Genomic DNA, 197,655 nt, shown 5'->3' with positions numbered 1-197,655 from the left:
ACGCGGCCGTCTCTTCCAGCGAGGCGGCCTGCTCTTCGGTGCGGCTGGACAGATCGGTATTGCCCGCGGCGATCTCGCCAGCGCCCACATTGATTTCATCCACGCCGCGGCGCACCGAGGACACCGTGCGCGTCAGGCTTTCCTGCATGCGCTTGAGCGCGGCGAACAGCTGGCCAATCTCATTGCTGTTGCGCACTTCCACCCGCGCCGTCAGATCCCCGCCGGCGATACGGTCGAAATGGCCGCCGGCCTCGCGCAGCGGCTGCAGCACGCGCCGGCGCAGGAAGACATAGGTCATGAAGACCAGCAGGGCCGCCAGCGCGCCGCCGGCGCCCACGGCCATGAGCACAAAGGCATAGCGCTTCTGGGCAACGTCATAGGCGTCCAGGAATTCGCCCGCGCGCCAGAAATCGAAAGACTCGACGGCCAGCACGAAACGGGCCTCCAGCGCATCCAGCCGCGAGGACAGCACTTGCTGGTAGGCCGCCATATCGCCCTGGGCCAGGGCGGCGATCATGGGCGTGAAAGCCTGGCTCACCAGCCCTTCATAGGTGGCCTCGACCTCCTTGAGGCTTTCCTGGGCGCTGTCCGGACGCGGCAGCTTGCGGAAATGCTCCAGTTCGCCCTGCGCGCGGTTCAAGGCCGCCTTGGCGCGTTCCAGCAGACCGGCCGCCTCGGGCGACAGGCCCGCCTGCGGCAAGGAAGGCTGGCCGATACCGCGGACAATCTCCGCGTAGTGCGACACGCCCACGCGGCCCAGGCCTTCCACGGTGTCCTTGGCGGCGGTGGCAATGCGCCCGACGGAATCGGTGATCGCCTGGGTCTGGCGGATATCCTCCAGCGTCCCGTTGCTTACACGCAGCGACAACACGCCCAAGGCCGCGCCAATGACCAGCATCAGCGAAAAAAAGGCCAGCACGCCCAAGAGGCTGCTGCGTATCGACAGATTCGCCAGAAAATTGCGCATAACACTCCTCAACCGCGATGTAAGGGCGGGAAGCCCCCCGCCTGGGCGCGCCCGCTAGGACGCGGCTTTCTCGACCAGCGCCATTTCGTCGCTGGTCATCAACCGCTCGATATCCACCAGGATGAGCATGCGCTCGTCCACCGTGCCCAGGCCGGTCAGGTACTCGGTCGACAGCGTGGCGCCGAACTCCGGCGCCGGGCGGATCTGGGCCGTGTTGAGCATGAGCACATCGGACACGCCATCCACCACGATGCCGACCACGCGACGATCCAGGTTGAGGATGATGACCACGGTCTGCTCGTTGTATTCCACGCTGCCCAGGTTGAACTTGATACGCAGATCGACGATGGGCACGATGATGCCGCGCAGATTGGTCACGCCCTTGATGAAGGGCGGCACATTGGCGATGCGCGTGACCGTGGCGGCGTCATAACCGCGGATTTCCTGCACTTTGAGGATGTCGATGCCGTACTCTTCCGAGCCCAGCGTGAAGACCAGGAATTCGCTGCCGGTGTCCTCGGCGCGGCGGTTGTGGGCGGATTCGGGTTTGGCTGCCATGGTTGGCTCTCCGTCAATTCAGAATGGCTTCAGGCTGGGCCCAGCGCTCGCGGTTGGCCCGAGCCAGGGCAAACACATCGACGATCAGCGCCACGCTGCCGTCGCCCAGGATGGTGGCGGCCGAGATGCCCGGCACCTTGCGGTAATTGGATTCGAGATTCTTCACCACCACTTGGTGCTGGCCCACGAGGTGGTCGACCAGCAGCGCGAAACGGCGGTCTTCGGCCTGCATGATGACGGCGATGGCCTGGGTGGGGTCGCTCTGCGCCTGGCCCACCGAGAACACGCGGTGCATCTCGACCAGGGGCAGGTACTCGCCGCGCACATGCATGACCCGCTCGTTGCCGGCCACCGTGTAGATCTGGTCTTGCTGGGGCTGCAGCGACTCCGTGACGTGGTTCAGCGGCAGGATGAAGGTCTCGCCGCCCACGCGCACCGACATGCCGTCCAGGATGGCCAGCGTCAGCGGCAGCACGATGCGGGTGGTCGTGCCCTGCCCCGGCTGGCTGCTGAGCTGCACATGGCCGCCCATGTCCTGGATATTGCGGCGCACCACATCCATGCCCACGCCGCGGCCCGAAATATCGGTCACCTGCTCGGCGGTGGAAAAGCCCGGCGCGAAAATCAATTGCCAGATTTCCTCGTCGGGCGAGTTTTCATTCACCGCCAGGCCTTGCGAAAGGGCCTTCTTGAGGATGCGCTCGCGGCTCAGGCCGCCGCCATCGTCGCTGACTTCGATGACGATGTTGCCGCCGTTATGCTGGGCCGAGAGCACCAGCTGCCCGACGGGGTCCTTGCCCGCGGCCACCCGCTTCTCGGGCGTTTCGATGCCATGGTCCAGGCTGTTGCGCACCAGGTGCGTCAAGGGATCGATGATGCGCTCGATCAGGCTCTTGTCCAGCTCCGTGGCGCGGCCATAGGTCTGCAGCTCGATCTGCTTGCCCATCTTGCCGGCGATGTCGCGCACCAGGCGCGGGAAGCGGCTGAAGACGTAGTCCATGGGCATCATGCGGATGGACATGACGGCTTCCTGCAGGTCGCGCGCATTGCGCTCGAGCTGCTCCATGCCGTTGAGCAGGCGGTCATGCAGCACCGGGTCCAGCGTGGACGCCGTCTGCGCCAGCATGGCCTGGGTGATGACCAGCTCGCCGACCAGATTGATGATCTGGTCGACCTTTTCCACTCCCACGCGGATGGAGGTCGATTCCTTGTCGGCGTGGTGCGCGGCCGCCTTGGGCGCGGCGGGGCTTCTGGCCGGCTCGGCGGCCGGCGCGGCCGGCTTGGCCTCGGGCTTGAAACCGGCCGCCGCCTGGGCGAAATCATCCACCACATCGCCCGCCGGCGCGGCTTCGCGGCGCAGCTCCATCTGGTCGGCATCGATGATGAAGCAGCACACGGCTTCGATATCGTCGGCCGAGCAGGTGGTCTGCACCCAGACCGTCAGGGTCTCGTCCTTGCGCTCGGCCGCCAGCACCTTGCCCAGGTTGCCCATTTCTTCCTGGATGGCGGCGGCGTCCTTGTCGGAGATCTTGCGGATATGCAGGCGCAGCGGCAGATCGCCGGCCGCCGATTCCGCGGCGGGCGCAGCGGGCTCCGGGGCGACGGGCGCAGGCGCGGCGGGGACAGGCGCGGGCGCGGCCTCGCCATGGCCTTCGAGCGCCAGCTGGCGCAAGACGGCGCAAATGCGTTCGAACACGGCGTCATCGGGCTCTTCGGAGGCGCGGTAGGCGTCCAGTTGGCTTTTGAGCACGTCTTTGGCTTCCAAGAAAGTATCCACCATGTCGGCGCGCAGCGGCATTTCGCCGCGCCGAATGGCGTCCAGCAGGTTTTCCAGCAAATGCGTGGTCTCGGCCAGCTTCTGAAAGCAGCCGAAGGTCGCCGCGCCGCCCTTGATGGAATGCGCGGCGCGGAAAATCGCATTGAGCTGTTCGATGTCGGGCGCACCGACATCCAGCTCCAGCAACAGCTGCTCCATCTGCGCGAGCAGCTCGTCAGCCTCATCGAAGAAGGTTTCGTAGAACTGACTGAGGTCCAGACCTGAACTCATGAACGGTATGCCTTTCTAAAGTGCTTGCCTTGGGGGCCCGCCCCGCGCCTACAACCCGGGCGGTTCGCCCAGCAGCTCCGAGGTCAACGCCACCAGCGTCTCGGGATCCAGCGGCTTGTTCAGCCACCCGCAGACACCGAGATCGCGGGCCGCCATCTTGCTGTCCACATCGTCTTCGGTCGTGAGCACCAGCACGGGAAGGTCCTCGTACCGGCGCTCGCCGCGCAGGCCCTGTATCAGGCCCAGCCCGCCCAGGACCGGCATATTCCAGTCGCTGACCAGCATGTCCACCGGACGCTGGCGCGCCACCTCCAGGGCCTCCTGCCCGTTGCTGGCGGTCAGCACCTGCCAGCCGGCCGAAGTCAGGGCCGCCTTGACGATCATCCGCATCGTTGCCGAGTCGTCCGCCACCAGAATCGTTGCCGTCATACCCGTCGTTACTCCTGCCGGGGTGCCCCCGCGCCCTGGCCCTGGTTGTGTTCCGTCACGGCGCGCCCGACGTCCTGCGCGTCGCGCGAGGACACATCGGCCGCGGCCGCGTTCTCCGCCTCGATGCGGCGCTGCGTTTTTTCATTGAGCACCACGAGGCTGATACGCCGGTTAACGGCAGCATAAGGATCATCCTTAACCAGGCTCATGCTGGAGGACAGCCCCTGCACCCGCAGGACCTTGCCTTCGTTCATGCCGCCGGCCACCAGTTCCTGGCGCGACGCATTGGCCCGATCGGCCGACAGCTCCCAGTTGCTGTAGGCGCGCTCGCCGCGCGCATACTGGGTCGCGTCGGTATGGCCCGCGATACTCAGCTTGTTGGGCAGTTCGTTGAGCACCGGCCCCAATTCGCGCAGGATGTCGCGCATATAGGGCTGGACCTGGGCGCTGCCGGTGGCGAACATGGGCCGGTTCTGGCTATCCACGATCTGGATGCGCAGGCCCTCGGTCGTCAGGTCCAGGAGCAGCTGCGGCCGGAAGCTCTTGAGCACCGGGCTGTTGTCGATCACCGACTCCAGGCGCCGCTTGAGCGATTCCAGGCGTTGGCGGTCGCGCCGGTCGGCATCGGGCTGGGCCTCGACGCGGTTGCCGTCGGCGCGGCGCACATCGCCCGAATCGCGCAAGGGATCGGCGCCGCCGCCGGGGATGGCGCTGGTCTCGGCCGAGGAGCTGGGCCCGCCGGTCAGCGCCACGCGCAGCGGCATGCGGAAATAATCGGCAATGCCCTTGAGTTCCTCGCGCGGCACGACGCTGATCAGCCACATCACCAGGAAGAAAGCCATCATCGCGGTGATGAAGTCCGCGTAGGCGATCTTCCAGCTGCCGCCATGGTGGGCCTTGGCGGCGGCGCGCTTGCGGCGGATCACCACGCGGTGATTATTGACCGTGCTCATGATTCAAACGCCTCTAGGCGCGGCCGGTGGCCGTGGTCTTGGCCTGGCGCACATGCTCTTCCAGCTCGCCGAAGGAGGGGCGCACGGCCGAGAACAGCACCTTGCGGCCGAATTCCACGGCCAGCTGGGGCGGATAGCCGTTCATGCTGGCCAGCAGCGTCACCTTGATGCACTCCAGCACCTTGACGGACTCCGAGGTGCGGCGCTCCACGCGCGAGGCCAGCGGCGCGACAAAGCCATAGGCCAGCAGCACGCCCAGAAAGGTCCCCACCATGGCCTTGGAGATGAGATCGCCCAGCACGGCGGGCGGCTGGTCCACCGCGGCCAGCGCCTTGATCACGCCCAGCACCGCGGCCACGATGCCGAAGGCCGGCAGGGCATCTGCCACCTGCTGCAGCGCATGGGTCGGCACCTCGCGCTCATGGCGGAAGGTCTCGATCTCCTCGTCCATCAGCGTCTCGATCTCGAAGGAGCTCATATTGCCGCTGATCATGATGCGCAGATAGTCCGTGATGAATTCCATCAGCTTCGGATCCTTCATGATGCGCGGATACTCGTTGAAGATGGGGCTGGACTGCGGATCCTCGATATGCGATTCGATCGCCATCAGGCCTTCGCGGCGGGCCTTGTTCAGCAGCACATACAGGAGCGCCATCAGCTCCATGTACAGGTCTTTGCTATAAGGAGCGCTCTTGAAGGCGCGGGGGATGGCCTGGCGCACCAGGTTGAGCGACTTGCGGCTGTTGCCGGCAAGAAAGGCGCCGATCGCGGCACCGGCGATCAGCGTCAATTCGAAGGGCTGGTAGAGCGCGCCCATGTGCCCGCCCAGCCCGATGAAACTGCCGACCACTGCGATGAGGACCACCGCATATCCGATAACTACCAACATATCAGGCCCCTGCCATCGAGTCTAAAAAATGCCCATGCGCCGCGCCCACCGCGTGGGCCTGCCGCCCTTGCCGGGCGGCGGTTCCCTCCCGGAAGCAGCCCGGCGATTGAAAAAACACCGCCAATGATCGCCCGGCTCCCCCGCCGCAAAAACGCGGGTTACGGGGAGAATTCAGCGGCTTTTGACGTATTTGGTCTCCCTTAAGGACGCCGGCGGCAAGCCGTATGGGCCCGATCAAGACCCCGCCAAGGCCCGGGCGCCGGCGCGCGCCCGGGCAGCGGCCCGGGTCTTGCCCGCGCGCGGCGGCGGACGGCAGATCGCGCACACGAAATCGCCCTGGGGATCATGGGCATGGGCAATGAAATGCCCCCCGCACTGGCGGCAGGCCGACAACTGCAGCATGCCGCTGTCAAAGAAGCGCACCAGCATCCAGGCCCGCGTGAAACTGAGCACCGGCTCGGCCGTGGGCGCCCCGGAGGTGTCCACCGCGGCATGCTCGAGATAGAGGCGATAGGCGTCGATGACCGCCCGTATGCCCTTGCTGTTGGTGCGCGTGTTCAGAAACGAAAACACGTTGTAGAACAGCGAGGAATGGATGTTCGGCAGCCAGGTCATGAACCAGTCCACCGAGAACGGCAGCATGCCCTTGGGCGGCGAGCAGCCGCGGATTTCGCGGTACAAACGGGCCAGCCGGTCGTGGCTCAAGCCCGTTTCGGCTTCCAGCACCTGCAGCCGCGCGCCCAGCGTGATCATGGAACTGGCCAGCAGGATCTCATCGGCTTCCTGGGCGACGCTCTTCATCGCCATGCCGCCTCTCCCTTGCTCCGCAAGCCCATTTACGCGATCTCTTCGACGGGCTGCTTGGCCAGCAGAATGGTGGCGTGCGCCTGTTGGAGCGCGCCGCCCAGCACATCCTGCGTCAGGGCCGACAGCAGGCTGTAGTCATCAAAACGGAAACGGCACAGCAAAGAACTGGAACTGGCCAGCTTGACCAGTTGCGCGGGCGACAAGCGCATCAGGATGTCGGCCACTTCATTGCTGAAACCCAGGCGGAACATGGAGGCTGCATAGTCGTCGCGCAGCATGCGCTGCGCCAACAACAGATAAGACAGGTTGACCTCGCGGATGTCCGCGAGCAAGGAACTGTCAGCAGTGTTCACTTTTTACTCCTGTGACTAAGACATTGGCATCAGTCGGGGTCACGCAGCCCAGTCCGCACCCCCCGAAACCCGTGCGCGGACTTGTTTTTTCGTCTTAATGCGAAATGTATCAGTTGATCGCAATTTGCATGCAATTTACCATGTTCACTGTCATTTTCTATGACTTTTATGACTAAACATTGATTTTTTTCATTATTTCCATAAACCGTGGCGACATTTGTTACAGATGTTGCGCATATTACATCGCAAATTCGTAAATAAACGCTCAAAACGTTGCGTACTTACCCGAATGAATCGCCGCGATTTGTCGACAATTCCCGGGTGGACAAGGCTGTCCAGCAACCTGACCACCCGCTTCCTGGCTGTTGCAGCGCTGCAACAATGTGACCTGCATCCGCAAGAACCTGTCGTCTAGACCTGAATGCCCAACGCAGAAGAAAGCCTGGTCCAATACTCGCCGCTCGTGCGCAAGCTGGCCCTGCAATTGCTTGCCCGCCTGCCGGCCAGTGTCCAGCTCGATGATCTGATCCAGGCCGGCATGATCGGCCTGCTCGATGCCGTGCGCCGTTACCAGGAAACGCCGGACGCCCAGTTCGAGACCTACGCCACGGCCCGCATCCGGGGCGCCATGCTCGACGAGCTGCGCAGCCAGGATTGGCTGCCGCGCAGCGTGCGCAGCAAGAGCCGCCGCATCGAAGGCGCCATCCAGCGCCAGGAGCAACGCCTGATGCGCCCGCCCACCGAGACCGAGATCGCCCAGGAACTGGGCCTGCCCCTGGACGAATACCAGTCCATGCTTTCGGACGCCCAGGGCATACAAATCCTGCATTACGAGAACATCGGCGGCGAAGGCGAAGCCGGCGAGGCCGATTGGCAGGAAGGCGGCGCCGAGGGCGGCAGCAATCCGCTCAACGCCCTGCTCGCCTCCGACCTGCGCGCCAGCCTCATCCAGGCCATCGAGCGCCTGCCCGAGCGCGAGCAGCTGCTGCTCTCCCTCTATTACGAGCAGGGGCTCAATCTCAAGGAAATCGGTGCCGTGCTCAACGTCACCGAAGCCCGCGTCTGCCAGCTGCGCTCCCAGGCCACCGCGCGCCTGCGCGCCTCCCTGCAGGAAATGGCCTGGGCCAAGCTGCCCGAGCCCCAGCTCCTGTCCCACGTCATCTGAACGCCCGCCCTTTTCGGCCGCGCCGAAAAAAAAGTTGTAACTCGCCCGCAAGCCCCTAAAGATCCCCCAGGCGGGGACGTTATCCAGGCAGCGGGAGATGCGCGGCGTCAAACACAACGACGCATCCCCGCAGATGATGGGCGGCCCCGCTGCCCAGTTTGAAGAAGCCTTTCTCTCTTGGGAGCTACTCATGGCTGCTGTTATCAACACCAACTATCTGTCGCTGGTTGCCACCAACAACCTGAACAAGTCGCAATCGGCCCTGGGCACCGCCATCGAGCGCCTGTCCTCCGGCCTGCGCATCAACAGCGCGAAGGACGATGCCGCCGGCCAGGCCATCGCCAACCGCTTCACCGCCAACATCAAGGGCCTGACCCAGGCCGCGCGCAATGCCAACGACGGCATCTCCATCGCCCAGACGACGGAAGGCGCGCTGAACGAAATCAACAACAACCTGCAGCGCATCCGCGAACTGACGGTGCAGGCCGCCAACGGCACGAACTCCAAGACCGACCTGGAATCCATCCAGGCTGAAATCACCCAGCGCCTGGACGAAATCGACCGCGTGTCGGCGCAGACCCAGTTCAACGGCGTGAAGGTCCTGGCCTCCGACCAGACCCTGACCATCCAGGTCGGCGCCAATGACAGCGAAACCATCGAAATCAACCTCAGCAAGATCGACAAGGGCACGCTGGGCCTGAATTCGCTGGACGTCAACAAGATCGCCAAGAACGTCAAGGCCGGTGGCTTTGCCGATGGCGCCACCATCGCTGCCACCAACGCCACGTTCGCCTACACCGGCGCGGGCGCCTCCATCAACGAGCAGGCCGTCCTGAAGGGCAATGACGGCAACTACTACGTCAAGGACGACAAGGGCGATTTCTACGCTGCTTCCGTGTCGGTGGCTTCCGCCGGCGCCGCTACGGTCTCCGTCAGCATCTCGACGAGCGTCGCCATCTCGGCCGCGTCCGTGTCCGCCGTTGGCCTGAGCCCGCTGGCCGACATCGACACCGCCCTGCAGAAGGTGGACAGCCTGCGCAGCGACCTGGGCGCGATCCAGAACCGCTTCGAATCCACCGTGGCCAACCTCAACAACACGGTGAACAACCTGTCGGCCGCGCGTTCGCGCATCGAGGATTCGGACTATGCGACCGAAGTCTCCAACATGACCAAGAACCAGATCCTGCAACAGGCTGGCACCTCGGTCCTGGCCCAGGCCAACCAAGTGCCGCAAACGGTGCTGTCGCTGCTGCGCTAAGCCCGCGGCGCGCGGCAACTGACCGCGATCGGCAAACCGGGGGACGCAAGTCCCCCGGTTTTTTTGCTGCGCAATTAAGGCCTTTTTGCCGCGCTCACCGCCGGATTGGGCTGGCCGCGGCCCGGGTAAGCTGCCCCACTCCCTCCATCAGGCTATGAGTATGGCCCGCTACGCCACGAAACGCAGCGCCGTCAAGACGCTTCCCTCCCCGCTTCCCGCCCTGGAACAGGCGCTCAAGGCCACGCAAACGCGGCCCGGCGACCCCCAGGCCTGGCACGCCCTGGCGCGCCGCCACCTGGCCGACGGCCAGCTGGACCTGGCCGAAGAGGCCCTGGCCGCCTGCCAGCGCCTGGACCCGGACTTCGCGCCGGCCTGGCTGGAGCTGGGCCGGCTGCACCACAAGCGCGGCAATCCCCAGCGCGCCGTCCAGGCCTTCGATCACGTCCTGCAGCGGCAGCCGCGGAATATCGAGGCCTTGCACGGCCTGCTGGAGCTGGCCAATGGGCGCAGCGATTATGCCCAGGTGCTGACGCTGGCCGAACGTATCCTGGCGGTCGCGCCGGACAATACGCCGGCGCTGCAGCGCAAATGCCAGGCCTTGCACCGCAGTCACCGCTTTGACGAAGCGCTGCAAGTGGCGCGCTGGCTGATCACCCATGCGCCGCAAGGCCGGGCGCTCTTCTATAACGATCTGGGCAATATCCAGCGCGATCTGGGCGAACTGCAGGCCGCCGCCCGCTCCTACCAGCGCGCGGCCGAGCTCACCCAGGTCGACCCGGTGCCGCTGTCCAACCAGATCACCCTGGCCCACTATCTGCCCGAGAGCCGTCCCGAGGATATCCTGCGGCTGTGCCGGGCCTGGGGCCGGCAATACGCGCCGCGCAACGCCACCACGCGGCCCGCGCCCGCCGATCTCTCGCCCGGCCGGGTGCTGCGCGTGGGCATGATTTCCGATGGTTTTCGCCAGCATCCAGTGGGCGCCATGATCACGCCCGCCCTGGAACACCTGGCGCAATATGGCCTGGAGCTGTACTGCTATGGCAGCAGCGGCGTGATAGACCCCATCACCCTGCGCATCATGGCGCTGGCCAAGCGCTGGACGCCCATCGCCAGCTTCAGCGACGCCGAGCTGGCCCAGCGCCTGCGCGACGATGGCATCGACATCCTCATCGACCTGTCGGGCTTTAACGCCGGCACGCGCATGCGGGTCATCGCCATGGAGCCTGCGCCGCTCATCGTCAAATGGGTGGGCGGCCTGATCAACACCACGGGCGTGGAGTCCATAGACTATCTGATCACCGACAGCATAGAATCGCCGCCGGGCAGCGACGCGCTCTATACCGAAAAACTGATACGCCTGCCCGACGACTATATCTGCTACCTGCCGCCCGCCCAGCTGCCCGATTGCGCACCGCCGCCCTCGGCCAGCAAGGGCTATATCACCTTCGGCTGCTTCAACAACCCGACCAAGATCAACGACGTCCTGCTGGCCGAATGGGCCCGGCTGCTGGACGCGCTGCCGGATTCCCGCCTCTTCCTCAAGGGCGCGGCCTTCGGCGCCGAGCATAAGCGCCAGCGGGTGCTGGACGCCCTGGCACGCCACGGCATCGCCGCCGAGCGCATCCGCATGGAGGGCCATTCCAATCACCTGGATTTGCTCAAGGCCTATCACGAGGTCGATATCGCCCTGGATCCCTGGCCCTATTCGGGCGGCCTGACCACCTGCGAAGCGCTGTTGATGGGCGTGCCCGTGGTCACCCTGCCCGGCCCCACCTTCGCGGGCCGGCACTCGGCCACCCACCTGGCCAATGCCGGCCTGCCCGAGCTTGTGACCGACAGCTGGGACAGCTATCGCGCGCGCTGCCTGGAACTGGCCGGCGACGCCCAGGCGCTGGCCGACATACGCCAGCATCTGCGGCGCGTGCTGCTGGAGTCGCCGGTATGCGACGGGCCGCGCTTCGCCCGCCACCTGGCCGACGCCTTGCGCGGCATCTGGCAACGCTATACCGAGGGCCGGCCGCGCGCCGCCCTGGCCTTCACGGCCGAGGGGCAGCTCTGGTTCGAGGACGAGGACGCGCCGCGCGCCATCGTCCATCCCGAGGCGGCCGCCGGCCAACGCGGCTTCAACTTCAGCCTGGCCGGCAAGATCCATGCCCTTGACCATGGCGGCCTGCTGGCCAGCGAGCCGAATTTCGCCGGCCTGGCGCGCCTGAAGACCCTGAACACCGTGGTCATCGATCCGGCCACCCGGCTGGCCGATTCGGCCGCCCTGCTGGCCGCCCAGACCATACAGAGCTATCACGGCCATATCGCCCTGGGCGACGGCCTGCCCGCCACCCTGCACGCCTGCCTGGACCCGGCCTTCAGCGGCACGCTGCCGCCCGCGCCCGCCGACGAACTGCCGCCCTGCTGGCGCCCGGGCGCCAAAGTGCTGGCGCCCCTGCCGATTGCCACCGTGCCCCTGGACGAGGTCCAGGGCCTGGAGCGGGTGGACTGGCTGGTGCTGGCCCTGGGCCACGACAACGCGGCCATTCTGCGCGGCGCGCGGCGCACGCTGCAAACCGCCCTGGCGGTCCAGGTGCGCGTGCCCTTCGTGGCAAGCCATGCGGGCCAGACCAGCCTGGACGCCTTGCGCCCCTTGCTGAAAGAAAGCGGCTTCCAGCTGCTGCGCCTGCGCAACCAGCACCACCACAACTACCTGCCCGGCGACCGGGATCTCTTCGACCCCGGCCAGGGTTCGCTGCTGCTCTATGCCGACGCGGTCTATGTCCCCAACCGGGCGTTGAACGACGCGGAGAAGATGCGTCTGGCATTCATCATGCACGCCGCCTATGGCCTGCATGACTACGCCTACAGGCTGATCGAGGAATCCAATCCGCAGTTGGCTCAAGCCTATCTGGACGACATCGTGGGCGATAGGACGGACGCGACGGACGCGCGGCCCGCAGTTCCGGCCGCCATCGTGCGCCCGGCGGCGGTCCGGCATTCGCTGCCGGGCCGTCTGGTCATCTCGTTGACTTCCTATCAAAAGCGCTTCGCGGTCTTACCCAAGACCTTGGAAACGCTATTGCGGCAATCTGTGCAAGCGGATCGCATCATCCTGTGGATTGCCGAAACTGAGCGCAATCTGCTTCCGCCAGACGTATTGGCCCTCGCATCCCAAGGAATCGATATCCGCTATTGCGAGGATTTGAAGTCTTACAAGAAAATCGTTCCCACCCTGTGCGAGGAGCCGGAGGCCTTCATCGTCACGGCGGACGACGATATCTGCTATCCGGAACACTGGCTGCGCGATCTGTGCGCAGCCTGGAGCGGCCCTGAGGTCATCGTGGCCTGGCGCGCCCACAAGATCGCGCTGGATAAAAGCAAGCGCCCCCTGCCCTATGCCAATTGGGAATGGGAGTTCAGCGGTTCGACGAGCCCGTCCGAATTGCTCTTCCCGACCACCGGGGCCGGCGTGCTCTATCCTCCGCATGCCTTTCATGCTGATATCGGCAAGGTGGAACTATTCACCGACCTATGCCCGACCGCCGATGACGTCTGGCTTTACTGGATGATCCGGCTGGCGCGTCGCACCGTGCGCGTTGTCGGCCCTCGAATGGCGCTGAAAACATGGACTGGCAGTCAGGACGAATCCTTGTGGCATCAAAATCTGTTGCAACATGGAAACGACGCACAGATCACCAAAATGGTGGCGCGCTATGGTTTCCCCTCGGGCCGTCTCAACGCTGCTCAAGCTCAGGCTCTGACCCAGAACCTGCCTGTCGCCTTTCAATTTAGAGAAACAACCGTACGCTTCGCCTTGCCTGACAAGGACGATCATATTCAGCGCTTCATCCGCAGCAGCCTATCCTTCTATGAACTGCAGATGTTGCTCGACATTGCCGCGCGGGTCAGGCCCGGCACGGTGATATTGGATATCGGCGCCAACATCGGCAACCATACGGTGTTTTTTGGCCTGTTCTGCCAAGCCGGTTTGGTCATGTCGTTTGAACCCCAACCTGCCGTGTATCAGACGCTGCGCAGGAATGTATCGCTCAATGCGCTGCAAGACTGCGTCAAGACCTTTCCGGTGGGTCTGGGAAGACAGGCCCGCCGCGCCCGGCTTGGTCAGGTCGATCCCAACAATATCGGCATGACCAAACTCGATCTCGCCGCAGAGGGCGACATCGAAGTGCGAGTGCTCGACGAGTTGCTGCATGAGCTTGAAAACCCGCCCGAAGTCTCGGTGATCAAGATCGACGTCGAAGGAATGGAGCTCGACGTCCTCCGGGGAGCCGGCCTGTTGTTGAAATCGCAACGGCCAATGATTTACGCCGAGGCGGCCACTGAAGCGGAACTCGCTTCCCTGAGGAACTATCTCGAACCCATGGGCTACCGCGTGCTGAATCGATTCAACGCGACCGCCACCTATCTCTTTGCCTGCGACTAGACGTTCTCAACTGGCGCCAGTGCATCCTTGCCCCGCGATCGGGGCGCACAAGGAATACCGATGCATGGCGCGCCAGCCCTCGCCCAATGACAAAGCCGCCCCGATGGGGCGGCTTTGTCGTCTTGCCGGTACCGATTACTTCTTGCGTTGCGGCGGCAGGTCGGTGCACACGCCTTCGGCGACTTCGGCGGCCATGCCGACGGATTCGCCCAGGGTCGGGTGCGGGTGGATGGTCTTGGCGATATCCACCACGTCGGCGCCCATTTCGATGGCCAGCGCGATTTCGCTGATCAGGTCGCCCGCGTGCGTGCCCACGATGCCGCCGCCCAGGATGCGATGGGTTTCGGCGTCAAAGAGCAGCTTGGTGAAGCCTTCGTCGCGGCCATTGGCGATGGCGCGGCCCGAGGCGGCCCAGGGGAAGAGGCCCTTCTCGACCTTGATGCCCTGCTTCTTGGCTTCGTCTTCGGTCAGGCCCACCCAGGCCACTTCGGGATCGGTGTAGGCCACCGAGGGAATGACGCGGGCGTCGAAGAAGGACTTCTGGCCGGCGGCGGCTTCGGCGGCCACATGGCCTTCGTGCACGGCCTTATGCGCCAGCATGGGCTGGCCCACGATGTCGCCGATGGCGAAGATGTGCGGCACATTGGTGCGCATCTGGCGATCGACCTCGATAAAGCCCCGGTCGGTCACGGCCACGCCCGCCTTGTCGGCGGCGATCTTCTTGCCGTTGGGGCTGCGGCCCACGGCCTGGAGCACCAGATCGTAGCGCTGCGGCTCCTTGGGCGCGCCCTCGCCTTCAAAGCTGACGTAGATGCCGTCGGCGCGCGCCTCGGCGCCCACGGTCTTGGTCTTCAGCATGATGTTGTCAAAGCGCCCGGCGTTCATCTTTTGCCAGACCTTGACCAGGTCGCGGTCGGCGCCCTGCATCAGGCCGTCGAGCATTTCCACCACGTCCAGGCGCGCGCCCAGCGTGGAGTAGACCGTGCCCATTTCCAGGCCGATGATGCCCCCGCCGATGATGAGCATCTTCTTGGGGATCTCGCGCAGCTGCAGCGCGCCGGTCGAATCGACGATGCGCTCGTCCTGCGGCAGGAAGGGCAGCTTCACCGACTGGCTGCCGGCGGCGATGATGGCGTTCTTGAAGCGTATGGTCTGGATCTTGCCCTCGGCGGTCTTGACCGTCAGGTGGTGGGGGTCGGCGAACTCGCCCACGCCCGTGACCACGGTGACCTTGCGCGCGCGGGCCATGCCGGCCAGGCCGCCGGTCAGCTTGGCCACCACGCTGTCCTTGTAGCCGCGCAGCTTGTCCAGGTCGATCTTGGGCTCGCCGAAGCTGATGCCGTGCGCGGCCAGGGCGCGCGCCTCGTCGATGACGGCGGCATTGTGCAGCAGCGCCTTGGACGGGATGCAGCCCACGTTCAGGCACACGCCGCCCAGGGTGGCGTAGCGCTCCACCAGCACCGTCGACAAGCCCAGGTCGGCCGCGCGGAAGGCGGCCGAATAGCCGCCCGGGCCCGCGCCCAGCACCAGGACATCGCACTCCAGGTCGGCCGAGCCGCCATAGGAGGCGGCGGCCGGCGCCGCGGCCTTGGGAGCCTCGGCCTTGGGGGCTTCGGCCTTGGGCGCCGCGCTCTTGGGCGCCTCGGCCTTGGGCGCATCCGCGCCGGCTTCGACTTCGAGGATGACCGAGCCTTCGGCCACCTTGTCGCCAACCTTGACCTTGAGCGACTTGACCACGCCGCCCTCGGAGGCCGGGATCTCCATCGAGGCCTTGTCGGACTCGACGGTGATCAGGCTTTGCTCGGCCTTGATGGTGTCGCCCTCGGCGACCAGCACTTCGATGACTTCCACTTCCTTGAAGTCGCCGATGTCCGGGATCTGGATCTGCTTGAGATTGCTCATCGTCTCTCCGGGCGCTTACAGCGCGATGCGGCGGAAATCAGCCAGCAGCTGGCCGAGATAGGCGTTAAAGCGCGCGGCGGACGCGCCGTCGATGACGCGGTGGTCATAGGACAGCGACAGCGGCAGCGTCAGGCGCGGCAGGAACTGCTTGCCATCCCACACCGGCTTCTGGAAGGAGCGCGACAGGCCGAGAATGGCGACTTCCGGCGCGTTGATGATGGGCGTGAAATGCGTGCCGCCGATGCCGCCCAGCGACGAGATCGAGAAGCAGCCGCCCTGCATGTCGGCCGGGGACACCTTGCCGTCGCGCGCCTTCTTGGCCAGCTCGGCGGTCTCGCGGGCCAGTTCGATGATGCCCTTCTTGTCGGCGTCGCGCACCACCGGCACCACCAGCCCATTGGGCGTATCGGCGGCAAAGCCGATGTGGTAGTACTGCTTGTAGACCAGGTTGTCGCCGTCCAGCGAGGCATTGAACTCGGGGAATTTCTTCAGGGCCGCGACCACGGCCTTGATGACGAAGGCCAGCATGGTGACCTTCACGCCCGATTTCTCGTTTTCTTTGTTGAGCTGCACGCGCAGGGCTTCGAGCTCGGTGATGTCCGCTTCGTCATTGTTGGTGACGTGCGGGATCATGACCCAGTTGCGGTGCAGGTTGGCGCCGGAGATCTTCTTGATGCGCGACAGGGGCTTGGCGTCGATGGGACCGAACTTGGTGAAGTCCACCTTGGGCCAGGGCAGCAGGCCCAGGGCCGCGCCATCGGCCGACCCCTGGGCCGCCGCCGGCGCGGCCGCCAGGGCGTTTTTCACGTAGCCGCGCACGTCCTCGATCACGATGCGGCCCTTGGGACCGCTGCCGGACACGCGCGACAGGTTCACGCCGAGCTCGCGCGCGAACTTGCGCACCGAGGGCGAAGCATGCGGCAGCTGGCCCGGCTTGAGATCCGGATCCTGCAGGGCTTGCGTGGGCGAAGGCCGCTGGGCCGGCGCGGGGGCAGCGGGGGCAGCCGAAGCGGCGGGCGCCTCGGCCTTGGGCGCGGGCGCCGCGGCGGCCTGGGCCGGCGCGGCCGCGCCGCCCTCGACCACCAGGATCGCGTCGCCCTTGTTGATGCGGTCGCCCACCTTGACCTTGACGGCCTTGACCACGCCGCCGGTGCTGGCGGGGATTTCCATCGAGGCCTTGTCGGACTCGACGGTGATCAGGCTTTGCTCGGCCTTGATGGTGTCGCCCACGGCCACGAGCACTTCGATGACTTCGACATCCTTGAAGTCGCCGATATCGGGCACGGTGACGTCCACCGGGCCGCTGGCGGCAGCCGGCGCGGCGGGCGCCTCGGCCTTGGCCGGCTCCTGCTTGGGCGCCTCGGCCTTGGCCTTGGCAGGCTTGGCCGCGGGCGCCTCGGCGGCGCCAGCCGCTTCGAGCTCCAGGATCACGCTGCCCTCGGCGACCTTGTCGCCGACCTGGATCTTGACGGCCTTGACCACGCCGCCCTGCGAGGCGGGAATCTCCATCGAGGCCTTGTCGGACTCAACCGTGATCAGGCTTTGCTCGGCCTTGATGGTATCGCCCGGGGCCACCAGCACCTCGATGACTTCCACCTCCTTGAAGTCGCCGATGTCGGGAACCTTGATTTCCACGATATTGCTCATCTCTGTCTACCCTCAGGCGTATTGCGGGTTGGCTTTGTTCGGGTTGATGCCGTACTTTTTGATCGCCTCGGCGACCTTGGCGGCCGGCACCTTGCCTTCGTCGGCCAGCGCCTTGAGCGCGGCCACGACCACGAAATGACGATCGATCTCGAAGTGCTCGCGCAGCTTGCTGCGGAAGTCCGAGCGGCCGAAACCGTCCGTGCCCAGCACCTTGTATTCGCGGCCCTTGGGCATGAAGGGGCGGATCTGGTCGGCAAACAGCTTCATGTAGTCGGTCGAGGCGATGATGGGGCCCTCGGTCGAAGCCAGCTGCTCGGTCACATAGGGCAGCTGGGCCGGCGCTTCCGGATGCAGCATGTTGAAGCGTTCGGCGTCCAGGCCATTGCGGCGCAGCTCGGTGAAGCTGGTCACGCTCCAGACGTCGGAGGCCACGCCCCAATCGGCTTCGAGCAGGTCCTGGGCGGCCATCACTTCGCGCAGGATGGTGCCCGAGCCCATGAGCTGCACGCGGGCCTTGGCCTTGGCATTGCCCTTGGACTGCAGCTTGTACATGCCCTTGATGATGCCCTCTTCGTCGCCCGCCTTCAGGCCCGGCTGGGCGTAGTTCTCGTTCATCACCGTCAGGTAGTAATACACATTCTCCTGGTCTTCCACCATGCGCTTGAGGCCATGCTGGATGATCACGGCCAGCTCGTGGGCGAAGGTCGGATCATAGGAGACGCAGTTCGGGATGGTCGAGGCCAGGATGTGGCTATGGCCGTCCTCGTGCTGCAGGCCCTCGCCGTTGAGCGTGGTCCGGCCGGCCGTGCCGCCCAGCAGGAAGCCGCGGGCCTGCATGTCGCCAGCCGCCCAGGCCAGGTCGCCCACGCGCTGGAAGCCGAACATCGAGTAATAGATGTAGAACGGCACCATGATGCGGTTGTTGGTGGAGTACGACGTGGCCGCCGCGATCCAGGAGCTCATGGCGCCCGCTTCGTTGATGCCTTCTTGCAGGAGCTGGCCGTCGGCCGCTTCCTTGTAGTACATGACCTGGTCCTTGTCGACCGGCACGTACTTCTGGCCTTCCGGCGCGTAGATGCCGATCTGACGGAACAGGCCTTCCATGCCGAAGGTGCGCGATTCGTCGGCCAGGATGGGCACCACGCGCGGACCGATCTGCTTGTCGCGCAGGACCTGGTTGAGCACGCGGACAAAGGCCTGGGTGGTGGAGATCTCACGCCCTTCGGCGGTGGGTTCCAGCACGGCCTTGAAGGCGTCCAGCGCGGGCACGGTCAGCTGCTCGTCGGCCTTCTGGCGGCGCTTGGGCAGATAGCCGCCCAGGGCCTGGCGGCGCTCGTGCAGGTATTTCATTTCCGGCGAATCTTCGGCCGGCTTGAAGTACGGCAGCTTCTCGAGCTGGTCGTCCGGGATGGGGATGGCGAAGCGGTCGCGGAATTCGCGGATGGAATCCAGCTCCAGCTTTTTCTGCTGGTGCGTCGGGTTCTTGGCCTGGCCCACGTGGCCCATGCCATAGCCCTTGATGGTCTTGGCCAGGATGACGGTGGGCTGGCCCTCGTGACGCGAGGCCGCGTCGAAGGCGGCGTAGACCTTGTGCGGATCATGGCCGCCGCGGTTCAGGCGCCAGATGTCCTCGTCGCTCATGCGGGCCACGGCCTCGAGCAGCTTGGGGTGCTTGCCGAAGAAATGCTCGCGCACGAACTTGCCGTCATTGGCCTTGTACGCCTGGTACTCGCCGTCGACGGTTTCTTCCATGATCTTGCGCAGGATGCCTTCCTTGTCGTGCGCCAGCAGCGGATCCCAGTAACCGCCCCAGATCAGCTTGATCACGTTCCAGCCCGAACCGCGGAAGTCGCCTTCCAGTTCCTGGATGATCTTGCCGTTGCCGCGCACCGGGCCGTCCAGGCGCTGCAGGTTGCAATTGATCACGAAGATCAGGTTGTCGAGTTTCTCGCGGGCCGCCAGGGCGATGGCGCCCAGCGACTCCGGCTCGTCCATTTCGCCGTCGCCGCAGAATACCCACACCTTGCGCTTGCTCGTGTCGGCGATGCCGCGGGCGTGCAGATACTTCAGGAAGCGGGCCTGGTAGATGGCCATCAGCGGGCCCAGGCCCATGGACACGGTCGGGAACTGCCAGAAATCCGGCATCAGCTTGGGATGCGGATAGGAGGACAGGCCCTTGCCGTCGACTTCCTGGCGGAAGTGGTTCAGCTGCTCTTCGGTCAGGCGGCCTTCGAGATAGGCGCGGCCGTACATGCCGGGCGAGGTATGGCCCTGGAAATAGACCAGGTCGCCGCCGTGGTTCTCGTTCTCGGCGTGCCAGAAGTGGTTCTGGCCGCAGCCGATCATGGTGGCCAGCGAGGCGAAGGAGGCGATATGGCCGCCCAGGTCGCCGCCATCGGGCGGGTTATGCTTGTTGGCCTTGACCACCATCGCCATGGCGTTCCAGCGGACATAGGAGCGAATGCGCGATTCCAGCTCCAGATTGCCCGGGTGCGCGGGCTCCAGGCCCGGCGGGATGGTGTTCACATAGGCCGTGTTCGGCGAAAACGGGATGTGGGCGCCCGAACGGCGGGCCTCATCGATCAGACGCTCCAGCAAATAGTGCGCGCGCTGCGGACCTTCGCGATCGAGGACGGCGGCCAGGGCTTCCAGCCATTCCTGGGTTTCTTGGGTGTCTTCGTCGTTGGCGGCCAGAAGGCCGCCGGCCAGAGCGGGAGAGGACATCGTGTGTCTCCTGATGAGGTTTCTTGGACCACACCCCGTCATGGGTAAGCGGGGTACAGAAGTTTATGCGTGCCGACGCCGCCGACTGAATCGGGGACGCCAACCATCGAAGCGCGCATTCTAAGTAGCTAGGTTAGCTCGGAGCAAGAAAAATTTCATGTTGCGGTACGGCATTTCATAATGCGGAATGCTGACAATTTTCTGAACCCGCTCCCGCTAATAGGATGGCATACCCTGCCTGGCATTTTCCGCGCCGGATGGCCCGCCATGGCGGCGTGCGCGGCCAACCGGCGGCAGCCGGCCGCATCGCCGTGCCAGGTCCGGCATGGCGATGCGGCGGCGCAGCCAGGACGGCCGCCAGAGCGGAAAACGGGGTAAACCCCCTCCCCGGCGGCCCGATATTGCGCAGTGCAACATCGAAATATCGGCGCCCGCGCCCGCCTCGGCCCGGCCGGCGTCCGCCGGACGGCCGGCCCGCGGCCCACCCGGACCTCATTACCCCGTAAAATACGCAGCCTAACGGCCGCATGCCCATGTCCAGTCCCGCCAAGTCCAATATCCCGAATTCCTTCCGTGATCACGCCCGCTCGCGCCGGCGCGGTCTGTATTGGGTAACGCCTGCGCTGGTGCTCGTCCTCTATCTATGCGTGATGGGCATGTTTTTCTGGCTGCAGCGCATCCACGACGACAGCGTCATGTTCGTGACCATAGACCAGGAGCTGCGCCAGCAGCGCCTGATCTGGGTGGTGCTGGCGCTGTCCATCGTCATCATCATCAGCCTGCTGATGCTGTGGCGCTACACACGCTTCCGGTCCACGGCCGAGGCCGCCCTGATCGCCGAGACCGGGTTCCGGCGCGCCATGGAAAACTCCATGTCCACCGGCATGCGCGTGCTCGACATGGAAGGCCGGATCGCCTATGTCAATCCGGCCTTCTGCCGCATGATAGGCTGGAACGAGGCCGACCTGATCGGGCGCAGCCCTCCCTTTCCCTATTGGGTGCCGGGCCGCCACGAGCAGCACCAGCACACGCTGGACGTGCTGATGTCGGGCAAGACGCCCTCCAGCGGCCTGGAGGTCGAGGCCCAGCGCCGCGATGGCTCGCGCTTTACCGCGCGCATGTATGTCTCGCCGCTGCTGGACCCCAACGGCAACCAGATCGGCTGGATGACCTCCATGACCGACATCACCGAGCCCAAGCGCATCCGCGAGGCCCTGACCGCCGCCCATGAGCGCTTCATGACGGTGCTCGAAGGCCTGGACGACGCCATCTCGGTCACCGCCGACACGCACGACGGCCTGGAGCTGCTGTTCGCCAACCGCACCTACCGGCGCGTCTTCGGCGCCCAGACCGGCGGCCACGACGAACTGCTGGCCGGGCGGCGCGGCCGTTTCACCGATGAGTCGGTGGAAGTCTTCGCGCCCTCGGTGCAGCGCTGGTTCGAGGTGCACCACCGCATGCTGGCCTGGACCGACGGCCGGCGCGTGCGCATGCAGGTGGCCCGCGACATCACCGAGCGCCGCACCCACGAAGAAGCCTCGCGCGTGCAGCAAGAAAAAATCCAGCTCACCAGCCGCCTGACCACCATGGGCGAGATGGCCTCCTCGCTGGCGCACGAACTCAACCAGCCGCTGACCGCCATCGCCAACTACAGCATGGGCGCGGTGGCCCTGGTCAAGGCCGGCCACACCAGCCCCAACATGCTGCTGCCCGCGCTCGAAAAAGCCGCGGCCCAGGCCGAGCGGGCCGGCAAGATCATCAGCCGCATCCGCGAATTCGTCAAACGCAGCGAGCCGCGCCGCCAGCGCGTGCCCATCGGCCGCATCGTCGACAACGCCATCGGCTTTGCCGAGATCGACGCGCGCAAGCGCCGCATCCGCATCGAGAGCTTCGTGCCCTCGACCGCGCCCGATGTGCTGGCCGACCCCATCCTCATCGAGCAAGTGCTGCTCAACCTGCTCAAGAATGGCCTGGAGGCCATGGAAGGCAGCGAATCCGATGAGCTCAAGGTGGCGGTCATCCCGCACGACAACCAGATCGAAGTGGCCGTGGTCGACCGCGGCCATGGCATCGCCGAGCCCGAGCGGCTCTTCGAGCCTTTCTTCAGCACCAAGTCCCAGGGCCTGGGCATGGGGCTGAATATCTGCCGTACCATTATCGAATCGCACCACGGTCGTCTGTGGGCCGATCCGAACCCCGCTGGCGGGACCATATTCCGCTTTACCTTGCCCTGTGCGGCGCCCGAGGCGCCCGCACAGAATGACCAGTCCGAGGAGTTGCACGCATGAACACCCCCCACCTGTCGAGCACGGTATACATAGTCGATGACGACGAAGCTGTCCGCGATTCCCTGCGTTGGCTGCTGGAGGCCAACGGTTACCGGGTGCGCGCTTTCGCCAGCGCGGAATCCTTTCTGGACGAATACGACGCCGCCCAGGTGGGCGTGCTCATCGCCGACGTGCGCATGCCCGGCATGAGCGGCCTGGAGCTGCAGGAGCAGCTCATCGCCCGCAACGCCCCCCTGCCCATCGTCTTCATCACCGGCCACGGCGACGTGCCCATGGCCGTGTCCACCATGAAAAAGGGCGCGATCGACTTCCTCGAAAAGCCCTTCAACGAATCGGACCTGCGCGAAATCGTCGCGCGCATGCTGGAGCAGGCCGCGCAGCGCATCTCCAAGCACCAGGCCCAGAAAGACCACGAAGCCATGCTGGCGCGCCTGACCGCGCGCGAGCAGCAGGTGCTCGAGCGCATCGTCGCCGGCCGCTTGAACAAGCAGATCGCCGACGACCTGGGCATCAGCATCAAGACCGTCGAGGCGCATCGCGCCAACATCATGGAAAAACTTGAAGTGACCACCGTAGCCGACCTCATGAAAGTCGCCTTGGCCAAACCCGAGGCCCACGCATGACCGCAAGAATCATTGATGGCGCCGCGCTCTCGCAGCGTATCCGCGAAGAGGTCGCCCAGCGCGTGACGGCCCTGGCCGCCAAGGGCGTGCGCCCCGGCCTGGCCGTCGTCCTGGTGGGCGAGGACCCGGCCTCCCAGGTCTACGTGCGCAACAAGGTGGCGGCTTGCGAAAAAGCCGGCCTGCATTCGGTCAAGGAGCAATATCCGGCCGACCTGAGCGAGGCCGAGCTGCTGGCCCGCATCGACGCCCTGAACCGCGACCCGTCCATCCACGGCATCCTGGTGCAGCTGCCCCTGCCCGCCCACCTGGACTCGCACAAGGTCATCGAAGCCATCGCCCCCGGCAAGGACGTCGACGGCTTTCATATCAGCAATGCCGGCCTGCTCATGACGGGCCAGCCGCTGTTCCGTCCCTGCACGCCCTACGGCGTCATGAAGATGCTCGAAGCCGAAGGCGTGGCCCTGCGCGGCGCCGAGGCCGTGGTCGTGGGCGCCAGCAACATCGTCGGCAAGCCCATGGCCATGCTGCTGCTGGCCGCCGGCGCGACCGTGACGCTGTGCAACTCCAAGACGCGCGACCTGGGCGCGCAGACGCGCCGCGCCGACGTGCTGGTGGTGGCCACCGGCCGCCCGCGCATGGTCACCGGCGACATGATCAAGCCCGGCGCCGTCGTCATCGATGTCGGTATCAACCGCGGCGCCGACGGCAAGCTCTGCGGCGACGTGGACTTCGCCAGCGCGCGCGAAGTGGCCGGCGCCATCACGCCCGTGCCCGGCGGCGTGGGCCCCATGACCATCGCCATGCTGCTGGTCAATACCGTCGAAGCCGCCGAGCGCACCCTGGCCGGCTGACCGTCCGATCCGGCAAGCGGCCGGCCTGCCGGCCGCTTGCATTCCCGGGCATACTCCCCATATATCAAGCATCCGCCCCTGCCGCGCGCAGCGGGCGGCCCTGTTACGCCTTTCTATCGGATGCCCATGACTCAGAACCCGCTGCTCGCCCCCGTGGCTGACCTGGTTGACTACGCCGCTGTCAAACCCGAACACATCGTCCCGGCCATCGACGAGTTGCTGGTCCTGGCGCGCCAGGCTGTCGAGGCCGCGGCCGACCCGGCCCGCCCCGCCACCTGGCAAGCCGTGGTCGAGCCCCTGGATACGCAATCCGAGCGCCTGTGGCGCGCCTGGTCGGTGGCCGGCCACCTGAACGCCGTGGTCAACACCCCCGAGCTGCGCGAGGCCTACAACGCCGCCCTCCCCAAGGTCACCGAGTTCTCGACCTGGGTCGGCCTGCACGAGGGGCTGTACCGCCAGTATCAGCGCCTGTCCCAGGCGGCCGATTTTGCCCAATGGCCGGCCGTGCGCCGCCGCGTCGTCGAGCTGGCTTTGCGCGACTTCCGCCTCAGCGGCGTGGAGCTGCAGGGCGAGGCCCGCGCGCGCTATGCCGAGATCTCCGACCGCGAAGCCCAGGCCTCGCAAAAATTCTCCGAAAACGTGCTCGACGCCATCGACGCCTGGACGCTGCACCTGCCCGACGCCAGCCGCCTGGAGGGCGTGCCGGCCGACGTGGTGGCCGCCGCGGCCGACGCCGCGCGCGAACAGGGCCGCGAAGGCTATCTGCTCACGCTCAAGATGCCCTGCTACCTGCCCGTCATGCAGTATGCGCGCGACCGTACGCTGCGCGAGACCCTGTATCGCGCCTATGGCACCGTGGCCTCCGAACAGGGCGAAAGCCGCTACGACAACTCCGGCCTGATCGAAGAACTGCTGGCCCTGCGCGCCGAAGAGGCCGCGCTGCTGCGCTTTGCCAGCTTCGCCGACCTGCGCCTGCAGACCCGCATGGCCAGCACGGCGGCCGAAGTCACCGGTTTCCTGCGCGACCTGGCCGCCCGCGCCAAGCCTCATGCGCAGCGCGATCTGGCCGAGCTGCGCGCCTTCGCCCAGGCCGAAATGGGGCTGGCCGACCTGCAGCCCTGGGACGTGCCCTTTGTCTCGGAGCGGCTGCGCGAAACCCGCTACGCCTATTCCGAAGACGAGATCAAGCAGTACTTCACGGAGCCGCGCGTGCTGGCCGGCCTGTTCGAGGTCATCGAGACCCTCTTCGACGTGCGCCTGCGCGAAGCCGAGGTGTCGGCCTGGCATCCCGATGTGCGCGGCGTGCGGGTGGAATCCCCCGCCGGCCAGACCCTGGGCTATCTCTACCTCGACCTCTATGCGCGCGCCGGCAAGCAAAGCGGCGCCTGGGTCGATAGCGAGCGCAACCGCCGCCGCGTGGCCGGCCAGGTGCAGACCCCGGTCGCCTACCTGACCTGCAATTTCTCGCGCCCCAACGGCGGCAAGGCGGCCCTGCTCACGCACGACGACGTCATCACCCTCTTCCATGAGACCGGCCACGCCCTGCATGCCCTGCTGTCGGAAGTCGACGAACCGGGCGCCTCGGCCTTCGCCAGCGTCGAATGGGACGCCATCGAACTGCCCTCGCAATTCATGGAGAACTTCTGCTGGGAATGGGCCGTGGTGCAAAAGCTCTCCGCCCATGTCGACAGCGGCGAACCCCTGCCTCGCGCCCTCTTCGACCGCCTGCTGGCGGCGCGCAATTTCCAGAGCGGCATGCAGGCCGTGCGGCAGATCGAGTTCGCGCTGTTCGACATGCTGATGCACGACCGCGCCGGCGGCATGCCCATCGCCGACGTGATGGCCCTGCTGGAAACCGTGCGCGCCGAGGTGGCCGTGCTGTTCCCGCCGCAATGGCATCGTTTCCCGCATGCCTTCTCGCACCTGTTTGCCGGCGGCTACGGCGCCGGTTATTACAGCTACAAATGGGCCGAGGTGTTATCGGCCGACGCCTACGAGGCTTTCGAAGAAGCCGCCCAGGCGGGCAGCACCCTGGACCCCGCCACCGGCCTGCGTTTCCGGCGCGAGATCCTGGCCGTGGGCGGCGCCCGGCCGGCGGCCGAATCCTTTGCGGCCTTCCGGGGCCGCGCGCCCCGCATCGACGCCTTGCTGCGTCACAGCGGCATGCTCGACGCCGCCTGACGGGCGTCAGGCCCGCGGCCGCCTGGCTGACACCACCAGCCAGCGGCCGTGCAGGGACTGCGCCGATCCCGCCTGGCGCCAGTAGTCCGCATGATGCGGGTCGCGGCGCTGCTGGCGGCGGCAGTACAGCCGCGACGGCAGCGCCAGCACATGCTCGACCAGGCGCTTGGGCTTGGGCTCGCTGACCTCGTGCAGCCGGATGTCCTCATAGCCGCAGTGCGTCATCAGCAGATGCAGCAGCGGAAAACTCCAGGCGAAGTAAGTGATGTAGTCCTCGCCGCGCCTGCGGCCCACCATGGGCCGGAAACCCGAATGAAAGCCCCTGAGCAGAAACTGCAGCCGTGAGCGCTGATACCAGGTATTGGGCGTGGTGACGATGAGCCGGCCTCCCGGCCGCAGGGCCTGGAAGAAACTCTCGAAGGCCAGGCCAGGATTGGTCAGCAGATGGATGGCCTCGCAGCACACCACGGCGTCGTAATGGCGCGGCAGCGACAGCGGCCGGTCCAGATCATGCTGGCGCACCTCGCGATACCCGGCCCGCGGCGGCGGAAACTCCCACAACCCCACGCCGTCAAGCAGCAAGCCGGTCGAGGACTGGCCCAGCCAGCCGGTGCCGCATGGCGCATCCAGGACTTCGCGCGCGCCATCGCGCGCCAGGAGGTCGAGAACAACGGGGTGGTACGGAATCACACTGCCTGCCTTGCCGGGCCCCGAGCGGGGCCGATACTGACAAAAAACCGAAAGTCTTGGCCAAAGCATGCGCGCTTGAGATGACAATGGCAAATACGGGACGGAATTACCTGCCCGTACGCCGCATGACGGTAGAATCATGCCAGCCCAACGACCCCCTATCGCGGCGCCTGCCGCTCCTGCCCTATGCTGCGCAAGCTTTTCCCTGGCCGCGCCTGGCGCGCGCTCATGCTGGTGTTCTGCCTCACCCTGGCCGCCTGCGGCGACCGCTCCGCGGACTGGACGCTGTATGACGTCAAGGGGCATCTGCCCGATCTCAAGTTCAGCCTGCCGGCCGCCGGGGGCAAGACCCTGAGCAGCGAGGACCTCAAGGGCAAGACGGTGCTGCTCTTTTTCGGTTATGCCAGCTGCCCGGATGTCTGCCCCACCACCATGGCCCAGCTCACGGCAGTCCTGCAGCAGCTGGGCGATCAGGCCCGCAACGTGCGCATCCTGTTCGTCAGCGTCGACCCTCACCGCGACACGCCCGACATCCTGCAAGCCTATGTCAACGCCTTCAACCAGCAGGCCATCGGCGTGACCGGCAGCGAAAAACAGATCGCCGACCTGGCGCGGCGCTATCGCGTGGCCTACCAGATCGAAAAGCCCAAGCCCGGCGACTCGCCCGATATCTACGACGTCACCCACAGCCGCGGCGTCTATATTTTCGACAAGCAGGGCCGCGCCCGGCTGCTGGCCTCCGATACCGACAGCGTGGCGGCCATCGCCAAGGACCTGAAGCAGCTGCTGGAGATCACCGAGGGCTGACACGGCGGGCGGCATACACGAGTTGTTACACCCCGCCGCAGCCTGTCGTGAGTATGATGGCTGCGACCACCCCCCTAGGAAGGAGAGCGCGCATGAGCATCATCATTATGATTATCGTCGGCTTTGTCGTGGGTCTTATCGCCCGTGCCCTGATGCCCGGAGACCAGAACATGGGCATCATCATGACCACCATACTGGGTATCGTCGGCGCGGTCGTGGCGGGCTATCTCGGGCAGGCGCTGGGCTGGTATGCGCCCGGCGAGCCGGCGGGCTGGATAGGCTCTGTCGTCGGCGCGGTCATCGTGCTCTTCGTCGTGGGATTCATCGCCCGCAAACGCGCCTGAAGGCGCGGGGCGCCGCCCGGCGCCCCGCCCCGCCCCGCCTTAGAAGCGGTAGCGCGCGCCGAGATAGACTTCGTGCACGCGCAGCTTGCCGCGCAAATGGGCGTTCTCGCCGTCGGCCGGCACGCCCGCAACCGTGCCCGTGCGGACATTGCCCGCCTGCACATAGCGATAGCCCAGGTCCAGGCTGAACGCCTCGTTCAGGGCATAGGTGGCGCCAGCGCCGATATTCCAGGCAAAGCGCGTCTGCCGGCGGCTGCTCAGGTCATCGCGCCGGTTATCGGGCAGCGAGGTCACATGGCCGTCGGCCTTGACGAAGGCCATGCCCAGGCCCACATTGCCATACAGGCTGAAGCGATCGCTCAGCTCGATATCCCGATACAGATTCAGCATCAGCCGCTGCGAGCGCATGAGGTGCACGCCCACCCCGACGTTGCCTTCGCGCAACGCCGCCTTGCGCTTGAAGCGCATGCTGTTAGGCAGGACATACTCGACCTCGGCGCGCCAGCCCGGATGGAAGTGATAGCCCACCCCCACGGCGCCCAGCCAGCGCGTGACATGCGCGGAATCGCCCAGGTCCACGCCGCCGGTCGAGCGCGTGTGCCCTTGCATGTCATTCAGGCGGTTGATGGCCGCGCCCATGCGGACGGTGCCGTAAAAACCGCTATCCTGGGCCTGGGCCGCCCCCGCCGCGGCCAGGCCGACCACCCATCCAATCACCAGTTTCTTCATATGATGCATACCCCATGCCTCTTGGCGTTCGAAATAAGAAACGCCCCGGCGAGCGGGGCGAGCCAGGGCGTACTCTAAGAGCGGGGCCGGCGGGCCCATAGGTGAATCCGGCCTATTTTGGGCCGACTGTTGCAGGGCATATACACAGGACGGTTAACTGGGCTGATAAATAAGAACGGGCCGGGCAAACACGCAAAAACGTGTTTGCCCGGCCCGCGTTCAACCAGGACGCGGCTAGCCCTGCGGCGCCGCCGTCACCGTACGCTCCGTCCAACCGCCGCCCAGGGATTTATACAGGCTGATCAGATTGGACAGGCGCGCCAGGCGGGTGGCGATCAGCACCTGCTGCGCCGCGTACAGCGAACGCTGCGAATCCAGCACGCTCAGGTAGTTGTCCACCCCCTGCCGAAAGCGCTGATCGGCCAGCGTGTAGGCGCGCTGGCTGGCATCGACCAGCTGGCGCTGCGCGCCGATCTGCTGGTCCAGCGTCGCGCGCCCGGCCAGGCCGTCGGCCACTTCCCGGAAGCCGCTCTGGATGGCCTTCTCGTAGTTGGCCACTTCGATGCGCTTGCGCACATGGGCGAGATCGAGATTGGCCATGAGCGAGCCGCCCGCGAAAATGGGCAGCGTGATCTGCGGCGCAAAACTCCAGGCGCCCGAACCGGCCTTGAACAGCCCGCCCAGCGAGGCGCTGGCCGTACCGGCCGAACCGGTCAGGCTGATGGCGGGGAAGAAAGCCGCGCGCGCCGCGCCGATATTGGCATTGGCTCCCCGCAGCACATGCTCGGCGGCGCGCACATCCGGGCGGCGCGCCAGCAGGTCCGAAGGCAGCCCGGCCGGCAGGTCGGCGATGACGATGTCATCCGGCAGGCGCGTGGCCCCTTCCAGCTGGTTCTGCAGCTCGGGCGGCAGCGGCTGGCCCACCAGCAGCGTGAGCGCATTGCGGTCCTGGGCCACCTGGCGCAGATACTGGGCCTGGTTGCGCTCGGCCGTGCGCAGGGAGATCTCCGCCTGGCTCAGGTCCAGCGCGGTCGCCACGCCCTGGTCGTAGCTTTGCTTGGTGAGCTTGTAGGAGTCCTGCTGCGAAGACAGGGTGTCCTGGGTCAGCTGGAGCAGCTCCTGGTCGGCCCGCAAGGTCAAATAGGCATTGGCCGTCTCGGAAATCAGCGTCAGCTGGGTGGCGATGCGCGTCTCGTCCTGGGCCAGGTAGGTCTGCAAGGCCTCCTCGCTCAGGCTCTGGATGCGGCCGAAGAGGTCCAGCTCCCAGGAGGCGATGGCGCCGCCCACGCGATACTGGCGCGAGATCTGCGGGTTGCCCGATTGGGTCAGGTCGCCGGGCAGGCGCTGCGCCGAAGCGTCGCCGGCCACGCCCACCGAGGGCAGGAGGTCGGCGCGCTGGATGCGGTACTGCGCCCGCGCGGCCTCGACATTGAGCGCGGCCACGCGCAGGTCGCGGTTATTCTCCAGCGTCAGCTCCAGGATGCGCTGCAGCAGCGGATCGCGGAAGAAATCGCGCCAACCCACGTCGGCGGCCGCCACCTGCCCGGCGGCCGGCTGGACCGCCGCGCCATAGGCCGGGCCGCTGGGGTAGGCCGCGTCGATGGGCGCCTCGGGGCGCTCGTACTTGGGCGCCAGCGAGCAGCCGGCCAGGGCGCCGGCCAGCGATAGGGACAACAGGGTTTTCATGCTGGGGATCATTGCTGCTGATCTCCGTTGGAATGAGGGTGCGCCGCCTCTTCCTGCGCGCGGATTTCGGTCAGGCGCCTGACCTTGAACAGGCGCAGGATCAGCACGAAGAACAGGGGCACGAAGAAAATCGCCAGGAAGGTGCCGGACAACATGCCGCCGATCACGCCGGTGCCGATGGCGTGCTGGCTGCCGGAGCCCGCGCCATTGGAGATGGCCAGGGGCACCACGCCGAGGATGAAGGCCATGGAGGTCATCAGGATGGGCCGCAGGCGCTGGCGCGCCGCGTGCACCGCCGCTTCGACCAGGCTGGCGCCCTGCTCATAGTGCTCCTTGGCGAATTCCACGATCAGGATCGCGTTCTTGGCCGCCAGGCCCACTGTCGTGAGCAGGCCGACCTGGAAATAGACGTCGTTGGACAGGCCGCGCAACAACGTGGCGGCCAATGCCCCGAGCACGCCCAGCGGCACCACCAGCATGACCGCGGTCGGAACGCTCCAGCTTTCATAGAGCGCCGCCAGGCAGAGAAAGACCACGATCAGCGAGATCGCGTACAAGGCGGGCGCCTGGGCGCCGGAGAGCCGTTCTTCATGCGACAGGCCGGTCCATTCGTAGCCTATCCCCGCGGGCAACTTGGCGGCCAGGCGTTCCATCTCGGCCATGGCGTCGCCCGAACTGCGTCCCGGCGCCGCCTCGCCCTGGATGTTGTAGGAGGGCACGCCGTTGTAGCGGTTCAGCTTCTGCGGCCCATAGGTCCAGTGCGCCTTGGCGAAAGCCGAGAACGGCACCATGTCGCCCGAGGCATTGCGGACATACCATTTTTCCAGGTCCTCGGGCAGCATGCGCGAGGCCGCCTCGCCCTGCACGAACACCTTCTTGACGCGGCCGCGGTCGATGAAATCATTGACATACGACGAGCCCCAGGCCGTGGCCAAGGTGCTGTTGATGTCGGCGATGGCCACGCCCAGCGCGCGCGCTTTCTCGCGGTCGATGTCCAGCTGGTACTGGGGCGCGTCCTCGATACCATTGGGGCGCACGCGGGCCAGCACGGGGCTTTGCGCGGCCTCGCCCAGGAGCTGATTGCGCGCGGCCAGCAGTTTTTCGTGGCCCACGCCGGCGCGGTCCTGCAGCATGAAGTCAAAGCCGCTGGCGTTGCCCAGCTCCATCACGGCCGGCGGCGCGAAGACAAAGGCCTGGGCGTCGCGGATATGGCCGAAGAAATAGCCATTGGCGCGCTGCGCCACCGCCGCGGCCCGCTGGCTGGCGGCCTGGCGTTCCTTCCAGTCACGCAGCTTGATGAAGAGGATGGCCGCGTTCTGGCCCCGGCCGCCGAAGGAAAAGCCCGAGACCGCGAACACCGAGGCCACGGACTCCTTCTCGTTTTCGAGCAGGTAGTTCACGGCCTGATCGATCACGACCTTGGTGCGCTCGGCGCTGGCGCCGGCCGGCGCCTGCACCTGGGCAAACAGAATGCCCTGGTCTTCCTCGGGCAGGAAGGCCGTCGGGATGCGCGTAAACAGCCAGCCCATGGCCAGGATGAGCGCCAGGTAGATGACCAGCATGCGCTTGCCGCGCGTCATCGTGCGCGCCACGGTATTGGCATAGCCGTCCGTGGAGCGCTCGAACATGCGGTTGAACCAGCCGAAAAAGCCCTTCTTGGTGCCGTGATGGCCCTTGGGGATGGGCTTGAGCAGCGTGGCGCACAAGGCCGGCGTGAAGACGATGGCCACGATGACCGACAGCACCATGGACGAAACAATGGTGATCGAGAACTGGCGATAGATCACGCCCGTGGAGCCGCCGAAAAAGGCCATGGGAATGAACACGGCCGACAGCACCATGGCGATGCCGATCAGCGCGCCGGTGATCTGGCCCATGGACTTGCGCGTGGCGGCCTTGGGCGACAAGCCCTCCTCGGCCATGACGCGCTCGACGTTTTCCACCACCACGATGGCGTCATCGACCAGCAGGCCGATGGCCAGCACCATGCCGAACATGGTCAGAGTATTGATGGAATAGCCGAATGCGGCCAGCACCCCGAAGGTGCCCAGCAGCACCACCGGCACGGCCAGGGTCGGGATGAGGGTGGCGCGCACATTCTGCAGGAAGAGGTACATCACCAGGAACACGAGCACGATGGCCTCGAAAAGCGTGTGGATCACGCTCTCGATGGACAGGCTGACAAAGGGCGTCGTGTCGTAGGGATAGACCACCTCCATGCCCGGCGGGAAATAGGGCTTGAGGCTATTGATGGTCTCGCGCACCGCCTGCGCCGTATCCAGCGCATTGGCGCCGGTGGCCAGCTTGACCGCCAGGCCCGAAGCGGGCTTGCCGTTGTAATAGCTGTCGATGGAATAACCCTGCGCGCCCAGCTCGATCTTGGCGACGTCGCGCAGGCGCACCTGCGAGCCGTCGGTGTTGACCTTGAGCAGGATGTCGCCGAACTCCTCCGGCGTCTGCAGGCGGGTGGGGCCGATGACGGTGGCGTTCAATTGCTGGCCGCGCGTGGCCGGCAGGCCGCCCAGCTGGCCCGAGGACACCTGGACGTTCTGCTCCTTGATGGCGTTGGTGACGTCGGAGGCGGCCAGGTTGTAATTGATGAGCTTTTCGGGGCTGAGCCAGACCCGCATCGCATACGAGGCGCCGAACAGCTGGAAGTCCCCCACGCCGCGCGTGCGGCTGATCGGATCCTGCACATAGGACGCCACATAGTCGGCAAGGTCCGACTTGTCCATGCTGCCATCGGAGGAGACGAAGCCGGCGACGATCAGGAAGTTCTTGGTCGCCTTGGTCACCCGTATGCCTTGCTGCTGCACTTCCTGCGGCAGCAGCGGCTGGGCCACGGCCAGCTTGTTCTGCACCTGCACCTGGGCCGTGTCCGGATTGGTGCCCTGGCGGAAGGTCAGCGTAATGGCGACGCTGCCGTCGGAATTACTCTCCGAAGAGATGTACTCCAGGTTGTCGATGCCGTTCATCTGCTGCTCGATCACCTGGACCACCGTGTCCTGCACGGTCTGCGCCGAGGCGCCCGGGTAGGTCACGTTGATGGCGATGGCGGGCGGCGCGATATTGGGATATTGCGCCACCGGCAGATTGAGGATGGACAAGGCGCCGGCCATCATCAGGACGATGGCGATCACCCAGGCGAAGACCGGCCTGTCGATAAAAAACTTTGCCATGCGCTGGCTCCCTTACTTGGCCGCCGGCGCCTGGCCGCCCTGCCCGGCCGGCGCGGCTGCGCGGGCCTGATATTCCTGAGCATTGACCTCGATACCCGGACGCACCGACTGCAGGCCCTCGACGATGACGCGGTCGCCCGCGGCCAGGCCCTTGGTGACCAGCCACTGGTCCCCCAGCGCGCGGTCGGTCACCAGCTCGCGCAGCTCGACCTTGTTCTCGGCATTGACCACCAGGGCGGTCGGCAGGCCGCGCTGGCTGCGGGTCACGCCGCGCTGCGGCACGAGCAGGCCGTCATTGGCCACGCCCTGCGCCAGGCGGGCGCGCACGAACATGCCGGGCAGCAGCTGATGCTTGGGGTTGGGAAACACCGCGCGCAAGGTCACCGAACCCGTGGTGGGGTCCACCGTCACTTCGGAAAACTCCAGCTTGCCGGCCTCGGCATAGGTGCTGCCGTCCTCCAGCATCAGCGTGACCTTGGCGGCCTGGGCGCCGTCGGCCTGCTGCAGCTGGCCGCTGGCCATCGCGTTCTTCAGGCGCAGCAGCTGCACACTGGATTGGGTCACATCGACATAAATGGGATCGATCTGCTGCACCGAGGCGATCGCGCCGGACTGGTTGGCGGTCACCAGGGCGCCCTCGGTCACGAGAGAGCGGCCGATGATGCCATCGATGGGCGACAGCACCTTGGTGTAAACCAGGTTGATGCGGGCCGTCTCCAGCGCGGCCTTGGCCGACAGCACATCGGCATTGGCCTGGTCGCGCGCGGCCACGGCGTCGTCATAGGTCTGGCGGCTGACCGCGCGGGTCTCGACCAGCGGCTTGTAGCGGTCCACCAGCAGCGCGGCCGTGCGCAGCTGGGCCTGGGCGCGCGCCAGCGCGGCCTTGCCGCTGTCATAGCTTGCCTGGTAGAGCGCGGGGTCGATCTGGTAGAGCTGCTGGCCGGCGCGCACCTCACCGCCCTCGGTAAAGAGGCGCTTCTGCACGATGCCGCTGACCTGCGGCCTCACCTCGGCGATACGGAAGGCCGACGTGCGGCCCGGCAATTCGGTGGAAAGCGAAACAGACTGCGACTTGAGGGTCACCACCCCGACCTGGGGCTTGTTTGCCTGAGGCGCGGCCTGCTCTTTGCCGCAGCCGGCCAATGCGAGGGCCAGCGCCATCGCCGAAAGCGCGGCCGCGCCGCGCCAAACCTGCTTCTTGTTCTTCATCTGATCCTTCCCGAATCCAACATCTCCCCGACGGCGGGCCTGCACGCCCGTGCGCGGGTACTCGTTTTGCTGCGATGCAAAACGCCACATTTTCCGTTATCCCGTCCGAGAAACAAAGTCGGACGATACGAAAACATCATTCCATTTATGGGACAATTAATCTGCTTCCCAGACATTAAGCTGACGCTCCATGAACAATCGACTCCAAGGCATGGAACTCTTCGTCGAGGTGGCCAAGACGCGCAACTTCAGCCGCGCGGCCGAAAACCTCGGCATTCCCAAATCGACGCTGTCGCGCCAGGTGGCCGAGCTGGAGCGCTCCGTCGGCCTGCAACTGCTGGCCCGCACGACGCGCAAAGTCGAACTGACCGCGGCTGGACAGCTGTACTTCGACCGTTGCCAGCGCATCGTGGCCGAAGCCCAGGTGGTGCATGAAGAACTGCAAAACCTGCTGGAAACGCCCTCGGGCCCGCTGCGCGTGAACCTGCCGGCCGATTTCGGCACGGAGTTCCTGGCCGAGTGCTTCGTCGCCTTTTCCCAGCGCTACCCCGAGGTGGACTTCTACCTCGACATCGCCAGCCCGGAGCATGCCAACCGGGTGTTCCAGGCCTGCGACGTCGCCATCGAGGTGGGCGAGCTGCCGGACTCCACCCAGATCGCGCGCCTGCTGGGCATGCTGCCCGCCTATCTGTATGCGTCGCCGGACTACCTCGACCGGCATGGCCGGCCGCGGCATCCGGATGATCTGGTCAAACATGAGTGCCTGGAGTTCCGGGTGGGGCATGCCGGCCGCGTCACCCGATGGCCGCTGACCGATGGGCAGCAGCAGCTCGAGGTCACGCCGGGCAAGCGTTATTCGGTCAATAGCGTGTCCATGCTGCGCAGCCTGACAGGGCTGGGCGCGGGGATCGCCATCCTGGGCAGCACGCCCGGCAATGAAGGCCGCCCCCTGGAACGGGTGCTGCCGGATTGGCATGCCGGCCCCTTCCCGGTCTACGCGGTCACGGACACCCGGCTGCTGCCCGCCAAGACGCGCATCTTCATCGAATTCCTGATGGAGCGGCTCGGCATGCAGGGGCCGGGCAAAAAGCATAGCGCCAGGCTGTTCCCTCACACAGTCTGAGCGCCCTGTTTGTAATGTACTGAAATTAGTTTGCGCGAAGCTGATACAAATAAGGCCGGCCGCAAGCGGCTCAGAAGCGCTCGTCGTCGCGCAGATAGCGCCATTGCCCCAAGGGCAGATCGCCCAGGCGCACCCGCCCGATGCGCACGCGCTTCAGGCCCACGACCCTCAGGCCGACCAGTTCGCACATGCGGCGGATCTGGCGCTTTTTGCCCTCATGCAGCACAAAGCGCAGCTGGTCGTCGTTCTGCCAGCGCACCTCGGCCGGCTTGAGCGGCTTGCCGTCCAGCGACAGGCCGTGGTTGAGCAGCGCCAGGCCGCGCTCGTCCAGCCTGCCCTCGACACGCACCAGATACTCCTTGTCGACGGCCGACTCCTCGCCGATCAGCTGCTTGGCGATGCGGCCGTCCTGGGTCAGCACCAGCAGTCCCTGGGAATCGATGTCCAGGCGCCCGGCCACGGCCAGGCCGCGAAGATGCGCGCGGTCGAAACGGCGGCGCGAGCGGTCGCCCTCGTACTGGCTGCGGGCGTCGACCAGGGCGGCGGCGGGCTTGTAGCCGTCTTCGGCCTGGCCGGAAACATAGCCTATGGGCTTGTTGATCAGGATGGTGACCAGCGAGGTCTGCGCCGCGCGCGCGGCGCGCTCCAGCGTGATCGTTTGGTCGGGATAGGCCTTGGCGCCAAGCTCGGAGACGACCACGCCGTCGACCCGCACCCAGCCGCGCTCGATATAGCTGTCGGCCTCGCGGCGCGAGCACAGGCCGCGCTCCGACATCAACTTGGAGATACGTACTTTTTCCATGGCGCGTATTGTAAGGCGCGGCGGGCGGCCGATCGGCGCCGGCGGTCTTGGCATAATACGTAGCCATGACTGACCTGTATCTCGCACCGCTGGCCGCCGGCTGGCTGACACGCGCCCCGTTTTTCCTGACCCCTGCCCAACGCCATTGGCTGTTCCGCCCGGGCGCCCTGACCGCCGGCCTGCGCCAGCTGGGCCAGGTCCAACTGCGCGTGGTGGACGAATATGCCCAGGGCGCGGCGCCCGACGAGGCGCGGGCCATGCGCATCGCTCCCGGTTCGGCCGTATGGGTGCGCGAGGTCTTGATGTCCATCGACGGCATCGACAGCGTGCCGGCCCGCAGCCTCACGCCCCTGCCCGCCTCCCATGGCAGCTGGCAAGGCATGCGGCGCCTGCTGACGCGGCCGCTGGCCGATATGCTCTACCACGACCGCAGCGTCACCCGCTCGCCCTTTGCCTGCCGCAGGCTGGCCTCGCCCCTGCCCTTTTTCCGCATGGTCGCCGGGCTGCCCTCGGTGTCGGCCGCCGACGCCCGCTTCCTGTGGGCGCGCCGCTCGGTGTTCTGGCGCCATGGCCAGCCCCTGCTGGTGGCCGAGTGTTTCTTGCCGCAGTTCTGGCGCGGCGCCGGACGCGGCGTGCCGCCCCTCAAGGCGCATGAACGGCGCGCCGGGATTCCCGCCAGCGAGCCGCGCGGCTGACGCCGGTCTCAGTCCCTGGCCTCGCGCCACACCTCGGGTTCCAGGGCCACTTCGCCCTGGGCCGCCGACACATAGACCGTATGGTCGGAGATATTGACGTTGATCTGCATGCCGCGCTCGGCCAGCCCGGCCAGGGCCTGGGTCTGGCCCGCCGGCAGGTTGACCACGCGCAGGTTGCGCGCCCGGTCCACCTTGCCGCGCACACCGTCCCACCAGACCTGGGAAGCATGGCCGCCATAGCAATAGATGACGACTTGCTCGGCGCGGCCGCAGGCCCGCAGGATGCGGCGCTCGTCGGGCTGGCCGACCTCGATCCACAGCGACACGGCGCCGGTCAAGTCCTTGGACCAGATATCGGGCTCGTCGGTGTCGCTCAGGCCCTTGGTGAAGGCCAGAGATTCGTCGGCATGCATGGCGAAGGCGGCGATGCGCACCATCATGCGCTCATCGGTCTCCGAAGGGTGACGCGCCACGGTCAGCCCATGGCTGCCGTAATAATGGCGGTCGGTATCGGCAATATTGAGGTCGGCTTTATATATCGTTGCGCGCAAGGCCATGAACACCATCCGGCGGGTGGAGCAAAGCCCGCCATCATAACGCCTGCGGGCCGCGGCCCGGACTCGGCCACGGGGACGGTCTTCCTGGCCTAGGGGCCAGGCACGCGCCCTCGAAGGCCGTCAGCCCCGGGGTTTGCGCAAGAACACATAGCGATGGCAGCCCGGCGCCGGGAAGCGCACGGTGTGGCCGTCCAGGCCGAGTATGGGCGGCGCCTCCGGCGCCAGGCCGCAGCCCTCCAGCGCCAGCGCCATGTCGAAGCCCAGGCGGCGCGGCGTGTCGTTGTAGCCGAGGATCAGCCGTCCGCCAGGCCTGAGCACATCGATCGCCCCGTGCAGCAGGCGGCCGAAGGCCTCGGCGTCATCGACGCCGTAGCCCACCATGCCGTTGGCGATCACCACGTCGAAGTGGCTGGCGGGATAGTGGTCCCGCAAGGCCGTGGCGTCGCCCGTGACATGCCGGCCCGGCTGCCCGAAACGCGCGCAGCGCGGATCGATATCCACCGAATGGAAATCCAGGCCGAGCAGGCGCGGATAGTGCCAGTTGTAGCGCGACATGCCGATGAACAGGCAGCGGGCATGGCGTCCGCGATAGCAGAGGTTGAGAAATTCAAAGACCGGCCCCTCGAGAAAGCGCCGGTCGGCCGAGTCGTAGCGGAAGCGCACCCCCAGGCCCTGCGCGATGCGGGGCGACAAGGAAAACAGCGCGCGGCCGAGGGCGCGCCGCAGGCGCCCGGGACGAGAGAGATTTGCCATGGACAAATCGCAAATATTTGTCCAACTCGTCCATGGCCGTCATGAAACACCCGCCAATATCAGACCAAACCTAGTATCCGTCCTCTCAATACACGCCGATAGCGTGACGGGCGACATAATGGCCCTCGCCCACCCGCACCAGGGGCTGGACCACGGGCTCATCGCCCACCCGGCGCACCGGGCTGGGGATTTCGTCAACCAGCAGCGAGCGCTGGCGGTGGCGGCGCTGGGGGTCGGCGATGGGCACGGCGGCCATCAGCTTCTTGGTATAGGGATGCTGCGGGTTCTCGAAAATGGCGCGGCGCGGGCCGATTTCCACGATCTGGCCCAGGTACATGACCGCCACGCGGTGGCTGACGCGCTCGACCACCGCCATGTCGTGCGAGATGAACAGAAAGGACACCCCGAGGTCGCGCTGCAGATCCAGCAGCAGATTGACGATCTGCGCCTGGATGGACACATCGAGCGCCGAGACCGACTCGTCGGCGATCACCACCTTGGGATTCAGCGCCAGGGCGCGCGCGATGCAGATGCGCTGGCGCTGCCCGCCCGAGAACTCGTGCGGATAGCGGCCTATCATCTCGGGCAGCAGGCCGCACTTGTCCATCAGCCAGCGCACGCGCTCCTCGGCCGCCTTGCCGCGCGCGGCCTTGTGGATGAGCAGCGGCTCCATGATGGAGTCGCCCACCGTCATGCGCGGGTCCAGCGAAGCGAAGGGATCCTGGAAAATGAACTGGATATGCTGGCGCAGGGTCTGCATGGCCGCGCCGCGCAGCGTGCCGATGTCGCGGCCGTCGAACTCGATGCTGCCGCCCTGGCTCTTGACCAGCTGCAGCAGGGAGCGGCCCGTCGTGGTCTTGCCGCAGCCCGACTCGCCCACCAGCGAGAGGGTTTCGCCCGGATAGAGATCGAAGCTGACCTTCTCGACGGCGTGCACGCGCTTTTGCACCCCGCCGAAGACGCCGCCCCGGATATCGAAGCGGGTGATGAGATCGCGCACCTTGAGCACCGGGCCCTGGTCGCGGCGCACCGTGTCCGCGGCCACCGGTTCGGCCGCCGCGGCGCCGTCGACGCGCAGCAGCGGAAACGGCTTGGGCAGATCGCTGCCCTGCATGGCGCCCAGCCGCGGCACGGCCGACAGCAGCGCGCGGGTGTAGGCGTGCCGCGGATGGGCGAAGATCTCGTCGGAGCCGCCCTCTTCCACCTTGTCGCCGCGATACATCACCAGCACGCGGTCGGCGACCTCGGCGACCACCCCCATATCGTGGGTGATGAAGATCACGCCCATATCCATCTCTTCCTGGAGCTGGCGGATCAATTGCAGGATCTGCGCCTGGATGGTGACATCCAGGGCCGTGGTCGGCTCATCGGCGATCAGCAGCTGGGGCTTGCACGACAGCGCCATGGCGATCATGACGCGCTGGCGCATGCCGCCCGAGAGCTGGTGGGGATAGCGGTCCAGTATGGCGCGCGCCTCCGGGATGCGCACGCGCTCGAGCATGCGCAAGGCTTCGGCGCGGGCCGCGCCGGCGTCCAGGCCCTGGTGCAGGCGCAGGGCCTCCGCGATCTGGAACCCGGCCGTAAAGCTCGGATTCAGCGAGGTCATGGGCTCCTGGAAGATCATGGCCACATCGGCGCCGCGCACCTTCTCCAGCACCCGCTCCTCGGCGCGCGCCAGGTCCAGCACCTCGCCATTGCGCCGGCGCAGCAGCATGTCGCCCGAGGCGATCTTGCCGCCGCCATACTCCACCAGGCGCATCAAGGCCAGCGAGGTGACCGATTTGCCCGAACCCGATTCGCCCACGATGGCGAGCGTCTCGCCGCGATTGACGTGAAACGACACATCGCGCACCGCCTCGACCGTGCGCGCGGGCGTCTTGAAGCGCACGGTCAGGCCGTCGACCTGCACCACACGCTGATTGTCCATACTTGCGATCATGCTTTACTTATCCTGACGCGGGTCCAGGGCGTCACGCAGACCGTCGCCCAGCAGATTGAAGCCCAGCACGGCCAGAAAGATCGCCGATCCGGGAAAGATCGACATCCACGGCGCCTGGGTCATGAAATTCTTGGCCGTATTCAGCATCGAGCCCCAGGAAGGATTGGGCGGCTGCAGCCCCAAGCCCAGAAAGGACAGGCTGGCCTCGGCGATGATGGCCGTGGCGATGGTGATGGTGGCCTGCACGATCAGGGGCGGCATCACATTGGGGAAGACATGCCGCGCGATGATGCGCAGATCCGAAGCGCCCAGGGCGCGCGCGCTCTGGACGTAGTCTTCATTGCGCACCGCCAGCACCTGGCCGCGCGTGATGCGGATGAACTTGGGCGCGGCCGACACGCCGATGGCGATCATGGCGTTGACCAGGCTCGGTCCCAGGAAGGCGGCCAGGGCGATGGCCAGGATCAGGAAGGGAATGGCCAGCAGCGCCTCGGTGGCGCGCGAGATGACGCTGTCGGTCCAGCCGCCGAAATACCCCGCGGCCAGCCCGAAGGGCACGCCCACGACCAGGGCGATCAGGACCGAGACCATGCCCGCCATGAGCGAGGCCCGGGCGCCGAAGACCATGCGGCTGAAAATATCGCGGCCCAGCTCGTCGGTGCCCAGCCAATAGGCCGCCGAGGGCGCCTTGCGGATGGTCATGAAACTGGTCTGGAAAGGGTCGTGGTTGGCGATCAGCGGCGCGAACAGCGCCAGCACGACGAAGAACAGCACGATGAAGGCGCCCACCAGGGCGACCTTGTTGCGCTTGAATTTGGCCCAGGCGCGATTGCCGGCGCGGGGCGGGACGGCCGTGACGGTGGTCGCGCTCATTGATGCCTCAGACGGGGATTGACCAGGACGTACAGGACATCGGCCAGCAGATTCATGAAGATAAAGCCCACCGCGACGCAGAGCACGACCCCCTGCACCACGGCGTAATCGCGGTTGAACACGGCATCGACGATCAGCTTGCCGAAGCCCGGGATCGTGAAGACCTGTTCGGTCAGGACGGCGCCGGCCAGCAATTCGCCGAACAGCAGCGTCACCAGGGTGATGATGGGCATGAGGGCATTGCGCAAGGCGTGGCGCAGCACCACCTTGCGGGCCGAGACGCCCTTGGCGCGCGCGGTGCGCACATAGTCGGCGCTCAGGGCCTCCAGCATGGCCGAGCGGGTATGCCGCATCAGGTAAGCGGCGATCGCCGTCGACAGCACGAAGGCCGGCATCAGCATGGTCTTGATGGACAGCCAGAAGTCCTCGGTCGGCGAGACATAGCCCGAGGCCGGCAACAGCTTCCATTGCACCGACACCAACATGATGAGGATGATGCCGAGCCAGAAATTCGGTATCGACATCCCGGACAAGGCCGCCACATTGGCGCCCATCTCGACGGCCGTGCCCTTGCGCACCGCCGCGATGATGCCCATGGGGATGCCGATGAGCATGGCGAAGGCCATGGCCATGGCGGCCAGTTGCAGCGTGACCGGCAGCTTCTGGCCGATCAGCGTGAGCACCGGGACATCGGTGCGCATGGATTTGCCCAGATCCCCCTGGACGACCTGCCCCACCCAGGCCATGTATTGCATGGGCAAGGGATCGTTCAGGCGGTATTTGTCGCGCAGGTAGTCCAGCACGGCGGGATCCCTTTCCTCGCCGGCCAGGGTCAGGACGGGATCGCCCGGCAGGATTTTTTGCAGCATGAAGACGATCATCGACACCAGGATCAGTGTCGGGATCGCCACCACCACGCGGCGCAGTATCAATTTGAACATGCTAGGAAAACCGGAAAACAAAAAAGCCGCCGGCCGGACGCGGGGACGCGCCCGGCCATCGCGGCAGGATTACTTCTGCGCCAAGCTGACGCCCTTCAGACGGATCATCCCGTCCGGATAGGCGGTGAAGCCACGCACATTCTTGCCCAGCACAAAAGGCCAAGGCTGATAGTACAGGTAGAAGTTGTGCGCGTCGTCGTGCAGCAGCTTCTGCGCCTGGTCATAGATGGCGCGCCGCTTGTCCTGGTCGGGCACGGTGCGCGCATCGGCCAGCAGCTTGTCCACCTCGGGATTGCAGTAGCGGCCGTCGTTCAGCGACCCCTTGCAGGTCACGAACTGGTAGAGATTGCCGTCCGGGTCCGCCCGGCCCGACCAACCGCGCATCATGACCTCGAAGTTGCCGGCCTGCGCCTCGTTCAGCAGCGCGGCGTACTCGGTGGGCCGCAGCTTGAGCTGGAAGCCAGCCTCGGCCGACATGGCCTGGATCATCTCGGCGATGGCCGCCGTGGTGGTGTTGTTGCCGAAGGCGAACTCGGCGCTCACCTTGTCCACGCCGGCCTCCTTGAGCAGGGCGCGGGCACGGGCCACGTCGCGCTTGGGCACGGGGAATTTATCCGTATGGTAGGGGCTGGCCGGCGGGAAAGGCTGGCTGGCCGGCTCGAAGATGCCGCCGCCCACGACCTCGTTGATGACGTTGCGGTCTATGGTCAGCTCGAAGGCATGACGCACGCGCGGATCCTTGAAGGGACTGGTCTCGGCCCGCTTGCCATTGCCCAGGTTGTAGAACACTTCCTGGAAGCCCAGGCCCGAGGCCGACATGAACTGCACGCTCTTGTCGCTTCTGACCTGCGGCGCATCGGAAGGATTCATGCGCTCCAGGATGTCCAGGCCCCCGGCGCGCAGATTGGACAGGCGCACCGTGGTATCCGGGATGGGCAGGAACACCAGGCGCGCGAAGGCGTAGCTCTTGGCGTCATAGTATTTGTCGAACTTCTCCAGCACGATGCGGTCGTTCTGCACGCGCTCGACGAATTGATACGGCCCGGAGCAGATCGGCTTGCGGCCCACGGCGGCGGGGTCGCCCTCGAAGGACTTGGGCGACAGCATCATGCCGGCGCGGTCCGACAGCTGGGCCACGAGCGTGGCGTCGGGGCGCTTCAGATGCAGCACCAGGGTCTGGGCATCGGGCGCCTCGATGCGCTCGACCGAGGCCAGTTCGCCCTTGCGCATGCTGTCCTGCAGAGTCATGGCGCGCTCGAGATTGGCCTTGGCCGCGGCGGCGTCGAACTTGCTGCCGTCGTGGAAATACGCATCATCGCGCAGCTTGAAGGTCAACGTCTTGTTGTCCTCGCTCCAGGACCAGGAGGCCGCCAGCTGCGGCACGAACTGCAGCTTGGCGTCCAGGTCCACGAGCTTGTCGCACAGCGATGTGAAGACAAGACGGCCGACGTAGGTGCGCGCGCGATGCGGATCCAGCACATCGGGATCCTCCTGCAAGCCGATGCGCAGGTCTTGCGCCACGGCGGCGGCGCCGGCCAGCGACAGCGTCGCCGCCGCCATGGCCAGGCCGAGAGGTTTCCAGGTTTTCATTGAATTATTCCCCTTGTTGACGAAAAAACGGCGCGCCCGCCGCGGGGCGCGCCCGGGCCGGCCTCAGAAACCGACGGCCTGGCCGTCGCGGCGGCTATCGCTGGCCGCCACATAGCCCAGCTCGTTGTCGCTGCCGTCCATGCGCCAGATGAACTGGCCGGCGCCGAAATCCATATAAGGATCGTCGACCGACTTCAGGGAATGGCCCATGTCCTTGAGCGCCTGCACGACGGCCGGATTCATGCTGGATTCGATATCCAGCGTGAAATCGCGGTTGACCTTCCAGCGCGGCGCGCAGCAGGCCGCCTGGGGATTCTGGTGATAGTCCAGCATGCGGATGACGGTCTGCAAATGCCCCTGCGGCTGCATATCGCCGCCCATGACGCCAAAGCTCATGACCGGCCGGCCGCCCTGGGTCAGGAAGCCCGGGATGATGGTATGGAAGGGGCGCTTGCCGCCCTCGACCACATTGGCCGACGCCGGGTCCATCGAAAAACCCACGCCGCGGTTCTGCAGGCTGATGCCCGTGCCGGGCACGACCACGCCCGAGCCAAAGCCCATGTAGTTCGACTGGATGAAGGAGATCATCATGCCGTTTTCGTCGGCGGCGGTCAGGTAGATGGTGCCGCCGGCATGCGGGCGTCCGGCCGCGAAGTGGGTCGCGCGGTCCAGCTGGATGAGCTTGGCGCGGCTGGCCAGATAGGCGTCGTCGAGCATCTGCGCCGGCGTGACTTCCATGCTGCGCGGATCGGCCACATAGCGGTAGAGATCGGCGAAGGCCAGCTTCATGGCCTCGATCTGCACATGCTGCGACTGCGCCGAATCCACCGGCATATTGGCCAGGTCGAATTTCTCGCAGATGCCCAGGGCGATCAGCGCCGCGATGCCCTGCCCGTTGGGCGGGATTTCGTTGAGTTCATAGCCGCGATAGGCCTTGCGGATGGGCTCGACCCATTGCGGACGGTAGTTGCGCAGATCCTCCAGCGTCATCGCGCCGCCGCATTCCTTGCTGAAGGCGGCGATACGCTCGGCCAGCTCGCCCTCGTAGAAATCGCGGCCGCCGCTGGCGGCGATGCGCTTGAGCGCATAGGCCGCGTCGGGGAAGCGGAAATGCTCGCCCACCTCCGGCGCCCGGCCCTTGGGCAGGAAAGCCTGGGCATAGCCGGGCTGCTCGCTGAGTTCCTGCGCGGCGGCGGCCCATTTGTGCGCCACCACGGGCGGCACGGCATAGCCGCGCTCGGCGATTTCGATGGCCGGCTCGAACAGCTGCTCGAACGGCAGCTTGCCGAACTTCTCATGCAGGGCGGACCAGCCCGCCACCGCGCCCGGCACCGTGACCGTATCCCAGCCGCGCTTGGGCTGCTTGGCCAGGCCGGCGGCGTCGGTGCCGTATTTGCGCTTGAAGTACTCGACGCTCCAGGCCGCCGGCGCCGTGCCCGAGGAATTCAGGCCGTGCAGTTTCTTGCCATCCCAGAGAATCGCGAAACAGTCGCTGCCCAGGCCGTTGGATACCGGCTCGACCAGCACGATGGTGGCCGCCGCGGCGATGGCGGCGTCCACGGCATTGCCGCCCTTGAGCAGCATGCGCAGCCCGGCCTGCGCGGCCAGCGGATGCGAAGTCGACACCACATTGCGCGCAAACAGCGGAATGCGGTGCGAAGGATAGGGATTGCTCCAGTCAAACGGTTTCATGGCACGGCTCTCGGGGGACAAACTGCTGAAATTACTCTTGTGATTTAATTAAATCAATTTGATTTTTTGATCCGTCATTAAAAGTTTTTTTGTTTATCGAGGGCCCCCATGAGCACCCTGCGCTTTATGCGGACTTTCCTGGCCGTCGCCCATCACGGCACCTTCGCCGAGGCCGCCGAACAGGTGGCCCTGACCCAGGCGGCGGTGAGCTTCCAGATGCGCTCGCTGGAGGCCGAACTGGGACGCGAACTGTTCGACCGCAGCGGCCGGCTGGCCATCCTGAATGCCGCCGGGCGCGAATTGCTGCCCGAAATCAAGCAATTGCTGGATCTGTACGAGCGCCTGCGCCTGCCCCGCCACACCAGCGACGCCCTGGCCGGCGCGGTCTCGGTGGGCGCCATCGTGTCCTGCATGGGCACGCTGTCCAAGGTGGTCACCCGCATGAAGCGCGAGCACCCCGGCCTGGATGTCCGCGTGCTGTCCGGCAAGGCCAGCGAACTGGCCAGCAAGGTGGAAGCCGGCGAGCTGGACGCCGCCCTTATCGTGGAGGCCGGCCGCAAGATGGCGTCCACCCGATGGACGCCGCTTTATGAGGAGCCCCTGGTCGTGGTGGCGCATCCGGCGGCGGCCGGCGGCGAGGACGTGCGCGAGGTGCTGCGCGCCAATCCCTTTTTGCGCTTTGACCGCACCCAGCGCACCGGCCTGCAGATCGACCGCGTGCTGCGCCGCCTGGGCGTCGCGGTCAGCGAGTTCCTGGAGCTCAACGCCATCGAGACCCTGGTGGAACTGGTGCGCCAGGAGACCGGCGTGGCCCTGCTGCCCCTGCTCAATGGCGCCAACTGGCAGGAAAGCCGGGACCTGCGCGTCCTGGCCTTGCCCGACGACCTGGGGCCCACCGCGCGCGCCATCGGCATGCTGGAGCGGCGCGAACACGCGCGCCAGGACATCACGGCGGCCATCTGCCAGCAATGCCAGCAGCGATTCGCCGTGCGCCGCGCCGCGGCCAGGCCGGCGGCGCGGGCTGATTCCGGCCGCTGATATGCAAAAAGCGCCGCGTAGGCGGCGCTTTTCGCTGGGCAGACGGGCCGGCTTCAGAGGGCTTCTTCGTCGGCCTCGCCCGTGCGGATGCGGATGGCCTGCTCGACCGGCGTCACGAAGATCTTGCCATCGCCGATCTTGCCCGTGCGGGCCGCCTTGAGGATGGCTTCGATGGCCTGCTCGACCAGATCGTCGGCCAGGACGACCTCGACGCGGATCTTGGGCAGGAAATCCACCACGTACTCCGCGCCGCGATACAGCTCGGTATGCCCCTTCTGGCGCCCGAAGCCCTTGACCTCGGTGACCGTCAGGCCGCTGACGCCGACTTCGGCCAGGGCTTCGCGCACTTCGTCGAGCTTGAACGGTTTGATGATGGCGGTAACTTGTTTCACTTTCGCAGTCCTGGAGATTGTTATGGCGTGCTGGGCTCAGGGGGATTCGCGGAATCCGTTGGTGACAGGATAGCGCCAATCCCGGCCGAATGCGCGGGGGGTGATGCGCGGCCCGGGCGGCGCCTGCCGCCGTTTGTATTCGTTGATGCGGATCAGCCGCAAGACCTGCTCGACCGCGGCCGGCGGATAGCCTTCGGCCACGATCTCGGCGGCCGAGGCATTCTGCTCCATATAGCGCACGACGATGCCGTCCAGCACGTCGTAGGGCGGCAGGCTGTCCTGGTCCTTCTGGTCGGGACGCAGCTCGGCCGAGGGCGGGCGCGTGATGATGCGCTCGGGGATGATGTCGCCCCGGGTGTTGCGCCAGGCCGCCAGACGGTAGACCAGGGTCTTGGGCACGTCCTTGATGACCGCGAAGCCGCCGGCCATGTCGCCGTACAGCGTGCAATAGCCGGTGGTCATCTCCGATTTGTTGCCGGTGGTCAGCACCAGCCGGCCGGTCTTGTTGGACAGCGCCATGAGCAAGGTGCCGCGCGCGCGCGCCTGGATGTTTTCTTCGGTGGCGTCGACCGGCAGGCCAGCGAATTGCGGCGCCAGCGCGCGCTCGAAGGCATCGACGATGGGGCCGATGACGATCTCGTCGTACTGCACGCCCAGGCGCTGCGCCATGTCGCGCGCATCGGTCAGCGAGATGTCGGCGGTATAGCGCGAGGGCATCATGACGGCGCGCACGTTTTCGGCGCCCAGGGCATCGACCGCGACGGCCAGCACCACGGCCGAATCGATGCCGCCGGACAAGCCGATGATGGCGCCCGGAAAGCCGTTTTTGCCCAGGTAGTCGCGCGTGCCCAGCACCAGCGCGTTCCAGACCTGTTCTTCTTCGCCGTAGGGCTGCACCGAGGCCTCGGGCGTGGCCGGTTCGATGCTGCCGTCGGCGTGCACGTCGACGAGGTTCACGCCCTCGGTGAAGTCGGGCAGGCGCGCCCGCAGCCGCGCCTGGCGGTCAAGGACGAAGGAGGCGCCGTCGAAGACCAGCTCGTCCTGGCCGCCGACCAGATTGGCGTAGACCAGGGCGCAGCCGGTCGCCGCCACGGTGCGCTCGGCGATCATCAGGCGCTCGGCCTGCTTGCCGACGTTGTAGGGCGAGGCATTGGGCACCAGCAGCACCTGGGCGCCGGCCTCGGCCGCGGCGCGCGCGGTCCGGTCGAACCAGATGTCTTCGCAGATATTGACGCCGAAGCGCTGCCCCTTGAGTTCGAAGACCAGGGGCCGGGTGTCGGGCGTGAAATAGCGTTGTTCGTCGAAGACCGAGTAGTTGGGCAGCTCGCGCTTGCAATACGTGCCCAGCCGCTTGCCGCCGGCCAGCAGCGTGGCGGCGTTATAGAGGCGGCCTTCGCGGCGCTCGACATGGCCCACCAGCACATGCAGGCCGGCCAGGCCGGCCAGCTCGGCGGCCAGCTTGTCGAGCTCGGCGTGCTGGCGCTCGATGAACAGCGGGCGCAGCAGCAGGTCCTCGGGCGGATAACCGGTCAGCACCAGCTCGGGTGCCACCAGGATGTCGGCCCCATGGCCATGCGCCTGGCGGGCCGCCTGCAGGACCCGTGCGGCGTTGCCTGCCAGGTCTCCCACGCAGGCATTGATTTGCGCGATTCCTACCCGGACAACGCTCATGAACGACGATTCCAATGCAATGAAGGGGATGCCAAATTATCGCATGGCGGGCCCGCCCGAGCCCGGCAGCGACAGGGCCTGCTCGCGCCGGGCTTCGTGCCAGGCGGCCTCGCGCATCTGCCCGGACAGGGCGCTGAGGTCCGACCCCGAAGGCTGCTGGTAGAGCCTCAGGCCCAGTTCGGGGAGGATAGCCAGCAGATGGTCGAAGATATCGCCCTGTATGCGCTCGTATTCGACCCAGGCGGTGATGGCCGTAAAGCAATAGATCTCGATCGGGATGCCTTCGGCCTGGGGCTCCATCATGCGCACCATCATGGCCATGTCCTGGCGCACCTCGGGGTGCTGGCGCAGATAGGCCAGCGCATAGACGCGGAAGGTGCCGATATTGGTCAGGCGCCGCCGGTTGGCCGGCACCTCGGCCAAGGGGCCCAGGTCCTGGTTGGCGCGCGCCAGATCGTCCTCCTTGGCCTGCAGATAGTCATGCAGGAGACGAAAGCGCATCAGCCGCTGCGACTCCTCGCCATCCAGGAAGCGCACCGAGGCCGCGTCGATGCGCAGGGTGCGCTTGATGCGGCGGCCGCCCGACTCGAACATCTGGCGGTAATTGCGGTAGCTTTCGGAGAAAAGCTTGTAGGTCGGCACGGTGGTGACCGTGTTGTCCCAGTTCTGGACCTTGACCGTATGCAGGGCGATGTCCTTGACGAAGCCGTCGGCATTGGCCTGGGGCATTTCGATCCAGTCGCCGATGCGCAGCATATCGTTGGAGGTCAGCTGCGTGCTGGCCACCAGCGACAGCAGCGTGTCCTTGAACACCAGCAGCAGCACGGCCGACAAGGCGCCCAGCCCGGAGATCATCCACAAGGGCGAGCGATCCATCAGGATGGACAGCACCAGCACGACGCAGATGGCCATCATGATGAGCTTGGTGATCTGGATATAGCCCTTGATCGAGCGGGTCTGGGCGCGCGTGGTGGCCGAATAGGTGTCCTGCCAGGCGCTGAGCACGCCGCTGAAGGCCACGAACACGCAGATCCAGGCGCCGGCATGGGCCAGGCGCCCGACCACCGTGACGGCGCGCTCGGCATGGGGCACCAGATCGATGCCCATCGACACCACGGCAAAAGGCACGGCGTACCAGAGATTCTGGTAGGCGCGGCGCCGCTGCAGGGCCTGGTCCCAGTCTTCGCGGCCGGAGGCGCGCAGCAGGCGGTGGGCGAAATACAGCACCAGGCGGGCCACCACCCATTGGGCGAAAAGCGCCGCCAGCGCCAGCGCGGCCACGCCCACCAGGGTCTGCGCCCAGGGCTGGGTCGGGGTGTAGTGGTCCAGGGTCGCGGCCACGGTCTGCCACTGCATCGTCAAAGCTTGCTCCTTGCGTCGGGGTCCATCCGGCCTCATTATCCAATATCGCGGCCCGGGGCGGCGGCGCGCCAGTATGCCTGCCAGGCCCTATAATTCCGGGCATCATGGCAAATACTCCTTCCCAACAAGACCAGTTCGCCAACAAGGCGCAAGCCTGGTCCGCGCGGTTCTCCGAACCCGTCTCCGATCTCGTCAAGCGCTACACCGCCTCGGTGGATTTCGACAAGCGCCTGGCGCGCCACGACATCCGCGGCTCGCTGGCCCACGCCGACATGCTGGCCGCCCAGGGCATTATTTCCGCCCAGGACCTGGCCGACATCCAGCGCGGCATGCGGCAGATCCTCTCGGAAATCGACGCCGGCAGCTTCCAGTGGCTGCTCGACCTCGAAGACGTCCACCTGAATATCGAAAAACGCCTGGTCGAGCTCGTCGGCGACGCGGGCAAGCGCCTGCACACCGGCCGTTCGCGCAATGACCAGGTCGCCACCGACATCCGCCTGTGGCTGCGCGACGAAATCGACACCCTGATCGGCCTGCTGCGCCAGCTGCGCCACGCCCTGGCCACGGTGGCCCTGGACAACGCCGCCACCATCATGCCGGGCTTCACCCATTTGCAGGTGGCCCAGCCGGTCACCTTCGGCCACCACCTGCTCGCCTACGCCGAGATGTTCGGCCGCGACGCCGAGCGCCTGGCCGATTGCCGCAAGCGGGTCAACCGGCTGCCGCTGGGCGCGGCCGCCCTGGCCGGCACCTCCTACCCCATCGACCGCGAGCGCGTGGCCCGCAGCCTGGATTTCGAGGGCGTGTGCCGCAACTCGCTCGATGCCGTATCCGACCGCGACTTCGCCATCGAGTTCTGCGCCGCCGCCGCCCTCATCATGACGCACGTCTCGCGCCTGTCCGAGGAGCTGGTGCTGTGGATGAGCCCGCGCGTGGGCTTCATCGACCTGGCCGATCGCTTCTGCACCGGCAGCTCCATCATGCCGCAGAAGAAAAACCCCGACGTGCCCGAGCTGGCGCGCGGCAAGACCGGCCGCGTCAACGGCCATCTGGTCGCCCTGCTGACCCTGATGAAGGGCCAGCCCCTGGCCTACAACAAGGACAACCAGGAAGACAAGGAAGGCCTGTTCGACACGGCCGATACCCTGCGCGACACGCTGACCATCTTCGCCGACATGGCCGGCGGCATCAAGGTCAAGCCCGAGAACATGCGCGCCGCCGCGCTGCAAGGCTTTGCCACCGCCACCGACCTGGCCGACTACCTGGTCAAGCGCGGCCTGCCCTTCCGCGACGCCCATGAAGTCGTCGCCCATGCCGTGCGCGACTGCGAACAGCGCGGCTGCGACCTGGCCGACCTGACGCTGGAAGAGCTCAAGGCCTACCATCCGTCCATCGAGGCCGACATCCACGAGGTGCTGACCCTGGAAGGCTCGGTGGCCGCGCGCAAGCACATTGGCGGCACCGCCCCCGAGCGCGTGCGCATCGAAGCCCAGCGCGTGATCGACGAAACCGCCTGACCGGCGCGGCGCGCCCCAAGGCACAAAGGGCCCTTCAGGGGCCCTTTGTCATGGGCGCTTTCCGGCCGTCAGCTGGAAAACGCGGCGGCGCGCGCCTTATTTGACCGCTGCCTCGGCGCCCGTCCATTCGGTCAGGAAGTCGCGGAAATCCGGGCGGTTGGCCGGCGGCACGGCGCAGGCCGGCGTGCCGATGGCCAGATAGCCCAGGAAGCGGTACTCCAGGGGATCCAGGCCCAGGATCTCCTGGACCTCTTCGACATAGGTGCCCAGCCCCGTGCTCCAGAAAGCGCCGTAGCCCAGCATATGGGTGGCGTTGAGGATGTTCATCACGGCCGCGCCGGCGGCCAGCACCTGCTCCTGCTCGCGCACTTTGGAGTTGTGGTCGATCTTGGCCGCCAGGGCCAGGAACAGCGGCACCTCGGCCATCCAGGCGCGCACGGATTTTTCTTTCTCGGGCGTCATGCGCGGATCGCCGCTGCGCTTGACGGCATCCAGCGCCGCGTCGGCGAAGCGGCCGATGGCCTCGCCCTGGATGCGCACGAAACGCCAGGGGCGCAGCGCCCCGTGATCGGGCGCGCTCATGGCGGCTTGCAGGATCTGCGCGAGCTCATCGGGCTTGGGCGCGGGCGCGCGCAGGAATTTCATGGAACGGCGCGTATTGAGCGCGTGCAGGGCGGGATTGGCGGTGGCTTCGGTCATGATGTTCGGATAAGTGCAGGCCGCGGCCAGGATAGCAGGCCGCGGCGCCCCGGCACAGAAGCCGGAGCCAATTAATGAGAAACATTCTTATTATAGGCCACGCCTGAAGAGAAGTGAGATAACTACAGGGGAAAGACTGAGATAAATCCGGGATTTGGTCGGAAATTCCGGGATTTAGTTGGACAGCTTGGAAAAAGAGTTGCGAATCATGAAAAATGGGCAGCGCTGATGTTACGGCAGGTCGTCGAACAGCCGGCCCTGGTTTTGGGCCACCAGCCGCTTCATGACGCGCTCGATGACCTTGCGTGTACCCCGTTCGGTCATGCCCCATTTGCGTGCTGTGACCGAGAAGTCGCCACGATGGCTGCGGTACATCTCAAGGTCTCGCGTGGCCAGCTTAAACTGAAAGTCTTTGGGGATCAGGACGTATTGCCCTCCCCAATGATCGGCTAGGAAGTCCGCCACGGCAGCCGCCGCCTGGTCGGCGATCTCAGGAGGCAGGCCCAGGTCCCTCAGAAGGGTTTCCACGTGTGTCACGAGGTCCGAAAACAGTTCGTGACGGACCAGACTCATGCGGCTATTCGGGCGTTCCATCCTATTCTCCTGCTGCGGAAACCTGGCTCAAGAGCGTCCAGGCCTTCAACATCGGGTCAAAGGTTTGGCGAGCAAATGCTTGGCTCAACGTGACGCGCAGCGCAGCTTGGTTGACTGGGTCCAAGCTGCTGATGCGCGGCCCGAGGGCTTCCACCATCGCACTCACCCGCGCCGGTAGGAACCGCAGCGCCCACTTTTTCAGGCCCTCAATCACCCGTTCGGCCTGTTGGCCGTTGATCCACTGCAGGGCATCAACGCCGGTCATGCGCTTGATGTAGGCGCCCAGGGCCTCCTCGGAGGAGTTCTGGATGGCACCCAGGTCGCGCAGCAGTATCCAAAGCGCGCGAATCTTGCGGCTTTCTGCCTGCAGGTCCAAGGGGCGGCTCGGCTTCGGGTTCAGCCGAACCTTGAAGCCGCAGCGCTTCATATGCAACATGACCGCATCCAGCTCGGCCACGGACATCCCGGAGGTCGAGCGCTTGCCCGTGGCCGCGTGCAGGGCTTCGCGGTAGGAATCGTCGTCCATGCCCAGCTCGCGCTTGGCCACGTGGACAAGCCGCTTCAGCCGGGCGATTGGAGAGGTTGCAGCCATGTGCTTACTTGTCGACGCCGGCCATGATCTGGTCGACGTTGATCCGATCCAGGTACTGCACTAGGTGCCGAGTTTGGCCGGCATTCAACCGTATCGATTTGCGGCCAACTTCCAGGACCAAGTCGCCATTGGTGAATAGAGCGGCCACCAAGCCTTCGGCCGTCGCGCGTGGCGCGGCCGTGCGAACCTGGCGCGGCACGGTGATATCGCGGTCCCCAGCTGGCTCTTGGTCTACGGGATAGAAAGCAGCCACCCAGCGGCCGCTGGGCGCTTGCACCCGCTCAGCGCGCACCATGCCCTTCTGGACCGCACTGGCCAGGATGGCAGTGGCGCCACTGACGCTAAGCTCATCTTCGATTTCGATGGAACGGATGCCGGGGCGCGCGCGCACCAGTTCCAGGGCCTGTTCAGTTCTCGACACGATCATCTCCTATTGTTGGCGCTGCTCATCAGTACCCAGCCACGACGGTGGGCAGACCGCCTCATGGGCGGTTTCGCTTCTAACAATTCGGGCATGCCGCATCGGCGGCTTGCTGGCCGGAATTGAGCCGCAGAATCCGGCTCTTCAAGGCCGCCAGGGCAGCTTCCACATGCCGCAAAGCATCGGCGTTCTCCTGGCACGGAAACGCTCCGTCCTGGAACCCACGCAGGCGGTCGGCCAGGACGGCCAGCAGGACCTCCATGGTGATGCCAGTGGGGCCGACCTGGTTGGGGTCGCCATTCTGAAAAATGATGTCGGTATCAGGCACGCCAGGCACTTCGATGACGTAGTGATACGCCGCACCGCCAGCAGTGCGCTCATCGTTGACGTGGACGTCGAGCAGCTCGTTGAAGCTGTCGACCTTATGTTCGTGGATCTTCCGCATGCTCAGCCTCGAAAGTTGTTGACATGGTTGCTCATCAGTGCCCGGCCACCACGCCCGGCAGACCGCCCCGGAGGGCGGTTTCGCACGAAAGAAAATCAGGCGTTGACCTGGTCCTTCAGGGTCTTGGAGGCGCTGAACTTGACGCCCACGGAGGCGGAAATTTCGATGGATTCGCCCGTTTGCGGATTGCGGCCGGTGCGTGCCTCGCGTTGCGAGGTCGAGAACTTGCCGACGCCCGGCAGGGTGAACTCCTCGCCCGCGACCAGCTGCTCGCTGATGGTCGCAGCCAGGGTGTCCACCATGTTTTCGGTGTCCTTGCGGGAGAAGCCGGTCTCGTCGGATAGCTTGGCGATGAGGTCTTTCTTGGTGAGACTCATGTGATCAGTTTCCTGTAAAAGTTGAATGTTGCCGGGGCCATCCCCCTACCCGGCGTCGGGTCCTGAACCGCGCACGTTTGCCCGCGTGCGCCTGCCGATGGCTGGCAGTAGGCCGGGTCCTAAACGTTTGCCACGCCCAGCGGGATCTGCTCGTAGCGGTCGGTCAGGCCAACGCGCTCGTACACGCGGATGTACGATTTGCTTCCTGCCGGCATGGTGGAATCGCTGATGGCCTGCATGGCTTGAGCCCAGCGCTCATCAGTGGATTGGATGCGGCGCAGCGCCAGCACTCGGTCGGTGTTGATGTTGCCGGCCTTGTCGACTTCGAAGGCACGGTCGATGATGGCCTTCAGCTCCGGCCGAGCGTCGGCCGTCCAGTCGGCCAGGCACTGGTCGATTAGCGCTTTGGCGACCTGCAGGCGCTCATCGAACACCAGCGTTTCGTCCATGGCACGGATGAGCTTGTAGCGCTGATCAAACGAATACAAGGTCAGATTGCCTTTACGGCCACCCAGCGATACGCCGTACTGCTCGGCCGATAGGTCGACAAAAGCTGCGATGTCATTGAAGGCATGGCCCTTGAACTCGGCCAAGCGTTGGGATTCCTCCCTCGCCCGCTCGGCGATCTTGACGACCAGGTCATCACGCAGGAGGTCAATCGGTTTGATCGCATCCAGCGGCGTCAGGCGACCTTGGCCGTCTGCCTTGTAGCCAGGGGGAACGGTACGGGTATTGCTCATGACGATTCCTTGGGGTGGGGGTTGGGACTTGCGACAAGCTTCTTGGAGCCAGCAGCGGCCAGCAGTTCTGCGCGGACATCGGCCGGCATAGGCTGACGCGGCTGCGCCGTGGTAACGGCTTGGGCGGCCCGTTCTGGGGCCATACCGACGCCGGAAACGCCTGCACGCTGCTGCTCGACCACGGCTTCGCGCTTGGCGTCATCCTTGCTGGCCAGGCCAGCGACGATTTCCAGCAGGTAGCCATGGGTGCCCAGCGGACGGCGCAGCGCCCCGGAATGCCCGCGCGCCACGACTTCCTCCAGCCCCTGACGCCAGTACGCCAATGGGGCCGGCCAGGTGCGCCTATTGCGGCAGACCTCTCCGGAGCGAATCATCGGCACCACCTCGCCCAACAAGGCTGCGATTCGCTCGTAGCGCATCGCAGTCTTCTCGGGCGCGAACAGGCCGATGTAGCTCATCAGCGGCCGCAGCAGCTTGGCCGCTTCGGGGTGGACTTCGATCAACTGCAGGATCGCCTCCCGGACGGCCTCGTTGGCGAATACCGTCTCGACCGTTAGCGGGTTGCGGCATGCTGGGCAGTGGAAGGTTGGCAGCGGCATCAGACCACCTCCAGCGCCTTGGCCGTACCACCGGCGCGAACGTGGCCGGCCGTAGCCGTGCGCGCCGGCGCGGCCTCGGCGCCATCGGCACACTTGCGGCACTGGAGCATGCAGGGGTTAGCCGACGCCACCACGTCGAAGTCCGCGCACATTGCTGCGCACGTCCAGCACGTCAGAAAGCCCTTGAAGGTGGGCTGGATGCGAGGTTTCAGCATGATATGCCTCTCACGATGATTCGAACGCCCTGGAAAAGGCCCGTAATCCGGCCCGTAGCAACCAGGCGGGTCGAGGCATCGCACTGATTGAGAAGCCGCTCTACGGGCTGCTGGTTGAGGTCGACGAGCAGCACCGGCTTGCCGCCGTCGTTCGGCGCGGCGTCCTCTTCAACCACGCGGTATCCCATGGCGCGCACAGCGCGTGCTGCCGCATTGCATTCAGCCAAGCGGCCGACCAAGTCGTGCGTGAGAATCCGCGGCTGATGAAAGACGCTGGAGACGGCCTGGATGTCATCGGTGGCGATCAGTTCCATTTCGCCTCCATGACGATGTCGGCGCTGACGGCGGGAGCACCGTTTTCCGCCGCCAGGTTCATGGCAGCGGTGAGCAGGTTGTGGACGGCCAACGGGTACAGGAATGACCGTTCTTCATGGCCACGCGGCGCCTCGGGCTGCAGGCGGCTACGAATAGCCTGCAGGCCATCCAACGTGACTACCTGGTCCAGCTGCACGCTGAAACGCGCGAAGCGGAACTTGAGGTAATCCTCCAGGTACTGCCCCAGGGGCGGCAGCGTGATCAGCTCGCAGCGCTGCACCACTTCCCGGACGGTGGCGTTCTTGGGGTTGAGCTTCACGGTCAGCTCGGTCTGTCCGATCAGGATGACGGACAGCAGGCGCGTGAAACCATCTTCCAGTTCGATAAATCGCTTGAGGTGACGCAGCGTGGCCAGCGGCATGGCATGGGCCTCTTCGATCAAAACAACGTGGCGCATGCCGGTTCGATAGGATTCCTTGAGCGCTTTCTCGACCTGGCGGAAGCGCGCCTCCGAGCTGGTCTTGAGCACTTCATGTGGCGCCACTGCTGACATGATGGCTTCGGCGATATGGGCCGCTTTCAACGTCTTGCCCTTCTCGTCGTTGTCCTCCATGGCCACGACGTAGGGGCGAATGACTTGGACCTGGATGCTCTCGCGCTCGATACGCTCCTGCAGATCGCGCCGCATTGTCGTCTTACCCGAGCCGGACTCGCCGACCACCGCCAGAAAGCCGCCGCGCTTGGCGGCATCAAGCATCGCCGCCCTGGTGAATCGGATGTGCTCGTTCTGGTAGAACTCTTCGACACTGGCGACCTCTTCGAATGGGTCACCCGGAAGTTTGAAATGCCGCCGGGTGTTGGGGTGTAGAATCTGTTTGCGAATCGACATTGCTTCATCCTCCATGCCGCCCGTGGGCGTGCGGGAACCGGACTCCGACGCGTTGCCGCGCGTCGGGGTCCACTCTTCAAATGCGGTAGCGACCTGATCATCAGTCGCGCCGCGCTCCTTCAAGAACTTCAAGATGCGTTCACGCAGCCCCCAGCGCGCTGCCTGTTTGGGCCAAACGCTGTGGTTCAGCAGTTGCGAAATCGTGGGCTGGCTATAGGACATCTTCTCGGCCAGCTCAGCCTGCTCGACGTGCAGGTCCGCCAAGATTCTTTTGAGCTTTAACATCGCCCCTCCTTTAGGCGACGCGCAGCGTGCGCGTGGGTGCTTGGGCCGGCCGCATTGCGGCGGAAAGTTCGGCGGCGACCTGATCGAGGTCGTCGGCCGGAATGCCCTCGGGATAGCGGCCCTGCAGCCAGCTGTAATGCGCGCTCGACCAGTCAGGGAATCGACCCTTGAGCTGCTTGGCAGCCTGGATGTGGGTCAGCGGCGGCAGCTGCACGATTGGCGCTGTCAACTCATGAGCCGTGCCTCGGCGCGGCATTGCGCTGGGGACCTGGGCGTCGTCGATGTGTTTGAAGGGGTCGATCTGCCCGCCGAATGGGACGGCCTTGGCCTTGCGCGCCGCAGCAGCCTGTTCCAGGTTGTGGGCGCCAGTGGCAAGCAGTTCCAGTTCCTTGAGATTGCTCTGCACGGGCGTGTCGGCATGGCGCTGGTAGGATTCCCCGATAACCGGCGCTTCAGCCACCTGGCCGAACTCGTCGAGAACGACGCGCTCCAGGATGTGGTAGACGACGTGGCCGTCTTTGCCGGCTCCGATGGCGTTGATGCTGTCGTCCCGCCAGGGGTTGCGGCACACCATCAGCTTCTCGCCCACGCAGACGCCTGGGACATTGGCCGCGTTGTATTCGGCCCCTTCGAAGTTCACCCGCAGCATGGTTGTCACCACGCGCGAGACCGGATCGGACAGAGCCAGTTCGCGCATGACCTCGGCCGAGGGCGGAATGATGAGCTGGTCTGACGTGATGTGTAGCCAGGCTGCATCGCGCGTCATGCCATGCCGTGTATGGATATGGCTGCCGTTGAACCAGCGGCGCCACCGGGCGCATAGCGCGTTGATTTTCTCCAGCGTGTCGACCTGGTCCAAGGCCAGCAGCTTCAGCGTGGACTCGAACGAGCGCTCGACCAGATCCTGGGCCTTTTCGACCTGGCCCTTTGCGCGAGGGTTGCCTGGCTGGTTGATCTGCACACGCACGCGCAGCGCCTGGCACAGGTTGCGGAAGATGGCGCCCGTGTTCGCGCTGCCCGGGTCCAGCATCACCATCGCGGGCACGCCATACATCGCCTCGCCAACGCGCTGGCACATCGCGCGGATGAACACGTCGGCTAGGTTCTCGCCGGTCTCGCCGCCGGTGACGTAGTCGGCGTAGGTTGCGCTGCTGGTGTGGTCGGTGATGACGTAGCGCCACAGCGCGTCGTTCACCGCCTTGACCAGGTTGGCAGGCTTGTTCTTGTAGAACTCACGATGATCGGCGATACGCAGCCCATTGTCCTTGCCTTGGCGCGCCAGGTAGTACAGCACGCACCGCGATGCGTCGATCTGCCAGACATGGTTGGGGTACAGGCTGCGCATGCTGGTGGCCGGCGCAGGCGCAAGCAGCTGGCCGGGATGCAGGCGATACTGGCGCAGCGCCCGCAGAATGGCGGAATCGGAAAGCGCGGCGACTTCGCCGGAGACGGCATCCACGCGCGTGGCGTCGATCAAGCCATTGGCCCGCAGCATGGCAACAGCATCGGATACGCTCTTGAGCTGCTTGCCGTTCTTGCGCATATGCTCCATCAGAACGGCGGAGATCAGCTTGGCGTCGTCCAGCGAGAGGGCCATTTGGCCGGCATCACTGCGGCGCTTGCGCGGCTCGGTCACGACGATCTCCTTCAGCCGGCGATGCAGTGTTGCGCGGGCGATGCCAAGGCGCTGGCAGGCGCTGTCCAAAATCTCACCCTTGCATCCATGTGGGGCCGCGCGCCACACTTGGGCCACGGCCGACAGTTCTTCGGTCAGGACCGCGCCCATGGTTATTCCCCATTCACCCAGGCGGGCGTGTCTTCGGATACCGCAACCTCGGCCAGGCCGAACTCGGCATGCAGGTCGGCGAGAGCCTGGCGGACAGTCGCCAGCGAGGCAGCGATGAAGGTGTTGTGCGAGGTGTCGGCCTGGCCGGCTTCGGCCGCATGCTGCTGCAGCTTTTCGATACCGTCCTTCAGGGCCTGACGGATGCTATGTTCCACGGCGTGCGCTTCGGCGGTGAACTCGCGGCGCAGCTGCTCTGCCTGCTCGTCCGGGGATGTCGCCTTGATCCGCCGCTTCAAGCTGCTCAGGTCGGCCTGCATCTTGTCCAGCTTGGTGTTCTTGTCGGCCAGCAGCTGGTCTTTCGCCTTGCCCTCGTCGCGGGCTTCGCGCAGCGCGGCCTTCAGCTCCCGCGACGTCATCGTGTCGATCTCGTCCAAGGTCAGGCCAGCGATGGTGCCCCCGTCAGCCAGGGCCGCGAGGTCTTCGTCCGACTCCGTCACCAGCTCCAGGAGCTTGGTCTTGCCCAAAAGCGAAAGCGCTTTCGCTTTTGACTCCAGTTGGGGCGAGAGGTACTTCAGTGCGGCCCGCATCATGTGTTGGGCGACCCGGGCACCAATTCCAAGCTGATCCTCGACGATCTGGATGAAATCTCCATGCGGCTCGTGTTCCTTCATGAGGATCAACCGCTTGCCGGCCTCCAGCATCGCCTCGGCGGACTGCGCCATATAGAACCTGGCCTCGTTGACCAGGCGGGCGCGCTCGTACGGCAAGCCGTCGCCGAATTGCTGAAGTACCAAGGCGCTGCGTTCCGCAGCAGCCGCCTGTGCGGCGACCAGGGCGTCGCCATCGATTTGCGGTTCGATGCCGTCTTTGGCGAGGATGTTCTTTGTGCGTGCCATTTGGCGCTTTCTCCTTGGTTACTGGACTCCAGCGGCAATACGCTGGTTGACTTCGGCCATGCGGGTCGTTAGCTGGTCACAGTGATTGGCGTGCGCCTGGGCGATCTGCAGCGTGGCGATGCCATGGGCATAGCGGCCGGTCTCGTACTTGACGACCAGGCCCTCAGCCATCAGGGTGGCCAGCGCGCGCGTGACATTGGCCGGGGATTCCGACGCCCGTTGGGCGATCTCCTGATTGGACAGGCCAGTTAGCGTGTGACCACGCAGGGCCTTCCAGATGCGCAGGACACGCTGCGCGGACGAGCAAACGGCGGTGCGACTCATTGCGGGGCTCCGAAGTCAAGCTGGGGGGTTTCGTGTTGCAGGACGTTCTGGCGATGCCAGGCCAAGCCTTCCAGACCGCGCTGGACGACGGCCAGAACGTCCTCTGATGCGGCGCTACCGTCGTAGAAGCCGAGGAGCTTGCCGACCGTGTCATGCAGAACCGCCTGCAGCGTGTGCATTTCCTGAGTGGTGGCGGCCTTGCCCGCAGGGATGTCGATGACGAGCTTGCCGGTCGAGGTAGCCAGCCAGCGGGACACAAACGTGCAGCCGCATGCGTGCTCGTAGGGGGGGATCATGTTGGCCGGCATGCGGCCGGTGGCCAGCCATTTGTAGAGAACGTCATGGCTGACGCCCATCAGGTCGGCGATGCGCTCGACCGAGAAATTGCGCTTCTCGCGGGCGAAATCCTTGGCCAGGCGCAAGGCATCCAGCAGGCTCGTCGGGTAGACCGACTTCCAATTTCGGCGCATTTCTAGAAATCCCCAATGCAAATTAGGGAAAGCTGCGTCCAAACAAAGTCGGTTTTTTGCCCTTCACAAAAGCTTTTCTGCCTGCATAATGCGGGTAGTGTGAATAACTCGGAGGCACCGACTAGGGGACCAGCGACGACGAACGAAGGCATAAGGCCGGTCATGCAGCGATAGGCTGGCGGACCAGCTCGCCCTCTTTCAGGCCGAGAGTCACGGCGATGTTGTGCGATTCGCCGAAGCGGCATTTGCGCTTCGGGTTCGCGTCGTCGTCGTTGATGATGGCGTACAGCAGATTGGCATTGAAGTTGTGCCGCCGGGCTATGGCGGACAACGGAATGCCCTTGCGTTGCAGCTCCTCGCGGACTTGCTTGCGGGTTTTGGTCATGGTGATACGTCCCGGTTTGTGTGAACTGGTACGGCGTGGTGTTAACTGGTGCGATGTGATTATGGTATTCGAATGAATACCTGTCAAGTCGCATTTGGAGGATTCTTTTGGATATCGGCGACCGTCTTCGTGAGGAACGAGAGCGGCTAAGCCTTAGCCAAGCGGCCCTTGGCGAGGTAGGGGGCGTTCGAAAGTTGGCGCAGATCAACTACGAAAAAGGCGTGCGCTCGCCGGATACCGCCTATCTGGCGGCCGTGGCCCGCATCGGCATTGACGTTGGCTACGTCATTACGGGCCACCGAGGAGCTGCTGCGCCATCATTGACAGCAGACGAGCTGGTGTTGCTTCAGCACTATCGGGATGCGCCGCCGCAGGTAAGAAATTCGGCGCTCGCGGTTTTATTGTCAGGTGGCCACGCGCCATCGGTGCCCATGCCATCCAAGCGTGTGAAACAGGTTTTCCACGGCCAGGTGGGTCAGTATGTCGACGCTCCACAAGAGGGTACGACCATCAATATGGGCGGCAGCAAGAGGAAGAAATAACAGTGGAGACTCAGATTTTTCGTGGCCAGGTCGGTCAGGTCACGGCAGGAGACATCGTCAATTTCAACTTCGTCAAGCCGGAAGCGGATTCAAACCCTGGTGCTGATTTAGTCCCTGCGCAGCGAAGAGCCCTCAACGACCTGGTGCGCACGATCACAGAGGAGTTTGACGATGAGCCGTGGGACGTATGGCGAATCGTTCACGCGAAGCTTGGCGTTAAAAGCGTCCAAGACCTAACCCGAGCGCAATTCGATCTGGCTGAGCAGGTTCTAAAGGATCACCTGACTGGACGACGCGAAGAAAGCCTATTGCGCGGCTTGGTTTCCAAGGTGCTACGCGTCTCCTCGGAGAAAGATAACCGGGCCGAAGTAGAGCTATTCTGCAGCCGCAACTTCGGCACCAGCCAGTTCAAGCTGCTCACGCGGGAACAATTGCAAGCCACCCTGGGCTTTGCACACGACTGGGCTCCTCCGAAATCAGCCTACGAGCACGAGCCTCCAGCCACACACCCCGCCAAGATGGCGCCATCACCGCTGCCAGCGGAGCGGCGCTTTACATGGCATTGGTTGGCGGTCACACTTCTTCTTGGATTCATCTTGGGCCGGTTTTTTTAGCTGGCACGTAACCAAAAGCGAATATCGCAACCAAATAACCAGCATTTTCCTCGTGATTTGTTGGTTCGCAGCTGGAAGAAAAATGCGACAACTCCTTGTCTATCTCATTCCCCTGTTGGTCGTTATTGGACCAAGTAACGCTGACGCGGCCTCGTACGCGGAAGTAAAAGCTGCAGCTCTAGCCGGTGACTACCAGGCCCAGCGTAATCTCGCATTCGGCTACACCGACCTTCCATATGCCGGACAAGACAAGGACCCGGTGCAAGCATGCGCTTGGAGAATGGTCATCATGGTTTCGGGCAGCGCCGATAACACCGACGCTGGGAATTTTCAGATGTACTGCGGCGAACTGGCTCCCAATGATTACCGTGCAGCCATGCGCGGCGCCGGTGCCTTGTTGCAAAAATTGGCCCACGAATAAAGCTCATACGAGTTTTGCCCGCGTTCAAAAGACGCTCCGGGTCGGTTCGCCAAGAATGGCGACGTACACCGACATCAACTACCGGAGCGTCGCATGTCCCGCACTCACGACTTTCCCTCGACCCCTTCGCTGTTTCGCCGGCTGCTGCCGCGCCTGACCACGTTCATCTTGATGGCGGTTTGCCTGGTGGCAGCCATTGCTGCCGTCTCGCCCGCCCAGCTGCCCGTGGTCATCTACAAGCTGTCGCTAATCAGCCTGGCGGCAGTCGCCGCTTACTGGCTGGACCGCGCGCTGTTCCCGTACGCTCGGCCTGACGGCTACCTGGTCGCGGACTGGCGCTGCGGCAATCAAGGCCAGTTCAACCAGGTCGATTACCCCATCGTAGACACTTACCGCTGGGCGTTCATTGCGGCCACACTGCGCCGCGCCATCATCGTGGCCGGGGTCGTCGTCGGCGTTGCACTGGGGCTGTAATGATGCGCCGCCTTCTACGCCGGGCCTGGTCCGGTGCGGTGCTGCTGGCTATCGCGTCCTGCGCGGTGCAGCCGGTCCCGGCAGCAGAGGTTCCCCAGGCTGCTCTGAAGCACCGCAGCGAACTGACCCGCAATGCCCGCACCCTGGTTGGCATGGACGCGCCGGTGCCGATGTTTGCCGCACAGATTCACCAGGAAAGCCGCTGGCGCAGCAATGCCAGGTCACCCGTGGGTGCCCAAGGCATGGCGCAGTTCATGCCAGCCACGGCCGAGTGGATTGCTGGTCTGTTTCCGGCGCTGGCCTCTAACGACCCCTACAACCCGAGCTGGGCCATGCGGGCGCTGGTGACCTACGACCTGTGGCTCTATGAGCGCATCCGAGCCGCCAGCGCATGCCAGCGCTGGGCTTTCGCCCTGTCCGCCTACAACGGCGGGCTGGGATGGGTGAACCGCGACAAGAAGCTGGCATCGAGTAAGGGGCTCGACCCGCTGGTTTGGTTCGGATCGGTGGAACAGGTCAATGCCGGCCGTTCCGCCGCCAATTGGCGCGAGAACCGCGACTACCCGAAGCGCATTCTGTATCACCACCAGCCGACCTATATCCAGGCGGGCTGGGGGCTGGGGGTCTGCTCATGAACCTGGCCTGGTCAATAGTCGCGGGACTTGTCATTGCAGCGATATCCCTGATGCTGGGCTATGACGCCGGCTACGACAGCGGCGCGCTGGCCGTTCAGGCCGAACACGACCGCGCGGAAGTGGTGAGCCTCGGTACCAGGCTCAACCAGGTCGCGGACGATATCCAGCAAAGCCACGCTGCCAGCAAGGCAATGCGGGAGGCTCTGGCCCGCATTGAAGTCGCCGACAAGACGTCCACCAAGGAACTGAAAAATGCGCTCGCCAAGACTGCCCATGAGCGCGTGCTGTGCAGCTTTGACGCTGACAGCATGCGGCTCATTACCGCCGCCGCCGATGCCGCCGACCAACGTGCAGCCGGCGGAATACGAGGTGCGGTGTCCGCCGGTGATCCGGCCAACCGATAACAGCCCTGACGCTGCGGCCATGGCGCTCAAGGGCATGTACGACCTCTACGGTGTCTGTGCGGGTCGCTTCATCGACTACGTGGACCACGTCAATCGACCGCGGGAAAGCCAATGAGCTTCGATTTGAACGTTTCTTCCTGGCTGCAATACCTGGTGAGCGGCGCAGTGGGCATTTATGCCTACCTGGCCAAGCGTGATGCCGCCAATGCCGCAGATGTCAGCAAGCTGCAGCAGCGGGTCACCGCGCTGGAAGAGCAGATGCGCCACCTACCGGATCAGTCGGTAGTGAACGAGCTGGCTGGCGACATGAAAGCCGTCAAAGTCGGCTTGGAAAGCGTTGAACGAGCCATTGCCCCTTTGGCTCGTAGCGTGGATCGCATCAGTGATTACCTGTTGACCCATAAGTGAGATTCACGCGATGAACAAAACCAAGTTCGCCGACTTCCTGCGCCATGACCAACGGTTGGTCATTCTGCGGCTGCTGTCTGAGCTGGCCGGGTATCGGGCGAATAGCTCGGTATTGGCTTCGGCGCTGGAAGGTTACGGGCATGCAATGACGCGTGACCAGGTCAAGACCGAGCTGCGCTGGTTGGAGGAGCAAGGGCTGGTCAGCGTCGAAGACATGGAGCCCGTGCTGGTGGCCACGCTGCTGGAGCGCGGTGAAGACGTTGCCAAAGGGCGCGCCACCGTTCCGGGCGTGAAGCGCCCTGGAGCGTGAGCCATGGCCCGACAATCCAACATCAAGCGCTTGCCCGTGCCAGTGCGCCAGCATCTGGAAAGGCTGCTGCGCGAAGACCGGCTCACGCTCGACGAGCTGATCGCCGACTTGCGCGCCAAGTTTCCGGGCGAGGAACCGCCCAGCCGGTCCAGCCTGCACCGCTACAAGACCAGCTTCGACGAGCTGACCGGCCGCATGCGAGAGATCGAGGCCGGTGCTGCCGCCATGATCGACGAACTGGGCGACGGTGTGGGTGACAAGGCCGGCGCACTGCTGGCGCAGGCCGTCACCACGCTGGCGGCCAACGCGGCGCTGGCTGCTCACGACGCCGACAAAGAGGTGTCGATCAAAGAGGTGGCGCAGCTGGCGCGCGCGGCCAAGGCCGCCATGGAAGCCAGAACCATGTCGATCAAGGAACGCCAGGCTGTCGAACGAGCTGCACGCGAGAAGCTGCTGCGCGAGCAGGATGCGAACTTGCAGGAAGCGGCGCGTGCCCAAGGCATGGATGCCGATCAGGTCCAGTTCTGGCGTGAGAAAGTCCTGGGGATTGTCTGATGGCCGCCGTCATCAAACCGTTGGGCAGCACGCTGCGCGTAGTCGAGTGGGACGAACTGCCCGCGTCGGTGCGGGAAGTTCCCGAAGGCTTCAATCCGCTGGCCGATGGCGTCTTGATGCGCCACCAGGTGGAATGGCTCAAGATTCGCGCCGCCATCAAGGTGGCGCCGAAGGGCCGGCGCACGGGCATCACGTTCTGCGAGGCCCTGGACGACACGATCAAGGCTGCCTCGCGCAAGTCCGCCGGCGGCGACAACATCTTCTATGTGGGCGATACCAAGGAAAAGGGCCTTGAGTTCATAGGCTATTGCGCCAAGTTTGCCCGGGTGATTGCCCAGGCCCAGCGCCAGGGGGTCTCCGAAATCGAAGAGTTCCTGTTCGAAGACCAGGACGAGCATGGCCACAGCCGCCAGATCACCAGCTACCGCATCCGCTTTGCTTCTGGATTCCAGATCACGGCGCTTTCGTCGCGCCCCGCAAACATCCGGGGCCTGCAGGGTAAGGTGGTGATCGACGAAGCGGCATTTCACCCTGACGTCCAGGGCGTGATCGACGCGGCTACGGCGCTTCTGATCTGGGGCGGAGAAATCGCCATCATTTCGTCGCACAACGGCAAGGGAAACCCGTTCAACCTCCTGATCCGCGATATCGAGGCCGGCCGATATGGGGAAGACGCGGCGGTGTACCGGGTTACCTTCGACGACGCCGTGGGCAATGGGCTCTACGAGCGCGTCTGCCTGATGAAGCGCTGGCAGGCCACCGCTGAGGGCAAGGCCAAGTGGTACGCCAAGATTCGCAACAGCTACGGGGTACGTAGGGCCGCCATGCGGGAGGAGCTGGATGCCATCCCGCGCGACGGCAGTGGCGTGTGCCTGCCTTCGATCTGGATCGAAAACAGCATGCGCGAAGAGCGCCCCGTGTTGCGTTTGGCGCTGGGCGACGACTTCCTGCAGCTCACCACGCGGGAGCGAGAATCCTTCGTTGAAGATTGGATCAATACGCATCTGGCGCCATTGCTGGCCAGGCTCAATCCCAAGGAACGTCACGGGCTCGGGCAGGACTTTGCACGCCACCGCGACTTCTCCATCATCGTCCCGCTTGCTGTCCGGCTGAACCTGACCCGCCATTGCCCGTTCATCGTGGAAATGCACCGGGTTCCCACGCGCCAGCAAGAGCAAATCCTGTGGGCCATCCTGAGGGGATTGCCGCGATTCACAGCTGCCATGGATGCGACCGGATCGGGTGAAACCCTTGCCGAGTACACCGCCGACGAGTTCGGCCATCACAAGGTGGCGCAGATCAAGCTCAACCGGGCTTGGTATGGCACCTGGATGCCCAAGCTGATCCAGGCATTCGAAGACGGCGTCATCGACCTGCCCAAAGACGACAACACGGCGCAGGACCTGCGCGACATCGAAGAAATCGACGGCATCCCGATGGTGGCGGCCATCCGCAAGGCTGACCTGAACGACCCCGATCTGAAGCGCCACGGCGATACGGCCATCGCGCTGGCCTTGGCCTGGTTCGCCACGCTCACCGACGTAGTGCCGATTGAAAGCCAGTCCACCGGCCCCCGTGAAAGCCTGGCCGCTGGCGCCCAGGAAGGCGTGCCTGGGGCAACGAGATTCACCGACACCGGCTTCGGCACTGTCGCCGGTGGCACCGATTTTGGAGGCTTCTAGTGGCCACGAAGAAAGGCAAGAAAGTCGGGGCGGCGCCCAGCCCCGAACTGAACCGCGAGATCGCCACCATCGCAAACGGCATGGACATTACCCGTGGGTATGTCGGGCCGCTGCTGGTCAACACGGACTCGGTGCTGCGCATGCGCAGCCAGGGCAATCTGACGCTATACGAATCGGTCTATTCCGATCCCCAGGTGAAAAGCGTTTTCGCCCAGCGCCAGCTGGCCGTCACGCAGTGCAACTGGCGGGTCGAGCCGGCCAGCGAGGCCGCCGTCGACAAGCGCGCGGCCGACGCTCTGTCGGCCGAACTGAACCGCGTGGGCTGGGACCGCGTTACCAGCCTGATGCTGTTCGGCGTGTTCTACGGCTATGCAGTATCCGAACTGATCTATGCCCGGATGGATGGCTTGGTCGGTATCGAAAAGATCAAGGTGCGCAACCGGCGGCGCTTTCGCTTCGACCCCGAGGGCGGGCTGCGCATGCTCACCCCCAACGACATGCTCGAAGGCGTGCCTGCTGAAGGCCCGTACTTCTGGCACTTCGCCACCGGGGCGGACAATGACGATGAACCGTACGGTCAAGGGCTGGGCCACTGGCTGTACTGGCCGGTGTTCTTCAAGCGCCAGGGCATCCGCTTCTGGCTGACGTTCCTGGACAAGTTCGGCCAGCCCTCTCGCGTCGGCAAGTACGACGCTCAGTCGGCTACCCCGGCAGACAAGACCAGGCTGCTGCAGGCCGCTGCGGCCATGGGCACCGATTCGGCCGTGATCATCCCGGAAGGGATGACGCTGGAGCTGCTGGAAGCGGCACGCTCGGGCGCAGCGGACTACAAGTCCCTGCACGACACCATGGACAACACCATGGCCAAGGTGGTGCTGGGCCAAACGGCCAGCTCGCAAGGCACCCCGGGCCGGCTGGGCAACGACCAGCTGCAGGGGGACGTGCGCCGCGACCTGATCAAGGCGGATGCCGACCTGGTGTGCGAGTCGTTCAACCTTGGCCCGGCGCGCTGGCTTACCGCCTGGAACTTTCCCGACGCCCAGCCGCCGCGCGTATTCCGCGAGGTAGAGGAGCCGGAAGACCTGAAGACGCGCGCAGAGCGCGACGAGATCGTCGCTCGCACCACGGGCTTTCGGCCGACGCTGGCCTATGTGCAGCAGACCTATGGCGGCATGTGGGAAAAGTCGCCCGCGCCGGCGCCAGGCATTGGCGCACCCACGCCGGTCGCCTTCGCGGCGCCGGTGGCCGGCCGGCGTGCTGACCCGACCCTTGCCCCCTTGGTCGCGGCACAGGCGCGCCTGGACCGGGCCGTGCAGTCGCTGCCGGGCGACCAGGTCGACGCGGATATGGACCCGGTCCTGGCGCCCGTTGTAGCAGCCATCCGGGCGGGAGCATCGCCGGAAGAGGCTGCTGAGCTGCTGCTCAAGGCCATCCCGGAGATGGACGACGCGCAGCTGCACGAGCGCGTGGCGCGCGCCATCTTCGTGGCCGATCTGTGGGGACAGATCAGCGACCAGGACGCGGGCAATGCCTAGCGCGCCGGATCTGGCCTATGCCATCGGGCTCCCCCCGGTCGATGCCATTGAATACTTCAAAGGCCGGGGCTATCGGCTCAGTACCAACGCGCTGGATGCGTGGGATGCCGCGCGTGAACGTGCCTTCACGGTCACGGGCATTGCCAAGCTGGACGTCCTGCAGGACATCAAAGGCGAGCTGCAGCGCAGCCTGGACGATGGAAAAACCTATGCGTCGTTCAAGGCCGGCCTGGAGGATACGCTGCGCACGCGGGGCTGGCATCGCCTCGGCCGTGGGTTGCACGCGGACGCGGACACCGGCGAAGTTGCCGCGAACCTGCCCGGCTACCGGCTGAAGAACATTTTCCGCACGAACATGCAGTCGGCCCTGATGGCCGGCAAGTACCGCCAGTTGAGCCAGCAGGTCGATATCGCTCCGTTCTGGCAATACGTCGCCGTCATGGACAGCAAGACCCGGCCTGGCCACGCTGCGATGCACGGCAAGGTTTTCCGGTACGACGACCCCGTATGGAATAGCCACTTTCCGCCATGCGACTACCAGTGCCGCTGTGGCGTCCGGGCGTTGAGCCAGGCCATGGTCGACGCACGCGAGTTGGATGTCCTGGACGGTGAGCAGTACCTGAGCGATGCCGAGCAGCTCGTCGGCAACGAAACCCGGCCGGCCAAGGTTTTCACCGATCCGACGACGAAAGCCCGGTTTGTGCCCGGGCCGGGCTTCGGCCGACGTCCAGACCTGGCGTCGTGGGGTCGGGATGGCCTGGCCCAGGTCTTGGGCGACAAGGTCGAGCATGCCAGCCCCGACCTGGGCGCCGGCCTCATGGCCAGCAATACCCGGCTGCAGACGCCGCTGGCGGCTGAATACCGCCGTTGGGCGCAAGGAGTGCTGGATGCCGGCCAGGCCAGGAACACCTACCGAGTCCTGGGCACGGCCAGCCCGGCGGTCATCGAAGCGGTCGCGCACCGTGGCGTCGACATGGTCAGCGCGGCCCTGGCGATGCGTGATACCGAGCTGCTGCACCTGGCGCGGCAGACCAAGTCCAAGCGGGGCGCAGCGCTTTCGCTGGAAGACATCCTGAACCTGCCGGCGCTGCTGGCCAACGCACGTGCGGTGCTGTGGGACGCGGACGATCCGGCCTTGGTGTATGTGCTGCGCTTGGCCGGACGCGATGCGAAGAAAGCCGTGGTGCGTGTGAACTGGACCACCCGCGTCAACACCGAGGCCGGCCGGGAAGCCATCACGGCCAATGCCATTCGCACGGCCGGGCGGGTACAGGTGGGGGATTTGAAGGCCAAGCGCTACGAGGTCATCGAAGGCGGCCTGGTAGAGGAATGAGGGCTGCTGTGGAGGGGCGCCATTCCCCAGCTCGGTTTCCCTTATGGGGTGTCCCTCACGTAGCGGCCACCTAGCGGTGGCCCCAGCGACAGCCCGGCGTCTTTCTGTCGTCACAGCAGCAAAACCAAGTATAAGCCAATGATCAGGTACACGGTAACCTTCGACGCGGTCCAGAAAGCCTTTACAGCCTTGGAAAAGGGACTGCTCGACGCCAGGCCCCTCATGAAGGAAGTGTCGTTCCTGATGTCGGACGCCGTCGCGGAGAACTTCGAACAAGGCGGTCGGCCGAAATGGCTGGGCCTGGCCCCGAGCCGGACGAAGCCCAGCAAGCTGCAGCAGTCCGGGCGGCTGCGCAATTCCATCGTCCAGTATTGGGATGCGTCCAGCGCACTGGTGGGCACCAACGTCGTGTACGCCCGCATTCACCAGGAAGGCGGCGAGATTCAGTTTGCCCCGCGCTCGGGCACCACGCGCCTGCGCACGAATGCCCGAGGCAACTTGCTGCGCCAGGGGGCCAATGGCAACCTGGCGGTGTTCGCCCGCGATAGCCACAAGCGCGTGCGCACGGTGCGCTGGACCAACGAGTCCGGGTGGACGGTGACCATTCCCGCGCGCCCCTTCCTGCAGCTCACCGAAGACGACAACCTGCAGATCGAAGCGGCCGGCCAACGCTACCTGCAAAAGCTGGTCGAGTAGGCACTTCCGAAAATCGGCCCTCTGGCGCATTTTCCGGCCAGGGTGCGCCCGACATACCCGAACGGCCCTAGACCCGCTTTATAAAGCCAACCTGGCCCCCTGGCGGGCCATCGGCATCGGGATGCTCCCGTAGCGATCTCACGACCGGCCCCAGCAATCCATGAATCGGGGTGCGGCACGATATTTTGCCCCCGTTCAAAATACGCCAGCAGCGTGACCGCCCAAGATGGCGGCATGACCACGCAAACATCTTCCTTCGCACAGCCGCGCATCCCGATCTTCCGGGCGGGCACACATGTCGCCAGCGACGGCCGGCGCGTCACGATCACGGTCGCCGACCTGCAGGAAATCGCCGACACCTACGACCCCACGGTGCAGCGCGCGCCGCACGTCATCGGCCATCCCGAGCTGGACGATCCCGCCTGGGGCTGGGCCAAGTCGCTCACCGTCGATGGCGAGTACCTGGTCGTCGAGTCCGAACAGATCGAAGTGAACTTCGCCCAGATGGTCAACGAAGGGCGATTCCCGAACCGATCCGCGTCGTTCTACCTGCCTGACACCCCGGGCAATCCCAAGCCTGGCAAGAAGTACATCAAGCACATCGGCTGGCTGGGCGCAGCGCCGCCGGCCGTGACCGGCTTGCCGGCGGTGAAGTTTTCTGCCGACAGCAAGGCGCTGTCATTTTCTTTCCCCGCAGACTTTGCGGGCAACCCCAAGGAGCCTTCCGAAATGGACAAGACCGCTGAAGAGCAGCAACGGCAAAAGGAGGCCGACCTGGCCGCCCGCGAAGCCAAACTCAAGCAAGACGAAGAACGCGTGGCGCAGGGCCAGCAAGCCCTCGAAAAGCAGGCCAAGGAAGCCGCACGCTCGCAGGCCGTCCAGTTTGCCCAGGCGCTGGCCAAGGACGGCAAGCTGCTGCCGGCCGAAGTCGAGCCCGTTGTCGAGCTGCTGCTGGTGCAACCCAACGACAGCGCGCCGCTGTCGTTCAGCCAGGCCGGCACGCAGGTCAGCAAGCCGGCCAGCACCCTGCTGCGCGACCTGCTGAAGGCACTGCCCAGCCGCATCGACTACCGCGAGAAGTCCCCCGACAACGCCGGCAGCACCGCCGCGATCAGCTTCGCGGCCCCGGCCGGGGTGCATGTGGATACCACCCGCACGGATCTGCACGCGCGCGCCACGCAGTTCCAGGCCAAGAACCCCAGCGTGTCCTGGCTCGACGCCGTGAAGGCGGTGGGCGGCTAAGACGTCCAGCCCTTCAGCCAACGCACCCACTGCAAGGAGTTTTCCATGTCGCAAAAGACTTCCATCCTGACCCTGTCGCTGGAGGCGGCCGCCGCCATCTCGGCCGACACCTTTGTCACCCTGGCCGGAGAGCCGGCAGCAGCCGGCGAGGCCGCCATTGGCATTGCCGTTGCCCCGGCCGCCACCGGCGAGTATTTCCCCTATGACGTGCTGGGCACGTCCACGGCCAAGGCCGGCGCCGCCATCACCAAGGGCCAGAACCTGGAGGTCGGCGCTGGCGCGACGGCGGTTCCGCAAACCACGGGCGTCTTGGTCGCCATCGCCCTGGAGGATGCCGAGGCCGACCAGACTGTCGAGGTTCTGCTGATCCAAGGTGGCACCGAACCGGCATCCGGCGGCGTGTAAGCCATCCGGGCCAGGCTGTTCCCCACATCAACCAAGACATCAAAGGATTCTCACCATGTCGCAAATGTCCCCCGGCCAAGCGCGCGTCGTCGACCCCATCCTGTCGACCCATGCGCGCGGCTACCGCCAAAGCACCCTCATCGGAAAGAAGCTCTTTCCGGTCGCGCCGGTTGCGCAGTACGGCGGCAAGATTCTCACCTTCGGCAAAGAGGCGTTTCGCCTCTACAACACCAAACGCGCCCCCGGTGCGAACACCAAGCGCGTCGATTTCGGCTACGAAGGCGATCCGTATTCCATCGTGCCGTCGGCCCTGGAAGCCAAGGTGCCGCGCGAGCTGATGCGTGATGCCTCGCAAGTTCCGGGTATCGACCTGGGCGCGCGCGCCGTGAATACCGTGCTGCGTGTCATGGCGCTCGCACACGAACACGAATGCGCCCAAATCGCGCTCGACCCGGCCAAGTACAACACCGACCACAAGGTGAAGCTGGTGGGCTCTGCCCGGTGGACCTCGCCCGATTCGGACCCCACCAAAGACGTCGAAACGGCCAAAGAAGCCATTGCCGACAGTATCGGCATGGAGCCCAACCGCCTCATGATCAGCCGCAAGGCACTCAGCGCGTGCAAGTACCACCCGAAGCTGATCGAACGCGTCAAATACACACGCGCCGAGTCCATCACCATCGACATGCTGAAGGCGCTCTGGGAAGTCGACGAGATCGTGGTCGGTACGGCTCGCGTCGCCAGCGGCGCCGACGACTCCTTCGGTGACGTGTGGGGGCCTGACGTGTGGCTGGGCTACGTGACCGACAACCCGGACCCCAGCGTCGAAGAACCCAGCTTCGGCTACACGTACCAGATCGAAGGGCATCCGCTGGTCGAAGTTCCGTACTGGGACCACAGCGCCAAGAGCTGGATTTATGGCGTCAGCGACGACAACACGCCGGCCCTGTCCGGCATGTTGGCCGGCTACCTCATCGAGGACGCTGGTCTCCCGGCGGCGTAAAGCCCCCCGGCAGTGGCGCCTGGCCGTGCCTTGCGGCCTGGCCAGGCGCCCACCGACACAAGGAATCTGTCATGCCCCTGTATTCCGTCATCCAGCCGATCAAGGTGGGCGGCAAGGTCCATAAGCCCGGTGGCGATCCGATCGAACTGTCCGATGAGGTCGCTGCCGGCCTGGCCGGATACGTCGGGCCGGTCCGCGACGAGCAAACCAAAGAGCCGGCAACCACGTCGGGCGCTGGCGCGCCACCCAGCAACCCGCCGTCGCCGCCCACCACGACGCCGAAGAAGACGGCCGCGACCAAGTCTGTCACCCCGGCCAAGAAAGCCACGAAGCGCCAGGCGAAATAACCCCTGCCGCCGATACTGCCGCGCGACGTCGTAAGTGCGGAGGAAGGATGCCCCGGAACCCTCGGCCTCGTTGGGTTCCGGTGCGAGGAGCCCCATTTTGCTGTACGCCACCCGCCAGGACATGATCGACACCTTCGGTGAAGAGGAGACCATCCGCCTGACCGACTCAAACGCTGAGCCGGGCATGATCAACGACGTGCCGCTGAATGCGGCCCTCAGCCGTGCCTCCGTCGAGATCGATGGGTATGTTGCCTCGCGCTATCCGAAACCGTTTGACCCGGTCCCGACGATCCTGGTTGGCATCGCCTGCGACCTGGCACGCTACCGCTTGTGCGGCGCTGGCGGGCGCCTGGTCACCGACGAGATACGCGACCGCCACAAAGACGCAATCGGCCTGCTGAAGATGATTGCGCGGGGCGAGGTCAAGCTGGGCGCCGACCCGACCGGCACGGTGGTCGAGCCGCGCAACAGCGTCCAGTTCAAGCCTGGCACCAGCCAGCTGGGTGATGCGTTGAGGGACTACCCGTGACCGAGCCTCAATACTTCGACCCGTACACCCGGATCGAGGCCGCCATCTGCGGCCGCCTGAAGGCCGGCCTCGGCGCCATGGTGCGCGATGTGAAGTCGTACGGTGGTGAGCTGGACGACGACCTCGGCCAGATCGTTCGAGCGCTGCCTGCTGCGTGGGTCACCTTCGGCGGCATCACAGGCACGAGGCCGTACAGCACGTCGAAGGAGAAGTGGGTGGCAACGGGCCGATTTGCCGTCATGGCCGGGCAGTCGAATGCCCGCAGTGAAGAGGCCATGCGGCGCGGCGGACACCGGCCCCAGGAAATCGGCACGAATCCGCTGGTGTGGGCGATACGCCGGCTGCTCATCCAGCAAGACCTGACCGACCAGGATGCCACGCTGGAAATTTCCGCGCTGCGGCCTGGTCGGGTGCGCACCCTGTTCAACACGCAGCTCAGGGGCGATGCGGTGTCTGTCTTCGCCTGCGAGTTCGAAACCGACTGGATCGAGGAGGCCTTGGTCAACGGGCGATTCCCCAGCGCGCCGGCCGAGGGTGCCGAAGAGAGCTATGACGCCTTGTTCGCACGGTACACGGGTAGCCGGAGCCCCGCCGACCCCGATCTGACACGCGTTGACCTGAACTACCACCTGACCCCCATCAAACCCACCCCGGACGCCACCGACAGCGTCCTGTTCGACAAGGAAGACTGATGACCAAGACGCTTACCGTCGTCGCGGCGCCGGGCCTGAAAGTGCCCCGGGAAGAAAACGCCCGCGAGTACATCACCGACAAGGCGGCGGTGACTGTACCTGCCACCGCCTACTACCTGCGGCGCAAGGCTTCCGGCGAGCTGATCCTGCCGGAAACCAAGCCCGCCAAGAAAGGAGCCTGAACGTCATGGCCAGCCCCAACATTTCCTTCGACCAGATTCCGGCCAGCATCCGCAAGCCCGGCCAGTATTTCGAGTTCAACACCAAGCTGGCGGTGCGCACGCTGCCCGGCAACCTCCAGCGCGTTCTGATGGTCGGCCAGCGCCTGGCCCAGGTCGTCTCCAACATCGCGGCGCTGGAGCCCGTTGACGTGTTCTCCGACGTCGACGCGGCCGTGTACTTCGGTTACGGGTCCATTGCCCATCAGATGGTGAAGGCCGCCATCAAGGCCAACCCGTACGTCCAGCTCACCGTGATCGCGTTCGATGACGACGAAGCTGGCGTGGCCGCCACCGGCACGGCTACCGTGACCGGCACCGCCACGGCGCCGGGAACCATCACTCTCGTCGTTGGCGATGCCCGTGTAGCGGTATCGGTCGAGACCGCCGCCACGGCGGCTCAGGTGGCCACGAAACTGGCTGCCGCCGCAACCGCGGCTATCGAGTTGCCCATCACCGCCGCCGCCGCCGCTGGCGTCATCACCCTGAAAGCCAAGCACAAAGGTGCAGCCGGCAACGACATCAAAGTCAAGGCCGAGGTGCGTACCGCCGGCTTGACCGCCGATGTCACTGCCATGGCCGATGGCCAGATCGACCCGGACCTGGCGCCTGCCCTGGCCGTAGCCTTCGCCGCCGGCCATAACATAGTGGCCAGCCCGTTTGACACCACGGAAGCCCTGACCACGCTGCGCACGCACCTGGAGGCCGTAGGCAGCCCCATGGAGCAACGTGATGCCATCGGGGTGGCCGGCACGCCGGCAACACTGTCGGCCGCCACGACTCTGGCCCAGGCCATCAACTCGGGCCTCATGACGCTGGGCTGGCACAACGGCTCAGTGCTGTCGGCCGCCCAGATCGCTGCGGCGTACGCCTCGGTGATTGCGTTCGAAGAAGACCCCGCTCGGCCGTTGAACACGCTGGAACTGAAAGGCCTGGACGTCACCGACATCGCCTCTCAGCCCGGCCGCACCGAACAGGAAAATGCCCTGTACAACGGCGTTACCCCGTTCGAAGTCGGCCCGGGCAACCGCGTGCAGATCGTGCGCGCCATCACGACGTACACCGTAAACCCGCAAGGCGTGGACGATGTGTCGCTGCTTGATCTGACCACCATGCGGACCCTGCACTATGTGCGCAAGGCCAGTCGGGAGCGGATCGCACTGCGCTTCCCCCGCGAAAAACTCTCGGAAAAGACCCCGCCCAAGGTGCGGTCGGAGCTGCTCGACGTGCTGGTCAAGTGCGAAGAGCTGGAAATCCTGGAGGCGGTCGAAGCCAACAAGGATGCCCTGATCGTCGAGCGCGACAGCCAGGACGTCAATCGGCTGAATGCCCGCATTCCTGCCGACGTGGTCAACGGCCTGCACGTGTTCGCCGGTCGCATCGACCTGCTGCTGTAAACAAGGAGAGCCGATATGGCATTGGAAGAATTCGCCGGGGCGATGGTCCTGGAAGTGGATGGCCAGGAGGTCGAGGTGGTCGACCTGTCGGCCACTGTGCGCACGGGCAAGAAGCCCGTGAAAACCATGAACCGCGACATGCGTGTCAGGGGCTTTGCCCGCGGCACGGTCGAGTACGACCTGCGCCTGACCGTGGTTATTCCGCTGAGCGGCGATCTGGACTGGGACGAAATCACCGGGGCAAAACTCACCGTCTTTCCTGCCGTGCCAGGCGGACGCCGCCAGAGCTACCTGGACTGCGTCACCGTGGAAATCGGGGAAACCTATAACGTCGACAACGAAGCGCGCCGTGACGTGTCGATGTTCGCCACCCGCAAGGTGATCGAATGACCAAGGCCTCTTTTCCCAAGACCGAGGCCGGCCGGCTGGTGTACGGCATCGAACATGACGGGCAAATGCACTTCGACTTCGAAGTGCGCCTGCCCACGGTTGCCGACAACATTGCCGCCCTGGAAGAGGTCGGCTCGTCCAGTGGCATGCGCGTTACCACGGCCATGCTGGTCAGCAGCATCGTCCGGCTGGGTGCGATTCCGCAGGAACAGATCACGTACGAGTTCCTGGCCACTGGCATGGTCGACGAGGATTTCGACGTGCTGACGGCGGCGCAGGACCGGCTCAAAAAAAAGCGGAAAGACTGGAGCGCGAACTTGTGCACTACCGGCGAGCCGTTCTCCTCCTCGGACGCTACGGGTACACCGAATCCCGCATCCGCCGCATGACATTCCCGGAGTTGTCGGCCGCCATCAAGGCGGTCGGGCAGCTCCTGCAGCCCGGCCGCCCAGGACGTGCCCAATCGTCGGCCAAGACCACGCGCATCAAGAGCTTGCGCCGGCGCCCACCCACCTCAAAGGCTTGATTCACGATGAGCGGCCGAGACCTACGCCTTGCCCTAGTCGCCACTGCTGAAGATCGCGGGGCGACCGCGAAACTGCGCCAGATCAATCGGGCGGCCGAGCGTGAGTCGGAGCGCACGTCCCGGCAGACCACGCGCAATGCCGAACGATCCGCCCAGGACCAGGAGCGGGCCACGCAGCGGGCGCGAACCGCCAGCGAAAGAATGTTCCGGGACCGTGAGCGGCTTGGCATGCGGTCGGAGCAGCGCATTCGCCGCGAGGTTCAGCTAACGGAAGCGTCATACAACCGCCTGGCGCGCACCGGGCGGCTCTCCACCGATGAGCAGGCCCGGGCCTTTGCCAACATGCAGCAGCGGGTTCGCGCGCTACGCCAGGAAATGCAGAGTGTCGAGCAGCAGCAGGGGCGCCTTTCGCGCGGCATGAGCTTTGGCTCGCGCGCGCTGCAGGGTTACCAGGCAGCGGCCGGTGCGATTGCGGCGGGTGGCTACGTGCTTGCCCAGCCAGTACGGCGAAACATGGAGTACGACCGACGCCTGGCCATGATGGCCAACACCGCATTCGCCGACCGAGACGTGGCTGGTCGGCAGCGCGGCGCCAGAGAACTGGATGCAGTGATTCGTAAGGCCGTTGCCTTCGGTGGTAGTCGGGATCAAGCTGCCGAAACGCTCGACGCGCTGATTGCTTCCGGGGCGATGAGTCAAGCGGCATCTGCGCGATTGCTTCCGACTCTACAGAAGAACGCTGTGGCAACAGGCGCTGACCCCCGCGACCTGGCGAACATCGCTATTCGGGGAATGCAGACATTTGGCATCTCCGAGTCTGACATCCCGATGGCACTCGACATGACCATCAAGGCCGGCCAGGAAGGGGGCTTTGAGATCAAGGATATGGCCCGCTGGTTGCCGCAACAAATGGCGGCAGCTCGGTCTGCTGGAATGAGCGGTCTGAATGACTTCGGCGCTCTGCTTGCGGCGAACCAGGCTGCAATGATCACGGCAGGTACGCCAGATGAGGCGGGGAACAATCTGGTGAACTGGCTTGCGAAGATGACGAGCCGTGAAGCCAGCATGTCGGCCAAGAAGATTGAGATCAGCCCGGGCAAGAGCATCGACTTGGTTGGGACGCTGAGTGCCGCGCGAGCGAAAGGCGTCAATCCGATGGATGCCTTTGTGGGTGTGATTGACCAGATTGTCGGTAGCAACAAGGAATATCAAGCGATTCAGGCAAGGATGAAGACTGCCTCAAGCACCGGCGAACGGCAGGCCATCCTGGCTTCACAGGCTGACATGCTGCAGGGCTCGGCCATCGGGCAGTTGATCCCTGACCGTCAGGCGATGATGGCGCTTGTCGGGTACATGAACAACCGCGACTATGTCGCCGGCATCAGGAGAACCCTTCCCGAAGCGCAAGGCACAGCCGACATGAATCATGCGCTCATTGCGTCGACGCCGTCCTTCCAAGTTGAGCGGGCAAAGAACGTGGCCTTGTTCGCTGAGAATGATGGTTTCAATGGGCTCAGCCGAGTCGTGGGCGAGGTATCCGGCAAGCTGGCCGACTATGGCGAGAAGTACCCCGGCCTAGCTCAAGCCATAGTGACGGCGACACAGTCGCTGAACGCCCTGGCAGCCGCTGCGGCGGCCGCCTCGGTCATTGGCCTGCTCCGAGGCGGGGCGGGTGCTGCAGCGGCGGCACGGGGCGCGAGCAGCGCAGCGGGCGCTGCTCGGCGCGGGCTTGGGCTCTCCCTGGGCCGTGGCGCGGGCGCGATCGCGCTAGGTGTGGGCGCCAAGGAACTGTGGGACATTCAGCACTCAGACATGGCAGCAGGCGAAAAGAACGCGGCCATGGTGCAGGCGGTGGGCGGTTCGGGAGGCGGGTTTGCGGGCGCGCTGGCCGGCGCCAAGGCGGGCTCCATGTTCGGCCCCTGGGGAGCGGCCGCCGGCGGTGTGGCCGGTGGTCTCCTCGGCGGCTACGTGGGCGACGAGCTGGGGGCTCTGCTGGGCAAGCACGTCTTCAACACCAACCGCGATCTCCATGCCGAAATGTCACAAGCCCCGACGATGGCCACTGGCGGAATGGACCCCGCCGCGTTGCAGGCTGCGATGATCGCCGCTAGAGCCCAGGCTCAGGAAATAAAGGTGACCGTCGACGTGCAAAACGGAAACATCGTGGCAGCCGTCAACCAGGCAAACGCCCAGCAGGCGAGGAGGCACTAATGAGCTGGAAAGACAACTTGCTGGACGCCTCGTTCAAAGGCGTGAAATTCGATTGCGTGCGGACTCGGGAGGTCGACGAGCGTGACGTCGCGGAATACCTGTATCCCTATCTGGACGGCGGGGACACCGACGATCTCGGCCGAGGCATCCGCCGCTTCGATATCACAGCAGTCTTCTGGGGGGATGACTACGAGACCCGCCTGCAGGCGTTTCTGGCCAAGCTGGAAGAGCCCGGGCCGGGTGAGCTAATCCATCCGATCTACGGCTCCATCAAGTACGCCCAGCTCAAAGGCAAGGCCGTCGACCATGATGCCGATGACCCCGATTACGCCACGCTGCGTATGACGTTCCTGGAGCACAAACCGGGCAATCCCTTCTTTGTGCGCGAACTGCCGGCCCAAAAAGCAGACGCTGCCAGCCAGTATGCGGATCTCGCTACCGAACTGGGCACCAGCCAATTCGCTAGCTATCTCAGCACGTTGAAGGCAAAGCCAGGCGTCTTGAGCCGACTCAACGCGATGCGCGACGTCATGGCCGGCACGCTCAGCAGTATCCGTGGGGTGGTCGATTCATGGGTAAGCGCGGGCATGGACCTGGTCGAATTCCCGCGCGCCTTTGTGGCTGACCTGTCATCGGGGGTCTCTGGCATGCTGGACCTGCGGGCGCTGGATAGCGACGGCTTGATGCCGAACTGGCGCGGCCTGGCGGTCGATGCGGGTAGCGTCATCCGTTTGCCCAAGGGCGTCTCGTCGGGCAACTTGCCTGACCGCTTCGTGGCCACCAAAGGCTCGGCGGGCGCTGTGCCCATGGAACCGGCCGACATGGTGGCCATCGAGGCCGTGACCCAGGTGGCGGTGGCGGCCTCGGTGGCTGAAAAGGGAGCGAACGTACTCGCCGGGCAAGCTGAGAATCCCACTCTGGCACCGGCTGAAGTCGAGCAGATTTGCAACGACGTGCGCGAACTGATCCAGGATGCAGTGGACACCTACCGCGACAACTTTCCGCCGGACGTGGCGCTGCCGATATGCGACAGCCTGCGCGATGCGGCCAAGTCCATTCAAGACGCTGCCATCGAGGTGATCAACCTACGGCCGCCGTTGCAGCGCCGTGTGGTGGAAACCCCGGCCAATCTGCGGCTGCTGGCGTTTCAGTGGTACGGCGACCACAGTCGCGCCACGGAGCTGGCGCGGCTGAATCCCACCCTACGCAACCCGAACGACATTCGGGCCGGAGATACGCTCAATGGCTTCGCACGTTGAACCGCAGAACGAGGTTAGTCTGCTGATCGGTGGCAAGGTCCACAGCACCTGGAGTACGTACAGCATCGACTCGGATCTGATGACCCCGGCCGATGGTTGGGAAGTCACCTTGGGGCTTCCTGAAAAGGTATTTACGCTGGAGGTAAAGGCAGGTGTGGCCGTTGAGGTTCGTGTTGGCGCCGAGCCGGTGCTGCGCGGGCGTGTCGATACCGTGACTCGTCGCACCGGCCGGCCCCAGCGAGCGCTGAAGATGTCTGGGCGGGACAACGCCGCCATCCTGGTGGATTGTTCCGCGCCCATCTTTGTGGCCAAGGAAGTGACCCTGGCCGAGATCGTCGCAAAAGTGGTGCGCCCCTTGGGCATTACCCGGGTACGCATTGACGCCGATTCGGCTGGTGGCGCAAACGAGAAAATCAACGTCGAACCCGGCAGCACTGCCTGGGACGTGCTGCAGCAGGCGGCCGAGGCGAATGGCCTTTGGCCCTGGTTCGAACCGGACGGCACGCTGGTGGTCGGTGGCCCCGATTACTCGACCCCGCCCGTGGCGACCCTGATCGAACGGTTTGATGGCAAGGGCAACAACACGCTGGTGCTGGAACACGCCAGCTCCATCAACGACCGGCACTCTGAAGTCACCGTCTTGGCCCAAGGCCATGGCACAGGCGCAAGTAATGGGCAAAACGCCATCAGGGCGACGGCAACGGACGCTGAGATGGCCATATACCGGCCGCTCATCGTCACTAATGGCGACATGCAGAACAGCGAAGCGGCGCGCTCCTTCGCGCGCAAGCTGCTGACCGACGGCCGCCTGGCTGGCGAAACCTTGAGCGCCGTAGTCAAAGGGCACCGCACCTCTGACGGCGTCCTGTGGTCACCCGGCCAGCGCGTACACGTCAAATCGGAATCCCTGGGTATCGACGCCATATGGTTCCTAATGGGTCGGCAGTTCATTGGTGGCCGCGAGAACGAAACCGTGACGATCCTGGCCCTCAAGGAAGATGGCGTCTGGACCTTGGACGCTTATCAGAAGCGGAAAAAAGGCCGAAAAGGCAAGAAACTACAGGCGGTGATTCTCGATGTTTCGTGAAATCGAAAAACGCATCAGCCGTGCGCTCGGTCAGCTCAGGCAGGCCTTCCGCGCCGTCATCGCCCGAGTCAACAGTGGCCCCAGCGTCCAGCTCGTCTCGGGCCAGGGCGTGGCCGGAGAGCAGCTGCGCGACAACGAGCTGTTCCAGCACTACGGTTTCACTAGCTGCCCGCCATCCGGCACCATGGCCATTACGCTGCCGCTGGGGGGAAAGACCTCACACGGTGTGATCATCGCTACCGAGCATGCTACCTATCGCCTGGTGGGCCTGCAGGAAGGGGAGCTGGCAATCTACACCGACGAAGGCACAAAGATGGTCATGAAGCGCGGCCGCGTCATCGAGACCGACTGCGATGAGTACCGGCTGAATTGCAAAACATTCGCCGTGAACGCAACAGAGTCATCGACCTTCACCACGCCCACGCTGACGGCATCGGAAAAGGCCGTAATCAACGGCCTGGTGACCGGGAAAGGCGGCCTGGCCCTGTCTGGTGGCGAGGGCGGCGTCGCTGCAGAAATCGACGGTGGCCTGCGCGCGACTGGCAAGATTCAAAGCGGCAACGTGAGCCTCGACGATCACGACCACAATGAGACCGGCTCGGTGACCGGCAAGCCGAACCCCATCGCCTGACAGCCTCGGGCGGATTTTGCCCTCGTTCCAAATACGCCAGGCGGGCCAGCCCTCAGACTGGCCGCATGGACGTCCTGATTGATCCCACCACCGCCGACTACGCCGGCCAGCACATTACGACGCTGGCCAATGCGGTCTACCTACGCCTGCAGACACCGCTGGGCAGCTACTGGGCGGACCCGACACTAGGCTCGCGCCTGCATGAGCTGCAGCGTGAAAAGGACCTGATCCGGGTCTATACGCTCGCGCGCCAGTACGCCGAGCAGGCGCTTTCCCCCCTCATAGAAGACGGCCGCGCCCAGCGCATCACGGTTACAGCCACCCGCCTGCAGCCAGGCTGGTGTCTGTTGCAGGTCGAAGTGGTCGATCAGGGTGGCGTTGAGCAGGTTTTCACACATCACGTGAAGGTGGCTTGATGCCTTACATCGTTCCGACATTCGAGCAAACGCGCGACAAGCTCTTGCGCGACCTGAAGAACCTGCGCCCGGACGTAGATATCAGCTCGGACAGTGACTGGTACATTCGCGCCACCAGTGTCGCCAGCTGCGCCGAAGGGCTTTATGCCCACCAGGGCTGGATCGTCAAGCAGATTTTTCCGGACACCGCCGACGCCGAGTACCTGGAGCTGCATGCAGCCTTAAAAGGGCTCAACCGCAAGCCGGCGGTCGCTGCATCGGGGACCATCACACTCACCGGGGAAGCCGGCCGCGAGGCCCCCGCAGGCCTGGAGGCAAAAGCGGCCGATGGGCGGGTGTTTGTCACCACGGCCAGCACTGTCATCGACGAAACCGGGTCGGCTGTAGCTGCGGCAGCCGCGGCCGTCGCGGGAGTGGCAGGAAACACCTCTGCAGGCGCCACGCTGACGCTCGGCGCTGCCCCGTTGGGGATCGACTCGCGGGCTACCGTGGTGTCCATGCTGGGCGGGGTCGAGCGGGAAACCGATACGGAGCTGCTGGCGCGCCTGCTGGAGATCATTCGGCGCCCGCCGGCCGGTGGCAACAAGTACGACTTTCGACGTTGGGCGATGGAGGTCCCCGGGGTTACTAACGCGTTTGCCTACCCTCTGCGCCGTGGCCTCGGGACGATTGATGTGGCGGTGATTTCCGGCAATGGTCTGCCCTCGGAAGACATCCTGCAGGCCGTGCGCGACCACATCGAGGATGTCCGGCCGGTAGCCGGAAAAAGCAGCGTGGTCTTCGCACCGACCGAGCGATTCGTAGACACGTCGGTCAAGGTGGCCCTCAAGGGCCTCACCCTGGCCGAAGCCGAGGTGAGTATCGGAGGCGTGCTGCAAGGGCAGTTTGGTGTGTTGTCACCCGGCGATACCTGGGTTCGCAGCCAGGCTGAAGCACTCATCTCGAACATTGCCGGCGTGACGGATCGGCAGATTCTGGTTCCAGAGGCAAACGTCGTGCCGCTGGTCGACGCCGAGGTGGTGGAATGGTTGCGCCTGGGCGCCTTGACCGTCGAGGCAATGGAATGATCTACCGCAGGCTATTGGCGCTGCTGCTGCCGCCAGTCAGCTACGACCGGAATGGGCCGCACCTGCAGGCCGAGCTGGAATGCGAGGCCGGTGTCCTGGATACGGTGGCGGCATATGCCAAGACCGCCGTCGACAGCATCACGCCATTCTTCAGCACGGATTTGCTGCCCGATTGGGAGAGGGTCTGCGCCATCACCCCGCCGGCCGGCACCAACTATCAGCAGCGACTGGACGCAGTCCTGGCCAAGCTTCGGGAAACCGGCGGCCTGTCGATTCCCTATTTCACCGACCTGGCCAAGCGCCTTGGCTACGACATCCAGATATCGGAATTCGCCTCGTTCTACCTGGACTACAGCCAGCTGGACGTGGACCCCTTGTATGAGGAAGACGTGGTCTGGGTGTGGCACGTCCAGGTCAAAGGAGGCAGCACCAGGTCCTTTCCGTTCTACCTGGATTACTCCTGCGTGGACGAGGCACTGCTGTCGTTCGGCGACCCCGTTATCGAGGCCGTCATCGAAGACCTGAAGCCCGGCTACACATTCGCAGTTTTTGACTATGAGGAACCCCAACCATGAGACGCATAGACACCGTCGATGGCCAATTTGAGGCTGGTGACCCGACGATTCGCAAACCGGGCTCTCGCCTGCCATCCTGGTTCATGAACATGCTCCAGGATGAGCTGTGCAATGTGGTGGAAATGAGCGGCCTGGAGCTTGATCCTGGAGACCCTGCCCAGCTCTACCAAGCCATTCAACGCCTGGTGGCTGAGGGCCAGGGGGGCTTCCTGGTGCGCCGAGCGACGATCCCCACCGAGAAGATCGCCGATGAGGTGTATGTGGCAGGCTGGGGGGAAATGGTCTGGGTGGAAACCAGCTACTTCACGGGCTATCGGTCGCCGCTGTGCGGCCGCCCGGTCGATGGGCACACTCAGGTACCGCTGGTGCGGGAAGTCGACGCCGTGGGCGGGCTGCTCAGCAAGGCGGCCTACGCGGGCTTGTGGGGCTATGCCCAGGAAGAGAACCTGGTCGTCAGCCAGACCACATGGACTGCAAACATCGGCGCCCACTACTTTGTGGACGTGTCGGGTACCCAGTTCCGGGTACCTGACCTGCGCAATATGTTCCGCCGCTACACCGGAACTGACGCAGACACTGCAAATGCAAGAATCTTCGGCAGCCGGCAGGCAGAGTCCGTCAATAGCGGCGGACTTCCGCTTAATGTCGCAAACAGAACCTGGGCGATGACAGGCGGCCAAACTGGCTCATCGCAGATCTACTACGGAAGCGATGCGAGCAGTGTCTACGGATTAGCGGCGGCACTTTTCGGTGGCAATGAAACACGCCCGGCCAACGTTGCTTTTCACCCGCGCATTCACGCATGAATGCGTGGGTGGTAGGCGGTGTTCTTCGGGCGGGTCTCTTTGCCGCCATTGGCCTTGATCACACCCGTCGCTTGCAGCGGGGTCGATGAAGATTGATACACGGTGCGTCCGTTGCCAGATGTCACGCCATAGGCATCTCGCTCGACCAGGACCGTGAGCGAAGCTTCGTTGATGGCCTCATTCTGCCGGCTGCCTATTGCCCTCGCATTTGCAGTGCAAACCCTATTTCTGGAGAAACCCTATGAAGAAGACCGTCTTCCAGACTGATCTGGATGGCCTGTATCTGTACGACACCGTGGCCAATGAGCTTGCGATGGAGCCAGGTGCGTTCAACATCCCGTTCGGGGCACGGGAAGTGCCACCGCCTGCCGCCCCGGCCGGCCAGGTGGCACGTTGGACTGGATCAGCGTGGGTTCTGGCGGAAGATCATCGGGCCACGCAGTTCTATCGCACGGATTCCGGTCAGCCTTATGCATTCGGCTCCACCATCGAGGTCGAAGGTGCCGCCGTCAGCTACAAGGGCTGGGGCGCGGTACCAGCGTGGCTGACCGACGTTCAGCCTCAGCCTCCAGAGGAGCCGGCGCCCGAAGTGTAGGGGCGCGGGTCCGGCACTTCCCCGCCGTTGCAGCGGGGCAAAGACGCGGCGACGTCGCCGGTGCGGGAACACCGCCGACGCCCCGCACCAGCAGATGAGGGCTGCCGGATTGGCCAAGGCCGCGCCACCTGTCGACAGGCGGGCCAAGGCTACCATTTTGAAAGGCTTTTACAAAATGGTTTCTCCCATCATTCCTTGGATCGGGGGCAAACGGCGCCTGGCTGACAGGCTGCTGCCGTATTTTCCCGCTCACCAGTGCTACGTCGAGCCGTTTGCCGGCGGCGCGGCCATGTTCTTTCTGCGGCCTGTGCCGGCAGATGTTGAAGTCTTGAACGACGTCAACGGCGAATTGGTCAACCTATACCGCGTGGTGAAGCACCACCTGGAGGAATTCGTCCGCCAGTTCAAATGGGCGCTCTCAAGCCGGCAGGTATTCAAGTGGCTGCAGGTCACGCCGGAGGAAACCCTCACGGACATCCAGCGGGCTGCCCGGTTCTTCTACCTGCAGCACTCAGCCTTTGGCGGCCGCGTCGATGGCCAGACCTATGGCGTGGCCACTACCGCGCCTCCTGGCTTGAACCTGCTGCGGATCGAGGAGAACCTATCCACCGCCCACCTGCGACTGGCCAGCGCCTACATTGAGAATCTGCCTTGGCAAGACTGCATCCGGCGCTACGACCGTTCGCACACATTTTTCTTCATGGACCCGCCGTACTGGGAGACGGAAGGCTACGGGGTCGATTTTGGCTGGAGCGAGTACGAACAATTGGCTTCCATGCTGGGGAAATTGAAGGGGAAGGCGGTCGTCACGCTCAACGATCATCCTGATATCCGCAAGCTATTTCAGGCTTTCACCATCGAATCCACCGACATCAGGTACACGGTGGGTGGTGGACGCGGTATTGACCGTTCTGAGGTGATTATCTTCAGCTGGGATGTGAAGGCCGATCCGGTGGCACTATTCTGACCTCATGCCGCCAAGCGCTCCATGCGGTCGTCCCGGAGCTGCTCCTGCTGCCGGCGACCGAGTGGGCTTTTGGCAAGCTTCCTGGCCAACTCCCACCCGTGGGGGTGGTAGTACCTGAGCAGCATTCGCGTGTCTTTGTGCCCGCTGACCTTGGCCAGCTCATGCATAGCGAACACGTCAGCAAGCCGGGAGGTCGCTTCATGCCGCAGGTCGTGGAAGCGCAGATCGGCAAAGTATGCCGGATTCGGGCGCCGGCCATAGCGTTGGCACAGCCCCTGGTAGCGCTTCTTTGCCCGCAGGCGCGCGCGGATGAAGGCGCGCGTCACCGAGCCAGGACGCATGGTGAAAACGCGCCCACGCAGCGGTTTACCCACCAGGAAGCGGCGCAGTAGCTCCTTGGCCAGGGGCGTCAACGGTACATCCCGGGATGTGCCGTTCTTGGTGTCGAGCAGCCGGACGACGCCGTGGACCAGGTCCACCAGTTCTCGCCGGATGCCGCAAATCTCTGACCGGCGCATTCCGGTTTCAGCGGCCAGGCTTGCAATGGTGGGCAGCTCGGCCGACCGGGTCGACCGGAGAATCCACTCCAGCTCATCCCGGGGGCATTCGGCTTCGGAAACGCCTCGCAAGCGGATACCGTCAAATAGGCGTCGATCACGGGCATTGTCGACCGTGGGCCGGCGTACCAACTGGACCGGATTTGCCAGCCATTCCAGGCCCCAATCCTTGCGGATGACGGTGAAGACGTGCGACAGGAATGCCAGGCGTCGCCCCACCGTGGCCGGTGCCTTGCTTGCCAGCCAGGCGTCGCGGACTTCGATCAGGTCAGTATTGCGTATGCGGTTGACCGGCCGGAGTGCAAGTCGGGTGGCCAGCCAGCACTTGGAGATCGATTTTTCGGCCGTGTGGCCCTTTTTCAGGGCCGACACTTCTGTCAGGTATCGGTTCAGGGCCTGGGCCAGGGTCGGGACGGTTTGGCGGATGCGGCGGAGGCTGGGCTTCATGGCAAAACCATGAGTATCCCGCTATCCTGCAATTCCTTTTCCACGTATGAAACGCGGAAGAAGCCCATTTATCTCAACTTCGGGGCGCAAAATATCGCGCGGCGCTTCACACGCCAGCGCCGGCGCGGCCTATCCCCCGCCGCGCGGCGGGGTCATAGCCGCGGCGTTCAGCCCAGGTGGGTATGGCGTTCGGGGCGCTCGTCCACCTGCATCTCCGACAGGCCATGCAGGATGCCGCAATCATCGGCGTCCGGCCGGGCCGAGACGCAGCGCTGGCGCAGTTCGGTCAATTGGCGCTTGAGCTGGCCCAGTTCGGCGATGCGCGCGTCCACGTGCGCGATGTGCTCATCGAACAGCTCGTTGATGCCGCCGCAGCCGGCCTGGTGATTGTCGGCCAGCGTCAGGATGGCGCGGATCTCATCCTGCGTCATGTCCAGGGCGCGGCAGTTGCGGATCAGGCGCAAGCGCTCCAGATGCATCTGCCCATAGCTGCGGTAGTTGTTCACGCCGCGCTCGGGGGCCGGCAGCAGACCTTCGCGCTCGTAGTAGCGCACGGTTTCCACCGTGGTGCCGGCCGCCTTGGCCAATTCACCGATCTTCATGGGGACCTCCTGCGGATGACGGGCTTGACCCTATAGTAACTCCAGGGTGTGCAATACGGTCAAGCCTCCCGGAAATATCAAGGGACGCAACAACACAGGATGATCCATGTCCAAGCCCTCTCAAGATGTCTTGCCTCTGGCCGGCGGCTGCTGCGCCAAGGACGCGCCCGATGACGGCCACGGCCACGATCATGACCATCACGGTCACGATCATGACCACGCCGGCCATGGCGCCCCCGCCGAGGGGCCGGCCCTGCGCGCCGGCCCGGGACAGGCGCTGTCGCGCCTGCGCATCGGCCAGATGGACTGCCCGACCGAGGAAACGCTGATCCGCAAGAAGCTGGGCGGCATGCCCGATGTGCATGGGCTGGAGTTCAACCTCATGCAGCGCTTGCTGACGGTCGTGCATGCCGAGGGCGCGCGCGACGCCGTCATGGGGGCCATCCGCAGCCTGGGCATGACGCCCGAACCCATGGAAGACGCCGCCCGCCCCGCGCCCGCCAAGCCCGCCGGCTGGCGCCTGCTGGCCGTCGGCGGCGTGCTGGCCGCGCTGGCCGAAGCCGCCCATTTCGCGGCCCTGCCCGCCTGGCTGACCGCCGTGCTGGCCCTGGCCGCCATCGCGGCCAGCGGCCTGGGCACCTACCGCAAGGGCTGGATCGCCGTGCGCAACGGCAATCTCAACATCAATGCCCTCATGAGCATCGCCGTCACCGGGGCCGTGCTGATCGGCCAATGGCCCGAGGCGGCCATGGTGATGTTTCTCTTCAACGTGGCCGAACTCATCGAGGCCCGCGCGCTGGACCGCGCCCGCAATGCGGTGCGCGGCCTGATGGACCTGGCGCCGCAGACCGCCCATCGCCGCAACCCGGACGGCAGCTGGACCGATGTGCCGGCCGCCCAGCTGCGCCTGGGCGACACGGTGCGGGTGCGCCCGGGCGAACGCATCGCCGCCGACGGCACGCTGGTCGACGGCCGCTCGGCCGTGGACCAGGCGCCCATCACGGGCGAGAGCCTGCCCGTCGAGAAGACGGTGGGCGACGAGGTCTATGCCGGCACCATCAACACCTCAGGCGGCTTTGACTACCGCGTCACCGCCGCCGCGGGCAACACCACGCTGGACCGCATCATCCATGCCGTCGAACAGGCGCAAGGCGCGCGCGCGCCCACGCAGCGCTTCATCGACCGGTTCTCGCGCATCTACACCCCGGCCGTCGTACTGCTGGCCGTGCTGGTGGCCGTCGTGCCGCCGCTGGCGCTGGGCCATGCCTGGATGGACTCGCTCTATCGCGCGCTGGCCTTGCTCATCATCGCCTGCCCCTGCGCCCTGGTGATCTCCACGCCCGTGAGCGTGGTCAGCGGCCTGACCGCCGCGGCGCGGCGCGGCATCCTGATCAAAGGCGGCGTCTATCTCGAAAACGGCCGCAAGCTGCGCTGGCTGGCGCTGGACAAGACCGGCACCCTCACCCGCGGCAAGCCGGTGCAGACCGACTTCGAAACCCTGCGGCCGCTCACCGCCTCGGGGCTGGCCCCTACCCTCGTGGCCGCCAGCCTGGCCGGGCGTTCGGATCACCCCGTCTCGCTCGCCCTGGCCCAGGCCCACGGCGGCGCCGGCCTGCTGCCGGTCAGCGATTTCAAGGCCCTGGCCGGGCGCGGCGTGTCCGGCCGCATCGGCGATGAGACCTTTTATCTCGGCAACCGCCGCCTGATGCGCGAACTGGACGTGCTCGACGCCGGCATCGAGGCCCGCGTCGACGCGCTGGAGGCCGCCGGCAAGACCGCCAACATCCTGAGCGATGGCCAGGGCGTGCTCGCGCTGGCCGCCGTGGCCGACACGCTCAAGCCCAGCAGCGCCGCGGCGATCGCCGACCTGCACGCCCTGGGCGTGCGCACGCTGATGCTTACCGGCGACAACAACCGCGCCGCGCAGGCGGTGGCGCGCGAGGCCGGCATCGACGAGGCCCATGGCGACATGCTGCCCGAGGACAAGCTGGCGCGCGTCGAGGCCAAGATCGGCGATGGCGGCCTGGTCGGGATGGTGGGCGACGGCATCAATGACGCGCCCGCCCTGGCGCGCGCCGACATCGGTTTCGCCATGGGCGCGGCCGGCACCGGCACCGCCATCGAGACGGCCGACGTGGCCCTGATGGACGACGACCTGCGCAAGATCGGCGGCTTTGTGCGCCTGTCGCGGGCCACCCATCGCGTCCTGATGCAGAACATCGCGCTGGCCCTGGGCATCAAGCTGGTGTTCCTGGTGCTGGCGGTCACGGGCAATGCCACGCTGTGGATGGCCGTGTTCGCCGACGTGGGCGCCAGCCTGCTGGTGGTCGCCAACGGCCTGCGCCTGCTGCGCGCGGCCAGGCCGGCGGCGCGGACGTGACGCGCCGCCGGGATCGGCGCGAAATGACCGGGTATCATCAGGCCTTGCCGCTGGCATCAGCGAACTGCGCCCCGGATGCGCCGTCCAGACCGGGATCTGGGATGGCCCTGCCGCCGGAAGCCGCCTGAATAAACGGTCTACAACAACATGAAACTCGCCACCTGGAACGTCAACTCCCTGAACGTCCGCCTGCCCCAGGTCATCGCCTGGCTGGCCGACAATCCGGTCGATGCCCTGTGCATCCAGGAGCTCAAGCTCGCCGACGACAAATTCCCGCTGGAGGCCTTCACCCAGATCGGCTACCACGCCGTCTGGGCCGGCCAGAAAACCTATAACGGCGTGGCCATCCTGACGCGCGAACCGGGCTTCGCCATGGTGCGCAACATCCCCGCCTTCGAGGATCCCCAGCAGCGCGTCATCGCCCTCACCCTGCCCAGCCCCGCGGGCGATGTGCGCGTCATCTGCGCCTACTGCCCCAACGGCCAGAGCGTGGGCAGCGACAAATACGCCTACAAGCTCGAGTGGTTCGGCGCCCTGCGCCATTGGCTCGAAGAAGAGCTGCGCACCTACCCGCGCCTGGCCATCCTGGGCGACTACAACGTCGCCCCGGCCGACGAAGACGTCCACAACCCCGAAAAATGGCAGGGCCAGGTCCTGGTCTCCGAACCCGAACGCGCCGCTTTCCGCGGCCTGCTCGACCTGGGCCTGACCGACGCCTTCCGCCTCTTCGAACAGCCCGAAAAATCCTTCACCTGGTGGGACTACCGCATGTTCGCCTTCCGCCGCAACGCCGGCTTGCGCATCGACCACATCCTGCTGTCCGACGCCCTGAAACAAGCCTGCAAGGCCTGCGTCATCGACAAAGCGCCGCGCGCCAACGAACAGCCCTCCGACCACACCCCGGTCATCGCCTCCCTGGACCTCGGCGCCTGACACCGGGCCGCCACACACGGCCCGAAATTTCGTGTATAGTTGCGCTCTTCTGATTTTGGGGCGGTAGCTCAGCTGGGAGAGCGTCGCGTTCGCAATGCGAAGGTCGGGAGTTCGATCCTCCTCCGCTCCACCAAATTCCAGACGGAAAAGCCTTGGCAACACATCATGTGTTCCAAGGCTTTTTTGTTTCCACGGGCTTGATTTTATTGGCGTAATCGTTGCTGCCGCCCCAGTGTCACGGGGTCGTCGGCGGCGGCTGGGAGCCCGGTCCGCGTGCCGCAAGGGCATGAAGGGCAGGCCTCGCTATCCATGCGCCAGTTCTTGATCAAGGCCGCCCCCTCCGGTACAACGTCAAGCAGCAGGCAGCGCGGCATCCTTGAGATGACATCGCGACGTTCACATTGACCCCACTCACGGGATACTGGCGTGAATACTAAGTGGTCGCTATCGCTGGCTTTCGTGTTTTCGATCTGCCTGGGCGCCGCCGTTTCCGGCTGCAGCAGCGTGGATACCGCGCCCATCAATACGGTCAGCGAGCATCCCAGGCCGGCTTCGCCCAGGTATATCCCGGATGCCGGCGACGACGGCACGACCGTGGTCGCCCTGGCGTTTTCCGGCGGCGGGATGCGGGCCGCCGCCTGGGCTTACGGGGCGCTCCTGGGCCTGGACTCCATGGTGGTCGACAATATTCCCTATCGCCGGACCTTGCTGGACAACGTGCGCTCGGTCGCCGGGACATCGGGCGGCGCGGTGATGGCCGCTTATCTGGGCTGGAAGGGCAAGGACGAGTTCGAGGATTTCCGCGAGCGCTTCCTGTACCAGGATGCCGAATCCCATATGGCGACCAAGTTTCATATCGGCACCATCATCACGGCGGCGCTGTCAGGCGGGGCCAATGACCGGCAGACGTTTGCGCGTTGGCTGGACGAGCAGGTTTTTGACCACGCCACCTTTGCCAGCCTGCACAAGCCCGAAAACCCCGTGGTCTGGCTGACAGCCTCGGACATCTACAACAACACGCCCTTTTTGTTTACGCCGGACGTGTTCGCGGCGCTATGCAGCGATCTCGATAATCTGAAGATCGCGGACGCCGTTGCCGCCTCCGCCGCGTTTCCGGGCGCCTTCGCGCCCGTGAACATCGAAACGCCCAAGAAGGACTGCCAGTATGTGGCGCCCGCCTGGCTGCACCATGCGCTCAATAGCGCTTCGGCCTCGGTTCGGCTGCGGGCCTATGCCCGGGCGCTGGAATCCTATCATTCCAGCGATCTCCCATATGTGCGCCTGCTCGATGGCGGCTTGACCGACAATCTCGGCATCACCGGCTTGACGCTGGACCGCGCCGCCGCGCAGGATCCCTACGGGCCGCTCTCGCCACGCCAGGCCGTGCGCCTGCGGCGGTTTCTTTTCATCGTGACCGATGCCGGCGTGCAGCCGGGCTACAGCTGGGGCGGGCAGGAAACCTCGGTGAGATTGGATCAATTGCTGGTCGCGGCCTTTGACACGGCGATGGCGTCCACGACGCGCATGGGCCTGGATGCCGTCACCCTGGCCTTGCAGCATTGGCAGACGGCGCTCATCACATATCGCTGCGGGCTGTCTTCCAAAGAGGTCCTGGAACTGCGCGGAACCCTGAAGGACTGGGATTGCGCCGATGTTTCCGTGACCGCCCACCATATTTCCTTCCGGGATGCCGATGCGGCGCTTTTCGACAGGCTGAATACGATCCCGACCCGCTTGACCCTGCCTCGTCAAGACATTGATCTGCTCATCGACGCGGCCAGACAGGCTGTCGTCCACAACAGGGCCATCGCGTCGGTCGTCACCGACGCAAAGAAGGAAGCCCCTGTCTTCGACGGCTTGCCGGGTGTCGCCACCGACTTCAAGCCGCCCAAACCCGCCGCGCCCAAGCCGTGATGCACGCCCGCGGCGAGCGCGATGCCGGCCCGAGGCGCTTGGGCCCTGGATACCCCGGATAAGCGCCATGCCTTTTAGCTCTCCCCGCTTCGCCTATCTCTGCCTTGCCGGCGCCATGCTGACCGTGGGCAGCACCGTGGTGGCCGGCAAGCTGATCGGCCACGCGCTGCCGCCCTTTACCGCCACGGCGCTGCGCTTTGCCCTGGCCCTGCCCTGCTTTCTTTTCCTGCTGCGCCTGCGGCGCTTGCGGCTGGTCTGGCCGGATCGCCATGACGCGCTGATCCTGATCGTGCAGGCGCTGGCCGGCAGCGCCGGCTATACCGTCTTGCTGTTGTGGGGCACGCGACTGGCCGCCGGCGCGGACGCCGGCGTCATGCTGGGCACCCTGCCGGCCATGGCCGCGCTCATGGCGGTCGTGGTCTTGCGCGAACCGCTGACGCGCGGCCTGGTCATGGGCGTCATCCTGGCGACCGTGGGGGTATGGCTGGTGGCCCGCGCCGCCCCGCCCGGCGATAGCGCGGGACACCTCCTGATATTGGGCGCGGTGGCCTGCGAAGCGGTGTTCATTCTTCTGAACAAGCGCTTGCATCGCCCCCTGCCCGCGCTGGCGCTGGCCACGGTCATGACCGGCCTGGGCCTGCTCTGGAGCTTGCCCGGCCTGTGGTGGGAGTCCACGGCCTGGCTGCGGGCGCCCGATCTCCTGCCGGCGCTTGGCGCCGTGGTGTTTTATGCGCTGGTGCCCACGGTGCTGGGTTTCTGGCTTTGGTATGCGGGCACGGCGCGCGTGCCGGCCGCGAAAGCCGCCTTGTTCACGGCGCTGGCGCCGGCCGCGGCGGTCATCCTGTCGGCCCTGGTGCTCGATGAGGCGATCAGCATCCATCAATGGCTGGGCCTGGCCTTGGTCATGCTGGCCCTGCCCTGGCGCGGGCGCGCCTCACCCCAGGCGCGACACCAGGAGGCCTAGGCGCGTCTGCGCCAGTTCGGCCACCCATTGCAGGGTCTCGTCGGGCAAGCTGGCCGGCGCCATGACCCCGCAGACCAGGGTCGTCAGCGCGAAGGCCAGCGCGCGCCGCACGCGGGTCACGCCGTCCGGGCCTTGCGCTTCCGGGTCCTGCATGGCGATGATGCGCGCCTCGCGTTCGCGCCGGCGCTGCACTTTGCCGCTCAAGAGATCCGGCAGCCGCGTGCCGCCGGCGCGCTGCATGATGGGCGCGGCATACCGCACGGGCGCGATGACCAGCCTGAGTCCAGCGCTGGCCTGCGCGGCATTGGCCAGGGCGCCGACGGTGGACCGCAGGATGATGCTGTCGGGCTGCCCGGCCGGCGGCGCGCCCAGGAACCAGCGCTGCATGCCGATCAAGGCCTGGCTGTCCGCCCAGACCGCCTCGGGTTGGGGTGTCTGCAGGCGTTCGCGCCAGACCTGCGGGATCTGCACGGCCACGCCGCAGGGCATGCGCGCGCCGCGCTCGGCCAGGCTGGCCGGCCATACCGTGCCGCGCCCATGAAAGCGGATCTGCGCGGAATCCAGCAGGTCGCGGAATTCCCCCGATGTCAGGCGGCAATACAGCGGCGTGGCGGCATCCAGGCGCTTATCAATGAAAATGGCGGTCACGCGGCAGCTCTCCAGAGTGGCGGCCGGCGCGCACCGGCATGGTGCTGGATTTCCTGGCAAGCGCTATCGTGTTTTGTAGCGCTTGGCAACTCGTCCACATGCGGCGTCCGACCGGCATCTCCACAGTGTAGAAACTGAAACTTTCAAACGGCTTTGGCGGACCCTTTGACCAGCCCTCTTCCCGGCATGTCCGCCGCCGTTACCATCAGGCGGCGGCCATGCCGGCCCCGCCCTCTGACACCCTCCCTCAATCGGGCTTGACGCCGGCCTCGGCCACCACGGTCGCCCATTGCCGGCGTTCGGCGGCGATCCTGGCCGCCGCGTCGGCGGGCGAAGTCCAGGTCGCCACGGCGCCCTGGCGCAGCAAGGCCTCGCGGACCTGGGGCTGGGCCAGAATGCGCTTGAGGGTCTGGTTCAGTTTGTCGACCACGGGCGCCGGCGTGCCGGCCGGCGCGACGATGCCAAACATCGAACTCACCTGGAACCCCGGCAGGCCGGCCTCGGCCGTGGTGGGCACCTCGGGCAAGGCGTCGGCGCGCGCGCCGGCGGCCACCGCCAGGCCGCGCAGCTTGCCGCCCTTGACGCTGCCCTGGGCGGCCGGCACGGTTTCGATCATGCTCATCACCTGGCCGCCCATGAGGTCCGTCATGGCCGGGCCACTGCCCTTATAGGGCACGTGCAGCACATCCACGCCAGCCACGCGCTTGAACATCTCGGCGGCCAGATGCTGGGGCGAGCCATTGCCGGCCGAAGCCATGGTGATGGCGCCCGGACGGGACTTCGCCAGGGCGATGAACTCGGCCAGCGATTTGGCCGGCACCTGCGGATTGACCACGAAGACCAGGGGCACCGTGCCCACGATGGACACGGGCGCGAAACTCTTGTCGATGTCGTAGCTCACCTTGTCGGCATACAGCACGGCATTGATGGCGTGGCTGGTCAGCGCGCCCATCAGCAGGGTGTAACCATCGGGGTTGGCCTTGGCGACCTGGTCGGCGCCGATGTTGCCGGCCGCGCCCGCCCGGTTCTCGACGACCACGCTCTGCCCGAGCGCGCCTGTCATCTCCTGGGCCAGCACGCGCCCGATGACATCGGTGGCGCCGCCGGGCGGATAGGGAACGATGAGCCGGATGGGCCGCTCGGGATAGGCGGCCGCCGCGGCCGCGCTCAGGGTCAGGCCGGCGATACCGGCAAGCAGCACGGCGCGCGCGCGGCGCGCCATCTGACGACAGTCGAACATGATGTCTCCTCTTGCCGGGAGAAGAATGATGAGGGCGCCCGGCTCGCTCGCCTGCAGTGTAGGTGGCGCCGCCTTGATTGATGAATCAGTATTTTTTGAATTACTGATCAACAAATACGATCAATAGCCGCCCGAAAAAAATACGCTTGCTGTCTGGCTCTCCCTGCCGTTATGCTCTCCGCGCAGATTATCAATAATATTATCGAGGCATTCATGAGCGATAAAAAGCCGCCCCAGGGCAAGGGACTGTCCAAGGGACTGACCAATTATGGCGACAGCGGCTTCTCGCTGTTTCTGCGCAAGGCCTTCATCAAGGGCGCGGGCTACACCGATGACGCCCTGTCCCGTCCGGTGATAGGCATCGTCAATACCGGCAGCGGCTACAACCCCTGCCACGGCAATGCGCCGCAGCTGATCGAAGCGGTCAAGCGCGGGGTCATGCTGGCCGGCGGCCTGCCGGTGGACTTCCCCACGATCTCGGTGCACGAGAGTTTCTCGCAGCCCACCAGCATGTATCTGCGCAACCTCATGTCCATGGACACCGAGGAGATGATCCGCGCCCAGCCCATGGACGCGGTCGTGCTCATCGGCGGCTGCGACAAGACCGTGCCCGCCCAATTGATGGGCGCGGCCTCGGCCGGGGTGCCCGCCATCCAGCTGGTGACCGGCTCCATGCTGACCGGCGCGCATCGCGGCGAGCGCGTGGGCGCCTGTACGGACTGCCGCCGCTACTGGGGCCGCTATCGCGCCGAAGAGATCGACGAAGCGGAAATCGCCGAGGTCAACAACAAGCTGGTGGCCAGCGTCGGCACCTGCTCGGTCATGGGCACGGCCAGCACCATGGCCTGCCTCACCGAAGCCATGGGCATGATGATCCCGGGCGGCGCCTCGGCGCCCGCCGTCACCGCCGACCGCGTGCGCGTGGCCGAGCAGACCGGCGCCACCGCCGTCGCCATGGCCGCCGCGGGCCTGACGCCGCAGCAGATCATCACCGGCAAATCCATCGAGAATGCGCTGCGCGTGCTGCTGGCCATCGGCGGCTCGACCAATGGCATCGTGCACCTGACCGCCATCGCCGGACGCCTGGGCATCGAAATCGATCTTGCCGGCCTGGACCGCATGAGCCGCGAGACCCCGGTGCTGGTGGACCTCAAGCCCTCGGGCCAGCACTACATGGAGGACTTCCACAAGGCAGGCGGCATGCCCGCGCTGCTGCGCGAGCTGGCGCCCTTGCTGCATCTGGACGCCCTGACGGTGACGGGGCGCACGCTGGGCGAGGAATTGCAGGCCGCGCCCGCCGCCTTCGAGCAGGATGTGATCCGCCCGCGCGGCACGCCCATCTATCCGGCCGGCGGCCTGGCCGTGCTGCGCGGGAATCTGGCGCCCGGCGGCGCCATCATCAAGCAATCGGCGGCCAACCCCGAGCTCATGGAGCATGAAGGCCGCGCCGTGGTGTTCGAAGACGCCGAAGACATGGCCCGCCGCATCGACGACGAGAACCTGGATGTGCGCGCCGACGATGTGCTGGTGCTCAAGCGCATCGGCCCCACGGGCGCGCCGGGCATGCCGGAAGCCGGCTACATGCCCATCCCCAAGAAGCTGGCGCGCGCCGGCGTCAAGGACATGGTGCGCGTCTCCGATGGCCGCATGAGCGGCACGGCGGCCGGCACCATCGTGCTGCACGTCACGCCCGAGGCCGCCGTGGGCGGGCCGCTGGCCTATGTGCGCAATGGCGACCGCATCCGGCTGTCGCTGCGCGAACGCCTGATCGAAGTCCAGGTCAGCGCCGAAGAACTCGCGCGGCGCGCCGCCGAGGCGCCCCAGGCGCGGCCCGAGGCGGCGCGCGGCTACCGCAAGCTCTTCCTGCAAAGCGTCACTCAGGCCGACCAGGGCGTGGACTTTGATTTCCTGCGCGCGGCCGACATGACGCAGAAGGTGCCGGAGCGATGAGCACGCCCGCCGCCGCCTTCACGCCCGAGGCCGCCCTTGACGCCCTCGAAGAGGACATCGTGCTGGGTCGGCTGCATCCTCGCCAGCGCCTGACCGAAGACGAGCTGATGGCCCGCTTCGGCCTCAAGCGCCACGCCGTGCGCAGCGTCTTGGCCAGCCTGGAGCTGATGGGCGCGGTGCAGCGCAAGCGCCACGTCGGCGCCGAGGTGCGCGCGTTCCAGGCCGCCGAGGTCGTAGAGCTCTATGCCCTGCGGGAACTGCTGGAGACGCGCGCCGCCGGCCAGATCCCCCTGCCGGCGCCGCCGCAGGCGCTGGAGGCGCTGATCGGCATCCAGCGCGAGCATGATGCCGCCGTCAGCGCCGGCGACGCGCGCGGCGTGTTCCGCAGCAACCAGCGCTTTCATCGCGCCCTGTTCGGGCTGACGCGCAATCCCGTGCTGGAGCAGGCCATCGAAGAGTATGCGCGCCGCACCCATCCCATCCGCTTCGGCACGCTGGCCCAGCCGGCCTATCGCGAGCGCGCGCGCCAGGAACACTGGGCCATGATCGAGGCATTGCGCTCGGGCGACCGCGCCGCGCTGGTCGACATCTGCGCCCGCCACCTGCTGCCGTCGCGCGATGCCTATCTGGCCGCCGAGCGGGCGCGCCACGGCCTGGCGGCCTGAAGCCGTTTAGCGCCGCCGCGCCTGGGCCGGGGCGTGGGCGCGCAGCACGTCCACCAGCGCCTGCGCGGCCGGCGACAAACTGCGCTGGCGCGGCGTAACCAGGCCGATGGAGCGCTCGGCCACCGGGCCGATCAAGGGCCGCTCCACCAGGCCCTGGTGCGCCACCGCCTGGGCGGCGATCCCCGGCAGCGCCGCCACGCCGAAGCCGCACTCGACCATGGCCACGATGGTGGCCAGGTGCTCGGCCTCGAAGGCAGGCTGGAAGCGCACGCGGTTCTGCAGAAAAGCCCATTCCGTGTACTGGCGCACGCTGCTGGGCTGCACCATGGACACATGGGCGGCCTCCGCGGTGTCCAGCCAGCGCAGCGGCGCGCGCGAACGCGCCAGCGCATGGTCCGGCGGGATCAGCAGTATGAAGCTGTCGGACATCATGGGCTCATAGTGCAGGTCGGCCTGCTGCGGATCGGCCGCGGTCAGGGCGAAATCCACCTCGCCGGCGCGCACCAGATCAAAGGCCGGCCCCGACAGCACATCATGGACCTTGAGCGCGACGCCGGGATGGGCTTTGCGATAGGCCATGAGCACGCGCGGCAAAAGGCGCGCCGCCAGCGAAGGCAGGGCCGCCACGGCCACCTGCCCCTGGTCGGCGCGCACGATGCCGCCCACGGCGTCGATGGCCTCGCGGAAGGCGGCCTGCAAGTTGGCGGCCTGCTGCAGAAAGACCTGTCCGGCCGCCGTCAGGCGCACACTGCGCGTGCTGCGATCGAACAGCCGCACGCCCAGGGCTTCTTCGATGCGCAGCACCTGGGTCGACAGGGCCGATTGCGACAGATGCAGCTGGGCGGCCGTCTGGCGGAAATTGAGCGTGCGGCCCAGCACCAGCACGGTATCGATGTCGCGCATCGACAGATTGACGTTCATGCCGCCCCTCATTGATCGACAAAATAGATCATTCTATTGAAAAAATCTGATTCATCAATCAAAGGCCTTTCCCTACACTGCCTGCCACCCCTATCCCGGAAATCCGCAGCATGAATGCAAGCTCCTATCCTGCCCTGGCCCGCCCCGCCTCGGCCCACGTCGTCGTGGTCGGCGGCGGCACCATGGGCGCCGATGTCGCCGTGGTGCTGGCGCGCGCCCAGTGCCGCTGCACGGTGATCGAACCCGACGCTGGCCGCGCCGCCGCCCTGCCCGAGCGCGTCCGCGGCAATCTGGCCGCCTTGCAGCGCGCCGAACTGAGCCACCATGTGACGGTGGCCGCCGCCCTGGACGCCGTGGACTGGGCCGATGTCGGCCTGGTGATCGAGTGCATCCCCGAGCGCCTGGACCTCAAGCAGGCCCTGTTCGCCGAACTCGAAAAACGCGCCCCCGCGCAGGCCATACTGGCCAGCAACAGCTCCAGCTTTCCCATCAGCGCCATCGGCCAGGGCCTGGCCACGCGCGCCCGCATGCTGGGCCTGCACTTTTTCATGCCGGCCCACCTGGTGCCCCTGGTCGAAGTCGTGCTGTGCGAGGCCAGCGACGCCGCGGCCGCCGATGCCCTCATCGCCTTCATGCGCCGCTGCGGCATGGTGCCGGTGCGCGTGGCGCGCGATCTGCCGGGCTTTCTGGCCAATCGCCTGCAGCATGCGCTGTCGCGCGAGGCCTTCGCCCTCATCGACCAGGGCATCGCCTCGCCCGAGGATGTCGACAACGCGGTACGCTTCGGTTTTGGCTTCCGCTTCCTGGCCGCCGGCCCCGTCATGCAGCGCGACCACGCCGGCATCGATGTGCACGCCGCCGCCGGCGCCACCATGTATCCCACTTTCTGCAATGACGACCATCCGGCCCGCTGCCTGACCGAGCGCGCCGCCGACGGACGCCACGGCATGAAGACCGGCGCCGGCTTTTACCGCTGGACGCCCGAGACCATCGCGGCCGAGCGCGCGCGCTATGACAAGCTGCTGCGCGCCGGCCTGGAACTGCTTTCCAACGAACTCCCGGAGATCGAACCGTGACGCTGCTGGCCGATTCGCCCCTGATCATCACCGTGGCGCCCAACGGCGCCTACAAGACCGAGCGCGAGCACCCCGCCGTGCCCATGACGCCCGCCGCGCTGGCCGCGGAGGCGCGCGCCTGCCTGGATGCCGGCGCGGCCATGATGCACATGCATGTGCGCACCGCCGAGGGCAAGCATTCGCTGGATGTGCAGGCCTATCGCGACGCGCTGGCCGCCGTGGACCGCGCCGTCGGGCGCGAAATGCTGGTGCAGGTCACCAGCGAAGCCGCCGGCGTCTACCAGGCCGCCCAGCAGATGGCCATGGTGCGCGAGCTCAAGCCCGAGGCCGTGTCCATCGGCCTGCGCGAGATCGCCGTGCCGGATATCAGCGAAAAAACACTGGCCGATTTTTTCGCCTGGATCGCCGCCGAGCGCATCATGACCCAGATCATTCTGTACAGCGCCGAAGACCTGGCCCGCTGGCAGGACTTCCGCGCGCGCGGCCTCGCGCCCGAAGGCTGCTGGTCTTTGCTCTATGTGCTGGGCCGCTATGTGGCCGGCCAGCAATCCTCGCCCCAGGACTTGCTGCCTTTTCTGCAGGTCGCCGGCCAGCCCCTGCCCTGGGCCATCTGCGCCTTCGGCCGCCAGGAGAACGCCTGCGTCACCACGGCCGCCGCCTTTGGCGGACACATGCGGGTGGGTTTCGAGAACAATCTGCTGCTGCGCGACGGCAGCATCGCCCCCGGCAATAGCGCGCTGGTGGCCCAGGCCGCCGAAGGCGGCCGGGTGCTGGGCCGGCCCCTGGCCGACGCCAGCCAGGCGCGCGACATCTATGGCGCCGTGGCCTGAGCGTCAGGCTCAGGGCTGGAAAGGCAGCGGATCGATGGGCGGCTCCATGCCGCTCATCAGCGTGCCCAGCAGGGCCGCGCTGCCGCAAGCCAGCGTAAAGCCCAGGGCGCCCTGGCCGATATTGAGCCAGAGGTTGTCGGCCACGCGGGCGCGGCCGATCAAGGGCTTGCCGGTGGGCGTGGCCGGCCGCAGGCCCGCCCAGGGGCGGGCCTGGCTCAGGTCCAGCGTCGGAAAGGCTTCGGCGACCTGGCGCTTGAGCAGGGCGATGCGCGCCGGATCGATGGCGCTGTCGCGGCTGCCGATATCCACCATGGCCGCCACGCGCAAAGCCTGGCCCACGCGGGCATAGACAATGCGGCGCTCATAATCGGTCACGCTGATGGCGGGCGCGGTCTTGTCGCCCGGCGCCAGCGGCACCGTGAGGCTATAGCCCTTCAAGGGGTAGAGCGGGACATCCTGCCCCAGCGGCTTGAGCAGCGCGCGCGTGCCCACGCCGGTCGCCAGCACCACCGCGTCGGCGCCGATATCGCCCTGGCTGGTGCGCACGGCGACCACGCGCCGTCTCTCGGTCCAGAGACTGGAGACCTGGGTATTCATCAGGCATTGCGCGTGGTTCTGCAGGCGGTCGAACAGGGCCAGCGTGAATTGATGGCAATCGCCCACCTCTTCGCTGGGCGTGTAGACGGCGCCGGCCAGGCTGCTGCCCATGCCGGCCAGCGCGGGCTCCAGCGCCAGGGTCTGCTCGGCATCCAGCACGCGCTGCTCGGCGCCCAGGCTGGCCTGGTAGGCCGCCAGCTTGCGGGCCTTGTCCAGCAGCTCGCCGCTGCGGTAGGCGATCAGCTTGCCATTGCGCAAATGGCCGAAATCCAGCTCTTCCTGCTCCAGCAGGCGATTGAGCACATCGCGGCTCAGATAGGACAGGCTCTGCAGCTGCGCGGTCGAACGCCGCGCCGTGTCGGCATTGCAGGCCAGGGCGAATTGCAGGCACCAGCGCCATTGATGCGGGTCCAGGCGGGGCCGGAAACGCAGCGGCGAATCCGAGCGCAGCAGCCAGCCCGGCACGCTGGACAGCACACCGGGGCCGGCCAGCGGCGCGACATAGCTGTAGCTCAGCTGCCCGCCATTGGCGTAGCTGGAGACTTCGGCGGGACGGGGCTGGCTGTCGATCAGCACCACCTCGTGGCCCTCGCGCGCCAGAAAATAGGCCGTGGTCACGCCGATGACCCCGGCGCCGATCACACATACCCGCATAACCTAGCAACCCTGCAGAACGGAGAGAATCCTTCATTCTCCAAGGCGGGCGGCGCGGCGGCAAATGCCTATCCGGCCAGCACCCATAACCTAAGGTTAGGCGGCGGCGCCGCGGTGCAGGCGGATGATGGCCGCCTCGGTGGGCTGCGCCACCAGTTCGGCCAGGGTGTGGCGGTCCAGGCTTTCGTAGAAAATCCGCAAGCTGTCATTCAGGACACCGGCCAGCAGGCAGGCGCCCTGCAGCGCACAGGGCGGATTGGCGCAATCGACCAGGCCGGCCTGGTGTTCCAGCACCTGCACCAGCTGGCCCAGGCGGTAGCTTTCGGCCGGCCGGGCAAGGGCCAGCCCGCCGCCCTTGCCCCGAGTGGCGGCGACCCAGCCCTGCTGCGACATGAAGTGCACCACCTTCACCAGATGATTGCGCGAGATCGCGAAGCGCTCGGCGATCTCGGGGATCGTCACGGGCTTGTCGCGTTCGCGGCACTGCGTCAGGTACATCAGGACGCGCAGGCCAAAATCGGTGAATCGGGTCAGTTGCATGGCAGTTGCGGTGAAGACGGCGCTAGCAGCCCGGCCCGCCGGTGCCGAAGGCCTCGGCGTGGATGCGTCCGGCCGGCACGCCCAGCGCGCTCAGGGCTTGGTGTTGCGCCCGCATGAAGGGCAGCGGGCCGCACAGATAATAATCGGCCTCGGGCAGCACGACATCGCCGGCGATGCGCTGCCAATCGATGCGGCCTGCGTGATCATAGTCCACGCCCTGGCGGTCGCCCTCGCCCACCTGCTCATAGAACACATGACGGCGCACATTGGGATGGCGGCGGGCGGCCTCGGCCACGGTGTCGCGCATGGCATGCGCGGACGCGGCGCGACAGGCATGGACGAAACGCAGCTCGCGCGCCGGGCCGCCATCTTTCTGGCGCTGCAGCAAGGCATTGAGCATGGACATCATCGGCGTGATGCCCACCCCGCCCGAGATCATCACCACCGGCGTATCGCCCTCGGTGTTGAGCACGAAATCTCCTTGCGGCGGCGCCACATCGAGCACATCGCCTTCCTGGATATGGTCATGCAGGCGGTTGGACACGCGCCCGGCCGGCCCCGTGCCGGCCGGCTCGCGCTTGACGGAGATGCGCAGGCTGTCCTTGCCCGGCGCATCCGACAGGCTGTATTGGCGCGGCTGCATCAGCCCCAGCTCGGGAATGTAGAGGCGCACCGACAGATACTGGCCCGGCCGGAAATCCGGCACGGCGCCGCCGTCGGCCGGGCGCAGGTAAAACGAGGTGATCTCCGCGCTTTCGGGGACTTTGCCCACGACCTTGAACCCGCGCCAGCCGGTCCAGCCGCCGTCCTTGCCGGCCGAGGCCGCATAAAGCTGCGCCTCCAGGCCCACCAGCACATCGGCCAGCTGGCCATAGGCCGCCGCCCAGGCGTCGATCAGCGCATCGCTGGCCGCCTCGCCCAGCACCTCGCGGATCGAGGCCAGCAGATGCTTGCCCACGATGGCGTAGTGCTCGGGACGGATGCCCAGGCTGACATGCTTGTGCGCGATGCGCTCCAGCACCGGACCGAGCACGGAGGGATCGTCGATGTGTTCGGCATAGGCCGCCACGGCCATGGCCAAGGCCTGCTGCTGCTGGCCGCTTTGCTGGTGCCCCTGGTTGAAGATCTGCTTGAGTTCCGGATTGCCCTGGAACATGCGGGCGTAGAAATGGCGCGTCAGGGCTTCGCCATGGGTTTTCAGGACAGGCGCCGTGGATTTGACCAACTCACGGACGGTTGCGCTCAACATACAGTGCTCCTAGATGTTGCCGGGTTTGCGGCATAAAGATGTATTTATTCTACATCTTTCAAAAACCGCGACAACTTGCCGCCCTGCCCGGCGCAGGGTTAAAACACGGGCTTTGCAGCAACCCTCAAGGATTCCCCATGAGCACCGATACGCTCAAGACCACGCTCTCCGACGCCATGAAGCAGGCGATGCGCGCCAAGGACAGCGCCCGCCTGGCGACCCTGCGCTTCCTGCTGGCCGCGGTCAAGCAGAAGGAGGTCGATGAGCGCCGCGATCTCAGCGATGCCGAGATCACCGCCATCATCGAAAAACAGGTCAAGCAGCGCCGCGAATCCATCGCCGCCTTCGAGGCCGCCGGCCGCACCGAGACCGCCGAGCAGGAAAAGGCCGAAGTCGTCGTGCTGCAGGAGTTCCTGCCGCAGGCCGCAAGCGCCGAGGAAGTCGATGCCGCCATCGCCGCGGCCATCGCCGAGGTGCAAGGCCAGGGCGTGAATGGCCCGGCGGCCATGGGCAAGATCATGGCCATCCTCAAGCCGGCCCTGGCCGGCCGCGCCGACATGTCCCAGGTCTCGCAGCAGGTCAAGGCCCGCCTGGCCTGAGGCTTGCCGCCCTAGAACGCGCCGCCGAACAGATCCGGCTGGCGCGTGCTCTCCCCGGGATCGGCGAAGTTGCTCATGCCGACCCCGGCCAGCCGATAGCGCGTCTGCGCCGGCAGATCCACTCTCGCGCACAGCCGCCGCGCAATGGCGGCCAGCTCCTCGGCCGATGATGGCGGCTGCGGCAGCGTCAGGCTGCGCGTGAGGATGCGGAAACGATCGGTCTTGAGCTTGAGCACCGCGGTGCGCCCCAGCTGGCCCTTCTTGCGCGCCTGCTCCCAGACGCGGCCAGCCAGGCGGTCCAGGGCCTCGCCCAGTTCGGACAAGCGCAGATCGCGCTCGAAGGTGGTCTCGGAAGAGACCTGCTGCAAGGGCTGGTCGGCTTGCACCTCGCGCTCGTCCACGCCCCGCGCCAGCTCATACAGGCGTGTGCCGTAGCGGCCGAAATGATGCTCCAGCTCGGCCAGCTCCCGGGTGGCGAGATCGCCCACGGTCTGCACGCCCAGGGCCTCCAGCCGCGCCTGCGTCACCTTGCCCACGCCAGGCACTTTGCGCACCGGCAGCGGCGCCAGGAAATCCAGCACCCGCGAGGGCCGGACCACGAAGAGGCCATCCGGTTTATTCCAGTCCGAAGCGATCTTGGCCAGGAATTTATTGGGCGCCACGCCGGCCGAGGCCGTCAGGCCGGTTTCCGCGCGGATCTGGGCGCGGATGGCTTCGGCCACCGCCGTGGCCGAGGGCAGGCCGAGCTTGTTGACCGTGACATCGAGATAGGCCTCGTCCAGCGACAGCGGCTCGATCAGGTCGGTATGGCGGGCGAATATCTCGCGCACCTGCCTGGAGACGGCCCGGTAGCGGTTGAAGTCCGGCGGCACATAGATGGCGTCCGGGCACAGGCGCCGCGCGCGCGACACCGCCATGGCCGAGTGCACGCCAAAGGGCCGCGCCTCATAGGAGGCGGCGCAGACCACCGAGCGCGCCCCCGTCCAGGCCACGATGACCGGCAGGCCCTTGAGTTCCGGGCGGTCGCGTTGCTCGACGGAGGCATAGAAAGCGTCCATGTCGATATGCACGATTTTGCGGGTCGGGGCGGTCATGGCAAGCGCGCGGCCCTGTCGGCCGGCCGGACTACTGGATAAATATACGGTAGCGCTATTATGACCGAGACTGACCACGCAGGGGACAGCCGCCTGGGGCCGCCGGGGGTTTCGCGCTACAGTGCAGGGTTTGTCGCCACACCGGCCCCTCGGGCCGCTTTCCCCATGACGCAACAGAACACGACAGACCGCGCGCCCACGGATTATTTCGGCCTGGAAATCCCCCTGATGGACTACCTGGGGCTGATCCCCGAATCCGTCGACAACGGCGTGGCGCGCTGCCGCCTGCCCTGGCGGCGCGAGCTGACCAACAGCCGCGGCCATGTGCACGGCGGCACCATGATGAGCGTGCTGGATTTCACCCTGAGCGCGGCGGCGCGGGGCAATCAGGCCGAGGTCGGCATGGCCACCATCGACATGACCACCAGCTTCATGGCGCCGGGCCTGGGCGATCTGGTCGTCGAGGCGCGCTGCCTGCGCAAGGGCAACTCCATCGCCTTCTGCGAAGGCGAGATCCGCGACGAAAAAGGCCAGCTGGTGGCCAAGGCCTCGGCCACCTTCAAGCTGGTCGCGCAGCGCCTGGGCGGCAACTGAGCCGCGCCCCCCGCCTTAGCGCGGCTGGGGCAGCTTCCAGACTTCTTCCTTGGGCTGGGGGTCGCCCGGCATATAGGCCACGCAGGAGGGCACGCCAAAGGTGATGGCCTCCTTCATGGCGCGCAGGGCGTCGGCATTCCAGATGCTGCGCCCCCACATATTGATGCGCACGGCCGACGAGGCCGGCCCGGTCGAGGTGATCTCCACGCGCGTCATTTCGTTGCTGCCGAAAGGCGCGAGCACGCGCATCAGGGCCGAACGCTCATTGACCTGGCCGTCCACCCGGTAGCCGCCCTGGCCGACCAGGCAGCGCTCGGCTTGCGCCACGGCGGCGTCATAGGCCGACTGAACCGACACCTGGGCCTGCATGTCGGCCGACAGCGCGCCGCCGTTGGGGCCGGATCCGACCGCGCACCCGGCCAGAACCAGGACGGCGGCGGCAAGCGGGATGGCTTTCAACATGATTCCTCTCCATAGACTGCGGCGGATTATCCCGCATTCGGGCCGGTTCGACACCTGTCCGGCGGCTGTGGCATGATCGAAGACCCCAGGCGCCCGCCCCGCTGCGGGCGCGGCGCACGCTTTCCGGAGGTCATCTTGCTCAAAACCCTCACGCGCAGTCTCCTGGCCGCCGGCCTCATCGGCGCCACCCTGGGCGCCGCGGCCCAGCCGCCGCGCCAATACCCCCTGAAAGACTTCTTCCGCAACCCGGAGAAGGGATTCTTCCGTCTGGCCGACGACGGCAAGACCCTGGGCTTCATGCAACCGGTCAGCATCGAAGGCAGCCCGCCGCGCATGAACATCTATGTGCAGCCGCTGGCCGGCGGCCAGCCGCAAGGCCAGGCCCGCAAACTCACCAGCGAAAGCCTGCGCGACATCAGCAACTTCTTCTGGAAAGGCTCGCACACCGTGCTCTACCAGAAGGACTTCGGCGGCGACGAGAACTTCCACGTGGTGGCCGTGGACATCCGCGACGGCAAGGTCACCGACCTCACGCCCTTCGAAGGCGTGCGGGCCGGCATCGAGGACGACCTGCCCGATGATCCCGACCACATCCTGATCTCGCACAACCAGCGCGACCCCCAGGTCTTCGATGTCTACCGCGTCAACGTCCATACCGGCCAGGCCACGCGCGTGGCCGAGAATCCCGGCAATGTGGTCGGCTGGCAGACCGACCACCAGGGCCGCGTGCGCGCGGCGGTCACCAGCGACGGGCTGAACACCACCCTGCTCTACCGCGACGACGAGCAATCGCCCTTCCGCCCCATTATTACCACCGACTACCGCACCAGCGTCAGTCCGTCCTTTTTCACGTTTGACGACAAAAAGCTCTACGCGCTGTCCAACCGCGGCCGCGATCGCCTGGCGCTGGTCGTGATCGACCCGGCCAGTCCCGACGTCGAAGAAAAAATCTTCGAGCCCGACATGGTGGACCTGGACGCGGCCGGCTACTCGCGCAAGCGCAAAGTCCTGACGCTGGCGGCCTACCAGACCGACAAGCCGCAATACCGCTTCTTCGACGCGGAAACCCGCCAGCTGTTCGAGCGGCTCAAGCAGCACCTGCCCGGCTATGAGTTCGCCCTGCAAAGCTGGAACCGCGCCGAAGACACCTTCATCGTCGCGGCCTATAACGACCGCACCCCGGGAGTGCGCTATCTCTACGATGCCGCCCAGGACAAGCTGCATGAGCTGGCCGTCATCAATCCGGCCCTGCCCGAAGCCGACATGGCCACGGTGCGGCCCATCCAATACACCGCGCGCGACGGCCTGACCATCCATGGCTACCTGACCCTGCCCAAGGGCCGCGACCCCAAGCACCTCGCCTGCATCGTCAATCCGCACGGCGGGCCATGGGCGCGCGACAGCTGGGGCTACAACCCCGAGGTGCAATTCCTGGCCAACCGGGGCTTCTGCATCCTGCAAATGAACTTCCGGGGCTCGACCGGCTATGGCCGCAAATTCTGGGAGGCCAGCTTCGGCCAATGGGGTCTGGCCATGCAGGACGACATCACCGACGGCGTCAAGTGGCTGATCGAACAAGGCATCGCCGATCCCAAGCGCATCGGCATCTACGGCGGCAGCTACGGCGGCTACGCCACGCTGGCCGGCGTCGCCTTCACCCCCGATCTGTATGCCGCGGCCGTGGACTACGTGGGCGTGTCCAATCTGTTCACCTTCATGCAGACCATCCCGCCCTACTGGAAACCCATGCTCGAAAAAATGCAGGACATGGTGGGCGATCCGCTGCGGGACAAGGAGCGCCTGACGGCCACCTCGCCGGCCCTGCATGCCGACCACATCAAGACGCCGCTGTTCATCGCCCAGGGCGCCAAGGATCCGCGCGTCAACAAGGCCGAGAGCGACCAGATCGTCGAGGCGCTGCGCCGCCGCGGCGTCGATGTCGAATACATGGTGAAAGAAAACGAAGGCCATGGTTTCCATAACGAAGAGAACAAATTCGAGTTCTATGCGGCCATGGAAAAATTCTTCGTCGAACACCTCAAGCCCTGAAACCGGGCGCGCGGGCGCGTAAAATAAGGGGGATGCCGCCCTGGGCGGCGTCCCTTTTTTATCTCGCGCAAGCCCGCCGGCCCTGCCCGCCATGTTTGGTTACGGAAACCTTTGGCCCCCCAGGCCGGTCTATGCGGTTCTGCCCTAGAATCGGCTCCGATGAATCACGCACCGCAATCCCCGGACCGCCAGGCCAAGCCCGGCGGCAAACGACGTCTACTCATTCAAGCAGGTATCGCCGCGGCCGGCCTGGCGCTGGCCGGCGTGCTCACGCTGGGCCTGGCCCTGGCGCTGGCCTGGCCCAGCCTGCCGGAGCTGCACGCCATGACGGACTACCGTCCCCGGGTGCCGCTGCGCGTCTACACGGCCGACAAGGTCCTGATCGGCGAGTTCGGCGAAGAACACCGCAATGTGCTGCGCTTTGACGAAATCCCCGAAGTGATGCGCCATGCCGTGCTGGCCGCCGAGGATGACCGCTTCTATGAGCACAACGGCATAGACTGGACCGGCGTGCTGCGCGCCGGCCTGACCAACCTGGTCAAGATGTCCAAGACCCAGGGCGCCAGCACCATCACCATGCAGGTGGCGCGCAATTTCTATCTGTCGTCCGAAAAAACCTATTCGCGCAAGTTCTACGAGCTGCTGCTCACCTACAAAATCGAATCCGAGCTCACCAAGGACCAGATCCTCGAGCTCTACATGAACCAGATCTACCTGGGCCACCGCGCCTATGGGTTCGCCGCCGCCGCGCGCACCTATTTCGGCAAGGCGCTGGCCGACGTCACGCCCGCCGAGGCCGCCATGCTGGCCGGCATCCCCAAGGCGCCCTCGCGTTCCAATCCCCTGTCCAATTTCGGGCGCGCCAAGGCGCGGCAAGGCTATGTGCTGGGCCGCATGCAGGCGCTGGGCTTTCTCACGCCCGAACAGGTGACCGAGGCGCGCGCCGAGAAGATCGTGCTGCGCGGCGCCGAGGGCGGCCCCACGCACGGCTATGCCGTGCGTGGCGAATATCCCGCCGAAATGGCCCGCCAGCTGATGTATGGCGTCTTCAAAGAGGATGCCTATACGCGCGGCATCGACGTCTACACCACCATCGATTCCAAGGCCCAGCAGGCGGCCTACCAGGCCGTGCGCGATGGCGTGCTGGACTACACGCGCCGCGCGCCCTACCCCGGCCCCGAAGGCCAGGTGGACCTGCCCGATGGCATCGAGAGCGATGCCCAGGCGCTGGACGACGTGCTCGACGGCGTCCAGGAAGAACATCCCGACAGCGACGGCCTGTTTGCCGCCGTCGTGCTCTCGGCCAGCCCCGGCGAGGTCAAGGTCGCCCGCAGCAGCAACGACATCGTCGCCATCAACGACAAGAAGGCGCTGGCCGTGGTGGCGCGCGCCCTCAATCCCAAGGCCGACGCCAGCCTGCGCCTGCGGCGCGGCTCGGTGGTCTATATCCACAAAAACGCCGACAACTGGGAAATCATCAACATGCCGGCCCTGCAGGCCGCCCTGGTCTCGCTGCGGCCGCAGGACGGCGCGATCCGCGCCATGGTGGGCGGCTTCGATTACTACCGGGGCTCGTTCAACCGCGTGACGCAGGCCTGGCGCCAGCCCGGCTCGACCATCAAGCCCTTCATCTATGCCGCCGCGCTGGAGCGCGGCTTCACGCCGGGCACCCAGATCTCCGACCAGCCCTTCATGCTGACCGCCGCGCAGACCGGCTCGCGAGACTGGCAGCCCAAGAACGACAACAACCAATACGAGCCCATGCTGACCCTGCGCGAAGGGCTCTACCGCTCCAGGAACATGGTCTCGATCCGGCTGCTGCAGGCCATCACGCCGCAGTACGGCCAGGAGTATCTGACGCGCTTTGGCTTCGACCGCGAGCGCTGGCCGGCGGTGCTGCCCATCGCCCTGGGCGCCGGCGCCGCCACGCCGCTGCAGGTGGCCAATGCCTACAGTGTCTTCGCCAATGGCGGCTACCTGCTCACCCCCTTCCTGATCGATCGCGTCACCGACCGCTCGGGCAAGGTGCTGATGCAGGCCAAGCCCGTGGTGGCCGGCGACGAGGCCGCGCGCGCCATCGATCCGCGCACCGCCTGGCTGGTCGACGACATCATGCATGACACCACGGTCAAGGGCACGGCCGCGCGCGTGCACCGCAGCCTCAAGCGCGAGGACCTGGCCGGCAAGACCGGCACGACCAACGGCTCGGTCGACGTCTGGTTCTCCGGCTATAACCGCGACATGGTCACCACGGTCTGGATGGGCTTTGACCAGCCGCGCAGCCTGGGCAGCAATGAGTTCGGCAGCGGCCTGGCCCTGACCACCTGGCTGGACTACGCCAGCCCCATGCTCAAGGGCGTGGCCGAGACGCCGCGCGCGCCAAGGCCGCAGGGCCTGATCGCCGACAACGGCAATTACTACTACACCGAGTTTTCGCCAGGCCAGGCCATCGCGGCCCTGGACTTGAGCACGGGCGATTCGCTGTCCGACTTCCTGAACAACTTCCGCCCCTCCGACGACAGCGACACCCGCGTCAGGCAGCCCGGCCAGACGGCGCCCCCGCCCCTGAGCATCCCGGTGCCGGCCGCGCCGCCCGTCTCGCAGGCCGCGCCCTCCCCCGCGGCGGGCACCCCGGTCAACGGCCTGGGCGCCGTGCACGTGCCCCGCGCCATCTCGGCGCAGCCGCTATAGGGCCGGGCCGGCGCGCGCCGGCCGCGGCCAGGCGCTAAGGCTGCCCAGCTCCAGCAGGGTGAAATACCCCTCGTCCCGCCAACCGCCGGTATCGATGTGATAGACATTGCCCAGCACGACCGGCTCGGGCACCGGCGTGTGGCCGGCCACCACGGCCCGCACATTGGCCACCCCTGACACATCCCCCTGGGCCAGCCGGTCGCGTGACCACTGGGCGCGTCCCCGCGCGCGCCGCCGATGCGCATGCATCGTCCCCGCCAGGCGCGACCAGTCGCGCACCGGGCTGTCGGCGTGCAGCAGGCCGACGAGACCGGCGGCCGTCTCCAGTTCGATCACCACGGGCAGCGCTTCGTAGCGCCGCGCCAGCAGGCGCTGGCGCTCGGGCGGCAGGTCCAGGAACCAGCCGCCGCCGTAGCGCCGCCAATTGTCCTCGTCGACCAGGCCATTGCGGACGTGGCGCACGGCCAGATCTTCATGATTGCCCTGGACCGCGAAAAACCAGGGCTCGTCCAGCCAGGCGATGGCCGACTCGCTCTGCGGGCCCCGGTCTATCAAATCCCCGACGGAAAACAGGCGGTCGCGCGCGGGATCGAAACCATAACGGTCCAGCGCCTCGCGCAGGCGCGAAAAATGGCCATGGATGTCGCCCACGGCGAGGTCGCGGCCGCGGGGATTGGCCGGCAGGCGGAGAATGCCGCCGGCATCGGGAATATGGGTGGACAGCATGAAGGGAATTAAACCACCGCCCTCTGCCCAGTCACAGCATCTTGATTTATGATGTTGCGAATGCCTATTATTCTTGATTCTTTTCCGGAAGCCGCGCCATGACCGCCGCCGCAAAAATCAAAACCTGGTACCTGGTCCATAAATGGACCAGCCTGGTCTGCACGCTGTTTCTCTTCGTCATCTGTGTCACGGGGCTGCCGCTCATCTTCCATCACGAGATCGAGCATCTGCTCGACGAAGGCAAGCCCATCGTCGAGATGCCGGAAGGCACGCCCATGGCCAGCGTGGACAAGGTCGTGGCCACCGCCAGGGCCCAATACCCCGGCGAACTGGTCGACTACGTCTACTTCGACCCCGACGAGCCCCAGGCCTATGTGGGCATGACGCCCGACCAGACCCGCGCGCGCGAGCTGGGCCACGCCGTGCGCGTGGACACGCGCACGGCCGAGCTGCTGCACGACGGCCCGCTCTACAGCGAGGACCGCTTCTCCTTCATGGGGATCATGCTGTCGCTGCATGTCGATCTCTTCGCGGGGCTGGCGGGCGAGCTGTTTCTCGGCTTCATGGGGCTGCTGTTCTGTATCGCCATTGTCTCCGGGGTCGTGCTCTACGGCCCCTTCATGAAAAAGCTGGAATTCGGCACGGTGCGCGCCGGGCGCTCGGCCCGCATCAAATGGCTGGACCTGCACAATCTGCTGGGCGTTGTCACGCTGGTCTGGGCCTTCGTCGTCGGGCTGACCGGCGTCATCAACGAGCTGTCCACGCCGCTGTTCCGTCTCTGGCAGGCCACCGAACTGACCGCCCTGCTCGAGCCCTACCAAGGCAAACCCGTGCCCAAGCAGCTGGCCGCCCCCCAGGCCGTGGCCGACGCCGCGCTGGCCGCCCTGCCCGGCACCAAGATCACCACCATCGCCTATCCGGGCAATCTCTTCGGCAGCCCGCAGCACTTCACCGTCTGGATGCGCGGCGACAGCCCGCTGACCTCCAAGCTGCATACCCCCGTGCTGATAGACGGCGTGAGCGGCGAGCTGACCAAGGTGGCGCAGATGCCGTGGTATCTGACCGCCCTGGAGCTCTCCCGCCCCCTGCACTTCGGCGACTACGGCGGCATGCCGCTGAAAATCCTCTGGGCCATCCTGGACCTCATCACCATCGTGGTGCTGGCCAGCGGCCTGTATCTCTGGATCGCCCGCCGCAAGGCCACCGACGCGCGCGTGGCCGAGCTGGTGCGCAAACATGAGCAGGCCGCCGCGCCGCAAGGCAGGCCCGCATGACGCCCCGCCGGCAATTCTGGTTCGTCTGGGGCGCGCCCATCTACCTGGGCCTCTTGGCCGTCTTCGGCCTGCTGGCCGCCCTGCTGGGCACGGGCCCGTGGCATTGGGCCTCCTGGGGCGCGCTGACCTGGCCCCTGCTGGTGATCGCCTGGCACTGGCTGCGTCCGCGCCGTCAAAACGCCCGGACCTAACCGCGCCAGGGCGGACTCAGCGCCTGGCCTGGGTGAAACCAGCCACCGGATGCGGCACATAGGCCGCCTCCAGCCGCGCGATCTCGTCGGCGTCGAGCTTGAGCGCGAGCGCGGCCTGGGCGTCCTGCAGATGCCCCGGACGGCTGGCGCCGATGATGGGCGCGGTCACGGCCGGCTGATGCAGCAGCCAGGCCAGGGCGACCTGGGCGCGCGAGACGCCGCGCGCCGCGGCCACATCGGCCACGGCCTGCACCACCTGGCGGTCCGAATCGGCGGTGGCGCGATAGATGCTCTGCAGGACCTCGTCGGTCTCGGCCCGGTGGCTGCTCTCGTCCCAATCGCGGGTCAGCTTGCCGCGGGCCAGCGGGCTCCAGGGCAGCACGCCGATTTTCTGGTCGGCGCACAGGCCCAGCATCTCGCGCTCTTCTTCGCGGTAGATCAGGTTGTAGTGGTTCTGCATGGTCACGAAGCGCGCCCAGCCTCGCTGCTCCGACAGGAACAAGGCGCGCGCAAACTGCCAGGCGTGCATGGACGAGGCGCCGATGTAGCGCGCCTTGCCCGCGCGCACCACGTCGTTCAAGGCCTCCAGCGTTTCTTCGATGGGCGTCTCGTCATCCCAGCGATGGATCTGGTAGAGATCCACATAGTCGGTGCCCAGGCGGCGCAGACTGGCGTCGATCTCGCGCATGATGGCCTTGCGCGACAGGCCTCCCGCATGGCCAGCGACCGGGAAATACACCTTGGTGGCGATGACGACCTCATCGCGGTTGACGAAGTCGCGCAGCGCCCGCCCCACGATTTCCTCGCTGGAGCCGTCCGAATAGCTGTTGGCCGTGTCGAAGAAATTGATCCCCATGTCCAGCGCCTGGCGCAATAGCGGCCGGCTCTGCGCCTCGTCCAGCGTCCAGGGATGTTTGCCGCGCTGGGGCTCGCCATAAGTCATGCAGCCCAGGCAGAGCCGCGAGACCTTCAGGCCGGTATTGCCCAATTTGACGTATTGCATGCTTTAACCCTTGAACACGGCCGGATCCGGGCCCAGCCGCTTGCCGGTGGGCAGGCCGTCGATGGCCTGCATGTCCTCAGTGCTGAGGTCGAAGTCGAACACATCGATGTTGGCCCGGATGCGCGCGGGCGTGACGGACTTGGGGATCACGATCAAGCCGCTTTGCAGATGCCAGCGCAGGATCACCTGCGCGGCGCTCTTGCCCAGGCGCCGGGCGATCGCGCCTATGGTCTCGTCGTGCAGGGCCGTGCCCTGGCCCAGCGGGCTCCAGGACTCCGTGGCGATGCCATGATCGGCATGGAAAGCGCGCAGCTCGCGCTGCGCAAAACCCGGATGCAGTTCGATCTGGTTGACGGCCGGAATGACGTCGGTGGCCTCCATCAGCAGCGTCAGGTTCTCGCGCGTGAAGTTGGACACCCCGATGGAACGGGTCAGGCCGGCCTCGCGCAGCTCGATCATGGCGCGCCAGGCGTCCACGAAGGCGGTGCTGCCGGCCACCGGCCAATGGATGAGGTAGAGATCGACGTAGTCCAGGTCGAGCTTGCGCAGGCTTTCCTCGAGCGCCTGGCGGGCATGCTGGTGGCGGTCGTTCCAGAGCTTGGTGGTCACGAACAGCGCATCGCGGGCGATGCCGCCGGCCTTCAGGCCCTCGCCCACGCCGGCCTCATTGCCGTAGATGGCGGCGGTGTCCACCGAGCGGTAGCCGGCCGCCAGGGCGGCCTGCACCGCCGCGTTGGCCTCGCCGTTGGGGACTTGCCAGACGCCCAGCCCGAGCTGGGGTATGGAATTGCCGTCGTTCAACGGCATGACAGGAACGCTAGTCGCCATACAACCTCCTGGAATAGACCCGCCCCTTCAGCCGGCAGCGGTATTGCAGACCATCATAGCGTCGTGGACGATAATCCGGAGATTTCCCCTATCGCGCGGCTGGAAATGCCGCTCGCCCTCGCCCCCTATGCCCTCCTCGACCTTTACGCAAGCGCCGCGCGGCGGCCTGGCCACCATCCGCACCCTGCTGCCCTATCTCTGGCCGCCCGGCCAGCCGGGCCTGAAGGCGCGCGTGGTGCTGGCCGTGCTCAGCCTGATCATCGCCAAGGTCGCGTTGGTCTATGTCCCCATCCTGTACAAGCAAGCCATCGACGCGCTGGGCCAGGGCACGCCGGGCGCGCTGGCCGTGCCCGTGGGCCTGATCCTGGCCTATGGCGCGGCGCGCGTGCTGTCCCTGCTGTTTTCGGAGTTGCGCGACGCCATCTTCGCCCGCGTGGCGCAGCACGCCATCCGCGCGGTGGGCCTGCAGATCTTCCGCCACCTGCACGGCCTGGGCCTGCGCTTTCACCTTGAACGCCAGACCGGCGGCCTGACGCGCGCCATCGAGCGCGGCACCAAGGGCATCCAGACCCTGCTGACCTTTCTGCTCTTTAACGTCCTGCCCACCTTCTTCGAGATCGGGCTGGTCTGCGCGGTGCTCTGGAAGATGTTCGACGGCTGGCTGGCCCTGGCCACCGGCCTGACGGTCACGCTCTACCTGGCCTATACCTTGATCGTGACCGAGTGGCGCGCCAAGTTCCGCCGCCAGATGAATGAAACCGACTCCCAGGCCAATACCAAGGCCGTGGAAAGCCTGCTGAACTACGAAACGGTCAAGTATTTCGGCAATGAAGAGCACGAGGCGCGCCGCTATGACAGCTCGCTGCGCAGCTATGAGCGCGCCGCCGTGCGCAGCCAGGTCAGCCTGTCCATCCTGAACATCGGCCAGGCGCTCATCATCTCGGCCGGCCTGACCGTGGTCATGTGGATGGCCGCCCAAGGCATCGCCCAGGGCCGCTATACCTTGGGCGACTTCGTGCTGGTCAATACCTATCTGCTGCAGCTCTATGATCCCTTGAGCTTCTTCGGCTTCATCTACCGCGAGATCAAGCAGGCGCTCATCGATATGGAGCGCATGTTCGAGCTCCTGGGCCAGGACCGCGAGGTGGCCGACAAAGCCGGCGCGCCGGCGCTGCGGCTGCAAGGCGGCGCCATCGAGTTCCGCGACGTGGTGTTCGGCTACGACGACCGCCGCCCCATTCTCAAGGGCGTCAGCTTCAAGGTGCCGGCCGGCAAGACCGTGGCCGTGGTGGGCAGCTCCGGCGCGGGCAAGTCCACCCTGGCCCGCCTGCTGTTCCGCTTCTATGACGTCAAGGAGGGCGCCATCCTGATCGACGGCCAGGACATCCGCGATGTCAGGCAGGACAGCCTGCGCGCCGCCATCGGCGTCGTGCCGCAGGACACGGTGCTCTTTAACGACAGCATCCAGTACAACATCGCCTATGGCCGTCCCGAGGCCAGCGAGGCCGAGATCCAGGCGGCCGCCCGCCTGGCCCATATCCACGAGCTGATCATGAGCATGCCGGAAGGCTATCGCACCGTCGTGGGCGAGCGCGGGCTGAAGCTGTCGGGCGGGGAAAAACAGCGCGTGGCCATCGCCCGCACCATCCTCAAGAATCCCTGCATCTTCCTCTTTGACGAGGCCACCAGCGCGCTGGACTCGCACACCGAGCGCGAGATCCAGGACAACCTGCGCGAAGTCAGCCAGGGCCGCAGCACGCTCATCATCGCCCATCGCCTCTCGACCATCGCCGATGCCGACGACATCATCGTGCTGGGCGACGGGCGCGTGGTGGAGCGCGGCCGCCATGCCGAGTTGCTGGCGCGCAAGGGCGTCTATGCCAGCATGTGGGCGCGCCAGCGGGAGTCAGGGGCTCCCATCGCCATCTGAGCGGCGGGCGCCCATGGCAAAATGGGCGCCTGTTTGCTTTCGGAACACCTGTATGTCCCAATCCTGCGCCGTGCGCGTGTGCGACGCGCAATCCCTGGTCGATGGCGGCCTGGGCGTCAAGCTGCCCGTCACCGATGGCGCGGGCCGCGGCACGGTCTTCTTTGTCCGCTACCAGGGCAAGGTCTATGGCTATCTCAACCGCTGCACCCACATCGGCGTCGAAATGGACTGGGAAAACAGCTTTTTCACGCGCGCGGGCGATCTGCTCATGTGCGCCCGCCATGGCGCCACCTTCCATCCGGACACGGGGGTGTGCGTGGGCGGCGCCGCGAGAAACAGCCGCTTGACCGCCCTGCAGGTCGAAGAGCGCGACGGCGCGGTCTATTGGCAGCCGGCCGGCAAGATACAGCCGCTCTGATACGGCTTCAATCTTCCTCGGGCGGCACCCAGGCCGCATCCGGCAGCGGGTCGGGCACGCCCTCCTCCGTGACGAGGCGCACCTGGTCCAGGGCATTGCGCGCGGCCGACATGGCCTCGACCGTGCTGCGGAAACGCCGCGACAGAAAGATCTCGAACACCAGCGGCGCCTCGGGTGGCGGGGCCGTCTCGCCCTCGGGCGGAGGCGGGCCGGGCAGGCGCGAGGTCTCGATGAAGGCGCGCGGCGGGGTCCGGCCCTGGGCCTGGGTGGCATAGGCCACGATGCTGAAGCCGTTCAGTACCTTCTGCGCCATCATGCGTCCTTTATTGACCGGTCACGACACCAGGGCTTGACGGCCGGCGTGGCGTGCAACTTAAATGCGCCGCTCATGGCGCCAGGCGGAAACCCAGATCCGCCCCCCATTTATCCGTCTCGCGCAGCCACTTGGCCCCGCACTCGATGCAGCGAAAATGGTCTTCACGATGGGACTCGCGCCCACGCTGCGTGGGCTGCGTGTACCCCTGGTGGCCCAGCTGCTGATGCGGGGCGACGCCAGAAAGCCCGGGCTGGATAGACTGGCACGCAGGACACATCACACTCATGGCTTCCCTCTTCAACAATTTCCAAATTGTAAGGGATAGCCACAAAACAGGCCTGCGAAGTAACGAATGACGTCAGCCCCCCACCGCGATCAGGGCTGAGCGATGTAACCCGTCCAGAGGTGGTACGGCGTGGTGCTTGGCATATCGCGCCGCAGGACTTCGCCGTCCGGGCCCAGCAGCTCGTGCCAGCCGCCGGCGTGCAGAAAACGTCCGCGCAGGGCCTGCAGCTGTCTTGCGCGCTGGGGACTGGACAGCAGGGCCAGATACCGCGCGTACTCGGTCTGGGCCCAGATGCGCTGCCGGGCGTCGAGCACCGTGCCATCCGGCGCCAGCGCGGCGCAGACGCCACAGGTCTGGGGCGACACCCCATGGGCCTCGGCCCAGGCCGCCGCCCGGGGCAGCACCGCGGCCAGCTCCAGCCCGGCGAAGACCTCGGGCGCGCTGTCGAGCAGCGCATACCATTCGAACTGGTGGCCGGGCTCGATGCGATTGTCCGGCTCGCCTCGCGCCAATTCCAGCACGCAATGCGTGCCCGCATCGACGTAGACATCGAAGACCTGCTGCGCCAGCTCGCGCAGGCGTTGCGCGAACCAGGCCGGCTCGACCAGCGCGGCCGCCGCCAGATAGGCCTCGGTCAGGTGCATGACGGGGTTCTGCTCATGGCCGCGCAGCGCTTGGCCGTCCGCCGCGCGGGCGGCGATATACAGGCCTTGCGCATCGCGAAAGCGGCTCTCGATATCGCGCACCGTCGCCAGCAGCAGCTGGTGTGCGTCGCTGCGCCGCGTGCGCTCGAAGAAAACCGCGCAGGCCAGCACCACGAAGGCGTGGGTGTAGAGGTCCTGCGTCGTGTCCAGGGGCTGGCCTGCGGCATCGACGCTGTAGTACCACCCTCCCGCCGGATTGCGGAAATACCGCGACAGGGCATCGAACAAACGGCTGGCGTGCGCCTGGCCTTGCGGCGCGCGCGCATAAATGAAGATCTGGCGCGCACAGGCCATGGCGCGATAGCGCGTGACCGGCAAGGGCCGCGACGTCGCGCCGTCCAGGGCCTCGACAGGCAAAGCGAGCTGGGTGTTGAAACCGGCGTTGCGCCACAGGGGCAGCACGACGTCGCCATAATGCTGGCGCAAGGCAGACAGGATGTCGGGGAGAACGGATTGGGACATGCTTGCTGGCAAAGAGGGGCATCGCAATCGACTTGCAGGATAACCCAAGTCGCCGCATGCCCCCCAGAAACGACGAGGGCCGGCCCCGCTACAGGGACCGGCCCGATCGTCAACAATGGTCAAGTTTCAGCGATAGACGTTCTCGCGCAGCCAATCCTGCGCAAAAGACTCTGCACGATCGCGCGCTTCATCGAGCGAAGCGCACTGGCCCAGGTAGGAAAACGCGGCGTCAATCTCGGTGCCGCCTTCGGCCGTCACGGTCAGCAAAACCCCATATCCGCCTGTGTCCATCGCGGCGGTAGACAGGTCTATCAGTACTTCCTGGTCGCGAAGCTGCATGGCGTCCTCCCAGTTTGCTTCAAGCCGGCCGGCTGGCCGTCTTGTGGAGGGCGGAAACTTCCCGCCTTTATTTCTTGGACTGTCCCAATGCCTGCAAGTTCAACCATCCGATGAGCGAGTCGCGCAACAGTGTGTTCCGTTATTCCCCTTAATGGCGATGAATCGCTCCCGGTCCTTCCATGTGCAGCGCCAGCCTGCCTTTCTCGGTGATCACCAGCTGGCCCTGCTCACCGCGCTGGACACAGCGCAGCGTCAACAACGCTTCGGCGAAATTCTCCGGCACCTGCGCCTCACTGCCCTGCTCGGCAATGATTTGCAGCCAATAGGCCAATTCTCCTTGTTGAAACGGGTGCCTCGCCATCTGAACCTCGGAAATCTGAAAGCGCAGAACATATCATGCCCGCTTCCGGCGCCTTGCGGGCGCCTGAAACAATTTTCCCCTTGCGGCCGGCATGGCATCGCACTACATTGAAATCGCCGAGCTGCTGACACCCATTGCGTGCGCGAGCCGGCAAGAGCGCCCCAGACTCATCCGCGAGCTGGGGCGCTCTTCATTCGGGCCGCGCCCCGCTGGCCTGGCCTGGCCTGGCCTGGCCTGGAGACAGTGTGCCGCTTGGGACCCGTCCGGGCCTCTCAAAGTGCAAGCCTTCCCGTCCTTTCTTGACTTGCCGGCCGCGCCACGCGGCGGACCGGCAACACGCCCCTACCCCTTTCTACATTGCGCAAGGTTTGCGCACCGCAATACTGCGGCGCACCATTTTTACCCTCGCGGCCCTGGAATGAGGCTGTTCCCCTGGCGCCCACCCTGGGATGGCGGCCTGGCGCCGCGCTTGACGCGGCGCAACCGGACTATCGAGCGCAGCGCAGCATGGCTGGCCGCCGCCTGATCCGCCCCTGGAAAACCCTAGGACACTTTCAGCCCAAGCGGCGCACAATGAAATCACAACAGCATGAACAAGGCGCCGCGACCCCGCGACGCCGTTGTACCCCTAGAGGGTGTGACGGAGGCAACATGACTTATGTAGCAGTCTGTTCGTTGTTGGTGATCCTGGCCATCGTCGGCCTCGTCGTGAAAACCTGGCAGTCAGCGGGGACCGAAGTGGCGGCGAAGATGTCCGCCGCCCTGGCGGGATCGACATATGCCTTTCTTCTGATCATACCGTTGGGCTTTCTGCTCGTATCGTCCCTGGAGTAAGGCGCAAAAAAGATCCCGGCCAGACCGGGATCTTTTTTGGACGCGGCGGCGCCGCGGTCAATGGCGCCGGCGTATGGCGCCCGCCACGCGCCCCAGCAGATAGGCGGCCACGCCCACCGCCACCAGCGCGCCCACCGGATGGCGCCGCACCAGCGACTGCACGGTATCGGCCACATCATCGATGCTGTCGGCGGCCGTGCCCATCGCGCCCTGCACCTTGCCTTCGATCTGGTGCGCCAGGCCTCGCGCGCGCAAGCGGGCATCCTCCAGTATCGTGCCGGCCGTCTCTTCGCTGCGGCCCGCCAGCTCCTTCATCTTGCCTGTCACCGTATCTATCGACATCGTCAGCTCCTGTGATGGCGCCGCCCCCCACGGGCGGCGCGCCAGCACTACAGATCCAGCTTGTTGATCTTAGCGCCTTCCAGCGAGACTCCCGCCATCAGGCCGGTGTTATTCATGACAAAGCCCACCACCGGCTGCTGCGCCGTGTTGGTGTCGATGCGGCCGTTGGCGCCGATATTGGCCACCGCCACCGAGGCATCGGCGCCGACGGTCCAGCCATTGCTCTTGCGGAAGCTATCCAGGGCGTCCTGCGTCATGAAGAGCAGGATGACCGCCTTGGACTGCGCGCCGGCCTGAAAGCCCACCGACCCCGCCGTCGTGCTGTAGTAGCCGGCATTGGCGCCGCCCACGCGCAACACGCCCTTGCCGTACTGCGCGCCGACAATAAAGCTGCCGCTCACCACCGCCGGGAAGACCAGCACCCCCTTGGCTTTTTGCACCAGGCCGCGCGCATCGGGCGACGCCTGGTTCAGGCGCGACAAGGCGCTGTCGGCGCCCGAGTTGATTTCCTGCCGCTGGCTCGCGGCCGTGCCGCTGTCCTCGGGCTTGGTCGTCGTGCAACCCGTGAATACCAGCCCTGCCAGCGCCACCGCCGCGGCGGCCATCCCCGCGCGCCGGGTTCGAGTGTAGGCATCAAACATGGGACTCTCCTTCCGTGGTTGAAGTGTCTTTCACCTTAGCAAAGCGATGGCACCCGATCGCAACAATCCGGCGACAGATAGACTGCAAATGCTACTGACGGTAAGCCGCGGGGCCGCGCCTCCTCCGCGCGCACGACACATCTGGTCATGCCCGCGGCCCGCCCCCGCGGCGATAGCGGCGCTGCCGTATTGCGCCGTTATCCGCTACGATTGCAGCACACTTGAATGGCCAGGCCAGGAAACGCAATTCGCTCATGCCAGAAATCAACCTCGATGCCACCGACATCCGTATCCTGAACGAATTGCAGCGCGACGCGCGCCTGTCCAATGTCGAACTGGCCCAGCGCGTCAACCTCTCGCCCTCGCCTTGCCTGGCGCGGGTGCGGCGGCTGGAGGCCGACGGCCTGATCGATCGCCGCGTGACCCTGCTCAATGCGCGCAAGCTGGGCCTGAAGGTCAATGTCTTTATCCAGATCTCGCTGGACAAGCAGCGCAAGGCGGCGCTGGATGTCTTCGAGCGCGAGATCGCCGTGCTGCCCGAGATCATGGAGTGCTACCTGATGTCGGGCGATGCCGATTATCTGGTGCGCGCCCTGGTCGAGGATGTCGACGCCCTGGAGCGGCTCATTGTCGAACGCATCACGCGGATTCCCGGCGTGGCCAGCATACGCTCGAGTTTCGCGCTCAAGCAGGTGCTCTACACCACCGCCGTGCCGCTGCGCTAGGCCCCGCGCTCATCGATGCGGCGCAGGCGTCCCTGCAGGCGATGAGCCAGTTCGGCATAGTGCTCGGCCAGCTGGCGCAGTTCGGCCTCGTCCAGGTCTTCGGCATCGACCAGGCTGTCACTGGCGCCCTTGACCGCCAACAAGAGTTCGTCGAGCTTGAGATGGACGGCCTGGCTGTCCTTGTTCTGGCTTTGCTGGATCAGGAAGACCATCAGAAAGGTGATGATGGTCGTGCCGGTATTGATGACCAGCTGCCAGGTTTCGGAATACGCGAAGAGCGGCCCGCACAGCGCCCAGCCCAGCACCAGCGCCACCGCGCCGGCAAAGGCCACGGAGCTGCCGGTCCAGCGCGTGGCAAACCGCGCGAAATGATCAAAACCGCGCGCCATGCGCGAAACCGCCTGCGGCTGGACGGCGGTGGCGGTTGGCCGGCGCCTGGACTGGGTCATGATGCATCCCCCCTGATGGTGGCTCACCGACCATAGCGCGCCAGCCTGCCGGGAGCAATCGCCTACACTGGCGTTTTGCATCAGGAAATAACATGGAAAACCAGGAAGTCCTCGTCGCCTTCGCCCAGGCCATCCAGGAACTGGCGGCCAAGACCGCCACGGCCGAATCCGCCCTGCACTGCCTGATCGAGGCGCAGGATCCGGAGACCCGCGCCCGCTTCGGCGCCGCTTTCGAACAGGTCGCCGCCGGGCTGGTCCAGCCGCGGGCCGACCGCCCCCTGACCGGGCATGCGCTCGCCCAGCTGACCCTGGCCGTCAATGCCTACCTGGAAGCGGCGGGCCGGCCGCCGCTGCAAGCGCCGGCCGCCTGACGCCCTGCCCACCTTGCGCTTTCCCTGACTGCCGCGCGACGGCGTTTCGCGGTAGGATCGCACAAGCCGGCCGCGCCAACGGCGACGCCAGGCCCAGTCTTTCCGATAGCGGCGTTTCAGGGGACGACATGAGCAAGGCCAACGTACTGCGTCTGTTGCATCTTTCCGATACGGATCCCGCCGTGGCGGCTCGCCTGCGGCCTCTGGAACGCTGGAGCGTCTCGGCCGCGGCCGAGACGCTGGCCGCCCTCTCGCATGAGTTCGGCCTGCCTTTTACCGCCGAACAGGCGCGCGCGGCGCTGGCCAGCCGCGAAGGCCTGCCCTTGTACACGGCCGATACCGGCCGCGGCACCAACCGCGACCCCGGCTAGCCGCGCTCAGGCCGTCGCCGCGAAAGCCGGGTCAAAGCTCACCAGCCCCGCCGGGACAGGGCCGTCCAGGCCGTGCGCCAGCACATACATGGGCGGCACGCCGGCCACCTGCAGCTGCGGCATGGCCGTGAATCCAAAACGGCCGTAATAGGCCGGGTCTCCCACCAGCACGCAGCCGGCCGCGCCGCGCTCGCGCAGGCTGGCCAGCGCGCGCACCATCAGCTGCGTGCCGATGCCCTGGCGCTGGCGCGCCGGCAAGACCGAAATCGGCCCCAGCCCGAACCAGCGGGGCGTGCCGTCGCTGATACGCACCGGCGACAAGGCCACGTGCCCGACCAGCTGCGCGCCGTCCTGGGCGACCAGCGACACCGTCAGCCGCCCCGTGCGCCGCAAGGCCCGCAGAATGAGATGCTCGGTATGCGAGGTATGCGGCGCCTGCTTGAAAGCCGCCAGCGTCAGCGCCTCGATCGCCGGCGCGTCGGTGGGAATCTCCGTTCGAAAAATCAGCGTCATGGCATGGTCTCCCCGCGCCGCCCTGCATGGCCGCGTCTGCAGCATGGTCGCACAAAGCCCATTGCCACGCACTCGGGCACTGGAGTATTAATAGGTCTACAAGAACCCGAGAGACCCGAGAGGACAGCATGGCGCAACAGGCACGCATCCATATCAATCGTCCGGTCTTCTTCACCTCCGGCGCCCTCATTCTTGCCCTGGCGCTGTTCGCCGTGCTGGCCCCGGCGCATGCCCAGCGCCTGTTCGGGGCGGTCCAGGACTGGATCTTCACCAATGCCAGCTGGTTCTACATGCTGGCCGTGGCCACCATACTGGTGACCATGGTGCTGGTGGCCTTCAGCCGCTACGGCGACATCAAGCTGGGCCCCGACCACAGCCAACCGGACTACCGCGACCCCACCTGGTACGCCATGCTGTTTGCCGCCGGCATGGGCATCGGCTTGATGTTCTTCGGCGTGGCCGAACCGGTGATGCACTTCCTGGATCCGCCGCTGGGCCAGGGCGGCACGCCCGAGGCCGCGCGCGAGGCCATGAGCATCACCTTTTTTCACTGGGGCCTGCACGGCTGGGCCATCTATGCGGCCGTCGCGCTGATCCTGGCGTATTTCTCCTTCCGCCACGGCCTGCCGCTCACGCTGCGCTCGGCGCTCTACCCCATCCTGGGCGAACGCATCTACGGCCCCATCGGCAATGCGGTGGACATCTTCGCCATCATTGGCACGGTGCTGGGCGTGGCCACGTCGCTGGGCCTGGGCGTGGCGCAGATGAATGCCGGCCTGAACTACCTCTTCGGCGTGCCCATCAGCATCCCGGTGCAGATCGTGCTCATCATCATTGCCTGCGGGCTGGCCACGCTGTCGGCCGCCAGCGGCCTGGACAAAGGCGTGCGCTACCTGTCCGAAGCCAATATGGTCCTGGCGGTGCTGCTGATGCTCTTCGTGCTCTTCACCGGACCCACTGTCTTTCTGCTGCAAGCCTTTGTCGAAAACGTTGGTGTCTATCTTTCCGGCATCGTCGCGCGCACCTTCAACCTCTATGCCTATGAGCAGACGGACTGGATCGGCGGCTGGACGCTGTTCTATTGGGGCTGGTGGATCGCCTGGTCGCCCTTCGTGGGCGTGTTCATCGCGCGCATTTCGCGCGGGCGCAGCATCCGCCAGTTCCTGGGCGGCATGCTGCTGGTGCCCACGGGCTTCACCTTTTTCTGGATGACGGTCTTCGGCGATACGGCCATCTTCCACATCCTCACGGGCGGCATGGCCGATTTCGGCCAGACCATACGCAATGACAGCACCCTGGCGCTATTCGTCTTCCTCGAACAATTCCCCTGGACCACGGCGATATCCTTCTTCTCCGTGCTGATGGTGCTGATCTTCTTTGTCACCTCGGCCGACACGGGCGCGCTGGTGGTGGACATGCTGGCCTCGGGCGTGGACGACGCGCCAGTCTGGCAGCGCATCTTCTGGTCGGTGCTGATGGGCGCGCTGGCCATCGCGCTCTTGCTGGCCGACGGCCTGAAAGCGCTGCAGACCGCCACGGTCGCCAGCGCCCTGCCCTTCTCCATTGTCATCCTGATCTCGATCTACGGTCTGCTCAAGGCGCTCAGACTGGACAGCGCCAAGCGCAAATTGCGCTACCGCCGCACCAGCCGGGGGCCGGTGCGGCCGCAGTCCGAAACCTGGCAGCGCCGCATCCGCAACATGGTCATGATGCCGCGCCGCGCCCACGTGCTGCGTTTCATCGCCGATGTGGCCCGCCCGGCCCTGGAAGACGTGGCCGAGGAACTCGCCAAGGAAGGCTATGCCAGCGAGGTCGAGGATGGCGACGACGGCCGGGTCGCGCTGCGCGTGGCCCACCACGGCCAGTACCTGGACTTCACCTATGCCGTCATCCCCGTGGCGGAAATACGGCCCAGCCTCACGCCGGAAGAAGCCCACGACGAAGAAGAGCGGCGCTATTTCCGCGCCGAGGTCCATCTGGGCGAAGGCGGCCAGGACTACGACATCATGGGCTGGAGCCGGGCCGAGGTCATCGGCGACATCCTGGACCAGTATGAGCGCCACCGCCATTACCTGCATGTCGTGAGCTAGCGCGGGCGGCGGGCCGCGCCGCGTTCAGTGCGCGGCCGGCGGCAACAAACGCATGCCGGTGCGCCGCACGAATTCCGCATAGCTGATCGGCGCCTGGGCCCGCGTGTCGGGGCTGTTGTTCTGCCAATGCACCCAGGCGCGATGCGTGGTCGCGTCATAGACCACCTTGAACAGCGTCTCGGGCACGGCCACGCCATCGCCGATCCGCTTGGGATGGGCGGCATAGACCGGCCCCGTATACACATACACATCGCCGGCCGCGCGCAAGGCATATTTGCGCGTGTCCTGCTCGATCCGGCTCCAGGGCCCGGCATTGTGCTTCTGGTCCTGGGGCACCATATTGGCCAGCGAGAAACTCTGCGCCATGCCCTCCCGCGTCGCCATATCGCCGGCCGGCGCCATGTGGCCGCGCGAGTACCCCGAACCCCGGTAATCATCCAGCTCGGCCCGCTCGGCGCGCGGCAGACGCGCCTCGGCGTAGAACTTGTCCGTGCGCGCCATCCCCTGCGCCTGGCTGATATGCGCGCGGTTCAAACGCTCGGCCACCAGCACGGGCGTTTTCGTCTGCCCGTTATGCAAGACGGCGAAGGAAGAAAAACACAGCTCGCGCAAGCCCGGACTGAAAGGCACCGCGGGCAATTGCCCGGTTGGAAAAAACTGCGGACATTGCGCGAATTGCGTCTGGACCACATCCCCGGCAGGCAGCACCGCGGGCGCCACCTGTGTCTGCGGCGGCCATCCCAGGCGCGCGAGGATATCGGCGGGCGAAATCGAAAACTTCGGTCCCAGCGCATAGGTGGCCGCGCCGAAGCTGGCAATCGAAGAAACGGCCAGGGCCCGGAAAAACCGGCTGGCGCGCTGGGAGGATCGGGAGACTGAAGGGCGTCGCTTTGTTGTGGATACTGCTTTTCTCTTGCGCGTCATACTGCTTCTGGCGGACCTGCCGGTATTGGAAAACTGCCGGTGCCGCGATTGTAGAGGACGCGCATCATGATCTGCGTCCATAGCGCCTTGAGCGCGAGCATAAAATCCGCGCCCGAGGCAGGTTTAAAAACACAAAGGCCCGGACCGGCTGCGCCGGCCCGGGCCCGCTACAGACAGGCGCGCTCAGCAATTACCTTTCTTTGCCTGCCCGGGCGGACAGAAGCCGCCCCCGCCGCCGCCGCGATACGGATCCACCACGACCGCGCCGCCGTCCGGCGTATACACCGCGCAGCCCGTCAATACGGATGCCATCAAGGCAAGACCTAACAAGATTTTCATAAGTGTTCCGGCAAGTCAGCAAGGTGGCGCCAGTGTAGTGCCCAAGGCTGCAACAAGGTCCGAATTGCCGTTACTAGATTTCCGACGCCAAGCCTGACGCTGGCGGCGGTTTATCGCGTAGCCAGAATGGCGAAAGCCGCTAGCGATTGCTCGCTAACGGCTTTCTTTTTTGGTCGGGACGGCGGGATTCGAACTCGCGACCCCTTGCACCCCATGCAAGTGCGCTACCAGGCTGCGCTACGCCCCGAAAGAGAACGAAACTATAGCAGAAAAAAATTAAGCGCGCACGGATCAAACAGGTTTTTTGTCGTTGCGCGGGATTTTTTTTGCAGCTTTGCTCAAGGAAGAAGCAAAGCCGCGCGCTGTCCAGGCAAAAATGCGCAAGCCTTGCGCAAAACCGCTGCCGGCAAGCCTCTTGGCGCGTCTGTCGCGAAGCCGAAGCTCCGCGTCCTTCCGGGGACATGCGCCTAACCCATGGCTGGGCGCCAATGATTCATTGATAAAATCCGCGCTGGTTCCGATTCGGGATCTCGTCTCTGCTCGCCCCAAACCGTTGTCTTGCCATGAGGAGCGCTGGAAGTTGGGAGATACGCAACCCGGACGCGGCCGTGCCCATGTCCTGGCCGCGCTGGCGGCGCTGGCAACGGTATTGGCCTTGCAGGCTGCCCTGCCCCCGCGCGATCCTCCGCAGCAGGCGGTGACGTCCGGCCACATGGCCAACCTCGGCGCGGACTACGAAACACAGCAAGCCGCGGGCCAGCGCCTGGGACAAGCGCTCCAGCACGGCGAGGCGATCGTGATGCTCGGTTCTTCCGAGCTGACCAGCGCCGATCTGCGCTTCATTCCGTACAAATTTCTCAGTGATGAGCTGGCCATGCCGGTGCTGGCCTACGGCCATGCCTATTTCCAGTCGCTGGGGATGTATTTCCTGCTGGCCTCGCAGGAGGACAAGCTGTCGCCCCAGTCCCGCGTGGTGATCATGGTGTCGCCAGGGTGGTTCGACTCGCGAGGCCTGAACCGCGAGGCATTCAAGGAGCATGTGCTGCCTTTGCTCCCGCGGCTCATCGGACACGCCGAGGCGCGCGAGGCCATGCTTCAATGGTGGAACCGGCGGGGCAATGCCGAGGTGGCGCGCGCCGCGGTGGCCGAGCTGGGATTCAAACTGCGCGGCCAGCTCGCGCAGACACTGCGTCTTTGGCTGCAGCCCGCAACGGCCGCCTCCGAACTGGCCGCCCCTGCCCCTTGGCGCCGTCAGACCGTTGATTGGACACGCTTGCGCGCCGAGGCGACGGCCCAGGAAACCAGTTTCATGGCCACCAATCCCTATGGAGTCCGCCAGGACTATCTGGACAAATACCTGGGCAATCTGACCCCGGCGCGCCTGCTGGCCTACTCGGACAAATTCGAGCCGGCCGCAGAACTGGCCGACCTGGAACGCTTGATGGCTTTGCTCGCGCGCCGCCAGGCAAAAACCCTGTTTGTCCTGCAGCCCTTCAACCCGCTGGTCTACCGCGACCTGGATCGCTTCGAAGCCACGAGACTGCGGATCTCCGCGCTGTGCAAGCAATATGCGGTCGCTTGCATGGATATGTATGGCGCCCAGCCCTACGCCCTGGGCACGCTGCGCGACAGCCAGCATCTGGGCGAACTGGGTTGGCTTGAAGTCAGCCGCGAGATCGTGGAGGTCGTCGGAAAATGAAGCGTTTTCTGCGCCTGTATCTGCTGTACTTGGGCCTGGCTCTGACGATATTGCTGCTGTGCGATACATCGGCCAATCTGGGCCGCCCGATAACGGTCGAGTTCCAGTACCAGCAGTTCTAACCCCAAAAAACAAAGAACCCCGCCTGGGGCGGGGTTCTTCATCCGGCAAGCCTCGTCAGGCGGCGGGCCGTTGGCCCAAGGCCTGGCTCAAGCTGGCGGAAATATCGTTGAGCTCGTTGCGCAGCGATTGCAGCTCGGCGGCCGACAGGCGCACCGCGGCCTCGGCGCTGTCATGCGGCGTATCGCGGGTGTCGCCCAGGCGGTTGCGGGCGCCGCTGATCGTAAAGCCCTGCTCATAGAGCAAGGAACGGATACGGCGGATGAGCAATACTTCGTGGTGCTGGTAATAGCGGCGGTTGCCGCGCCGCTTGACCGGCTTGAGCTGCGTGAATTCCTGCTCCCAGTACCGCAAGACATGAGGCTTGACGCCACACAGCTCACTGACCTCACCGATGGTGAAGTAGCGCTTGGCGGGGATGGGCGGTAGCGTGACAGTGGATTCAGGTTTCGTCATGGATGAATTTTATGCCGCGTTACGTCGAAGGCCGTTAACAATTGCCGACAAAGCGTATCACTCCGCCGGCTCGTCGTCAGAATCATCCGTGGCGCCGCCGCTTTGCTCCACAATGCTTTTCAATTTCTGGCTGGCATGAAAAGTCACCACGCGACGGGCGGCGATGGGGATGGTTTCACCGGTCTTGGGGTTGCGCCCCGGACGGGGCGGCTTGTCGCGGACCTGGAAGTTGCCGAAGCCCGACAGTTTGACCGAATCACCACGCGCCAGCGCCTCACGGATTTCTTCGAAGAAGGTGTCCACGATGTCCTTGGCCTCGCGCTTGTTCAGGCCGACCCGCTCGAAGAGCAGTTCGGCCAACTCGGCCTTGGTGAGCGTACGCGGCTCGGCAAGCATAGCGTTCCCCATGATCAAACCCGTTGACGCGCGCCGTGCGCGCTGACCAGGGCATCCTTGATGCGATTGATGCAGTCAGCGACCCGCGCCTCATCCAATGTAACCGCAGTGTCCTGGAGCCAGAAGCGGAAGGCAAGGCTTTTCTCGCCGGCGCCCCCGCTCTTCTGGGGCTGGTCGCGCCAGACATCGAAGAGCTGGACGTCCTGCACCACGGCCAGTTGCGGATCGGCCTTGAGCAGGCCGGCCACGGTATCCAGCATAGCCTGGACCTGGACGGACTCGTCAACCCACAGCGCCAGATCGCGCTGCACGATGGGCTGGCGCGACAGTTCGCGCACGGCCGGCAGCTCGCCCTGGGACAGGGCCTGGACGTCGAGTTCGAAGACCACGGGCGCATGCGCCAGGTCGGCCTCGCGCGCCCATTGCGGATGCAGTTCGCCTATCCAGCCCACGTTCTGGCCGGCCAGTTCGATGCGGGCGGCGCGCCCGGGGTGCAGGGCCGGATGGCTGCCGGCCACGAAGCGCAGATCGCGGGCGCGCTTGCCGAACAGGGTTTCGACATCCATCTTGACGTCAAAGAAGTCCACCTGGCGCGCCGCCTCGCCCCATTGTTCTTCGCTGGCGGGGCCCCAGGCGGCGCCGGCCAGCTTGAGCGGCTGGCGCACGCCGGCCACGTCGAGCGGGCCGTCGGCCAGCGCGGCATCGCGCTGGAAGACGCGGCCCAGTTCAAACAGGCGCACGCGCGACTGCTTGCGATTGGCGTTGTGCCGCACGATGGCCACCAGCCCGGCGATCAGGCTGGAACGCATGACCGAAAGATGGCTGGCGATGGGATTGAGCAGGCGCACGGGATTGTCGTTGCCGGCGTAGTCGCGCTCCCACTCGGCTTGCACGAAGCTGTAGTTGACCACTTCCTGGTAGTCGCGCGCGGCGATGGCGCGGCGCAGGGCATGCTGGCCGCGGCGCGCCTCGGGCTGGGCGTGCATCTTGGCGCGCGCCACCGGCGGCACGCTGGGGATGCGCTCGAAACCGTAGATGCGGGCGACTTCCTCGATGAGGTCTTCTTCGATCTCGAGATCGAAGCGGTAGGACGGCGGCGTGACACTGAAGGTCTCGCCGTCGGTCGTGAAGACCAGGCCCAGGCGGGTGAAGATCTGCGCGACCTCGTCGTGCGTCACCGGCACGCCCAGCACGCGGTGGCAGCGCGCCAGGCGCATGCGCACCGGTTCGCGCTTGGGCAGCGCGATGATCTGGTCATCGACCGGACCCGCCTGGCCGCCGCAGATATCCAGGATCAGGGCGGTGATGAGCTCCATGTGCTCGGGGATACTGCCGTAGTCCACGCCACGCTCGAAGCGGTGGCTGGCCTCGGAGCTGAATTTGTAGCGGCGGGCGCGGCCGGCGATGGCGCCGGGCCACCAGAACGCGGCCTCGAGGTAGATATTGCGCGTGTCCAGCGTGACCGACGTGGCCTCGCCGCCCATGATGCCGGCCATGCTCTCGACAATGGGGCCGGCGGTGATGACGCCGACTTTTTCGTCCAGGTCGACATGCGTGCCGCTCAGCAGCTCCAGGCGCTCGCCCTTGCGGGCCCAGCGCACGGTCAGCTCGCCCTGGATCTTGTCCAGGTCGAAGACATGCGAGGGACGGCCGACTTCGAGCATCACGTAGTTGGAGATATCGACCAAGGCCGAGACGGAGCGTTGGCCCGCGCGTTCCAGGCGGGTCTTCATCCAGTCGGGCGTGGCGGCGCGCGCGTTCACGCCCCGGATCACCCGGCCGGCGAAACGGCCGCAAAGATCGGGCGCCTCGACGCGCACCGGCAGGCGGTCTTCGATGCCGACCGGCACGGCCCGGGCCTGGGGCGCCGACAACGGCGCGCCGGTCAGGGCGGCGACTTCGCGCGCCACGCCCAGGATGGACAGGCAATCGGCGCGGTTGGGCGTGAGCTTCAGGACGAAGAGCGTGTCATCCAGATCCAGGGCCTGGCGGATGTCGGTGCCCGGCTTGAGATCGCCGGACAGCTCCAGCAAGCCGCCGTGGTCCTGGGACAGGCCCAGTTCGCGGGCCGAGCACAGCATGCCGGCGGAGGTCACGCCGCGCATCTTGGCCACGCCGATCTTCATGCCGCCAGGCAGTTCGGCGCCCACGCGGGCCAGCGGAACCACCAGGCCGGCCGCCGCATTGGGCGCGCCGCAGACGATCTGCAGCAGCTCGCCGCTGCCATCGTCCACCTTGCACACCCGCAGCTTGTCGGCGTCCGGGTGCGGCGCGATTTCAGCGATGCGGGCCACGACCACGCCGCTGAAGGCGGGCGCGGCGGGATGGGTTTCTTCGACTTCCAGCCCAGCCATGGTGAGCTGATGCGCGAGTTCTTCGGTGCCGATGGCCGGATTGACCAGCGTGCGCAGCCAGGATTCGGAAAATTGCATGATCAGCCGTATTTATTCGTTGAACTGGCGCAGGAAGCGCAAATCGCCTTCGTAGAATTGGCGCAGGTCGTTCACGCCATAGCGCAGCATGGTCAGGCGCTCCAGGCCCGAACCGAAGGCAAAGCCGATGTAGCGTTCCGGATCGAGGCCGAAGTTGCGCACGACTTGCGGGTGCACCTGGCCCGAGCCGGAGATTTCCAGCCAACGGCCGCGATTCGGGCCGGAGGTGAACATCATGTCGATTTCGGCCGAGGGTTCCGTGAAGGGGAAGAAAGACGGGCGGAAACGCACGACCAGGTCGTCGCTTTCAAAGAAGCAACGCAGGAAATCGGTGTAGACGCCCTTGAGGTCGGCAAAGGAAATGTCTTCGGCGATCCACAGACCCTCGACCTGGTGAAACATGGGAGAGTGAGTGGCGTCGCTGTCCACGCGATAGGTGCGCCCCGGGGCGATCACCTTGATGGGCGGCTTGTTCATGCGCGCATAACGCACCTGCATGGGGCTGGTGTGCGTGCGCAGCAACAGCGGCAGGCCGTCGGCGTCCTGCATGTCGACGTAGAAGGTGTCCTGCATGGACCGCGCCGGATGATCCAGCGGATTGTTCAGCGCGGTGAAATTGGTCCAGTCGTTTTCGACTTCGGGGCCGTCGGCCACATCGAAGCCGATGGAACGGAAGATGGCTTCCACGCGCTCCCAGGTACGGATCACCGGATGGATGCCGCCGGCGGCGCGGCCTCGGCCGGGCAGCGTGACATCGATGGTTTCCGAGGCGAGGCGGGCGTCCAGCTCGGCCTGCGCGAGTTCGGCGCGGCGGGCGTTGAGCAACTCCTCGACCTTTTGCTTGGCCTGATTGATACGGGCGCCGGCTTCGCGCTTGGCGGCAGGATCGAGTTGCGCCAGCGCCTTGAGCAGCACGGTCAGCGCGCCCTCTTTGCCCAGGAAGCGGGCCTTGGCGTTTTCCAGCGCGGCCGCGTCGGTGGCGGCGGCGAATCGTTCTTGCGCCTGGGAAACCAGGTCGTCAACCGGTAGAGTCATGAGAATTAGCCTTCAAAACGCAAACGGGGCCCTTCGAGCCCCGTTTGCAGCGATCCGCGATGAATGAACGCGATCAGGCAGCCAACGCAGCCTTGGCTTGTTGCACGATGGCGGCAAAGCCGGCCTTGTCGCGCACGGCCAGATCGGCCAGCACCTTGCGGTCGAGTTCGATCGCAGCCTTCTTCAGGCCGGCGATGAACACGCTGTAGCTCATGCCCTGCTCACGCACGGCGGCGTTGATACGGGTGATCCACAGCGCGCGGAAGGTGCGCTTCTTGTTGCGGCGGTCGCGGTAGGCGTACTGGCCGGCACGCATGACCGCTTGCTTGGCAATGCGGAATACGTTGCCACGGCGGCCACGGTAACCCTTGGCGGCGGAAATGACTTTCTTGTGACGGGCACGGGCGGTAACGCCACGTTTAACGCGAGGCATAGTAGATCTCCCTTATCAAGCGAACGGCATCATCGCCTTGACGGAGGCGACGTTGGTTTCATGGACCGCAGCCGAACCGCGCAGTTGGCGCTTGTTCTTGGTGGTCTTCTTGGTCAGGATGTGACGCTTGAACGCCTGACCACGCTTGATGGAGCCGCTGCCGCGGACCTGAAAGCGCTTGGCGGCGCTTTTCTTGGTCTTCATCTTGGGCATGATGATTCCTAAAACAGTTTGTTGATGTACATGGCCACAGGTGATCGAGCCGCCCAAGAGGATCCGGCCCGACACTTGGCAAACCTGCGCCACTTCTCTTCTTTCCCGGTGGATTGGCCTTGATGCTAAAGCCCGAAGCTCAAGAATCGGCTGCGATGCATCCGCGCAAAACCCCTCTTTGAGGATCCCGCGCCAGACGATCGAAAGCCGGCAACAAGGCAAATGCCGGAAAGCCTTTGATTATATGGCGATTTCCGTGGTTTTGTCGAGCCGCCTGCCTAAATCCCCCGGAGAAGCCGGCGCGACCGTCCCGGATTCAGGCGCCGGGCTTGGGCGTCTCGCGGAAACGCAGCGCCTCGGCCAGGTGCGGCCGTCCGATCCGGGTGTCGCCGGCCAGGTCGGCCACGCTGCGGGCCACCCGCAGCACCCGGTGGCTGGCGCGGGCCGAAGCGCCCAGGCGCCGCATGGCCTGCGCGAACCAGCCGCCCGTCGCATGATCCAGGGACGCATGACGGGCCAGCGCCTCCCCGTCGAGCTGGGCATTCAGGCGCCCCTGACGCCGCCATTGCCGCTCGCGGCAGGCGCGCACCCGCTCGCGCACCGCCTCCGAGGTCTCGCCCGGCGGCCCGGCCAGGCAATCGGGATCGACCGGCGGCAGCCAGAGATGCAGGTCTATGCGGTCGCGCAGCGGCCCGCCGATGCGATCGGCATAGCGCGCCACCTGCTCCGGCGTGCAGCGGCAGGGCCGCGCGGGATGGCCGCGCCAGCCGCAGGGGCAGGGATTCATGGCGGCCACCAGCTGAAAACGCGCCGGAAAACACAAACGCCCCGAGGCGCGCGACAGGCTCACCTCGCCGGTTTCCATGGGTTCGCGCAGCGCCTGCAAGGCGCGGCGCTCGAACTCGGGCAGCTCATCGAGAAAGAGCACGCCCTGGTGCGCCAGGGAGATTTCCCCGGGCCGCGGCGGCGTCCCTCCCCCGGCCAGGGCCGCGGCGGTGGCACCATGATGGGGCGCGCGAAACGGCGGCAGCCCGAAGGGCGGGTCGGCGCTGCCGGCCAGGCGGGCGATGGCGGCCGCCTCCAGGGCGGCGGCGTCGTCCAGGGCGGGCAGCAGGCCGGGCAGGCGCTGGGCCAGCATGCTCTTGCCGGCGCCAGGCGGCCCGCTCATGAGCATGCTGTGGCCGCCGGCCGCCGCGATTTCGAGGGCGCGGCGCGCCCCGGCCTGCCCGCGGACATCGGACAGGCAGGGCCCGGGCGCGACGGCCGGCCGGGGCGGCGGCTGGGCGACAGGCAAATCGGCCTGCCCGGCCAGATGCGCCGCGGCCTCGGTCAGACAGCGCGCCGACAGCACCCGCAGGCCCGGCACCCGCGCCGCCTGGGCGGCGCTGGCCTCGGGCAGGATGAGCGCGCTCACGCCGGGGTCGCGCGCCACCCCCAAGGCCAGGGCCAGCGGGTCGGCCACCGGCACCAGCGCCCCGGACAGCGACAACTCGCCGGCCAGCACCAGGCGGTCGGCCTGCGCCGCGGGCGCCACCTGGCCGGAGGCCGCCAGGATGCATAGGGCGATGGGGAGATCGAAACGCGAAGACGCCTTGGGCAGATCGCCCGGCGACAGATTGATGGTCACGCGGCCGACCGGGAAGTCAAAGCCGCTGTTGACGATGGCCGCCCTCACCCGCTCGCGGCTCTCGCGCACTTCGAGGTCAGGCAGGCCGACGATGCAGAAGGCGGGCAGGCCCGGCCCCACATGGGCCTCGACGCGCACGATGGGCGTCTGCAGGCCGGCCAGGGCGCGGCTGTTGAGCATGGCAAGCGTCATGGGGCATGGCGAAGGCAAAAGCCCAGTATCCGCCGTGCCGCGCCCCGACATGGAGCCGGCGCGATGCCGCCGCCCCTTGCGGCTTGCCGGGGGTCAGTCGCCTGGCTGGTCGTTCACCAGCGCGTTGACCCGCTCCTCCAGCTGCTGCACCTGGGCCGAGAGCTGGTCGATGCGCGTGCGCGCGCGGGCCAGCAGATCCGTCTGCACGTCGAACTCTTCCCGGGTGATGAGATCCAGGCGCGCAAAACCCTGGATCAGCATCGCGCGCACATTGCGCTCCACATCGGCCGCGGGGCTGCGGGCGATGAGGTCCGATATATTCTTCTGCAGGTCTTCCATCCATTGGGTGCGATTCATGATGCCCTCGCTTGAAACAGTCATACCGAGAGTGTAAGACCTTCAGGCGAAAAAAAAGCGGCCCGGAGACGGTGCCGCTTTTCAAAGCACAGGAGAAAAACAGAATCGCCGGGAAGCGATCCGGGGGCCAGCCGCCCTAGACTGGCCCACATCGCGGTGCGCAAACCGATTGCCGCGGCTTGCACACCGAGGCAGGCTGTTGCAGAGCCTGCGCTGATTTGATTCTTCATGAGCCGCCGCCGCGTAACAAGCCGCCAGCTGTAATCCCGCGTTTCAATCATGACAAAGCATGCCCAAATCCCGGCAGCGGCAAGCGGCCGGCCGCCGCAGGCATGCGTCCCGAAAACACCGGTTTGACGGCATCTGGCGGCCGATGGCGCCATTAACCCGACCCCTTTTTGCCGGAAACAACCGGAACATCGCCAGCAATTTGCAACACTTTTGGCGCCGTTCAAACAAACCGTTGCATGCCGACCGCAACATTCGTGGCGCGCAGGGACTGCGCACTGTTTTGACGCCGCATGCCCGGCTTTTTGCCCCAAATTGGGGCGTGTGCGCACGCTCGGTGCCTGCGCTTGCCCGCCCCGCGGGCAAAAAAAGATGGCACAGAATTTGCTTGATTGGCGATGCCCACGTGCAACCATGAGAGGAAAAAGCCATGAAACTTGTCATCGCCATCATCAAGCCATTCAAGCTGGACGAAGTGCGGGTGGCGCTGTCCGGCATCGGCGTCCAGGGTCTGACGGTCACTGAAGTCAAGGGCTTCGGGCGCCAGAAAGGCCACACCGAGCTCTACCGCGGCGCCGAATATGCCGTCGACTTCCTGCCCAAGCTGCGAGTCGAGGCGGCCGTTCCGGACCATCTCGTCGACCAGGTCATCGAAGCCATTGAACAGGCAGCCCGCACCGGCAAGATCGGTGACGGAAAGATTTTCACCGCCCCGCTGGAGCAGGTCATCCGCATCCGCACGGGCGAATCGGGCGAGGCCGCCCTCTAACTCAAGCACGCAAGAACAAAAAATCAAGACCCTATTGGAGCCATGAAAAATGGATAAAGCGGATATCTCCTGGTTGCTGGTATCGACCCTGCTCGTGCTGATGATGGCCGTGCCGGGGCTGGCGCTGTTCTACGGCGGCCTGGTGCGCAGCAAGAACGTGCTGTCGGTCCTCATGCAAGTGCTGAGCACGTTTGCGCTGGCCGTGGTGCTGTGGTTTGTCTACGGCTACTCGCTGGCCTTCACCGAAGGCAATGCCTTCTTTGGCGGTCTGTCGCGGACCTTTTTCTCCGGCATGTTCAACGCCGCCGATGGCAGCTATTCCATGTCGGCCACGCTGACCGAACTGCTGTTCGCTTCCTTCCAGGCGACTTTCGCGGGCATCACCTGCGCGCTGATCGTGGGCAGCTTTGCCGAGCGCGCGCGCTTTTCGGCCGTGCTGCTGTTTACGGCGATCTGGTTCACCTTTGCCTATATTCCCATCGCCCACATGGTGTGGTTCGCCTCCGAAACGGCGCCGGGCCTGCTCAATGCCCAAGGCGCGCTGGACTTCGCCGGCGGCACCGTGGTGCATATCAACGCCGGCGTGGCCGGCCTGGTGGGCGCCTATGTGATCGGCAAGCGCGTGGGCTACGGCCGCGAAGCGATGCAGCCGCACAACCTGCCCATGACCTATATCGGCGCCATGCTGCTGTGGGTGGGCTGGTTCGGCTTTAACGCCGGCTCCGCCCTGGCCGCCAACGAAGGCGCCACGCTGGCCTTCTTCAACACCATGGTCGCCACCGCCGCCGCCGTGCTGGCCTGGATCTTCACCGAGTGGTCCATCAAGGGCAAGCCTTCCATGCTGGGCGCGGCTTCGGGCGCGGTCGCCGGCCTGGTCGGCATCACGCCGGCCGCCGGCCTGGTCGGCCCCGTGGGCGCCTTCATCATCGGCGTGGTCGCCGGCGTGATCTGCGTCTGGGGCGTCAATGGCCTGAAGCGGCTGCTGCGCGCCGACGATGCGCTGGATGTGTTCGGCGTGCACGGCGTGGGCGGCATCATCGGCGCCCTGCTGACCGGTGTGTTCAACGCCAAGGCGCTGGGCGGCCCGGGCCTGGACAGCGCCGGCCTGATCCTCGGCCAAGTCTGGGTGCAACTCGAAGGCGTCCTGCTGACCATTGTGTGGTCGGGCGTGGTGGCTTGGGTGGCCTACAAGATCGCCGACATGGTCTGCGGCCTGCGCGTGCCGGAAGACCAGGAACGCGAAGGGCTGGATGTCACCAGCCACGGCGAATCGGCCTATCACAGCTGATCCCCCGCAAGGCCGGGCTTTGCCCGGCCCGCGAAAAAAGGCGGCGCCCTTGCGGGCGCCGCCTTTTTTTCGCATGGCGAAGGTCTAGGGCTTGGCGGGCAGGCTGGCGTCGATCAGCCGCTGGGCCGCGGCCACCAGGCTGCGGGCCGGACCGTCCGGGCTGGAAAACAGCTGGCCCGTCATGAAAGCGCCCTCCATCAGCAGCATGAGCGCGTCTCCCAACTCTTGCGGGTCGCGCGCACCCATGCCGCGCGCCATGTCCTGCAGGCGCTGGTGCAGCACGCGCTTGTGCTCCACCGCCACGCGCCTGGCCGGATGCCCGACCTCCGGGTACTCGACCACCGCATTGCTCAGGCCGCAGCCGCGATAGTCATGCAATTGGGTGGCGCGTTGGGCCAGAACGTCGAAATACATCATCAACTGGGCGCGGGGATCATCGGGATGCTCGGCCATGCCGGCCTCGAAACGCTTCCAGAACTCGGCCTCGTAATCGCGCAGATAGGTCGCCGCCAGCTCGTCCTTGGACGAAAAGGCGCGGTAAAGCGAGGGCTTGGTGACGCCGGCTTCATGCACGATGGCGTCCACGCCCACCGCGCGTATGCCTTCGCGGTAAAACATCCTGCGCGCCGTTTCGCGGATGCGCTCGGCGGCCGATTTGCCCTTGGGCGCCGGTGAGCTCAGTGTGGTCATGCGTCCTCCGCCATCAAAAAAAGCTTGACGATGTTACTGACCGGTACGTACTATTCACGAACCCAATACGTACCGGTGAGTAACATGAGTATAGCCCGCCTGCCCCGTCCCTTCCAGCGCCTAGGCCAACACTATGCCTTCGTGGTCGTGGCCGTGATTTTCTTTGCCCTGCTGATTTCCGCCGGCCTGCGCTCGACGCCCAGCGTGCTGCTCACTCCGCTGCAGGAGGATTTCGGCTGGAGCCGCTCGACCATCTCGGCGGCCGCCGCCCTGGGCATCTTTTTGTATGGCCTGGTCGGCCCCTTCGCCGCCGCCGCCATGGAGCGTTTCGGCCTGCGCCGCGTACTGATCACGGCCTTGGTGGTGATGTCGGCCTCCAGCGCCGCCAGCGCCTTCATGACCGAATCCTGGCATCTGCTGCTGACCTGGGGCCTGTTCTCGGGCCTGGCCAGCGGCGCGGTGGCCGTCGTGCTGGGCGCGACGGTGGTCAACCGCTGGTTTGTCACCCGCCGCGGACTCATGATGGGCCTGCTTACCGCCAGCACGGCCACCGGCAACCTGCTCTTTCTGCCCGTGCTGGCCGCCCTGGCTGCCTCGGGCGACTGGACGCGCGTGGTCTGGGCCGTGGCCGCCGGGGCCGCCGTCATCGTCCCCTTTGCCTGGTGGCTGGTGCCCGACCGGCCGGCCAGCGTGGGCCTGCGTCCTTATGGCGCCGACCCGCAGGCGCCGCTGGCTTCGGCCGCCCCGCGCACCGGCCTGCTGGCCCAGACCTTCGGCGCCCTGAACCGCGCCCGCCGCACGCGCGCCTTCTGGTATCTATTCGCCACCTTCTTCGTCTGCGGCTTCACCACCAATGGCCTGGTGGGCACCCACCTCATCTCGCTTTGCGGCGACCATGGCATCGCCGAAGTGCAGGCGGCCGGCCTGCTGGCCCTCATGGGCATTTTCGACCTGGTGGGCACCACGGCTTCGGGCTGGCTGACCGACCGCTACGATCCGCGCAAGCTGCTGTTCGTGTACTACGGGCTGCGCGGGCTGTCGCTGATGTACCTGCCCTACTCCGACTTCTCGTTCTACAGCCTGTCGATCTTCGCGATTTTCTTCGGCCTGGACTGGATCGCCACGGTGCCGCCCACGCTGCGCCTGGCCACCGAGGCCTTTGGCGAACGCGATGCGCCCGTGGTCTTTGGCTGGATCGTGGCAGGCCACCAGGTCGGCGCGGCGGCCGCGGCCTGGATGGCCGGCGCCGTGCGCGAAATGTCGGGCAGTTATCTGATGGCCTTTGTGCTGGCGGGCTCGACCGGCCTGGTGGCCGCGGTGATCGCCCTGCTCATCAACCGCAAGCCGGCCGCGCCGCAGATGCGGCAGGCCGAGGCCGCCTAAGCCTCGACCTCGCCCAGATAGGCGGCGCGCACCTTGGGATCGTCCAGCATCCCGCGCGCCGCCCCGGTCAGCGTGATTTCGCCCGACTCCATCACATAGCCGCGATCGGCGTGCTCCAGGGCCAGGCGGGCGTTCTGTTCGATGAGCAGGATGGTCACGCCTTCGGCCGCGATGCCGCGCACGACCTCGAAGACCTTGTCCACCATCAGCGGCGCCAGGCCCATCGAGGGTTCATCCAGCAAGAGCAGCTTTGGTCGCGCGATCATGGCGCGGCCCATGGCCACCATCTGCTGTTCGCCGCCCGACAGCGTGCCGGCGGCCTGGCGGCGGCGTTCGGCCAGGCGGGGAAAGAGCGCGAAGACCCGCTCGGTGTCTTCGCGGATGCCGGCCGCGTCGCGGCGGACATAGGCGCCCATGGCGAGGTTTTCCTCGATGGTGAGCTGGCCGAAGATGCCGCGCCCCTCGGGCACCATCACCAGGCCGCGGCGCACCAGTTCGAAGGAACGCGCCCCCGAGATGGATTGACCGTCGTAGCGGATCTCGCCGCCGGCGGCCGGCACCAGGCCGCAGATGGCCCGCAGCGTGGAGCTCTTGCCCGCGCCGTTGGCGCCGATGAGGCAAACCAGTTCGCCGGCGTCCACCCTGAGATCGACCCCGCGCACCGCGCGGATGCCGCCATACGCCACTTCCAGGCCACGTAGTTCAAGCAAGGCCTGCGTCATGAGGGCTGCTCCGTCGAAAGATGCAACAAGGGGTCCTGGGCCGCGCCCGCGCCCAGATAGGCTTCGATGACCTTGGGATCGCGCTGGACGTCGGCGGGCCGGCCCATGGACAGCACCTTGCCGTATTCCAGCACCAGCACGCGGTCGCACAAACCCATGACCAGCTTCATATCGTGCTCGATCAGCAGCACGGTGATGCCGTCGGCGCGGATTTTCTCGATCAATTGGCGCAGGACCACGGTCTCCGAGGCGTTCATGCCCGCGGCCGGCTCGTCCAGGGCCAGGAGCTTGGGATCGGTGGCCAGGGCCCGGGCGATCTCCAGGCGGCGCTGATCCCCATAGGGCAAGGAGCGCGCCAGGTCATTGGCGCGATGCCCGATGCCGACGTAGTCGAGCAGTTCATGCGCCCGGCGCTCGATGGCCGCCTCTTCGGCGCGCTGGGCGCGGGTGCGCAGCACGGCGCCCAGGACGCCGGCGCGGGTGCGCGCGTGTCGCCCTATCATCACATTCTCGATGGCGCTCAGGTTGGCAAAGAGGCGGATGTTCTGGAAGGTCCGCGCCAGGCCGGCCTGCGATACCTCATGCGGCTTGCTGCCGACGATGGACAGACCGTTGAATTCGCAGCGCCCTTCTTCGGGGATATACAGGCCCGTCAGCACGTTGAACAGCGTGGTCTTGCCCGCGCCATTGGGGCCGATCAGCCCGTAGATCTCGCCGGCCTCGATATCGAAGCTGACGTCGGTCAGCGCGCGCAGGCCGCCGAAGCGCTTGCCCAGGCCCTGGGCTTGCAGCAGTTTGCTCATGCCGCGCCTCCCTGGCGGTTGCCCGCCAGCTCGCGCCGGCGCACCGCGGAGGGCCACAGCCCCGCCGGCCGGAACAGCATCACGCAGACCATGGCCAGGCCGAAGAGCAGCATGCGTATGCCCTCGGGATCCAGCACCACCGCGCCGAAGAGAAAGTGCTGCGCCGGTTCGACCACGGCGCGCAGGAATTCAGGCAACGCGGCCAGGATGAGGGCGCCCAGGATGACGCCGGAGATGTTGCCCATGCCGCCCAGCACCACCATGCACAGGATGGAGATCGATTCCGTCAGGCTGAAGCTCTCGGGGCTGACAAAGCCCTGCATGGAAGCAAAGAGCGCGCCCGCCACGCCGCCGAAGGACGCGCCCATGGCGAAGGCCAGCAGCTTGATATTGCGCGTATTGATGCCCATGGCCTTGGCGGCGATCTCGTCTTCGCGGATGGCCTCCCAGGCGCGCCCGATGCGCGAGTTCTGCAGCCGCGCGCAGACCAGCACGATGAGCAGGGTCAGCAGGACCAGCAGGTAGTAATACTTCTCGGGTCCGGTGACGCGCAATCCCAGCAGGGTCTCGGTGCGGCCGAAGGTGAAGTCGCCGATCTTGAAGGGATCGATCCGGTTGATGCCCTGGGGGCCGTTGGTGATATTGACCGGCGCGTTCAGGTTGTTCAGGAAGATGCGGATGATCTCCCCGAAGCCCAGGGTGACGATGGCAAGATAGTCGCCGCGCAGCTTCAAGGTGGGCGCGCCCAGCAGCACGCCGAAGATGCAGGCCAGCACCAACGCGATGGGCAGGATGGCCCAGAACGGCAGGTGCAGCCCGAAGTGCGGCGAGGCCAGCAAGGCCCAGGTATAGGCGCCCACGGCATAAAAGGCGATATAGCCCAGGTCCAGCAGGCCGGCGAAGCCCACCACGATGTTCAGGCCCAGGGCCAGCATCACGTAGAGCAGCGCGAAATTGAGGATGCGCACCCAGCTCTGGCCGGCCATGCCCAGCACGAAGGGCAGCACGGCCAGCACCACGCCGATCAGCACGATGCCCAGCAAGGTGGCGAGAGGAATCTTTCTGGCCGTCATGCGCGGTCTCCCACACGTTCGCCCAGAAGGCCCGAGGGGCGGAAAATCAGCACCATGACCAGCACGATGAAGGCAAAGACGTCCTGGTAATGGCTGCCCAGGAAGCCGCCGGTCAGGTCGCCGATATAGCCCGATCCCAGGGCTTCGATCACGCCCAGCAGCAAGCCGCCCGCCATGGCGCCGACCAGGTTGCCGATGCCGCCCAGCACCGCGGCCGTGAAGGCCTTGAGCCCCAGCATGAAACCCATGGTGTATTGCGAAACGCCATAGTAGGTCGTGACCATCATCCCGGCCACGGCGGCCAGCGCCGAGCCGATCAGGAAGGCCGCCGAAATCACCGTATTGATGTTCACGCCCATCAGGCCGGCCACCTCGCGGTTCTGCGCCGTGGCGCGCATGGCCGTGCCCAGCCGCGTCTTGTGCACCACCAGCAGCAGCGCGCCCATGATGGCCGCGGCGATCACCACGATGGCGATCTGCAGCGTGCTCAGGCGCGCGCCGAAAACGTCCATCACCTTGGGCGAGAGAATCTGCGGGAAATTGAGATAGTTGCGCCCCCAGACCATCATCGCCAGGTTCTGCAGGATGATGGACACGCCGATGGCGGTGATCAGGGCGGCCAGGCGCGGCGCGCGGCGCAGCGGCCGGTAGGCCACGCGCTCGGCGGTCCAGCCCACGGCCATGCACAAGGGCACGGCGGCCAGCAGGCCCACGCCCAGCACGACGAAGGCCGAGGCATTGGCGTCGGCGCCGACCAGGGAGGCGGCGATCATGGTCGCCGTCATCGCGCCGATCATGACCACGTCGCCATGGGCGAAGTTGATCAGGCCGATGATGCCGTAGACCATGGTGTAGCCCAGGGCGACCAGCGCGTACACGCTGCCCAGCGTCAGGCCATTGATGAGTTGCTGAATGAAGATATCCATACGGGCTGCGGTAAAGAGCCGGAAAAAAACCGTCGCGGCGTGGACGGGTGCGCCCGGCCGGACGCCCGGGGCGCCCGGAGCGGCGGCGCGCCAGGCGCCGCCGCGCGAGGCTTATTGCGCCTGGCTGACCATGGTCTCGACCATCTCCCACTTACCATTCTTGACCTGGTAGATGGTGACCGAGATTTCCTTCAGATCGCCCTTGTCGTCATAGGCGATGTGTTCGCTGGTGGCGCCCTTGCGGTTGAGCTTGGCCAGCTGGGGCAGGTACTTCTCCGGCTTGGCCGAACCGGCTTTTTCGATGGCGGTGATCATGTTCCAGGCGCCGTCATAGGCATAGGGCGCGTAGACGCCCGGCGCCTTCTTGAAGCGAGCCTGGTAGCGCTGCTCGAAATCCTTGCCCGCGCTCATCTTGTCCAGCGGCACGCCGGCCAGCGAGGCATAGGTGCCGTCGGCGGCATCGCCAGCCAGCTTGATGAAGGTGTCGCTGCGGGTCATTTCACCGGAGACCAGCGGCGCCTTCAGGCCCAGCGTCACCATCTGGCGCTTCATGGGGCCGGACTGCGCGTCCAGGCCGCCATAGAAGATGGCGTCCGGCGCCACGCCCTTGATATTGGTCAGGATGGACGTGAAGTCGTTGGCCTTGTCCGTGGTGTACTCGCGGCGCACGATCTGGCCGCCAGCGGCCTTGACCGCCTTCTCGACCTCGTCGGCCAGGCCCTGGCCGTAGGCGGTGCGGTCGTCGATGAGGGCGATCTTCTTGGCGTTGAGCTTCTCGACCATGAACTTGCCCACCGCGCCGCCCTGCTGGGTGTCGCTGGTCATCATGCGGAAGGTGGTTTCATAGCCCTGCTTGGTGTACTCGGGCGAGGTCGCCATGGCGATCTGCGGCAGGCCCGCATCGTGATAGATGCGCGAGGCCGGGATGGTGGTGCCCGAGTTGAAATGGCCCAGGATGCCGTTGACATCCTGGTCCACCAGCTGCTGGGCCACCTGCACGGCCACGCGGGCGTCGGCCTGGTCATCGCGCGACACCAGCACGAACTTGGCCGGTTTGCCGTCGACCTGGACGCCCTTCTGGTTGGCTTCTTCGAGGGCCAGCGTCAGGCCGTTCTGCATGTCCTCGCCGTAGTGCGACTGCGGACCGGTCAGGGGCGCGGCGAAACCGAACTTGATGTCGGCGGCCTGGGCCACGCTGGTGAGGCAGGCGGCGGCGATACCCGCGGCCAGCAGCTTGATGGGGGTGCGCAACGTCATGGTTTCCTCCCGTAATGACGTACTGGGTCTGGCTTGTTATACCCGCGCTTGTGGCGAAGGTGCCGTTTTTTCCCCGCGCCGATATGCCGCGGGGAGAGGCCGCCGGCCGGCGTGCAGCCTGGCCGGTCAGCGAGTGGGACCGGATTGTCCTTGGAGTACAACCCGGTCGCCTATTGGAGATAACCCGAGGCCCACCCCCGGGCTAACCCGATACCGCAGGATGCTCAACCTATGGTCATCAGACTGGCGTTGCCGCCGGCCGCGGCCGTATTGATGCTGACCGCCCGCTCATTGAGCAGCCGTTCGGGAGCATAGGAGGCCCCGGCGGCCAATTCGTCGGGACTCAGACCATGCACGGCCAGGATAGGCCCCTCGCGGCGGGCGATGCGCTGATTCAGGGCCCGCAAGGCGTCCCCGTCTCCCTCGAACAGCACCGCCTGGAAATCCGCCGCGTCGATTTCGGACGCCTCCAGCAGCGCCGCCTGGCCATCCAGGGCGGCGGCATCGAGGGTGGCGAGCAGGTCGCGCGCCGCGGGCGTATCGGCGAACCAGGCCAGGTTGCCGGTGCCGCGCACGGCGGCCCATTGGGCGCGCGCGCCCAGCGGGGTCGCGGCGACGCAATACACCGCGCCGCGCGGCTCGACCCGATAGGTATTGCTTTCTCCGGTGGGGCCGGGCAAGGCCAGGGTGATGGGCATCTCGCCCGCGCCCTCCAGCGCCGGCGGCAAGCCGCCGGGGCGCAAGGACAGCAGGCGGTAGAGATAGAGCGGCCCTCCCGCCTTGGGACCGGTGCCCGAGAGGCGCTCGCCGCCGAAGGGCTGTACGCCCACCACGGCGCCGACGATATTGCGGTTGACGTAGATATTGCCCGCGTCGACCGATTCGGTCACCCGCGCCACGGTCTCGTCGATGCGGGTGTGCACGCCGAAGGTCAGGCCATAGCCGGTCGCATTGATGCCTTCGATGACGCGATCCAGCTCGTCGCGCGCATAGCGCAGCACATGCAGCACGGGCCCGAACACCTCGCGCTTGAGCTCGGCGATATCGTTGATCTCGATCAGGGTCGGCGGCACGAAGGTGCCAAAGCGGCATTCCGGCGCGCCTTCGACCTGGACCACCTCATGGCCGGCGGCCCGCATCGCGTCGATGTGGCGCAGGATGTTTTGCCGCGCCTCGGCGTCGATGACCGGCCCCACGTCCGTGGACAGGCGGTCGGGATTACCCATGCGCAGCTCGCGCATGGCGCCGCGCAACATGGTCAGGACGTGCTCTGCGTTGTCTTCCTGCACGCAGAGCACGCGCAGGGCCGAGCAGCGCTGGCCGGCCGAATCGAAGGCCGAGTTAAGCACATCGAACACCACCTGCTCGGCCAGCGCGGAAGAATCGACCACCATGGCGTTCTGGCCGCCGGTCTCGGCGATGAGCGGGATGGTATGCCCCTGGTCGTCCAGGCGGTCCGCCAGGTTGCGGGCGATCAGCCGCGCGACTTCGGTCGAACCGGTGAACATGACGCCGCGCACGGCCGGATGGGCCACCAGTTGCGCGCCCACCGTCTCGCCGCGGCCGGGCAGCAATTGCACCGCGCCGGCCGGCACGCCGGCGGCCCGCAGAATCCCGACGGCCTGGGCGGCGATCAGGGGCGTCTGCTCGGCCGGCTTGGCCAGCACCGTGTTGCCCGCGGCCAACGCCGCGGCGACCTGGCCGGTGAAGATCGCCAGCGGGAAATTCCATGGGCTGATGCACAACACCGTGCCCAGCGGGCGATGGCTGTCGTTGTCGAACTCGCGCTCGGCCTGGTCGGCGTAGTAGCGCAGGAAATCCACCGCCTCGCGCACTTCGGCGATGGCATTGGGCAGCGTCTTGCCCGCCTCGCGCACGATCAGGCCCAGCAGGGTCTGCATCTGCTCTTCGAGCATTTGCGCGGCGCGGCGCAGGCATTGCGCGCGCTCGGCCACCGGCGTGGATTGCCAGATGGGCGCGGCATGGCCGGCGGCCCGCAGGGCGGCCTCGACAGCGGCCTCATCGGCCTCGATGACACGGCCCACCACGTCGCGCTGGTCCGCCGGGTTGAGCAGGTCCTGGGCGCGCGCCTCGTCCCAGACCTCGCCGCCCTCGCCCAGCATGGGCATGGCGCGCCAGGGCGTGCCGGCGCTGGCCTGCAGCGCGGCCGACAGGGAACCGAGGCGATGCTCATTGGACAGGTCCAGGCCGGCCGAGTTGGCGCGCGCCGGGCCGTAGAGATCGCGCGGAAGCGGGATTTTTTCGTGTGGAGCGCCCAGCGGCACGATGCGCGCCGCGGTCTGCACGGGATCGGCCACCAGCTGCTCGACCGAAATACTGTCGTCGCCGATCAGATTGACGAAGGAGGTGTTGGCGCCGTTTTCGAGCAGGCGCCGCACCAGATAGGCCAGCAGGGTCTCGTGCGTGCCCACCGGCGCGTAGATCCGGCAGGGGCGGTTGAGCTTGCCCTGCGCCAGCGGACCGACCACCTCGTCATAAAGCGGTTCGCCCATGCCATGCAGGCACTGGAACTCATATTGCCCAGGATAGTAATTCTGCCCGGCCAGGTGGTAGATGGCCGACAGGGTGTAGGCATTATGGGTGGCGAACTGCGGATAGACGGCCTCGGGCGCGGACAGCAGCTTGCGGGCGCAGGCCAGATAGGCCACATCGGTGTAGACCTTGCGCGTGTAGACGGGATAGCCCTCCAGGCCGTCGACCTGGGCGCGCTTGATCTCGCTGTCCCAGTAGGCGCCCTTGACCAGGCGGATCATCAAACGGTGGCTGCTGCGCCGGGCCAGGTCGATCACATAGTCGATCACGAAAGGCGCGCGCTTCTGGTAGGCCTGTATCACGAAGCCGATGCCGTTCCAGCCCTCCAGCTCGGGCGTGAAGCACAGGGCTTCGAGCAGATCGAGCGACATCTCCAGGCGGTCGGCCTCCTCGGCATCGATGTTCAGCCCGATGTCGTACTGGCGCGCCAAAATGGCCAGGTGCCTCATGCGCGGCAAGAGTTCGCTCATCACGCGCTCGCGCTGCGCGCGGGCATAGCGCGGGTGCAGGGCCGAAAGCTTGATGGAAATGCCCGGGCCTTCGTAGATGCCCCGGCCGGCGGCCGCCTTGCCGATGGCGTGGATGGCCTGCTCGTAGGCCGCGTTGTAGCGCTCGGCGTCCTCGGCCGTGGTGGCCGCCTCGCCCAGCATGTCATAGGAGTAGCGAAAGCCCCGGGCTTCCATCTTGCGGTTGTTGGCCAGCGCCTCGGAGATCGTCTGACCCGAAACGAACTGCTCGCCCATCATGCGCATGGCCATGTTCACGCCCTTGCGCACCAGGGGCTCGCCGCCCTTGCCGATCAGGCGGGTCAGCGCCTTGGACAGCGATTGCTCGCTGCTCACGGCCACCAGCTTGCCGGTGATCATCAAGCCCCAGGTGGCGGCGTTGACGAACAGCGATTGCGAGCCGCCCATATGGGACTTCCAGTCGCCGCGGGCGACCTTGTCGCGGATGAGGGCGTCGCGGGTGGCGCGGTCCGGGATGCGCAGCAAGGCTTCGGCCAGACACATGAGCGCCACGCCCTCCTGGCTGGAGAGCGAAAACTCCTGGATCAGGCCTTCGACGCCGCCGCCGCTGCGCTTGTCGCGCAGCGTCTGCACCAGCTTGGCGGCCATGGCATGGATTTTCTCCAGCTGCGGCATGCGGGCCTGGCCCAGCAGCAGCGGGACGCACTCGGGTTCCGGGCGGCGGTAGGCCGAGGTAATGGCCGCGCGCAGCACCGACTGCGGCTGCACGTCCTGGCCGAATTCATAGAACGGCGGGGTCGGACCCGCGTCGGAGGCGTCTTCGCCGGCCTCTTCGTCACGGCCCAGGTGGGCCATCTCCGCCGGCAGGTGGCCGCGCTCGATCCTGTCCAGATAGGCGACCAAGGCCTGTTTGTGCAGCCAGTGCGGCGTGCACTGGAGTTTTTGGGCGGCCGCCTTCAGGCGATCCCGCAATGCGTCATCAACCTTGACGCCCAGGGTGGTGCTAGCCATAGCGTTTTGCTTCCTCGATACCGCGGCAAACTGCCGCGACCGCGCGCGGCGGTACCGGCCCCTACCGGTGGAACCGAATGCTAAAGAAGTTGCAACCCGCTAGAAATGGTGGTTAACCCTAGGTGAAGCCACATCAAGCGCGAGGCCTGGATCTCAGTCGGACGCGGCCCTGCAGCCCTGCAGGCTGACCTCGGGGCCGGCGGGCTCGGCGCCCTGCCCGCCCCGGCGGATGCCGGAGGCGATGGTCCGGGCCAATAGCGCGGCGGCCTGCTGCTGGGCCGCCACCAGACTGGGCACATCACTGCCGGCCGCCGGCACGGTGATGATGCTGCGGCAGATCAGGGCCTGGCCCTTCAGGCTGACGGGGCGGGCGCGCCAGGTGACATCGAGCACGGCCGGCCCCTGGGCGCTGACCTCGAAGCGCTGCACATCGGTCTGCACCCGCCAGACGGGCGTGCCGGCGGGCGGCCGCACCACCTGGACGTCCAGGGCGCCCAGCTCGCGCGTCAGGCCATCCGACAGCGCCGAACGGAGCTCGTCGCCCAGGGGCGCGCTCCAGCGGTCGGAATACAGGGGCGCGATGCTGCCCGCGCCGGTGCGCAACATGATCTGCGGCTGGTCGGCCTGCGCCGGCACGATGACGGGCAACACCTCGATCATGAAGCCGGCGTTGCCGGCCGACCCGCCGGCGGCCGGCGCCTGCAGGGTGTAGTAGCGGGCCGGCGGCGAGCTGCCGCAGGCGGCCAGCCCGGACAACAGGATCAGCGCAGCGCAGAGTCGGGGGGATTTCATGGGATTCAATTCCTGACGGGACCGGAGCCGGGGATGGGATCTTCACCCCTGCCGCGCAGCAGGGATTGGGGATTGGCCTGCAGGAAGTCCGCCAGATTGCGCAGCGAACGGGCCGCGCGCGAGAGTTCCTGCATGGAGCGCTCCGCATTGACCGGCAGCGCCGAATCCGAGGCCAGCAGCTCGTTGATCTGCGCCAGCGAGCGGCGCGCCTCCTTCATCATGGCCGCCGCGTCCGGCGCCAGGTCCTTGTCCAGGCGCGCCATCAGCTTGGAGGTGCTGTTCAGGGTGTTGCGCAGGTCCTGGCCGATCTGGTCGAAAGGAATCTTCTCGATCTTGGCGACGATGCTGCCGATCTGCTCCTGCAACTGGTCGAACTGGCCCGGGATGGTCGGGATGTTGGCCGGCTCGGTCACTTCGTAGTTGACCGGCTTCACATTGGGGAAGTGGTCCAGCACCACATACATCTGGCCGGTCAGCAGATTGGCCGAGCGCAGCTGCGCGCGCAGGCCGTACTTCACGAGCACGCTCAGGGTGCGGCCCGGGGCCAGCTCCGTGCTGCCCGTGTCGCGCTGCACGCTGCGCACGATCTCATCGAACAGGCTGCCCAGGCGCTCCGGGTAGATGGTCGCGTCGACCACGCCATAGAAACGCTTCTTGCTGCCGTCGAAATCGATGGCCACATGCGTGACTTCGCCCAGGGAGATGCCCTGGAAGTCGATGGGCGCGCCCACCGACAGGCCGCGCACGGACTGGTCAAAGCGCATGCGGATACGGAAGGGCGTGCCATCGGTATTGGCCTTGGCGGCGGCCTCGGTGCCATAGAGCTGGAAGCGGCTGTTGGGCTGGGCCTCCTGCCCCTGGCGATCGACCACGTTGTCGAAGGCAACCCCGCCGATGGCCACGGACACCAGGGACTGGGTGCGCACCTTGAGCCCGTCGGCATTGACGGAGAAATCCACGCCGCTGGCGTTCCAGAAGCGCGCGCCCTCGGTGACGAAGCGGTCATTGGGCGCATCGACGAAGACCTGCACGTCCACCGCCTTGCCATCCTCGCTCAAGGCATAGTCGATCACCTGCCCGACGCTGATGCGCCGGTAATAGACGGGCGAGCCGACATCCAGCGAACCGAGGTCATTGGCGCGCAGCGTGAAGCGCTTGCCCGGCCGGTCATGCGCCACGGGCGGCGGCGTCTCCAGGCCGACGAAATGCGTCTTGGTGGGCTTGCGGCCGAGCGCCTCGGGATCGCCCACGGCATCCACCCCGATATAGGCGCCCGACAGCAAGGTGCCCAGGCCCGAGACGCCGCTGATCCCCAGGCGCGGCCGCACGACCCAGAAATTGGTGCCCTCGCTGGCCATGTTCTGGACTTCCTTGGCCAGCTCGGCTTCGACCACGACCTTGCTGCGGTCCCGGTTGAAGTGGATGCCCTTGACCGTGCCTATGACCACATCCTTGTAGCGCAGCTGGGTCTTGCCGACCTCCAGCCCTTCGGCGGTATTGAACTCGATGGAGATCTCGGGACCGGCCTGCATCCAGGTGCGCACGACCAGCGACAGGCCGGCCAGCGCGGCCACCAGCGGCACCAGCCAGATCCAGGAGATGCGCGAACGCTCTTTTCTGGACACCTTGACCTTGCCCAACGGATTGTCCGGCAACTCGGTCGACTCAGCCATGTCGTGCGCTTCCTTGTGATATCGCTTTTTATTCAGGCATTGCCCGCGGGCGCGCCCGCGGCGGCCTCGGGATGATCCGCATGCCATTCCGAGGCATGTTCAAGATCCCAGGCCTGGCGCAGGTCGAAGGTCATGGCCGCCAGCATGGTCAGGACCACCACCAGGCCGAAGGACGCGGCCCCCGCGCCGGCGCTGATCTCCATCAGCCCCTGGAAATCGGCCAGCGCCGCCAGAATGATAACCACGAAAACATCCAGCATCGACCACTGGCCGATAAACTCTACCATCTGGTAGAGCCGTGTGCGTTGCTGAAGATTGGTCGTGCTGCGCCACTGCAGCGTCAGCGCCAGGAAGCCCAGCGACAGCAGCTTGGTCAGCGGCACCGCGATACTGGCGATGAAGACAATGAGCGCGATATCCCAGGAGCCCAGCTGCCAAAGCTCGACCACGCCCCCCAGGATGGTGTGCGCGCTGTCGCCCGTAATGGAGCGGATCTGCATCACAGGCAAGGTATTGGCCGGGATGTAGAAAATCACCGCCGCGGCCAGCAGCGCCCAGGTGCGGGACAAGGTATCGGGCTTGCGGTAATGCAGCACGGCGCGGCAGCGCCGGCAATGATGCATGGCCTGTGGGTCCTCGTCGCTGTCCAGGGTCTGCACCTGGCCGCAGACATGGCAGCCGGCCAGCACGGTGTCGGCCGTCATTTCGGGGATGTGCACCGGCACCACGCCCGCCCGCTCGGCCATGCGCCAGATGACGGCCGGCGCCAGCCGGCTGAGCATGGTGAGAAAGACCGTCAGCGCGCCGAAGGCCAGCAAGCCCACCCGCGGCTCGACCGAGGCCATGCCGGCGAGCTTGACCACCGACACCACCACGCCCAGCAGAAACACCGGCACCATGCTCCAGGGCCGCAACAGGCCCAGCAGGCGCACGACCCCGGCAAAGCCATAGGGCAAGGCGCCCCGCGACAAAGGCCCCAGCACCCAGAGCAAGGCCAGCAATTGCATAAGCGGAATGCCGAAACCCACCGTGCCGGTCATGATGGCCACGGCATAGTGGCCCTGGCGCCAGGTGATGCCCACGGCGTCGAGCAGCGTGGCCGTGCTGGTCATGCCCTGCACGGACAGCGCGGCCACGGGATAGGCATTGGCCACGCCGAAAAGAATGAGGCCGGTGATGGCCAGCGCCAGCCAGTTCGGCAGCGTCAGGCCGCTATAGCGCCACAGCGTGGCGCCGCAACGCTCGCAGGCGGCCGCCTCGCCCGGCTCAAGACTGTGCCAGCGATAAACGCTGGCACAGTGTTCGCAGGCGATGAGAGAGTGGCGTTCCAAGGGCGGGCCCGGGTCAGCCGGCTTCAGTCGACCAACTCGACTTCCGGCTTGTCCTTGGCGCGGGGCGTAGGTTTGGCCGGCTCGTCGAAGGACAGGACCACCTTGTCGTTCTCGTCCAGGTCCACCGTGACATTGCCGCCGTCGACCAGGCGCCCGAACAGCAGCTCGTCGGCCAAGGCGCGGCGGATGGTGTCCTGGATGAGCCGCTGCATCGGACGCGCGCCCATGAGCGGATCGAAACCATGCTTGGCCAGGTAGTCGCGCAGCTTCTCGGTGAACACCGCCTCGACGCGCCGCTCATGCAGCTGGTCTTCCAGCTGCATGAGGAATTTGTCGACCACGCGCAGGATGATCTCGCGATCCAGCGGCGCGAAGGGGATGATGGCGTCCAGGCGGTTGCGGAACTCCGGCGTGAACATGCGGCGGATCTCGGCCATCTCGTCGCCGACCACGCGCGTATTGGTAAAGCCGATGGCCGCGCGGTTCAGGGTCTCGGCCCCCGCATTGGTCGTCATGATGAGGATGACGTTGCGGAAGTCGGCCTTGCGCCCGTTGTTGTCCGTCAGCGTGCCGTGGTCCATGACCTGCAGCAGGATATTGAAGATGTCCGGATGGGCTTTTTCGATTTCATCGAGCAGCAGCACGCAATGCGGCTGCTTGGCGATGGCTTCGGTCAAGAGGCCGCCCTGGTCAAAGCCGACATAGCCGGGAGGCGCGCCGATCAGGCGCGAGACCGCGTGGCGCTCCATGTACTCCGACATGTCAAAGCGCAGCAGCTCCACGCCCAGCGTGAAGGCCAGCTGGCGCGCGACCTCGGTCTTGCCCACGCCGGTGGGGCCGGAGAACAGGAAGGCGCCGATGGGTTTGTCGGGCTTGCCCAGGCCGGAGCGCGCCATCTTGATGGCGGCGGCCAGCGCGTCGATGGCCTGGTCCTGGCCGAAGACGACGGTCTTCAGGTCGCGGTCCAGCGTGGCCAGCTTGCTGCGGTCGTCGCTGGAGACCGACTGCGGCGGAATGCGCGCGATCTTGGAGACAATGGCCTCGATCTCGGCCTTGCCGATGACTTTCTTCTGGCGCGAACGCGGCAGCAGGCGCTGGGCGGCGCCGGCCTCGTCGATGACGTCGATGGCCTTGTCCGGCAGATGGCGGTCATTGATATAGCGCGCCGACAGCTCGGCGGCCGCGCTCAGGGCGGCGGCCGAATAGCGCACGCTGTGGTGTTCCTCGAAGCGGCTCTTCAGGCCGCGCAGGATTTGCACGGTCTGATCGACGCTGGGTTCGGGGACGTCGATCTTCTGGAAACGGCGCGACAGCGCGTGGTCTTTCTCGAAGACCCCGCGATATTCGGTGTAGGTGGTCGCGCCGATACACTTGAGCTGCCCGGACGACAGGGCCGGCTTGAGCAAATTGGACGCATCCAGCGTGCCGCCCGAGGCCGAACCGGCGCCGATCAGCGTGTGGATCTCGTCGATGAAGAGCACCGCGTCCGGATTGCCGCGGATCTGCTTGAGCACGCCCTTGAGGCGCTGCTCGAAATCGCCGCGGTACTTGGTGCCGGCCAGCAAGGCGCCCATGTCCAGCGCATAGACCTGGGCCGATTGCAGGATCTCGGGCACCTCGCCGCGCGTGATGCGCCACGCCAGGCCTTCGGCGATGGCCGTCTTGCCCACGCCAGCCTCGCCCACCAGCAGCGGGTTGTTCTTGCGGCGGCGGCACAACACCTGGATCACGCGCTCGACCTCGTGTTCGCGGCCGATGAGCGGGTCGATGCGGCCGGCCAGCGCGGCGGCGTTCAGGTCGGTGGCGTACTGGTCCAGCGGCGATTGGCGCGACTCGCCGCCCTCTTCGCCGGGACTCTGCTGTTCTTTCTGGACGGCCGAGGGTTCTTCCTGGGGCTGCTTGGTGATGCCATGCGACAGGAAATTGACCACATCCAGGCGCGTGACGCCCTGCTGCTGCAGGTAGTACACGGCGTGCGAGTCTTTTTCGCCGAAGATGGCGACCAGCACATTGGCCCCGGTGACGGGCTTTTTGCCCGTGCCGCCGGCCGACACATGCATGATGGCGCGCTGGATCACGCGCTGGAAGCCCAGCGTGGGCTGGGTATCGACCTCGGCGCCGCTGGGAATGACCGGGGTGTTTTCTGTCACGAATTGGCGCAGGTTTCGGCGCAAGTCGTCCAGATTGGCCGCGCAGGCGCGCAAGACCTCGACTGCCGAGGCGTTGTCCAGCAACGACAGCAACAAATGCTCGACAGTAATGAACTCATGTCGGGCGGAGCGGGCCTCGACGAATGCCATATGCAGGCTGACTTCAAGCTCTTGGGAAATCACGCTTCCTCCGTAACGCACGAAGCGGCAGGTACACGCTTCATATTCTATGCCGATCAGGGCGTAACGCCAGCGATTTCAAATTCGAGGCCGGCGTACCGGCCCGCTTCGTCCATCACGGTGAGACGGTGCAAGCCATTGCGCGCCAGGGCCAATCCCTGTGTTTCGGCCGCGCCGGCCTGCCGATAGAGTTTGCCATCAAGCATCCACCATACCCGGCCCTCGGCGCCCTGCACGCCGACATCCAGCGCCACGGCACGCGCGCCCGGCACCGGCCGCAGCACCGAACCCTGGGCCACCCCCTCGATGCGCATGGGGCCGCGCGACACATTGGCATACTCCGCAAATGAGGGCGGAACCGTATCGTTCAAGGCCCAGGCGGCACGTTGTTCGGGGCAGACGCCCCCGGGCGCGCGGTCCAGGCGCCAGCCCAGGGGCCAGCAGGTGACGACGGCGCGCACCGTGCCGGGGCGCTTGCGGGCCGCGGGCGGGCCGGCCGGCAGCGCCGAGGCCACATCGCGTAACAGGGGCGCGGCAACATTGGCGCCAAAAAACCCCGGATTGGGCGTGCCATCCGGGCGGCCGACCCAGACGCCCAGGGTCCAGCGATCCGTCACCCCGATGGCCCAGGCGTCGCGGAATCCAAAACTGGTGCCGGTTTTCCATGCCAGCGCCGGCCCGGCTCCGCCCTGCTGGAACAAGGGTCTTTCCGGATGGCCGCCCGCCTCCAGGATATCGCGCACGATCCAGGCCGCGCCCGCGCTCATGGCCCGGCTCTCGCGCCGGGGCTCATCGGGGCTCAGGCGCGGCTGGCCCGCCAGGCCCTCCCGCGCCAGCGCGCGATAAGCGCCCACCAGTTCTTCCAGCGTCGTCCCTCCCCCGCCCAGGATCAGGCTCAGGTTGGGCGCCGCGCCGGCCGGCATGCGCAGGCGCACGCCGGCATTGAGCATGGCCGAGGCAAAGCGGACCGGCCCCACGCGGTCCAGCAGGTCCACGGCGGGCACGTTCAGGGAGCGCTGCAAGGCCTGGGACACGCTCACCGGCCCGGAGAAGGAAGCCTGGAAATTGCCCGGGGCATAGCCGCCAAAGGACAGGGGCACGTCCATGAGCAGGCTCTCCGAGTGCACCAGCCCGTCGTCCAGCGCCTGCGCATAGAGAAAAGGCTTGAGCGTGGAGCCCGGCGAACGCACGGCGCGCACCATGTCCACGTGCGCGTAGCGGCTGTCGTCGGAGAAGTCCGCCGAACCCGCATAGGCCTTGACCTCCAGGCTGTCGTTGTCCATCACCAGGACGGCCATGGACACCTTGGGCGGCAGGCCGTCGACGCGGTCGAGCAGCATGCGCTCGACCGTGGCCTGGATGTCGGCGTCGAGCGTGCTGGCCACCACCGTCTGCGCGCGCGGCCGGCCGGCCAGCAGGCGCTGCGCGGCCAATGGCGCCAGCCAGCGCGCGCGCAAAGGCGGCGCCACCACATTCTCGATGCGCGCATCGGCCACGCGATCGGCCGGCCAGATCGACAAGGCCTGCATGCGCGCAAGCACTTTGTCGCGCGCCAGCCGCGCCGTCTCCGGATGCCGGTCCGGACGCAGGCGCGACGGCGCCTGCGGCAGGGCCGTGAGCAAGGCCGCCTCGGCATCGCTCAGGTCGCTTGCGGATTTGCCCAGCCACAGGCGCGCGCCCATCTCCACGCCCTCGACGATGCCGCCCATGGGCGCATGCGCCAGATACAGGGCGAGAATGTCGTCCTTGCTGTAGTGTATTTCCAGCTGCAGCGCGCGCCAGACCTGGCGCGCCTTGGCCCGCAGGCTGCGCGAGGGCTGCCCGGCCAGCGCCGGATCGAGCATGCGCGCGACCTGCATGGTGAGCGTGGAGCCGCCCGAGACGATGCGGCCCTGCGCGGCCCATTGCCAGCCCGCCCGCGCCATGGCCCAGGGATTGATCCCCGGATGCCAATAGAACCAGCGGTCCTCATAGGCCAGCAAGGTCTGCAGATAGCGCGGCGATACCTGCGCAGGCCTCACGGGATAGCGCCAGACGCCATCGCGGCTCGGGTAGTTGCGCAAAGGCGTGCCATCGTCGGCGACGACCACGCGCGCCCCGGCCGAACCGGCCGGCGGCAGCGGATAGGCCCGGTCCAGCGCGAACAGGGCAGCCAGCGGCAGCGCCGCCAGGACGGCGCCGGCCCAGGCCAGGCGCCGCCCGCGCCGCGTCATTTGCGCGGCTGCCGGTCGCGGATCTCGATGCTGCTCCATGTGTCGCCCACGCCGCGCAGCTCGGGCCGGTACATGTCTTCGGCCACCACCGAAGGCACGCTGTAGCGGCCAGGCGTCACCACGCGCGCCAGATAGAAGATATCGACCTTGCCCCGTCCCAGCGTGGCCGCGGCCACATAGCGGTCATCGCGGAATTCGCGATGCTTGATATTGGGATTGGCCATGGCCTCGGCCACCCGGCGCCCGCCGATCTGCCAATCCTGCATCTCGGGGCTTTGCGAGAGGTTGAGGTTCTCCACCTCGAAGCCGGCGGGCACGCGGTCGACGATCAGCGCATCGGGCACATACTGCGTGGCATCGGCCTGGATCCAGACCACCAGCATGTCGCCCGTCTGCAACAGTCCGCCATCCCAGGCGCTGCCGTCGGGACGATACCAGCCGCGCTGCAGGCCGATGACATCATTGCGGGGCGCCGGCGCCGTCCTGGGCGTGCCTTGGGCGTCAAACTCCATGAACAGCGATTGATTGCCCGTATTGCGCAGGCGCGTGGCCGCCAGGTCCGCCGGCCCGATTTCCAGGGTCTGGTCCTGCGGGCTGCTCAGATTGCGGCTGGCGCCGCCCTGTTGCAGCAGGGCCTGCCAGGGCGCGGCGCGGTCGCCGCCGGCCGCGTGGGCCGCCAGCAGCAGGGCCATTTGTTCCTGGGTGGACAGATAGGAGCGGTTCCCCATCCGGGCCGAGGCCTGTTCGAGCAGGTTTTCGCTGCGCGCATCGCGCAAACCGTATTGGTTGAGCAAGGCATAGGCCTGGGCATAGTCGCGCACGCTGCTGCCGTAGTCGCCCAGCCACTCATCGTAATAACCGGAACCGCGGCGCGTGATGCCATAGGCGCGCGTCATGCCCTGCTCCAGCGCGGTCTTCATGCGGCCTTCGTCGCCCAGCAGCTTGAAGGCCGCCGCCAGCTGGATGAGCGGCAAGGGGGAGCGCGCCCGCTCGCCATAATTGTCGAACAGCTGCCGGACCGTGGACAGGGGCGCCTTGCCATCCCGCGCCAGCGCCAAGGCGGCGGCGGCCAGGCCGGCGAAGCGGCGGTGGTCATTGCGCAGCACGTCGGCGCTGCCGCTGTCGAAACGGCCGCTCTCCAGGCCCTTGCGCAGATTGGCCGACCAGCTGCCGAAGCTGTTGGGCGTCTGCTGCAGCTGTTCGAGCAGCCACTGCCGGCTGCGCTCCAGGCCGCTGTCGGGCACATTGAAGCCGCGCTCGCGGGCGTCCTGCATGAAGCCCAGCGCATAGGCCGTCAGCCAGACATCGCGGGAGCTGGAATCGCCCCACAGGGAATAGGCGCCCGTCGCCCCGCGCATGCCCGACAGGCGCGCGAGCGCGCCGTCTATCCTGGCCTGGCGCTCGGCCAGCGTGCGCGGCGTCATCCCGAAACGCTTGGCCGCGGCGTCATCGATGATGACCCAGGGCAGTGTTGCGCTGATGGTCTGCTCGGTGCAGCCATAGGGATAGTTCAACAGCCCCTGCACCAGCCGGTTGACGTTCAGCGGCGGGCGGTTGGACAAGGTCATCGACGCCGTCACCGAGTCGGCATGCCAATTCGCCAGGAGATCGGCCGCGGGTGTCCACTCCTCGCCGGGATTGAGGCGGACGCGGCGCGCCCGGCGCTCGGCCGCATGGGCCGGCTGCACCTGCAACACGGACTCGCGCGTGATGTCCAGCCCCTCGCCCTGGACCACCAGACGCATCCGCCCCAGGCCATAGGAACCTGTCGTGGTCGCCACAAAGCGCAGCGTCGCGCGTTCCTTGTCCTTCAGGGTCAGGCTGCGGGTGCTATCGGCGATGGCCAGCGGATCGAGCGCCTGCAATTTGACCGTCAGCTTGCGCGTCGCGCCGCTCAGGTTGGTCAGGTCCAGCGCCACCGCGGCCTGGTCGCCCGGCGTGATGAAGCGCGGCGTGTTCAGTTCCGCCACCACGGGAGCGGCCACCGTCATCTCGGCCTCGGCGCTGCCATAGCGGTCCGCCGAGAAGGCCACGGCCATCAGGCGCAAAGTGCCATTGAAGTCGGGCAGGTCGAGCTTGATCTCGGCCTCGCCCTGTTCATTGAGCGCCACCGCGCCCGAGAATAGATCCACCAGCTTGACCTTCTTGGGCAGGCTGCGGCTGTCGCCGCGCATGGCCGCGTCGCCGCCCCATTTGAGGCGGCCCTGGGTGCCGTCCATTTTTTCGATCAGCTTGCCGTACATGTCCAGCAGCTCCGGCGCATAACGATGCTTGCCGAAGAAGAAGTCCATGGGATCGGGCGTGGCGTACTGATTGATGTTGAGAATGCCGACGTCCACGGCCGACAGCGTCACATAGGCTTTGCCGCCCGAGGCGCCGTCGACCTTCACGCGCACCGTGGCGGGCTTCTCGGGTTCGACCTTGGCCGCGGCGTTCAGGCTCACCTCCAGCTTGCGCCCGCTGCTGGCCAGCGGCAGATAGGCCAGGCCCAGCGCGCGGGCCGGCGTCACGCGGTCGCCCTCGCTGCCCGGCCGGAAGACCGTGGCCGACACATAGAGATCGTGGCGCTTCCAGGCCGCGTCGACCGGGATCTCGATCTCGGTGCCCGTGGCCTTGACCGCCAGCCATTGCGACCACAGCATGCGGTCGCCTTCGACCGTAATCAAGGCCTGGCCGTCATGCGGCGGCAGGACCGTCATGCGGACCTTGCCGCCAGGCTGGGCGGGCAAGTCCTGCAGCTTGAGCTGCACGCGGTCGGGCCGGTTGCCCACGGCGTCGGCGTCCTGCGCGTTCCAGCCGGCATAGAAGCGATAGCGCGCCACCTGGCCGGTCCGCGGATCGGCGATCTCCAGGCGATAACGGCCCCACTTCACATCCACCGACAGCGAGGCGCGCTCGCCGATGTCGATGACGCGCGAATCCGTCAGCTCTTCGGTCTCGGTATAGCCGCTGTTCCAGCCGCGCTGATCATCGAAACGCCAGTAGTATTGGCGCTCTTCGCGGTACAGGCGCACTTGGGCGCCATCGATGGGCTGCGGCTTGCCTTCGGCGTTGACGCGGATGATTTCGAAACCGGCCGGCGCGCCTTCGCGCGCCACATCGCGGTCAAACAGCGGCCGCAGGCCGATCAGCGTATCGGCCGGCCAGACGCTGCGCTCGATGGAACGGACCACGGGCCGCCCGCCCGACTCAAGCAGGCTGACCGACAGCCGGACCTTCAGGGGCGAACGCGCCTGGCCCGCCTGGGGATCGACGCGGATCTCGCCATGCCCGCCCTCGTCCAACTCGCTGTCGGGCACTTCCTCGAAACGGCGCAGCGCGTCGTCGGCGACATCGCCGAACACAAAACCCGGCCATTGCCGCGGCAGCGCGATGCGGTCGCGCTTGACCTGGAAACTGGCCAGCACGCGGTTGCCCGCCGCCGGCGCGCCGTACAGATAATCGCCCTGCAATGCCACCTCCCAGGTCTGGCCGGGCGCCAGGACGGGCTGCTCCGAGGCCAGGGCGAGCTTCATGCGCTCGGGCAGGAATTCTTCGACCTGGAACTTCCAGCTGGCATCCGGAATCCGCGCGGCGGGATCCACGCGCAGCTCCAGCATCCAGTTGCCGGTCTGGGCGTCCTGCGGGATGTCGATGGCCTGCTCGATGTAGTTGGGCAGGTCCTTGGCCGGATGCCACAGCGTCGTGCGCGTCACCCGCCCGTCCGGACGCTTGAGCGTGGCCGTCAGCGGGCTGGCCGGCAAGGGCTGTCCGTCCGGGTCGCGCGCCAGCACCGACACATGGAATTGCTCGCCCGGCCGGTACAGATTGCGCCCGGCATAGACGAAGAGATTGTTATTGCGCGCCGGGTGGCCGCCGATGTCGTATTCGGAAAGGTCCAGCGCCGGCTCGCCCAGGGCCAGCAGCGTCATTTCCTTGCCGCGGGTGGCGCGCATCACGCGCGCATTGGCGTGCGAGCCCTCGAAACGCACATGGCCCTGGTCGTCGGCGTCGGTCTGGGCCAGCGTCTTGCCGGCGCCATCGACCAGTTCCACGCGCACCCCGGACAGCGGCTGGCCGGTCTTCAGGGACACGGCATAGGCTTCGCTGCGATCCGGGTAGCGGCGCGCATGCAGGCCGATATCGCTGACATAAAAATAGGTGGTCTGGTACTCGTAGCGGAAACGGCCCGGCTGGCTCATCACCGCGATATAGATGCCAGGATCCTGCAGTTCCTTGATGTGTTCGACCGGCAGAAAGGTCACATGGCGCCGGTTGGGCTTGTCATCGGTCACGAAGCGCCCTTGGTAGACGCTGGTGGTCAGCGTGTTCAGGCGATCCAGGTCCCAGTTGCTGACCGATCCCTTCAGGCTGCGGTTATCGGCATAGCGCCACTCGTCTTCCTCGGAGCCCTCGTCATCGTCATCGGCGTCGGCGCGGGCGCCGCGCTGGCGGCCCACGCCCAGCACCGTGTCGAAGAACTCGGGCACGCGCTGCGGGTCCACGCGCAGGAATTGCACATCGACCTCGGGCATGTTGACCGTCGCCACCGGCAGGCCGCCGTTCTGGCCGGCGGGCAGCACGACGCCGCGGCTGGCGAAGTAGAAGGAAGGCGGCATGGCCTGGGTGGCGGCATCGCAGCGCGCCGCTTCCGGCAAGGCGCCTGGCGGCTCGCCGCCGGGCAGGCCCTCGCGCACGCTGATGGCATAGCGCTTGAGCGGCTGCACATAGGGAAAGTAGACCACCCGAGGGTTGTCGCCGACCACCCAGCCGCCCTGGACGGCGCGCCCCTTGGGCGCGGCCTGGCCGGTCCGGGCCTGGCCCTGGCCGCCGCCCTCCTCGTCCTGGGCGGCCGCGCCCAGCTCGGTCACCTGGAGATAGCGTCCCAGATCGGCCTTGCGGTCCACGGGCTGGGTAAAGGTAAGCGCCAGCGCCAGGCTGTCGTTGTACTGGCGCGGCTGGCAATTCAAGGCGGCGAAGGGATCGGGCTTGCCCACCGTGGCCTGGCCGGCCGGTTTGGCCGCCGCGGCCTGTTCGGCGGCGGCGACCGCCGCCTGCCCGGCCTGCGGCGAGACGGATTGCGGCGCGGGTCCGCGCCCGGCCAGCCATCCCAACCCCACGGCGGCGGCCAGAATGACCGCGCCCCCCACTCCCAGCCAGACTTGCTTTTTGTTTGCCAAGGCGCACCTCGTGCTGCTACGTCTCAGACCGCCGCCAGGACACTGGCCGATACGGCCTTACTTGAAAGAGGGGATAAGGGGCGCTGGCCGCCCCGCGTCAACGGGCTAGACCGGCTCCATGATGCATTGCAGGGGATGTTGCCGGGCCCGCGCATACTGCGCCACCTGGGCGATCCGGGTGGCTGCCACATCGCGTGGATAGACGCCACAAATGCCGCGGCCTTCGTGATGGACCTGCAACATGATGCGGGTGGCTTCTTCCTGGTTCTTGCCGAAGAACTTCTGCAGGACCTTCACCACGAATTCCATCGGGGTGTAGTCATCATTGAGAAGCACGACCTGGTACATCGGCGGCGGCGCGGTGCGCGCCGGCTGTTTTTCGACCACGACATCGTGCTGCGAATCCAAGGTAGAACTCATAGGGCGGCTATTCTATTTAATCGTCCAAATATTCGCGTCACACTTACTCAAAATTACACACAGACATGCGTAGTTTCCATACTTGACGCCAGAAAGAAAAGGAGCGCATTATCCATGCATTCGGGAGCCTTTCAACTCGTTGTAGGGCAACCGTTCCCGGATGGGCTTCAGGCCAAGCCACGGCCCCTTCGTCCAACATACGATTCAAAAGAGGCAGTCCGCATGTCTGACACGACCGCAACCGCCGTCCAAGGGGACAATCCAAAATCCACCGGAACCGTCAAGTGGTTTAACGACGCGAAGGGTTTTGGCTTCATTACACCCGATGACGGCGGAGAAGATCTTTTCGCGCATTTTTCGTCTATCCAGATGAACGGTTTCAAAACCCTCAAGGAAGGCCAGAAAGTCGCTTTCGAGATTATCCAGGGTCCGAAAGGCAAGCAAGCACTCAATATTACGTCGGCCTAAGCAACCCTGACAGACGGTATTATGCAGGCGGAGCCCACGGCTCCGCCTTTTCATTTGCAACCGGCCGCGGCGCGCCATGCTTGGCGGCCGTATCCGCCGACCCTCTTAGCTGTCGTACATGCAGATCCTCTCCGCCCTGATGCGCCCGGCTGTCCTGGCCCTGGCGCTCGCCCCCTTGTCAGTCATGGCCAGCGGCCCGCGCCAAGGCAGCTTGCCCACCACCCAGCTGTCCACGGGCATCCATGTCATCCAGGCCGAAGTCGCCGACACGGAAGATAAGCGCCGCATCGGCCTGATGAACCGCCAGGAACTGCCGGGCAACAACGGCATGCTTTTCGTGTTCGAAGCGCCCGACCTGCAGTGCTTCTGGATGCGCAATACGCTGCTGCCGCTGTCGATCGCCTTTATCGCCGATGATGGCACGATATCGAATATCGAAGACATGGCGCCGCAGACCGACGACGCGCATTGTTCGCGCAAACCCGTGCGCTATGCCCTCGAAATGAGCCAGGGCTGGTTCGCCCAGCGCGGCGTGAAGGCCGGCGCCAAGATCGACGGCCTGCCCTGAGCACGGCCGCCCCGGAAGCGAAAAAGGAGCCTCGCGGCTCCTTTTTCTTGCCCCGCGAGGCGCGGATCAGACGCGCTCGACGATGAGGGCGATGCCCTGGCCCACGCCGATGCACATGGTGCACAGGGCGTAGCGGCCGCCCGTGCGGTGCAGCTGGTTGATGGCCGTGGTCGCCAGGCGGGCGCCGCTGGCGCCCAGGGGGTGGCCCAGCGCGATGGCGCCGCCATTGGGATTGACGCGGGCGTCATCATCGGCGATGCCCAGGTCGCGCAGCACGGCCAGGCCTTGCGCGGCGAAGGCTTCGTTCAGTTCGATGACGTCCATCTGGGCCAGGGTCAGGCCGGTCTGGGCCAGCACCTTGCGGGTGGCGGGCGCCGGGCCCATGCCCATGATGCGGGGCGCCACGCCAGCGGTGGCCATGCCGACCACGCGGGCGCGCGGGGTCAGGCCATGGCGGGCGGCGGCCTTCTCGTCGGCCAGCAGGAGCGCGGCCGCGCCGTCATTGACGCCCGAGGCATTGCCCGCCGTCACGCTGCCGCCCTCGCGCACCACGCCCTTGAGCTTGGCCAGCGATTCCAGGCTGGTTTCACGCGGATGCTCGTCCTTGTCGACGATGATGGCATCGCCTTTTTTCTGCGCGATGGACACCGGCGTGATCTCGGCGTCGAAATAACCTTCTTTCTGGGCGCGAGCCGTCTTTTGCTGGCTGGCCAGGGCGAACTTGTCCTGGTCGGCGCGCGAGATCTTGAAGTCGTCGGCCACGTTCTCGGCGGTTTCGGGCATGGAGTCCACGCCGTACTGGGCCTTCATCAGCTTGTTGACGAAGCGCCAGCCGATGGTGGTGTCGAAAATGGCGGCATTGCGCGAAAACGCGCTGTCGGCCTTGCCCATCACGAAAGGCGCGCGGCTCATGCTTTCCACGCCGCCGGCCAGCATCAGGCCGGCTTCGCCGGCGCGAATGGCGCGCGCGGCCGTGCCGATGGCGTCCAGGCCCGAGCCGCACAGGCGGTTGATCGTGGAGCCAGCCACCTCGATGGGCAGGCCGGCCAGCAGCGTGGCCATGCGGGCCACGTTGCGGTTGTCTTCGCCGGCCTGGTTGGCGCAGCCGAAAATCACATCGTCCAGCTCTTCCCAGCGCACATTGGGGTTGCGCGCCATCAGCGCCTTGATGGGAATGGCGGCCAGATCATCGGCGCGCACCGACGACAAGGCGCCGCCATAGCGGCCAAAAGGAGTACGGATCGCATCGCAGATAAAGGCTTGCTGGGTCATGGCTAGTCAGAAGATGAATGGGTGAAACAGGATCGCGGCCATGTTACCGCAGCGTTTCCCGCGCCATCCTGGTGCAGCCGCAGATGTCCAGGCTGCGGACGCTGTCTACGGCTTGGACACCTCGGGCGGTTTGGGCGCCTGGCGGCGGGCGGCCTCCAGCTGGGCGACCCGGCGGAAACGGCCGGCCGAGAGATGATAGAAAGGCTGGGGACAGAACTGGCGCGACACCACCGAGGCCAGCAGCGAGCCGGCCAATAGCCAGAACAGCATGGGCTGGCTGCCGGTCATTTCCATGACCACCACGCTGGCGGTCAGCGGCGACTGCGTGGCCGCGGCCAGGAAGGCCGCCATCGAGATCAGCACCAGCACCTTGCCGTCCACGCTGCCGCCGGTCCAGAGCCATAACTGGTGCCCCAGGCCCGCGCCGGTGGTCAGGGCCGGGGTGAAGATGCCGCCCGGGATGCCGGCCCAATACGAGGCCACGGTCGCCGCGAGCTTGGACAGCCCGAAACCCGCCGGCGCCGCGCCATCGCCGGCCAGCAGCACGGCCGCCGTGCCATAGCCCGTGCCATAGGTGGCGCCCTGGCTGGCCAGGCCGATCAGGGCCACGGCCAGCCCCAGGCCGAAGGCCGCGGCGATGGGGCGGCGGCGCACGGTCTCGCGCCAGGCTTGCGGCAGCACGCCGGTCAGGCCCTTGCCCAGCAGGCGGGCGAACAAGCCGCCGAGACAGCCATTGAGCAGGCCGCAGGCGATGACCCAGCCGATCATGTTCTCGGCCAGGGCCTGCCCCCCGAATACGCCGAAATAGGGATTGTTGCCCGCCAGCGCCACCACCATGAAACCGCAGGCCAGCACCCCCAGCAGCACCAGGCGCTGCCAGCGCAGCGCGGCGCCCCGCCCCAGCTCCTCGATGGCGAAGATCACCCCGGCCAGCGGGGCATTGAAGGCGGCGGCCAGGCCGCCGGCGGCGCCCGCGGCGATCAATTCCTGGGCATGGAAGCCGCGCATGCGCAGCCCCAGGCGGCGGCACAGATTGCCCCAGGACAGCATGACGGCCGCGCCCACCTGCACCGAGGGGCCTTCACGCCCGACCGAGGCGCCAGCCAGCATGGCCAGGAAGGTGAGCGGGATTTTCCAGAGCGTCTGCCGCAGGGACACCAGACTGGTCTGCGCCGGGCCCGGGCGCAGCGACAAGGCGGCGATGACTTGCGGGATCCCGCTGCCGGCGGCCTGGGGCGCATAGCGCAGCGTCAGCCAGCGCAGGCCGGCCAGCGCGCAAGGCAGCACGATCAGCGCCAGCCAGCCGTGGGCGGCCGCCCATTGACGGTTCCAGTCCAAGGCCCAATCCGCCAGCTGGGCAAAGCCCATGGAGACCAGGGCCACCAGGGCCGCGCCCGCCAGCAGGAGCGAGATCTGCAGGCCTTTGCGCGAGAAGCGCCGCATCTGGCGGGTCTTGCGCCGGGCCAGGCGACGGGCGCGGATCCAGGGGCGGGCCTGGGGCGAAGAAGAAGCGGTCTGGGACATATTCTTTTTGTGGCGGGACAGCCCAACCTTACCACCGCCGCCGTAACAGGCGCCTGATAGCCAGGGCGCCGCACAAATGACACGGCCCGGCAGGAGCCGGGCCGTCGATCGTGCAAGGCGCGCCAGGCGCGCCGTCTGCCAATCAGGCGAAGTTCTTCGCGGCGAATTCCCAGTTCACCAGGGCCCAGAAGTTTTCCAGGTACTTGGGACGGGCATTGCGGTAGTCGATGTAGTAGGCGTGTTCCCAGACATCACAGGTCAGCAGCGCCTTGTCGGCCGTGGTCAGCGGCGTGGCGGCGTTGCTGGTGTTGACGATGTCCAGCGAACCGTCGGCCTTCTTGACCAGCCAGGTCCAGCCCGAGCCGAAGTTGCCGGCGGCCGATTTGTTGAAGGCTTCCTTGAAGGCATCCACGCTGCCCCACTTGGCCTTGATGGCGTCAGCCAGGGCGCCGCTGGGTTCGCCGCCGCCCTTGGGCGAGAGGCTGTTCCAGTAGAAGGTGTGGTTCCAGACCTGGGCGGCGTTGTTGAAAATGCCACCGGAGGACTTCTTGACGATGTCTTCCAGCGAGGCGTTCTCGAACTCGGTGCCCGGGACCAGGTTGTTCAGGTTGGTGACGTAGGTCTGATGGTGCTTGCCGTAGTGGTACTCCAGCGTCTCCTTGGAGATGCGCGGGGCCAGCGCGTCCAGCGCGTAAGGCAGAGGGGGAAGAGTATGTGCCATAGTCGGTTCCTTCTTTGTTGAATGCACGATCAAGCCCTTGGATTGTATCGGCTCTTCGCGGGGTTTCGCCTTAACCCGGGCTCGCCGCGGGGTTAACGGCTGGATTCAATATCCGTGACATCGGCGCCTACCCGGCCCTGGGCCAGATCGATGCTCACCCGCTCGCCCACCGCCAGCGCGCCGGCCTGGCTGACCACCCGCCCCTGGGCATCGCGCAGCACGGCGTAGCCGCGCGCCAGCGTATGTTCGGGATCGAGGGCGCGCAGTTGTCCGGACAGGGCCTGCAAGCGCGCCCGCCGTTCGGCCAGCAAGCCCTGTTGGCCGCGCGCCAGTCTCTGCATCAATCCCTGCACGCGGTCCAGCGCGCGCGCCGTCTGCGGCGCGTGGCGCGCCACGCGCTGGCGCAATGCCGCCAGGCGGCTGCCGCTGGCGGCCAGGGGCCGCTGGGCGGCCGAGGCCAGGCGATGCCGCAGCGTGTTCAGGCGCTCGCGCTGATGCGCCAGGCGCTGGGCCGGAGAGATCAGCTGGGCGCTGGCCCGGTCCAGGCGCTGGGCGGCCTGGTCCAGGCGGCGCTGCTGCGCCCGCGCCAGGCGCGAGGCCGCATGCCCCAGCGAGGCCAACAGCTCGGCGCGCGGCACGCAAGCCAGTTCGGCCGCTGCCGTGGGGGTGGGCGCCCTGACGTCGGCCACGAAGTCGGCGATGGTGAAATCCGTCTCATGGCCGACACCGCTGATCACGGGCATGGCGCAGCCGGCCACGGCGCGGGCCAGGTCCTCATCGTTGAAGCTCCACAAATCCTCGATGCTGCCGCCGCCGCGCACCAGGAGCAGCGTGTCGACCTCCTGGCGGGCGCTGGCCGCGCGGACCTGGGCCGCCAGGCGGGCGCCCGCGTCGGCGCCCTGCACCGGCGCCGGGTAGATCACGATCCCGACCTGGGGCGCGCGCCGCGCCAGGGCCGACAGCACATCGCGCAGCGCCGCCGCGTGCAGCGACGTCACCACGCCGATGGCGCGCGGCAGCCGCAGCGGGGCGCGCTTGCGTTCGGGGTCGAACAGCCCCTCGGCCGCCAGCTTGTCCTTCAGGCGCAGAAAAGCCTCGTACAGATCGCCCACGCCGGCGCGGCGCATGGCGTCGGCCTGCAGCTGGTAATCGCCCCGGGGTTCATAAAGCGACACCCGGGCGCGCACCTCGACCTGGTCGCCGGGACGCGGCACGAAACCGACCGCCGAGGCCCGGCTGCGGAACATGACGGTGCGCACCGCGGCGCGGGCGTCCTTGAGGGTGAAGTACCAATGCCCGGAAGCCGCCTGCGTGAAGTTCGACACCTCGCCGCGCACCCATATTGGCGGGATGTTGCGCTCCAAGAGCTGCCCCACGGCTTGGTTCAGCTGGGCAACCGACAGGATATCCCGCGCGAATACGTCATCTTTGACAGCAAATCCAATTGTCATGGGGCTCGGAGGGGCGAAATGTGTCCACAGGGCTTGAAATTGCGGGCTCGCATGATAGCGCAATCCCGGCCGCCCCGCCGGCTGCCCGGAACGCCTTGATTTTCCGTGCAAGCCTTTGATTTATATGCATTTAATACAAACATCACACTGAGCAAAAGAGACGCAACCCACCCTAAACCCAATGCGGACGTGTGTTTCCGGGAAGTTTTGCACAGAATTATCCACAAAAACTGTGGATAGCTTGCCCTGTCCCCGCGACTTGCCACTGATGCCGGCCCGCCGTTACATTGCCGCCTTATAAGCCTTGCGGCCAAACAGGCCGCGACCACAGGAGCACCCGTCTTGCTATCCCTTTTGCGCGATGCCGGCTGGCCGATCTGGCCCTTGCTGGCGACTTCCATTCTCGGCCTGGCCCTGGTTCTCGAAAGACTGCTGTCGCTGCGCCGCTCGCTGGTGATGCCGCGCGGCCTGGGCGAGCAGGTCAATGAGATGCTGCGCAACCATGAGGACAGCCCGGAAGCGCTGGCCCGCCTGGAGCGCAATTCGCCCTTCGGCCGCATCCTGGCCGAGGTGCTGCGCATGCGCCAGGCCCCGCGCGAGACCCTGCGCGACGCCGTGGAGACCGTGGGACAGGGCGTGGCCCAGGAGCTCAACCGCTATATCCCCGCCATCGGCACCATCGCCATGGTCGCGCCCCTCATGGGCTTGTTCGGCACCGTGGTGGGCATGATCGAGATCTTCGGCGCCTACAGCCCGGGCAGCACCGACCCGGCCCAGCTGGCCCACGGCATCTCGGTGGCCCTGTACAACACCGGCTTCGGCATTCTCATCGCCATTCCCGCCATGATCGCCCACCGCTACTTCCGCAGCCGGGTGGACAACTACATGAGCGCCATGGAGCAGGCCGCCGCGCGCCTGGCCCGCGGAGCGCGGCCATGAATTTCCGCCGCCGCCGAGGCCCGCAGGATGAGCTGGACATCAATTTCATCCCGCTCATCGATGTGCTGCTGGTCATGCTGATCTTCCTGGCGGCCACGACCACTTTCGCCCGCCACAGCCAGCTGAAAGTCACCCTTCCCCAGGCCCAGGCCGATCAGGCCCAGCCGCCGGCCACGCTGGAGATCGCCGTGAGCCAGGACGGCCATTACGCGCTCAACGGCACCCTGCTCGACAGCGGCGACCCGGCGGCCATGGCCCTGGCCCTGCGCCAGGCGGCCGAGGGCAGGCCCGATGCCGTGATCGTCATCAATGCCGATGCCCAGGCCAGCCACCAATCGGTGGTCAACGTCATGCAGGCCGCGCGCGAGGCCGGCATCGGCCGGGTCAATTTCGCCGCCCAGACCGCCCGGTGAAGATCCGCGACTTCCTGCATCGCCAGGTCCAGCGCCAATGGCGCCAGGGCGGCTGGCTGTCGACGCTGCTGCGCCCCTTGTCCGCGCTGGCCGGCCTGGCGGTGCGCCGCAAGCGCCAGGCCTACCTGGACGGCCGCAAGACCGGCTGGCGGGCGCCAGTGCCGGTGGTCGTGGTGGGCAATATCTACGTCGGCGGCACCGGCAAGACCCCGGTGGTGGTGGCCATCCTGCAGGGCCTGCGCGCGCGCGGCTACACGCCCGGCATGGTGAGCCGCGGCTATGGCGTGCGCATCGAGGGCCCGCCGCGGGTGGGCCAGGGCGCGCTGGCCGCGGCGGACTTCGGCGACGAGCCCGCCCTCATCGCGGCGGCCACAGGCGCGGCCGTGGCCGTGCATCCGCGCCGCGCCGAGGCGGCCCAGGCCCTGCTGGCCGCCCATCCCGAGATCGATGTCATCGTGGCCGACGACGGCCTGCAGCATCTGGCCCTGGCGCGCGATATCGAAATCGTGGTGCAGGACGAGCGCGGCATCGGCAACGGGCGCCTGCTGCCCGCCGGCCCGCTGCGCGAACCGGCCAGCCGGCTGGCCGAGGTCGACGCCGTCATCACCAACCTGAACACCGGCCCGGGCCGCGTGCCCCAGGAGGGCCCGGCCCGCCAATGGGCCATGTGGCTGGAGCCGCAAGAGGCCCGCCGACTGTGCGACGGGCAGCAGCGCCCTTTGTCGGCCTTCGCCGGCCAGCGCGTGGCCGCCGCGGCCGGCATCGGCAATCCCGGCCGCTTCTTCCGCACCCTGGAAAGCGCGGGCCTGGTGCCCACGCCGCGCCTGGCGCTGCCGGACCACTACGACTACGCCCACTCCCCTTTCGCCGGCCTGAGCGCCGACGCCATCTTCATCACCGCCAAGGACGCCGTGAAATGCGCCGGCTTCGATGACCCCCGCCTCTGGTCGGTCCAGGTGCGGGCGCGTTTTTCAGCGCCGGATTTCCTGGACTGGCTCGACAGCCGCCTGCGCGCCCTGGCCCCGCGCTAGCCGCGTTCTGCTTTAGAATTCAGCCATGGAATCCCGCCTTCTCGACATTCTCGTGTGCCCGCTGTGCAAGGGCCGTCTCGAACTTCTGCGCGCCGAGGGCGAGCTCGTCTGCCACGCGGACCGCCTCGCCTTTCCGGTCCGTGACGGCATTCCCGTCATGCTGGAAAGCGAAGCGCGCTCGCTCGACGCGACGGCTGGCAGCTGAGTCCGCGAGCGCCGACCTTGAGCTTCGTCGCCCTCGTTCCCGCCCGCGCCGCCTCCACGCGCCTGCCCGACAAACCCCTGGCCGACATCGCCGGCAAGCCCATGGTGGTGCGCGTGGCCGAGCGCGCCGCGCGCTCGGGCGCGGCCGAGGTCTGCGTGGCCACCGATGATGTCCGGGTCGAGCGCGCCGTCATCGAGCATGGCTTCCGGGCCGTAATGACCCGCGCCGACCACCCGACCGGCACCGACCGCCTGGCCGAGGCCGTGCGCCTGCTGGGCCTGGCCGACGACGCCATCGTGGTCAATGTGCAGGGCGACGAACCCCTGATCGAGCCGGCCCTCATCGACGCCGTGGCCGCACGCCTGGCCGCCACCCCCTCGGCCGATATCGCCACCTGCGCCTGCCCGCTGGCCGGCGCCGACGCGCTGTTCAATCCCAATGTGGTCAAGGTGGTCTGCGACACCCAGGACCGGGCGCTGTATTTCTCGCGCGCCCCCATCCCCTGGGCGCGCGACGCCCTGGCCGGCGGCGAGCGCATCATGGCCCCCGGCCTGCCCGCCCTGCATCACATCGGCCTCTACGCCTATCGCGTCGGCTTTCTTCTCCGCTATCCCACCCTGCCCCAAGGCCAGCTGGAACGCTTCGAATCACTGGAGCAGTTGCGCGCCATGGAGTATGGGCACAGTATTGTGGTTCACCGCAGCCCGGCCGCGCCGGCCGCCGGCGTCGATACGCCAGCGGACCTCGAACGGGTGCGCGCCATCTACGCCGGAGGGGAGTAGCGCGGGCCGTGCACGGCCGTGGCGCGCGGCGCCTCCGCAAATGGAGCCAGATCAAGGAATCCGCGCGCACTAAGGGTTATTTCCGATGGCGCTGCCTCACATGGGCTGCTGCATTGCGGCATAATCGCCCCCGACCACAAAAAAAAACCATCTTTTCAGGAGCACTTATGCGTCTCATCTTGCTCGGCCCCCCGGGCGCTGGCAAAGGCACCCAGGCCGCCTTCATCACGCAGGCCTACGGGATCCCGCAAATTTCCACTGGCGATATGCTCCGCGCGGCCGTCAAGGCTGGCACGCCCCTGGGCATCGAAGCCAAGAAGGTCATGGACGCGGGCGGCCTTGTGTCGGATGAGATCATCATCGGCCTGGTCAAGGACCGCCTGAACCAGCCCGACTGTGCCAAGGGCTATCTGTTCGACGGATTCCCGCGCACCATCCCCCAGGCCGACGCCCTCAAGGACGCCGGCGTCAAGCTGGACTACGTGGTCGAGATCGCCGTGCCGGACGAGGACATCGTCCAGCGCATGAGCGGCCGTTGGGTGCATCTGGCCAGCGGCCGCACCTACAACGTGCAATCCAACCCGCCCAAAGTGGCCGGCAAGGACGACGTCACCGGCGAAGCCCTGACCCAGCGCGACGATGACCGCGAGGAAACCGTGCGCAACCGCCTGGCCGTCTACCAGAAGCAGACCCGCCCGCTGGTCGACTACTACGCCGGCTGGGCCGCCCAGGACGCCGCCAACGCCCCGAAGTATCGCAAGATCTCGGGCGTGGGTTCGGTCGACGAGATCAAGGCCCGCCTGGCCGCCGCCCTGCAAAGCTGAGGCAAACCCGCCGGCTGCCCCGCCCAGCGCGCGGCAGCCGGTTTTCTTTGCCCGCCGCTCCCGGCCGGGCTTCGGACTTCTTCGAGATCTGACATGGAAATCGCCAACAAGGTATTCATCGTCACGGGCGGCGCATCCGGCCTGGGCGCCGGCACCGCCCGCATGCTGGTCGCCCAAGGCGGCAAAGTCGTCATCGCCGACCTGCAGGACGAACCGGGCCAGGCCCTGGCCAAGGAGCTCGGCCAGCGCTATGTGCACTGCGACGTCACCCAGGAAGCCGATGGCAAGGCCGCCGTGGCCGCCGCCCTCGAACTCGGGCCGCTGTTCGGCCTGGTGAACTGCGCCGGCGTGGCGCCGGCGGCCAAGATCGTCGGCAAGAATGGCGCCCACCCGCTGGATCTGTTCCAGAAGGTGGTGTCCATCAACCTGATCGGCAGTTTCAACATGATGCGCCTGGCCGCCGAGGCCATGAGCCAGAACACGGCCGAGCCCACCGGCGAGCGCGGCGTGCTGATCAACACCGCCTCGGTCGCGGCCTTCGACGGCCAGATCGGCCAGGCCGCCTATGCCGCCTCCAAGGCCGGCGTGGCCGGCATGACGCTGCCCATCGCGCGCGATCTCGCCAAGACCGGCATCCGCTGCATGACCATCGCCCCAGGCATCTTCGGCACGCCCATGATCTTCGGCATGCCCCAGGACGTGCAGGACTCGCTGGCCGCCAGCATCCCCTTCCCCGCCCGCCTCGGCCGTCCCGAAGACTACGCCAAGCTGGTGCAGAGCATCATCACCAACGACATGCTCAACGGCGAAACGATCCGCCTCGATGGCGCGATCCGGATGCCGCCGAAGTAAACTGCCAAGCAGTCCCGCGTGCCGGCCGTGGCCGGCACGCTTTTCCTCTCAAGCGTTCCCATGGCATTGTTCCGCTCGGCCGCAACGGTCAGCAGCTTCACGCTGCTCTCGCGCATCACGGGGTTGATCCGCGACATCCTGATTGCGCGCGCATTCGGCGCCGGAGCCCTGACCGATGCCTTCTGGGTCGCTTTCCGTATTCCCAACCTGCTGCGGCGCCTGTTCGCCGAGGGCGCTTTCGCGCAGGCCTTCGTGCCCATCCTGGGCGCCGCGCGCACGCGCCACGGCGACCAGGACGTCCGCGTCCTGCTCGACCGCGTGGCCCTGCTCCTGACCCTGGCCCTCATGGCCGTCACGGTGGCGGGCATCCTGGCCGCGCCCTGGGTCGTGACGGCCATGGCCAGCGGCCTGCGCGGCAGCGCGCGCGCCACCGAATTCGGCGCGGCGGTCTGGATGACGCGGGTGATGTTCCCCTACATCCTGTGCATGTCCCTGGTGGCCTTCGCCTCCGGCGTGCTCAATACCTGGCGCAAATTCGCCGTCCCGGCCTTCACGCCGGTGCTGCTCAATCTTTCCATGATCGCCGCCGCCATCTGGCTGGCCCCGCGCCTGGACGTGCCCATTTACGCGCTGGCCATCGGCGTGATGGCCGGCGGCGTCGCCCAGCTGGTCATCCAGTGGGCGGCGCTGGCCCGGCTGGGCCTGACGCCGCGCCCGACGCTGCGCGTGCGCCAGGCATGGGCCGATCCCACCGTCAAGCGCATCCTCCGGCAGATGGCCCCGGCCACCCTGGGCGTCTCGGTGGCGCAGATCTCGCTGCTCATCAACACCAATATCGCCACCTGGCTCCAGGCGGGCAGCGTGACCTGGCTGTCCTTCGCCGACCGCCTGATGGAGTTTCCGACCGCGCTGCTGGGCGTGGCGCTGGGCACGGTGCTGCTGCCCAGCCTGTCGGCCGCCCACGCCCGCCAGGACCAGGCCGGCTACAGCGCCTTGCTGGACTGGGGGCTGCGCATGGTGTTGCTGCTCGGCCTGCCCGCGGCGCTGGGCATGATGCTGCTGGCCGACGGGCTGGTGGCCACGCTGTTTCACTATGGCGCCTTCCAGGCCGCCGACGTGCAGCAGACCCGGCTGGCCGTCATCGCCTATTCCGTGGGCCTGATCGGCCTGCTGTCGGTCAAGATCCTCGCCCCCGGCTTCTATGCCCAGCAGGATATCCGCACGCCCGTGAAGATCGCGATTCTGGTGCTGATCATGACCCAGATCATGAACGCCATCTTCGTGCCGATGCTGGCGCACGCCGGCCTGGCCCTGGCCATCGGCCTGGGCGCCTGCCTCAATGCCCTGATGCTGCTTGCCGGCCTGCGCCGCCGGGGGGTCTACCAGCCCGGGCGGCAGTGGCTGCGCTTTGCCCTGCGCATCGTGCCGGCGCTGCTGGCGCTGGCCGCCGTGCTGCTGTGGGCCGGCCATCACATCGACTGGATCGCGCTCAAGCACTATCCCCTGCTGCGCGCCGGCTGGCTGGCCGCCGTGCTTGCCGCCAGCGGCCTGGCCTACTTCGGCGTGCTGTTCGCCCTCGGCTTGCGTCCGCGCGATTTCAACCGCCGCGCCGCCTCCTGACCCCACCTTGTTCAGCTGAAATTCAGCTTACAAGCCTAGGCTTGTTGCATCCTGCCAGTGCAAGTGTGATCCAGGGGTCTTAGCCGCGCCGTGTTTGCCACGTCCGAGTCCTGAACCTTACGCTGCCCTTCTGCCGCGGAGCACCGCGGCCGTCGCAACGCCCTGTGTCGGTGCTCTGAACTCGACGTTGTCTCCCCCCCCTCCGATGACGCTCGCCCTCGCCATGGCGCTGGCGGACCTTGCCTTGTCCACCCGAAACAGCAAGCACTACACGGAGGGGTTTATGGAAGAGTTCAAGGAAAGCCGCCGCGTCTTCCTGCGCGGCGCGGTGATCGGAGGCACGGCCGCGGCCGGCGCCGGCCTGCCGCTGGCGGGCTTGGCGCAGCAGGCGGCGGCCCCCGCGGCGGCCGCGCCGGCCGCCGACGAGACACCGGCCGGCTATGTCTTTCTCACGCCCGAGGAAGCCGCCTTTGTCGAAGCGCTTGTCATGCATATGGTGCCGGCCGAAGGCGGCCTGGGCGGCAGCGGCATGGATCTCGGCCTGCACACCTATATCGACCGGGCCCTGGCCGGCAACTGGGGCAAGGGAGACCGCCTCTACCAGCAAGGCCCCTGGCAGCTGGGCAGCCCCAACCAGGGCTATCAGCTGGCGCTCTCGCCGGCCGAGCTGATGCGCTCGGGCATCCTGCAGACCAACGCCTACTGTAGCAAGCAGTACGGGGGCAAATCCTTCGATCTGGCCAGCGAGGCCCAGCGCGAGGAGGTGCTCAAGGGACTGGAAACCGGCAGCCTCGCCTTTGACGGAGGCCCGCCGTCCAAGGTCTTTTTCGCCATGGTCTATCAGCTGGTCATGGAAGGCATGTTCGCCGACCCCATCTACGGCGGCAATCACGACAAGGCGGTCTGGAAAGACATCGGCTTTCCCGGCGTGGTCGCCACCCACGCGCGCAACATCGTGGACTTCAAGAACAAGCCCTTCCCCAACAATCCGCTGAGCATCGCCGACCTGGCGTAGGAGCACGACATGGCCAAGAAACTTCCCGAAGTCGACGTCGTGGTCATCGGCATGGGCTGGACCGGCGGCATTCTCTCGAAGGAACTCGCCGAGACCGGCCTGAAGGTCGTGGCGCTTGAGCGTGGCGAGCATCGCGCCCCCGCCGAGGATTTCTCGGTGCCCCATATCCGCGACGAGCTGAATTTCAGCACCCGCCACGGCCTAATGATCGACACCCGGCGCGACACCCTCACCGTGCGCAACAACATCAAGGAAACCGCGCTGCCCATGCGCCGCCTGGGTTCCTTTCTGCCGGGCGACGGCCTGGGCGGAGCCGGCTCGCACTGGAACGGCCATACCTGGCGCTGGACCGACCATGAGTTCAAGGTCCGCTCTCTGTATGAACAGAAGTACGGCAAGAAATTCATCCCGGCCGAGATGACCGTCCAGGACTGGGGCATCACCTATGCCGAGCTGGAGCCCTTTTACGACCGCTTCGAGTATGTGGCGGGCATATCGGGCACGGCCGGCAATGTGGGCGGCAAGAAGACCGAGGGCGGCAACCCCTTCGAGGCCGAACGCAAGCGCGACTATCCCCTGCCCGCGCTGGAACGCAGCCATGCCTGTGACCTGTTCGGCGCGGCCGCCAAGAAAGCGGGCTACCACCCCTTTCCCATGCCCACCTCCAACGCCTCCAAGCCCTACACCAACCCGGATGGCTCGGTATTCGGGCAATGCCAGTATTGCGGCTTCTGTGAGCGCTTCGGCTGCGAATCCAACGCCAAGGGCAGCCCGCTGATCACCGTCATCCCGCTGGCCAAGAAACAGCCCACCTTCGAGCTGCGCACCCATGCCTGGGTCACCAAGATCGTCATGGACAAGCAGAAGAAGATGGCGACGGGCGTGGAGTACACCAACATCAGCACCGGCGAACAGCTGTTCCAGCCCGCCAAGCTGGTGGTCCTGTCGGCCTATGCGCTGAACAACGTGCACCTGATGCTGCTCTCGGGCATCGGCAAGCCCTACGATCCGGCCACGGGCAAGGGGGTGGTGGGCCGCAACTACTGTTACCAGACCGGCGCCGGCGCGACCCTGTTCTTCGAAGAAGGGCATATCTTCAACCCCTTCATGTCGGCGGGCGGCCTGTCCACCGTCATCGACGACTTCAATGCCAACTGGGACTTCGACCGCTCGCAGGCCGACGCGCGTTTCGTGGGCGGCTACACCCTCAGCGGCGGCATGTACCACGGGCGGCCCATCGAGTACCACCCGGTGCCGGCCGGCACGCCGCGCTGGGGCAAGGCCTGGAAGGAGGCGGTGCAGAAATGGTATCTGCGCGCCATGAGCATCGGATCCTCGGGCAGCGTGATGGCCAACCGCTACAACTTCCTCGACCTGGATCCCACCTACCGCAATGCCATCGGCCAGCCCCTGATGCGCATGACGTTTGACTACAAGGAGAATGAACAGCGCATCTCGGCGCATGCGGCCAAGATCATCAACGAGATCGCCCGCTCGATGAGTCCCACGCATCTGAACGAAGCCAAGGCGCGCATGTCCTGGTCGGTCGTGCCCTACCAGAGCACACACAACACGGGCGGCACCATCATGGGCACCGACCCGTCGCTGAGCGTGACCAACAAGTACGGGCAGTGCTGGGACGCGCACAACCTTTTCATCTGCGGCGCATCGCTGTTCGGCCACAACGCGGCCTACAACCCGACCGGCCCGGTGGGCGCGCTGGCCTATTACACGGCCGACGCCATCAAGGGCAAATACCTCAAGCAACCCGGCGCGCTGCTGCACGCCTGATCCAAGGAGTTGGCAATGATGAAGACATCGACTAGCCTCGCCGCCCTCGCCCTGGCGCTGTCCTGTAGCCCGGGCGCCTGGGCCCAGGACAAGGTGCTGGACCTTGGCAAGCAGGCCTATCAGGAGTGCATCGCCTGCCACAGCGTCAAGTCGGGCGAAAACGGGGTCGGGCCCAGCCTGGCCGGCATCTTCGGCGCCAAGGCGGGCGAGGTGCCGGGCTTTCGCTTCTCCGGCCCCATGAAGCGCAGCGGGCTGACCTGGGATGCGGCCACCCTGGACAAATACCTGGAGAATCCGCAGGCCCTGGTGCCGGGCACGCGCATGCCCTACTCGGGCATGGCGGACGCGGAAAAACGTGCTGCCCTGATCAAATACCTCGAAACCTTGAAGTAAAGTCTCAGATACCGATACTATATTTCGCTGTATTGCAACAAAACGAAAAGACCGCTCGAAAAAGTGGTCTTTTCATTTGGTGGAATGCAAAGAGCCTGCTACGCTAGGGTAAGGTTTAGTAAAAAAGACTATGATTTATTAACCGCATTACTGAGGCCCCCGCGGGGTCCAGCGTGGAAAAAGAAGTGATATCCACCGACATACCGCCGCTCTCGGACCAGGTAATTGATTGGTTGCTCCTGCTGCGTTCCGGCCGAGCGACCCGGCGCGATTACGCGAATTTCATGGCATGGCGTGAAGCCAGTCCCATGCACGAGAGCGCCTGGCAACAGGTTTCCCAGACCCTGGGCAATTCCATGGCCGGACGGCTGGGAGACGCCTATCCGCTGGGCTACCAAGGCAACGCCGCGGCGGCGCCGCGCCCGCAAGTCATCGCCCCGCACGCCGAAGAAACGCCCGCGCCGCCGCGCCGGCGTTTCCTGGCGGGCGCGCTGGCCGTGACGGCCGCGGCCGGCGCCGGCGCGCTGGTGGCCGTGCGTGATTTCTATCCCCTGTCCAGCGTGGCGGCGGACGCCGCCACCGCCACGGGCGAGCGCCGCCGCTACCAGCTCACCGACGGCACCGAGCTGCTGCTCGATGCCCGCAGCCGCGTCAACCTGGAGTTCACCGCCACCTACCGGCGCCTGATGCTGCTCGAAGGCGCGGTGGCCGTGACCGCGCCCGAAGATCCCAACCGGCCTTTCCTGGTGCAGACCGCCGAAGGCGTCGTGCGCTCTTCGGGCAAGCGTTACATGGTGCGCCAGCAGGCCCGCCGCACCCTGGTCGTGGCCCATGAGGGCGATCTGGACGTCGAGACCGTGGGCGGCACGCGCGGCAGCATCCCGCAAGGCACGGGGGCCCGCTTCGATGCCGCGCGCCTGGACGCCGCCCGCAGCGAGCTATCCACGGAAGCCGCCTGGGAAGGCGGCTGGATCAATGCCAACGGCCGCCCCCTGGCCGAAATCATCGCGGCCCTGCGCCCCTATCGCCACGGCACGCTGCGCGTGTCCATGGCCGCGGGCGGCCTGCCGGTCACCGGCATGTACCCCCTGGACGATTCCGAGGCCGCGCTGCAGGCCCTGGGCGAGCGCATGCCCATCGCCATCCAGCGCCTGACCCCCTGGTTTGTCTCCATCCACGTCGCCATGTCCTGACCTGGCCCCATTAATACCGTCCACGCCCGCGCCATTCCGGCCGGCTCGCGGTACACTAGCGCCAGCAAGACATCGCCGGCCGGCCGCAAACACATGGCGCCGCCCGGCCAAAAAAAGCTTTGTCTCAAGGGACTTGCATTCTCCGGCAAGCTTGATACAATATCCGACTTTGCCGAATTCACTAAACTCAAAGCAACATGGCCAATACCGCCCAAGCCCGCAAGCGCGCTCGCCAATCGGTTGAGCGTAACAAGCACAACTCCAGCCTGCGCTCGATGCTGCGTACCGCGATCAAGCGCGTTCGCCAAGCCATCGCTACCGGCGACAAGGCTGTGGCTGGCGAGACGCTGCGCAAAGCCAGCAGCGTTATCGACCGCGTGGCTGACAAGAACATCATCCACAAGAACAAGGCCGCTCGCCACAAGAGCCGCCTGGCTGCCGCTGTCAAGGCGCTCGCCTAAGCAGCTATGCCGCCCTTGGCCCTGGTCCGCGACCGGGGCGCAGGGGCCGCATATGAATACGGCAAAAAAAAGGATGCCCTCGGGCATCCTTTTTCATGGGCGCCGCCTTGGCGCTCAAGTCGGAAATGCTTCGCGCAGGCCAAAGACCGCCTGCTTGAAAACCCCGATATCCGTGCCCACCGCCACGAAATGCATGCCCATGTCCAGATAGCGCCGGGCATCGGCGGCGGCCGGCGCCAGAATGCCCACGGCCTTGCCCGCCGCGTTGACCCGCTGGTAGAGGTGGCGGATGGTCTCCTGCACTTCGGGATGGCCGGGGTTGCCCAGGTGGCCCAGGGCCGCCGCCAGGTCGGACGGGCCGATAAAGACGCCATCCACCCCCTCCACGGCCGCGATATCGTCCACGGCCTCGATGCCCGGCCGGCTTTCGATCTGCAATAGCACGCAGATATTGTCATTGATGGTGTGCAGATAGTCCGGCACGGTGCCGTAGCGGTTGCTGCGATGCAGGCCCGCCACGCCGCGCATGCCCTGCGGCGGATAGCGCGTGGCCGCCACGGCCTGGCGCGCCTGCGCTTCCGATTCGATGAAGGGAATGAGCAGGTTGTAGAAACCGATATCCAGCATGCGCTTGATCTCGACCGGATCATTCCAGGCGGGCCGGCCCACCGGCGCGCTCTGGCTGGCCTGCAGGGACTGCAGCTGCTGGACGAAGAGCGGTATCTCATTGGGCGCATGCTCGCCATCGAGCAGCAGCCAGTCGAAATCCGCCAGGCCGGCCAGTTCCGCGCTGAGATGGCTGGGCATGGAAAGCCAGAAACCGATGAGGCGCTCGCGCGCCAGTATCCGCTGGCGGAAGCGATTGGGCAAAGGTGAGGTCATGTGTTGTCCACTAGGCAAAAAACATCTGGCCGGTCGGCCGGTACTCAATCCATGCGGGCGCCCGAAGCCTTGGCGGCCTTGCCCCATTTGTCGATCTCCGCGCCGACAAAGGCCGAAAACGCCTTGGGATCATTGCCGACCACGACAAAACCCACTTTCTCCAGTTTGTCGCGCAAGGCGGGCTCGGCCATGGCCTTGACCGTGGCGCCGTGCAGGCGCTCGATCACCGCGGGCGGCGTGCCGGCCGGAGCCGACAGGCCGAACCAGGATTCGGCGGCGAAACCAGGATAGCCGGACTCGGCAATGGTGGGGATATCGGGATAGGCCGGATTGCGCTTGACGCTGGCCACGGCCAGCGCGCGCAGCTTGCCCGCCTGCACCTGGGGCAGGACATTGTCCTGATTCAGGAAGAGCACCGACACCCGGCCGCCTATGGTGTCCGTGATGGCCGCGGCGCCGCCCTTGTAAGGCACATGGACCAGGTTGATGCCCGCGGCCTGCTTGAGCATTTCCATGGCCAGGTGGCCGGAGGAACCATTCCCCGAGCTGGCGTGCGTGTATTTGCCCGGGCTGGCCTTGGCGAGCTGGATGAACTCGGCAAACGTGCGGCCCGGGAACTCCGGGTTGGCGACCAGAACATTGGGGCCTGTCGCCAGCAGCGAGATATGCGCGAAATCCTTGTCCTGGTAGGGCATGGACTGATAAAGGGCATAGTTGATGGCATTGGAGCCCACGCCCGACAACAGCAGGGTGTAGCCGTCGGGCGCGGCCTTGGCCACGGCGTCGGAGCCGATATTGCCATTGGCGCCGCCCTTGTTCTCGACAATGACGGTCTGCCCCAGCTGCTTGCCCAGCTCGGCGGCCAGCAGCCGGCCCACCGCATCGGTGCTGCCGCCCGGCGGAAACGGCACCACCAGGCGCAGGGGTTTGTCCGGCCAGGCCGCGGCCGCGGCAGGCAGGCCGGCCAACAGGCCCACGGAAGCGATCAGGGCCGCCAAAGCGCGGCGGCGACGGATGGACAGGGGGTTGCGGCGCAGCATGCTTTTGTCTCCTCGTGCCGGCCCGGCCGGCATCTTATGTGTATTGAGCAAGTCTGAAACCGGCGGGCCGGCAGGGCCGCCCGCCATCCGCGGTCAATGGATTTCCGGCTCTCCCGGCTCCACGGCCTTGCGCGTCTGCAGGAAGTCGAAATCGCAGCCGCTATCGGCCTGGCCGATATGCTTGAGATACAGCACGCCGAAGCCGCGATCGAACTTGGGCGCCGGCGGCTGCCAGGCCTGCCTGCGCGCCGCCATCTCGGCATCCGTGATGAGCACGTCGATACGCCGCCCGGGCACATCCAGGGCGATCAGGTCGCCCGTGCGGACCAGCGCCAGGGGGCCGCCCACATAGGCCTCCGGCGCCACGTGCAGCACACAGGCGCCATAGCTCGTGCCGCTCATGCGCGCATCCGAGATGCGCACCATATCGCGCACCCCCTGCTTGAGCAGCTTCTGCGGAATGGGCAGCTGCCCCCACTCCGGCATGCCGGGCGCGCCCTGGGGGCCGGCGTTCTGGAGCACGATCACGCTGTCGGCGCTGATATCCAGCTCGGGGTCGTCGATGCGCTCGGCCATGTCGTTGTAGTCCTTGAAGACCACGGCCGGGCCGGTATGCACCTGCAGCCTTGCCTCCATGGCCGGCGGCTTGATGACCGCGCCGTCGGGCGCCAGGTTGCCGCGCAGCACCGCCAGGCCGTCGCGCGGCACCAGCGCCTGGTCGCGGCCGCGGATGACATCGTCATTGAAGACGCGCGCCCCGGCGATGTTCTCGCCCAGGCTGCGGCCATCGACGGTGCCCTGCCCCAGGTCCAGCAGATCGCCCAGCTGCGCCAGCAAGGCGCGCAGGCCGCCGGCGTAATAGAAATCTTCCATCAGATACTTGCCGGCCGGACGCAGATTGGCCAGCACGGGCGTGCTGCGCGCCAGCGCGTCGAAGCGGTCGAGATCGAGATCGAAACCCGCGCGGCGCGCCATGGCGATCAGGTGCACCACCGAGTTGGTCGATCCCGACAGGGCCAGCACCGCGCGCACCGCATTGTCGAACGAGGCCGCGCTCAGGAAATCGCTGGGCTTGAGGTCTTGCCAGACCATCTCGACGATGCGCTTGCCGGTCAGGCTGGCCATCTGGGCATGGCGCGAATCGGGCGCCGGAATCGATGAATAACCCGACAGGCACAGCCCCAGGGTCTCGACCGCCGCCGTCATGGTCGAGGCGGTGCCCATGGTCATGCAATGGCCGGGAGAACGGGCGATGCCGTCCTCCACGCCCTGCCAGTCTTCTTCGGTGATATTGCCGGCGCGCAGCTCGGCCCAGTACTTCCAGGTATCCGAACCCGAGCCCAGCGTGACGCCATTCCAGTTGCCGCGCAGCATGGGGCCGGCCGGCACGAATATCGTCGGCAGGTCCATCGAGATCGCACCCATGAGCAAGGCCGGCGTGGTCTTGTCGCAACCGCCCATGAGCACGCAGCCATCGGCCGGATAGGAGCGCAGCAGCTCCTCGGTCTCCATGGCCAGCAGATTGCGATACAGCATGGTGGTGGGCTTCTGGAAGGGCTCGGACAGACTCATGGCCGGCATCTCCACCGGAAAGCCGCCCGCCTGCCAGATGCCGCGCTTGACCTCCTCGACCCGCTGCTTGAAATGGCTGTGGCAGGGATTGATGTCGCTCCAGGTATTGATGATGGCGATCACCGGTTTGCCGGCATAGTCGGAGCGGTGATAGCCCATTTGCGCCGTGCGCGAACGATGGCCGAAGGAGCGCAGGTCTTTCACGCCATACCAGCGATGGCTGCGCAATTCCTCGGGCTGTTTGCGCTTGGGGGGTTTGCTCATTGTGCTGTCTTCCTCTATTGGAGTCCCAATACATAGCGCGCGCCGCTGCGCTCGCAGATCGCGCGCAATTTTTCTTCCAGCGCCGGCGATATCGGCACGCCGGCCGCATCGCGCAGCCGGGCCTCGGCCGCCTCGGGGTCGCCTGGCACCAGCACCGGCGCCCGCGGATCGGCCGCGGGCGTATCGCGCATGGTGTCGATCAGTTCGTCCATCTCGTCCTCGAAAGAGCCCGCATCGCGAAAGGCGTCGGGGTTGAGCGCGAGGAAGAAATGCCCCACGTCATCGCCCTGTCCCGGCCGGCGCCTGCGCGCATGCCGGGCGGCCAGGGCGCTGCCGCCCAGGGTGCCGCCCAAGGTCTGGGCCAGCAGGGCCAGGCCATAGCCCTTGTGGCTGCTCATGGCGGCCGTGCCGCCCAGGGGCGTCAAGCCGCCCTCCTCGCGTTGGAACAAGAACTGCATGGCCAGGCCGGCGTCCGTCACGCCGCGGCCTTCGCCGTCCACGGCCCAGCCTGGCGGCAGGGTCTTGCCGTAGAAGTCATAGACTTTGACCTTGTTGGCCGCCACGGTCGTGGTGGCCATGTCGAGCACCAGGCCCTCGTTATGCGTGGCGGGCGCGGCGAATGCCAGCGGATTCGTCCCCAGCATGGGCATGGCGCCGCGCGTGGGCACCATGATCAGGGTGGTGGCGCTGCTGGTCACCAGGCCGACCAGGCCGCGCGCCAGGGCCAGCCGGGCGTAGACCCCGGCCGCGCCGAAATGATGGGAGTTGCGAACCGAAACCGCGCCCACGCCATGGCTCAATGCCTTGTCGCAGGCCAGGTCCATGGCCTGCTGCGACACGGGATGCCCCAGGCCGCCCATGGCGTCGAGCAAGGCGCTGGCCGCGCCCTCGCGCACCAGGCGCGGCCGCGCGCCCAGGTCCAGCGTGCCGGCGCGCCATTTTTCTTCATACATGGGCAGCATGGAGATCCCATGCGAATCCACGCCCAGCCGGTCCGTCTCGGCCATCAGCCGCGCGCTCGTGGCCGCCAGATCCTGGGGCATGCCCCAGGCGGTCAGGACAATCTCGATCTGTTCGCGCACCCGCGCCACCGTGGCGCGCCTGCCTGCTGCTTCGTCTTGCACCGCTTGTCTCCTTGGGGGTTCGCCGCCCGGGTCTGCCGCCCGCTGGCGCCGTCAGTGTCAGTCGCGCTCCCTGTCGACCAGCCTGTGCCGCGCCTGGCCCAGGTGGAACTGCATCGCCACGCGCGCGCGCTCGCCATCCTGCGCGCGGATGGCCGCCAGGATGGCCGCGTGTTCGTCGGCCACGCGCTGGGCGCGTTGGCGCGAGCCGGTGCGCGTCAGGTTCAGGGCCAGCCTCATGAAACCGCTGATGGCCTCATGGATGGTCTCCAGCACGCCCAGGTAGAAATCATTGCCGCTGGCTTCGGCGATGCTGGCATGAAAGGCCAGGTCCGCCTCGGGCGACACCCTGCCGTCGGCCAGCATGGCCACGAAAGCCTCATGCGCCTGTTCGATATGCTGGAGCTGTTCGTCGCTGCGCCGCAAGGCCGCCAGGCGCGCCGCATCGCCCTCCAGGGCCACGCGCACCTCCTGGGCCCGCAGATAGGCGCCCACGTTCTGCACATCGGGAAAGGTCTTGAGGCGCGGCGCGGGCTGGTGGCTGACGAAGGTGCCCAGGCCCTGGTGCGCGGTGATCAGGCCATCGGCTCGCAGCCTCAGGAGCGCCTCGCGCACCACCGGGCGCGACACGCCGAAGCGGTCGCAGATATCGTGTTCGGAAGGCAGCTTGTCGCCCACGCCCAGCCGCCCCGAGGCGATCTGCTCGAAGATCTGTCCGTAGAGCTGGTCGGCCAGGCGCACGCGCTGGCCTCTTTCCAGCGGCGCCGGCTTATCCAGTGTGTTTCTCGTGGCCACGCGGACTCCTGGAAATGGACGGGCAAGAAGCCGCTATGGTACCCGGGCCGCGCCGCGGCATCATCAGGCGGCCACGGCCTTGCCGTCCTGGGCCAGCAAGGCCCGCGCCACCGGCGCGACACGCTCGCGCTCGGCCGCGTCCAGCCCGCTTAACAGCGGCAGCATGGGCCCCATGTCCGCCACGCCGGCCAGCGTCACGGCATCGTGCAGCACGCGGATGGGGCTGATGCCGTCGCGGCAATCCTCCAGCGGGAGATAGGCCTCGCGCAGGCGCTCGGCCTCATCGAAGCGCCCGGCGTGCAGGCTGCGCAGCAGCTGCATCGAGCCGCGCGGCGCCACGCATACCGATCCCGAGGTAAAGCTCTTCAGGCCGAACTGGCGGAAATGCGCGATGGCCGGCCGCTCGCCGATGCCGCTGACCACATAGCGCGCATCCACCTCCGCAAGCAGCGAAGCCAGATAGGCGTCCTGGGCGGGATCCTCTCGCACCACCGCATATTTGACGGCCGCGATGCGGCCCTCCTCGATCAGGCGGGCAAGCGTGGCCGGCGCCATATAGTTGGCCGACTTGATGTAGACCACGGCCGGACGGCCCAGCGCGTCGCTGAAGCGGCGCACGCCCTCGGCCAGCCCGGCATCCGTATAGGGAAAGGACATGGGCAGCAGCATGGCCGTCGGAAAGGCGCGCGCGCGCAGGATGCGGGCCTGGTCGATGAACTTGCCATAGTCGGGTCCGGCCGAAGGCAGCACCCAGGTGTCGGCGCCCGCCGAATCAGCCAGCGCGTCGATCACGCTGGCGTATTCGCTCACCGCGATGTTGTAGAAATTGGCGTTGCCGCCGTACATGACACTGCGCACGCCGCCGCTCTCCAGATGCCGCAGCAAAGCCTGGTTGGCCTGCGGATTCAAGGACAGGTCGGCATGGCGCGCCAGCGGCGGCACGGCGATCACGGAACGTTGCAGGTCGACGGCGGTAACCGGGCTGGTCTTCATGGCGGCGCGGACTCCAGTAAGAGGCGGTAGGGGCGGGCTTTCACTTGATTGACAAGCATACTACCAATACCTATATTTGTTTTACAAGTGGCCGTCCCCAAGTAGGTGTCCCACTGCGCAGCAGATCACAGGCGGTCCCGCGTCGCGTGCCACGGGAGCGCTCGATTCATGCACGCGACCCGAGGAGACAAGGTGAATCGCTTTCTGCAAACCTGCGCGGCCATGACCCTGGCCGCCTGCGCCGGATGGTCCGGCGCCGCCCCCGCCGCCTATCCCGAAAAACCGGTCACCATGATCGTGCCCTTCGTGCCGGGCGGATCGTCCGACATCACCGCGCGCGCGGTCACGCCCGGCCTGTCGCAGCGGCTGGGCCAGACCTTTGTGGTGGAAAACAAGCCCGGCGCCAATAGCTCGATCGGCGCGCAGGCCCTGGCGCGCGCCACCGCCGACGGCTACACCATGATGGTGGGCTCCATCGGCACCTTCGCCATCAATGAGGCGCTCTACCGCAGCCTCTCCTACAACCCCAGCAAGGACTTCCAATACCTCACCCAGGCCGTGCGCAACCCCAATGTCCTGGTCGCGCCGCCCGGCTTTCCCGCCAGCACCGTGGCGGAACTGGTGGCCTACGCCCAGCAGCATCCGGGCAAGGTTTCCTATGCCTCGTCGGGCACGGGCTCATCGGATCATCTGTCGGCCGTCATGTTCCGCCAGCGCACCGGCACCACGGGCGTGGACGTGCCCTATCGCGGCGGCGGCGCGGCCATCGCCGACCTGATCGGCGGACAGGTCAATGTCTCCTTCCAGAACCTGGGCGCGGTGCAAAGCCACATCAAGGCGGGCAAGCTCAAGGCCCTGGCGACTACCGGCGAGGCGCGCATCGCCGAACTGCCCGATGTGCCCACCCTGGCCGAGGCGGGCGTGAAGGACATGGTGGTCTATTCCTGGCAGGGCTTTGCCGTGCCGCGCGACACCCCCGCCCCCGTGGTCAAGAAGCTGGCCGAGGCCCTGCGCGAAACGCTGCGCGACCCGCAAGTCGCCAAGACCCTGCAGGGGCTGGGCTTCGAGGTGGTGGCCAATACGCCGCAGGAATTCACCCGCTTCCAGCAGGAAGAGGTCAAGCGCTGGAAGGATGTCATCGGCAAGAGCGGCATCACGCTGGAGTAATGCCCCCGCCCGGGCGCGCCGGCAGGCGCCCCGGGAATCAAGTAGCATTTTTGCTTTGCCATTTCCCCCAACGTTGGACGCCATGACAAGCAAGCATCGCATCATCCAGGTCGGCTCCCTGGCCGGCTCTCCCTCGGCCAATCAGCGGCTGGCCGAAAGCTACGACGTGATCGAGCTCTGGAAACACGAGGACCGCCAGGCCGCCCTGGCCAAGTTCGGCCCCGGCGTCACCGCCCTGGTCACCTCGGCCAATATGGGCGCCTCGGCCGACCTCATCGCCGCCCTGCCCGACCTGAAGGCGATCTGCAGCTGGGGCGTGGGCTATGAAACCATCGACGTCGAGGCGGCCCGTCAACGCGGCGTGCAGGTCAGCAATACGCCCGACGTGCTCACCGACTGTGTGGCCGACCTGGCCTGGGGCCTGTTGATCGCCGCGGCCCGCCGCATGGGCCAGGGCGAGCGCTTCGTGCGGGCCGGCCGCTGGGGCCAGGTCCATGGCAGCATCCCGCTGGGCATGCGCGTCAGCGGCAAGAAACTGGGAGTGGTCGGCCTGGGGCGCATCGGCGAGGCCATCGCCCGCCGCGGCCTGGGCTTTGACATGCAAGTGCGCTATCACAACCGCCGCCAGCGCGACGACGTGGACTACGGCTATGCCGCCAGCCTGACCGAGCTGGCCGAGTGGGCGGACTTCCTGGTCGTGGCCACCGTGGGCGGCCCCAGCACCCGCCATCTGGTGGGGCGCGAGGCGCTGCGCGCCCTCGGGCCCAAGGGCATCATCGTCAACATCGCCCGCGGGCCGGTGATCGACGAGGCGGCCATGGTGGCCCTGCTGGCGTCCGGCGAGCTGGGCTTCGCGGCCCTGGATGTCTTCGAGCACGAACCCGAGGTCCCGGATTTCCTCAAGACCACGGACCAGGCCGTGGTGCTGCCGCATATCGGCAGCGCGACCGCCGAGACCCGCATGGACATGGAAAACCTCATGCTGGACAACCTGGCGGCCTATTTCGCCACCGGCAACGTCATCACGCCGGTATGACGCCCCATGCGCAAGGCCCCCGCGGGGGCCTTGTTATTTGGCGGGGTATTTTCGCCTAAACTTCGCGTTCTTCGGTCTTCAGGCCGTTATCTCGCGCAAAATCAACCACGAACTTATAAGCCAGCGGCTCCAGTTCGCGCAAGCGCTGGTCGACCACGATGCCGCGCACGCCGTCGATCACGACAGGCAGCACATAGGGCGAATACGTGAGATGGTTGCCGGCGCTGCCAGGCGGCCGGAACTGAGCCATGACGCCAGCCAGGCGCTCCGCCCAGTCGCTGGGACGGAAACGCGCACCGCTTTCGGTGACGCCATGAATAACGAATTGTTTGACGCGAGTTGCCATGGGACCTTCACTACGGGCTGCGCGCGCGGACGCCGGATCGGCCGCGTCTCAAACATGCGACCCGCGCCGCGAATTGTATATGATTGATCCTTTGGTCCGCTTCCGCCCTGGGGCATGAAGGGGCCGCATCCCTGGTTTTTCCCGTGGAGAACACCGCGATGAGTTCGCCCTTGGCCAATATCTATTCCCGCCTGCCGGTGTCCTTCACCCACGGCGAAGGCGTCTGGCTGTGGGATCCCGAAGGCCGCAAATACCTCGATGCCCTGGCCGGCATCGGCGTTTCCTGCCTGGGCCACGCCCATCCGCGCCTGGTGCGCGCCATCTCCGAGCAGGCCGCGCGCGTCATCCACACCTCCAATATCTACGAAATTCCCCAGCAGACCGCCCTGGCCGCCCGCCTGAACGCGCTGTCCGGCATGCAAGAGGTCGCCTTCAACAACAGCGGCTCGGAAGCCAACGAGGCCGCCATCAAGCTGGCCCGCTACTACGCCTACCAGCGCGGCAACACCCATGCCCACATCATCACCATGGAATCCTCCTGGCATGGCCGCACCCTGGGCACCCTGGCGGCGACCGGCAGCGAGAAGGCGCGCAAGGGCTTCGAGCCGCTGCCCACCGGCTTCATCCAGGTCGCCTACAACGACCTGGCGGCCGTGCGCGCGGCGGGCGACCGCGAAAGCCGCGTGACCGCCGTGCTGCTGGAAGTCCTCCAGGGCGAAGGCGGCATCCGCCCCTCGGATATCGAATACCTGCGGGGCCTGCGCGAGCTGTGCACCGAACGCGGCTGGCTGCTCATGATCGACGAAGTGCAGTCCGGCATCGGGCGCACCGGAAAATGGTTCGCCCACCAATGGGCCGGCATCCAGCCCGATGTCATGACGCTGGCCAAGGGCCTGGCCGGCGGCGTGCCCATCGGCGCCATGCTGGCCCGCGGCCCGGCCGCGGGCGTGCTTACCCCGGGCAGCCACGGCACGACCTTCGGCGGCGGCCCGCTGGCCTGCGCGGCCGGCCTGGCCGTGCTCGACGCCCTGGAGCAGGACAAGCTGCTGGACAACGCCGAGCGCGTGGGCGGGCATCTGCAGGAGGCGCTGCGCCAGGCCCTGGCCGGCGTGAAGGGCGTCGCCGAGGTGCGCGGCCGCGGCCTCATGCTGGGCATCGAACTCGACCGCCCCTGCGGCGTGCTCGCCCTGCGCGCCATGCAGGCCGGCCTGCTCATCAACGTCACGCGCGACCGTGTGATCCGCCTGCTGCCGCCGCTCATCCTGAGCCGGGACGAGGCCGATCAGATCGTCGCGATCCTCGCGCCTCTCATCAAGGCTTTCCTGGCCGAACAAGCATAATCACAGGCGGCGCGGCCACGAGCCGTGCCGCCGTCCATCGACCTGTGACCTCACCATGACTTCTCCCACGACGCAAAACGGCCCCCTGCGGCATTTCCTGCAGTTCAAAGACCTCACCGCCGCCGAGATCGGCTACGTCCTGGACCGCGCCCGCATCATCAAGGACAAGTTCAAGCGCTACGAGCCCCATATGCCGCTGCATGACCGCACGCTGGCCATGGTGTTCGAAAAGGCCAGCACGCGCACCCGCGTCTCCTTCGAAGCCGGCATGTACCAGATGGGCGGCTCGGTCATCAACCTGACCTCCAACGACTCGCAGCTCGGCCGCGCCGAGCCCATCGAGGACACCGCGCGCGTGATCTCGCGCATGGTCGACATCGTGATGATCCGCACCTTCGAGCAAACCCGCATCGAGCGCTTTGCCTCGCATTCGCGCGTGCCCGTCATCAACGGCCTGACCAACGAATACCATCCCTGCCAGATCCTGGCCGACCTGTTCACCTATATCGAACACCGCGGCCCCATCGCCGGCAAGATCGTCGCCTGGGTGGGCGACGCCAATAACATGTCCTACACCTGGCTGCAGGCCGCCGAGATGCTCGGCTTCACGCTGCACGTGTCCACCCCCGCCGGCTACGAACTCGACCCGGCCCGGGTCGGCAACCCGCCGGCCTCGGTGCTCAGGCAGTTCAAGGACCCCATGCAGGCCTGCCAGGGCGCGCACCTGGTCACCACCGACGTCTGGACCAGCATGGGCTACGAGGCCGAAAACGAAGAGCGCCGCGCCGCCTTCGCCGACTGGTGCGTGGACGCCGAAATGATGGCCGCCGCCGACCCGCAGGCCATTTTCATGCATTGCCTGCCCGCCCACCGGGGCGAAGAAGTCACCGGCGAAGTCATCGACGGCCCGCAAAGCGTGGTCTGGGACGAAGCCGAAAACCGCATGCATGTCCAGAAGGCCCTGATGGAGTTCCTGCTCCTGGGCGAACTGCGCTGACGGCCTGCGACCCGACCCGCCGGCTGACAGGGGGCAAACGCGCTAAAATAGGCGCCTTGAGCCCCCGCCGTCAGCCTTTTTGACGCTTTCGATCACACAATGACTACCATTCTCCCGAACCTTCCCACCGGCCAGAAGGTCGGCATTGCCTTCTCCGGCGGCCTGGACACCAGCGCGGCCCTGCTGTGGATGCGCGAAAAAGGCGCGATCCCCTACGCCTATACCGCCAACCTGGGCCAGCCCGACGAACCCGACTACGAAGACATCCCGCGCCGCGCCATGCAGTACGGGGCCGAGAATGCACGCCTGATCGACTGCCGCGCCCAGCTGGCCGCCGAAGGCCTGGCCGCCCTGCAAAGCGGCGCCTTCCATATCTCCACCGCCGGCCTGACTTACTTCAACACCACGCCCATCGGACGCGCCGTCACCGGCACCATGCTCGTGGCCGCCATGAAGGAAGACGGCGTCAACATCTGGGGCGACGGCAGCACCTTCAAGGGCAACGACATCGAGCGTTTCTATCGCTACGGCCTGCTCACCAACCCGGACCTGAAGATCTACAAGCCCTGGCTGGACCAGACCTTCATCGACGAACTCGGCGGCCGCAGCGAAATGTCCGAGTACATGCGCCGCGCCGGCTTCGACTACAAGATGTCGGCCGAGAAAGCCTATTCCACCGACTCCAACATGCTGGGCGCCACCCACGAAGCCAAGGACCTGGAATTCCTCAATTCCGGCATCCGCATCGTCAAGCCCATCATGGGCGTGGCCTTCTGGCGCGATGACGTGGCCGTCAAGGCCGAAGAAGTCACCGTGCGCTTCGAGGAAGGCCGTCCGGTGGCCCTGAACGGCGTCGAGTACGGCGACCTGGTCGAGCTCCTGCTGGAGGCCAACCGCATCGGCGGACGCCACGGCCTGGGCATGAGCGACCAGATCGAAAACCGCATCATCGAAGCCAAGAGCCGCGGCATCTACGAAGCCCCGGGCCTGGCCCTGCTCTTCATCGCCTACGAGCGCCTGGTGACCGGCATCCACAACGAGGACACCATCGAGCAGTACCGCGAAAACGGCCGCAAGCTGGGCCGCCTGCTCTACCAGGGCCGCTGGTTCGACCCGCAAGCCATCATGCTGCGCGAGACCGCCCAGCGCTGGGTGGCCCGCGCCGTCACCGGCGAGGTCACGCTCGAACTGCGCCGCGGCAATGACTACTCGCTGCTGAACACCGAATCGCCCAACCTGACCTATGCGCCCGAGCGCCTGTCCATGGAAAAGGTCGAGAACGCCCCGTTCACGCCCGCCGACCGCATCGGCCAGCTGACCATGCGCAACCTGGACATCAGCGACACCCGCGACAAGCTGTTCACCTATGTGAAGACCGGCCTGCTCGCCGCCTCGGGCAATGCCGCCCTGCCCCAGCTCAAGGACGAAAAAAAGTAATCCTTGCAGGGTGCAAAAAAACCGGGCGAAAGCCCGGTTTTTTTTCGTCCTGCGGCCCGCGCCGCCGCTAGGCGGCATCTTCATGCACGTAGAGCACCATATCCCAGACGCCCGCATGATGACCGCGCACGGATAGGCGCCGCCGCCCCAGCGCCTGCACGAAACGGCTCAGGGTCAGCAGATCATTGGGATAGTGGTAGGCCGCGATGCTCAGGCGGCATTGCGGCCGGGCCAGATGCCGGGTCGCCCCTTGCAGAATGCCCAGCTCGCCGCCCTCCACGTCGGCCTTGATCATGGTGGCCTCGTCCGGCACCAGGCGATCCAGCGAGACCGCCGGCAAGGTCTCTATCCAGTCTTTGCGCGCCTCGCGCCACTCGGGCGTGTCCGAAGGCAGCACGAAACGCGAGCCATGGGGACAAGCCGGGTCGGTATAAAAATCCACCGAGCCGCCATGCTCGGCGCCCGCCACGACGCGCTCGGCCCGGATAGGCAAGAGCCAGGACAGGCTGCGCAGGCTCGCGAAATCCAGGCGGTTGGGCTCCAGGGCCCAGAGCTGCGAATCCGCCCCCACCAGGCCGGCCATGCGCCCCACCAGCTCGCCCTGGCTGGCCCCCACGTCGACATAGATCTCGCGCTCGCGCGGCACGAAAGAACAATGCGGGCTGGCGCCGTTGAAGTACTGGTATTCGCTGGAGATCATATAGCGCAGCAGAAGGCCGCGATCCAGCGCCAGATAGGCATGAATGCGCGCGGCCAGCGTCTGCTGCGACAGCAGGTCCATCTCGGCCATCAAGGCCAGATAGCTGTCGATCTCCGCGAGATAGTGCTCCCGCTCTTGTTCCACCGGCACATAGGTATGCGCGGCGCCGCTGGCGGCCATGTGGGCCAGGTAATCGAAGCTGCCCTGCACGCCCTGCCACACCGCCCACTCGCCGTAGGTGCCAGGAAAACACATCAGGCCGATATTGGGATTGCGGCTTCGCTGGCGCAGATACTCCAGCATTGAAATCGCGCCCTCCTGGCGGGCCGGGGCCGGCGTCATCGCATTGGCCATATTGGGCTTCTCGCCGACCTCACAGAAGCCCAGGAAACGGGGATCGGCGCGATAGGTCGCCCCTTGCGCCACTTCATGCAGATGTTGGGTCCAGTTGCTGCAATAGCGCGGCCAGAGCACGTAAAAGCCCTCCAGCGCCCGCACGCGCGCGATGCGCTCATCCCCCAGGCGCTTGAGTTCGCGCCAATCGCCCAAGACCATAGGCCGGCCTCCATACAATGAATAAGCCGGCAGTCAGGGAGCCGGCAGTCAGGGAGCCGGCAGTCAGGGAGCCGGCAGT

The 197,655-nt window shown here is 66.3% G+C and carries 192 protein-coding genes, 2 tRNA genes and 2 other RNA genes; 93 read left to right on the top strand and 103 right to left on the bottom strand.

Annotated features, from left to right (window positions below):
• The 8 genes from L540_RS14425 to flhD all read right to left on the bottom strand — a co-directional run.
• Positions 1–967: Tar ligand binding domain-containing protein (locus L540_RS14425; protein WP_048026456.1), on the bottom strand; the 967-nt coding region annotated here is incomplete at its 3' end.
• Positions 968–1,021: 54 nt separating this feature from the next.
• Positions 1,022–1,525, bottom strand: coding sequence for a chemotaxis protein CheW (cheW, locus tag L540_RS14420; RefSeq protein ID WP_043208437.1), 504 nt, complete (start codon positions 1,523–1,525; stop codon positions 1,022–1,024).
• A gap of 13 nt (positions 1,526–1,538) precedes the next feature.
• Positions 1,539–3,572, bottom strand: coding sequence for a chemotaxis protein CheA (gene cheA / locus L540_RS14415; RefSeq protein WP_043208434.1), 2,034 nt, complete (start codon positions 3,570–3,572; stop codon positions 1,539–1,541).
• A 48-nt stretch (positions 3,573–3,620) separates the two neighbouring features.
• Entirely contained in the window at positions 3,621–4,001 is a 381-nt protein-coding gene (locus L540_RS14410; RefSeq protein ID WP_043208432.1) for a response regulator, read from the bottom strand.
• Between the two features lie 8 nt (positions 4,002–4,009).
• Positions 4,010–4,954: a flagellar motor protein MotB gene (gene motB / locus L540_RS14405; protein WP_048026454.1), complete on the bottom strand. Its 945-nt coding sequence runs from the start codon at positions 4,952–4,954 to the stop codon at positions 4,010–4,012.
• A gap of 13 nt (positions 4,955–4,967) precedes the next feature.
• Entirely contained in the window at positions 4,968–5,843 is an 876-nt protein-coding gene (gene motA, locus L540_RS14400) for a flagellar motor stator protein MotA (RefSeq protein ID WP_043208429.1), read from the bottom strand.
• A gap of 234 nt (positions 5,844–6,077) precedes the next feature.
• Positions 6,078–6,650, bottom strand: coding sequence for a flagellar transcriptional regulator FlhC (gene flhC / locus L540_RS14395; protein ID WP_043208428.1), 573 nt, complete (start codon positions 6,648–6,650; stop codon positions 6,078–6,080).
• A 29-nt stretch (positions 6,651–6,679) separates the two neighbouring features.
• A complete protein-coding gene (gene flhD / locus L540_RS14390; RefSeq protein WP_043208426.1) occupies positions 6,680–7,003 on the bottom strand; it encodes a flagellar transcriptional regulator FlhD in 324 nt (107 codons plus the stop codon).
• A gap of 421 nt (positions 7,004–7,424) precedes the next feature.
• On the opposite strand from flhD, the gene L540_RS14385 reads away from it, so the two are divergent.
• The 3 genes from L540_RS14385 (at position 7,425) to L540_RS21250 (ending at position 13,858) form a co-directional block, all read left to right on the top strand.
• Positions 7,425–8,168, top strand: coding sequence for an RNA polymerase sigma factor FliA (locus tag L540_RS14385; RefSeq protein ID WP_043208424.1), 744 nt, complete (start codon positions 7,425–7,427; stop codon positions 8,166–8,168).
• Between the two features lie 190 nt (positions 8,169–8,358).
• A complete protein-coding gene (locus tag L540_RS14380; RefSeq protein WP_043208510.1) occupies positions 8,359–9,426 on the top strand; it encodes a flagellin FliC in 1,068 nt (355 codons plus the stop codon).
• Positions 9,427–9,586: 160 nt separating this feature from the next.
• Entirely contained in the window at positions 9,587–13,858 is a 4,272-nt protein-coding gene (locus L540_RS21250; protein ID WP_053073222.1) for an FkbM family methyltransferase, read from the top strand.
• Positions 13,859–13,993: 135 nt separating this feature from the next.
• Here L540_RS21250 and lpdA read toward each other — a convergent pair whose 3' ends face one another.
• From lpdA to aceE, 3 genes are read right to left on the bottom strand one after another with little or no spacing between them, the layout of a single operon-like run.
• On the bottom strand, positions 13,994–15,760 hold the full coding sequence (lpdA, locus tag L540_RS14370) for a dihydrolipoyl dehydrogenase (protein ID WP_043208422.1): 1,767 nt from the start codon (positions 15,758–15,760) through the stop codon (positions 13,994–13,996).
• 15 nt (positions 15,761–15,775) lie between these two features.
• Positions 15,776–17,407, bottom strand: coding sequence for a dihydrolipoyllysine-residue acetyltransferase (aceF, locus tag L540_RS14365; RefSeq protein WP_043208420.1), 1,632 nt, complete (start codon positions 17,405–17,407; stop codon positions 15,776–15,778).
• Between the two features lie 12 nt (positions 17,408–17,419).
• Positions 17,420–20,131: a pyruvate dehydrogenase (acetyl-transferring), homodimeric type gene (gene aceE, locus L540_RS14360; protein ID WP_043208418.1), complete on the bottom strand. Its 2,712-nt coding sequence runs from the start codon at positions 20,129–20,131 to the stop codon at positions 17,420–17,422.
• 533 nt (positions 20,132–20,664) lie between these two features.
• Between aceE and L540_RS14355 the strand changes: the two genes are divergently transcribed.
• The 4 genes from L540_RS14355 (at position 20,665) to L540_RS14340 (ending at position 26,074) form a co-directional block, all read left to right on the top strand.
• Positions 20,665–22,419 carry a PAS domain-containing sensor histidine kinase gene (locus L540_RS14355; protein ID WP_043208506.1) on the top strand — a complete coding sequence of 585 codons (1,755 nt, stop codon included), beginning with the start codon at positions 20,665–20,667 and terminating at the stop codon, positions 22,417–22,419.
• Positions 22,416–23,042, top strand: coding sequence for a response regulator transcription factor (locus L540_RS14350; RefSeq protein WP_029579488.1), 627 nt, complete (start codon positions 22,416–22,418; stop codon positions 23,040–23,042). The genes L540_RS14355 and L540_RS14350 overlap by 4 nt, the downstream gene beginning before the upstream one ends.
• Complete coding sequence (gene folD / locus L540_RS14345) at positions 23,039–23,893, top strand: bifunctional methylenetetrahydrofolate dehydrogenase/methenyltetrahydrofolate cyclohydrolase FolD (RefSeq protein WP_043208414.1); 855 nt, start codon at positions 23,039–23,041, stop codon at positions 23,891–23,893. Before L540_RS14350 ends, folD begins: the two co-directional genes overlap by 4 nt.
• Positions 23,894–24,019: 126 nt before the next feature.
• Complete coding sequence (locus L540_RS14340; RefSeq protein WP_043208503.1) at positions 24,020–26,074, top strand: M3 family metallopeptidase; 2,055 nt, start codon at positions 24,020–24,022, stop codon at positions 26,072–26,074.
• Between the two features lie 6 nt (positions 26,075–26,080).
• Here L540_RS14340 and L540_RS14335 read toward each other — a convergent pair whose 3' ends face one another.
• Positions 26,081–26,764, bottom strand: a complete 684-nt coding sequence (locus tag L540_RS14335; protein ID WP_231584807.1) for a class I SAM-dependent methyltransferase — start codon at positions 26,762–26,764, stop codon at positions 26,081–26,083.
• Between the two features lie 186 nt (positions 26,765–26,950).
• Here L540_RS14335 and L540_RS14330 point away from each other — a divergent pair, with 186 nt between their 5' ends.
• On the top strand, positions 26,951–27,571 hold the full coding sequence (locus tag L540_RS14330) for an SCO family protein (protein ID WP_043208410.1): 621 nt from the start codon (positions 26,951–26,953) through the stop codon (positions 27,569–27,571).
• A gap of 92 nt (positions 27,572–27,663) precedes the next feature.
• Positions 27,664–27,915, top strand: a complete 252-nt coding sequence (locus tag L540_RS14325; RefSeq protein ID WP_043208407.1) for a GlsB/YeaQ/YmgE family stress response membrane protein — start codon at positions 27,664–27,666, stop codon at positions 27,913–27,915.
• A 39-nt stretch (positions 27,916–27,954) separates the two neighbouring features.
• On the opposite strand, the gene L540_RS14320 is transcribed toward L540_RS14325, so the two are convergent.
• The 4 genes from L540_RS14320 to L540_RS14305 form a co-directional block, all read right to left on the bottom strand.
• Complete coding sequence (locus L540_RS14320) at positions 27,955–28,653, bottom strand: outer membrane protein (RefSeq protein ID WP_053073221.1); 699 nt, start codon at positions 28,651–28,653, stop codon at positions 27,955–27,957.
• A gap of 225 nt (positions 28,654–28,878) precedes the next feature.
• The gene (gene adeC, locus L540_RS14315) at positions 28,879–30,342 is read right to left on the bottom strand and encodes an AdeC/AdeK/OprM family multidrug efflux complex outer membrane factor (RefSeq protein WP_043208405.1); all 1,464 of its coding nucleotides are present in this window, start codon (positions 30,340–30,342) and stop codon (positions 28,879–28,881) included.
• The gene (locus L540_RS14310; protein WP_043208403.1) at positions 30,339–33,509 is read right to left on the bottom strand and encodes an efflux RND transporter permease subunit; all 3,171 of its coding nucleotides are present in this window, start codon (positions 33,507–33,509) and stop codon (positions 30,339–30,341) included. Before L540_RS14310 ends, adeC begins: the two co-directional genes overlap by 4 nt.
• 12 nt (positions 33,510–33,521) lie before the next feature.
• Entirely contained in the window at positions 33,522–34,718 is a 1,197-nt protein-coding gene (locus tag L540_RS14305; protein ID WP_043208401.1) for an efflux RND transporter periplasmic adaptor subunit, read from the bottom strand.
• Between the two features lie 211 nt (positions 34,719–34,929).
• Between L540_RS14305 and L540_RS14300 the strand changes: the two genes are divergently transcribed.
• Entirely contained in the window at positions 34,930–35,841 is a 912-nt protein-coding gene (locus L540_RS14300; protein WP_109842435.1) for a LysR family transcriptional regulator, read from the top strand.
• 70 nt (positions 35,842–35,911) lie between these two features.
• Here the strand turns inward: L540_RS14300 and L540_RS14295 are convergent, their stop codons facing one another.
• Positions 35,912–36,643, bottom strand: a complete 732-nt coding sequence (locus L540_RS14295) for a pseudouridine synthase (protein ID WP_043208395.1) — start codon at positions 36,641–36,643, stop codon at positions 35,912–35,914.
• Positions 36,644–36,708: 65 nt separating this feature from the next.
• Here L540_RS14295 and L540_RS14290 point away from each other — a divergent pair, with 65 nt between their 5' ends.
• Positions 36,709–37,338: a chorismate--pyruvate lyase family protein gene (locus L540_RS14290; protein WP_043208391.1), complete on the top strand. Its 630-nt coding sequence runs from the start codon at positions 36,709–36,711 to the stop codon at positions 37,336–37,338.
• Between the two features lie 8 nt (positions 37,339–37,346).
• On the opposite strand, the gene L540_RS14285 is transcribed toward L540_RS14290, so the two are convergent.
• The 7 genes from L540_RS14285 to ggt all read right to left on the bottom strand — a co-directional run bounded on the left by L540_RS14285 (position 37,347) and on the right by ggt (position 45,683).
• Complete coding sequence (locus L540_RS14285; RefSeq protein ID WP_043208498.1) at positions 37,347–37,895, bottom strand: YaeQ family protein; 549 nt, start codon at positions 37,893–37,895, stop codon at positions 37,347–37,349.
• A 120-nt stretch (positions 37,896–38,015) separates the two neighbouring features.
• Positions 38,016–38,648: a class I SAM-dependent methyltransferase gene (locus L540_RS14280; RefSeq protein WP_043208389.1), complete on the bottom strand. Its 633-nt coding sequence runs from the start codon at positions 38,646–38,648 to the stop codon at positions 38,016–38,018.
• Positions 38,649–38,733: 85 nt separating this feature from the next.
• Positions 38,734–40,575 carry a dipeptide ABC transporter ATP-binding protein gene (locus tag L540_RS14275; RefSeq protein ID WP_043208387.1) on the bottom strand — a complete coding sequence of 614 codons (1,842 nt, stop codon included), beginning with the start codon at positions 40,573–40,575 and terminating at the stop codon, positions 38,734–38,736.
• Between the two features lie 15 nt (positions 40,576–40,590).
• A complete protein-coding gene (locus L540_RS14270; protein ID WP_043208384.1) occupies positions 40,591–41,460 on the bottom strand; it encodes an ABC transporter permease in 870 nt (289 codons plus the stop codon).
• Positions 41,457–42,401, bottom strand: a complete 945-nt coding sequence (locus tag L540_RS14265) for an ABC transporter permease (protein WP_043208382.1) — start codon at positions 42,399–42,401, stop codon at positions 41,457–41,459. Before L540_RS14265 ends, L540_RS14270 begins: the two co-directional genes overlap by 4 nt.
• A 69-nt stretch (positions 42,402–42,470) precedes the next feature.
• Positions 42,471–43,991 (bottom strand): ABC transporter substrate-binding protein, encoded by a 1,521-nt coding sequence (locus tag L540_RS14260; RefSeq protein ID WP_043208381.1) that lies wholly within the window; start codon positions 43,989–43,991, stop codon positions 42,471–42,473.
• Positions 43,992–44,054: 63 nt separating this feature from the next.
• Positions 44,055–45,683: a gamma-glutamyltransferase gene (gene ggt / locus L540_RS14255; protein ID WP_043208378.1), complete on the bottom strand. Its 1,629-nt coding sequence runs from the start codon at positions 45,681–45,683 to the stop codon at positions 44,055–44,057.
• Positions 45,684–45,791: 108 nt separating this feature from the next.
• On the opposite strand from ggt, the gene L540_RS14250 reads away from it, so the two are divergent.
• On the top strand, positions 45,792–46,721 hold the full coding sequence (locus L540_RS14250) for a LysR family transcriptional regulator (protein WP_043208376.1): 930 nt from the start codon (positions 45,792–45,794) through the stop codon (positions 46,719–46,721).
• 53 nt (positions 46,722–46,774) lie between these two features.
• On the opposite strand, the gene L540_RS14245 is transcribed toward L540_RS14250, so the two are convergent.
• Genes L540_RS14245 through L540_RS14235 form a run of 3 tightly spaced genes read right to left on the bottom strand, consistent with a single transcriptional unit; the run spans position 46,775 to position 50,140 of the window.
• Complete coding sequence (locus tag L540_RS14245; RefSeq protein WP_043208374.1) at positions 46,775–47,113, bottom strand: P-II family nitrogen regulator; 339 nt, start codon at positions 47,111–47,113, stop codon at positions 46,775–46,777.
• Positions 47,114–47,149: 36 nt separating this feature from the next.
• A complete protein-coding gene (locus tag L540_RS14240; protein ID WP_043208372.1) occupies positions 47,150–48,784 on the bottom strand; it encodes an NAD+ synthase in 1,635 nt (544 codons plus the stop codon).
• 36 nt (positions 48,785–48,820) lie between these two features.
• A complete protein-coding gene (locus tag L540_RS14235) occupies positions 48,821–50,140 on the bottom strand; it encodes a mechanosensitive ion channel family protein (protein WP_043208371.1) in 1,320 nt (439 codons plus the stop codon).
• 110 nt (positions 50,141–50,250) lie between these two features.
• Here L540_RS14235 and argH point away from each other — a divergent pair, with 110 nt between their 5' ends.
• The gene (gene argH, locus L540_RS14230) at positions 50,251–51,663 is read left to right on the top strand and encodes an argininosuccinate lyase (RefSeq protein WP_043208369.1); all 1,413 of its coding nucleotides are present in this window, start codon (positions 50,251–50,253) and stop codon (positions 51,661–51,663) included.
• A gap of 96 nt (positions 51,664–51,759) precedes the next feature.
• On the opposite strand, the gene L540_RS14225 is transcribed toward argH, so the two are convergent.
• The 18 genes from L540_RS14225 to L540_RS14150 all read right to left on the bottom strand — a co-directional run bounded on the left by L540_RS14225 (position 51,760) and on the right by L540_RS14150 (position 61,695).
• Positions 51,760–52,362, bottom strand: a complete 603-nt coding sequence (locus tag L540_RS14225; protein ID WP_043208368.1) for a nitroreductase family protein — start codon at positions 52,360–52,362, stop codon at positions 51,760–51,762.
• A gap of 231 nt (positions 52,363–52,593) precedes the next feature.
• The gene (locus tag L540_RS14220) at positions 52,594–52,956 is read right to left on the bottom strand and encodes a Mor transcription activator family protein (RefSeq protein WP_043208366.1); all 363 of its coding nucleotides are present in this window, start codon (positions 52,954–52,956) and stop codon (positions 52,594–52,596) included.
• Position 52,957: 1 nt separating this feature from the next.
• Positions 52,958–53,548: a gp16 family protein gene (locus L540_RS14215; RefSeq protein WP_068945275.1), complete on the bottom strand. Its 591-nt coding sequence runs from the start codon at positions 53,546–53,548 to the stop codon at positions 52,958–52,960.
• Positions 53,549–53,552: 4 nt separating this feature from the next.
• Entirely contained in the window at positions 53,553–53,969 is a 417-nt protein-coding gene (locus L540_RS14210) for a hypothetical protein (RefSeq protein ID WP_131726015.1), read from the bottom strand.
• Positions 53,970–53,984: 15 nt separating this feature from the next.
• Positions 53,985–54,048, bottom strand: an RNA gene (locus L540_RS21575) — hammerhead ribozyme type II.
• Positions 54,049–54,414, bottom strand: a complete 366-nt coding sequence (locus tag L540_RS14205; protein ID WP_053073220.1) for a hypothetical protein — start codon at positions 54,412–54,414, stop codon at positions 54,049–54,051. It lies immediately after the preceding RNA gene.
• Positions 54,415–54,435: 21 nt separating this feature from the next.
• Positions 54,436–54,500: hammerhead ribozyme type II (locus L540_RS21570), an RNA gene on the bottom strand.
• Positions 54,501–54,509: 9 nt separating this feature from the next.
• Positions 54,510–54,791, bottom strand: coding sequence for an HU family DNA-binding protein (locus L540_RS14200; RefSeq protein WP_043208362.1), 282 nt, complete (start codon positions 54,789–54,791; stop codon positions 54,510–54,512).
• A gap of 119 nt (positions 54,792–54,910) precedes the next feature.
• Complete coding sequence (locus L540_RS14195) at positions 54,911–55,531, bottom strand: DUF3164 family protein (protein WP_043208360.1); 621 nt, start codon at positions 55,529–55,531, stop codon at positions 54,911–54,913.
• Positions 55,528–56,130 (bottom strand): hypothetical protein, encoded by a 603-nt coding sequence (locus tag L540_RS14190; RefSeq protein WP_043208358.1) that lies wholly within the window; start codon positions 56,128–56,130, stop codon positions 55,528–55,530. The genes L540_RS14195 and L540_RS14190 overlap by 4 nt, the downstream gene beginning before the upstream one ends.
• Positions 56,130–56,345, bottom strand: a complete 216-nt coding sequence (locus L540_RS14185) for a hypothetical protein (protein ID WP_043208355.1) — start codon at positions 56,343–56,345, stop codon at positions 56,130–56,132. The genes L540_RS14190 and L540_RS14185 overlap by 1 nt, the downstream gene beginning before the upstream one ends.
• Complete coding sequence (locus L540_RS14180; RefSeq protein WP_053073219.1) at positions 56,339–56,659, bottom strand: hypothetical protein; 321 nt, start codon at positions 56,657–56,659, stop codon at positions 56,339–56,341. The genes L540_RS14185 and L540_RS14180 overlap by 7 nt, the downstream gene beginning before the upstream one ends.
• A complete protein-coding gene (locus L540_RS14175; RefSeq protein ID WP_043208352.1) occupies positions 56,650–57,834 on the bottom strand; it encodes an ExeA family protein in 1,185 nt (394 codons plus the stop codon). Before L540_RS14175 ends, L540_RS14180 begins: the two co-directional genes overlap by 10 nt.
• A gap of 10 nt (positions 57,835–57,844) precedes the next feature.
• On the bottom strand, positions 57,845–59,620 hold the full coding sequence (locus tag L540_RS14170; protein WP_043208350.1) for a DDE-type integrase/transposase/recombinase: 1,776 nt from the start codon (positions 59,618–59,620) through the stop codon (positions 57,845–57,847).
• A gap of 2 nt (positions 59,621–59,622) precedes the next feature.
• Entirely contained in the window at positions 59,623–60,516 is an 894-nt protein-coding gene (locus L540_RS14165) for a DUF3102 domain-containing protein (RefSeq protein ID WP_043208347.1), read from the bottom strand.
• A gap of 18 nt (positions 60,517–60,534) precedes the next feature.
• Positions 60,535–60,840: a helix-turn-helix domain-containing protein gene (locus tag L540_RS14160; protein ID WP_043208345.1), complete on the bottom strand. Its 306-nt coding sequence runs from the start codon at positions 60,838–60,840 to the stop codon at positions 60,535–60,537.
• A complete protein-coding gene (locus tag L540_RS14155) occupies positions 60,837–61,310 on the bottom strand; it encodes a MerR family transcriptional regulator (protein ID WP_043208343.1) in 474 nt (157 codons plus the stop codon). Before L540_RS14155 ends, L540_RS14160 begins: the two co-directional genes overlap by 4 nt.
• A 160-nt stretch (positions 61,311–61,470) precedes the next feature.
• On the bottom strand, positions 61,471–61,695 hold the full coding sequence (locus tag L540_RS14150; protein ID WP_033841483.1) for a DNA-binding protein: 225 nt from the start codon (positions 61,693–61,695) through the stop codon (positions 61,471–61,473).
• A gap of 107 nt (positions 61,696–61,802) precedes the next feature.
• Between L540_RS14150 and L540_RS14145 the strand changes: the two genes are divergently transcribed.
• The 33 genes from L540_RS14145 to L540_RS13990 all read left to right on the top strand — a co-directional run bounded on the left by L540_RS14145 (position 61,803) and on the right by L540_RS13990 (position 87,667).
• Positions 61,803–62,237 (top strand): helix-turn-helix domain-containing protein, encoded by a 435-nt coding sequence (locus L540_RS14145; RefSeq protein WP_068945274.1) that lies wholly within the window; start codon positions 61,803–61,805, stop codon positions 62,235–62,237.
• 2 nt (positions 62,238–62,239) lie between these two features.
• Positions 62,240–62,851 (top strand): hypothetical protein, encoded by a 612-nt coding sequence (locus tag L540_RS14140; protein ID WP_053073218.1) that lies wholly within the window; start codon positions 62,240–62,242, stop codon positions 62,849–62,851.
• A gap of 82 nt (positions 62,852–62,933) precedes the next feature.
• Positions 62,934–63,272, top strand: coding sequence for a hypothetical protein (locus L540_RS21770; RefSeq protein WP_131726016.1), 339 nt, complete (start codon positions 62,934–62,936; stop codon positions 63,270–63,272).
• 93 nt (positions 63,273–63,365) lie between these two features.
• Entirely contained in the window at positions 63,366–63,746 is a 381-nt protein-coding gene (locus tag L540_RS14135; RefSeq protein WP_043208339.1) for a putative holin, read from the top strand.
• A complete protein-coding gene (locus tag L540_RS14130; protein ID WP_082149643.1) occupies positions 63,746–64,381 on the top strand; it encodes a transglycosylase SLT domain-containing protein in 636 nt (211 codons plus the stop codon). The genes L540_RS14135 and L540_RS14130 overlap by 1 nt, the downstream gene beginning before the upstream one ends.
• The gene (locus L540_RS14125; protein WP_043208338.1) at positions 64,378–64,785 is read left to right on the top strand and encodes a hypothetical protein; all 408 of its coding nucleotides are present in this window, start codon (positions 64,378–64,380) and stop codon (positions 64,783–64,785) included. Before L540_RS14130 ends, L540_RS14125 begins: the two co-directional genes overlap by 4 nt.
• 111 nt (positions 64,786–64,896) lie before the next feature.
• Positions 64,897–65,193, top strand: coding sequence for a DUF2730 family protein (locus L540_RS14120; protein ID WP_043208336.1), 297 nt, complete (start codon positions 64,897–64,899; stop codon positions 65,191–65,193).
• 10 nt (positions 65,194–65,203) lie between these two features.
• On the top strand, positions 65,204–65,503 hold the full coding sequence (locus L540_RS14115) for a VpaChn25_0724 family phage protein (protein WP_043208334.1): 300 nt from the start codon (positions 65,204–65,206) through the stop codon (positions 65,501–65,503).
• Between the two features lie 3 nt (positions 65,504–65,506).
• Complete coding sequence (locus tag L540_RS14110; protein ID WP_043208332.1) at positions 65,507–66,058, top strand: phage protein Gp27 family protein; 552 nt, start codon at positions 65,507–65,509, stop codon at positions 66,056–66,058.
• Positions 66,058–67,740 carry a phage protein gene (locus L540_RS14105; protein ID WP_043208330.1) on the top strand — a complete coding sequence of 561 codons (1,683 nt, stop codon included), beginning with the start codon at positions 66,058–66,060 and terminating at the stop codon, positions 67,738–67,740. Before L540_RS14110 ends, L540_RS14105 begins: the two co-directional genes overlap by 1 nt.
• Positions 67,740–69,275 carry a DUF935 domain-containing protein gene (locus L540_RS14100; protein ID WP_048026450.1) on the top strand — a complete coding sequence of 512 codons (1,536 nt, stop codon included), beginning with the start codon at positions 67,740–67,742 and terminating at the stop codon, positions 69,273–69,275. The genes L540_RS14105 and L540_RS14100 overlap by 1 nt, the downstream gene beginning before the upstream one ends.
• Positions 69,268–70,608 (top strand): phage minor head protein, encoded by a 1,341-nt coding sequence (locus tag L540_RS14095; protein WP_053073217.1) that lies wholly within the window; start codon positions 69,268–69,270, stop codon positions 70,606–70,608. Before L540_RS14100 ends, L540_RS14095 begins: the two co-directional genes overlap by 8 nt.
• A 138-nt stretch (positions 70,609–70,746) precedes the next feature.
• Positions 70,747–71,304 (top strand): phage virion morphogenesis family protein, encoded by a 558-nt coding sequence (locus L540_RS14090; protein ID WP_010926892.1) that lies wholly within the window; start codon positions 70,747–70,749, stop codon positions 71,302–71,304.
• Positions 71,305–71,538: 234 nt separating this feature from the next.
• On the top strand, positions 71,539–72,546 hold the full coding sequence (locus tag L540_RS14085) for a cell envelope integrity protein TolA (protein ID WP_054471552.1): 1,008 nt from the start codon (positions 71,539–71,541) through the stop codon (positions 72,544–72,546).
• Positions 72,547–72,591: 45 nt separating this feature from the next.
• Complete coding sequence (locus L540_RS14080; protein WP_048026448.1) at positions 72,592–72,951, top strand: capsid cement protein; 360 nt, start codon at positions 72,592–72,594, stop codon at positions 72,949–72,951.
• Between the two features lie 55 nt (positions 72,952–73,006).
• Positions 73,007–73,954 carry a major capsid protein gene (locus L540_RS14075; protein ID WP_033841489.1) on the top strand — a complete coding sequence of 316 codons (948 nt, stop codon included), beginning with the start codon at positions 73,007–73,009 and terminating at the stop codon, positions 73,952–73,954.
• Positions 73,955–74,025: 71 nt separating this feature from the next.
• Complete coding sequence (locus L540_RS14070) at positions 74,026–74,301, top strand: hypothetical protein (RefSeq protein ID WP_043208328.1); 276 nt, start codon at positions 74,026–74,028, stop codon at positions 74,299–74,301.
• A 97-nt stretch (positions 74,302–74,398) separates the two neighbouring features.
• Positions 74,399–74,830 carry a gp436 family protein gene (locus tag L540_RS14065; RefSeq protein WP_231584806.1) on the top strand — a complete coding sequence of 144 codons (432 nt, stop codon included), beginning with the start codon at positions 74,399–74,401 and terminating at the stop codon, positions 74,828–74,830.
• On the top strand, positions 74,827–75,522 hold the full coding sequence (locus L540_RS14060) for a DUF1834 family protein (RefSeq protein WP_043208326.1): 696 nt from the start codon (positions 74,827–74,829) through the stop codon (positions 75,520–75,522). The genes L540_RS14065 and L540_RS14060 overlap by 4 nt, the downstream gene beginning before the upstream one ends.
• Positions 75,522–75,704, top strand: coding sequence for a DUF2635 domain-containing protein (locus L540_RS14055; protein ID WP_010926885.1), 183 nt, complete (start codon positions 75,522–75,524; stop codon positions 75,702–75,704). Before L540_RS14060 ends, L540_RS14055 begins: the two co-directional genes overlap by 1 nt.
• A gap of 5 nt (positions 75,705–75,709) precedes the next feature.
• Positions 75,710–77,137: a phage tail sheath subtilisin-like domain-containing protein gene (locus tag L540_RS14050; protein ID WP_043208323.1), complete on the top strand. Its 1,428-nt coding sequence runs from the start codon at positions 75,710–75,712 to the stop codon at positions 77,135–77,137.
• Positions 77,138–77,152: 15 nt separating this feature from the next.
• Positions 77,153–77,527, top strand: a complete 375-nt coding sequence (locus tag L540_RS14045) for a hypothetical protein (RefSeq protein ID WP_043208320.1) — start codon at positions 77,153–77,155, stop codon at positions 77,525–77,527.
• Complete coding sequence (locus L540_RS14040; protein ID WP_043208318.1) at positions 77,524–77,916, top strand: phage tail assembly protein; 393 nt, start codon at positions 77,524–77,526, stop codon at positions 77,914–77,916. The genes L540_RS14045 and L540_RS14040 overlap by 4 nt, the downstream gene beginning before the upstream one ends.
• 143 nt (positions 77,917–78,059) lie before the next feature.
• The gene (locus L540_RS22085; RefSeq protein ID WP_043208316.1) at positions 78,060–80,264 is read left to right on the top strand and encodes a phage tail tape measure protein; all 2,205 of its coding nucleotides are present in this window, start codon (positions 78,060–78,062) and stop codon (positions 80,262–80,264) included.
• Positions 80,264–81,523 (top strand): DNA circularization protein, encoded by a 1,260-nt coding sequence (locus L540_RS14030; RefSeq protein ID WP_043208315.1) that lies wholly within the window; start codon positions 80,264–80,266, stop codon positions 81,521–81,523. The genes L540_RS22085 and L540_RS14030 overlap by 1 nt, the downstream gene beginning before the upstream one ends.
• A complete protein-coding gene (locus L540_RS14025; protein ID WP_043208313.1) occupies positions 81,507–82,610 on the top strand; it encodes a phage baseplate assembly protein in 1,104 nt (367 codons plus the stop codon). The genes L540_RS14030 and L540_RS14025 overlap by 17 nt, the downstream gene beginning before the upstream one ends.
• The gene (locus L540_RS14020; RefSeq protein WP_043208310.1) at positions 82,600–83,241 is read left to right on the top strand and encodes a phage baseplate assembly protein V; all 642 of its coding nucleotides are present in this window, start codon (positions 82,600–82,602) and stop codon (positions 83,239–83,241) included. The genes L540_RS14025 and L540_RS14020 overlap by 11 nt, the downstream gene beginning before the upstream one ends.
• A gap of 65 nt (positions 83,242–83,306) precedes the next feature.
• Complete coding sequence (locus tag L540_RS14015) at positions 83,307–83,657, top strand: phage GP46 family protein (protein WP_043208308.1); 351 nt, start codon at positions 83,307–83,309, stop codon at positions 83,655–83,657.
• A complete protein-coding gene (locus L540_RS14010) occupies positions 83,657–84,724 on the top strand; it encodes a baseplate J/gp47 family protein (RefSeq protein ID WP_043208306.1) in 1,068 nt (355 codons plus the stop codon). The genes L540_RS14015 and L540_RS14010 overlap by 1 nt, the downstream gene beginning before the upstream one ends.
• Positions 84,721–85,299, top strand: coding sequence for a YmfQ family protein (locus L540_RS14005; protein WP_043208305.1), 579 nt, complete (start codon positions 84,721–84,723; stop codon positions 85,297–85,299). Before L540_RS14010 ends, L540_RS14005 begins: the two co-directional genes overlap by 4 nt.
• On the top strand, positions 85,296–86,105 hold the full coding sequence (locus L540_RS14000) for a hypothetical protein (RefSeq protein ID WP_048026442.1): 810 nt from the start codon (positions 85,296–85,298) through the stop codon (positions 86,103–86,105). The genes L540_RS14005 and L540_RS14000 overlap by 4 nt, the downstream gene beginning before the upstream one ends.
• Before the next feature lie 241 nt (positions 86,106–86,346).
• A complete protein-coding gene (locus L540_RS13995) occupies positions 86,347–86,700 on the top strand; it encodes a hypothetical protein (RefSeq protein ID WP_043207847.1) in 354 nt (117 codons plus the stop codon).
• Between the two features lie 175 nt (positions 86,701–86,875).
• Positions 86,876–87,667, top strand: a complete 792-nt coding sequence (locus tag L540_RS13990; protein WP_043207900.1) for a DNA adenine methylase — start codon at positions 86,876–86,878, stop codon at positions 87,665–87,667.
• Positions 87,668–87,669: 2 nt separating this feature from the next.
• Here L540_RS13990 and L540_RS13985 read toward each other — a convergent pair whose 3' ends face one another.
• Together L540_RS13985 and cadR are read right to left on the bottom strand one after the other, a co-directional pair.
• Positions 87,670–88,671: a site-specific integrase gene (locus L540_RS13985; RefSeq protein ID WP_043207845.1), complete on the bottom strand. Its 1,002-nt coding sequence runs from the start codon at positions 88,669–88,671 to the stop codon at positions 87,670–87,672.
• Between the two features lie 167 nt (positions 88,672–88,838).
• The gene (cadR, locus tag L540_RS13980; protein ID WP_043207843.1) at positions 88,839–89,273 is read right to left on the bottom strand and encodes a Cd(II)/Pb(II)-responsive transcriptional regulator; all 435 of its coding nucleotides are present in this window, start codon (positions 89,271–89,273) and stop codon (positions 88,839–88,841) included.
• A 106-nt stretch (positions 89,274–89,379) separates the two neighbouring features.
• Between cadR and L540_RS13975 the strand changes: the two genes are divergently transcribed.
• The 5 genes from L540_RS13975 (at position 89,380) to L540_RS13955 (ending at position 95,464) form a co-directional block, all read left to right on the top strand.
• A complete protein-coding gene (locus tag L540_RS13975) occupies positions 89,380–91,653 on the top strand; it encodes a heavy metal translocating P-type ATPase (RefSeq protein WP_043207840.1) in 2,274 nt (757 codons plus the stop codon).
• A gap of 147 nt (positions 91,654–91,800) precedes the next feature.
• Positions 91,801–92,586 (top strand): exodeoxyribonuclease III, encoded by a 786-nt coding sequence (gene xth / locus L540_RS13970; RefSeq protein WP_043207838.1) that lies wholly within the window; start codon positions 91,801–91,803, stop codon positions 92,584–92,586.
• A gap of 57 nt (positions 92,587–92,643) precedes the next feature.
• Positions 92,644–92,719, top strand: a tRNA-Ala gene (locus L540_RS13965).
• A gap of 293 nt (positions 92,720–93,012) precedes the next feature.
• The gene (locus L540_RS13960; protein ID WP_197085657.1) at positions 93,013–94,500 is read left to right on the top strand and encodes a patatin-like phospholipase family protein; all 1,488 of its coding nucleotides are present in this window, start codon (positions 93,013–93,015) and stop codon (positions 94,498–94,500) included.
• A 67-nt stretch (positions 94,501–94,567) separates the two neighbouring features.
• A complete protein-coding gene (locus L540_RS13955) occupies positions 94,568–95,464 on the top strand; it encodes a DMT family transporter (protein WP_043207835.1) in 897 nt (298 codons plus the stop codon).
• Here the strand turns inward: L540_RS13955 and L540_RS13950 are convergent.
• Both L540_RS13950 and L540_RS13945 read right to left on the bottom strand, forming a co-directional pair.
• Entirely contained in the window at positions 95,435–96,112 is a 678-nt protein-coding gene (locus L540_RS13950; RefSeq protein WP_043207834.1) for a hypothetical protein, read from the bottom strand. The genes L540_RS13955 and L540_RS13950 overlap by 30 nt on opposite strands.
• Before the next feature lie 247 nt (positions 96,113–96,359).
• Positions 96,360–97,352 (bottom strand): Bug family tripartite tricarboxylate transporter substrate binding protein, encoded by a 993-nt coding sequence (locus L540_RS13945; protein ID WP_043207832.1) that lies wholly within the window; start codon positions 97,350–97,352, stop codon positions 96,360–96,362.
• A 213-nt stretch (positions 97,353–97,565) separates the two neighbouring features.
• Here L540_RS13945 and L540_RS13940 point away from each other — a divergent pair, with 213 nt between their 5' ends.
• Both L540_RS13940 and L540_RS13935 read left to right on the top strand, forming a co-directional pair.
• The gene (locus L540_RS13940) at positions 97,566–99,302 is read left to right on the top strand and encodes an IlvD/Edd family dehydratase (RefSeq protein ID WP_043207897.1); all 1,737 of its coding nucleotides are present in this window, start codon (positions 97,566–97,568) and stop codon (positions 99,300–99,302) included.
• Complete coding sequence (locus L540_RS13935; RefSeq protein WP_043207830.1) at positions 99,299–99,967, top strand: GntR family transcriptional regulator; 669 nt, start codon at positions 99,299–99,301, stop codon at positions 99,965–99,967. The genes L540_RS13940 and L540_RS13935 overlap by 4 nt, the downstream gene beginning before the upstream one ends.
• A gap of 6 nt (positions 99,968–99,973) precedes the next feature.
• Here L540_RS13935 and L540_RS13930 read toward each other — a convergent pair whose 3' ends face one another.
• On the bottom strand, positions 99,974–100,888 hold the full coding sequence (locus L540_RS13930) for a LysR family transcriptional regulator (protein WP_043207827.1): 915 nt from the start codon (positions 100,886–100,888) through the stop codon (positions 99,974–99,976).
• 110 nt (positions 100,889–100,998) lie between these two features.
• On the opposite strand from L540_RS13930, the gene L540_RS13925 reads away from it, so the two are divergent.
• Both L540_RS13925 and L540_RS13920 read left to right on the top strand, forming a co-directional pair.
• Positions 100,999–101,964: a 3-hydroxyacyl-CoA dehydrogenase family protein gene (locus L540_RS13925; protein WP_043207825.1), complete on the top strand. Its 966-nt coding sequence runs from the start codon at positions 100,999–101,001 to the stop codon at positions 101,962–101,964.
• Positions 101,961–102,794, top strand: a complete 834-nt coding sequence (locus L540_RS13920) for a beta-keto acid cleavage family enzyme (RefSeq protein ID WP_043207824.1) — start codon at positions 101,961–101,963, stop codon at positions 102,792–102,794. Before L540_RS13925 ends, L540_RS13920 begins: the two co-directional genes overlap by 4 nt.
• A 9-nt stretch (positions 102,795–102,803) precedes the next feature.
• On the opposite strand, the gene L540_RS13915 is transcribed toward L540_RS13920, so the two are convergent.
• From L540_RS13915 to hmpA, 3 genes are all read right to left on the bottom strand, one after another.
• Positions 102,804–104,045 (bottom strand): D-amino acid dehydrogenase, encoded by a 1,242-nt coding sequence (locus L540_RS13915; RefSeq protein ID WP_043207821.1) that lies wholly within the window; start codon positions 104,043–104,045, stop codon positions 102,804–102,806.
• 96 nt (positions 104,046–104,141) lie between these two features.
• Entirely contained in the window at positions 104,142–104,585 is a 444-nt protein-coding gene (locus L540_RS13910) for an Rrf2 family transcriptional regulator (protein WP_043207818.1), read from the bottom strand.
• A 22-nt stretch (positions 104,586–104,607) separates the two neighbouring features.
• Positions 104,608–105,834: an NO-inducible flavohemoprotein gene (hmpA, locus tag L540_RS13905; protein ID WP_043207815.1), complete on the bottom strand. Its 1,227-nt coding sequence runs from the start codon at positions 105,832–105,834 to the stop codon at positions 104,608–104,610.
• A 137-nt stretch (positions 105,835–105,971) separates the two neighbouring features.
• Between hmpA and L540_RS13900 the strand changes: the two genes are divergently transcribed.
• The gene (locus tag L540_RS13900) at positions 105,972–106,433 is read left to right on the top strand and encodes a GatB/YqeY domain-containing protein (RefSeq protein WP_043207813.1); all 462 of its coding nucleotides are present in this window, start codon (positions 105,972–105,974) and stop codon (positions 106,431–106,433) included.
• 11 nt (positions 106,434–106,444) lie between these two features.
• Here the strand turns inward: L540_RS13900 and dinB are convergent, their stop codons facing one another.
• On the bottom strand, positions 106,445–107,527 hold the full coding sequence (dinB, locus tag L540_RS13895) for a DNA polymerase IV (RefSeq protein ID WP_043207810.1): 1,083 nt from the start codon (positions 107,525–107,527) through the stop codon (positions 106,445–106,447).
• 165 nt (positions 107,528–107,692) lie between these two features.
• Here dinB and L540_RS13890 point away from each other — a divergent pair, with 165 nt between their 5' ends.
• Positions 107,693–108,121 (top strand): PaaI family thioesterase, encoded by a 429-nt coding sequence (locus tag L540_RS13890; protein WP_043207809.1) that lies wholly within the window; start codon positions 107,693–107,695, stop codon positions 108,119–108,121.
• Between the two features lie 15 nt (positions 108,122–108,136).
• Here L540_RS13890 and L540_RS13885 read toward each other — a convergent pair whose 3' ends face one another.
• Positions 108,137–108,583, bottom strand: a complete 447-nt coding sequence (locus tag L540_RS13885; protein WP_043207808.1) for a BPTD_2524 family lipoprotein — start codon at positions 108,581–108,583, stop codon at positions 108,137–108,139.
• 135 nt (positions 108,584–108,718) lie between these two features.
• Here L540_RS13885 and L540_RS13880 point away from each other — a divergent pair, with 135 nt between their 5' ends.
• Both L540_RS13880 and L540_RS13875 read left to right on the top strand, forming a co-directional pair.
• Complete coding sequence (locus L540_RS13880; RefSeq protein WP_043207895.1) at positions 108,719–110,632, top strand: S9 family peptidase; 1,914 nt, start codon at positions 108,719–108,721, stop codon at positions 110,630–110,632.
• A gap of 159 nt (positions 110,633–110,791) precedes the next feature.
• Positions 110,792–113,323 carry a penicillin-binding protein 1A gene (locus L540_RS13875; protein WP_043207807.1) on the top strand — a complete coding sequence of 844 codons (2,532 nt, stop codon included), beginning with the start codon at positions 110,792–110,794 and terminating at the stop codon, positions 113,321–113,323.
• Here L540_RS13875 and L540_RS13870 read toward each other — a convergent pair.
• Positions 113,318–114,049, bottom strand: a complete 732-nt coding sequence (locus tag L540_RS13870) for a metallophosphoesterase (RefSeq protein ID WP_197085656.1) — start codon at positions 114,047–114,049, stop codon at positions 113,318–113,320. The two genes, L540_RS13875 and L540_RS13870, sit on opposite strands and share 6 nt — an antisense overlap.
• Before the next feature lie 98 nt (positions 114,050–114,147).
• On the opposite strand from L540_RS13870, the gene L540_RS13865 reads away from it, so the two are divergent.
• Together L540_RS13865 and L540_RS13860 are read left to right on the top strand one after the other, a co-directional pair.
• Positions 114,148–115,323: a PepSY-associated TM helix domain-containing protein gene (locus L540_RS13865; protein ID WP_043207806.1), complete on the top strand. Its 1,176-nt coding sequence runs from the start codon at positions 114,148–114,150 to the stop codon at positions 115,321–115,323.
• A complete protein-coding gene (locus tag L540_RS13860) occupies positions 115,320–115,514 on the top strand; it encodes a hypothetical protein (RefSeq protein WP_043207805.1) in 195 nt (64 codons plus the stop codon). The genes L540_RS13865 and L540_RS13860 overlap by 4 nt, the downstream gene beginning before the upstream one ends.
• Before the next feature lie 16 nt (positions 115,515–115,530).
• On the opposite strand, the gene L540_RS13855 is transcribed toward L540_RS13860, so the two are convergent.
• Together L540_RS13855 and L540_RS13850 are read right to left on the bottom strand one after the other, a co-directional pair.
• Positions 115,531–116,517 carry an aldo/keto reductase gene (locus L540_RS13855; protein ID WP_043207804.1) on the bottom strand — a complete coding sequence of 329 codons (987 nt, stop codon included), beginning with the start codon at positions 116,515–116,517 and terminating at the stop codon, positions 115,531–115,533.
• 3 nt (positions 116,518–116,520) lie between these two features.
• Positions 116,521–117,345 carry an aldo/keto reductase gene (locus tag L540_RS13850; protein ID WP_043207802.1) on the bottom strand — a complete coding sequence of 275 codons (825 nt, stop codon included), beginning with the start codon at positions 117,343–117,345 and terminating at the stop codon, positions 116,521–116,523.
• Positions 117,346–117,472: 127 nt separating this feature from the next.
• On the opposite strand from L540_RS13850, the gene L540_RS13845 reads away from it, so the two are divergent.
• On the top strand, positions 117,473–119,275 hold the full coding sequence (locus L540_RS13845; protein ID WP_043207801.1) for an ABCB family ABC transporter ATP-binding protein/permease: 1,803 nt from the start codon (positions 117,473–117,475) through the stop codon (positions 119,273–119,275).
• A 52-nt stretch (positions 119,276–119,327) separates the two neighbouring features.
• Positions 119,328–119,693 carry a Rieske (2Fe-2S) protein gene (locus L540_RS13840; protein WP_043207800.1) on the top strand — a complete coding sequence of 122 codons (366 nt, stop codon included), beginning with the start codon at positions 119,328–119,330 and terminating at the stop codon, positions 119,691–119,693.
• Between the two features lie 7 nt (positions 119,694–119,700).
• Here the strand turns inward: L540_RS13840 and L540_RS13835 are convergent, their stop codons facing one another.
• The 5 genes from L540_RS13835 to L540_RS13815 form a co-directional block, all read right to left on the bottom strand.
• Positions 119,701–120,006: a hypothetical protein gene (locus L540_RS13835; protein ID WP_043207891.1), complete on the bottom strand. Its 306-nt coding sequence runs from the start codon at positions 120,004–120,006 to the stop codon at positions 119,701–119,703.
• Positions 120,007–120,079: 73 nt separating this feature from the next.
• The gene (locus L540_RS22110) at positions 120,080–120,295 is read right to left on the bottom strand and encodes a hypothetical protein (RefSeq protein WP_043207798.1); all 216 of its coding nucleotides are present in this window, start codon (positions 120,293–120,295) and stop codon (positions 120,080–120,082) included.
• Positions 120,296–120,384: 89 nt separating this feature from the next.
• Positions 120,385–121,461 carry an AGE family epimerase/isomerase gene (locus L540_RS13825; RefSeq protein WP_043207796.1) on the bottom strand — a complete coding sequence of 359 codons (1,077 nt, stop codon included), beginning with the start codon at positions 121,459–121,461 and terminating at the stop codon, positions 120,385–120,387.
• A 126-nt stretch (positions 121,462–121,587) separates the two neighbouring features.
• On the bottom strand, positions 121,588–121,800 hold the full coding sequence (locus L540_RS13820) for a hypothetical protein (protein ID WP_029579560.1): 213 nt from the start codon (positions 121,798–121,800) through the stop codon (positions 121,588–121,590).
• A gap of 148 nt (positions 121,801–121,948) precedes the next feature.
• Positions 121,949–122,161, bottom strand: coding sequence for a hypothetical protein (locus tag L540_RS13815; protein WP_043207794.1), 213 nt, complete (start codon positions 122,159–122,161; stop codon positions 121,949–121,951).
• 651 nt (positions 122,162–122,812) lie between these two features.
• Between L540_RS13815 and L540_RS13810 the strand changes: the two genes are divergently transcribed.
• Positions 122,813–122,995 (top strand): hypothetical protein, encoded by a 183-nt coding sequence (locus L540_RS13810; protein WP_029579562.1) that lies wholly within the window; start codon positions 122,813–122,815, stop codon positions 122,993–122,995.
• A gap of 57 nt (positions 122,996–123,052) precedes the next feature.
• Here L540_RS13810 and L540_RS13805 read toward each other — a convergent pair whose 3' ends face one another.
• Both L540_RS13805 and L540_RS13800 read right to left on the bottom strand, forming a co-directional pair.
• Positions 123,053–123,337 carry a CsbD family protein gene (locus L540_RS13805; RefSeq protein WP_043207793.1) on the bottom strand — a complete coding sequence of 95 codons (285 nt, stop codon included), beginning with the start codon at positions 123,335–123,337 and terminating at the stop codon, positions 123,053–123,055.
• 47 nt (positions 123,338–123,384) lie between these two features.
• Positions 123,385–123,978: a BPSL1445 family SYLF domain-containing lipoprotein gene (locus tag L540_RS13800; RefSeq protein ID WP_043207791.1), complete on the bottom strand. Its 594-nt coding sequence runs from the start codon at positions 123,976–123,978 to the stop codon at positions 123,385–123,387.
• 254 nt (positions 123,979–124,232) lie between these two features.
• On the opposite strand from L540_RS13800, the gene L540_RS13795 reads away from it, so the two are divergent.
• Positions 124,233–124,703: an Lrp/AsnC family transcriptional regulator gene (locus L540_RS13795; RefSeq protein ID WP_029579565.1), complete on the top strand. Its 471-nt coding sequence runs from the start codon at positions 124,233–124,235 to the stop codon at positions 124,701–124,703.
• On the opposite strand, the gene L540_RS13790 is transcribed toward L540_RS13795, so the two are convergent.
• Positions 124,700–125,152, bottom strand: a complete 453-nt coding sequence (locus L540_RS13790; protein ID WP_043207789.1) for a low affinity iron permease family protein — start codon at positions 125,150–125,152, stop codon at positions 124,700–124,702. The two genes, L540_RS13795 and L540_RS13790, sit on opposite strands and share 4 nt — an antisense overlap.
• 92 nt (positions 125,153–125,244) lie before the next feature.
• Here L540_RS13790 and L540_RS13785 point away from each other — a divergent pair, with 92 nt between their 5' ends.
• Together L540_RS13785 and L540_RS13780 are read left to right on the top strand one after the other, a co-directional pair.
• Positions 125,245–125,523 carry a hypothetical protein gene (locus L540_RS13785; RefSeq protein ID WP_043207787.1) on the top strand — a complete coding sequence of 93 codons (279 nt, stop codon included), beginning with the start codon at positions 125,245–125,247 and terminating at the stop codon, positions 125,521–125,523.
• Positions 125,524–125,651: 128 nt separating this feature from the next.
• On the top strand, positions 125,652–125,894 hold the full coding sequence (locus tag L540_RS13780; RefSeq protein ID WP_043207785.1) for a hypothetical protein: 243 nt from the start codon (positions 125,652–125,654) through the stop codon (positions 125,892–125,894).
• 6 nt (positions 125,895–125,900) lie between these two features.
• Here L540_RS13780 and L540_RS13775 read toward each other — a convergent pair whose 3' ends face one another.
• Entirely contained in the window at positions 125,901–126,407 is a 507-nt protein-coding gene (locus tag L540_RS13775; protein WP_043207783.1) for a GNAT family N-acetyltransferase, read from the bottom strand.
• A 128-nt stretch (positions 126,408–126,535) separates the two neighbouring features.
• Between L540_RS13775 and betT the strand changes: the two genes are divergently transcribed.
• Entirely contained in the window at positions 126,536–128,497 is a 1,962-nt protein-coding gene (gene betT, locus L540_RS13770; protein WP_043207781.1) for a choline BCCT transporter BetT, read from the top strand.
• A gap of 24 nt (positions 128,498–128,521) precedes the next feature.
• On the opposite strand, the gene L540_RS13765 is transcribed toward betT, so the two are convergent.
• The gene (locus L540_RS13765; RefSeq protein ID WP_109842433.1) at positions 128,522–129,421 is read right to left on the bottom strand and encodes a DNA/RNA non-specific endonuclease; all 900 of its coding nucleotides are present in this window, start codon (positions 129,419–129,421) and stop codon (positions 128,522–128,524) included.
• Positions 129,422–129,930: 509 nt separating this feature from the next.
• Positions 129,931–130,007, bottom strand: a tRNA-Pro gene (locus L540_RS13760).
• Between the two features lie 333 nt (positions 130,008–130,340).
• On the opposite strand from L540_RS13760, the gene L540_RS13755 reads away from it, so the two are divergent.
• Together L540_RS13755 and L540_RS22080 are read left to right on the top strand one after the other, a co-directional pair.
• On the top strand, positions 130,341–131,459 hold the full coding sequence (locus tag L540_RS13755; RefSeq protein ID WP_053073215.1) for a D-alanyl-lipoteichoic acid biosynthesis protein DltD: 1,119 nt from the start codon (positions 130,341–130,343) through the stop codon (positions 131,457–131,459).
• Positions 131,456–131,581, top strand: a complete 126-nt coding sequence (locus tag L540_RS22080; RefSeq protein ID WP_257784713.1) for a hypothetical protein — start codon at positions 131,456–131,458, stop codon at positions 131,579–131,581. The genes L540_RS13755 and L540_RS22080 overlap by 4 nt, the downstream gene beginning before the upstream one ends.
• A gap of 55 nt (positions 131,582–131,636) precedes the next feature.
• Here the strand turns inward: L540_RS22080 and L540_RS13750 are convergent, their stop codons facing one another.
• The 8 genes from L540_RS13750 to L540_RS13715 form a co-directional block, all read right to left on the bottom strand.
• On the bottom strand, positions 131,637–132,035 hold the full coding sequence (locus L540_RS13750; protein WP_043207779.1) for a MerR family transcriptional regulator: 399 nt from the start codon (positions 132,033–132,035) through the stop codon (positions 131,637–131,639).
• A gap of 57 nt (positions 132,036–132,092) precedes the next feature.
• Positions 132,093–132,443: an integration host factor subunit alpha gene (locus L540_RS13745; protein WP_109842442.1), complete on the bottom strand. Its 351-nt coding sequence runs from the start codon at positions 132,441–132,443 to the stop codon at positions 132,093–132,095.
• Positions 132,444–132,445: 2 nt separating this feature from the next.
• The gene (pheT, locus tag L540_RS13740) at positions 132,446–134,863 is read right to left on the bottom strand and encodes a phenylalanine--tRNA ligase subunit beta (protein WP_043207777.1); all 2,418 of its coding nucleotides are present in this window, start codon (positions 134,861–134,863) and stop codon (positions 132,446–132,448) included.
• A gap of 12 nt (positions 134,864–134,875) precedes the next feature.
• Entirely contained in the window at positions 134,876–135,898 is a 1,023-nt protein-coding gene (gene pheS, locus L540_RS13735; RefSeq protein WP_043207775.1) for a phenylalanine--tRNA ligase subunit alpha, read from the bottom strand.
• A gap of 73 nt (positions 135,899–135,971) precedes the next feature.
• Complete coding sequence (rplT, locus tag L540_RS13730) at positions 135,972–136,331, bottom strand: 50S ribosomal protein L20 (protein WP_043207774.1); 360 nt, start codon at positions 136,329–136,331, stop codon at positions 135,972–135,974.
• A 15-nt stretch (positions 136,332–136,346) separates the two neighbouring features.
• Positions 136,347–136,544, bottom strand: coding sequence for a 50S ribosomal protein L35 (gene rpmI, locus L540_RS13725; RefSeq protein ID WP_006387997.1), 198 nt, complete (start codon positions 136,542–136,544; stop codon positions 136,347–136,349).
• Positions 136,545–136,860: 316 nt separating this feature from the next.
• Complete coding sequence (locus L540_RS13720) at positions 136,861–138,363, bottom strand: YifB family Mg chelatase-like AAA ATPase (RefSeq protein ID WP_043207770.1); 1,503 nt, start codon at positions 138,361–138,363, stop codon at positions 136,861–136,863.
• Positions 138,364–138,456: 93 nt separating this feature from the next.
• Complete coding sequence (locus tag L540_RS13715; protein ID WP_109842431.1) at positions 138,457–138,720, bottom strand: accessory factor UbiK family protein; 264 nt, start codon at positions 138,718–138,720, stop codon at positions 138,457–138,459.
• 658 nt (positions 138,721–139,378) lie between these two features.
• On the opposite strand from L540_RS13715, the gene L540_RS13710 reads away from it, so the two are divergent.
• A complete protein-coding gene (locus tag L540_RS13710; protein WP_029579579.1) occupies positions 139,379–139,717 on the top strand; it encodes a P-II family nitrogen regulator in 339 nt (112 codons plus the stop codon).
• Between the two features lie 49 nt (positions 139,718–139,766).
• Positions 139,767–141,005, top strand: coding sequence for an ammonium transporter (gene amt / locus L540_RS13705; protein WP_043207768.1), 1,239 nt, complete (start codon positions 139,767–139,769; stop codon positions 141,003–141,005).
• Positions 141,006–141,089: 84 nt separating this feature from the next.
• Here the strand turns inward: amt and L540_RS13700 are convergent, their stop codons facing one another.
• Positions 141,090–141,695, bottom strand: coding sequence for a TetR/AcrR family transcriptional regulator (locus L540_RS13700; RefSeq protein ID WP_043207765.1), 606 nt, complete (start codon positions 141,693–141,695; stop codon positions 141,090–141,092).
• An 84-nt stretch (positions 141,696–141,779) separates the two neighbouring features.
• On the opposite strand from L540_RS13700, the gene L540_RS13695 reads away from it, so the two are divergent.
• Positions 141,780–143,078 carry an MFS transporter gene (locus L540_RS13695; RefSeq protein ID WP_043207763.1) on the top strand — a complete coding sequence of 433 codons (1,299 nt, stop codon included), beginning with the start codon at positions 141,780–141,782 and terminating at the stop codon, positions 143,076–143,078.
• Here the strand turns inward: L540_RS13695 and L540_RS13690 are convergent.
• The 13 genes from L540_RS13690 to clpS form a co-directional block, all read right to left on the bottom strand.
• Entirely contained in the window at positions 143,075–143,800 is a 726-nt protein-coding gene (locus tag L540_RS13690; RefSeq protein ID WP_043207761.1) for an ABC transporter ATP-binding protein, read from the bottom strand. The genes L540_RS13695 and L540_RS13690 overlap by 4 nt on opposite strands.
• Positions 143,797–144,603, bottom strand: coding sequence for an ABC transporter ATP-binding protein (locus tag L540_RS13685; protein WP_029579584.1), 807 nt, complete (start codon positions 144,601–144,603; stop codon positions 143,797–143,799). Before L540_RS13685 ends, L540_RS13690 begins: the two co-directional genes overlap by 4 nt.
• Positions 144,600–145,676, bottom strand: coding sequence for an ABC transporter permease subunit (locus L540_RS13680; protein ID WP_043207758.1), 1,077 nt, complete (start codon positions 145,674–145,676; stop codon positions 144,600–144,602). Before L540_RS13680 ends, L540_RS13685 begins: the two co-directional genes overlap by 4 nt.
• The gene (locus L540_RS13675) at positions 145,673–146,524 is read right to left on the bottom strand and encodes a branched-chain amino acid ABC transporter permease (protein ID WP_372432915.1); all 852 of its coding nucleotides are present in this window, start codon (positions 146,522–146,524) and stop codon (positions 145,673–145,675) included. Before L540_RS13675 ends, L540_RS13680 begins: the two co-directional genes overlap by 4 nt.
• A 189-nt stretch (positions 146,525–146,713) precedes the next feature.
• Complete coding sequence (locus tag L540_RS13670) at positions 146,714–147,859, bottom strand: branched-chain amino acid ABC transporter substrate-binding protein (RefSeq protein WP_043207754.1); 1,146 nt, start codon at positions 147,857–147,859, stop codon at positions 146,714–146,716.
• Positions 147,860–148,083: 224 nt separating this feature from the next.
• Positions 148,084–151,890, bottom strand: coding sequence for a trifunctional transcriptional regulator/proline dehydrogenase/L-glutamate gamma-semialdehyde dehydrogenase (putA, locus tag L540_RS13665; protein WP_043207752.1), 3,807 nt, complete (start codon positions 151,888–151,890; stop codon positions 148,084–148,086).
• Between the two features lie 153 nt (positions 151,891–152,043).
• Positions 152,044–152,682, bottom strand: a complete 639-nt coding sequence (locus tag L540_RS13660; RefSeq protein WP_043207749.1) for a PqiC family protein — start codon at positions 152,680–152,682, stop codon at positions 152,044–152,046.
• Between the two features lie 5 nt (positions 152,683–152,687).
• Complete coding sequence (locus tag L540_RS13655) at positions 152,688–154,355, bottom strand: PqiB family protein (protein WP_043207748.1); 1,668 nt, start codon at positions 154,353–154,355, stop codon at positions 152,688–152,690.
• Between the two features lie 32 nt (positions 154,356–154,387).
• On the bottom strand, positions 154,388–155,686 hold the full coding sequence (locus L540_RS13650; RefSeq protein ID WP_043207746.1) for a paraquat-inducible protein A: 1,299 nt from the start codon (positions 155,684–155,686) through the stop codon (positions 154,388–154,390).
• 23 nt (positions 155,687–155,709) lie between these two features.
• Positions 155,710–158,019, bottom strand: coding sequence for an ATP-dependent Clp protease ATP-binding subunit ClpA (clpA, locus tag L540_RS13645; protein WP_043207744.1), 2,310 nt, complete (start codon positions 158,017–158,019; stop codon positions 155,710–155,712).
• 53 nt (positions 158,020–158,072) lie between these two features.
• Positions 158,073–160,229, bottom strand: coding sequence for a penicillin-binding protein 1C (pbpC, locus tag L540_RS13640; RefSeq protein WP_048026437.1), 2,157 nt, complete (start codon positions 160,227–160,229; stop codon positions 158,073–158,075).
• The gene (locus tag L540_RS13635; protein ID WP_231584805.1) at positions 160,226–165,388 is read right to left on the bottom strand and encodes an alpha-2-macroglobulin family protein; all 5,163 of its coding nucleotides are present in this window, start codon (positions 165,386–165,388) and stop codon (positions 160,226–160,228) included. The genes pbpC and L540_RS13635 overlap by 4 nt, the downstream gene beginning before the upstream one ends.
• A gap of 105 nt (positions 165,389–165,493) precedes the next feature.
• Positions 165,494–165,808, bottom strand: coding sequence for an ATP-dependent Clp protease adapter ClpS (gene clpS / locus L540_RS13630; protein ID WP_043207742.1), 315 nt, complete (start codon positions 165,806–165,808; stop codon positions 165,494–165,496).
• Positions 165,809–166,030: 222 nt separating this feature from the next.
• On the opposite strand from clpS, the gene L540_RS13625 reads away from it, so the two are divergent.
• Complete coding sequence (locus L540_RS13625; protein WP_012249572.1) at positions 166,031–166,276, top strand: cold-shock protein; 246 nt, start codon at positions 166,031–166,033, stop codon at positions 166,274–166,276.
• Between the two features lie 118 nt (positions 166,277–166,394).
• Positions 166,395–166,844 carry a DUF192 domain-containing protein gene (locus tag L540_RS13620; protein WP_043207738.1) on the top strand — a complete coding sequence of 150 codons (450 nt, stop codon included), beginning with the start codon at positions 166,395–166,397 and terminating at the stop codon, positions 166,842–166,844.
• A 66-nt stretch (positions 166,845–166,910) separates the two neighbouring features.
• Here the strand turns inward: L540_RS13620 and pcaF are convergent, their stop codons facing one another.
• From pcaF to xseA, 4 genes are all read right to left on the bottom strand, one after another.
• The gene (pcaF, locus tag L540_RS13615) at positions 166,911–168,116 is read right to left on the bottom strand and encodes a 3-oxoadipyl-CoA thiolase (protein WP_043207736.1); all 1,206 of its coding nucleotides are present in this window, start codon (positions 168,114–168,116) and stop codon (positions 166,911–166,913) included.
• 105 nt (positions 168,117–168,221) lie between these two features.
• Positions 168,222–169,559 carry a chloride channel protein gene (locus tag L540_RS13610; RefSeq protein WP_043207879.1) on the bottom strand — a complete coding sequence of 446 codons (1,338 nt, stop codon included), beginning with the start codon at positions 169,557–169,559 and terminating at the stop codon, positions 168,222–168,224.
• 223 nt (positions 169,560–169,782) lie between these two features.
• A complete protein-coding gene (gene sodB / locus L540_RS13605) occupies positions 169,783–170,361 on the bottom strand; it encodes a superoxide dismutase [Fe] (protein WP_043207734.1) in 579 nt (192 codons plus the stop codon).
• A 92-nt stretch (positions 170,362–170,453) separates the two neighbouring features.
• Positions 170,454–171,812, bottom strand: a complete 1,359-nt coding sequence (gene xseA, locus L540_RS13600) for an exodeoxyribonuclease VII large subunit (RefSeq protein ID WP_043207732.1) — start codon at positions 171,810–171,812, stop codon at positions 170,454–170,456.
• A gap of 342 nt (positions 171,813–172,154) precedes the next feature.
• On the opposite strand from xseA, the gene L540_RS13595 reads away from it, so the two are divergent.
• The 13 genes from L540_RS13595 (at position 172,155) to rpsT (ending at position 183,331) form a co-directional block, all read left to right on the top strand.
• Positions 172,155–172,751, top strand: a complete 597-nt coding sequence (locus tag L540_RS13595) for a MotA/TolQ/ExbB proton channel family protein (RefSeq protein ID WP_109842430.1) — start codon at positions 172,155–172,157, stop codon at positions 172,749–172,751.
• Complete coding sequence (locus L540_RS13590) at positions 172,748–173,164, top strand: ExbD/TolR family protein (RefSeq protein WP_043207727.1); 417 nt, start codon at positions 172,748–172,750, stop codon at positions 173,162–173,164. Before L540_RS13595 ends, L540_RS13590 begins: the two co-directional genes overlap by 4 nt.
• The gene (lpxK, locus tag L540_RS13585) at positions 173,161–174,195 is read left to right on the top strand and encodes a tetraacyldisaccharide 4'-kinase (RefSeq protein ID WP_043207725.1); all 1,035 of its coding nucleotides are present in this window, start codon (positions 173,161–173,163) and stop codon (positions 174,193–174,195) included. Before L540_RS13590 ends, lpxK begins: the two co-directional genes overlap by 4 nt.
• Before the next feature lie 25 nt (positions 174,196–174,220).
• On the top strand, positions 174,221–174,400 hold the full coding sequence (locus L540_RS13580; RefSeq protein ID WP_043207723.1) for a Trm112 family protein: 180 nt from the start codon (positions 174,221–174,223) through the stop codon (positions 174,398–174,400).
• A 17-nt stretch (positions 174,401–174,417) separates the two neighbouring features.
• Positions 174,418–175,182: a 3-deoxy-manno-octulosonate cytidylyltransferase gene (kdsB, locus tag L540_RS13575; RefSeq protein WP_043207721.1), complete on the top strand. Its 765-nt coding sequence runs from the start codon at positions 174,418–174,420 to the stop codon at positions 175,180–175,182.
• 167 nt (positions 175,183–175,349) lie between these two features.
• Entirely contained in the window at positions 175,350–176,006 is a 657-nt protein-coding gene (gene adk, locus L540_RS13570) for an adenylate kinase (protein ID WP_043207717.1), read from the top strand.
• 93 nt (positions 176,007–176,099) lie between these two features.
• Positions 176,100–176,858 (top strand): 3-hydroxyacyl-CoA dehydrogenase, encoded by a 759-nt coding sequence (locus L540_RS13565; protein ID WP_043207715.1) that lies wholly within the window; start codon positions 176,100–176,102, stop codon positions 176,856–176,858.
• Between the two features lie 60 nt (positions 176,859–176,918).
• Complete coding sequence (murJ, locus tag L540_RS13560) at positions 176,919–178,478, top strand: murein biosynthesis integral membrane protein MurJ (protein WP_043207714.1); 1,560 nt, start codon at positions 176,919–176,921, stop codon at positions 178,476–178,478.
• Positions 178,479–178,761: 283 nt separating this feature from the next.
• The gene (locus tag L540_RS13555; RefSeq protein WP_043207877.1) at positions 178,762–179,493 is read left to right on the top strand and encodes a gluconate 2-dehydrogenase subunit 3 family protein; all 732 of its coding nucleotides are present in this window, start codon (positions 178,762–178,764) and stop codon (positions 179,491–179,493) included.
• Positions 179,494–179,502: 9 nt separating this feature from the next.
• Positions 179,503–181,284 carry a GMC family oxidoreductase gene (locus tag L540_RS13550; protein ID WP_043207712.1) on the top strand — a complete coding sequence of 594 codons (1,782 nt, stop codon included), beginning with the start codon at positions 179,503–179,505 and terminating at the stop codon, positions 181,282–181,284.
• A gap of 18 nt (positions 181,285–181,302) precedes the next feature.
• Positions 181,303–181,677, top strand: a complete 375-nt coding sequence (locus L540_RS13545) for a c-type cytochrome (RefSeq protein WP_231584804.1) — start codon at positions 181,303–181,305, stop codon at positions 181,675–181,677.
• Positions 181,678–181,862: 185 nt separating this feature from the next.
• Positions 181,863–182,870, top strand: a complete 1,008-nt coding sequence (locus tag L540_RS13540) for a FecR domain-containing protein (RefSeq protein ID WP_043207709.1) — start codon at positions 181,863–181,865, stop codon at positions 182,868–182,870.
• 197 nt (positions 182,871–183,067) lie between these two features.
• A complete protein-coding gene (rpsT, locus tag L540_RS13535; RefSeq protein ID WP_012417773.1) occupies positions 183,068–183,331 on the top strand; it encodes a 30S ribosomal protein S20 in 264 nt (87 codons plus the stop codon).
• 114 nt (positions 183,332–183,445) lie between these two features.
• On the opposite strand, the gene garL is transcribed toward rpsT, so the two are convergent.
• The 6 genes from garL to L540_RS13505 form a co-directional block, all read right to left on the bottom strand.
• The gene (gene garL / locus L540_RS13530) at positions 183,446–184,213 is read right to left on the bottom strand and encodes a 2-dehydro-3-deoxyglucarate aldolase (protein WP_043207706.1); all 768 of its coding nucleotides are present in this window, start codon (positions 184,211–184,213) and stop codon (positions 183,446–183,448) included.
• A gap of 44 nt (positions 184,214–184,257) precedes the next feature.
• Complete coding sequence (locus L540_RS13525) at positions 184,258–185,253, bottom strand: Bug family tripartite tricarboxylate transporter substrate binding protein (protein WP_043207704.1); 996 nt, start codon at positions 185,251–185,253, stop codon at positions 184,258–184,260.
• A gap of 93 nt (positions 185,254–185,346) precedes the next feature.
• Positions 185,347–187,089 carry an L-arabinonate dehydratase gene (araD, locus tag L540_RS13520; protein ID WP_043207703.1) on the bottom strand — a complete coding sequence of 581 codons (1,743 nt, stop codon included), beginning with the start codon at positions 187,087–187,089 and terminating at the stop codon, positions 185,347–185,349.
• 14 nt (positions 187,090–187,103) lie between these two features.
• Entirely contained in the window at positions 187,104–188,213 is a 1,110-nt protein-coding gene (locus L540_RS13515; RefSeq protein ID WP_043207701.1) for an Ldh family oxidoreductase, read from the bottom strand.
• Between the two features lie 57 nt (positions 188,214–188,270).
• Positions 188,271–189,005, bottom strand: a complete 735-nt coding sequence (locus L540_RS13510) for a FadR/GntR family transcriptional regulator (protein ID WP_043207699.1) — start codon at positions 189,003–189,005, stop codon at positions 188,271–188,273.
• A gap of 63 nt (positions 189,006–189,068) precedes the next feature.
• Positions 189,069–189,998, bottom strand: coding sequence for a dihydrodipicolinate synthase family protein (locus tag L540_RS13505; RefSeq protein WP_043207698.1), 930 nt, complete (start codon positions 189,996–189,998; stop codon positions 189,069–189,071).
• Positions 189,999–190,220: 222 nt separating this feature from the next.
• Here L540_RS13505 and L540_RS13500 point away from each other — a divergent pair, with 222 nt between their 5' ends.
• Complete coding sequence (locus L540_RS13500) at positions 190,221–191,165, top strand: Bug family tripartite tricarboxylate transporter substrate binding protein (protein ID WP_043207874.1); 945 nt, start codon at positions 190,221–190,223, stop codon at positions 191,163–191,165.
• A gap of 82 nt (positions 191,166–191,247) precedes the next feature.
• On the top strand, positions 191,248–192,201 hold the full coding sequence (locus L540_RS13495; RefSeq protein ID WP_043207871.1) for a 2-hydroxyacid dehydrogenase: 954 nt from the start codon (positions 191,248–191,250) through the stop codon (positions 192,199–192,201).
• A 55-nt stretch (positions 192,202–192,256) separates the two neighbouring features.
• Here the strand turns inward: L540_RS13495 and L540_RS13490 are convergent, their stop codons facing one another.
• The gene (locus tag L540_RS13490) at positions 192,257–192,547 is read right to left on the bottom strand and encodes a DUF3579 domain-containing protein (protein WP_029579622.1); all 291 of its coding nucleotides are present in this window, start codon (positions 192,545–192,547) and stop codon (positions 192,257–192,259) included.
• Between the two features lie 158 nt (positions 192,548–192,705).
• Between L540_RS13490 and L540_RS13485 the strand changes: the two genes are divergently transcribed.
• The 3 genes from L540_RS13485 to argG all read left to right on the top strand — a co-directional run bounded on the left by L540_RS13485 (position 192,706) and on the right by argG (position 196,321).
• Positions 192,706–193,887: an aspartate aminotransferase family protein gene (locus tag L540_RS13485; protein ID WP_043207695.1), complete on the top strand. Its 1,182-nt coding sequence runs from the start codon at positions 192,706–192,708 to the stop codon at positions 193,885–193,887.
• A gap of 55 nt (positions 193,888–193,942) precedes the next feature.
• The gene (gene argF, locus L540_RS13480) at positions 193,943–194,884 is read left to right on the top strand and encodes an ornithine carbamoyltransferase (protein ID WP_043207693.1); all 942 of its coding nucleotides are present in this window, start codon (positions 193,943–193,945) and stop codon (positions 194,882–194,884) included.
• Positions 194,885–194,983: 99 nt separating this feature from the next.
• Positions 194,984–196,321 (top strand): argininosuccinate synthase, encoded by a 1,338-nt coding sequence (gene argG, locus L540_RS13475; protein ID WP_043207691.1) that lies wholly within the window; start codon positions 194,984–194,986, stop codon positions 196,319–196,321.
• A 67-nt stretch (positions 196,322–196,388) separates the two neighbouring features.
• Here the strand turns inward: argG and L540_RS13470 are convergent, their stop codons facing one another.
• On the bottom strand, positions 196,389–197,576 hold the full coding sequence (locus tag L540_RS13470; RefSeq protein WP_043207690.1) for an FkbM family methyltransferase: 1,188 nt from the start codon (positions 197,574–197,576) through the stop codon (positions 196,389–196,391).
• Between the last annotated feature and the right edge of the window lie 79 nt (positions 197,577–197,655).

Source organism: Bordetella pseudohinzii (assembly GCF_000657795.2).
GTDB lineage: Bacteria > Pseudomonadota > Gammaproteobacteria > Burkholderiales > Burkholderiaceae_B > Bordetella > Bordetella pseudohinzii.
The sequence above is the reverse complement of the archived record's forward strand: the minus strand, read 5'-3'. Positions and strand labels throughout refer to the sequence as shown.

Excerpts from the sequence above, each read along its gene's own strand:
- cheW (WP_043208437.1), bottom strand. The coding sequence starts at position 1,525 with ATGGCAGCCAAACCCGAATCCGCCCACAACCGCCGCGCCGAGGACACC.
- cheA (WP_043208434.1), bottom strand. The coding sequence starts at position 3,572 with ATGAGTTCAGGTCTGGACCTCAGTCAGTTCTACGAAACCTTCTTCGAT.
- L540_RS14410 (WP_043208432.1), bottom strand. The coding sequence starts at position 4,001 with ATGACGGCAACGATTCTGGTGGCGGACGACTCGGCAACGATGCGGATG.
- motB (WP_048026454.1), bottom strand. The coding sequence starts at position 4,954 with ATGAGCACGGTCAATAATCACCGCGTGGTGATCCGCCGCAAGCGCGCC.
- motA (WP_043208429.1), bottom strand. The coding sequence starts at position 5,843 with ATGTTGGTAGTTATCGGATATGCGGTGGTCCTCATCGCAGTGGTCGGC.
- flhC (WP_043208428.1), bottom strand. The coding sequence starts at position 6,650 with ATGGCGATGAAGAGCGTCGCCCAGGAAGCCGATGAGATCCTGCTGGCC.
- L540_RS14385 (WP_043208424.1), top strand. The coding sequence starts at position 7,425 with ATGCCCAACGCAGAAGAAAGCCTGGTCCAATACTCGCCGCTCGTGCGC.
- L540_RS14380 (WP_043208510.1), top strand. The coding sequence starts at position 8,359 with ATGGCTGCTGTTATCAACACCAACTATCTGTCGCTGGTTGCCACCAAC.
- L540_RS21250 (WP_053073222.1), top strand. The coding sequence starts at position 9,587 with ATGGCCCGCTACGCCACGAAACGCAGCGCCGTCAAGACGCTTCCCTCC.
- lpdA (WP_043208422.1), bottom strand. The coding sequence starts at position 15,760 with ATGAGCAATCTCAAGCAGATCCAGATCCCGGACATCGGCGACTTCAAG.
- aceF (WP_043208420.1), bottom strand. The coding sequence starts at position 17,407 with ATGAGCAATATCGTGGAAATCAAGGTTCCCGACATCGGCGACTTCAAG.
- aceE (WP_043208418.1), bottom strand. The coding sequence starts at position 20,131 with ATGTCCTCTCCCGCTCTGGCCGGCGGCCTTCTGGCCGCCAACGACGAA.
- L540_RS14355 (WP_043208506.1), top strand. The coding sequence starts at position 20,665 with ATGTCCAGTCCCGCCAAGTCCAATATCCCGAATTCCTTCCGTGATCAC.
- L540_RS14350 (WP_029579488.1), top strand. The coding sequence starts at position 22,416 with ATGAACACCCCCCACCTGTCGAGCACGGTATACATAGTCGATGACGAC.
- folD (WP_043208414.1), top strand. The coding sequence starts at position 23,039 with ATGACCGCAAGAATCATTGATGGCGCCGCGCTCTCGCAGCGTATCCGC.
- L540_RS14340 (WP_043208503.1), top strand. The coding sequence starts at position 24,020 with ATGACTCAGAACCCGCTGCTCGCCCCCGTGGCTGACCTGGTTGACTAC.
- L540_RS14330 (WP_043208410.1), top strand. The coding sequence starts at position 26,951 with ATGCTGCGCAAGCTTTTCCCTGGCCGCGCCTGGCGCGCGCTCATGCTG.
- L540_RS14325 (WP_043208407.1), top strand. The coding sequence starts at position 27,664 with ATGAGCATCATCATTATGATTATCGTCGGCTTTGTCGTGGGTCTTATC.
- L540_RS14320 (WP_053073221.1), bottom strand. The coding sequence starts at position 28,653 with ATGCATCATATGAAGAAACTGGTGATTGGATGGGTGGTCGGCCTGGCC.
- adeC (WP_043208405.1), bottom strand. The coding sequence starts at position 30,342 with ATGATCCCCAGCATGAAAACCCTGTTGTCCCTATCGCTGGCCGGCGCC.
- L540_RS14310 (WP_043208403.1), bottom strand. The coding sequence starts at position 33,509 with ATGGCAAAGTTTTTTATCGACAGGCCGGTCTTCGCCTGGGTGATCGCC.
- L540_RS14305 (WP_043208401.1), bottom strand. The coding sequence starts at position 34,718 with ATGAAGAACAAGAAGCAGGTTTGGCGCGGCGCGGCCGCGCTTTCGGCG.
- L540_RS14300 (WP_109842435.1), top strand. The coding sequence starts at position 34,930 with ATGGAACTCTTCGTCGAGGTGGCCAAGACGCGCAACTTCAGCCGCGCG.
- L540_RS14295 (WP_043208395.1), bottom strand. The coding sequence starts at position 36,643 with ATGGAAAAAGTACGTATCTCCAAGTTGATGTCGGAGCGCGGCCTGTGC.
- L540_RS14290 (WP_043208391.1), top strand. The coding sequence starts at position 36,709 with ATGACTGACCTGTATCTCGCACCGCTGGCCGCCGGCTGGCTGACACGC.
- L540_RS14285 (WP_043208498.1), bottom strand. The coding sequence starts at position 37,895 with ATGGCCTTGCGCGCAACGATATATAAAGCCGACCTCAATATTGCCGAT.
- L540_RS14280 (WP_043208389.1), bottom strand. The coding sequence starts at position 38,648 with ATGGCAAATCTCTCTCGTCCCGGGCGCCTGCGGCGCGCCCTCGGCCGC.
- L540_RS14275 (WP_043208387.1), bottom strand. The coding sequence starts at position 40,575 with ATGGACAATCAGCGTGTGGTGCAGGTCGACGGCCTGACCGTGCGCTTC.
- L540_RS14270 (WP_043208384.1), bottom strand. The coding sequence starts at position 41,460 with ATGAGCGCGACCACCGTCACGGCCGTCCCGCCCCGCGCCGGCAATCGC.
- L540_RS14265 (WP_043208382.1), bottom strand. The coding sequence starts at position 42,401 with ATGTTCAAATTGATACTGCGCCGCGTGGTGGTGGCGATCCCGACACTG.
- L540_RS14260 (WP_043208381.1), bottom strand. The coding sequence starts at position 43,991 with ATGAAAACCTGGAAACCTCTCGGCCTGGCCATGGCGGCGGCGACGCTG.
- ggt (WP_043208378.1), bottom strand. The coding sequence starts at position 45,683 with ATGAAACCGTTTGACTGGAGCAATCCCTATCCTTCGCACCGCATTCCG.
- L540_RS14250 (WP_043208376.1), top strand. The coding sequence starts at position 45,792 with ATGAGCACCCTGCGCTTTATGCGGACTTTCCTGGCCGTCGCCCATCAC.
- L540_RS14240 (WP_043208372.1), bottom strand. The coding sequence starts at position 48,784 with ATGAGCGTTGTCCGGGTAGGAATCGCGCAAATCAATGCCTGCGTGGGA.
- L540_RS14235 (WP_043208371.1), bottom strand. The coding sequence starts at position 50,140 with ATGCAGTGGCAGACCGTGGCCGCGACCCTGGACCACTACACCCCGACC.
- argH (WP_043208369.1), top strand. The coding sequence starts at position 50,251 with ATGGCAAATACTCCTTCCCAACAAGACCAGTTCGCCAACAAGGCGCAA.
- L540_RS14225 (WP_043208368.1), bottom strand. The coding sequence starts at position 52,362 with ATGACCGAAGCCACCGCCAATCCCGCCCTGCACGCGCTCAATACGCGC.
- L540_RS14220 (WP_043208366.1), bottom strand. The coding sequence starts at position 52,956 with ATGGAACGCCCGAATAGCCGCATGAGTCTGGTCCGTCACGAACTGTTT.
- L540_RS14215 (WP_068945275.1), bottom strand. The coding sequence starts at position 53,548 with ATGGCTGCAACCTCTCCAATCGCCCGGCTGAAGCGGCTTGTCCACGTG.
- L540_RS14205 (WP_053073220.1), bottom strand. The coding sequence starts at position 54,414 with ATGCGGAAGATCCACGAACATAAGGTCGACAGCTTCAACGAGCTGCTC.
- L540_RS14200 (WP_043208362.1), bottom strand. The coding sequence starts at position 54,791 with ATGAGTCTCACCAAGAAAGACCTCATCGCCAAGCTATCCGACGAGACC.
- L540_RS14195 (WP_043208360.1), bottom strand. The coding sequence starts at position 55,531 with ATGAGCAATACCCGTACCGTTCCCCCTGGCTACAAGGCAGACGGCCAA.
- L540_RS14190 (WP_043208358.1), bottom strand. The coding sequence starts at position 56,130 with ATGCCGCTGCCAACCTTCCACTGCCCAGCATGCCGCAACCCGCTAACG.
- L540_RS14185 (WP_043208355.1), bottom strand. The coding sequence starts at position 56,345 with ATGCTGAAACCTCGCATCCAGCCCACCTTCAAGGGCTTTCTGACGTGC.
- L540_RS14180 (WP_053073219.1), bottom strand. The coding sequence starts at position 56,659 with ATGGAACTGATCGCCACCGATGACATCCAGGCCGTCTCCAGCGTCTTT.
- L540_RS14175 (WP_043208352.1), bottom strand. The coding sequence starts at position 57,834 with ATGTTAAAGCTCAAAAGAATCTTGGCGGACCTGCACGTCGAGCAGGCT.
- L540_RS14170 (WP_043208350.1), bottom strand. The coding sequence starts at position 59,620 with ATGGGCGCGGTCCTGACCGAAGAACTGTCGGCCGTGGCCCAAGTGTGG.
- L540_RS14165 (WP_043208347.1), bottom strand. The coding sequence starts at position 60,516 with ATGGCACGCACAAAGAACATCCTCGCCAAAGACGGCATCGAACCGCAA.
- L540_RS14160 (WP_043208345.1), bottom strand. The coding sequence starts at position 60,840 with ATGAGTCGCACCGCCGTTTGCTCGTCCGCGCAGCGTGTCCTGCGCATC.
- L540_RS14155 (WP_043208343.1), bottom strand. The coding sequence starts at position 61,310 with ATGCGCCGAAATTGGAAGTCGGTCTACCCGACGAGCCTGCTGGATGCC.
- L540_RS14150 (WP_033841483.1), bottom strand. The coding sequence starts at position 61,695 with ATGACCAAAACCCGCAAGCAAGTCCGCGAGGAGCTGCAACGCAAGGGC.
- L540_RS21770 (WP_131726016.1), top strand. The coding sequence starts at position 62,934 with ATGCGACAACTCCTTGTCTATCTCATTCCCCTGTTGGTCGTTATTGGA.
- L540_RS14135 (WP_043208339.1), top strand. The coding sequence starts at position 63,366 with ATGTCCCGCACTCACGACTTTCCCTCGACCCCTTCGCTGTTTCGCCGG.
- L540_RS14130 (WP_082149643.1), top strand. The coding sequence starts at position 63,746 with ATGATGCGCCGCCTTCTACGCCGGGCCTGGTCCGGTGCGGTGCTGCTG.
- L540_RS14125 (WP_043208338.1), top strand. The coding sequence starts at position 64,378 with ATGAACCTGGCCTGGTCAATAGTCGCGGGACTTGTCATTGCAGCGATA.
- L540_RS14120 (WP_043208336.1), top strand. The coding sequence starts at position 64,897 with ATGAGCTTCGATTTGAACGTTTCTTCCTGGCTGCAATACCTGGTGAGC.
- L540_RS14115 (WP_043208334.1), top strand. The coding sequence starts at position 65,204 with ATGAACAAAACCAAGTTCGCCGACTTCCTGCGCCATGACCAACGGTTG.
- L540_RS14110 (WP_043208332.1), top strand. The coding sequence starts at position 65,507 with ATGGCCCGACAATCCAACATCAAGCGCTTGCCCGTGCCAGTGCGCCAG.
- L540_RS14105 (WP_043208330.1), top strand. The coding sequence starts at position 66,058 with ATGGCCGCCGTCATCAAACCGTTGGGCAGCACGCTGCGCGTAGTCGAG.
- L540_RS14095 (WP_053073217.1), top strand. The coding sequence starts at position 69,268 with ATGCCTAGCGCGCCGGATCTGGCCTATGCCATCGGGCTCCCCCCGGTC.
- L540_RS14090 (WP_010926892.1), top strand. The coding sequence starts at position 70,747 with ATGATCAGGTACACGGTAACCTTCGACGCGGTCCAGAAAGCCTTTACA.
- L540_RS14085 (WP_054471552.1), top strand. The coding sequence starts at position 71,539 with ATGACCACGCAAACATCTTCCTTCGCACAGCCGCGCATCCCGATCTTC.
- L540_RS14080 (WP_048026448.1), top strand. The coding sequence starts at position 72,592 with ATGTCGCAAAAGACTTCCATCCTGACCCTGTCGCTGGAGGCGGCCGCC.
- L540_RS14075 (WP_033841489.1), top strand. The coding sequence starts at position 73,007 with ATGTCGCAAATGTCCCCCGGCCAAGCGCGCGTCGTCGACCCCATCCTG.
- L540_RS14070 (WP_043208328.1), top strand. The coding sequence starts at position 74,026 with ATGCCCCTGTATTCCGTCATCCAGCCGATCAAGGTGGGCGGCAAGGTC.
- L540_RS14055 (WP_010926885.1), top strand. The coding sequence starts at position 75,522 with ATGACCAAGACGCTTACCGTCGTCGCGGCGCCGGGCCTGAAAGTGCCC.
- L540_RS14050 (WP_043208323.1), top strand. The coding sequence starts at position 75,710 with ATGGCCAGCCCCAACATTTCCTTCGACCAGATTCCGGCCAGCATCCGC.
- L540_RS14045 (WP_043208320.1), top strand. The coding sequence starts at position 77,153 with ATGGCATTGGAAGAATTCGCCGGGGCGATGGTCCTGGAAGTGGATGGC.
- L540_RS14040 (WP_043208318.1), top strand. The coding sequence starts at position 77,524 with ATGACCAAGGCCTCTTTTCCCAAGACCGAGGCCGGCCGGCTGGTGTAC.
- L540_RS22085 (WP_043208316.1), top strand. The coding sequence starts at position 78,060 with ATGAGCGGCCGAGACCTACGCCTTGCCCTAGTCGCCACTGCTGAAGAT.
- L540_RS14030 (WP_043208315.1), top strand. The coding sequence starts at position 80,264 with ATGAGCTGGAAAGACAACTTGCTGGACGCCTCGTTCAAAGGCGTGAAA.
- L540_RS14025 (WP_043208313.1), top strand. The coding sequence starts at position 81,507 with ATGGCTTCGCACGTTGAACCGCAGAACGAGGTTAGTCTGCTGATCGGT.
- L540_RS14020 (WP_043208310.1), top strand. The coding sequence starts at position 82,600 with ATGTTTCGTGAAATCGAAAAACGCATCAGCCGTGCGCTCGGTCAGCTC.
- L540_RS14015 (WP_043208308.1), top strand. The coding sequence starts at position 83,307 with ATGGACGTCCTGATTGATCCCACCACCGCCGACTACGCCGGCCAGCAC.
- L540_RS14010 (WP_043208306.1), top strand. The coding sequence starts at position 83,657 with ATGCCTTACATCGTTCCGACATTCGAGCAAACGCGCGACAAGCTCTTG.
- L540_RS14005 (WP_043208305.1), top strand. The coding sequence starts at position 84,721 with ATGATCTACCGCAGGCTATTGGCGCTGCTGCTGCCGCCAGTCAGCTAC.
- L540_RS14000 (WP_048026442.1), top strand. The coding sequence starts at position 85,296 with ATGAGACGCATAGACACCGTCGATGGCCAATTTGAGGCTGGTGACCCG.
- L540_RS13995 (WP_043207847.1), top strand. The coding sequence starts at position 86,347 with ATGAAGAAGACCGTCTTCCAGACTGATCTGGATGGCCTGTATCTGTAC.
- L540_RS13990 (WP_043207900.1), top strand. The coding sequence starts at position 86,876 with ATGGTTTCTCCCATCATTCCTTGGATCGGGGGCAAACGGCGCCTGGCT.
- L540_RS13985 (WP_043207845.1), bottom strand. The coding sequence starts at position 88,671 with ATGAAGCCCAGCCTCCGCCGCATCCGCCAAACCGTCCCGACCCTGGCC.
- cadR (WP_043207843.1), bottom strand. The coding sequence starts at position 89,273 with ATGAAGATCGGTGAATTGGCCAAGGCGGCCGGCACCACGGTGGAAACC.
- L540_RS13975 (WP_043207840.1), top strand. The coding sequence starts at position 89,380 with ATGTCCAAGCCCTCTCAAGATGTCTTGCCTCTGGCCGGCGGCTGCTGC.
- xth (WP_043207838.1), top strand. The coding sequence starts at position 91,801 with ATGAAACTCGCCACCTGGAACGTCAACTCCCTGAACGTCCGCCTGCCC.
- L540_RS13955 (WP_043207835.1), top strand. The coding sequence starts at position 94,568 with ATGCCTTTTAGCTCTCCCCGCTTCGCCTATCTCTGCCTTGCCGGCGCC.
- L540_RS13945 (WP_043207832.1), bottom strand. The coding sequence starts at position 97,352 with ATGTTCGACTGTCGTCAGATGGCGCGCCGCGCGCGCGCCGTGCTGCTT.
- L540_RS13940 (WP_043207897.1), top strand. The coding sequence starts at position 97,566 with ATGAGCGATAAAAAGCCGCCCCAGGGCAAGGGACTGTCCAAGGGACTG.
- L540_RS13935 (WP_043207830.1), top strand. The coding sequence starts at position 99,299 with ATGAGCACGCCCGCCGCCGCCTTCACGCCCGAGGCCGCCCTTGACGCC.
- L540_RS13930 (WP_043207827.1), bottom strand. The coding sequence starts at position 100,888 with ATGAACGTCAATCTGTCGATGCGCGACATCGATACCGTGCTGGTGCTG.
- L540_RS13925 (WP_043207825.1), top strand. The coding sequence starts at position 100,999 with ATGAATGCAAGCTCCTATCCTGCCCTGGCCCGCCCCGCCTCGGCCCAC.
- L540_RS13915 (WP_043207821.1), bottom strand. The coding sequence starts at position 104,045 with ATGCGGGTATGTGTGATCGGCGCCGGGGTCATCGGCGTGACCACGGCC.
- L540_RS13910 (WP_043207818.1), bottom strand. The coding sequence starts at position 104,585 with ATGCAACTGACCCGATTCACCGATTTTGGCCTGCGCGTCCTGATGTAC.
- hmpA (WP_043207815.1), bottom strand. The coding sequence starts at position 105,834 with ATGTTGAGCGCAACCGTCCGTGAGTTGGTCAAATCCACGGCGCCTGTC.
- L540_RS13900 (WP_043207813.1), top strand. The coding sequence starts at position 105,972 with ATGAGCACCGATACGCTCAAGACCACGCTCTCCGACGCCATGAAGCAG.
- dinB (WP_043207810.1), bottom strand. The coding sequence starts at position 107,527 with ATGACCGCCCCGACCCGCAAAATCGTGCATATCGACATGGACGCTTTC.
- L540_RS13890 (WP_043207809.1), top strand. The coding sequence starts at position 107,693 with ATGACGCAACAGAACACGACAGACCGCGCGCCCACGGATTATTTCGGC.
- L540_RS13885 (WP_043207808.1), bottom strand. The coding sequence starts at position 108,583 with ATGTTGAAAGCCATCCCGCTTGCCGCCGCCGTCCTGGTTCTGGCCGGG.
- L540_RS13875 (WP_043207807.1), top strand. The coding sequence starts at position 110,792 with ATGAATCACGCACCGCAATCCCCGGACCGCCAGGCCAAGCCCGGCGGC.
- L540_RS13870 (WP_197085656.1), bottom strand. The coding sequence starts at position 114,049 with ATGCTGTCCACCCATATTCCCGATGCCGGCGGCATTCTCCGCCTGCCG.
- L540_RS13865 (WP_043207806.1), top strand. The coding sequence starts at position 114,148 with ATGACCGCCGCCGCAAAAATCAAAACCTGGTACCTGGTCCATAAATGG.
- L540_RS13860 (WP_043207805.1), top strand. The coding sequence starts at position 115,320 with ATGACGCCCCGCCGGCAATTCTGGTTCGTCTGGGGCGCGCCCATCTAC.
- L540_RS13855 (WP_043207804.1), bottom strand. The coding sequence starts at position 116,517 with ATGCAATACGTCAAATTGGGCAATACCGGCCTGAAGGTCTCGCGGCTC.
- L540_RS13850 (WP_043207802.1), bottom strand. The coding sequence starts at position 117,345 with ATGGCGACTAGCGTTCCTGTCATGCCGTTGAACGACGGCAATTCCATA.
- L540_RS13845 (WP_043207801.1), top strand. The coding sequence starts at position 117,473 with ATGCCCTCCTCGACCTTTACGCAAGCGCCGCGCGGCGGCCTGGCCACC.
- L540_RS13840 (WP_043207800.1), top strand. The coding sequence starts at position 119,328 with ATGTCCCAATCCTGCGCCGTGCGCGTGTGCGACGCGCAATCCCTGGTC.
- L540_RS13835 (WP_043207891.1), bottom strand. The coding sequence starts at position 120,006 with ATGGCGCAGAAGGTACTGAACGGCTTCAGCATCGTGGCCTATGCCACC.
- L540_RS22110 (WP_043207798.1), bottom strand. The coding sequence starts at position 120,295 with ATGAGTGTGATGTGTCCTGCGTGCCAGTCTATCCAGCCCGGGCTTTCT.
- L540_RS13825 (WP_043207796.1), bottom strand. The coding sequence starts at position 121,461 with ATGTCCCAATCCGTTCTCCCCGACATCCTGTCTGCCTTGCGCCAGCAT.
- L540_RS13820 (WP_029579560.1), bottom strand. The coding sequence starts at position 121,800 with ATGCAGCTTCGCGACCAGGAAGTACTGATAGACCTGTCTACCGCCGCG.
- L540_RS13815 (WP_043207794.1), bottom strand. The coding sequence starts at position 122,161 with ATGGCGAGGCACCCGTTTCAACAAGGAGAATTGGCCTATTGGCTGCAA.
- L540_RS13810 (WP_029579562.1), top strand. The coding sequence starts at position 122,813 with ATGACTTATGTAGCAGTCTGTTCGTTGTTGGTGATCCTGGCCATCGTC.
- L540_RS13805 (WP_043207793.1), bottom strand. The coding sequence starts at position 123,337 with ATGTCGATAGATACGGTGACAGGCAAGATGAAGGAGCTGGCGGGCCGC.
- L540_RS13800 (WP_043207791.1), bottom strand. The coding sequence starts at position 123,978 with ATGTTTGATGCCTACACTCGAACCCGGCGCGCGGGGATGGCCGCCGCG.
- L540_RS13795 (WP_029579565.1), top strand. The coding sequence starts at position 124,233 with ATGCCAGAAATCAACCTCGATGCCACCGACATCCGTATCCTGAACGAA.
- L540_RS13790 (WP_043207789.1), bottom strand. The coding sequence starts at position 125,152 with ATGACCCAGTCCAGGCGCCGGCCAACCGCCACCGCCGTCCAGCCGCAG.
- L540_RS13785 (WP_043207787.1), top strand. The coding sequence starts at position 125,245 with ATGGAAAACCAGGAAGTCCTCGTCGCCTTCGCCCAGGCCATCCAGGAA.
- L540_RS13780 (WP_043207785.1), top strand. The coding sequence starts at position 125,652 with ATGAGCAAGGCCAACGTACTGCGTCTGTTGCATCTTTCCGATACGGAT.
- L540_RS13775 (WP_043207783.1), bottom strand. The coding sequence starts at position 126,407 with ATGACGCTGATTTTTCGAACGGAGATTCCCACCGACGCGCCGGCGATC.
- betT (WP_043207781.1), top strand. The coding sequence starts at position 126,536 with ATGGCGCAACAGGCACGCATCCATATCAATCGTCCGGTCTTCTTCACC.
- L540_RS13765 (WP_109842433.1), bottom strand. The coding sequence starts at position 129,421 with ATGACGCGCAAGAGAAAAGCAGTATCCACAACAAAGCGACGCCCTTCA.
- L540_RS22080 (WP_257784713.1), top strand. The coding sequence starts at position 131,456 with ATGAAGCGTTTTCTGCGCCTGTATCTGCTGTACTTGGGCCTGGCTCTG.
- L540_RS13750 (WP_043207779.1), bottom strand. The coding sequence starts at position 132,035 with ATGACGAAACCTGAATCCACTGTCACGCTACCGCCCATCCCCGCCAAG.
- L540_RS13745 (WP_109842442.1), bottom strand. The coding sequence starts at position 132,443 with ATGGGGAACGCTATGCTTGCCGAGCCGCGTACGCTCACCAAGGCCGAG.
- pheT (WP_043207777.1), bottom strand. The coding sequence starts at position 134,863 with ATGCAATTTTCCGAATCCTGGCTGCGCACGCTGGTCAATCCGGCCATC.
- pheS (WP_043207775.1), bottom strand. The coding sequence starts at position 135,898 with ATGACTCTACCGGTTGACGACCTGGTTTCCCAGGCGCAAGAACGATTC.
- rplT (WP_043207774.1), bottom strand. The coding sequence starts at position 136,331 with ATGCCTCGCGTTAAACGTGGCGTTACCGCCCGTGCCCGTCACAAGAAA.
- rpmI (WP_006387997.1), bottom strand. The coding sequence starts at position 136,544 with ATGCCCAAGATGAAGACCAAGAAAAGCGCCGCCAAGCGCTTTCAGGTC.
- L540_RS13720 (WP_043207770.1), bottom strand. The coding sequence starts at position 138,363 with ATGACGCTTGCCATGCTCAACAGCCGCGCCCTGGCCGGCCTGCAGACG.
- L540_RS13715 (WP_109842431.1), bottom strand. The coding sequence starts at position 138,720 with ATGAATCGCACCCAATGGATGGAAGACCTGCAGAAGAATATATCGGAC.
- L540_RS13710 (WP_029579579.1), top strand. The coding sequence starts at position 139,379 with ATGAAACTTGTCATCGCCATCATCAAGCCATTCAAGCTGGACGAAGTG.
- amt (WP_043207768.1), top strand. The coding sequence starts at position 139,767 with ATGGATAAAGCGGATATCTCCTGGTTGCTGGTATCGACCCTGCTCGTG.
- L540_RS13700 (WP_043207765.1), bottom strand. The coding sequence starts at position 141,695 with ATGACCACACTGAGCTCACCGGCGCCCAAGGGCAAATCGGCCGCCGAG.
- L540_RS13695 (WP_043207763.1), top strand. The coding sequence starts at position 141,780 with ATGAGTATAGCCCGCCTGCCCCGTCCCTTCCAGCGCCTAGGCCAACAC.
- L540_RS13690 (WP_043207761.1), bottom strand. The coding sequence starts at position 143,800 with ATGACGCAGGCCTTGCTTGAACTACGTGGCCTGGAAGTGGCGTATGGC.
- L540_RS13685 (WP_029579584.1), bottom strand. The coding sequence starts at position 144,603 with ATGAGCAAACTGCTGCAAGCCCAGGGCCTGGGCAAGCGCTTCGGCGGC.
- L540_RS13680 (WP_043207758.1), bottom strand. The coding sequence starts at position 145,676 with ATGACGGCCAGAAAGATTCCTCTCGCCACCTTGCTGGGCATCGTGCTG.
- L540_RS13675 (WP_372432915.1), bottom strand. The coding sequence starts at position 146,524 with ATGGTCTACGGCATCATCGGCCTGATCAACTTCGCCCATGGCGACGTG.
- L540_RS13670 (WP_043207754.1), bottom strand. The coding sequence starts at position 147,859 with ATGACGTTGCGCACCCCCATCAAGCTGCTGGCCGCGGGTATCGCCGCC.
- putA (WP_043207752.1), bottom strand. The coding sequence starts at position 151,890 with ATGGCTAGCACCACCCTGGGCGTCAAGGTTGATGACGCATTGCGGGAT.
- L540_RS13660 (WP_043207749.1), bottom strand. The coding sequence starts at position 152,682 with ATGAAATCCCCCCGACTCTGCGCTGCGCTGATCCTGTTGTCCGGGCTG.
- L540_RS13655 (WP_043207748.1), bottom strand. The coding sequence starts at position 154,355 with ATGGCTGAGTCGACCGAGTTGCCGGACAATCCGTTGGGCAAGGTCAAG.
- pbpC (WP_048026437.1), bottom strand. The coding sequence starts at position 160,229 with ATGACGCGGCGCGGGCGGCGCCTGGCCTGGGCCGGCGCCGTCCTGGCG.
- clpS (WP_043207742.1), bottom strand. The coding sequence starts at position 165,808 with ATGAGTTCTACCTTGGATTCGCAGCACGATGTCGTGGTCGAAAAACAG.
- L540_RS13625 (WP_012249572.1), top strand. The coding sequence starts at position 166,031 with ATGTCTGACACGACCGCAACCGCCGTCCAAGGGGACAATCCAAAATCC.
- L540_RS13620 (WP_043207738.1), top strand. The coding sequence starts at position 166,395 with ATGCAGATCCTCTCCGCCCTGATGCGCCCGGCTGTCCTGGCCCTGGCG.
- pcaF (WP_043207736.1), bottom strand. The coding sequence starts at position 168,116 with ATGACCCAGCAAGCCTTTATCTGCGATGCGATCCGTACTCCTTTTGGC.
- L540_RS13610 (WP_043207879.1), bottom strand. The coding sequence starts at position 169,559 with ATGCGGCGCTTCTCGCGCAAAGGCCTGCAGATCTCGCTCCTGCTGGCG.
- sodB (WP_043207734.1), bottom strand. The coding sequence starts at position 170,361 with ATGGCACATACTCTTCCCCCTCTGCCTTACGCGCTGGACGCGCTGGCC.
- xseA (WP_043207732.1), bottom strand. The coding sequence starts at position 171,812 with ATGACAATTGGATTTGCTGTCAAAGATGACGTATTCGCGCGGGATATC.
- L540_RS13590 (WP_043207727.1), top strand. The coding sequence starts at position 172,748 with ATGAATTTCCGCCGCCGCCGAGGCCCGCAGGATGAGCTGGACATCAAT.
- L540_RS13580 (WP_043207723.1), top strand. The coding sequence starts at position 174,221 with ATGGAATCCCGCCTTCTCGACATTCTCGTGTGCCCGCTGTGCAAGGGC.
- adk (WP_043207717.1), top strand. The coding sequence starts at position 175,350 with ATGCGTCTCATCTTGCTCGGCCCCCCGGGCGCTGGCAAAGGCACCCAG.
- L540_RS13565 (WP_043207715.1), top strand. The coding sequence starts at position 176,100 with ATGGAAATCGCCAACAAGGTATTCATCGTCACGGGCGGCGCATCCGGC.
- murJ (WP_043207714.1), top strand. The coding sequence starts at position 176,919 with ATGGCATTGTTCCGCTCGGCCGCAACGGTCAGCAGCTTCACGCTGCTC.
- L540_RS13555 (WP_043207877.1), top strand. The coding sequence starts at position 178,762 with ATGGAAGAGTTCAAGGAAAGCCGCCGCGTCTTCCTGCGCGGCGCGGTG.
- L540_RS13550 (WP_043207712.1), top strand. The coding sequence starts at position 179,503 with ATGGCCAAGAAACTTCCCGAAGTCGACGTCGTGGTCATCGGCATGGGC.
- L540_RS13545 (WP_231584804.1), top strand. The coding sequence starts at position 181,303 with ATGAAGACATCGACTAGCCTCGCCGCCCTCGCCCTGGCGCTGTCCTGT.
- rpsT (WP_012417773.1), top strand. The coding sequence starts at position 183,068 with ATGGCCAATACCGCCCAAGCCCGCAAGCGCGCTCGCCAATCGGTTGAG.
- garL (WP_043207706.1), bottom strand. The coding sequence starts at position 184,213 with ATGACCTCACCTTTGCCCAATCGCTTCCGCCAGCGGATACTGGCGCGC.
- L540_RS13525 (WP_043207704.1), bottom strand. The coding sequence starts at position 185,253 with ATGCTGCGCCGCAACCCCCTGTCCATCCGTCGCCGCCGCGCTTTGGCG.
- araD (WP_043207703.1), bottom strand. The coding sequence starts at position 187,089 with ATGAGCAAACCCCCCAAGCGCAAACAGCCCGAGGAATTGCGCAGCCAT.
- L540_RS13505 (WP_043207698.1), bottom strand. The coding sequence starts at position 189,998 with ATGAAGACCAGCCCGGTTACCGCCGTCGACCTGCAACGTTCCGTGATC.
- L540_RS13500 (WP_043207874.1), top strand. The coding sequence starts at position 190,221 with ATGACCCTGGCCGCCTGCGCCGGATGGTCCGGCGCCGCCCCCGCCGCC.
- L540_RS13495 (WP_043207871.1), top strand. The coding sequence starts at position 191,248 with ATGACAAGCAAGCATCGCATCATCCAGGTCGGCTCCCTGGCCGGCTCT.
- L540_RS13490 (WP_029579622.1), bottom strand. The coding sequence starts at position 192,547 with ATGGCAACTCGCGTCAAACAATTCGTTATTCATGGCGTCACCGAAAGC.
- L540_RS13485 (WP_043207695.1), top strand. The coding sequence starts at position 192,706 with ATGAGTTCGCCCTTGGCCAATATCTATTCCCGCCTGCCGGTGTCCTTC.
- argF (WP_043207693.1), top strand. The coding sequence starts at position 193,943 with ATGACTTCTCCCACGACGCAAAACGGCCCCCTGCGGCATTTCCTGCAG.
- argG (WP_043207691.1), top strand. The coding sequence starts at position 194,984 with ATGACTACCATTCTCCCGAACCTTCCCACCGGCCAGAAGGTCGGCATT.
- L540_RS13470 (WP_043207690.1), bottom strand. The coding sequence starts at position 197,576 with ATGGTCTTGGGCGATTGGCGCGAACTCAAGCGCCTGGGGGATGAGCGC.